Origin of the sequence: Halomonas sp. DP8Y7-1, assembly GCF_019801685.1 — a bacterium.
Lineage (GTDB): Bacteria > Pseudomonadota > Gammaproteobacteria > Pseudomonadales > Halomonadaceae > Halomonas > Halomonas litopenaei_A.
On sequence record NZ_JAHVIN010000002.1, the window covers coordinates 1 to 215120 of the forward strand.

Here is a 215120-nt window from a genome sequence, read left to right on the forward strand (position 1 = left end):
AGCTAAAAAAAGCCTTTCCAAATCAACTACTTTTACCACTCTTCACCGCCTGTGACGTTTGCTCGTCGCCGGCAGCGGATGCGTACTTTACGGATCTCGAGGCAGCTTGGCAATAGCCTGACGTAAAAAAAGTGCGCACCGGCACATCGTCCTTATCCACACCCCTCTCCTCATGACACCTCAGTGGATAACCGTGCGCCCAAACGGGGAGCACAAGGGCAAGCTGTAGGGCGTTCAAGTCCAGGTACCAAGCGCCGAAGGATGGGGAGAACAGCAGAGAGGGGGAAAAGCAGAGAGGGAGAGCCGAAGGCGAAGGAAGGGAGCGGGAGAAGAAGAAAAGAGCGAGAACCGCTGATCGCGAGCAGAAAGCGGCTACGCCAGCCAGGCAGCGAGCTGGCAGAAATCCGCCAGCTCGCTTAATCGACGGGAACTCAGGATTTCAGCTTGCGCATCAACGCCAATGCAGGACCCGATGCGACATAGGTTCCAAACAGCAACAACAGCATGACCGAAGGCTCGATGGAGATCACCACAAAGCCAAGCACGATGGCCAGCAGCACCACAAAGGGTACGGGGCCTTTCAAGTCCACGTCCTTGAAGCTGTAATAGCGAATATTGCTGACCATCAAGATGCCGGCAGCACCCACCACCAGCAGCATCAGCAACTTGAACCCGAGTGCAGTGGCATCGAAGCTGTGGAAGGTCCAGACGCTGGCAGCCACCAGTGCCGCCGCCGAGGGGCTGGGCAACCCGATAAACCATTTCTTGTCGACACTGCCGATCTGGACATTGAATCGCGCCAGTCTCAAGGCCGCGCAAGCGACATAAAGAAAGGCCACCACCCAACCCGTCTTGCCGATGTCCTGAAGAATCCAGGTGAAGGCGACAAGCCCGGGCGCCATGCCAAAGGAAATCATGTCCGCCAGGCTGTCATACTCCGCACCGAACTCACTTTGGGTATTGGTCAAACGCGCCACGCGCCCATCCAGCCCATCGAGCACCATGGCAATGAAGATCGCTACCGACGCTGCAGTAAAGTCACCATTGAGAGCCGCCACCACAGCAAAGAAGCCGGAAAACAGCGCTGAGGTCGTAAACAGGTTGGGCAACAGATAGATCCCCCGCCGGCGCACCTTCTTGCCGTCCTCCACTGCCTCCTCCACAACTTCGGACTCCCGCATGAAGGCGCTTGCCAGATCTTCTTCCTGCGACTCCCGCGGGGTCGGCTCACGCTTGCCTGCGTCTTCGCTCATCTCTGTCATCCATTGGCTTCGGGTATGAAAGGCATTCTACACCACTCAACCTTCACCGCCCTGCCGACGTCAAGGCAACTCTTGTCTTGCCCCAGACTCGTGATAGGACTCCCCACCTCAGGCGCGCTAACAGCGCGATGCCAGCAAACGCAAAAGGGAGAAGCCTCAGCTTCTCCCTTTTGCTATACGCCGGCAGTCTGGACGACCTGACGGTCGCCCAGACAGGGCTGCATCAGTTCTTGGTCTTGTCGACCAGCTGATTGGCGGCGATCCACGGCATCATGCCACGCAGCTTCTCGCCAACCTGCTCAATCTCGTGCTCCGCATTCAGGCGACGACGCGCCGTCATGGACGGATAGTTGGTGTTGCCTTCGTTGATGAACATCTTGGCATATTCACCCGTCTGGATACGCTTGAGCGCATTGCGCATCGCCGCGCGAGACTCGTCGTTGATGACCTCAGGGCCGGTCACGTACTCGCCATACTCCGCGTTGTTGGAGATGGAGTAGTTCATGTTGGCGATACCGCCTTCATACATCAGATCGACGATCAGCTTCAGCTCGTGCAGACACTCGAAGTAGGCCATCTCAGGCGCGTAGCCTGCTTCCGTCAGCGTCTCGAAGCCGGCCTTGACCAGTTCTACTGCACCACCACACAGCACCGCCTGCTCACCAAAGAGGTCAGTCTCGGTCTCATCCTTGAAGGTGGTCTCGATAATCCCGCTACGACCGCCACCAATGGCTGCCGCATAGGACAGGCACAGCTCTTTGGCTTGGCCAGTCGCGTCCTGATGGATAGCGATCAGGTCCGGGATGCCGCCGCCGCGAGTGAACTCGGAGCGCACGGTGTGACCAGGTGCCTTCGGAGCAATCATCACCACGTCCAGATCCTTGCGCGGCTCGATCTGGTTGTAGTGGATGTTGAAACCATGAGCGAATGCCAGCGTCGCACCTTCCTTGAGGTTCGGCTCGATATCCTGCTCATAGATGGCCTTCTGATTCTCGTCAGGTGCCAGCACCATGACGACGTCAGCAGACTGGCATGCCTCAGCGACGGAGGCCACCTTGAGACCTGCCGCTTCGGCCTTGGCCGCCGAGGAAGACCCGGGACGCAGGGCAACGGTCACGGAAACGCCAGACTCTTTCAGGTTGTTGGCATGGGCATGGCCCTGAGAACCGTAACCCACGATGGTGACCTGCTTGCTCTGGATCAGCTGAAGGTCACAGTCCTTGTCGTAATAAACGCGCATCTGGTGCTCCTGGATTCGTTTGCCTGCTCGGCGTTAATAGGTCTTGTGGTGTTCAGCGTTGATGGCCACCCGCGCCGTCTTGTGCGGCGCTGGGCGAGTGTCGACCGGCCATGACCAGGTCGCCCATCCATGCAGCCACCTTACCCGCGCACCTGTATTGCGTAAAACGCTATATTTGCAATACTACATCCCAATATGTGAAACGCAGACATTCCCTCTCTTTCTTGCTCGGTGCGATATGGACCTACGCCTGCTGAAGCACTTTCTCGCCCTGGCGGACACGCTGCACTTTGGCCGCGCCAGCGAATCGTGCCATGTCAGCCCATCAACGCTTAGTCGCTCGATTCAACAGCTGGAGGACCAGCTCGGAGTGAGTCTGTTCCAACGCGACAACCGCCACGTCGTCATGACCCCTCAGGGGCATCACTTCCAGCGCTACGCCAAGGAAGCACTGGAACAGTGGGAGCAGGTACGGCTGTCGCTCCAGTCGACGGCGATGCGCTTGAGCGGTGAAATCAGCATCTATTGCTCCGTAACGGCCAGCTACAGCTTCCTCTACAGCCTGCTGGCGGAGTTCCGTCAGCGCTATCCTGATATCGAGCTGAAGCTGCATACCGGCGATCCGGCTCGGGCCATCCAGCGAGTCCTTAACGGCGAAGAGGACATGGCGATCACCTCGCGTCCCAGGCGAATGCCGGAAGGGCTCGCCTTCAAGTCACTGACCCGCTCGGCCCTCGTGTTCATTGCTCCCCAGGAGTCGCAGCCGTGGATTCCGCAGCAGCCGATGAGCCCCAGCCAACCACAGTGGCAGGGTGTTCCCATGATTCTGTCGGAGGGTGGGCTGTCGCGGGAGCTGGCTGACACCTGGTTCAAGGCGCTGGGGGTAAATCCGACGATCTACGCTCAGGTTGCCGGGCACGAGGCCATCGTCAGCATGGTCGGACTGGGCTTCGGGATCGGAGTCGTACCCCGTATCGTGCTGGAGGCAAGCCCTCTGGCTGAACGGGTCAGGATGCTGCCGGTGAAGCCGGAACTGCCTTACTACGATGTGGGTCTATGCGTACTGGAGCGTCGCCTGAAGAGCCCGTTGATCGATGCCCTGTGGCAGGAAGTCGTGGAACGCTGACACCACCCATGAAAACGCCGCCCCGAAGGGCGGCGCAAGGCGTGTGCAGTGAGCGCGAAAGCCAAGTGCTGGCCACACGATCACGACCGCCGCTACAGGCTAAGCACCTTGTCACCACGGGCAATACCGGACACCCCGGTACGCGCCACTTCAAGGACGCCGACCGGCCCCATGGCCTGCAGAAAGGCATCGAGCTTTTCTGCATCTCCGGTGATCTGCACGGTATACAGACTCGGAGTCACATCGACAATCTGAGCCCGGAAGATATCCACCGTGCGCTTGACCTCGTCGCGGGCGGCACCCAGCGCTTTCACCTTCACCAGCATCAACTCTCGCTCGATGTGGTTGCCTTCGGTGAGATCCACCAGTTTGACCACATCAATCAACTTGTTGAGATGCTTGGTGATCTGCTCGATCACCCGGTCATCACCAACGGTGGTCACCGTCAGACGCGACAGTGTCGGGTCGTCTGTCGGCGCCACATTGAGGGTTTCAATGTTGAAGTTGCGCTGAGAAAACAGTCCCACGACCCGCGACAGCGCACCCGGTTCGTTTTCCATCAGAATCGAGATGATATGTCGCATCAGGTCCGCTCCGTCTTGGAAAGCAGCATGTCACGCATGGAGCCCAGGGGCACCTGCATCGGATAGACGTGCTCGTGCGGGTCCACCGCGACATCGAGGAACACCAGCTCATGGGTGTCTGCAAAGGTTCTTGCCAAGGCTTCCTCGAGATCTTCCTTCTTCTCGACCCTCAACGCCGTGAAGCCGTAGGACTGGATCAGCATCTGGAAGTCCGGCAGCGACTCCATGTAAGAGTGCGCGTGACGCGACTTGTAGTTGAGGTCCTGCCACTGCCTCACCATCCCCAGGGAACCGTTGTTCAGATTGATGATCTTGACCCCACCACCAAACTGCTTACAGGTGGAAAGCTCCTGCATCATCATCTGGAAGCTGCCTTCGCCGGTGACGCAGACGACTTCTTCCTCGGGGAAGTTCTGCTTGACGCCCATGGCCGCCGGAAACCCGAACCCCATCGTGCCCAGGCCACCAGACGTGATCAGGCGGTTGGGCTTGTCAAACTTGTAGTACTGCGCCGCAAACATCTGGTGCTGCCCAACATCGGTGGTAACGAAGGCTTCACCCCGCGTTACCCGGCAGATGGCCTCGATGACTTCCTGGGGCTTGAGCACTTCTCCCGGCTTGGAGGGCTCGTAGAGCTTGCCCTTGCGGTCCTCGCGCCAACCATCGATGGTCTTCCACCAGTCCTTGAGTGCCTCCGGATTGGCAATCTCATGACCTTGCACCAGGCTGATCATCTCGTTGATCACACTGGCGGCCGGGCCCACGATCGGCACGTCTGCACGCACCGTCTTTGACACCGAGCTTGGGTCGATGTCGACGTGGATGATCTTCGCCGTAGGGCAAAACTTGGACGTGTTGTTGGTAACGCGATCGTCGAAGCGCGCACCGATGGCGATCACCAGATCCGCATGGTGCATGGCCATGTTGGATTCGTAGCTACCGTGCATCCCCAGCCAGCCAAGGCACTGACTGTCACTCTGGGGATAAGCACCGATGCCCATCAACGTGGTGGTGATAGGAAAGCCAAGCTGCTTGACCAGATCGGTGAGGCCTTCGCTGGCACGCCCCTGTACGACACCGCCCCCCGTATAGAAGACCGGACGGCGCGCCTTCAGCATCAACTCCACCGCCTTCTTGATCTGACCGGTATGGCCGCGGCTCACCGGGTTGTACGAGCGAATCTTTACCTTTTTCGGGTAGACGTACTCGTAACGCTCGGTGGGGGCCGTCATATCTTTCGGGATATCGACCAGAACAGGACCAGGACGGCCCGTCGCTGCCAGGTAAAATGCCTTCTTCAGCACCTCGGGAATTTCGCTGGGGTGCTTGATCGAGAAGCTATGTTTCACGATCGGGCGGGTCACACCGACGATATCGGTTTCCTGGAAGGCATCGTCACCAATCAGGTGACTCATGACCTGACCGCAAAGCACGACCATCGGAATCGAGTCCATGTAAGCGGTCGCGATGCCGGTCACCGCGTTGGTGGCACCTGGACCAGACGTCACCAGCACGACGCCAGGATTGCCCGAGGCACGCGCATAGCCATCGGCGGCATGGGTGGCAGCCTGTTCGTGGCGCACGAGGATGTGCTTGACCTTGTCCTGACGGAACAAGGCGTCGTAGATGTGTAGCGCGGCGCCGCCTGGATAGCCGTAGATGTATTCCACGCCCTCATCCTGGAGGAAGCGGGCGATCATGTCCGCGCCTGAAAGCAATTCCACAGATGTATCTCCCCTGGAGGTCTCGAGTGCGATTCGTACCGGTTATCGGCACGAAGTCGAGTGCAGCGATATGCTGCTGCCGGCGCACCGGCACCTGATGCCAAACCCTGGCGTCCGTCGGCCCGGTTGGGGCCTGCACTCTCATCACGGCGGGTCACCGCGTCGGGGCGTTGGCCAGGCGGGGCGGTTAACCCTCACCTGGAAGTCCTTCGGCGGGTAGAGGCACGCAGGCCTACCCTTCACGCGGCGTTGGGGGGTCTCCCATGGTGCCGCGCCCGCAGTCAGGAACCCACAAGATTCCAATAGCGCCCAGTGACTGTCAACCGCCGTTCTTGACCCGCACGCTCCCTGCACCGTGCAGGCGATCCCGTTATCGCGGTGATGGATCACCTGCATTGGCCATGCCCACGACCAATGTCTAAGCCCTGGAGCTCGAAGTATTCCTGCTTGGCTGCTGTAATGAGATGGACAGGTGACACGATTCACTTTTTCACATCCAGCCCATCGTCACCACACGAACCAAGCCTGTAACGCGCGCGTGCGCTCCTGGGCAACACCTTCGCGGGCACTTGGCCGAGAGCACAGGATGCCGCATGAGTGAATCGATTCATCTTTTCATCATGCTCTCTTTGACGACAATCACAACAGCTCAACGAGGACTTGCCATGTCCAGAATCGTCCAATGGTCCATCACCGTCGCCCTTGCGGGCTTTCTCTTCGGCTTCGACACGGCGGTCATTTCCGGCGCCGACAAGCCGATTCAATCCCTGTGGGGGCTAAGCGACCTGCAGCATGGCCTGCTGATCATGTCGATGGCGCTGTGGGGCACAGTCATCGGTGCCATTTTCGGCAACTGGCCCACCGATACGCTCGGCCGGCGCGCCACCCTATTGATGATCGGCGTCTTGTATCTGGTCTCTGCGGTGGGGTCGGCCATCGTGTCCGATCCTTGGCTATTTGCCTTCTTCCGTCTGATCGGAGGGATTGGCGTGGGGATTTCTTCCGTCGCTGCGCCAACCTACATTTCGGAAATTGCCCCACCGCGCCAGCGTGGCTTTCTCGTTGCCCTTTATCAGTTCAACATCGTGTTTGGCATCCTGATGGCGTTCGTGTCGAACTATGTGATCGGCAGCGTGATCGGCGATGACGCCTGGCGCTGGATGCTCGGCATTGAGGCCGTTCCTGCGCTGATCTACACCCTCATGATCACCCGTGTGCCACGCAGTCCACGCTGGCTGATCCTGAACAAGAACGCTATCGAGGAAGCGGCAAGCGTGCTGCGCTTGATCAATCCCGCAGCAGACGTGGATGCCGACATCGCCGCCATCCGTGACGCAGAAGCGCAAGAGCAGTCTGCCAAAGCCCCCTTCTTTTCACGACGCTATCGCCTACCGCTTCTGCTGGCCTTTCTGATTGCCTTCTTCAACCAACTCTCGGGCATCAACTTCATCATCTACTATGCCCCACGAGTGCTCGAGGCAGCCGAGCTGGGCAGCCAAGCCGCCTTGCTCTCCACCGCTGGCATCGGATTGGTCAATCTCATCTTTACCATGATCGGCATGTCGCTGATTGACCGCTTCGGGCGACGCACTCTGCTGTTCATAGGATCGGCGGGATACCTGGTCTCTCTGGTCATGATCTCACGAGCCTTCTTTGCAGAGGCCCTAGGCGGCATCGAGGTTCCCATGCTGCTGGCACTGTTTATTGCGGCCCACGCCATCAGCCAGGGTGCCGTTATCTGGGTCTTTATCTCGGAGGTGTTTCCCAACCACGTGCGCGCCCGAGGACAATCGTTTGGCGCCTCCATTCACTGGGTATTTGCGGCGCTGATTACCTTGGTCATGCCCTGGATTCTCAGCACCTTCAATGGTGGCCCGGTGTTTGCTTTCTTCGCCCTCATGATGCTGCTGCAACTGCTTTTCGTGATATTCCTGATGCCTGAAACCAAAAACGTCAGTCTGGAAGAGCTGCAACGACATCTGGTAGGCGACAACGTCAGGCTGCGCCGGGTCCGCCTTTCCGGGGCACGTGTCCTGCGCTGAACGATGGGCCAGCGAGAGACCTGGCACCGCTATCAACATTGCCCGGCCCTGCTGTCACAATAGCCCGGCCCTGCTGTCACAATAGCCCGCCCCTGCTATCAAAAAGCCCGCCGGGTGGGGAACCGGGCGGGCAAGGGGGTCACAGGACGCAACCTGAACTTCAGTATAGCGAGAGGCATGAAATCTGCCTGATAACGCTTACCGATACTTCATAACAGCAGAGACTGTAAGTGAACTCATCCCCTTCATGAGGAAGGGGATGACACCCAAGGGCTTAAACAGACGGACGACCGGGCACACGTCAGTGGGCAAAACGTAGCTGACCGTCATCCGCCACCACTCGAATCACCTCTCCGGGGGTGAACTTGCCCGCCAGCAAGTCCTGGGCCAGCGGATTCTCGATACGGCTTTGCACCGCTCGCTTCAAGGGACGTGCGCCATAGACGGGGTCGAAGCCGACCACCGCCAACAAAGCCAGCGCTTCGTCGCTGACCTCCAACCCCAGTTCGTGTTCAGCCAGACGCGAACGCAAGCGCTCAAGCTGGATGCCGGCGATCTCTTGAATCTGCTCTTGCCCAAGCGCGTGGAAGACCACCACCTCGTCGATTCGGTTGATCAACTCTGGGCGGAAGTGGGTGCCCACTACCTCCATCACTGCCTGGCGCATGCTGTCATAGTCTGCGTCATCCCCACCAAAATGCTGAATGATGTCGGAGCCCAGATTCGACGTCATGACGATGACCGTATTACGGAAATCCACGGTGCGCCCCTGCCCATCGGTCAGGCGCCCGTCCTCCAGCACCTGCAGCAGAATGTTGAAGACGTCTGGGTGGGCTTTTTCCACCTCATCCAGCAACAACACCGAATACGGCTTGCGACGCACCGCCTCGGTCAGGTACCCACCTTCTTCATAGCCGACGTATCCGGGAGGAGCGCCGATCAAGCGTGCAACGGAATGCTTCTCCATGAATTCAGACATGTCGATGCGAACCATGGCTTCCTCGGTATCGAACAGGAAGTTGGCCAACGACTTGCACAGTTCGGTCTTGCCCACGCCGGTGGGGCCGAGGAACAGGAAAGAGCCATTGGGACGCTGAGGATCTGCCAATCCTGCGCGTGAACGGCGCACCGCATTGGACACCGCTGTGACCGCCTCTTCCTGGCCGATGACGCGCTCGTGGAGCGCCTCTTCCATGCGCAATAACTTGTCGCGCTCGCCCTCCAGCATCTTGGCCACCGGAATGCCGGTCCACCGGGATACGACCTCGGCAATTTCCTCCTCGGTGACGTTGGAGCGCAGCAGGGTGTGATGGCGCGTATCGGCTTCCGCGTCTCCGCTCTCGGCAATCTTCTTCTCAAGCTCCGGAATCACCCCGTACTGAAGCTCCGACATGCGCCCGAGGTCACCCTGGCGTCGTGCCTGCTCCAGATCTACCCGCGCGCGATCAAGCTCATCCTTGAATTGGGCAGCTCCCTGAATGCTGGCTTTCTCGGCCTTCCAGATCTCGTCGAGATCAGCGTATTCACGCTCCAGCTCCTCGATCTGCTCGACGAGGGTTTCCAGTCGCTTGCGCGAGGCTTCATCAGTTTCCTTCTTGAGGTGCTCACGCTCCATCTTGAGCTGAATCAGGCGACGATCCAGACGGTCCATCTCCTCAGGCTTGGAATCCAGCTCCATGCGAATACGTGACGAGGCCTCGTCGATCAGGTCAATGGCCTTGTCCGGCAACTGCCGATCGGTAATGTAGCGGGTCGACAGCTTGGCGGCAGCGATGATCGCCCCGTCCGTGATATCCACACCGTGATGAACTTCGTAGCGCTCCTTGAGCCCGCGCAGAATCGCAACGGTATCCTCTTCGCTCGGCTCATCCACCAGCACCTTCTGGAAGCGACGTTCGAGCGCGGCATCTTTCTCGATGTACTGACGATACTCGTCAAGGGTGGTGGCACCGACACAGTGCAACTCACCGCGAGCCAGCGCCGGCTTTAGCATATTGCCGGCGTCCATCGCCCCCTCGGCCTTGCCTGCGCCCACCATGGTGTGCAGTTCGTCAATAAACAGGATGACCCGGCCCTCTTCCTGAGCCAGCTCATTCAACACCGACTTCAGGCGCTCCTCGAACTCACCACGAAACTTGGCGCCAGCCAACAGGGCTCCCATATCCAGCGACAGCACGCGCTTGTCCTTCAGCCCTTCTGGCACTTCACCATTGATGATGCGACTCGCCAGGCCCTCGACGATAGCCGTCTTGCCGACCCCTGGCTCGCCGATCAATACCGGGTTGTTCTTGGTGCGCCGCTGCAGTACTTGAATGGTGCGACGGATTTCATCATCGCGACCAATGACCGGATCCAGCTTGCCATCCGCAGCCCGCTGGGTCAGATCCAGGGTGTACTTCTCCAGCGCCTCACGACTGTCCTCGGCGTTGGCATCATCCACCTTCTGGCCACCTCGAACGCTATCAATCGCCGTCTGCAGAGACGCCTGGGTGACCCCTGCCTGGGTAAGGACCTTTGATACCGCGTGCTTCATGGCCAGCGCGGCCAGTAGCACCAACTCGCTGGCGATATATTGATCGCCGCGTTTCTGGGCCTCTGCATCGGTCAAGTTGAACAGCTTTATCAAATCGCGAGAGGGCTGCACCTCGCCATCAAAGTGGGCAACCTTTGGCATATCGTCGAGCAGACCTGCGAGTCCATCTCGCATCCTTGCGGCATCGCCGCCGGCCTTCTGGACCAGCGCCTTGATGCCGGTATCGCGATTGTCGAGCAGTGCCAGCAGCAGGTGTGCGGGCTCCATCTGATTGTGTCCACGGCCCACGGCCAACGACTGGGCATCGGCAATGGCTTGCTGAAGCTTTGCAGTAAACTTGTCGAAACGCATCGATATCTCCTTGGGGATGGCGATGCGATCGGACGCACCGCGTGACCCTGTCAATGTGACTTGACAGAGATATGGCGGTGCTTTAGCAAGGTTTCAAGTCGGGTTAGCGCTGCTGCAGCGGGCGTGCTGCAACGCCAGGGGCTTAGACTCCAGGCGCAGGCTGGCAGGTGACATATCGACACTAGGTCCTGTCGCAGAGCTGCGAATCACGGTCTCGCTGACGACTCGACACCCCCTGCCCCAGCCCTTCGGCAATCCGTCCAAGCTGCATGACGACCTTGGCCCCCACATCCTCGTCTCCCCCCGCCTGCTGACGCCGACGGTACTCTGCACACACCGAGGCCCAGCGCGCTGCATCGTCGGGGTCCAGCGTGCCCCTCAAGGCACGCAGCTTGAGCAGGTTTTCTTCCGCACCGCTGGTCAGCAGTTGCGCCTCACCCAGGTAGTGATCGTCGATCAGTGCATCGATATCGCCGTCGGTCATCGCAGGAGACAGCTTCTCCACCAACTTGGCCATGTTGCGATAGCTGCCTTGAAGCAGAAATGGAGGCTCTTCCCGGTAGCTATCGGCTTGGGCACTGGACGCGATATAAGCGCCATTGACCTTGAGAATGACGTCGCGTATCCGGTGCATTCTGGTCAGCAGGGCGACGATCTCATCTCTTTCTGCCCCACTGTAGTCATGTTCCAGCTCACTGACCGGCACCTCCCTGCCAGCGGCCATGTCGATGAACCGGTAAACGTCCTCCATACCCCGGGTCAACAGGGGGGCCAGCACCGGGTGAGCGCTCAAGCTATTCTCGATGTACGACTGGGCAAAGATGGTCGCTGTGCCGGAGAGAATATCGCCGAGATTGTAGATATCAGCACGGTTGGCAAGCATGTCAGGCACACGAAACGCCTTGCCCTCCTCGGTATAGGGATTGCCGGCCATCACAATGCAGAAGCGTTTTCCCCGCAACTGATAGGTACGCGAGGTGCCGCGCCAGACACCATCGATGGTGCGTGTGGCGTCGCTCAGCGAGATGAACTTCTGCAGGAACTCTGGATCCGTGTGCTGGATGTCATCAAGATAGAGCATGACGTTGTTGCCCATTTCCAGCGCCAGGTTGACCTTCTCCAGTTCGGCTCGTGCCGTGGCATGAGGCGCCTTCTGTGGATCGAGTGATGTCACCTCTCGCCCCAGACTCGGGCAGTTGATCTTCATGAAGATAAGGCCCAGACGATGGGCGACATACTCCATCAGCGTGGTCTTGCCATAGCCGGGGGGTGAAATCAGCATCAACAGCCCCATCAGGTCGCTGCGTCGCTTCGCTCCCACGGTACCCAGTTGTTTGGCCATGTTGTCGCCAATCAACGGCAGATAGCTCTCGCTGATCAATCGGTTGCGTACAAAGGACGTCAGCGGGCGAGGCCTGAAGGCAGTGACATCAAGACGCCTGCCTTGTTCTTCCAGCACGCTCTTGCGCAGGTCCTGCAGCTGCTCCCACGCAGGCTCCACCCGTGCCAGATGGTGTTCGAGACGATGCTCGAAGTCATCAAGGCGAAGCATCAACCTGCGTGATTCGATCAGGCCATGATCGCCGAGCAATCCCTCGACGGGAACGCTCAACTCAGCCTCCCGCGGCGTCCAGGACAGCTGGTCGCCAGCGTCGATCATCGCCACTACCTCGTCCAGATAGTAGCGCTCCAACTCATCGATACCCGCCGCGTGACTCCAGGCACTCAGCCAGCGTCGGGTCGCCATCCAGCGGTCTGCCGCACGCCGGGTCAGGACCTGTCGCATGGCCTCGAAGGCAGCTCTCTGCTGGCCACGATCTAGCGCCTCGCGAAAGGCGTTGGCCAACCGGTCCGCATGCTGAGACACCTCGATGCCCTGCTGATCGGCTGCCAGCCATTCGACCAGATACGTCGCGGCTTCGTGACAGCGCTCCTCCGCCCCCAGCGCCACCACCAACTCATAGGTGGATAGCAGCGGTGCGAGTTCTGCCACCAGGTCGCGTTTCAGCTCGTCGCTTCCGTATTCCCGCAGTATCTGTCCTGCGCCCACACAGTGGGCAATCAACTCCTGGGCCTCGGCGGTCGGCAACCCCAACCAGTAGTGAAGACCCACAGCGCGTGCCAAGGGCGAGAAGCGCAACAGCCCCGCCTGACGTCGGGCCGGCTCGAGCACCGCGATAATGCGAGCCGCATCATGGTCATGCACCCCTTGCTCGTATCCTTCACGGAAGCGGGGAGCCGCAAACTGCCGAACGGACGCCTCGAGGGCATCCATGTCCGCCGTGTCCACGACAGCATCGACATGCTGCAGGTAACGATACGCCAGATATTCACCACGATAGACCTGTGGCGACTCGGAGGGCAGGTGCTGCGTCCATAGCGGTGACAGGGCCTGGAGCTCAGCACAGGTCAGCACCTCGTAAAACTGGGTACCGGTGATATGGAGAGTGAGCTGGTCGTCTCTGGGTACCAGCGTCAGCGAGACCTCCTGGCGATTGACGGAGAAGCGATGACGCGGCCCCAGCCGGATAACCTGCCCCCCGTCTTCAAATAGGTCGGCACGATCCCTGACGCTGCGCAACGCCGCATCGCGGACAGCCACCAGCCGCGCCTCCAGATCATCCGCCTCCATGGTGGCGCCCAGCTCACGCAGGCTCGCGACCGAGTCGATGACCTTCTCGATCATCGGGTCGGCGGCGAGAAAGGCCTGCAGAGCCGCCTCTTCCTCGAAGCGCTCCGCCCGACGAGGCACACCGTCGAGGATCCGCTCAGCCGCCTGAGACATCGCCATCACCCGCCCACGGCGCTGCTGAGCCAGCTGTTCACGCTTGGTCTCGATGGCCTCCTGGCAATGCTCTCGCTGCTGAACAATCGAGGTGAGAAACGCCGCCTGCTCGCCAAATTCGGCCTCCAGTTCCTGCAGCAGGTCCAACATGCGGGTCAATAGCTCAGTGGCGTCATCCGGCGCGGAAATGGCCGCGATACCCGATGCCAGGCTCTGTTCGAACAGTCGCAAGCGCGCTCCAAAGCGAGCCTTCTGTTCGACAACCGTGAGCTCCTCGAGGCGTCGTTCCGCTGACGTGCGCTCGCGATTGAGCGAGGCAAAAACGGTCGCCAGCATCTGATTGACGTTGACCTCAAGCTCTGGATTCTTGCCACCCAGGGTAGCCAGCATGGCCTGAACCAGGTCCAACCCTTCGGCGATCTCGCGATAGTCCGCCACGCAATCCGCCAGCGCCTGACGAGCCGTGGCCTGCTGACTTCTGTCCACCAGCGCCGCAAGGCTATCGCGGTAGCCCTGCAAGGCGTCTGGGGTGGCGAGAAAGGCAAGGGTCCTGTCGATCAGGCGCTGCTCGATCTCCGCCACGGTCTGGTCCATGCTGTCGACCGCTTCAACATCCACATAACGACGCTGCGCCAGGGTACGCACGTCACCGCGAAACTGCCGAACGGCCTTCAGCTGTCGCAGAAATGGCTCTGGATGGTGCCAGCTATCCGGTGTGATACCTCGCTTCAGTGTGCTCAGCTGTGCCGACGCTCGGGTGACCGCCTCGGCGGATTGGCGACGGATCTCTTCGACTTTTTCAAACTCGTCGCCGATCGTCTCGGCCGTTTCACGAATACGCTGAATCTGTTCAGGCAGGTGCTGGACATCCGTCTCGCCGTCTTCTCCCGGCAGGGGTATTTCATCGATCCAGTAGTACTGCTCGAGCAAGCGATCGCAGCCCTTGATCAGCTGCGCCAGGTACGCATCGTAGGGTTGCAATCCTCGCACCAGCCCTGCCAGGTCGTTGAGCTCGGCCAGTCCCCGAACCAGCTCCGCGTTACCGATACGGCCTAGCTGGCTGTCATTGTCAGCGGCGTGGCGAGCATGCTGGATATCAGACAGAAAGGGGGTAATCCATATCTGCAAGGGGTGCACCAACGAGGGTTCACGCTCCGCATTGAACAGCACCAGATGGCCGTTATCGAACAGCGCTGCACCGTGTCCCAGCAATGGCGCATCGGCCTGCTTGGTGACCAGGTTGTAGCGATAGAACACCACCCTCCCGCTGCTGCCGGCATAGAAGTGGTACAGCACATCTTCGCCGTTGGGCGAGCGAACGGATCGCAACAGACGCATGGGCTCGGCCGGTACGTCAAAGGTCTTGAGCTGACCATTGCTGAGCAGATACCCAGACGCAAACATCAGCCCGTGGTTGTCTGGCAGCAGCACAATGCCGCTATCCATCGCATCACAGCGCTGAATACCTCGCGTCGGCCGGTGGAAGGCGTAGTAGCGCATCACCTTTTCGGCGAAAGGGCGAATCCTGACGAGCAGCAGCTCGCCCAGGTCGGCGTACTCGACACTGGCGTCATCCAACGACTGCGAGTCAGACTCCACCCTGTCGGTATAGATCCCCTCGCCGCTGTCGGTATTGTTCTCGACCTTGAAGGTCACCGAGCCGCCGAGGTTATCGACGAACAGCGTATCGGCAATATTGATGTGCGGAGAACGCCCCTGAACATGGTCGTCTCTGCTGACTCGCCGCCAGGCAAAGTCAAACCGGTCAGGCAGACTCAGGTCACGGTCGCCGCGGTTGTCGATGTAGCGACTGACGTTGCCAAGGGCGTCCAGCTCCCAGCGGAAGACTCGACGATCCTCGAGCTTCTCGCCAATCTGGAAGTCCATCAGCAGCATGCCCTTGAGGATGACCAACTGGGACAGCGTGGCATGACTGTAGTACTGCTGGAGTTCCTGAAAATCGGTATTGAAACGCTCGTCGGTCAGAAAGCTCTCCGACACCCCCAACTCAGCAACACTAAACGCATCCTCCTGGTCATCGACCCGATAGAGACGAAACACATCCTCCACGCGCAGCGCCCGCTTGAGGCCTAGCTGAACGTGAAAGCCAAACAGCATTTGGTCGCCAATACGGACGGCATCACGGGCAATCGACTTCAACTCGGTGCGCACTCGACCTCGCCCCAGCAACACCATCGAGGTAGCGCCAAAGGTCTGTTCACGCAGGGTGTTGAGGGAAGCGCTCAGTCGTTCGAGTTGCTGCCCTTGTGTGGCCAGGCGGCGAGCAAGCAGTGCATAGGAAGAACCATCTTCGTGAAGCTTGGCGTGTTGGGGATCGGAGTCAGCCATGGTGCCGGAATGCCTATTGCAGAAGTGGAAGCAGCATCGTTGCGATAGCCCGGACACGGCCGAGCTATCGCTGGATGTGTGAGCGTCTTACTGCTGATGATCCTTGGCAGAAGCACGGCTCATTGCATTGCCGGCCAGACCAGCCATGAGGGTTTGCAGCGCGGGCGCCTTGTCCATTACGCCCTGCACCCCCTTGCCGATCCCCAACCCCTTGGAGAAGGTATCGAAGATGCCACCGTCACCGCCGATCAGCTCAAACTTGGCGCCTTTCAGTGCTTCCGCCATCACTCGTCCATTTTCCTGCACCGCTACACGCTGCATATCGATGCTGGCCAGCGTCTCCTTCTCAAGCAGCTCAAGGTTCATGCGGAACTGCTCGAACTCACGAGCATCGGCGGACATGGCGTCGTACGCCTTCAACTTCTCGACCAGACCATTGGCTTCGGCCCGGGCCAGGGCTTCTCGAGCAGACGCCTTCGCCAGCCCCATTTTTTCCTCACCAGACGCTTCTGCCTCGAGGCGCTGTTCAAGTACTCGAACATCCGCAAGACCCGCATCTTCGTCGGCCTTGGCCTTGACCGAAATGACCTCTGCCTCAACCAAGCCCTCCGCACGCAGGGCCTTGGCGCGAGTTTCCTGTACCTGCGCCTGCGCCAATCCCTCGGCAGCCGCCAATGCCTGCTGGCCGCGAGCCTGCTTTTCATCTGCGACCGCACGCTTCTCCGCCGCCTCTGCCTCGGCCTGGGCACGCACCAGCACTTCGTCGGCCTCCAGCTTGGCACGCTCGAAGGCGGCCTCGGCCAGGCGCAGCTCCTTGATCTTGGTCTCTTCTGCCTCAGCCTCGGCGGCCACCACGCTGGTGACCTTGCGGCGATCAGCCTCGGCACGGTTTCGCACATCCCGAATATGCTCTTCTTCCTCTGCCACGTTGCGCTCCACCGAGATGCGCTCGCTGGTGATCACCGCGATCTCCTTGCGCTCGACTTCCAGGGTCTTCTCCATGCCGATACGCTCGACCTCGACGCTGCGCTGACGATTGACGTCCTCGAGTTCACGCGCCTGCTGGATACGCACTTCCTCGATCTGTACCGCGCGCTCCCGCGCCTTTTCGGCCATCTCGACCTGACGGCGCATGTTCTCGCTGGCGACGGCGAGCTCTTCGTCGGTCTTGATACGCGCCGCTTCAGCCTTGGCCCGCTCCTGCTCCTTCACCTGCTCTGTCTCGGCTTCCTCACGGGCTCGAATCGTCTCGATTTCCCGAGTCTGGCGGGCCTCGGCGTCAGCCTGAGACTTGTCCAGCTCAAGCGAGGCCTCACGGGCCGCGACGTTCTTGCGCTTGATTTCCAGCTCCTGGTCGCGCTCAAGCCGGTTGGTATCCACGTTGTGGGCCGCCGTGATTTCGGTAATGCGGCGAATGCCTTCAGAGTCGAGGATGTTATTGGGATCCAGGGCGGACTTGGGCGTCTGCTCCAGATAGTCGATGGCGACATCTTCCAGCACATAGCCGTTGAGATCTTCACCGATGGTCTGGATGATCATGTCGCGAAAACGCTGCCGCTCCTCGAACAGCTGCATGAACTCGAGTTTCTTGCCGACGGTCTTGAGTGCCTCACTGAACTTGGCATTGAACAGTTCATTCACCGCGTTTCTATCGGAAGCACGGTCGACGCCAACGGACTTGGCGACCCTCAGGACATCCTGCGCGGTCTCGTTGACACGCAGATAGAACGCGACCGAGATATCTGCTCGCAGGTTATCCTTGCAGATCAGTCCTTCTTTCCCTTGGCGGTTCAATTCCAGGGTAATCACCGAGATCTTCATCGTTTCATCACGATGAATGACGGGCAGTACCATGGCCCCGGTAAAGTAGACCTTGGGGGTCTTGGACATATCATTGACGATCAACGCCTGCCCTTGATCAATCTTCTTGTAGAAAGCCTTGATCAACAACATGATTGACACAATGACCAGCACGATGACGCCTACCACTACCAAGGCGGGCATCACCCACGAAAAGTCCATTTCAAACGGCATAATATCTTCCATTGATTGCACCCCATTCCCTGTCGTATATCGTTATGTTTCGGCGCCTACGTTGCATATCCACGTTGGCTTGCGAAGCACTATGGAGACCTTCGCGAAGCATGATCTACATCGATCCAGCAAGACTTACCCCGGCGTGACATCTTCCACCCAGTAATAAAGCCCCCGTTCTTCCCGCACCAGCAGCACTCTCATCCCATGCTTGAGTGGCGTTACGGCCCTGACATTCACGGTCAAATCGACACCTTCCCGGCTGACCCTGGCCCGCCCTCGACAGCTATCCCTGGCCAGTCCTGTCACCACAGCGCTCAAGCCTTCCATGCAGTGTTCTTGATGGTGCTGATACAAGGTCGCAAATACGGGGCGCAGCCATCGCGCCAGTATGACGGCAAGCAGATAACCGGCCACGACGGAAATGACCAGGATTCCCAGCGAGATCATCATCCACCCGCCTGAGGACCACTGATAGGAGATAGCTGACAGCTGAAGCACGTAGCTACTAAGCCAGGAAAACAGGGACAGCAGTGTCACCGTCATGGGCAAGGGGACACCATGCAGACCTAACGTCGCCAACAGGCCGGAAAGATCAAACGCCCCTTCCGCATCGATGTCGACCAGGTCCGTCATGTCGCCATCCATAAAACCCAATAGAGTAATCAGCCAATACAGCACTGACACCATCAGAAGTATCGTGAACAGCAATGTAGGGAAATTAAATGCAACAATAAAAAAACGAGACACTCCGGACATTACGGATACCCAGCTGCGGTGTACGTCGATCCCACTTTCACAAGAAGATGACGCTAACACCTCCCTCTTAGGGACGGCATAGCCATAGTCCTACAAGCTTCTCGATTTCAAAAATTCATAAAAAAGGCACGGAGATACAGCCGTTCCCGAGTGACACATCACGGGAACAACCTAAACAAATGAACTCTGAAACATCAGTCAGCCTGTCGTTGCCTTCTCTCGTTACAGGGCAACGCCCGTGCCAGACCTTCCACGCACGCACCTTGGCGTCGAGATACCCGTGCCACATAGCGCCTGTACTGGGCCATGAACAAGAGAAGCAGCGGAGAACACACGAAAAGAAGGGAAAGACGGACAGCAAGCAAAGCAGCGCACGGCGGCCAACAGCACTACCTGCGTCACAACCTGGCAGGCAGCGTCGCCTTCATCGGGCCGCAGCGCATCGTCCACAGGACCAAAGGGAGATCCTACGCCACCGCCCGTCGCCGATGGCGTAGGACGAGACCATAGCGCTGCGGCTATCGCAGCCAGATGACGCTGGCCATGCGCCCCGTCACGCCGTCATCGCGGCGGTGAGAGTAGAAACGGGATTCACAGGCAGTGCAGAAGTGCCCGCCACTGACGTGAGCCACACCCAGGCGCTCCAGTCGCAACCTCGCCAGCCGGTAAAGATCCGCCATGTAGTGACCCAGTCGATACGGGCTGGGCTCAAACGCACTGGAGGCTTCAGGGTGCACACCACAGAACGCCTCCCGTACTTCAGGACCCACCTCGAACTGGGCGTTCGAGATGGCAGGTCCCAGCCAAGCCAGCAGTTCGCCGGCGGGGCTCCCCAGCGAGGCGACAGTAGCTTCCAGCACGCCGCCTGCCAGGCTGCGCCAGCCGGCGTGGGCGACCGCGACGCGCTCGCCACTCCGGTCGCAGAAAAAGACCGGCAGGCAGTCGGCCGTCATTACCACACAGGCATAGTCCCGAGTCGTCGCCACCGCCGCATCGGCCTTGGGCGTCTCATCGCACCAACCGTGCTGCACACTGGCGCCATGGACCTGGTCCAGCCACAGCAGGGGCCGCTCATCGCCAATTTCCTTGCCCAGCTGGCGTCGGCAGAGACTGACGTGCTCCGGCTTGTCGCCTACATGACTGGCGGTGTTGAAAGCGGCATAGGGGCCCTGGCTGGGCCCACTCTCGCGAGTGGTGACAAAGGCGCCCACATTCGCCGGTGCCGGCCAGTCTGGCAGGATAACGCTGGGGCGAAGATCAAGGGCGTCTGTCATTGCATGGTCTCCGCATCAACGCGCAGATAATCCAGCAGCATCAGCAAGTCATCCGGCAGCGCGGCGTGGAAACTGACCTCCTCGCCATGACGCGGATGCACAAAGGCCAAGCGGCGAGCGTGCAATGCCTGGCGAGGAAACTCACGCAGAATTTCCTTCAATGTCTGGCCCGCCCCCGGTGGCAGCTTGAGTCGACCACCGTAAACCGGATCACCGATCAGCGGAAAGCGCCGGTGGGCCATATGCACCCGAATCTGGTGGGTACGGCCGGTCTCCAGCTTGCAGCGCACATGACTGTGGGCGCGGAAGCGCTCGACGACCCGATAGTGGGTCACCGCCGGCTTGCCCGATGCGGTGACCGCCTGGCGCTTACGATCCTTGGGATGACGTCCGATCGGGGCATCAACCGTTCCTCCGGAGGTCATCTTGCCCACCACGATGGCGTCGTACTCCCGCGATACCGTGCGGGCCTGCAGCTGCGCCACCAGGTCCGCGTGGGCGGCCAGGGTCTTGGCCACCACCATCAATCCGCTGGTGTCCTTGTCGAGGCGATGCACGATACCCGCCCGGGGCAATGTCGCGGCATCAGGAAAGTGATGCAGCAGTGCGTTCAGCAGGGTGCCGTCAGGGTTCCCCGCAGCCGGATGAACCACCAGTCCCGGCGGCTTGTTGACCACCAGTACATCATCGTCCTCGTAGACCACATCCAGTGGGATGTCTTCGGCCTCAAAGCGCGTATCGTCGGCGATATGCGCCGTCAACGACAGTCTTTCGCCGCCGTGCACCTTATCCTTTGGCCTGGCAGTCGCGCCATCCAGGGTCAAGGAGCCATCCTTGATCCAGCCCTTGAGGCGCTCCCGGGAAAAGTCGGAGAACAGCTCAGCCGCGGCCTGGTCGAGGCGAAAGCCTGCCATCTCAAGGGGAATGCGGTGGTGAACATCGAGGGTCTGGGACATAGGTGCGGACGACGTCTCTTGGCATGAAAGTCAATGGAACCAGTGGTTCGCCTGCGCCCAAAGCGTGTTCCGAAGTGCAGGAGGACTGCGTTTCAGGACAAGGTGCTTTATAGTGGGCGGATCGCGGCCGATTCTACCACGGCCGACCCGGGTTGTTTGACACGAGGACCAAGATGCGCGTTTTCACTATTTCCGCTACTCGCCTGGGCGCCCTGGTGTTGATGGGCGCGGTGCTCGGCGGCTGCGCCAGCAACGACGTCGAAGAAGAGCGCTACGACGGCGCTACCGAGCGCCAGCTCTATCAGGAGGGCCGCGAGGCGTTGGAAAATGGCAGTTTCACCACCGCCATGAACCGCCTGGAGGCGATCGATACCCGCTTCCCCTTCGGAGACTATGCCGAGCAGGCCCAGCTTGAGCTGATCTACACGTACTACGAAACGGACGATTGGGAGGGCACTCGTGCCGCCGCCAGTCGCTTCATTCGTCTGCACCCCAATCACCCCCAGGTCGACTATGCCTACTACATGCGAGGCCTGGCCGCCTGGCAGGCAGGTCGCTTCAGTCTTGAGTCGCTGAAAGTCATCGACATCTCCGAGCGTGACCTTGGGGCCACCCGAGATGCCTATACCGATTTCACTGACCTGACCAACCGCTACCCCGACAGCCAGTACGCACCCGATGCTCGTCAACGCATCATCTATTTGCGTAACCTGCTGGCCCAGCACGAGCTCCACGTGGCCGACTTCTATCTGCGCAAGAAGGCCTACATGGCGGCAGTCCAGCGCGGCCGCTGGGTCATCGAGAACTACCCCCAGGCAGAAGCGACCCGTGACGCCCTGGCGGTCATGGTCGAAGGCTACCTGGGAATGGGTATGCGCGATCGCGCCAGCGAGACTCTGCAGGTACTGCTTGAGAACGACCCCGACAACGAGCGCCTCGATGGTCGCCGCTTCGAACCCAAGTACGTGGACGAAGCACCGCTCAGCGCCTGATCACGATACAAGCGCGGATTACGATGGAAAAAGGGGCTGCTGACGCAGCCCCTTTTCTTGATGGTGACGTCTTGCGGTCACAGCGCAGCCTCTGGCCAGCGCCCTCTTCTGGCCAGAGCACCCTCTACGGAACAGCGCCGCTATCGTGACCGACCGCTACCCGGCGGCCTCTGGTGTGTGGGCCGCGACGCCACCACGCTTGAACCGCTTGCGCCGTTGAAGGCCCCAGTAGGCGAACGTGAAATACACCAGCGTGCACCAGATGGTCACGTCGTAGAACAGCTCGCGATTCACGTAGTATTCGTAGAGATCCGGGCTATCGAACATGACTCGCCAGGCCAAGACGGCGGGCACGATCAAACCTACCCCGCACCAGATGACGACAATGCCCTTGGACAGCCAGGTCTTGTCCTCGATCCTCTGGCGATGCTTCTCCGCCGCCTTGCGTTCATGGCGTTCAGCCACCCGCTGATGGAAGTCTTCCAGCGCGCGCTGCTGCTCTGGATAGGCCTCACAGGCCCCTGCCCGCCGCGCGAGAACGACATAGATCAGGATGGAGACACACCAGGTAGGGAGAAACAGATAGTAGAACGGCATGATATCCAGCACGTTCAGTCCCACACCAAAGGCCAGCGAAAGAAGCCAACTGGCAATGGCTGGACGATTGTCTGCCAGCCCCTTGAAGCTGGCCCAGTATGACGTCATGCCAAGCCGCGGGAACAGCTGGTACTCGGCAAAGGCAATCCCGCCTACGGGCACCAGTATCAGGCCCGCATAGGTCAGCAAGGGCAGCATGCTGCGGTAGACGAACGGGAAACAGCTCGCCCCCATGACGCCTAAGCCTACCAGCATGGTCACTTTCCAGCGCTTGACTTCAGGCATCAAGGCTTGAGCTGCCAGGCCTGCTCGGTACAAGTTCGAATTGGCGGTCGTCCATCCTGCCACGACCACGATGACGAAACCGGAAAGTCCGAGCGCATAGAAAGCCACATCGCCGGGGTCCACCACCATGATGCTGAGCTTCATGGTAGCCGCGGTCGCCGCCCCCATGAGCCCGGCCGAGATCCAGGCAACGTAGTGACCAAACATCATGCCTGTACAGGTGGCCAGACCGTAGCGCACCTTGCGTGCATAACGCAGAAGCGCCATATCGATCAGTCCGAAGTGCGCAAAGGTATTGGCCGCCCATGCAAAACCGATGACCTCCCAGAGACCGATACCTGGCTCGCCTTCAGCGTTGACGCCGGTGAACACGCTGGCACTGGCAATGGCAATGAAATCAGAGACACTGGTGAGTGTCGTGAAGCCCGTCACCGACTCCGCCAGCGCTGGAATCAGCACCATGCCCCCGGCGGTAAACATGACCATCAACCAGGGGGCACAGATACTGGCAAACTCGCTTAGCGCGTTGAAGCCAAACGCTGCCACCAGCACCACGATCGCCCCTACGGCAAAGGCAATCAGCACAAAAGCCACGTCCGTAGGGTAGGGAGCCACTTGCGGAGGCACATCGAACAGCACGCGTACTGCGGTCGCTGACACCGTGATCATGGCCGCCGAGATGGCCGAGAAGATCACCACATTGGCGCCATTGTAGAGCTTGGCCATGACATTACCGGCGATCCGCTCCAGATAGGCAAACAGGCTCAATCGCGTGCCTACCGCGATCGGGGCCGTAATCAGCGTGAAGCTCAACACCGCCAACGTATTGCCGATGATCAAGCCGATCAGGATGTCCCATATTCCCGCCCCCAGGCCGACAAAGGTGGCACCTATCACGAACTCCGTCGCAGCGACGTGTTCCGCCGCATAGAGCCCGAGAAAGTGTCTGGCACCATGCTGCTTGTGAGGCGACACCGGCAGCTGCTCATCGTCGATGCGCTCCAGCGGCTGATGGGGGTTGAACCCGGATGAAGCCATGGCAATCTCCTTGTCCCGGCGCAGGACACTACGCCTGGTATCACGAGGCAGTGGGCGGCCTGGCGCTAGCTTCACGCCGGCAAATGACGTCCACAGCCGATGCATTATTGATCGGCAAAGCGGGCCTGCTCGGCCACCTTCTGGGTTACCCACTGCGCGTTTTCCAGCGCCTCATCGACCGTTATCTCGCCTGCCAGCGCCTTCGCGAAGCGATTGCCTACCGCCGTGGCGATACCAGGAAAGGCAGCAATCGCCACGTACTGGATGCCACGATACGGCACTGGCTCCACCGTCGGGTTCCCAGGATCTGCGGCTGTCAGCGATTCCAGCACCATGTCACTGTATGGCGCTGCGGCCTGATAGTGGGGATTGGCATAGAGGGAGCGGCGAGTACCGGGAGGGACCTGAGCCCACCCTTCATCATCGGCGACCTGACGTTGGAAGTCTGCCGAGGTGGCCCAGGCGATGAAACGCTTTGCCGCGTCGCTACTAGTGGAGCTCGACGGTATCGCTAGCGCCCATGCCCACAGCCAGTTGGCTCGCTTGCCCATCCCCTGCTGTGGCGCCAATGCAAACCCCACCCGATCGGCCACCATTGACTCTCGTGGGTTGGTGACGGCGGACGCCGCGACCGTAGCATCCACCCAGATCGCGCACTTGCCCTGCTGAAACAGCGCCAGGTTGTCATTGAAGCCCAGTTGCTCCGGATTCGGTGGGCCATACTCCCACAACAACGATAGGTATTGGTCCAGGGCGTCACGCCAGGCGGCCGTCGCCAACTGCGGGACCCACTGCATGTCGAACCAGCGGCCACCATAGGCGTTCGCCATCGCCGTCAACAGCGCCATGTTTTCGCCCCAGCCCGGCTTGCCCCTGAGGCATATGCCGTAGTGCTCATCAGGGTCATGCAACGCAGCGGCAGCCCGGGCGATGAACTCCCAGCTCGGTGACTCGACCATGCTCAACCCGGCTTCGGCGAAAAGATCCTCGCGATACAGGGTAAATGCCGACTCCGCATAGAACGGAGCAGCATATAGCTGCCCCTGGAACGACAGCGCTTCACGCACTGTGGGCAGTAGATCATCCACCTGGTAGCTGGCTGGCAGGTCGTCAAGGGGAAGCAGCCACCCTCGCTCGGCCCAGATCGCTGCCTCGTAGGTACCGATGGTCACGATGTCAAAGCGCCCCCCCGCAGTGGCGATATCCGTCGTCACATGCTGACGCAGAGTGTTTTCATCCAGCGCCACCCACTGCAACTCGATATCTGGATTCGCGGCGGTAAAGCCTTCACTGAGCTGTTGCATGCGGACCATGTCACGGTTGCCCACCGTGGCGATGGTCAAGGCACTGACCGGCGACGATTCAGCGAGCGCCGGCCCCGTGCTTAACACGCATGTCAGGCTGCCTGTTACCAACACGGTTCTGAGCAACATGACACCTCCTAAAGTTGCCTTTAACAAACACCTATTAAGCAAACTTAGCAGGCTCCGCCGGATACACACTCCGTAACTGTGCAGCTATGCACACAATCAACAACGCCCTGCAATGGTCCGAAGCGACCGTCGCAGGGCGTGCGGGTAACGACTAGAGGGAAGAAGGATCAGCTGCCAGGTTGCCAGCCGTTGACAATGGGATAGCGGCGGTCGCGGCCAAATCCGCGCTGGGTCACGCGTACACCGACCGGTGCCTGTCGGCGCTTGTACTCACAGCGGTCCACCAGCTTGACCACCTTGTACACATCCTCGGCACTGTACCCTGCCGCGATGATGGCTTCGGCACTCATGTCACCCTCGATATAGCGCACCAGAATGGCATCCAGGGTGTCGTAGTCAGGCAGCGAGTCACTGTCCTGCTGGTCCGGCGCCAGCTCAGCGGAGGGCGGACGATCGATCACGCGCTCGGGGATGACCAGGTTTTCGGTGTTGCGCCAGCGTGCCAGGCGATACACCCACGTCTTGTAGACATCCTTGATCGCGTTGTAGCCCCCCACCATGTCGCCATAGAGAGTGGCGTAACCCACCGCCATTTCACTCTTGTTGCCGGTCGTCAGGACCATCAGTCCCTTCTTGTTCGACAGTGCCATCAACAGCACGCCGCGACAGCGGGACTGCAGGTTTTCCTCGGTGGTATCCCGCTCGGTCCCTTCGAAGCTCTCGGCCAGAGTGTCCATGAAGGCTTCGACCATGGGCGCGATGGGCATGACCTCGTAGCTGACGCCGAGAAGACGGGCCTGTTCGGCGGCATCTTCCTTGGAGATATCGGCGGTGTAGTGATACGGCATCATCACCGCGTGCACCCGCTGAGGCCCCAGTGCATCAACCGCGATGGCCAACGACAGCGCCGAATCGATACCACCGGAGAGGCCCAGTACCACCCCCTGGAAACCGCTCTTGTTGACGTAGTCTCTCAGCCCGGTGACCAGCGCACTGTAAAGGTCTTCTTCTGGCGCCACGTCGAGGTCTAACTCCCCCTGACGCGGTGACCAGCGACCCTTTTCGTGAGAAAAATGAACAGGGCTCAGCCAGATGTCCCAGTGGGGAGCCTGGACGGCGAGGCTGCCATCGGCATCGACGCAGCAAGAGCCACCGTCAAACACCAGCTCATCCTGGCCGCCGATCTGGTTGACGTACACCAGCGGCAGTCCCGCATCACGTGCGCGCTGCTCGAGCAGTGCCAGGCGCTCCGCAGGCTTGTTCTGGTGATAGGGTGAAGCATTCAACGTCACCAGGATGTCAGCACCGGCAGCACGAGTCGCCTGGATCGGCGCTTCCTGCCAGATGTCCTCACAGATCAGGACACCCAGCTTCGCCCCTTTATGCTCGATCACCAAGGGGCTCGCACCGGCAGTAAAGTAGCGCTGCTCGTCGAAGACCTGGTAGTTGGGCAGCGCCTGCTTGGCATATTCATCCAGCCACTGTCCGTTGTAGAGGACGCCCGCCATATTGTAGAGCGCGCCTTCGCGACGTCCGGGATAGCCAACGATGACCATCACGTCGCGCACCATCTTGGCGGCCATGCGTGCACGAGCCTCACGCAATCGCGTCTCCATGGAGGGGCGCAGCAAGAGGTCTTCGGGGGGATAGCCGGTCAGAAAAAGTTCCGGCAGAACAACCACGTCAGCGCCGTGCTCGAGGTAGGCCTCCCGCACGGTCTCGATCGCCCGGTCGGCATTGCCGGGGATGTCGCCCACCAGGGGATCGAGCTGCGCCATCACCAGAGTCAGGTCTTGCATGAGCGAAGAAATCTCTCGAAAATCGATAGGGTCAACCCATTGTCCCGCAAGGGCCGCCAAGTGGCAAAGGCCGCCGCTCATCGAGGGCCGCCTCCCCACCGGGAGTAAGGATGAACCTATTGATTATCCGTCTGCTGATCTTTGCCGTGGTGTTTTTCGCCGGACTCAAGCTGTATCGCATGTACCGCGAATGGAAGCTCGAGCAACAAGACCACGGCCCGAGCACACAGCAGGGCGGAAAAATGGTCCGCTGCAGCTGGTGCAACGTGCATCTGCCGGAACAGGACGCCCTGCGTGCGCAGGGACAGTGGTTCTGCTGTGGCGAACATCGTGACAAGTCCCTGGCAGAGCACGAGGACAAGGGCAGCGACGACTAGGCCTCGGGGGCCAGCCTGTCATTGCTCCAGCCGGCCTTCCAGGGCATAGGCGGAGGGCTCGATAATGGGCCGGCGTCCCAGCATCTGGTCGACCAGCAGCCGCGTAGACGCCGGAGCCAGCACCAGGCCATTACGATAATGCCCGGCATTGACGTGCAGGTTATCCCAGCCGGGGGCTCTGCCGATGAAGGGCACCCCATCAGGCGACCCCGGGCGCAGCCCCGCCCACTGGTGTTCTACCTCACAGCTTGCCAGCGCAGGGATGATCCCGGTGGCAGACTGCCACAATGATTGCCGGGCCTGCTCATCGATTCCCTTGTCGAACCCGGCTTCCTCCAGCGTCGAGCCTGCCAGCACGCGACCATCACCCCGGGGAATCACGTAGCGCCCGTCCATCAACACCACCCGCTCCACCATTCCAGGCGGTGCCTTGAACAGCAGCATCTGCCCCTTGACCGGCCGCACCGGCAGGCTGAGATCCGCCAGCTTGGCCAGCTGGGCGGACCATGCACCCGCACAGATCACTACCTGGTCAGCGCCGACGTCTCCCTGGTCCGTGGCTACCGAGGTGACGCGCTGGCCCTGCCGGTTGAGCCCTGTGACCGACGTCTGCTCGGCAAAGGTCACGCCAGGCATGCTTGAAAGCCTCGTCTTGAGCGAACGCATCAAGCGCGGGTTGCGAATACTGCCCAGCGTTGGCATCCACAGAGCGTCCTCGACATCCTGACGCACCTGAGGCTCCTTGGCGCGAATCACCTCCGCCCCTACCCGAGACAGCGGCTTGCCGACTCCCCTGGCCCACGCCAAGGCGCGTGTTTCATCTTCGACACGCAGGTAGAGAAGCCCCTTCTGCCGGTATTCTGGATCTACCCCTGTCTCTTCGAGCAGGCGCAGCGACAGCTCGGGATAGGCGCCCTCGGACCAGCTCGCCAACTGGGAAACAGGGTCGCTATAGCGCCATGGGTACAGCGGCGAGACGATCCCTCCTCCCGCCCAGGAGGCTTCTCTTCCACATTGCCCGCGGTCGATTACCGTGATGCTGTGGCCAGCATCTGCCAACTGCAGGGCCGTCATCAGCCCAATCACGCCACCGCCGATCACCACAAACTCGCTCAAAACACGCCTCCCACCTGTCTACCCCACTATCGAGAACTACACTCGGAACAACACCCGCACGACCAGCACCGCTTCAACGCCATCATCACCTGTGTCATCGCCCCAGGGGCATGACGCCGGGCGCGACGGAGGCCTGCCCGTTCATTTCGCCAGCATAGGCGGCAGCGAAGGGAGATTGCCATGGACGACGACCGATCTGCTGCGCAGCGTCCTTGTCTCCAAAGACCTCAGTCGGGTGCGACCCTGCTGGAATTGCTGCTGGTCATCAGCATTATCGGCATGCTGAGCGCGGTGGCCGTGCCGGGCTATCGCGCGATGATCGCTCGCCAGCATATCGCCAGCGACGTTGCGCGGCTACAGGACGCCCTGGCGCTGACCCGCAGTACCGCGATTGTGCGTGCCTCCCAGGTCACCCTGTGTCCTAGTGCTGATGGCGTACACTGCGGTACTGACTGGACAGGAAAGCTGTTGATCAAGGCAGGAGCTCCGAGCTGGGGTGGCGCCACACTGCGAGTGTTCCCTCCAAGCCTGCTGCCGCGCATTCGCTTTCGCGAGGACCACAAGCCCGTCAGGTTCTTGGCCAATGGACGGGCCAGCGGGCACAACGGGACCTTTGAGCTGTGCACAAACGACCGGCGTCATGTGCGCCTGGTACTCAGCAATTTCGGGCGCCTGCGCAGCGAGACTCACTCCACAACGACGCCCTGCCTCGAAGGCTAGGCGGATCGATCCAGCCACAGGGCACCATCGGCACTATCACCACCACCGAGCTCCGGCTCTACCCTCACGTTGTGATCGACAATCACGGTCCCCGCCGACACCAACGCCCCTTGCACCTCGAACGTCGCATTGTCTACATCACCGTGAATGGAAATACCGTTCGCCCAGACGCTGCCGTCCAGGATAACGCCACCCTGACCATTCAGCGTGACCTGCCCCGTCGCCACCACATCACAGCCATAGCTGCCGGAAGGCAGCGTCATGGTCACCGCTCCATCCACGATCACCGTATCCAGATCAGCATGGGCGGACAGGTCCATGGTGCCGTCAAAGCCCCTGTCGCTATCACACAGCACGGTGTGATTCTGATACGCACAGCCACTCGCATCAAACGGCACCCCCTCAAAGGCCGCGAACACTTCATCCATGTAGGGTCTCGGATCGAGCGACGGAGCGGGCTGCCCTGGCGACGGCGCAGTGTTCCAGCACATCTGCACATCGTTCGGACCATAGTTGACGAAGGGCCCCGCCGACACGGTGTCACAGCCATCCGGGAGCGCGGGAGCGGGACTTGCGCCACCGTCCCCTTTCGATGCGGCAATAATGACACCGTGCAATGCCAAATGATGAGACCCATCCTCGACGTAGCCCACGACAAGACGAGCCGCACTTCCCTCATGATCGCAAGGGGACCACCGGTAGCCAACGCCTGGCTGATTCGGCAGGGTACCCGCCTCTCGCCAGGAGGGCCCCCACCCTCCTGCCATCACCTGCTGCTCCAACACCTGGCAGGTTTCCTCGGTGGCAGACAGGGGCATATCGATATCTTGCATCACCTCGGCAGCGCCCCAGTCGGCGGCCATCTGTGCTTGAGCCATGGCTCGCATATTGCCCGCAAGACGTTCGTCGACCACGGAGGACTGGACCGCTGCAATGGCAATTACCGAGGCGATGGCCACTAGCGACAGCACCACCAGAAGCACCGCCCCACGCTGTCTGTCACACATCGAACATCTGTTCATGGCGAGCCCTCCAGCGACGCCATGGCGGTCTGGCGATTTACCACGTGCAACGACAAGGGCACGGGACTGTGAGGCAGGCTCAGCGTGATGCGATAGAGCCCCTCACCAAGCGACTCCAGCACGGGATCCTGGTCACAGTGACCGCTATCGGCCAGGCCATCGACCAAGGGCTCACCACTCAGCGCATCGTGCAGGGTGCAGCCTTCGCCATCGAGCGAAGGCCTGAGCACGTAGCTGTCTACGTCAGCCGCCCCGCGCCGCACCGCGGCGGTCACGGTATCCAACGCATAGCTGATCACTGCCTGACGATCGGCGAGTCGTAAGACCGTATTGGCGCTGACGTTGGCCTCATGAAACAGGTTCCCCGCGGCAAGGATGACCAGGCTCCCCACCAGCATGGCCACCATCAGCTCGACCAGTGACACGCCACGCTGCGCGCCCAAGCGGATAGCGAGGTGCCCGCGCCCCAGCCCGCTCATGCGGGGTCCCTGGCCGGCAACTTGACCCAGTACTCGAACACGCTGGGATCGGAGAAGCGTTCGTCCTGCCAGCGAATCGATATCTTGAAGGCGCAGTCTTCGGCAGGCTCGATCGACTGATCGGCGTCGGCAAGCCCCGGTAGAAAGGGCGCCCAATGCTGGTGCCACTGATGTGAGCGAAGGCTTTGCGCAGCATCGGGAGGACACTCGCCGTCTAGCGCCGTCATGCTCGCCCACAGCAACTCCCTGGCATCCTGGGCGGCCAGGTCGGCGAGGGACCGCTGAATGCTGGAGTGCGCCCCCTGGAGGCTGCGCAGCTGCAGCCCTGCAATACCCAGCAAGCCAACTGACAGCAGCAGCAGGGCCACCAGTGCCTCAAGCAGGGAAAAGCCACGCTGCCTCGCTGGCGTGATCATACGGCCCCCTCTCCCGACCCCGAGCGTACGATGCCGCTGGGCTCCACGCGGATCCAGCGGCGCTCGCCTGCAGGCGAGCTCAGCCACAGCCGGCATGGTGGCTCGAAGTGACACTGGTCAAGCCGCCCCATGAGGTCAAAGGTGACGTCACCGGCGGTCAGGGTCGTGCCATCGGTACGTGAGCTTTGCTCGATCATCAGCGCTTGTTCGCCGTGACTGGCGGACACGGGACAGCCCTCAGCAGCGCTGTTGCCTGCCAGCACCTCCAGTCGCCAGTGACCGCTGCATTCCTGCACTCGTACTGTCACATTCTGACGGCGAGTCAGGGCCGTCGTCCGTGCCAGGGTCAAGGCGCCCACCAGCTGGTTGGCATCGGCGACCAGACGCTCATGCCGCAACCACTGGTGCAGATTGGGCACCGCCACTGTCGCCATCAGCGCGACCACCGCCAAGCCCAGGACCAGCTCCATCAAGGTCATCCCTCGCTGGCGGCGACTACCAGCACTCATTCGGTGCACGCTCCCCGGTCTGGTCCATGGTCAGGCTGTCGCATCCGCCCTTGACCGAGTGGGCATCCACCGCCCGGGCCTCAAGAAAGAAGCGACCCGGATAACGCTCCACGGTCAGCAGATAGAAACCTGACGCCGAGGGCGTGGCGAGGCCATCGCAGGCGGGCGCATCATACGCCTGGTCACGGGTGTAGCAGCGCTCCAATGAAGAGGCCGCGGTCAACAGCAGCGCGCGGCCATCGGCGACCCGGCTCTCCCGCAGGTGTTCGGTGTACATCGGATATGCCACCGATGCCAACAGGCCCAGGATGGCGACACACAGCAGCAATTCCAGCAGCGTAAAGCCCGCCTGGCCTCGCAGCCCCCCTGCTGCCGTCTGCCGTCCTGACGAAGGCCGGGAGCCAGCGCAACGGCGGCTACCTGCTGTGCACCTTTGGCGATCACCCATGCATGCACCGCGCCTGGCTGGCGGCTGCAGTCTTACCATCATCAGGCATCTCCGGCTCGTTTTCGCCCCAAGTATGTCCCAGTGGGACGGCCAAAGGCAGGCGCTGGATCAAGGATCTGTCACAGAGCAACGAATAGGCACAGAAACCTGGTCATCCCGAGCCTTGGATGCAAAAACGCCGCCCTGTGACAGGCGGCGCTTTTACATCGGTGCTTTCTTATCGACGCATTCTTGTCGGCGTGAAGCTCAACGCTCGCAAGGGGTCTTGCTCGAAGACTAGTCGCTGACGATAACCCGGTCACGCAGCTCTCGGGGCATCGAGAAGGTAATCGTTTCTTCACGCCCTGCCAGTTCCTCGGGCGCTTCGGCTCCCAGTTCGATCAGCCGGTCGATCACACCCTTGACCAGCACTTCGGGGGCACTGGCCCCGGCCGTAACGCCGACGGAAGTCACGCCGTCGACCCACGCCGGATCAATTTGCTGGGCATTGTCGATAAGGTAGGCGGCGGTGCCCACACGCTCGGAAAGCTCCCGCAGTCGATTGGAATTGGAGCTGTTCGGGCTGCCCACCACCAACACCAGATCTGTTGCCGCGGCCAGTTCCCTCACCGCATCCTGACGATTCTGGGTGGCGTAGCAGATATCGTCCTTGCGCGGGCCTTGAATCTCGGGGAAGGTCGCACGCAAGGCGTCAATCACGCGAGCGGTGTCATCCATGGAGAGGGTCGTCTGGGTGACGAAGGCGAGCCGACTGGGATCCTTGACCTCCAGCCGAGCGACGTCATCCTCATCCTCCACGAGGTAGATCTGGCCACCATAGGAAACATCATAACGTCCCATGGTCCCTTCCACTTCAGGGTGGCCCTCGTGGCCGATCAAGATGCACTCTTGCCCACGGCGGGCATAGCGAAGCACCTCCATATGCACCTTGGTCACCAATGGGCAGGTGGCATCAAACACCTTCAACCCGCGCTGCTCGGCTTCCTCTTGCACCGCTCGCGATACACCGTGGGCGGAAAAGATCACGATGACATCATCGGGCACTTCATGCAGCTCTTCGACGAAGACCGCGCCGCGCTCACGCAGGCTATCGACCACAAAGCGGTTGTGGACCACTTCATGACGCACATAGATCGGCGGTCCGAACACATCCAGCGCGCTGTTGACGATATCGATGGCCCGGTCGACGCCGGCACAGAAGCCGCGGGGGTTGGCCAACTTGATTTGCATGGTCTGCCTTGCCTTGGCGCCTTCTAGGCGTCTGATTAAGCGGTGGTTTAGCAAATGAATAAACTGCTGGTGGATCAGGCTATCACCCGTTGGGCCTCGCCTGACACACCCAGAGACGCAGGCCTGTCAGTGCGTCGTGGCGGGTTTGACGCCCAGTACCTCGACCTCAAAGGTCAGGGTGCGTCCTGCCAGCGGATGGTTGAAGTCCACTTCCACCATGTCTCCATCCAGCTCGGTGATGACACCGGGAAGCTCGTCACCATTGACGTCGGCAAACGACATCACGGTGCCCACTTCGGGCTCATCGCCGTTGAACACATCGCGCTTCATACGCTGAATATTCTGCGGATTGTGCTGGCCAAAGGCATGCTCGGGGCTGACCTCGAAGCTGCCGCTGTCGCCATCTGTCATGCCCTTCAGCGGTTGCTCGAAACCGGGTGGCAGGTTGCCGTCGCCCAGCTGAAAGGTAGCCGGACTCTTGTCGCGGGTGCTGTCCACCACGGTGCCATCTTCCAGCTTGAGGGTGAAGTGCAGAGTGACTTCCATGCCCTCGTCGATACGGTAGTCGCTCATGGGATCTCCAAAAGAGTGACAGGCCGGCGGGGGTCGGTAACGCCCCCGTCGGCAAAGGAGGGGTTAGCCGCGCCGGGCGCGTCGACGTTCGCCGAAGATGGACTCCCAGATCAGGCCGATGGCCCCCAGGGTAATACCGATATCGGCCACGTTGAAGGCCGGGTAGTACCAGCCCGCCACATGGAACGACAGAAAGTCGACCACGTAGCCATGCACCAGCCGATCGTAAAGGTTGCCCAGGGCGCCCCCGATGATCAGCGCCAGGCAAGCTCCCAGCAGCTTTTCATCCTGGCGCAGCCGCTTCATCCAGATGGTCAGGCCGACGGTGGCCGCCACTGCAATGGCGGCAAACAGCCAGCGCTGCCAGCCTGGGTGGTCAGCCAGGAAGCTGAAGGCGGCACCAGTGTTGTGCAGCAACGTCAGGTTGAAGAACGGAAGCACTTCTACCGGCGTGGCGTAGCTCAGGGACTGGCTCATCAGCGCCTTGGTTCCAAGGTCGAGCACGATCCAGACCAACGCCAGCCACCACCAGCGCAGCGGCTGCTTCATCGGTTGCACCTGAGAACTCATCGCGTCCTTTGCCTCCTTGGCAGTCGACTCGGCAGGATCAGGCATAGTAACGCACCTCGCCCGAGCCATCGGGCAGGTTGCTGACACAGCGCGAACACAGGTCGGGGTGCTCGGGCAGCGAGCCTACCTCAGGACGATGATGCCAGCAGCGCTCACACTTGGCGTGGTCACTGGCACTCACCGCCACCTTGAGACCTTCGACATCGGTATCCGCGGCATCGCTGGCCTCGGCCAGCGGCGCCAGGCGCACGTCGCTGGTGAGCATGACAAAGCGCAGCTCATCGCCCAGCCGCGACAGTAGCTCGCTCAGTTCATCGCTGACGTACAGCGTCACCTCGGCGGCCAGGCTGCCCTTGATGGTCTTGGCGTTACGGGCGTCTTCCAGGCACTTGTTGACCGCTTGCTTGACGGTCAGCACCTGCTCCCAGAAGTCACGGCCCATGCTGGCGTCGCCACTGAGGGTGGACAGACCGGTGTAGTAGGTCTCCAGCAGTACGCTGCGGCCCTGCTCCAGACCTTGCTCACCAGGAATATTCTCGAAGATTTCCTCGGCGGTGAACGACAGGATCGGCGCGACCCAGCGCACCAGCGCCTGAACCACGTGATACAGCGCGGTCTGGGCGCTGCGACGGGCCTGGGAGTCCGCCTGGGTGGTGTACTGGCGATCCTTGATCACATCCAGGTAGAAGCCACCCAGCTCCCGCGCACAGAAACCATGCACCTGCTGATAGACGTCGAGGAAGCGATACTCGGCATAGGCCGTCTCGATGCGCTCCTGCAGCTGGGCCGCGCGGTCCACCACCCACTGGTCCAATGCCAGCATGTCATCGAAGGCCAGCGCATCGCGCTCGGGGTTGAAACCGTTGAGGTTGGCCAGCAGGAAGCGTGCGGTATTACGAATGCGCCGGTAGACGTCGGCGGTGCGCTTCAAGATCTCGTCCGACACCGCCATCTCGCCTGAGTAGTCGGTAGACGCCACCCACAGGCGGAGGATGTCGGCCCCCAGCTTGTCCATCACCTCCTGCGGAGCCACCACATTGCCCATGGACTTGGACATCTTGCGGCCTTGCGCGTCAACGGTGAAGCCGTGGGTCAGGAGACCGCGATAAGGTGGATGACCATCGATGGCGCAGCCGGTCAACAGCGATGAGTGGAACCAGCCACGATGCTGGTCGGAGCCCTCCAGGTAGAGGTCCGCTCGCGGCCCGCTCTGGTGCCCATGGGGGTGCGAGCCACGCAGTACATGGCGATGGGTAGTGCCAGAGTCGAACCACACATCCAGCGTGTCGGTGACCTTGTCATACTGACCGGCCTCGTCGCCAAGCAGCTCTGCCGGATCAAGGCTGAACCAGGCGTCGATGCCGGCCTTATCAACCAGGTCTGCCACTTGCTCGGTCAACTCTACCGTGCGCGGGTGCAGCTCGCCGGTCTCCTTGTGCAGGAAGAACGGGATCGGAACCCCCCAGTTACGCTGGCGGGAGATACACCAGTCCGGGCGGTTGGCGATCATGCTATGCAGGCGAGCCTTGCCCCAGGCCGGCACGAACTGGGTCGCTTCGATGCCCTCAAGTGCACTCTCGCGCAGGGTGCGGCCATCGTGCCCCGGAATGTCCATACCGACGAACCACTGGGCGGTGGCACGGTAGATGACCGGCGTCTTGTGGCGCCAGCAGTGCATGTAGCTGTGAGTGATGGTCTTGTGGGCCATCAACGCACCTGTCTCGGACAGGGCCTCGACGATCTTCGGATTGGCCTTCCAGATCAGCATGCCACCGAACAGGGGCAGATCATCGACATAGCAACCGTCGCCCTTGACCACGCTGATGAAGTCGCTGAAGTCCATGCCGTAGCGACGGCAGGAGTCGAAGTCATCGACCCCGTGCACCGGTGCCGAGTGAACGATGCCGGTGCTGCCTTCATCGCAGGTCACGTAGTCGGCCAGATACATCGGCGCGGTGCGCTCATACAGCGGGTGCTGGAACTCGATCAGCTCCAGGCGCTCACCGCGAGCGGTAGCGACCACGTCACCGCTGAGGCCGAAGCGTTCCAGGCAGCTCTCGACCAGGTCCTCGGCCAACAGCAGCAGGCGCTCGCCCGTGTCGACCAGCGCATAGTTGAATTCGGGATGGACGTTGAGCGCCTGGTTGGCCGGAATGGTCCAGGGCGTCGTGGTCCAGATCACCACGGCGGCAGGCTTCGTCAGGCTGTCCAGGCCGAACGCGGCGGCGAGCTTGTCCGCATCGGCACAGGTGAAGGCCACATCGATGGCATCGGACTTCTTGTCGGCGTACTCGACCTCGGCTTCGGCCAGGGCAGAACCGCAATCGAAGCACCAGTTGACCGGCTTGAGTCCCTTGAACACGTAGCCGCCCTTGACCATATCGGCCAGCGCGCGAATCTCACCGCCCTCATTGGCGTAATCCATGGAGCGATACGGGTTGTCCCAGTCGCCCACCACGCCCAGACGCACGAAGTCCTGAAGCTGGCCCTGGACCTGCTCGGCGGCGTAGTCACGACACAGGGCCCGCGCCTTTTCGGGCTCCAGGTGCTTGCCGTGGGTTGTCTCGACCTTGTGCTCGATGGGCAGGCCGTGACAATCCCAGCCCGGCACGTAGGGTGCATCGAAGCCCGCCAAGTTCTTCGACTTGACGATAATGTCCTTGAGAATCTTGTTGACGGCATGACCGATGTGAATGCTGCCATTGGCGTAGGGAGGGCCGTCGTGCAGCACGAACACCTCCTGGCCCTGGCGTGCTTCACGCAAGCGCTGGTAAATGTCCAGCTTCTGCCACTGTTCAATCCGGGCCGGCTCGCGCTTGGGCAGCATGCCGCGCATCGGGAATTCGGTTTCTGGCAGATTCAGAGTGTGCTTGTAGTCGCTCATAGTCCTGGGGTCAGCCGTCATCATGATCGGCGGGGCCCTGCCCCGCCGGGGAATCCTGGGTTACGGCCTCGCGCGCACGGGGCGCCGACGCCAGAGGATACTCTTCAAAAAAGGGTCGTCTACCGCTGTCGTACCGGGCAAACACCTCGCGGGCCCGGTCGATATCGGCATAGATCTGTGTCTTCAGCGCGGCAAAGTCGGCAAAGGTCTCCTCCCCCCGCAGCTTGGCACAGGGCACTACTGTCAGCCGTCGACCGTAGAGATCACGCTCAACGTCCAGCAGGTGTGCCTCGAGCACAGGGCGTACCGACCCCACCGTGGGGCGCCAGCCAATGTTCACCACGGCCGGATAGCGCGTGCCGCTATCGCCTTCCACCTCCACCATGGCCGCATAGACACCTCGCAGCACCAGCGGTCCTGGCAGCAACGGAAGGTTAGCCGTCGGGACACCGATGGTGCGGCCACGCTGCTGGTCAGGCACCACCCGCCCGCGAAAGCAGTAAGCCCGCCCAAGCAGTTGAGCCGCTGCCTTGAAATTGCCGCAGGCCAGCAGGGTTCGCACCCGCGTGCTCGACACCCTGTCATCATCGACACGGAAGGTCAGGGTATGTTCTACCGTGAACCCCTGACATTTCCCTGCTTCGGTCAACAGGGCGAAATCCCCACGGCGGTCGCAGCCAAAGCGGAAATCGTCTCCCACCACCAGATGCTGAACATCCAGGCCCTCGACCAGTACCCGGTCGATGAACTGCGCTGCCGTCAGCTGGCGCAGCGATTCGTTGAACGGCAGACACAGCACCCGATCAACACCGCACTCGCCCAGCAACTTTACCTTGTCACGCAAGCGCGTCAGCCGCGGTGGCGCCTGGTCACCGGCAAAATACTCCCTGGGCTGGGGTTCGAACACCACCGCAGTGACCGCGAGGTCGCGCCTGGCCGCCTCAGCGTGACACTGGTCGAGAATGGCACGATGACCCAGGTGGACCCCATCGAAGTTGCCGATGGTGGCGACCGTGCCTCTGTGCCTCTCGCGCAGATTGTGCAAGCCTCGGATTACTTCCATGAGCCGGATCACACCGAACCTAAAGGGTGACGAGTATAACGAAGTGCAGGGGGCCACGTCTTCCCGCTGACCCATTGCACGTCCATGGGCTAGCCCTTGAGCCGGAAGTGCCTGACGCGCACACCGGTGATCCCAAGCCAGGCAAAATAGGTCGCCCCGCCAGCGGCCACCAGCCCAAGCATCCACAGCGCCCGCGCGACAAGCGACCAGGTCAGCCACTGGTGCCAGTCAGGCGCCAGCAGTATCAGCACGCCCGCCATGGCGACGCAGCCGCCCCCCAGCTGCACCCCAAAACGCCCCCAGCCAGGCTGAAAGTTCAGCACTCCTTGACGACGCAGCAGCCACGCCAGCATGCCGGCGTTCAGGAAGGCCGACAGCGCGGTCGCCAAGGCCAGGCCAGCGTGGGCCAGAGGCCAGATCAGGATCAGGTTGAAGACCATGTTGGCCACCATGGCGACAATCCCTACCTTGACCGGCGTCTTGGTGTCATGGCGGGCAAAGAAGCCCGGCGCCAGCACCTTGATCAGCATGAACGCCACCAGCCCAAGGGCATAGGCACGCAGGCTCATCGCCGCCATCACGATGTCATTGTCGGTCATGGCGCCATAGTGGAAGAGCGTGATCAGCAGCGGCTCGGCCAGCAGCGCTAGCGCCAGCGCCGCCGGCAGCCCGAGCAGCAGGACAGCACGCAGCGCCCAGTCCAGCATCTGACTGAAATGCTCGGTGGACGCTTCCGCATGACGCCGTGACAGGGCAGGCAAGATGACCGTCCCGATGGCGACGCCAAAGACGCCCAGCGGCAGCTCCACCAAGCGGTCCGAGTAGTACAGCCAGGATACACTGCCGGCCGCCAGCAACGACGCCAGGATGGTATCCAGCAGCAGGTTGATCTGGGATACCGATACGCCGAACAGCGCGGGTGCCATCAGCTTGAGGATGCGGCGCACGCCTTCATGGGCGAAGTTTGGCCAGGGCCGTGGCATAAGCCCCAGGCGGACCAGAAAAGGCACCTGGAACAATAGCTGCGCCGCACCCGCAATCAGCACGCCCCAGGCCAGCGCCATGGACGGCTCGCTCATCAAGGGAGTCAGCAGCAGGGCAGCTCCGATCAGTGACAGGTTGAGCAGCACCGGGGTGAAGGCGGGCACGGCAAACCGATTCCAGGTGTTGAGCACACTGCCCGCGAATGCGGTCAGCGAAATCAACAGCAGATAGGGAAAGGTCAGCCTGAGCATATCAGCCGTCAGCGCCAGTTTTTCGGGGTCGCGAGCAAAGCCGGGGGCAAACAGCCAGGTCAGCCAGGGCGCCGCCACGATCGCCAGCGCGGTGATCAGTGCCAGCACCGCAGCCAGGCTGCCACACACGGCGTTGAGCAGCTCACGCACCTCATCGCGGGTGCGGGTGGTCGAATACTCGGACAGCACAGGCACGAAGGCCTGATTGAAGGCGCCCTCGGCAAACAGCCGGCGCATGAAGTTGGGGATCTTGAACGCCACGAAGAAGGCGTCAGCACCTTGCCCAGCCCCCAGCAACGTGGCAATCACCACGTCACGCACCAACCCCAACACTCTCGACACCATGGTCATGCTGCTGACCACCAGGCCAGAGCGCATCAAGCCACGTCGCGCGGGGGGGCGCGCAGCGCCATCCTCCGCCGCGCCAGCAGGAGTTCCACTGCCTTGTTCCAGCGAGCGGCTCAGATCGCTCGCCTCGTGCTCAGGGCGATCATTGCTCGCCTGTGGCTGTCGACGCTCGTCACTCACGTCATCTCACCCTTTATCGCAGGACCCTTTGTGTCGGGACCATCGTTGCAGGACCATCGTCATGGAAGCCACCCTGGCGGTGGTGGCCAGAGCCAATCAGCAGACACAAAAAAACCGGCCGAAGCCGGTTTTTCGTCAGCATGACCCGGGCTCGCCGCGTCACACCGAGAGCGCAGTACCGGCTTACGCAGCCAGTGCCTTAATGCGCTTGTTCAGACGGCTCTTGATACGAGCGGCCTTCTTCTTGGACAGCGTGTCCTTGTCGGCAATGCGGTCGATGACCGGCTGGGCTGCCTTGAAGGCGTCCATTGCCTGGGCGTGATCGCCAGAGTTGATTGCCTTGATCACGCGCTTGACGTAAGTGCGGACCATGCTGCGCTGGCCTGCCTTCAGGACACGACGAGTTTCTGCCTGACGGGCGCGCTTACGGGCTTGCTTGCTGTTAGCCACTGACTGTCTCCTTGGAGAAAGTTGTCGTCACCGTCATACGATGACTTGATAACATTTTGATCCAACAGGGGAAAATAAAAAATCCCCGTCGGCCTGGCCATCTGGCCGACCGCCATCGCAACCTATGTTGCAAGGCAATCGTTACGGGCCGTGTCTGAGAGGATGGCGCATCCTATCATGTCAAGCCCCGGGGTGCCAGCTTTTCGGCACGTGTTGCCAGACGCTCCTGACAAGGCGGGTACAGGATGTGGCCTTGTCAAAACACCACCAGGTTGTCGCGGTGAATCAACTCGGGCGCCTCCATGTAGCCCAGTAGCTCGCAGATGCGTCCGCTGGGCTGCCCAAGGATCTTGCTCGCGTCATCCACGTGGTAATTGATCAACCCCTTGGCAACACGCTCACCCTGCTCATCTACACAAAGCACCATGTCACCGCGGGCAAACCTGCCTTGAACGCCCTTCACGCCCACAGGCAGCAACGACGACCCCTTGTCGCGCAGGACGCGCACTGCCCCGCTGTCCAGCGTCAAGGTACCACGCACCTGCAGCTGACCGGCGAGCCAGCGCTTGCGAGCGGCCATGGGAGCACGATCGGGAGTCAGCAGCGTACCCAGACGCTCGCCATCCGCGAGACGCTCCAGCACCCGCGGCTGGCGACCGCTGGCGATGACCGTGACCGCGCCCGAGCGGGCAGCCAGCCTGGCGGCGCGCACCTTGGTCGTCATGCCCCCGCGCCCAAGCGCACCGCCGCCGCCGGCCACCGCTGAAAGCCGTGGATCATCGGCGCGGCCTTCCTGAATCAGGTTGGCATCCGGGTCATGGCGGGGGTCCGCATCGAACAGGCCTTCCTGGTCGGTCAGGATCACCAGCGCGTCCGCCTCCAGCAAGTTCGCCACCAACGCGCCCAGGGTGTCATTGTCACCGAAGCGAATTTCGTCGGTCACCACCGTGTCGTTCTCGTTGATCACGGGGACAACCTTGAGGTCGACCAACGTCCTGAGGGCGGACCGCGCATTCAGGTAGCGCTTGCGATTGGACAGGTCATCGTGGGTCAGCAGGATCTGCGCGGTGAGCAGCTCATGACGGCCAAAGTGGCTTTCATAGGTTTCCGTCAGCACATTCTGCCCTACGGCCGCCGCCGCCTGGAGCTGATGGACTGACGACGGGCGAGATGCCCACCCCAGGCGCACCATGCCGGCGGCCACCGCCCCCGACGACACCAGGACCACTTCGACCCCGCGGGACGCCAGGGCGGCAATCTGGTCCACCCAGCCACCAATGGCGTCGTCATCGAGGCCACGGCCATCGTTGGTCAACAGCGCGCTGCCGATCTTGACCACCACCCGCCGCGCGCTGCTCAGGGCGTCTCGCCCCGGAACCTGCTCTACGCTGTGCATCCTTTCCTCGACCTGTTCACGCCACCGACTGCGCCTGCTGCTGACAGCCCGGCAGCCCTATTGAACGTATTCGACCTCGACGTCGTGATCATCGTCGTCCAGATCATCATCGTCGTCGTCATCGACGTGCTTGCGACGCCGCCCGAGACGAGCCTCGGTGCGCGCCACGGCTTCATCTTCCATCCGCTGGCGCATGTCCTGCTCGCGCTCCATGGCCTCTTCATCCTCGTTCTCGAGGGTGCGCTGTTCGGTCAACCAGCGATGAGCCGCCTGCACCAGCGCATCGGTGCCATCATTGGAGATGGCCGAGATACGGAAGACCGGCCCCTGCCAGTCAAGCCGACGCACGATCTCTGCCGCCACCGACTCACGCTCGTCTTCCGGCAGCAGATCCAGCTTGTTGAGCACCAGCCAGCGCGGACGCTCCGCCAGCGTCGGTGAAAACTGCCCAAGCTCATGCATGATGGCGGCCGCAGCATCCACCGGATCAGACTCGTCAAAGGGTGCCACATCCACCACATGGAAGAGCAGCCGGGTACGGGTCAGGTGCTTGAGAAAGCGCAGTCCCAGGCCGGCGCCGTCGGAGGCACCTTCAATCAGCCCGGGCACGTCCGCCATGACAAAGTGCTCGTGCATCCCCAGCTTGACCACGCCAAGGTTGGGCACAAGGGTGGTAAACGGGTAGTTGGCCACTTTGGGCTTGGCCGCTGAGACAGAGCGAATCAGCGTCGACTTGCCGGCATTGGGCAGCCCCAACAGCCCGACATCGGCCATCACCTTCATTTCCAGGCGCAAGTTGCGGCGCTCACCCTCTGTACCAGGCGTGGTCCGACGCGGCGCGCGATTGGTAGACGACTTGAAGTGGATGTTACCAAGCCCGCGACGACCACCCTGGGCCACCTGCACGACCTGGCCGACCTCCGTCACGTCAGCGATCACCTCAAGGGTATCTTCATCAATGACGGTGGTTCCCACCGGGACCTTCACGTGGAGGTCCTCGCCAGCCTTGCCACTCATCTGACGGCCTTGCCCGGGCTGCCCGTTCTGCGCCTTGTAGAAGCGCTGGTACTTGAAGTCGATCAGCGTATTGAGGGCGTCGTCACCAATCAGGTAAACACACCCACCATGACCGCCATCTCCACCATCCGGGCCGCCCTTGGGCACGTACTTCTCACGACGGAAGCTGAGACAACCGTTACCCCCGTTGCCCGCCTCCACGATGATCGAGGCTTCATCGACGAACTGCATCTGTCACTCTCCTGGCGGAAGCTTTCCACCATGATACAAGAAGGCCCCGCGCTTGGCGGGGCCTTCCGGGGCCTGACAGCAGACGAACTTCACGGCCGCTGCCTACCCATGGCGCTCGGGGCGGTCTCAGGCAGAGACAACGCTCACGAACTTACGGTTCTTCGGACCCTTGGTCTCGAACTTGACCACACCTTCGTCCAGTGCGAAGAGAGTGTGATCCTTGCCGATGCCAACACCGGTGCCGGCGTGGAACTTGGTGCCACGCTGACGCACGATGATGTTGCCCGGGGTCACTGCCTGGCCGCCGAACAGCTTGACGCCAAGGCGTTTGCTTTCACTGTCGCGACCGTTACGTGTGGAGCCGGCTGCCTTCTTATGAGCCATTGCAAAGTCCTCGCTCGTTGAGGGAATAGTCCGCTACGCATTCGCCGTGAGGCGAGGCGTTCTTAGGCAGAAATTCCGGTGATTTTAACTTCAGTGAACCACTGACGGTGGCCCTGACGCTTCATGTGGTGCTTACGACGACGGAACTTGATGATGGTGACCTTTTCGCCACGGCCGTGGGAAACGATCTCAGCGCTCACCTTGGCGCCGGCTACCAGCGGGGCACCGACGGTGACGTCGTCGTCATTACCAACCAGCAGGACTTCGTCGAATTCGACGGTATCGCCAGTCGGAATTTCCAGCTTCTCGAGCTTGAGAGTCTGGCCTTCCTGAACGCGGTACTGCTTGCCACCGCTTTTGATCACTGCGTACATGCTGTTTCTCCAGATACTCATCGGGGTTGGCTCTTGATCGACCTGCTTCGAGTGGCGCCCCTTTTGGCAGCCATCTGACAGGGAGCATGGATGAGTGGGCCGCGAATTATAACGATGCCCGCGCGACAACACAACCCGACGACTGCCGTCAAGCCACATTGCCGGCAAAAACCTCTTCACGGGCCCTGCCAGGGTGCTTATCGTCTTGACGGCCCCATAGGGGGCCCATAGCATGACCGGCAACCTGGCCCCTGGCCTCCCATCTCTATAAGCCGAAGCCGCCTTCATGCCTGTCAACGCCACCACGCCTTCATCTGCAGCTCCTTCGCCGATTCATGCGGTGGTCGCCGACGACTTCGCCGCCGTCAACCAGACCATCCTGGACCAGCTTGCCTCCCGCATCCCGCTGGTCGAAACCATTGGGCAATACATCATCGAAAGCGGGGGCAAACGTCTGCGCCCGCTGCTGGTGCTGCTGGCGGCAAGGGCGCTGAACTACCAGGGCGAGCGTCACATTACCCTGGCCACGCTGATCGAGTTCATGCATACCTCGACGCTGCTCCATGATGACGTCGTCGATGAGTCACACATGCGCCGCGGCAAGGCCACCGCCAACGACGCCTGGGGTAATGCGCCATCGGTGTTGGTGGGTGACTTCCTCTACTCGCGTTCGTTCCAGATGATGGTCGACGTCGGCTCGATGCGGATCATGGAAGTGCTGTCCGCCGCCACCTGCACCATCGCCGAAGGCGAGGTCCAGCAGCTCACCAACGTGGGCAATCCGGACACCGACGAAGCGGCCTACTTCGACACCATTCTTGGCAAGACAGCCATGCTGTTCGAGGCTGCCTCCCATAGCGGCGCCATCCTCGCCGGCGCCGATGAGCAGCAGGAACAGGCGCTGGCGAACTACGGGCGCTATCTCGGCCTGGCGTTCCAGCTTATTGACGACCTGCTCGACTACGAAGGCGACGCCAAGGCCATGGGCAAGAATGTCGGTGACGACCTGGCGGAAGGCAAGCCGACCCTGCCACTGATTCAGGCCATGGCCGCTGGTACGCCGGAACAGACCCGCATCATACGTCGCGCCATCCGCAAGGGCGGACTCGATCACCTCGATGAGGTGCTGTCCATCGTTACCGCTACCGGGGCCCTGGATTACACTCGCCAGAAAGCGGAGGAGATGGTCTCGAAGGCGCTGACAGAACTCGATCAGCTGCCGCCCTCTCCCTACCGTGACAGCATGGCCGAGCTGGCCCGTCTGGCGGTGGAGCGCAAGACCTGACAATCACTAGGCCTGAAAGACAACAGGCAAAGTGCCCTCAAGTGTCGGGCAAGCTGGAAAAAAGTACCGAATCGGGCTCGCAAGAGTTGCATCAATCACAAGGATCCGTATACTACGCATCCGTTGAGGGGCACACCTCACGCGTCGGAGTATAGCTCAGCTTGGTAGAGCGCTGCCTTCGGGAGGCAGAGGTCGTAGGTTCGAATCCTGCTACTCCGACCAAAGAATTTCACAGAAAAAGGCTCCTGCGAACATTTCGCAGGAGCCTTTTTCGTTTCTGATACCCCATGTCGAGCTGGCGCATAAGCGGCCTCAATAGACCGCGGATCTTTTCGACCCCACCTGCACGTCGCTCCTGCCAACGCTACCGTCCAAAAGACCCCGCGGCGTCACTCAGGTCGCCCTGCCTTGCGCCGGACGCTACTGTGCGTCACATCCTCTGTTCTATCTAAGCTCAACTCCCTGAGCTCATCTTCCTATGCTGAACCCAACTCAGCTCAACAGTGATATAAGCATCAATGACAGCGCTGGTACGTAGGCAATCACCAGCAGCGTCAGGACCATGGCCGTCACGAAAGGCACGATCCCCTTGATGACCGTACCCAAGGGCGCGTTACCAATCCGAGCTGCGACGAACAGGTTGATCCCCAGCGGCGGGGTAATAAAGCCAATCGCCAGACTGACCACCATCACGATGCCAAAGTGCACGGCATCAATCCCCATGGAGGTGGCCACCGGATAGAGAATCGGTGACAGCACCAGAATTGCGGGGGTGGTATCCATCACGCAGCCAACCACCAGCAAAAGCACCAGAATCACCAGCAACATCACCGCCGGACTCGACGAGAACTGCAGCATGAAGTCGGCGATGGCCACCGGGATCTGCTCGATCGTGAGAATACGGGCAAAGGTGGAGGCACAGCCAAGGATCACCATGACCGTGCCAGTGGTAGCACAAGAGCCCGCGATCACCTTGAAGATGTCTCTGGGCGAGAGCTCCCGGTGGATAAAGACACCGCAGACAAATGCGTAGACGGCAGCGACAGCCGCCGCCTCGGTCGGCGTGAAGATCCCCGCATAGATGCCACCAAGTATGATCACGGGATTGAGCAGCGCCCACTTGGCTTCCCATACCAGGCACAGCGTCCTGCGCCCTTCAAAGGGCTCCTCAGTGCCTTTCCAACCCATTTTTCTGGAGTAAAAGTAGGCGTAAAGGATCAGCACCATCCCGATCAACAATCCGGGCAATACGCCACCCAGAAACATGTTGGAGATGGAGGTGCCGGTAGAGACACCGTAGAGCACCATCGGAATGGATGGAGGAATGATAACGCCGATGCTCCCCGCCGCCGCCACCAGTGCCAGTACGAAGGACCTGGAATAGCCCGCCTCAAGCATGGTCGGTATGACCATGGAGCCGACGGCCGCAACGGTCGCCGGACCAGACCCCGATACCGCTGCAAAGAACATGCACACCACCACCGTGACGATGGCCAGCCCTCCTGTCACACGGCCGAAGAAGGCAGACGCCACCGCCAGAATACGCCGGGAAACCCCACCGGCCCCCATCAGGTCGCCCGCCAGGATAAACAGCGGAATCGCCATGATCGGAAAGCTGTCGGTGGCGGATACCAAAGTCTGCGCCACATACAGATCGGACAACGTGCCAAAGGTGAGAATTGTCACCACACAGGAGAGGCCGATGGCGATGCCCACTGGCACATTGAGGATCAACAGCGCGACCAGGCTCAGAAACAACACGGCTGCAGTCATCTCACACCTCCGATTCGTGAGCAGCGTCGGGATGCTTGATCCGCCAGCAGATGCTCTGCACCTGTCGCGCCGTGGTCAGTGCAAAGCCCACACAGGGGGCTGCATAAACGATCCACATGGGCACGCCGATCGCCGGAGAGGTTTGGCCGAGCATCATCTGGCGCTCGATGACCGTCCAACTGGTCCAGACAACGTACAGAGCAAAGACCAAAAACAGCGCATCCCCAAGAATCACGACCCAAGGGCGCGCGGGACGCGGGAATAGCTTGAGCGCCGCATCGATCTTGATATGCCGCATTTCCCGCGCGCCGTAGCTGATCCCTAGATAGATCAGCCAGATGAAAAAGTAGCGGGCGAGCTCCTCCGACCAGGAAAGGGACTCCCCCATGACATAACGCATAAATACCTGGACCGCGAGCAGCAACGTCATTGCCGACATCAGCACCACACAGATGGATATCTCGGCATACTCATCAAACCACGCAAGCACTTTCATCCACACTCTCCTGCGGCCACTGAAGAACAGTGCCGAGCCATAGCATCACGAGATGAACAGACACCGTGAGGTCTGCCTGTAAAACGGAAGGGTCGATCCTGAAGCCACCAGGGCACCATGACGCGGCGCCCTGGCACAGGCCTATTGCGCTAGCACCTGATCAAGATATTCGGGATGGTCCATCTTCTGCTTGACCAGTCCATAGATATCGGCCTGCATGGCGGCATCCCGCCACTGGGCCTTCTGCTCGCTTGTGACCTCTGTCACCGTCACGCCTTGCTCATCGAACCTTGCCAGAATCTCGCCCTCCAGCTCCTCGGAGCGCTGACGTTGATAAGTGGTCATCTCATCAATAGCGGCTTCCAGCACGTCACGCTGATCCTGGCTCAGTGAGTTATAGCTATTAAGGTTCATGAACACGAGATAGGGGGTATAGACATGCTGTGTTAAAGACACATGATCTTGCACTTCCTGCAAGCGGTTACCGTCGATGATTCCCAGCGGGTTTTCCTGAGCATCGACCGTGCCCTGTTGTAACGCGGTAAACAGTTCAGTGAACGCCATCGGTGTCGGGTTGGCACCATAGGCGCGCCATGCGGCCAGATGGATTTCGTTCTCCATGGTGCGTACCTTCATGCCTTCCACATCGGCGGGTACCGCCACCACCTTTCCACTGTCGGTGAAGTTACGAAACCCGTTTTCCCAGAACGCCAGCCCCTTCAGACCCTTGCCCTCAAGAGAGGCCAACAGCTGATCCCCCACCTCTCCGTCGAGCTCGGCATAGGTCCCCTCCTTGGATAGGAACAGGAAGGGCGCATCAAAGAGATAAAGGTCGGGAAACAGGGTGGCCATGGGACTGGTCGATGATAAACCAATGTCGATGTCACCAAAGATGGTGCTCTCCACCACCACACGGTCATCCCCCAGCTGGTTATCAGGAAAAAGCGTGATTTCTAGATCACCACCGCTTCGCTCTTCTACCAGGCGCTTCAACTCATAGCTGGCGTCCTTGGCCGACACTGAAGTCACCGTGGACATACGTAGTGTCTCGGCCTGGGAGATAGCCGGCGTCATTGCCAACAGCGAACCGAGCATCGCGACCGACCTCACCCACCGGGGCTTGCAAGCGTTAGACATCGCCACTTCCTTCTTTCGCGTTAGAGTACGAGCCCGTCAGGCCCGGGAATGCCGCCAGGCGGCTTGTTACGACTCAGCGTGATGACGCACGCTATGTCGTCAGATGGTTGACGGGCCATAGCACTGGCTCGCCTCGAGCAAACCGCACGGCCTCTTCAGCCACCTTGCGCTTGAGCTCAGCGGCCGCGTCTTCCGAGTACCAGGCCATATGGGGGGTAATCAGGCAGTGGGGACTCGACCACAACCGGCTCGAGGGCTGCAGGGGTTCATGCTCTGTGGTGTCGATACCCGCGCCCGCCACCTTCCCCGATGCCAGCGCATTGGCAAGAGCGTCTTCATCAATGATGCCGCCACGGGAGGTGTTGATGAGATAGACCCCTTCCTTCATTGAAGAAAGGGCGCTGGCATTGATCAGGTGATGAGTATCTGCCGTCAATGGGCAGAAAACGGCGATGACATCGGCGTCACTGTAAAGCTCTAGCAGCTCGGCACGCTGGATCATCTCCGTCCCATCTTCTGCACATGGATGGTAGTAGGCGTCATAGCCCAGCACATGGCATCCAAGTGCCTGCATCTTGCGCGCATATAGTCGCCCGATCCGTCCAAGACCGATCACACCGATGGTCAGCAAGGACAGTCGTCTCAACGGTACAGCTTCGACATAATCCCAGCGCCCCTGGTGGCAAGCATGGTGCATTGGCACCAGCTTTCTCAGCAGAGCGAGCGTCAGCGCCAAGGCATGATCGGACACCTCATGCATGCCATAGTCGGGCACATGACAGACTTGCACTCCGGCCTGCGTGGTAGCTGCTATATCGATATTGTTGACGCCCACCCCATAACGGACGACCTGCTTCAGACGTGGCAATGCCTCGAACACTCGACGCGTAAAAGGGGCGTACTGGTTCAGTACGATATCGACATCATTAAGCTGCTCAATAACCTCCATCTCGCTACGGCAGCGCAACATCGTCGCCGAGAGGCCAGCCGAGGAAAGGATATCGCTTTCGATCAGATAATCGGCATGATCAAGATCCGAGAAGGCGATCTGCATCCGCCTCTTCCTAGCGTCCAAGGTAGCCACCATCGACCGGCAATATGGCACCATTGACATAGTCGGAAGCGGCGGATGCCAGAAACAGGAGGGGTCCCTTCATGTCATCGCCACCCCCCCATCTTCCCGCGGGAATGCGCTCCGTGATCCCGGCATTGCGAGCATGATCCGCCAGCAGGGCCGAGTTCATCTCGGTCGCCATGTAACCTGGTGCAATGGCGTTGACGTTGACACCTCGCCCAGCCCACTCGTTGGCCAGGGATTTGGTCAACTGCATGACACCGCCCTTGCTGGCCGCATAAGCAGGGACGGTATAGCCGCCGAAAAATGACAGCAGTGAGGCAATATTGATGATTTTTCCACGCCGCTGATCAAGCATATGCCGCCCCGCAAGCTGACATAGCTCGAACACCGCCGTTAGGTTGACGTCGATCACCTCTTCAAAGGCTTCCAAGGGAAATTCTTCAGCGGGATAACGGCTCTGAATGCCCGCGGCATTCACCAGGATATCGAGCCGACCGTCCAATGCATCCATGGCTGCGGCGAAGCCCTGGCGACGCTCATCGGTGCTCCTCAGATCGGCCACGACACCGTGACAGGTGCTTGCCCCCCTCGCCAGATCTCGCGCCGATGACAGCACGCTGTCATGACTGCCGATAATCACCACCTCGGCGCCTGCATCGAGCAGGGCATCGGCCATGCTGTAGCCAAGCCCTCGCGAGCCCCCGGTTACCAAAGCTCTATGACCTGCAAGATCAAATAGCGTCATGATTGACAGTCCACCAGCAGTTTGACGGTATGGATGGCGGGATCAGCGATCATGTCGAAGATGCTCGCCGAACCTGATAGAGGAACGACCTGGGTGATCACCGGCGCCAGGGTGTCGGCCAACGACTCAGCCAGCTCCACGGCACTGGCGAATTCCGCCAGGGTGTAGACTCGAGAGCCGACCAATGTCAGCTCCTTGAAGTTGACGTCGATCAGCGATACCGGTGGCGGCGTTTTATGGGTAGCGGTGAGACAGAGCGTTCCTCCGACCCGTGCCAGAGCGGTCATCTCCAGGGCAGAGCTGGCCACCCCGGAACATTCAAAGACCACGTCCACGCCATCCCCTCCACTGACCTGCAGGACACGCTGCTGCAGACTCTCGGTGCTGGCATCGACCGCGTCGAAGCCCATGTGTCGACACAGCTCGAGGCGAGATGAGTCAATGTCAGAGACAAGGATGCGCGACGCGCCAGCGTGACGCAGCACCACAGCAGTCAGCAAACCAATGGGGCCTGCCCCCATCACCACCGCTGTCTGTCCCAGAGTGAAGCGTGCTTGGTGAAGGGTGCGCACGACCACCGCCAATGGCTCGACCAGCGCCGCAATCTGATCCGGGAGCGCCTCGGGCACCCTGAACAGCACCTCATCATCGAGCCATAGATGGTCAGTTAGCCCTCCATCACGATCGATGCCGATCAGCCTGAGATTGGCGCAGACATGTGGCGTGCCATGACGACAGGGATGACAGTCACCACACGACAGCAAGGGGTAGGCCACGACACGATCGCCAGGAACAAAGCGCGAGTGTTCGGGACATTCTTCGACCCGGCCTACGAACTCATGCCCCAGTATCAACGGCGCCTTGGCGCGTGGGTGCTTGCCAGAATAGATCCCGATGTCGGTGCCACAGATACCACATAGCAGCATTCGCACCTTTACCTTGGTGTCGCAGGGAACAGGCAAGGCGACCTGTTGAACTTCCACCTTCTCGGGCCCGGTATAAACCAATGCTTCCATCACCCTCTCCTGTTCACTGTTCCTGTCGAACCTTTGTCCTGAGCCGATAGGGAGATGCTCAGAAGGCCAAGTCCACAAGACCAAGCCCGGCAGACCAGGCCCTACGGATCACGCTCGACAGGACAACGCTCGAGCAATGGCATCTGCTGTCCTTTTCACCTGACCGCCTAGTGCACGCATTCGTTGCTCGGGCATGAAGCTGATGACGCTGGTCACGCTCACCGCGGCGATGGACAGGCCGGCATGGTTCATCACCGCCGCCGACACGCAGCGGATACCGTACTCGTTCTCCTCCCAGTCGTAGCTCCAGCCACGCTCATCGCTCTCGATCAGATCTCGGTGGAGTTCGGCAAAGGTCTTTACCGGAGGAGCATCGTCTGCCGGAGAATGATGGCGCTGCAGTGAGGCGTGGTAGGAGGGCCAGGAAGCAGGGTCGCGGGACGCCAGCATGGCCTTGCCCATTGCCGTGGCAAGAGCGGGCATGCGACCTCCGCTGCGCGAGCGCATCTCTAGGCTACGCTTGCCTGCCAGCTTGCACAGATAGAGCACGTCACTACCTTCAAGAACACCGAAGTGAACGGTGTCACGGGTATCATTGGCCAAGGCCTCCAGGAAGGGCCTGGCGATATCCACCAGTGGCTGCTGCTCCGCTGCCCGCTCTCCCAGCTCGATCAGCCTCGCTCCCAGGAAGTACCCCCTGTAAGGCACCTTGTGCAAATAGCCTTCCCTGACCAGACTGGCCAAGGTCCGGGCGATCGTGCTGCGTGGAAGCTGCATCGTCTGCGCCAGCGCCTTGGGGGTCGATATGCCACGCGCAACGTACTGGAGGACCTCAAGCCCTCGACTAAGCGTCTGAGTACCAGACCGCACGACCGGCCTGTCTCGCTGGTAGGTCAACTCGTCCATGGCTCCTCCCTGAATTCACTCCATTCAAGGCAAGCCGTCATGCACGGTCAAATAGTCACCACCAAGACCACATAGTGGGACAAAGAGGGATTAAAAGGCGGGAAAAAAGCAGAAAAAAACGCCAACGTCGAAAAAACCACCATCACCGGAGACGTCGGGCGTCACCGCTGCGTGCGAGATCACCTTGGACTCGTGCAGGCGATCGACCCGCATGGAGACAAAAGTCGATATCAGCAGGTTCACTGACGCTCATTTAAGCCAAATTATTTAGCCCTGCCGACCTGTCTGGCATGGTGCAGATCATGCCGCCAACACCTCCGGCTCCGCAGGCTCCACGCCGATCAAGCCACCTCAACTACCCAGCCCCCCAAGCAAGGCCTGGGGGGCTAGAAGTGGCTACGATAGGGTGCCAGCCGCAGGGCCCTGCACCAAGATATCGCGGTCCGCTATCTCAGGCCGGCATGTCGTTCGCCTTGGCATCGCGAGACCACACACGGTGGCCACGCATCGCTTCACGAAAATCGGCAAAGCACTGGTCGACACGATCCGCCGAGAACACGCCCTCTTCCGGCACCTCGATACCGGCACCCTGCAGCACCTTGGTACCGTCACCGAGAGCGGCGATAGGCTTGAGGTGCTTGTAGGCCTCCTGCACGTAGTAGAGGCCCAGGCCAGAGCCTGCCAGCGTCTTGGCGCTATCTTCACCCGGTGCCACCACGACAGCGTCCAGGGTCACCGAGGGCAGCCCATTGAGCATGGCATCCGGGGTCAGGGTGCCTCCTTGCAGGGTCTTCACTGCAGCCATCGACGGCGCGATGACCAACCCTTGAGCGCCTTCAGCCTCCAGGCGCTGCTGCAGGGCTTCGACCTGCTCGCCATCGACACCATCAGCGGCCAGAATCGCCACCTTGCGATAGCGGATGTCGGGCTGTTCACGATGCAGCAGGCTCAGCGAGGGCGAGCTATCCAACGATATCGTGCCAAGCTCTTCCTTGGCGGCGGGGGGATGATCCGGCGGTGTCACACCGTGCGCCTCGCCGACACGACGAGCCAGCGTCATATCGATGTTGGGCAGAATGTCCCGAATCACCCGCTCCCGGATCCACGGCCGCTCCACCTTGGAAAGCTCAAAGGCGTAGGCCGCAATAATGTGCTCTTGCTCAACCGGCGTCTGGCTATGCCAGAACAGGCGAGCCTGGGAGTAGTGATCGCCGAAGGACTCGCTGCGTCCCCTGATCTTGTGGGCGTCGATGCGCTCGTGATAGCTCTCGTACCCGCCGTGTTCATCTGCAGGAGGCGTTTCACGGGGCCAACCATCGTCGATCGAGTTGGGCTCGTAGGACACCTGCCCCTTGTTGATGGTCTGACGGTGCGGCGCGTCACGCTGATGATTATGGAAGGGGCACACCGGCTGGTTGATTGGAATCTCGTGGAAGTTGGGGCCGCCCAGGCGCAGCATCTGGGTATCCAGGTAGGAGAACAGACGTCCCTGCAGCAGCGGGTCGTTGCTGAAGTCGATCCCTGGCACCACGTTGCCGGGGTTGAACGCCACCTGTTCGGTCTCGGCAAAATAGTTGTCTGGATTTCGATCCAGCACCATCTTGCCAATGGGAGTCACCGGCACCACTTCCTCGGGAATCAGTTTGGTCGGATCAAGAATGTCGAAGTCGAAGGCATGCTCATCCTCTTCCTCGACGACCTGTATGCCCAGCTCCCACTCCAGCACATCGCCGTTCTCGATGTCGCCCCACATCTCGCGGCGATTGAAATCCGGGTCACGCCCCCAGAGCTTCTGCGCCTCGTCCCAGATCAACGAATGGGTGCCGGCCAGCGGCTTCCAGTGGAACTTGACGAAGCGGGCCTTGCCACTGCGATCAATGAGTCGGAACGTATGAACGCCAAAGCCTTCCATATACCGATAGTGTCGAGGAAACGCCCGGTCTGACATGGTCCACAGCACCATGTGAGCGCTTTCAGGCATCAGCGAGACAAAGTCCCAGAAGGTGTCATGGGCGGACTGGCCCTGGGGAATCTCGTTGTGAGGCTCAGGCTTTACCGCATGCACCAGATCGGGGAACTTCATCGCGTCCTGAATAAAGAACACCGGCATGTTGTTGCCCACCAGATCCCAGTTGCCCTCGTCGGTGTAGAACTTGGTGGCAAAACCGCGCACATCACGCACGGTGTCGTTGGAGCCCCGCGCCCCCTGCACGGTAGAAAAGCGCACGAACACCGGGGTCTTCTTACCGGGATCCTTGAATAGCCCCGCCTTGGAATAGCGGGCTGCCGCCTCATAGGGCTGAAAGTAGCCGTGTGCCGCGGCGCCGCGAGCGTGGACGATACGCTCGGGAATGCGCTCGTGATCGAAGTGGTTCATCTTCTCGCGAAAGATGAAGTCCTCCATCAGGGTCGGGCCACGTTCGCCGGCCTTCAGCGAATTGTGGTTGTCCGCGATCCTTGTGCCCTGGTTGGTCCGTAGATCGTGGCCAGTGGCATCACTGCGGTAGGTCTCAAGGTTCTCTGACTTGCTGTTGGCAGTGGTACCACGATCGGTGTCGTGAGCCTGATCGCGATTCGAGGTGGTATGAGGGTTCTTCGCCATGACAAACACTCCATTGTTTGCTCGGGAAATATGCCGGCCGTCGCCGCTCATGCGACAACGTCTCGACCACTTGGCTGGGGTTCTCCCACCCCACAGCCAAGTCCGTTCCCTTATAGGCAAGCAGCGCGCATCGCTCAACAGATGGAAAAGCAACCTGCCGATCCGAGAGAACACTCAGGGCAATAAATCCATAAAATTCATGAAGATAAAACCAATACAAAGCATTAACATAAATTAGACAATTACAAACCCACACCTGCATTACGTTGCCTTACATCAGCTACGGGGACGGCTATCACACTTCAAATAAGCCATTACTGATATTCTGTTGCCGACAAGTACCTCGCTACCGCCAGAAGCCAACTCCATAACGTAAGATAAGCAGGGACGACAGCATGAACAGAATCCTACTGATCGCTACCGCGATGGCCGTTTTACTCTTGCAGGGGTGCGCAACAAGCCGCAGCACCGTGAATATTCCCGCGCCAGACCCTGCCACAGTCACCGCCACCCACGCGATGTCCGGTCCAAGCCTGTATATCCGCAACGTCACCGACCAGCGTCACTTCGAGGAAGCTCCGCGCAGCGCAGACATTCCCTCTCTGGGCTTCGAGGGCGCCACGGCAGCGACAGCGGAACGCAAGGCACGAGCCATTGGACGCAAGCGAAATGGCTTCGGAAAGGCCCTCGGCGACGTCCAGTTACCAGAAGGCACATCCGTCACCGACTTGATTCGCGCCTACGCCAGTGAGGGCTTCGAGGATGCCGGCTGGCGCGTTGTCGCCCAGCCTGCCGATGATGTCACGACGGTAGATATTGCGGTGACCCGCTTCTGGTCCTGGTTCCAACCGGGCTTCTGGGCCATTGCGCTGAATACCGATATCGAAACGGAGTTTGCCTTTTCCGATAAGCATGAGATGTCGCCCATCCATGTGCATGTAAAAGACCACATGCAGGTGGCGGTCGATAGCGACTGGGTCGCCAACAATCAGCTGACTCTGGAACGCTATCGCGAGGCTGTCGCTCAGCAGGCGGTCCCCTGAGACACACCCAAGCCCCCTGTCGAGCCTATTGGCGCCGGCCCGAGCCGCGCGGACGTTACTCTCTGTCTGTCTCTTCCGCCGAGCCCGGGCCATCCATTTAGGACATATAACATTTGCTGATTATCGACATTCGAGTGGCGGTAATATTCTAAATAGACGCGCTTATTCGTCTATTTTCGACGAAATACTTGACTTAAGCTTACTTGGAGAGCCGCCCTTTTAACGATAAACTTCACTTTTTCGCTCAGGCGGATGTCAGGTATGAAACAACTACGCCTTAGTGAATGGTTAGGCTGGGCCCCGAGCCGTGATAGCCAGGCAATGAATGCCTGCCTCCTGCCGCCCGAGAAACCAGGTTCCTCAGTGCCCAGCATGTTGCGACGCCGGCTCGACACCCCCGGGCGCGCAACCTGCGACATCTTGAGCAAGCTTGACCCCGATGCGCGCTTTCCTCTCGTTCATGCGTCTCGCCATGGTGATGCCAACTTCACGCTAGCCATGTTGAAGTCCTTGGCCGATAGCGCCCCCCTTTCCCCCACCCGGTTTTCCATGTCGGTGCACAACGCCACCTTGGGCGTTCACGCTATCGCCAATCATCATCGCCGCCCCCTTCAGGCGTTGGGTGCCAGCGGTAACGAATTCAATGCCCTGCTATGGGAAGCGCAGGGCTATCTGGCGGAAGGCTACGAGGCCGTCGTCATCGTCTTCAGCGAGGGGGAACTGCCTGAGGACTACTCGGGCCTTGCCCCGCATCCGGGCAGTGCCTGCGCCGTCGGACTCAGGTTATCTCATGACGATGGCAGAGCACTGGTACCTGTCACCAGTAGCCGCTGCATAGCACCGACCCCGCTTGATGTGATCGACTGGCTGGGGGGACGTGTACCCATCCTGGACGCGGCTTCTGCCTGGCGCCTGGAGGAAGCATGACGCTGGATCAGTGGCGAAGGGGACTTGGCACCTTGCTGTCGTTCGCTGCCTTTGGCGTTGGCGGCCTGGTCATCGGACTCGCCGTAGCGCCGTTGTTACGCCTTGGTGTGCGTCACCCTCAGCAACGCCAGCGCGTCGCCCGCCAGCTGATCCAACAGGTCTTTCGCGCCTTCATTGCGCTGATGAAGGGACTTGGTGTCCTCGACTACCGCCTGCAGGGAAGCGAACGGCTCAACCGAGGTGGTAATTTGATTGTGGCCAATCACCCCTCGTTGATAGACGTCGTCTTTCTGCTGGCCTACACCCCCAACGCCGACTGCATCGTCAAAGGCAGGCTCGCCACCAACCCATTTACTCGCGGGCCTATCCATGTCGCGGGCTATATCACCAATCGCGACCCCGAAGCCCTGTTAGAGGCCGCCAGACAGAGCCTCGCCCAGGGCAACTCGCTGATCCTGTTCCCCGAGGGCACCCGCACAACGCCCGGGCGCCCCATCAAGTTTCGCCGTGGGGGAGCCAATATCGCTCTACGCACCAGCAGCCCGATCACCCCGGTGCTGATCCAGTGCTCCCCGACCACCCTCACCAAGGGTGAACCCTGGTACCACATCCCACCGCGCAAGGTGCAGATGGACCTGCGTGTACTCGACGACCTGCCGACAGAGCGGGCGTCACATCTACCAACCAGCCAGCAGGCCCGCCACCTGACGCGGGAGCTAAGTGACTACTTCAACAGGGAACTGGAGCGCATTCACGATGAACCAAAGCGACGCGCTAGCGCTTGATTTGAAGCACATGATTATCGACACCCTCGAGCTCGAGGATGTCACCCCGGATGATATTGACGAACAAGCGCCCTTGTTTGGCGACGGTCTGGGGCTCGACTCCATCGACGCGCTGGAGCTCGGCCTGGCCCTGCAGAAGCGCTACGGCGTCACCCTGGATGCCGAAGCCGAAGACACCCGCCGCCACTTTGCGAGTCTTGCCGCGCTGAAAGCGCTGGTGGAGGAACGTCGTGTCGACTGAAGCCACTGTCAGCCGGGAGCAAATTCTGGCCCACGTTCAACGCACCCTGGTCGAGCTGTTCGAAGTCTCACCTGCCGAGGTGTCACCCGAAGCGAGACTCTACGAAGACCTGGATATCGATAGCATTGACGCCGTCGACCTGGTGGTCGAGCTGAAGCAGTTTACTGGCCGTCGCATCGACCCCGAAGCGTTCAAGTCCGTGCGCAGCATCGACGACGTGGTCAACGCCGTCGACCAGCTGATGCGAGGCTGAGGTCAGCGTTGCGTACGCGTACGGTTTCCGCCAAGGCGGTGACGATCGGGCTCTCGCTGGCCTGGCCGTTCGCGGTGTGGGGGCTGTCTGGGATCCTCGGCCCTTGGCCGCTGCTGTTGACCGGCTGTGCACTGGTCGCCTGGCGGCTGCCTCAGGCTCGTGGCCTGGCAGCCATCGCCGCCCTGACGCTGCTGGCCCTGGGGCTGACCGTGGACGCCGAACTGGGCGTACGTGGCTACCCCGTCGCCGTCAATGCAGTGCTGCTGGCCACCTTTGCCCTCAGCCTGTGGCGCGGCGTGCCTGTGGTAGAACGCTTGGCCAGATTGCAGGAGCCGAATCTACCGCCGGCCGGCGTGCGCTATACCCGAGTCGTGACGCAAGTCTGGTGCCTGTTCTTTGTGGTCAACGGCACCATCGCTGCCTGGACGGCAGCCTATGCAGACCTGGACGTCTGGACCCTGTACAACGGCGTCATCAGCTATGCCCTGATCGCCCTGATGTTTGCCGGTGAGTGGCTTTGCCGACGCCGGCTGCGGAGCCCCCCTCCATGACCCCCTTTTCTACCCACGCTATCCGCGCTGGGAGCGATTATCTCGGCCTGACGCAACGCCCTTGGCGACAGCCCGTGCAGAGCAATGGCGCGCTGACGGACGCCTGGTGTCACGCGCAGACGCTTGGACCTTCCATCGATGCATGGCGAACCTGGCTTGAGCCAAGGCCGAAAGGACGCTGGCTGTTGTTCGCCACGGATCCTGGTACCTTCACCGCCGCTCTGCTGGCATTGTGGGAAAGTGGGCAAAGCGCCCTGCTGCCTGGCGATGATCGACCAGCGACCCTGGAACGCCTGTTGCCTCTGGTGGTTGGCCGCATACCCTCTGCACCTACCGCTACACCCACCGTGGCGGGCACCCAGGACAACACTGCAGCGACCTCGCGCGTGGCGCTATCGCCCCCCGACGCCGGCCTTCCCCTCGAGGGTGAAGCGGTGGTGCTATGTACCTCCGGCTCGACGGGGCAGCCCAGCCTTGTAGCGAAGTCCTTCCGTCAACTGGACGAGGAACTAAGCCGTCATGCCAGCCTATGGCCCCTGACCGGTCGCGCCGTGATCAGCCAGGTAAGCCATCAGCATATCTATGGCTTGTTGACCGGTATCCTGTCGCCGCTCTGTCACAACGTCCCCTTCTGTGGCAATGACAGTCGCTATCCCGAGGTGATGGCCCAGCGAGCGAGCGAGTCCTCACATATCGGACTGACCAACCGCTTGGTCACCAGTCCCGCTCAGCTATCGCGGCTGCCCCAGCACCTGGCCCTGGAGCACCAGCGCATCACCGACGTCTTCAGCTCTGGCGCCCCCCTGGCGCTTACGGACGCCATGCGCTGCGAGCAGCTGCTGAACGCCCCGGTCATCGAGATCTACGGCAGCACCGAGACCGGCGGCATCGCCTATCGCCAGCAGTCGCGACAGGACGCCTGGCGGCCATTTCCCGACATCGAGCTGGATCTCGATGACAGCACCCTTCGTCTGCGCTCACCCTTTCTCCCCCACCCTGACCAATGGTGGGAACAAGCCGACCGCGTCGAACGTGACGGCGAGGGCTTCCGCCTGCTGGGACGTCGCGACCGGCTGGCCAAGGTCGGCGGCAAGCGCATATCGCTGACGGCACTGGAACAGCGCTTGTGCGAGCTTCAGCACGTTGATGATGCTCGGTGCGTGGACCTCGACCTGCGCGATGGCCGCCTTGGTGTGGTGGTCGCCATGGCTGGCGACGCCCTGCCACAGGAGCATGAACCACGCCGGCGCTTGATCGCATCATTGCGTGAACACCTTGGCGCAGCGCTCGAACCATCGGCCATGCCCCGCTACTGGCGCTTCGTCGAGGCGCTGCCGCTCAATCCTCAAGGCAAGCATGATCAAGCCGCCCTGCGCCGCTTCTTCGACGACCTCACTGATGACCGTCAGCCCCGCTGGCTGGGGGCTCAAGGCCAGGATACACAATGGCATCTGACCCTTGAGGTACCGGAGCGACTGCGCTATCTGGAAGGCCACTTCGAAGGCTTTCCCCTGGTGCCAGGAGTGGTGCTGGTGCAATGGGCTATTCAGCATGCCCGTAAGGTATTTTCCGACCTGGGCCGGTTTCGCGGCGTGGACCGCCTCAAGTTCCAGAAGGTCGTGCGCCCCGGCCAGCGCCTGACGCTCAGCCTCCAACGTCGCGCCGACGGTATCGGCTTTACCTACGACTCGGCACAGGGGCGCCACGCCTCAGGCAGGGTTCGCCTGGAGGCTCGGGATGAGTGAGCTTCGCCCCTGCGCCCTGATACCGGTCTACAACCACCCGGACACCGTCGCCGGAGTGGTAGAGCGACTCGCCCGCCACGAGCTGCCGATCATTCTGGTCGATGACGGTAGTGATGCAGGATGTCGCCGCGAGCTCGAGCGCCTGGCATCCCTGGGCCACACGCTGGTGACCCATGCCGACAACCGTGGCAAGGGCGCGGCGGTGCGCAGCGGCCTCATCGAAGCCGAGCGTCTGGGCTATACCCACGCATTGCAAGTCGATGCCGACGGCCAGCATCACCCCGCGGATATCCCTGCCTTCCTCGATGCCATGTACCAGTCGCCTCGCCGACTGCTGGCGGGATACGCCTGCTATGACGAAAGCGTGCCCAAGGCTCGTCGCTACGGCCGTTACGCCACCCATGTGTGGGTCTGGATCAACACCCTGTCACGCCACATTCGTGACTCCATGTGCGGGGTCCGCCTCTACCCGGTCACACAGGTCAACTCGCTGTTGCGCCGCCACCCTTGCGGCAATCGCATGACCTTCGATACCGAGGTACTCGTACGCTGGTACTGGGCAGGGGGCGAGCTCGCCAATCTACCCGTGCGGGTGCACTATCCCGAGCAGGGCGTCAGCCACTTCGCGGTATGGCGTGACAACACCCAGATCAGTCTGATGCACGCCCGCCTGTTCTTGGCCATGTGGCCACGCCTGCCAGGCCTGCTGCGACGTCATTGGAGGCAGCCATGAGCCGCGGCCTCAAGCGCCAGCGCCACTGGGCCACCATTGGCGAGCGCGGCACCCTGGGCGGAATGCTGTTCATGGTGTGGCTCAGACGCTTCGGCGACTGGCCCTTTCAGCTCCTGCTGTGGCCGGTCATCCTGTGGTACTACCTGACGCACCGCACGGCCAGGCGAGCCTCCCAAGACTATCTCTCACGCCTTGATCCCCCCTTGGCAGGACACCCTGTGCGACTGCGGGCGCGCAGTGTTCGGCATTTCCTGTGCTTTGGCCGCTCGCTCATGGACAAGGTCGCCGCCTGGAACGGCGAGTATCCTCCGTCAAGGCTCTCGGGGGCCGGCGTCAGCCACTTCACCAAAGCGGTCGATGAAGGACAGGGCGGGCTTATTGTGGTCGCTCACCACGGCAATCTCGATATCGTCAACGCCTTGAGCGAATGCCATCCGGCGCTGGACCTGATCGTTATCATGCACACGCCCAACGCCCGCAAGTTCAATGCGCTGCTGGAGCGCGCCACCGGACGACGCCGACCCGAGATCCTTGAGGTCAACGAGATTTCGCCGTCCAGCGCTCAGCGTCTGGATGCACGTATCCGTGCAGGGGGCTTTGTGGTCATCGCAGCCGACCGTATTCCGCCCCGCCAAGGGCGTACTCGTGAGCTCGACTTTCTCGATGCCAAGGCGCCTTTCCCGGAAGGCCCCTTCCTGCTCGCCAGCCTGCTCCGCTGCCGGGTCTACCGGCTAGCCTGCGTGCGCCAGAGCGACGGTTTCCTGGTCGATTTCGATCTGCTCGACGATGCCAGCCAGGTGGGACGTCGAGAGCGTGCCGCCTGGATTTCTGCCGCCATGCAGCGCCACTGCAGCGACCTGGCCTGGCGCGTCCAGCGCCATCCGTTGCAATGGTTCAACTTTTTCCCTTTCTGGACTGCCGACGAGACCAATGACCATGTCCCACCCCGCTGAGTCGACTGCCCCCTTGGTCCTGGATGGCGCAGCCCTGACGCTGGAGGATGTTCTCGCCGTCGCTCAGCGCCGCCGTGGCATCGCGCTGTCGCCGTGCCCTGAATTCCGCGCCCGCATCGAACGTGGCCAGCGTTTTCTCGCGCAACTGCTGGAAGAAGACGGTGTGGTCTACGGCGTCACCACCGGCTACGGCGACGCCTGCACCCGGCCGGTGGCCCACGACGACATCGATGACTTGCCGCGCCAGCTGTATACCTTTCATGGCTGCGGCATGGGCCAGACACTCGATGCCGAGGCGGCCAGGGCCGTGGTACTGGTGCGACTGGTATCCCTTTGCCAGGGCGTGTCGGGAGTCAGTGTCGAGCTACTGGAGCGCCTCTCATGGTTGCTGGAACACGATGTGCTTCCGCTGATTCCCGAGGAGGGCTCCGTCGGCGCCAGCGGCGACCTGACACCGCTGTCTTACTTGGCGGCGGTGCTGTGCGGCGAGCGCGAGGTCATCGACAATGGCGTTCAACGTCCCGCCGCCGAGGCCCTTGCCGAGCGTGGACTGGCCCCTTATCGGCTCAAGCCCAAGGAAGGCCTGGCGCTGATGAATGGCACGGCGGTCATGACCGCCCTGGGGTGCCTGGCCTTCGCCCGTTGCACCTATCTGGCGCAACTCTCGACACGCATTACCGCGTTATCGGTCCAGGCACTGGACGGCAATCCCTATCACTTCGACGCCGACCTGTTCGCGGCCAAGCCGCACCCAGGCCAGCAGGAGGTGGCCGCAAGGCTGCGCCTTGATCTGCATGCACCACGCACACCACGAAACTCACCGCGCCTGCAGGATCGCTACTCGACCCGCTGCGCGCCCCATGTGATCGGCGTGGTCGAGGATGCCCTGCCCTGGTGGCGCCAGTTTCTGACCAATGAATTGAACAGCGCCAACGACAACCCGCTTGTCGACGCCAGTGTCGGAAAGGTCATGCACGGGGGGCATTTCTACGGTGGCCACGTGGCCTTTGTCATGGACAGCCTGAAGCAGGCCACCGCTAACCTTGCCGACCTTCTTGATCGCCAGCTGGCCCTGCTGGTGGACAGCCGCTACAACCACGGTCTGCCGAGCAACCTGAGCGGCGCCAGCGCCTCAAGGCTGGCCCTCAATCATGGCTACAAGGCCGTACAGATAGGTGCCTCGGCCTGGACCGCTGAAGCGCTCAAGCTGACTATGCCCGCCAGCGTCTTTTCACGCTCCACCGAGTGCCACAATCAGGACAAGGTCAGCATGGGCACCATCGCTGCTCGGGATGCACTGCGCATCCTGACCCTGGTGGAACAGGTCGCCGCTGCGACCCTGCATGCAGCAGCACAGGGAGTCGAGCTACGCAGTCATGTTGGCAACGCCAGCGCCATCCCGGAGCGGCTGTCGGCTTTCCTGGATGAACTGCGCCGTGATATCGCACCGCTGGAGGAGGACCGCGCCCTGGACAGCGACCTCAACCATCTGTGTACGCTGATACGCCGCCGCCATTGGAGCCTGTATGACGCCTGATGCTCGCCCCCTGCCCAGGGCCAGTGTGGCCCTTGAGGTCCCGTTCCACGACGTCGACATGATGGAGGTCGCCTGGCACGGGCACTATGTGCGCTATCTCGAGATTGCCCGCTGCCGTCTGCTCGACGCCATCGACTACAACTACCCGCAGATGAAGGCGTCCGGCTTCGCCTGGCCCATCATCGATCTGAGGCTGCGCTACGCCGCCCCGGCACGCTTCGGTCAACACCTGAACGTCGAGGCTCGACTCAGCGAGTGGGAACATCGTCTCAAGATCGACTACACCATTCGCTGCGCCGAGACCGCCAAACGCCTGACCCGAGCCTGGTCAGTGCAGGTCGCGGTAGGGCTTGGCGATGGCGAAATGCGCCTGGCGTCACCGCCCGTTCTGAGCGAGCGGATCCTTGCCTGGCAAGAGGCACAGTCATGAACCGAAAGACCCAGGCCGAACCCCATGGTGGCAGGTTCCTGGCTGGCATAGCGTGGGCTAAAGCGACGTCCCGGCTGACGGTGCTGATGCTCGCAACCAGCGCCAGCGCGATCGCTGCGCCACCCGACCTAACGCAGCTCAGCCGCCATTTAAGCCAGGACCCGCCCGCCTGCGTCAGCTTTGATCAGCGACGCTGGATGGCTGATCTTGAGACGGAGCTACCGAGCACCGGTTATTTCCGTCGCCAGTCAACGGGGCTGGTCTGGCAGACACTGACACCGATTCAGGACAGGCTGGTGCTATCTGCCGAAAACCCGGACCTGGCGACGGGCATGAAGGCCCTGCTGCCCGTCCTGACAGGCCTTTTTGACGGTAACTGGACAGCCCTGGAGCAACACTTCAGCGTGACGCTGTCCGGGCGCCTCGACGCCTGGCAGGCCACCTTGTCACCCAAGGACGCCGCCATCGCGGAGCGCCTTGAGTCCATAGCGCTGAAGGGCGACGAGCTGGTGTCCTCACTGGAGGTTCGCTTCACCGACGGAGACCGCCTCAGCCTGGCCCTGTCGCCGCTACCCTGCCCGCCGCGAGCACCCGGAGCATGAGCACTTCGCGCGCCCCTTCCCAGGGCCTCAGCGCCGCCGCACTGCTGCGCAGGGGCTGGGGACTGGTCCTGCTGGCCTGCGTCATCCTGCTGGCGCTGCAGGTACTGCGAGGGGGAGCGCTGGATACGCGCATTACCGCACTGCTGCCTGATTCACCGCAAGGACAGCTGATCAGTGCGGCCGACCAGCGTCTCTCCACCATCTTCGAGCGACGTTTCGTGCTGCTGGTGAACGGCTCGTCGCCGGCGGCGCAGGCGACGGCTGTCGAGCAGCTTCGCCACGCACTGACGGATAGCGGCATCGTCGCGACCCTCGATAGCCAATCGCCACCAAGGCCCGACCAAAGCCTGTCAGCCTACCGCTATCGACTGCTGGCTGACGCCCTGGCCGATGCTGACGCCGAAGCGTGGCGTCAGCGCGGCCTCACGCGGCTCTTCACTCCAGGCCTCGACGCCAATCTGGCGCAGGACCCATTCGGCTTGCTCGACGCCTGGCTGCAGTCCCGTTTCCAGGGCCCGGTCAGCTGGCGCCCCGGAGGCCCGGTGGTGATCACCGACCAGGCCGAATGGAGCCTGATCAGCGGTACCTTGACGGACAGCCCCTACGCCATGGATCTGCAGCACCGCCTGGCTGCAGTGCTCGAAGGTGCTCACCAGGCACACCCCGAGCTGACCATCCTGCGAGCGGGTCTGGTGTTTCACGCCGCCGCCGGCGCCCAGCAGGCCAGTCAGGAGATCGCGACCATCGGCCTCGGTTCGCTGCTCGGCATCCTGGCGCTGCTGGCACTGGTCTTTCGGCGGCCCCGAGCGATTGCCCTGCTGCTGCTGCCGGTGGCCACCGGACTGCTCTTTGCCAGCGCCCTGACCTGGCTGATCTTCGATACACTCAACCTGATCACCCTGGCCTTCGGTGCCAGCCTGATCGGGCTTTCCGTCGACTACGCCTTGCACCTGCAGTGCGCCCGCCAGCTCAACCCTCAGCGTCCGTTACGCCAGCTCTGGCCAGGACTCGCGCTGGGCCTGGGCTCCAGCCTATGCGCTTATCTGGTACAACTGGCCACCCCGTTGCCGGGCCTGCGCCAGATGGCCACCTTCACCGCCTTGGGACTCATCGGCGCCTGGCTGAGCGTGCGCCTGTGGCTCCCCTGTGTCCCGGTCCAGCCGCATCCGGCCACCGCGGCCATCGCCCTGCGACTTGACCGGTGGCGCCCGCGTACCCACTCCCGCTGGAAGTATCTATTGCTGGTGCTGCTGCTGGCAGGTGCCGCCGCACTAGCGCTGACCAGGGGCAGCACCAGTCATGACCTGCGACAGCTCAACCCGTCACCGGCAGCGTTGATCAACGAGCAGCAGCGCGTACAAGCTCTGCTTGAGCGTCCCGCCAGCTTCCGCTATCTGCTCGTCACCGCCACCTCGACCGACGCACTGCTGACGCGCCTGGACCAACTCAGCGAACCGCTCGCCAGGCTGCAGCGGCAGGGCCACCTGTCGTCTTTCCGCCATCTTGCCCAGACAGTGCCCCCGGCTAGCGCTCAGGACAACGCCCTGGCCCAGGTGCAAGAGCGCTATGCCGAGGCCTTGCCAGAACTGCTGACCGCGGCCGGATTACCGGGCGCGCTCCAGGATCGAGTACGCCAACGCCTGGACGACGTGCCCATCCTGACGCCCAGCGCCTGGCTGGCAACTTCCGCCGGAGAAGCCGACCGTGCACTCTGGCTCGACGGTCTCGACTCACCCGCCGCGCTGATCATGCTGGGTGATGTCGATGCCAGTGCGACCGCCGCTCTGCACCAGCTCGCCGAGGCAGAGGACGTGATCTACCGCGATCGTGTCGCCGCACTCTCGCAGCAGCTCGCCTTGCTCAGCGCCGAGCTGGTGCGCTGGCTGGCAGTGGCGCTGGCGCTGCTGATACTGGTGTTCGGCGTACGCTATCGCCGCAACGTCTGGCGCGCCCTGCTGCCCCCCGTGGGCGCAGTGTTGATCACCCTGGGAATCTTTGCGCTGCACCAGACACCGCTGACGCTGTTCCACCTGCTGGGACTACTGCTGGTGCTCGGGATCGGGCTGGATGCGGGAATCTTCAGCACTGAACACCGAGAGGATCCTGGCGCCTGGTTAGCCATCAGCCTGTCCTGCGCCTCGAGTCTCCTGGCCTTTGGCTTGCTGGCATTCAGTGCAACGCCAGCCCTGCATTTTCTCGGGCAGACCTGCCTGATTGGACTGATCGCCGCCTGGTGCCTGGTCCCCCTGGCCCGAGGCGCAAGAACACGCGCCGACGATGCCTTTCATCATGGTGTCGCAGGAGGCGACGCCCACGAACCGGAGAACGCATCCCATGGAAGAACGACCTGAAACCGACATCGCCATCATCGGTGCTGGACCCTCCGGTGCGGCAGCGGCCGCCTGGCTGGCTCGCAAGGGCTATTCGGTCAGGGTGCTGGAGCGCACCCATTTTCCGCGTTTCGTGATCGGCGAGAGCCTGCTGCCCCAGTGCATGGTTCACCTGGACCGCTGCGGTCTGCTCGACGCCGCCAAGGCGGGTGCCTATCAAGCCAAGAATGGTGCCGCCTTCTGTCGTGGTGAGGACTATGCCGCCATCGACTTCCGGGACAAGTTCAGTCAAGGGCCTGGCACTACCTGGCAAGTGCCGCGGGAAGACTTCGACCGGCGCCTGATCGAGGGTGCCCAAGCCGCAGGGGCCCGGGTTGACTTCGGTGTCAGCGTCACTGGCTTTCACGCGGATGCGATCAGGCCACGGCTGAGCTGCGTCGACGACAGCGGTCAATCTTTCGACGTGGATGCCCGCTTTGTGCTCGATGCCAGCGGCTATGGCCGTGTGCTGGCACGTCTCGAGGCGCTGGATCGCCCATCCGACCTCCCCCCGCGCTGCGCCTTGTTTACCCACGTCGAGGACCATATTGATCCGGCGCTCCACGACCGTGAGAAGATCCTGATTGGCGTTCACCCCGAACACGCTGGAGTCTGGTACTGGCTGATACCGTTTCGTGATGGACGCGCATCGGTCGGCGTCGTCGCAAGTCCTGAACAGCTTGCACAGGCAGGTGACAACGACGAGCAGCGACTGTGGTCGATGCTGGCACAGGAGCCCCGCTACGCGCGGCTGCTCAAGGCAGCAACCGCCACACGCGAGGTCCAGCGAATCAGCGGCTACTCCGCCGACATTCGCCGCCTGCACGGTCCGGGCTTTGCCATTCTTGGCAACGCGGGGGAGTTTCTCGACCCGGTGTTTTCTTCCGGTGTCACCATCGCCCTGGACTCCGCCCTGCGCGCGGCGCCCCTTGTCGCACGCCAGCTGGAGGGCGAGACGATCGACTGGCAGCGTGAGTTTGAACACCCCTTGCGCCAGGGGGTTGCCACCTTCCGCGAGTTCGTCGACGCCTGGTACGACGGCCGCTTGCCTCGCGTCATCTTCCATCCCGACCAGCAGCCTCGGGTCCGCCAGATGATTGCCTCGGTCCTGGCCGGTTACGCGTGGGATACTGACAACCCCTTCGTGGCCGCCAGTCGCCGACGCCTCACGAGTCTTGCCGAACGCTGCAAGCTGGACAGCGAGGCGGCGATACCGTGAACCTGACGATGGTACCCACACCCCGCGCAAGGCCAGCCTGTTGCCCGAGCAAGCGGCCCCCCGTCGCCGAGCGCAAGAGACTGCGCGCGGCGCTGGGACGCTTGGGTCTTGTTGCTGCCCTGGGACTGCTGTCACTGCTGGGCGGCTGCGCGCAGGGCCCCGGCATAGCGCCCATGCCGAGTCTCGACGGTCTGGAACCGGTCAGCGCTCAGACCCAGCGACTGACGTTCGTGCATCAGGATGAGCGTCGAGAGCTTATCGGGGTACTACGCCATGATCATCGGCAGTTGCAGCTGGCCCTGCTTAGCCTGCAAGGCCAGCGACTGCTGACCCTGACGCAGGACGCCGAAGGGGCGCGCTTTGCACCAGGAGCCGTCTTTACCCCGCCGTTCAGCGCAGACTGGCTGGCCAGTCGCCTGAGCTTTAGCCTGTGGCCGGAACAGCGACTGCACGAGGCCTTTGCAGGTAGTGACTGGTCGCTGGTTCAGCAGGACAATGCACGCAGCATCTATTTTCGAAATCAGTTGGTCGTTGGCGTCAAGATGACGCCAGCCTGCCATGTGATTCATGATATCGAGGCCAACTACTGGCTTAGTGTCTCGAGGCTGGGATCCTCACCGGCTCCCGCTACCCGCACTCCCGACACAACAATCAACCACCGTGCAGCGACTGATTTACCATGCCCCTCGACGTGACACCCACGCAGACATTCTGCCGACTCCATGCGCCGGCACTGGTCTGCCCGCTAGGGGATGACCTTGAGACCATCGCCTCGCGGCTGTTCAGCGGCACCCGTGGCCTTGTGCTCAGTGATGAGCACAGCCCCGGACGCCCACTATGGCTGGGCGCCGTGACGTCCCTCCTGCCGGATGATAGTGACTGGCCAGCGCGCCACCGTTCGCGCAACAACCGCTTGCTGGACGCCGCCTTCGAGCGACTCATCCCGCTGCTGGACGCCTATCTGGAGACACATCCACAGGCGCGCCTGGGTATCGTGCTGGGCACCAGCACCTCAGGCATCGGCGAAACCGAACGCGCGGTCGCACAGCGCGCTGAAACGGGCCTCTGGCCTGACGACTTTCACTACGCTCGCCACGAGATCGGCGCGCCGTCCGACTTCCTGGCCTGGCGTATCGCCAACGCTCGGCCAAACGTCACTGTCGTCACAGCCTACACCCTCTCGACCGCCTGCACCTCCAGTGCCAAGGCCCTGACCAGCGCCAGGCGGATGCTCAAGGCGGGGCTTTGTGATGTCGTCATCGCAGGTGGCGCCGACAGTTTATGCGGCCTTACCGTAAACGGATTTTCTGCCCTTGAGGCGGTCAGCAACCAACCCTGCCAGCCTTTCGCGGCGCAGCGTGACGGCATCAACCTGGGCGAGGGGGCTGCGCTGTTCCTGGTCAGCGGCGAGCCGGGTGGCATCCAGCTCAGTGGCTACGGGGAAACCAGCGATGCCCACCACATTTCTGCGCCGCGGCCCGACGGTGAGGGAGCCCTGAATGCCATGCAAGCCGCTCTGGAGATGGCAGGCCTCACAGCGGCCGACATCGACTATCTGAACCTCCATGGCACCGCGACCCGACAGAACGATGCCATGGAGTCCCGCGCCGTGAGCCAGGCCTTTCCCGCAGGGGTTGCCTGTGGCTCGACCAAGAGCCTGACCGGCCACACCCTGGGCGCTTGCGGCGCTCTCGAAGCGGCCTTCTGCTGGCTCGCCATGCAGCATGACCGGTGCCCGCCTCACCTGGATGCCGCCGATCCGACGCTGCCGCAGCTAGCGCTATGCCAGGCACTGCCATCCGCTCACACCCGGGTTCGCCGCACGCTATCCAACGCCTTCGCCTTTGGCGGCAACAATATTTCTCTCGTGATGGAGCGTACGTCATGACACTCACCCCTTGTGCCGAGGCTACCGGCATGTCATCGAAGGCCACTCCCGAGCAGGCCACTGACCTTGACGTGGCTGAGGAGCGCTTTCCGCCGATCGCCGAGCTGGTGCCTCACCAGGCCAGCATGTGTCTGCTCGACCAGGTTGTGGAGATCGGCGAGGAGCACCTGGTGGCCAGCGTCACTCCACGGTGTCACGATCCTTTTGCCGACGACCAGGGTATTCCTGGCTGGGTGGGCCTGGAGTGGCTGGCCCAAGCGATTGCGGCCTGGTCCGGCCAGGCTGCAAGACAACACGGAGACACGCCGCGTATCGGCTTCCTGCTTGGCTCCCGACACTACCATTGCGACGTCGAGCACTTCTGCTTCGATCTCCCGGTCACCGTCAAGATCGTGCTCGACTATCGCGCCGACAATGGTCTCGGTGCCTTTCGCGGCGAACTCAGCGGGGCCACTGGCCTGACGCTGGCCAGCGCCACCCTGAATGTCTTTCAGCCCGACAGCGCCGACGCCCTGTCAGCCATGTTCGAGGACGCCACGCCATGACCGATACCCTGCTCGTCACCGGTTCCAGCCGGGGCATCGGCCGCGCCATCGCTCTGCGACTTGCCCGGGATGGTTTCGATATCGTGGTTCATTGCCGCAGCCGCCAAGATGCCGCCGAAGACGTCGCCGAGCTCATCCGCCGCCAGGGCCGACAGGCACGGGTACTGTGCTTCGACGTGACCGACCGCGCGGCCACTCGGGCGGCGCTGGAACATGACATGGAGACCCATGGTGCCTACTACGGCGTGGTACTGAACGCTGGCATCACGGCCGATGGCGCCTTTCCGGCACTGACCGACAATGACTGGGACAGCGTCATCGACACTGGCCTCAACGGCTTCTACAACGTGGTCAAACCGGTCAGCATGCCGATGATACGTCGACGCAAGCCTGGCCGTATTGTGGTCATGTCCTCGGTCTCCGGGGTCATGGGCAACCGCGGGCAGGTCAACTACAGCGCAGCCAAGGCCGGGCTGATTGGCGCAGTGAAAGCGCTGGCCGTCGAACTGGCCAAGCGCAGGATCACGGTCAATGCGGTGGCACCTGGATTGATCGACACTGACATGACAGAAGACCTGGCAAGTGACGAGGCGATGAAGGCGATACCGATGCGCCGAACTGGGCGAGTCGAAGAGGTGGCTGCCGCCGTGAGCTTCCTGTGCTCCGAGGACGCAGGCTATATCACTCGCCAGGTGATCGGCGTCAACGGAGGGCTATGCTGATGCATCATCACGGACATCGCGCCGACGGCCTCGGGCGTCGCGTGGCAGTGACCGGCATGGCCGGCTTCTCGCCAGTCGGCAACGATTGGGAAACCATCAAGGCACGCCTGCTGCGCGGCGAAAATGGCATCCGTCATCTGCCCGAGTGGGCCGTCTATGAAGGTCTCAACACCCGCCTGGGTGCCCCGGTGGAAACCTTCGACTTGCCTGCGCACTATCATCGCAAGGCCCTGCGCAGCATGGGACGCGGGGCCCGCATGGCCACTCGCGCCAGCGAGCTGGCACTGGAGGATGCGGGGCTTGCTGACAGCCCATTGCTGGGTAGTGGCGAGATGGGCATCGCCTATGGCGCATCAGCCGGTGAGCCAGATGCCGTTGCCGATTTCGGCAACATGCTGATCAACAAGTCCACAGACGGCCTCAACGCCAACTCCTACATTCGCATGATGGCCCACACCGCGCCGGTCAATATCGGGGTCTTTCTCGGCGTACGCGGGCGCATTCATACCACCTCCAGCGCCTGCACCTCGGGCAGCCAGGGTATCGGCTACGCCTACGAAGCGATTCGTTTCGGCCGCCAGAAGGCGATGATCGCAGGTGGCTGCGAAGAACTTTCCGCATCGGAAGCCGCGGTGTTCGACACCCTGTTCGCCACCAGTACCCGCAACGATTCGCCGCAGGCAACACCGAGGCCCTTTGACCGCGATCGCGACGGTCTGGTCATCGGCGAAGGCGCCGGCAGCCTTATCCTTGAGGACTTAGAACACGCCCTGGCCCGTGGCGCCCATATCTACGCTGAGGTGGTCGGTTTTGGCACCAACAGCGACGGTCGCCATGTTACCCAACCGGATGCCAGCATGATGGAAGGCGCTATTCGCGGTGCGCTTGCCGATGCAGCGCTTGACCCCTCCCATATCGGCTACGTCAGCGCACATGGCACCGCGACCGATCGCGGTGATGTCGCCGAAAGCAAGGCGACTCAGGCAGTGTTCGGCAAGCACCAGCCGATCAGCGCCTTCAAGAGCTTCACCGGTCACACCCTGGGGGCCTGCGGCGCACTGGAGGCCTGGGTCGCCATCGAGATGATGCGCGACGGCTGGTTCCATCCCACCCTCAATCTCGAGAATCCGGACCCCGACTGTGCTGAGCTCGACTACCTGCGTGGCGAGGGCAGGCATATGCAGTGTGAATACGTGATGAGCAACAACTTTGCCTTCGGTGGCATCAACACGTCGCTCATTTTCCGCCGCTGGTAATGACGCGACCGCGCGGGGCCAACGGCCTCCCCATAAGAAGAAAGGACACGACACATGAAGAAAGGAACTCTTGCCCTGTCACTGCTTCTCGCAAGCCTTGGCACAGCCGCCAGTGCTGAAGCACGCGACACCCCCTACTTCCTGCCCATTCAGGAAGCGCTGGCCACACCAGCCGCTCAGGAGAAGCTGGACCCCAGCATCCGGCTGGTGTTTGCCGATGACGGCGGTACCGTCGACCGCAATTTTGGTGAAGTGGTCACTAGCCGCAAGACCAACGCGTTCAACAAGACGGATGAAGAAGCCTGCCGCTGGGTCATGCTCTCGGCGCTGATCGCCCTGCAGGACAGTGCGCGCCAGCAGGGCGGTAACGCCGTGGTCAACATCGCAAGCTTCTACGACAGAAACCCGCGCGCCTTGACCGACGAGTACGAGTGCCATGCCGGCGCGCTGATGGCCGGGGTGGCACTGAAGGGCGATGTCGTCACGCTGCGCTGAGCGTCCGCGGCTGCTGTTGGCCATCGCAGCGCTGTCGGCCAATGACGGTGCTGCCCCCCAGGGGCGGCCAACTTCGGCCATCGCGCGGGGGGCCGAGACATCCCGCCTGGGACGGGAGCTGTTAACCCGGCTGGCCGCCCAGCTTGGCCATCGCTGTGCGCTGGAGGGCTGGTCGCCACGCGGCGCGGGGCCGCCGCGCCATACCGACTTGCCCTGCCCCTGGACGGCCTGTCTAAGCCACAGCGGCAGCCTGGTCGTCGCCGGACTTGGTGAGGTGCCGATCGGTCTGGATATCGAGGCGCCAAGCCCCTCTCGCAAGCAGCGACACCAGCGTCGCCTCGAGGGGCTGATCGAGACATTGCCTGAGGCCGAGGTGCGTTACGCCATCCGCGCCTCAAGTGATCCTCTTGCCGCCTTCTACCGCGCCTGGACCCTGCACGAGGCCTGCTACAAGCTCGGCTGTCTGGCGGACCAGCCACCGGACCATGTCTTGGCCACCCGCATCGCACCGCTCGTGGCGATGTCGATACCGATGCCGATGTCCGCAGGCATTGACCTCGAGCGTGACTCTCGCCCCTTCGAACCGCCACTGAATGTCTGGCAAGCACAGGATCAAAGGCTCACCTTGAGCCTGTGCAGCCTGAGTTCCCAGCTGGTCATCGAGATGCCTCTAGGTGGGTGCGGCATTCCTTTCACGAGGATCCGACACTCTGACGCAGGGTGAGACGATCCATCGATATCTGGCAGCGTTGCCCTCTACCCACAAGCCTCCTTCCAGCGAGTTCCTTGCCCCTGCCCCCTACCAAGGTCTAGTCCTGAGGGTGTTATTGTCGCTTGCTATAAATGTCAGACATTAAATACACTAACATCCAACATTTCGGAGGTTCAGATGGCCGCTCTCTCGTCATTATCGCCATCGCCAGAGACAGGCGGCGCGTCAGCCCTGGCCGAGGTCCTCGCCCAAGCGATCCTCTCGGGGCGCTGGCAACCGGGCGATGACTTCCCTCGCGAACTGGACCTTTGCCATCACTTCGATGCCAGCCGCAATCGCGTTCGCAACGCCCTTGCAGAGCTCGTCTCGGCAGGTCTGATCGAGCGGGTGGCCGGACGCGGAACGCTGGTCCGTGATGTCATTGACTGGCACCTGCTGGACCCACAGATGAGCCGTTGGATGGCAAGCCTGGAGGCTCCCCATCCCGAATTGATCGCTGCGGTATTTTCCTTTCGCCTGGCGGCAGAGCCGTACATCAGCGAACTGGCCGCCCTGCATGCCACGGGTGAGGACCTCGCACGTATCGAGCGAGCCTTCGAGGGCATGCTGAGCACCGCCGACCTGCCCCACCTGCGGCTCACCCATGCCGAGTACGACGTGGCGTTCCATGATGCCATCTACCGTGCCAGCCATAACTTGGTCTGGCGCCAGCTAGGGCTGCTGTTGCGCCCATGCATTGTGGCATTGATACAGCGCTCCCAGGATCAGGCAACGGGCCAGGCCGAAGGGCTCAGCGACAGCCTGGAGCGGCACCGCCAACTGCTGGAAGCGATTCGCCTGAGGCAACCGGCACAGGCCCGCCAAGCCACTGAAAGCCTGCTCGAGCGCACCGCCCGCGACCTGGGTTCGCTGGCACCTGGCCGGGGTGTGATGGCGCCTTCAACTCGACCCAGCCTGTAAGCCACAGGGGCGAGCGTCACCGCCACTGCTGTGCATCGTTTACATTCCACGCGGCTGAACCGGCCGCCGACATGAGGTTTCCACCATGAAGATCACCAAACTCAAGACCTGGCAGGTGCCGCCGCGCTGGTGCTTTCTCAAGATCGAGACCGACGAAGGCGTCTACGGCTGGGGCGAACCCGTCATCGAGGGTCGAGCGGCCACCGTCGAAGCGGCCGTGCACGAGCTGTCGGACTACTTGATCGGCCAGGACCCGCGCAACATCGAGCACTTGTGGAACGTCATGTATCGCGCTGGCTTCTATCGTGGCGGCCCCATCCTGATGTCGGCCATTGCCGGTATCGATCAGGCGCTGTGGGACCTCAAGGGCCGCGAACTCGGCGTGCCGGTGCATCAGCTGCTCGGGGGCAAGGTGCGGGATCGCATGCGCATGTATGCCTGGACCGGTGGTGACCGCCCGTCCGACGTGGGGGCAGGCGCCAAGGCACTGACCGATCAGGGCTTTACCGCCTTCAAGATGAATGGCACCCCGGAGATGCAGATCGTCGACAGCCATCGCAAGATCGATGACGCGGTCGCACGGGTGGCAGAGGCCCGTGACGCCGTGGGCCCAGATGTCGGCATCGCGGTGGATTTTCACGGTCGCGTCCATCGCCCCATGGCCAAGACCTTGATGCGCGAGCTCGAGCCCTATCACCTGATGTTCATCGAGGAGCCGGTTGCGCCGGAGCATCTGCCCGTCCTCAAGACCATCGCCCAGGACCTGGCGACCCCCATCGCCACTGGTGAGCGTCTGCACACCCGCTTTGCCTTCCGCGATCTGCTGGCCGACAACATGGTGGATATCGTGCAACCGGACCTGTCGCACTGCGGTGGCATCAGCGAAGGTCTCAAGATCGCCACCCTGGCCTCGGCCTATGACGTGGCACTCGCCCCCCACTGCCCGCTGGGTCCGCTGACGCTGGCCGCCTCGCTGCAGCTGGATGCGGTGTGTCACAACGCCTTCATTCAAGAACAGAGCATGGGTATCCACTACAACAAGGATAACGACGTGCTCGACTACCTGGTGGACAAGTCAGCCCTGTCCATCGAAGACGGCTACTGCGCGATTCCTGACGGGCCAGGCCTGGGCGTCGAGATCAACGAGGAGTTTGTCGAGGAACGTGCCAAGGTCGGTCACCGCTGGCGCAATCCGGTATGGCAGCATGAGGATGGCTCCGTCGCCGAGTGGTAAGCCCCACCTGTTGACAGGGTATTTCCGCAGCCATTGATGGCCGCCCGAGCGAGCCGCACACTTGCCGCCGCTCGGGCGGGCTCCCACACTGGGGAAACACTCATAGCTCGGCTACCCCTGAGAGACAACCGATGACGTCTTCTTCCTCCCATTGCCTGGGCGAGGCCCGGGTGATCTTCGACGGTCCTTGCGAGCTGGGCGAAGGCCCAAGCTGGGACGCCCTGCGTGGCGAGTATCGCTGGCTGGATATCCTAGGCAAGCGCTTGCACCGCTATCGACTCGACGATGGCTCCCACGACAGCCAAGCGCTGGACGAGTTAACCTCGTTCGCTGCTCCCCTGACCAGCGGCGATGATCTGCTGGTCACCGAGTCAGGCCTCAAGGAACGCGACCATGCCCATGGCCAGATATCGCCCTGGCGGGAGGTAGAAGCCGACAATCCTGTCACTCGCAGCAATGATGCTCGCATCGACCGCCACGGGGGCCTGTGGTTCTCCACCATGGGCAAGGCTGCAGAGCCGGGGGCTGGCAGTCTGTATCGCCTCTATCGCGGCCAGATCACCTGCCTCAAGCGCGGCATGAGCATCCCCAATGCCCTGTGCTTTTCTCCCGACGGGCGACTCGGCTACTTTACCGATACCGTCACTGGCGTGGTCATGCGCTGGTCGCTGGACGCCCAGGGCTTCCCCCTGCGCGCCGACGGCAACAGCTTCCTTCAGGGAGGCGAGCCAGCAGCACCGGAAGCATTGATCGCTCCCGAGCCTTGGGCGGACTTTTCTGGGGATGTCGGCAATCCCGACGGCGCGGTTATCGATGCAGAAGGCTACATGTGGCTCGCGCTGTGGGGCTCGGGACGGGTCGCCCGCCTCTCCCCGACGGGAGAAGAGGTCTGCCATATCAGCGTCAACGCCGAACAACCTTCCTGCCCCGCCTTTGGCGGTCACCACCTGACCCAGCTGTTGATCACCACTGCCACAGAGGGGCAGTCTCCGGCCGCTGGCGAACAGGCGCCTTCACGCCGAGATGGCGCCATTTTCCTGTTCGATCTGGCCGAGGCGCTACCGGGAGTTAGGGGGCTAGTGGAGCCTCCCATCGCGCTTCGCTAGGGCTTGTACGAAAAGTGCCTGCGCTTGGTGATACGGTGTTAAAAATCGGCTGGTACGCCAGCCCGGTCAAAATACTCATTTACACCTCGTAAACTGCGCTTTCTCACCAATTTTTGCCTTGTCTAACCTTCGCTCGTCGACTTTTCGGACAAAGCCTAGACAAGCCTGCCATCACTAACGGCGCTGCTGGCAGCGCCTTGCCACTGTCCGGCTGACGTTTCTACCGACGCTGACGGACGCACACCTCCAGGAGTCCTGATCTCATGGCGATAGAAGACACGCGCGTCATCATTATTACCGGTGGCGCTCGCGGCATTGGTGCAGACATTGCCAGACGCCTGGCCAGTGATGGCCACCAGGTGGTCATCAATTACGCCAACAGCCGCGAGAGCGCTGAAAGTCTGGTGGAGGAGATCGAGGCCCAGGGTGGCGTCGCCCTGGCCGTCGCCGCCGACGTCACACGTCCGGCAGATGTCACCCAGCTGTTCGAGGCCGCCAGTCAGCGTTTCGGTCGCGTCGACGGCCTGGTCAACAATGCCGGAACCCTCAGCATGGTGCCGCTGGCCGAGTCCAGTGACAGCGACTACGACCATCACTTCGACACCAATGTCAGAGGGACCTTCAATACCTTGCGGGAGGCTGCATCGCGCCTTGAAGACGGTGGCCGCATCGTCAACCTGTCGAGCAGCGCCCTGGCCTTGAACCTGCCTGGCTATGGTCTTTACAACGCCACCAAGGCCGCGGTGGAGTCACTGACCAAGGTCTTCGCCGGGGAGCTTCGCGGTCGACGCATCACCGTCAACGCGGTCGCCCCGGGCCCGGTGGATACGGCTCTGTTCCGGCGCGGCAAAAGTGCCGAGCAGATTGAAAGCTTTGCCCAGAAGCCGCCCCTGGAGCGCCTGGGTGAGCCGAAGGATATCGCGGCGATCGTCTCTTTTCTGATGCGCGCAGAGTCCGAGTGGATCAATGCCCAGGTCATTCGCGCCAACGGTGGCTTTGCCTGACCCCATACCGTCAATGCCCGCTGCATCCTGCGGGCATTGAGCAGGCCATCGGCTAAAGCGATTCATCCCGTTCAGCGGTGATGGTCGTTGGCCGCATCGCGCAGACTGACGTCGCCTTTTTCTTTCAACCATTCGGTCATGGCCTCGCCGCCCATGGGGCGAGCAATCAAGAAGCCCTGCAGAACGTGGCAGCCCTGCTCGGCCAGGTGGTCGGCCACCGCCTGGTCCTCGACCCCTTCGGCCACGACCTGCAGCCCGAGGTGGTGTGCCAGCTCGATGGTGGAAGAAACGATGACATCATCGTCGGAGCCCTTGATCAGCTGCATGATGAAGGACTTGTCGATCTTCAATTCCTGAACCGGCATGCGCTTGAGTTGAGCCAGCGATGAATAGCCGGTCCCGTAGTCATCGATGGCCAGCTCTACCCCCATGGAACGCAGCGCCTGAAGCTTGCGAGCGCCCATTTCCGGCGATTGCATCAAGGCGCTTTCGGTCAGCTCGATACACAGCTGTTCGCCCTGCAGCCCATAGCGATCCAGGGCGCTTTCCACTCGCTTGATCAGGCCAGGCTGCTGCAGATCCATCGCCGAGACATTGATGCCAAGACGAATCTTGAGCTTCATGTCACGCCAGCTGGCCAACTGGGCGCAGGCCGAGTCGATGACCCAGTGGGTCAGCTGGTGAATCTGCCCGGAGCGTTCCGCCAGCTCGATGAATTCATCCGGAGGAATCCAGCCCAGCTGCGGGTGATCCCAGCGCAACAGCGCCTCCAGCCCGATCACTCGTCCGGTCAGCGCCGACACCTGCGGCTGATACCTGAGGGAGAATTCGCCCCGGTAGGCGGCGTGCTGCAAGTCTCGCACCAGGGCCAGATGGCGAAGATGGCTCTCATCCTGTCCGCGCTGGTAGCACTGATGGGCCTGACGTAGCTGGCGTGCACGATCCAGCGCGATCTCGGCTCGCCGCAGCAACAGGTTGGCCTCATCGCCGTGCTCCGGGAAACGTGCTTCGCCCATGGCTACCTTCAACGACACGGGAGAGTCGTCGAGCCGCAGCTCACGGGTCAGCCCACGCAGGGTATCCTCGAGCCACAGCGGCTCAAGGCGGGCCACCGTGAGCAACAGCAGAAACTCATCCCCGCTCAAGCGATAGGCCCCCACCTTGGGGGCCGGCAGGTCGGCAAGCCGCTGGGCCAGGGTACTCAGTACCCGGTCACCAAAGTCGTGACCGAAGGTATCGTTGATCCGACGCATGTGGTTGATGGTCAGGCGTAACAGGGTAAAGGGGCGCCCGGTCTCGATGGCGGCTTCGATATCCTCGTTGGCACATTGGCGATTACCCAGTCCCGTCAACTGATCCTGCCGCGCGCGGGTGCGCATGTCCTCTTCCCGTCGTGACAGGTCCCCTTGCATCTTCAACAGGGTGGAGGACAGCAAGCCAAACTCGCCTTGCCTGGGCATACGCTTGAGGTCCAGCGGTTCTCCTCGACCGACGCTTTTCGCCGCGCCCGCCAGACGCAGCAGCGGCAGGCTGACGCCGCGGGCGATCAGTACCACCGCCACCAGCATCAGCCCAAGGCTTACCGCAAAGATGGTCGCCAGACTGACCTTCACGTCCTGGTAGTTCGCCAAAAGTGTCTCGAGAGAGCGCTCCACCACAATATCAATGCGCCCTAGTTCGCCCTGATAAAGGGAGAGACGGCGACTGAGCCCCTGGTGATCCTGCCCCGGAGCAACATCGTTCGGTGACACCGAGACATCAAAGTGGGCCTGACTGCCAATCAACCCGGACAGCGCCGACGCCATCGACTCATCCAGACGGAATCCCAGCGCCAACCGGGCAGCGCCCGCCCCCGGCGGTAGCGGATGCTGAACCAGCTGGTAGCCCAGCCCATTGAGAATGCTGGGGGAAACGACGCCCGCATCGTCCGTCGTGAGCGGCATCCGCCAGCTGTCGACAAAGACACCCGACCCTGCCGCAGGCTGGCTGGAAGCCATGACGTGCCCTGCCTCATCCAGCAACAGCAGGGTATCTGCGCCCATCCGGGCGGCCTGCTGCCGCAAGGTGCCAGCGGCGGCCAGGCGCGACGACGTGTCGACCAGGACATCATCGACGGCCGCAAGAAAGCGCGGGTCATCGACCAGCAGGTCCACATTGCGCAGCAACTGCTGCCCCCACCCTTCAAGCAGAGCCACCGCCACCCCCGAGGCGACATCCAGCTCACGCTTGCCCTGCTCCAGCGCCGCGGAGCGAACCGCACTCAGCACCGCCCAGGAAGCCACCAGCTGGATACCGAGTGTCAGCAACAGCATCACCAGCAGCAGCCTTGCACGAAAGGACATGCAGGTTCCCCTATTCTCAACCTTGCGTCTTCCCTAAGTCAGCCAGGGTCGTGATCCATGGCCGCCCACCTGCACGGTTCATTATCGCCAACACCAGCCGAAGATGCCCGTCATGATTTGCTCAGCGCATGGGTCTAGCCTGTCACAGCTATCCGCTGACGCCATATCAGCCACAATGACCAGCTGCTGTAAGTCGAAGTCCCCCTGTCTCAGCCGCCATACCTGGCAATCTCTGGCAGTCCCCAGGCGCGGGCGGCAAAGCCCGTGCCGTCCAAGCGCCGGCGAGAGGCACGTCAATCAATCGTCTTCCGCCCAGGCTCTGGTATGCTGGCGCAACACCCTTCAAGCGAGGACACGATGGCCGGAACTTCCTCCCGCAGACGTCCCTATCAACTGGCAGAAACCATCAAGGGCTGGATCGTCGAGCGCGAGCTGTCTCCCGGCGACCGTCTCCCGGGCGAAGCAGAGTTGATGGCGTTGCTGGGCGCCTCCAAGGGCACGATCAGAGAAAGCATCAGGGTGCTGGAAGCCCAGGGGCTGGTGGAAACCCGTACTGGCCCTGGCGGTGGGGTGTTTATCCGTCAGATGAGCGAGGCCAGAGCCATCTCGCTGCTCAGCCACTACCTCTACTTCAAGGACATCTCGGTCCGGGACATCTACCAGATTCGGCTCGCCCTCGAGCCAGAAATGGTGGCATCGCTGGCGGGCAACGTCGGCGCCAGCGACATCGCTCGCCTGCGCGAGTCCCTTCACAGCTATGCCACCCCCGCCGGAGACATGCACGCAGAGCGCCAGCAGCATATCGACTCGCTCGACTTTCATCAGGAGCTGGCGCAGCTGTCCGGCGGCAACCCACTGCTGGCGTTCATCATCCGCTTTACCGCTCAGGTGCTGTCAGACCTCACGGTGTACCGCCGACTCTATGAGCCAGGGGATCACCCTATAGGGCCTGCCGGATGCCAGTACCACGCCGAGATTCTGGATGCCATCGAAGCGGGTGATGCAACGCGCGCTCACACCCTTATGCGCGACCATCTGCTGGAGGCCCAGGGCATCATGCAAGGCAACGAAGCCCAGGTCACCAGGGGCTTCCTCAGTGAGTGAGGCCTTGGGAACCATTGCATAAAGGCCTGCACGGACGCGTCACAGCCATCAGCGCGAGACATCCGCCGACAGCCTGTCGAGGAAGCGCATCAGCACTTGCGTCGCGGCCCCAGCATCGGCTGCCGTGATAGCCTCGTCCGGGTGGTGGCTGAGACCATCGGTGCAACGGACGAACAGCATGCCGATATCGGTCAGCTCGCACATCGCCAAGCCATCGTGGCCAGCGCCGCTGAACAGGGTGTCTGCTGGCTCTTCACAGTCACGGCACGCGTTATGCAGCGACTGCATCAACCCATCGGCACACGCCACGGCCTCGGCCTGATAGGTTTGCTCGATCTCGAGGGCCAGCTGGCGGTTACTGGCCAACCGTCGACAGGCCGCCAGAATGGCCTCACGCCCCTGCTCTCGAACCTCCAGCCGGGGCGAGCGTAGCTCCAGGGTGAAGGTCACCTCTGCCGGAATGACGTTGACCGCATTGGGGCGCACCTCAAGCTTGCCCACCACGCCGACAAAGTCCTCGGTGGCGTTGAGGATACGATCAACCTCCGCGATCATCTCGGCCGCACCCACCAGCGCATCACGCCGTCCTGGCATCGGCGTCGTCCCGGCATGTCCGGCCTTGCCTCCCACCGTGACCCGATGTCGCTCGATCCCGGTCAAGGCGGTCACTATGCCAAGCGCGTGGTCTCTCTGCTCCAGCACCGGACCTTGCTCAATATGCACTTCGACGAAACCGAGCACGGTCTCCGGGTCCCTGGCCAGAGACGCTATCTGTTCCGGATCGCCACCAAACGCCTTCAGCGCCTCGCCAAGACTCACCCCATTGGCGTCGCGCGCCTCAAGGCTGGTTGGGTCAAAGCGGCCGGCCAGAGCGCGGCTACCAATCAACGTCGATTGAAAGCGGGTCCCCTCCTCATCGCCGAAGGCCACCACCTCGACCCCGTAATCCAGCTCGATCCCTTGCTGCTTCAGAGTTTCCAGCGCCAGCAGCGGCAGCGCGACGCCCAGCATTCCATCGTACTTGCCGCCCTCTACCACCGTGTCCTGATGCGACCCCATAATCAGGGTTCGCGCTCCGGCCCTGGCCTTGTCGCAACGGCCGACCAGGTTGCCTGAGGCGTCAAGCTGAGGCGTCAGACCGGCGCGGCGCATCCACTCGGCGATGATCTCGAGTACCTGACGATGCTCCTCGGAACAGAATAGGCGCGTCACTCCAGGGCCAGGCTCGGAGCATTCCGCCGCGGCATCCAGTCGCTCCAGTAGCTGCTGGCCAAGGGCCAACGGTTCACAATCGGGGTGCATGACATCTCCTGTGAGGCGTCTTGTGGGTAGTCACTTGCAGATAAGAAGAAAGAGGAAGCCAGGCTGAGGCATCAGCGCCGGGGCATCGCCGCCAGAAAGTCGGCAAACGTCGACTCACGTACACGACGTATCAGGCCGCGCAGCTCACCGACCAGGTCCCCTTCGCACCAGTCGATGCGCAGGTCGATAGGGGCCTGGTGAAAGGATTCGACGCGCAGTGCCGCCGAGCGCGTGCCGCGGACATCACCGCCACACCCCAAGGCCGCTTCCAGCGCATCCACCAGGCTTTCGGGCAGGCAACGCTCGTAGTCCGCGCGATACACCGGCATCGCGCCAGCGGCAATCACCGCCCCGGCGTTGCGGCAGCTGGACGACAGCAAGGTGTCGCACAGCGCATTGACGACACGCCGATCCGCCAGCAGGTTGCCTGCCGCGGCTACGCCAGGGTAGTGGCACGATGCGACCACGGCTCCGTTGTCGGCACCGTTGTGAAGCGCCGACGTTCCATAGCGATCCATCACCAGACACTGACGCAAGGTCGCTTGCGGGTCCTGAACGACTTGATTGTCGAGGGCTTGCTGAGCGCGAACATCATCGGCGAGCGCCTGGCGAATACCCTTCGGATACCACGGATGGGTCACACGACCTTGCGTCGCGCAGGCGCCGATACCCCGCCAGGCATGATGGACGTAGCCCCCTACCGCCACGCCTCCGGTGGCGGTCAGGGCCGCCACCGTGCCAGTGTCTGGGTTGACGTGCAGTAACGATAGCGTCATGGGATGGCTCAGTAGCCAACCATGTGGCCAAGCACCAGACCGCCCCAGGACAGCACGTAGACCAGCGCCATGAACGGAAGAATCGCCTTCAGCCACTGCTCGTAGGAAACGCGGCCCAGGGCCAGCATCGCCAGGGTGCCACCGGACGTCGGGACGATCAGATTCGTCAGGCCATCACCGACCTGGAAAGCGGTAATCATCAACTGACGACTCATGCCGACCAGATCTGCCACCGGGATCAGAATCGGCATGGTGACCAGGGCCTGACCCGAGCCAGAGGGCACGAACAGATTGATTGCCCCCTGCACCACGCTGGCCATGATCGCCGACAGCGCAGCGGGAATATTCTGGATCAGTCCGCTGAGACCATAGACGATGGTGTCAATGATCTGGGCATCCTTGAGGATCACCTGAATGGATGCTGCCAGGCCGATGACCAGGGCTCCTGCGGTGACTCCCGACGCACCTTCCATCATCTGCTTGACGATCTCATTGGCCGACAGCCCATTGACGATACCGATCACAATCGCAATCAGCAGGAACATGCCGGCGATCTCGTTGATGTACCAGCCCTGGGTGAATACACCGACCAGCATGGCCGCCAGGCCGCCGACAAACACCACCAGCGTCCACTTGTCGCGACCACTCAGGCGATACTCATCCAGGGACTTGCTCATGGCCTTGGCGTCGTTGGGTTCACGAAACTCCATCCGCGTCACAAAGCGGCAGATGTACCAGGACAACAGGGCCAGTGACGTGACCACCAGCAAGGCCCGCAGCCAGGCACCGGAGAAGGTCGGCAGCTCGGCGATGCCCTGGGCGACACCGACGGTGTAGGGATTGATCGGAGACAGGGCAAAGCCGACCCCGATACCGCCCACCGCCATGGTGGTGCCTACCAGGCTGGAACAGCCCACGGCGCTGGCGATGAGCACCGCGATGGGCACCAGCGCAATGTTGTTTTCAAAGCCGACGGCCACCCCAAAGAAGCCATAGATAAAGGTCCCGGCGGTAATAATGACATTGCGACGCTCGATACCGACGCGATTGACCGCTACACCGATAGCGTTCTCGAGCGCGCCAGTGCGCTGGAGGATATGAAACAGCCCTCCCGCGATAAAGACGATGAACAGATATAGCGAGGCCGCGTTAAGGCCTTTGGGAATCGCGACAAAGATATCGAATGGCGAAATCGCGGCCACGTCAGTGAGGTAGTGAAATGAGTCGGGCACGACCCGGGTACGCCCATCCTGCATCACTCGCTCGAATTCACCGGCGGGAATGATATAGGTCAGCGCGAAGGTCGCCAGCAGAATCAAGAAGATCAGCACCATCGGGTCAGGCACTGTTCTGTACCATTTCTTGCGCTCGGCAAGCGCTTGATCACGAACACTCATCAGGTTGTCCTTGTTATGTGGGACAGAAGGGGTGGCGGCCGCAGTGGAGGCTGCAGACCAGGAGCAAAAGCAGACAGGCCGCGGGGCTACGGCCTGGCAATGCTCCACAGTATTTATCATGATAAATAGAGGGTCAAGATCATCGCCCGGGTGCAATGTCACGGCGAAGTGGGAGGAACGGACGTCCAAGCTTCAGACCATCATCCTAGGGGTGGCGTAACGTCGCAGCATAGCCTTTGCCAAACTACTCTGATTGAGGCGCATAACGCCTACAAAAACTGCTCTAACTAGCAAATACACAAAGAAAAAACGCAGAACGCGCCTGACACCCTTGCACAACTCTCCGTCAAGCACCTAACAATTACGCAGGGGTGATCCGAATCATCCTTATGAACCAGCACGATTTACGCGGATCGTACTAGAACTTGCGCCATCGACTATCTGGTCACAGTGCGAAACTCGGTAGGATTCACATCAGCACATGGCAGCAAGTCTCATACGTTCGTTCCGCCCTTGCGCATTGTCGGCGCACAGGCACTACAGACAGGAAACTCGCCCAGGACATTCGTACAGGAACCTCAGGACGATCCGCCGATGCAACGACCTACTGCTTCCACTCTTCAAGATGATGTGGCGTCTTGTACCAACGTGCCCCGCCACCCCTTGGACCCACGTCCGGGCCTGCCCGGCTACTGGTTCGACAGCATCAGCGGACGCGAAAGTCGGGCTGACTTCTGCCTCAACGCCATCCTGGCCCTCTCTTGCTACTACGCAGGTCTATGGGCCTTGATCATCACCGCGCCCGACCTCCACGACAGCGTCTCTCCGGAGGGACTGCTGGTGGGGGCAGGCTGGCTACTGGTCAGCGTATATCCCCTGGTGCTGCACGGTGTTCGCCGCCTGCATGATGTGGGCCAGCGCGGCCACTGCAGCGTCATGCTGCTGTTTCCCGGAGCCAATCTCCTGCTGACGGTGGTCTTGGTCATGCAGCCCGGCGAAACGACCATCAATGAGCATGGTGAGCGCGAGCGGGGGCATCAAGGGGTGATGGCGGTCAAGTCACTGCTTACCGTAGGCATCTGGGTCAGCTGCTTTTTCCTGTTCTGACGGCGGTACCATCGCCGGCCACGCGCCGCTCAGCCGATTCTGAGCCCATGCTGGCGGAGCTTGCGCACCACGCTCGGCTGGCTGATCCCCAGGCGCTCGGCAATGGCGTAAGTGCTGGACAGCGTTCGGCAGCAGTCCGCCAGAATCTCTCGCTCGACCCGGGCAAGCGTCTCCTTCAGACCCTCCCCGTCGCCCCTGCCTGGCGACACCCAGGTGTCCCCCGCCGTATTCCTCGAGCCCGTCACGCTCCTACTGTCGTCGGAGGCACGCCCGATCTCCTCCGCGGCCGCGCCAGCAGCAACCGAGGAAGGGGAGAATGTCGGGGACGTCACCTGGCCCAATGCTTCCGGCGCGGCCGCCGCGGGCACCTGCCTGCCGGGCAGCACTTCGCGTGCTTGAATCACATCGTCACTGGCGAGCCAAGCCCGCTCCATGACGTTCTCCAGTTCGCGCACATTGCCGGGCCACTCCCACCCCATCAGGGCCTGCCAGACATCCCGTGCCAGCATCTTGTCTCGCCCGTAGCGCCGGTTGAGCCGCGCAAGCTGACGTTCGACAAGGCCCGGAATGTCCTCTCGCCGCTCGCGCAGGGGCGGCAGGGTGACGGGAATGACATTCAGCCGATAGTAGAGATCCAGTCGAAACAGTCCCTCCTCGACCCGCGCCGAGAGATCCTGATTGGTGGCGACGACCAGACGAAAATCGACGCGCCGGGGCGCTCGGTCCCCTAGTCGCGTGATGCTGCCGTCCTGGATGGTCTTGAGCAGCTTGGTCTGCACCGACAGCGGCAGCTCACCAATCTCGTCAAGAAACAGCGTGCCGCCCTCAGCCTGCTCGATCAGCCCCTTGCGGCCACCGGGGGCCGCTCCGGAAAAGGCGCCCTGGCAGTAGCCAAACATCTCGGACTCGAACAGGCTCTCAGGGATGGCGGCGCAGTTGACGTCGATGAACGGCCCTTCCTTGCGTGAACTCCAGCGATGAAGCTGGCGAGCGAACGCCGTCTTGCCGACCCCTGACTCTCCCAACATCAGCACGGTAGCGTCGGTAGGGGCCACACGCTTGAGCAAGAGCGCCACCTCGCCCATGAGCTGGCTCTTGACCTCGAGATGCCCCAGCTCCTGTTCTTGCAAGCCACCCTGGAGGCCACTCTCCGACTCGATCGCGTGACCGCGTCTCAAGTGCTCGCTGAAGCGTCGCTGCAGCAGCGCGTACTCCTGCTGCAACAGCTGCAGATCGGTCAAGTCCATGGAGCGACTCACCACGGCGATAAGGCGCTCGCCTTGAAACACCGGATGTGCCTGGGCAATCACCCGCCGCCCGGTGCCTGTGTGCTGCACCAGTTGCGTGGGTTTGCCCGTGCGAATGACTTCAAGACTGACCGACGGCGTCAACACGCCCTCCGCTTCGAGCCGCTGCACGCTGGTGGCACAGAGCTCTTCACAGGACATGCCGTAGACCGCCGCCGCTCCGGGACTGACGTCCCGTATATGGCCATCGGGCGCGACGATAAAGAAGTGATCGTGCGCCGTATCGATAATCGTCTTAAGTATCAGCGCATCGTCAGTCATCGGCGATCCATAAACGCATCATTGATGCAAAAGTGTATCACGGCTAGCCCCGCCATTGATTCAATAGTGAATCAACGAGCACCGGATATCGCTCCGTGTACGGCAACTTCGTGCACATTTTTTGCGCCTTTAGTATAACAATCGCAGAACTGGCACACCTCCTGCTTAAACAAACCTATGCATGCCTGGCCAGTCGTCTGGCCAAGGTGACCTCATCAGCGATGTCAGGAGTTCCAGTGAGCGACTTCAACCAACCCCTCGGCGGCAACGAAATGCCTCGCTTCGGCGGTCCAGCCACCATGATGCGCCTGCCTACTCAGGATAGCGCCCAGGGGCTCGATGCCGCCTTCATCGGCATTCCCATGGACATCGGTACGTCCAACCGTCCCGGCACTCGCCTGGGGCCGCGCCAGATTCGCGACGAGTCGCGCATGCTGCGTCCCTACAACATGGCAACGGGGGCCGCGCCCTTCGACAGCCTGCAGGTGGCAGATATCGGCGACGTGCCGATCAACACCTTCAACCTGCCGAAGAACCTGGACATCATCTCCGGTTTCTATGACCAGGTACTGGCCCATGACTGTGTACCGCTCACCCTGGGCGGCGATCACACGCTGACCTGGCCGATCCTGCGCGCCATCGCCAAGAAGCACGGCCCCGTTGGCCTGATCCACATCGATGCCCACGCTGACGTCAACGAGCACATGTTCGGTGAAGAAGTCGCTCACGGCTGTCCGTTCCGCCGGGCTCAGGAAGAAGGCCTGCTGGACGCCAACCGTGTGGTGCAGATCGGCCTGCGTGGCACCGGCTATGCCGCTGAAGACTTCGACTGGTGCCGCCAGCAAGGCTTCCGCGTGGTGCAGGCCGAGCAGTGCTGGCACAAGTCGCTGGAGCCCCTGATGGCTGAGGTTCGCGAGCAGATGGGCGATGGCCCGGTCTACATCTCGTTCGACATCGACGGCCTTGACCCCTCCGTCGCACCGGGCACCGGCACCGTCGAAATGGGCGGTCTGACCTCGGCCCAGGGCCTGGAAATCGTGCGCGGCGCCAAGGGACTCAACATTGTGGGTGGTGATCTGGTGGAGGTCTCCCCGCCCTACGACCCCAGCGGCAACACCGCGCTGATGGGGGCCACCCTGCTGTATGAAATGCTGTGCGTGCTGCCCGGCGTCAAGCGCCGTGACTGACGGTTGACAGGGCCAGGGAGAGGCCCTGGTTCGTCCCTATGAGGCGCTCTTTAAGGAGCGCCGAACACTACAACATCAAAGAGTGACCCTCCCATGTCTTCCCATCTGCACTCTGCCGACAAGATCACCACCGAAGGGGGCAAGCTAAGCACCCACGGTCTGCTCAAGTTCCTGATCCCGTCTGTGATCGGCATCCTGCTGTTCCTGGTACCTTTCTCCGTAGGCGACACCATCAATATCGGCATGGGCTTGGCCGCCGACTGGCTCAAGGCCACGCTTGGCGATGCGCTGCCGGCCATTGCCACGGTGGTACTCACGCTATCACTGGTGCTGACGCTGCTGGTCAAGCTGACCAAGCCCGGCTGGGCTAGCCAAGGTGCCCTGAAAGAGCTGTTCGACATCGCGCCGCTGTGGGTCGTCATGCGCGCGCTGGGCGCCCTTTTTGCCTTGATGACCTACTTCCAGGTCGGGCCCGAGATGATCACCGCCTCCTTCACTGGCGGAGTGATGCTCAACGACCTTGCGCCGGTGCTGCTGACCTTCTTCTTCTTCGCCGCCATTCTGCTGCCTTTCCTGGTCGACTTCGGTTTCATGGAGTTCATTGGCTCCATGGTGCGCACCCCGTTCCGCAAGATCTTTGGCCTGCCCGGCCGCAGCGCCATCGATGCCACGGCGTCCTGGATGGGCTCCGGCACCGTAGGCGTGCTGATCACCACTCAGCAGTATGAGCAGGGCTACTACAACGCTCGCGAAGCCTCTGCCATCGCCACCAACTTCTCAATCGTCTCCATCGCCTTTGCGCTGCTGGTGACCAGCTTCATCGGCATCAATCACCTGTTCATTCCCTTCTACCTGACCGTAGTCGTGGCGGGTCTGGTGGCCGCAGTCATCATCCCTCGCCTGCCGCCGCTGTCGCGCAAGGCGAATACCTACTACGAGCCCGTGGGCTGCCAGATTCAGGAAGAGAACACCAGTAACCAGAGCCTCTTGCGCTACAGCCTGGGCATTGCCGTCGCCCGCGCCGAAACCGCTCCGGGACCGGCCAAGCTTGCCCGCCTGGCACTGTTCAACGTGGCCGATATCTTCTTCGGTCTGCTGCCGCTGGTCATCGCCATCGGCACCGTCGCGCTGGTGCTGGCGGAATTCACGCCGCTGTTTACCTGGCTGTCCATGCCGATGGTGCCGGTGCTGGAGTGGATGGGTCTGCCGGAAGCCGAGGCTGCGGCTCCCGCCACCCTGGTGGGCTTCGCCGACATGTTCCTGCCGGCGGTACTGGCCAGCGATATCGAAAGCGAGCTGACGCGTTTTGTCATCGCCTGTCTGTCGCTGACCCAGTTGATCTACATGTCGGAAATCGGCGCGCTGCTGCTCAAGTCCAAGATCCCCCTCAAGCTGTGGGAGCTGGTCGTGATCTTCCTGCTGCGCACCGCCATCACGCTGCCGATCATCGTCGTCATGGCCCACTGGCTGGTGGGCTGACAGGGGAGAAAACCCGAGATGACTTCCAACGACTCACAGGCCGCCGGCAAGGCGGCCTTCACCCGCATCGATGAAAGCACTGCTGAGGACTGGGCGCTGATCGCCGCCCACGACGCTGACTATCTGGCCGGGCTTCCCGACACCATCCTGACGACCCTTGCCCGCCTGGGCGAGGGTCACCAGCCCTACCAGATCAGCCGGCTCGATCACTGTCTGCAGAGCGCAACCCGCGCTGAGCGCGCCGGTGCCGATGAAGAAATGATTGTCGCTGCCCTGCTGCACGATATCGGCGACGAGCTGGCACTGTTCGACCACGCCGCCTATGCGGCCTCGATCCTGCGCCCTTTCGTCAGTGAGAAGACCCACTGGATCATCCAGCACCACGATGTCTTCCAGGGCCACTACTACTGGGACAAGGTCGGTGGCGACAAGGACGCCAGGGAGCGCTTCCGCGGTCACCCCTGGTTCGCCGACTGCGAAGCGTTCTGCCGGGACTGGGATTGTCCTTCGTTCGACCCGGACTACGACACGCTGCCGCTGTCGCACTTCGAGCCCATAGTTCAGCGGATCTTTGCCCGGACGCCCTACTCGCTGGCCCCGGACCCCGCCCTCACTCCTCCCATGTCCCAAGGAAGCACCGTATGACCTGCGCTGAACTGCTGATTCGCCTGCTGCGCGATACCTACGACGTGGACACCGTCTTCGGTATCCCCGGCGTCCACACCATCGAACTCTATCGCGGTCTGGAAGGCGGTAACGACAGCGGCGTTCGCCACGTCACGCCGCGCCACGAGCAGGGTGCCGGCTTTATGGCGGATGGTTACGCACGCTCCACCGGCAAGCCCGGCGTGTGCTTCATCATCACCGGTCCCGGCATGACCAACATCGCGACCGCCATGGGACAGGCGCTGGCAGACTCGGTGCCGATGCTGGTGATTTCCAGCGTCAATCGCCGTGACACCCTGGGCCGCGGCCAGGGGCGCCTGCATGAGCTGCCTGGCCAGCGCGAACTGATCGCTGGCGTCTCGCGCTTCAGCCACACGGTGCTCGATCCCGACAGCCTTGAGGAAACCCTGGCGCGCGCCTTTGCGGTGTTCGACGGTGCTCGCCCGGGCCCCGTCCATATCGAAATTCCCATCGACCTGTTCAATGCGCCGGTCACTGCCCCTGGCAGCACCACTCGCACGATCATCAGCAAGGCAGCCCCGGCCAGCGATGCGCTGGACCAGGCCGAAGCCTGGTTAAGCGAGGCACGCCAGCCGCTGGTCCTGCTCGGTGGAGGCTGTGTCGATGCCCCCGAGGCGGCCCGTCAGCTGGTCGACGCGCTGGATGCCCCCACCGTCACTACCATCAATGCCAAGGGCCTGCTCGGTCGTGACCATCCCCTCGACCTCGGCGCCAATGCCTCGTTGCCCGCCGTGCGGCAACTGGCAAGAGACGCCGATGTGGTGCTGGCGATTGGCACAGAGCTGGGTGAGACGGACTACGATGTGGTGTTCGATGATGGCTTCGAGCTGGGTGGCCGCCTGATCCGCATCGATCTCGACCCGCAACAGCTCGCCCGCAATCAGCATGCTGACCTGGCCATCGTCGCCGATGCCAGCGAGAGTCTGAAAGCACTGGCGCGCCGCTTTGCCAGCCGCTCGCTCAAACGCGACGGCCACACGCGTACCCGTGCCGCCCTGGAAGCGCTGTCCCTCGCCTCGGATCCGGCCTTCCGCGCCTACGTGCCGCTGTTCGACACCCTGGGTGACAACCTTCCTGGCGCCATTCTGGTCGGGGACTCCTGCGCCACCACCTATGCGGCCAACCATCTGGTCAGCCAGGATGCGCCGCGCCGCTTCTTCAATGCCTCCACCGGCTACGGCACCCTCGGCTATGGCCTGCCCGCCGCCATGGGCGCTTGCCTCGGCCAGCCGTCGCTGCCCGTGGTGGCGCTCGTCGGCGACGGCGGCATCATGTTCACCCTGTCCGAGCTTGCCTGTGCCGTCGAAGAGCGCCTGCCGGTGATCGTGCTGCTGTGGCATAACCAAGGCTACGAAGAAATCCGCCGTTTCATGGATAACGCTGGCGTCACCCGCCTGGGCGTCGATATCCAGGCACCGGACTTCCAGACCCTGGCCGCAGGCTTCGGCTGCGCCGCCACCCGAGTCGGGAACCCCGCGGGGCTGGCGCGCGCTCTTGAGCATCGTCCCAAGGATGGGCCGATGTTGATCGAGATCGATGCAGCAGCCTGGAACGATGCATTGGGCGAACACTGATGTCCCGCGCCCCCGTCGACACGTGTGGGTCGACGGGGGCTATTGGCTCCCTGCCCGCCCCCCCTGGCGGGCCACCCCATAGGCGCTGTTCGGGCAACTGGGCAATCACCCGTCGTCTGCCACCGACCAGCCCTTGCACGGGTCGCACTACCCGGTGGCTGCCAAGGTAGTCACCACCATAATCACAACCATAAAGGACTCTTCGATGAATGCGCTGAAGCGGCTGATTGGCCACGACACCCTGGACGAACACCAGCACAAGAGCATGGGGGCCACGGCCACCTTCGCCCTGTGGCTCGGTGCCAACGTGGTGGTGACCACGATCCTCACCGGCATGCTGCTGGTCCCCGACCTGCGTTTTCCGGTGGCCATGACCTGGGTCCTGATCGGCTCGCTGATCGGGGCCATACCGCTGCTGCTGGTGGGCCTGATGGGCCAACGGACAGGGCTTCCTTCCATGGCTCTGAGCCGTCGCGCCTACGGGCCTACCGGCTCAAAGATCATCAGCCTGGTGAACATGGCGGTACTGATCGCCTGGAGCTGGATCCAGGCGTTGCTGGCCGGCATGAGCCTGAACTACGCCATCGAGACCACCACCGGCTACTCCAACCTGCCGTTGATGACCGTACTGTGCGAGACCATCGTGGTGTTGATCGTGTTGCGCGGCCACCTGGGTATCGAGCGTATCGAGCGCTGGGCAGCGCTGGCCATGATGGTACTGGCCGCCGGCGTGGTGTATCAGCTCAACCGGCACTATGACGTCGGCGCACTGTTCGAGATGCCCGTCGAATCCCGCAACGGTATTACCCTCGGCATTGCCTTCGATATCGTGGTGGCGACGGCGTTCTCCTGGATTTCGACCTCTGCCGACTACAACCGCAACTGCAAGAGCGGGCGGATCGCCGTACTTGGCACCTATGGTGGCTATGTCTGCGCGTCGATGATTGCCATGGGCCTGGGCGCTGCCGTGTCAGGCCTGTCCGTGCTCGGCGGCATGGAGCAGACCTATGACCCCACTCGCCTGCTGTCCGGTTTCGGCTTTGGTCTGCCTGCCGCGCTGGTGATCTTCTTCTCGGTGATGACCACCAACGTCATGGCGGTCTACAGCGCCACCCTGTCCTGCATGAACGTCTCTCCCGGCATGGCATTCTGGAAGCCGGCGCTGGTCATCGGCGTGGTCACCGTGTTCGGCGCCTTGATTCCCGGCATCCTCGATCAGTTCCAGAACTTCCTGCTGCTGATCGGCGCCTTGTTCATTCCCGCCTTCTCGGTAATGATCGTCGACTACTACCTGGTCGGCCGTGAAGGCTACACTGCCGAGCTGCTGCGCTCGCCGCGCCAGCTCGGTCGGCCGACGGCGGCCATCGCCATCTGCGCCTATCTGGCGGGTGCCCTGCTGGCGGCCTACTGGACCCTGGTCGCCCCGCTGTCGATCGGTGCCTCGCTGCCGGTGTTCGTGATCACCGGTGGCCTTTACTGGCTGGGATGCGTGCTGTTCACCCGCCGACGTTTCGTTCTGCAAGGAGACTGACCCATGCGCCTGATGCTGGCCCAGACGGATCCTGTTACCGGCGATATCGCAGCCAACCTGAGTACCCTGGAGGGCCTGTGCAGACAAGCCGAAGCCGCCGGCGCCGACCTCCTGGCATTACCGGAACTGGCACTCACCGGCTACAACGTGTTTGACCGCCTCGATGAGCTGGCCGACGAGGGAGCGCTGGTCGATCGCGTGGCGTCGCTGGCACGCCAGTATCATCTGCATGTGCTGTTCGGCCTGGCATTGCGCCAGGCCGACGGCCGCCTCACCAATTCAGCGGTACTGCTCGATGACGAAGGCCACCAGCTTGCCTGCTACCACAAGCGCCAGCTGTGGGACCGCGAGCACCGGTACTTTGCTCCAGGTGACGAGCTCTGCGTCGTGGACACTCGCCTCGGCAAGCTGGGGCTGATGATCTGCTACGACAATGAGTTTCCGGAAATGGCGAGGGCCCTGGCCCAGGCCGGAGCGGAGGTCATTCTGTCACCGACCGCCAACATGGTCCCCAATGCAGACCGCCAGCAGTTGCAGATCAGGGCCAGAGCGATGGATAACCAGCGCTTTGTCGCCTGTATCAATCGCTCAGGCGTCGAGGACACCCTGCATTACTGTGGTAACAGCCTGGTGGCGGGGCCGGACGGCGAGGTGCTGGGCCGGCTCGGCAATGATGCCGCCGTGCTGGTCGTCGACCTGGATCTCGAACGTATCCATGAGAGTCGCGTTCACCAGGACTACCTCAAGGATCTTCGCCCGCTGAAGGGACACTGCCAATGACGGGCTTTACCCTGCCCCGGGGAAGCGCCGACCGCTGGTATCGTACTCAGCGCATGGGTGACGACATCACCCTGATCGATGAGCCCGCAATCAAACCGTTCTACCGTTGCAATATCTGGCACCTGCGAGGTCGCGAGCGTGACCTGGTCGTGGACTTCGGCCTTGGTGCCGTGCCGCTTCGCGAGAGAGTGGCATTGCTGGCCGAACGCGAGATTGTGGCGGTGGCGAGCCACACCCACTTCGACCATATCGGTGCGGCCCATGAGTTCGACTGCTGCCACGTGCATCGCGCCGAAGCCGATATCCTGACGAGTCCCGACAACCGCCGCACCCTGGCTGATGCCTTCCTCGACGACGCCATGTTCGATGAGCTACCGCCGGCGCCCTACGCCCACAGTGGATATCGCATTCCAACGCCACCGCGTATCGAGGTGCTGGAGGACGGCGACATTCTCGACCTGGGCAACCGTCAACTCGAGGTGGTGCATACTCCCGGTCACTCACCGGGGGGCATTGCCCTGTGGGAGGCGTCCACGGGAACCCTGATCAGTGGCGATATCCTCTATGATGGCGAGCTGATCGAAGACGCTTATCACAGCGACCTGGATGACTACGCCAGGAGCCTGGAACGCCTGCGCCGTCTGCCCATCCGCACGGTTCATGGTGGTCATTTTCCCAGTTTTTCCGGCGAACGCTGTCACGCGCTGATCGACGACTGGCTGCGTCGCCATTCCTGAGTTTGTGGAGCCCTTTCGTGCAACAACTGACACAACAGTTCATCAACAACACCTGGGTCGACAGCCATAGTCGTCGCCGCCTGGCCGTGACAGACCCTTACCGCCAGACCCAGATTGCCGAAATCACCGCGGGAGATGCCGCCGACGTCGACGCCGCCGTGGCCAGCGCCAGGGCGGCACTTCCGGCCTGGCAAGAGCTGGGGGGGCATCGACGGGCGGACTACCTGGAGGCCATTGCCGCGGCCCTGACGTCCCGCCGGGAAGCGCTGATGCGCATCTCTTCGACCAATAATGGCAAGGCCCTGGCCGAAGCCGCCATCGACCTCGACGATGCCATCGCCTGCTATCGCTACTACGCCACCCAGGCACGCGCTCTGGAAGACCGCCAGGGCCGCCTCGTCGACCATGCCATGGAAGGGGTCGACGCGCGTCTCTACGAGGACCCGGCCGGCGTCGTGGGTCTGATCACGCCCTGGAATTTCCCGCTGGTCACCAGCGCCTGGAAGATCGCTCCCGCCTTGGCGGCGGGCTGCACCATCGTGTTCAAGCCTTCCGAAGTCACCCCGCTGCCCGAAGTGGCCATCGCTGAGATCGCCGCCGACATCAAGCTTCCCGCCGGGGTACTCAACCTATTGCTGGGTGATGGCGAGGGCATTGGTGCCCCCCTGTCGGCCCACCAGGGAGTCGACAAGCTGTCCTTCACCGGCAGCAACGTGGTCGGCGAAAAGGTGATGCAGGCCGCGGCCCATGGCGTGCGAGGCGTTTCTCTGGAGCTGGGCGGCAAATCGCCGATTCTGGTACTGGATGACGCCGATGTGGATGCCGCCGCCGACTGGGTCATGGCCGGGATCTACTTCAACTCGGGGCAGATCTGCTCCGCCACATCACGCCTGATCGTGCATCGGTCTCTGGCAGAGCCCCTCTATCAGGCACTGGCAAGTCGGATCGATGCCCTGACCCTCGGCGACCCACTCGTCGAAGGCACCGACATGGGACCGATGACCAGTGCCCGACAGCGTGAAGCCGTGGAGCGCTATCTTGAGATAGCCCGCGAGGAAGGCCTCACCGTCGTGCGCGATGGCCGTCACCGCGACCTGCCCGCTCAGGGCGAGTTCATCGCCCCGACCCTGTACCGGGACGTGCCGACCGACAGCCGCCTGTGGCGTGAAGAAATCTTCGGCCCAGTGCTGTGCGCGCGCAGCGTCGACAGCGAAGCCGAGGCGATCGCGCTTGCCAACGACAGCGCCTTCGGACTTGCCGCCACCGTGATCTCTGCAGATGTCGACCGCGCCAAGCGGGTTGGACGCGCGCTGCGTGCCGGCAGTATCTGGTACAACTCGGAGCAGCTGGTCATGCCCGAAGCCAGCTGGGGTGGTTTTGGCGCCAGCGGCATTGGCCGTGAACTGGGACCTTGGGGCATGTCCGGCTACCTCGAGGTCAAGCATCTGATTGGTCCCGCCGGCTGATCCCTCACCTGTAGATCCCCTCACCCATAGATCCCCACCCTCAGCCCCCCTGCTGGCGCCTGCCAGCAGGGGGGGCTCGCACGGCTTACACCGCAGCGTTGGCGTTTGACTCCCTCGTCGGTGATCGTGCCTCGGCGACGAGCAAGCCTGAATGACGGGCAAATATGCCAACCCGGGTAGTTTTCCAAAAGGCTTAGTTCGTAAGAGAACGCCTCTTTCGTTACGCATTACCCATTGTTTAAATCATTACCACGTTGTGTTGACGCCAAGGCTACACCTTCCAGCGGTAAACAATTACTGCCAACACATCATATAACGTTATTTACCTTACCAGTCCCGAATGACTGGTGACCTTTTGACAAATAACTCGGGGCAACTTTTCTGCCCCCCTGTGCTTTCGCTCCACCGTATTACCAGTGACGCCACCACCCGACACCTCTGCGGCGAGTCGTATGTAAGACCTACCCGACTTCAAGGAAGTTGACCACATGTCTACAGACCAAGAGACGGCAACCTCGCCACAGGCAACGTCTGAAACATCCCACCCACCAGTCTCCAATACCGACTCGGAGCATGGCTCAGCCATGACCCAGCACGGTTCCGAGAAAAAGACGGGATGGTGGTCCACACGTGGCCGTATCGGTCGGGTCACCTATTTTAACCGCACCACATTGGCCTCTCTGATCGTCAACGGGCCCTACATAGGCGCTGTGGCTTACGCGGTGACTACACAATCAGCAGCAGCAGAAGCAATACTAGGTACAGTACTATTGGTAACGATCGTACTCTCTATACCTCTCACCGTCTTTTGGACTCTTCAAGCCAAACGCCGCATGAATGACCAGAATCGATCGGGTTGGCTGCTACTTCTCGCTCTGGTTCCATTGGTCAATCTTGCAATCTTCATCATGCTCTACTGCGTCAAGGGCTCCAGTGGTGAGAACCGGTATGGTCCAGCGCCTGAACCACCGACATCCTCCGGCATGACGCTGTTCTGGTGCTTGCTCGGCCTTATCCTTCTGCCTTTTTTCGTTCCTCTCGGGGTGCTGCTTTGAGCATGGTTGGCTTCACCGCCCGTCGACTCTGCTAACGCAGAAAGCGCTGGATAAATGATGCGAGCGATGACAAGCCAGCACCCATATCGATTAGGCCCCGACGATAACGTCGGGGCCTTTTTGGTTTCATCGCTGCAGCAGCGTCCTGAGTCAGGCGGTGGCGGCGAGATCCGCCCCTGCCCGGCGCTTCCTCAGCCAGATCGATAGCGCCAGCACCACCAGCATGGCCCAGGGGTAAGGCGTGAAGAAGGAGGCAAACGCCGACGGCACTGCCACACCATTCTGAACGGCAGTCGCGGCAATGACCTCCTGCCACACCGCTACTACGATGTGCCAGGGCAGCAGGAAGAACACCGTACATACCGCACAGTCCATCAGGTTGGCGGCGCGGGCGGGGGAGATACCAAACTGCTGGGCCAGACTCTTGACCAGCCCCGGCCCCACCAACAGAAGCGCCGGAGCATTGGCCGACAGCGGTGTAGACGCCGCGATGGTCACCGCAACGATGCTGGTCTCGGCACTGGCGCGGTCCTTCACCAGCTTCTTCTTGGCGCTATCCAGCAGGCGCTCCATCAGACCGGTATCCAGGATCACTTGCGTCAGCGCGAGCACCATCAACGCAAACAGAACGGCGCCTGTCACCGACGCAATGCCATTCTCGATCAGCCCGGTGCTCTCGCCCCGCGCCTGGGGCAATGAGAACAGGTCACCAAGGCCGATGGCACCGATACCCAAGGCGCACGCCATGGCCACCAGGTTGCCGATAAACATCGCCTCGACAATATGGCGGCGCTTCATCGCGAACACCACCACCGCCGCCAGTGGAATCAGCATGACCAGTCCCGAGGCATGGCCGGTCGGCACCTCGGCCGTTGCGGAAGACGCCTCACCACTGGCGCCGAACACCATGAAGATCACCATGGATATGCCTGCTGCCGACAGCGCCAATGGCAGCCGGGTACGGATCACATCGGCGATCTCGGCACCCTGGGTGTAGGAAGAGACGATGGTGGTATCCGACACCGGAGACAGGTTGTCACCAAAGGCAGCACCGGACAGGATCGCCACCGCCAGCATGGACGGGTCGGCTCCCAACATCACCCCCGCCGGGTACAGCACCGGTGACAGGCCAATGACGGTGCCGGTACTCGTCCCCGTACCGAGAGCAAATACCATGGCCATGGCGAAGGCAATCAGGGTAAAGGTGGCCCCCTCTGCACCAATGGACGCGCCTAGCCACATCAAACCATCGATCAAGCCACCCGCGGCCATCAACTTGCCGAATACACCGGCCAGCAGCCACAGCGCGATAATCGCCGTTGCGGTGGAGTTGCCCATTCCCTTGAGCAGACTGTCGCAGTATGCGGTGCGCTGTCGACAGAGAAACAGACCGACGCCCATGGCCACCCAGGCGCAGGCCCAGAACGGCTTGGTCCCGGCACGCTCGAATACCGACAGGTAGATCAACCCCGTCACGAGTACCAACAATGGCAGTAGAGCGCCGAGAGTGCCCCCGCGGAAAGATAGGGGTGGAGTCATAGTGGATGTTGTCATTATTAGAACCCTCAGGATGGGTAGCGCGGTTGTCACGCTCGTGAAGAAAAAGCACTGCAGTAGGGTGAAAACCAGCGGCGCCAACTTCTACGCTGAGCCTCACCACCGCTCATCGCAGACACTCCCATGTCACCGCTTGCTGCGACTCGTTGTTCCGAATGTACCTCCGGACCGAAGATGGCCGGACTCTTCATCGTAAGGAGCCAAGAGCACAACGAAAAAACCACGAGGAGTGTCAAAGTGATGCTCCGAGACACTTTCTCAAGGTGCCCACATCAACTTGCTCGCGATGACATTCCATCACGATTGTCTCGGAGCTTCTGTGCACTCACCGGGCTGGTCAGGGGCAGACCTCAGCCTCTGTAATCTGCAAAGCCGAAGGCATCGGGATAGCCGAACAGCGCGACGGCGCCGCCGGTGTGCAGGAAGACCACGTTCTCATCTTGCTTGAAGTGGCCCTGGCGGATCAGGTCGATCAGCCCGGCCATGCCCTTGCCGGAGTACACCGGGTCCAGCAGGATGCCTTCGTGGCGGGCCAGCAGGGTGACCGCCTCGATCATGCTGTCGGTGGGCACACCGTAGCCCTCGCCCACGTAGTTGCAGTTGGCAACCACCTGCTCGCGGCTGATCACGCCGGATAGGCCCAGCTTGGCCTCGGTCTTCTGGGCCAGGGCAAAGACGTTGGCCTCCTGCTTGTCCTTGGGCGCGCGCACGCCGATGCCGAGCACTGGGATACCGGCGTTGCAGGCGGCCAGACCCGTCACCAGGCCTGCCTGGGTGCCGGCGCTGCCGGTGGCATGCACCAGATGATCGATACGCAGGCCCATGTCGTTGGCCTGAGCCAGCAGCTCCAGGGCAGCATTGACGTAGCCCAGGGCGCCGATCTCGTTGGAGCCGCCGCCAGGGATGATGTAAGGCCTCTTGCCTTCGCTCTTCAGGCGATCGGCCAGGCCTTCCATCTCGGCGGCCATGTCGGCACCGCCCGGGCGCTTCTCGACGCTGGCGCCGTGGAGCTGATCAAGGAAGACGTTGCCGTTGTGGTTGTAGTTGGGGTCTTCACTGCCGGTGCGGTCTTCCAGCAGGATGTGACAGCCAAGGCCCAGCTTGCAGGCCGCGGCCACGGTCTGGCGGGCGTGGTTGGACTGGGTGGCACCCTGGGTGATGATGGTATCGGCGCCCTTCTCCAGGGCATCGGCCATCAAGAATTCTAGCTTGCGCGTCTTGTTGCCGCCGGTAGACAGGCCGGTGCAGTCGTCACGTTTGATCCACAGGCGAGGACCGCCCAACAGCTTGCTCAGGTTGTCCATCGGCTCCAGCGGGGTGGGCATATGGCCGAGACGGACGCGGGGAAAACGGGACAGGTGCATACGGGCCTCCAGGCGAGTCATTATTGGCATTGGCGTGCTCTCGTTATGACGTTCTTCCATGAAATGACAGACGCAAGGCCCGTCAGAGAACGTGTCATCTCACCTTAAAGGCCGCCCACGACCTGCCACCAATGCCAAGTTGCTCGTCAGCTGTTAAATTTTTGCATAGCCACGACTCCTGCCTGGCCGGCAGCCACAACAACAGACAAAAACACCAATGAAGATCGAGTGGATAGAGGATTTTCTCGAGCTTATCGAGGCAGGGACTTTCTCCCAGGCGGCGGAACGACGCCATGTCACCCAACCGGCGTTTTCGCGACGCATCAGACAACTCGAGGAGTGGCTGGGAGTCGCACTGATCGATAGGCGCTCCCCACGGCTGGAGCTGACTGCCCATGCGCGTACCTACGAGCCTCAGCTCAGGGAGTGGCTGGCCCGCCTCTATGCCATGCGCAGTCGTCTTCGAAGCGATGCCCGCCAGGGACCCAGGGCCATCCTGACCACCCAGCACACCCTGACCGTCAGCTATCTGCCGCGGCTGTTGCGCCACTTGCGTCATCACGCGCCTGAGGTCGGACTGCAGATCACCTCGTCCGACCGCAGCGTATGCATTCGCGACTTTGAGCAGGGCAAGGCCGACCTGCTGCTGTGTTCCGAGCTCGAGGGGGCGCCCCTGTTCGACGACAGCACCACCATCGAACGTCTCGCGCTGGGTGCTGAACGGCTGCTGCCGGTGTGCGCCCCGGATCATCACGGCGGCCCGCTGCACCCGCTGGAGCAGGGACAACGACTGCCGCTGATCGGCTACGACACCGACAGTTTTCTGGGCCAGGCGCTGGCGACCCCCTACCTGCTGGATGCCCAGCGCCGCTACGAGATCGAGCTGGTGTGCGAGACCGCCTTTACCATCGGCATTCGCCAGCTCGCCCTGGCGGGACTGGGTATCGGCTGGCTTCCCCACGGACTGATCGAAGAGGACCTGGAAAGCGGCAAGCTGGTATCGCTACTGGATACGCTAGGTGGGCCCCGGCTGGTGGTGGCCTGCTATCGGCATCGGGACGAGCAGAGGGCCGCGGCACCGCTTTGGCATCTGCTGGAAGAGCGGCCACCGGCGGTATAGCGCTGTCATCAGGACGTGCGGATGGCCTCGCCCCCCTGGGGAGCGGCGGACAGCGTCAACTCGATGGCGTCGTGACGCCAGTACTCATCGTCGCAGTCGATGGCTCGGCCGTTCTGGTCATGATTGATGCGAGAAATGCGCTGGGCGGGACTGCCTCGCACGGCGTTCAGCGCATCGGCGCCGGCGCTGGACAGCACGCAGGTGCCAAGCTCATAGCTGACCCGGCCAACCCGGATGCCGTACTCGCGCCGGTAAAGCTCGGTCAGCGACTCCCGCGCCAGATCGAACTCGAGAATCTGTGGAAAACAGCTTGGCAGTAGATGATGCTCGACGTAGAGCACCCGACGCTCGTCCACTAGCCGGGCACGACAGATTCGATAGACCGGCGCGTGTTCGGCAATACCCAAACGCCGAGCGACCACTGCGGGGGCCATGACCTCTTCGGCACTTAGCAGCAGGGTGCGGGCACTGCGCTGCTGGGAGCGCACCATCTCGTGAAACGGCAGGCAGGCCAGCAGGTCATAGCGAAGCCGTGGCGGCGACACGAACCAGCCGCGCCGATTCTCGCGATAGACCCGACCTTCTGCCTCCAGTGCATTGAGCGCTTCGCGCAACGTGATACGCGTTGTCCCGAAGCGGGTCATCAACTCGCGCTCGCTGGGAAGCCGGCGCCCCTTCTCACTTCGAGCCTCAGCCAGCACCGGTTTGAGGCGCTCTTGCAGCGATCGATCCATGCACATACCGATGTGAATTAAGAGAAAAAATGATGCCAGGAACATGACGCTCATCGATCTACACCTATCCAGCTGGTATAGACCAATTGAGCCATACGCCACAGTCTAGTGACTTCACCATGACATCGTGGTGACACTCCTGGCGTCGTAGTATCTGCCGAAGGCTTCATCGCCAACCAAGGATTGAGACAAGACTGCCATCACACTGACACGGCGCTGTCATGAAGGCTCCTTAGGGTTAGGCACAACGGAAACTGATCTAGACCAGAAACGCACACCGGTTTCCGTCGCCTTCACGCCCCCTGACCCGGAGACCCTCCCGTGATCGTCACTTCTCTGCGTTACCCGACCCTGACCGCCCTGGCCTGCGTTGGCCTGATGTCCACCGCTGCCCAAGCCAGCTCCGCCGAGCTTGAGTCTCTGATCGAAGCCGCCAAGCAGGAAGGCCGCGTCGACAGCGTCGGCATGCCCGACACCTGGGCCAACTGGAAGGACACCTGGGCTGACCTGGACAGCGTCTACGGCCTGGCACACAGCGACACCGACATGAGTTCCGCCGAGGAAGTCGCCAAGTTCAAGGCTGAGGGTGAGAATGCCACCGCCGACATCGGCGATGTCGGCTTCGCCTTCGGTCCCATCGCCGTGCAGCAGGGCGTGACCCAGCCCTACAAGCCCACCACCTGGGACCAGATCCCTGACTGGGCCAAGGACGAGGATGGGCACTGGATGCTCGGCTACACCGGCACCATCGCCCTGATGATCAACAAGAACCTGGTCGACGAAGACCAGCGTCCGGGCTCCTTCGCTGATCTGCGTGAAGGTGACTACTCTGTGTCGGTGGGCGCGGTAGGCCAGGCCTCCCAGGCCAACAATGCGGTGCTGGCCGCCGCCTACGCGGCAGGCGGTGACGAAGGCAACCTGGCGCCGGGACTCGAGCTGTTCGCCGAGCTGGCCGAGCAGGGCCGCCTGTCGCTGGCTGACGTGTCCATCGCCAACCTGGAGAAGGGCGAAGTGGAAGTGGCCCTGCTGTGGGACTTCAACGCCTTGAACTATCGTGACCAGATCGACCGTGACGCCTTCGAGGTGGTGATCCCGTCCGACGCCTCTGTCACCTCAGGCTACGCCACCATCATCAATGTACACGCCCAGCATCCCAATGCGGCCAAGCTGGCCCGTGAATACATCCTGTCCGATGAAGGCCAGTTCAACCTGGCCGAGGGCTACGCTCGCCCGATCCGCGCCGAGCACCTGACCCTGCCCGACGAGATCGCCGCCAAGCTGCTGCCCAACGAACAGTACGCCAGCGCCCGCCCGATTCAGGACTTCGCCGCCTGGGAACAGAGCGCCAAGGTGCTGCCGCGCCAGTGGCAGTCGGACGTATTGATCCACCAGCAGTAATCACGCCAATTACCTCCCCCCCTGGGCATCGGGCGGCAGCGCCAACAAGCGCTGCTCTCGGTGCCCGCGGTACGAAAGCGTTGCTTGGGCCACCCTGATGGTGGCCAGGAGTCATCATGCAAAACCCTGTCATTCTGGTCGTGCTGGACGGCCTCAATCACGACGTCGGGCGCCATGCCATGGGCCATCTGAGCGCTCTGGTCGAGGCCGGACGCGGCACTACTACCAGCCTCGACTGCGAGCTTCCCGCCATGTCTCGCCCGCTCTACGAGTGCCTGCTGACGGGAGATCGTCCCGTCGACTCCGGTGTCGTGCATAACGCTATCGTGCGCCGCTCACACGGTGTCAGCCTGTTTGACCTGGCTCGCGCCCAGGGGCGCACCACCGCCGCCGCGGCCTATCACTGGGTCAGCGAACTCTACGTCAAGGCGCCCTTCGACCGGACCCGCGACCGCTATCTCGACGATCCTCACGCGGCCATCCAGCGCGGCATCTTCTACTGGCAGGACCACTACCCGGACGACCACCTGTTCAGCGATGCCGAAGCGCTCAGGCAGCGGCACGCACCTGACTTCCTGCTGGTTCACAGCATGAACATCGATGATAGCGGCCACCGTCACGGCGGCGACTCGCCCCAGTACCGCAATGCCGCGCGTCACGCCGACATTGCCCTGGCCGACTACCTTCCCCGCTGGCTGGCCGATGGTTACCAGGTGATGGTGACCGCCGACCACGGCATGAACGCCGATCGTTCACACTCAGGGTTGCTGGCCGAGGAGCGCCGGGTACCGCTGTGGCTGTTCGGTGACGCCTTTGCCGACCCCGCAGGTCTGCATATCCAACAGACTCACCTGTGCGGCACCCTGGCCAGCGCCATGGGGCTAACCCACGACAAGGCGTTTCACCCGGAGCTGCTTGCGATGACGGCGCAGGCCACGGCACCGGCCCCGGCACCGTCCCGAGAGAGCCTCTCATGACATTGCGCCTGCCGGCCTGGCTGTGGCTACTGCCCTTCGCCATCGTGTTTTGCGCCTTCCAGCTGGCGCCCATGGCCTGGGTCGCCATCAGTGCCTTCAACGTCAATGGCGACTGGGGGCTGGGCCACTTCCAGGAAATCGCCCAGTCCGCGTTCTTTCGCCAAGCCATCTGGAAAAGCCTGACCATCTCGTTGGTATCAAGCGCCATGGGTCTGATCATCGCCACCGTCACCTGTCACGCGCTTATGCGTTCCGGACCGCGACTGCGCCGCGCGATGATCGCCTTCACCAACATGACCTCCAACTTCGCCGGGGTGCCCCTGGCCTTCGCCTTTATCATCCTGCTGGGGGCCAACGGCGTGCTGACCTTGGCACTTCAACAACTCGGCATCATCGAGGACGTGCGCCTCTACTCCACCGGCGGATTGATCGTCATCTATACCTGGTTCCAGATACCGCTCGGCATCCTGCTGCTGTTTCCGGCCTTTTCAGGCCTCAAGGCCGAGTGGCGTGATGCCGCCCACCTGTTGGGCGCCGGACGCATCGCCTATTGGCAGCGGATCGGCCTGCCGGTGCTATGGCCGGCTCTGGCGGGCACCTTCACGGTGCTGTTCGCCAACGCCATGGGCGCCTATGCCACCGTCTATGCGCTGGTCAACACCAGCTACAACCTGATGACGATACGCATCGCCAACCTGGTCGCGGGAGACCTCTTCCTTGAGCCCAACCTGGCCAGTGCCCTGGCGCTGGTCCTGGTGGTGCTGCTGGTACTGGTCACCCTGGTGCAACAATGGCTGTTGAGAAGGAGTGCACAGCATGGCTCACGCTGACACCATGCCCGCTCGCCCGACCGCCGCGTCGCTGTCGGCAACCTTTAATCCCTACTCCTGGGTCGTCGGCGGGGTCTTTGCGGTGCTGGCTCTGCCCCTGGTAGCCACACTGGGCTACGCCCTGGCCACACGCTGGGGCGCGACCCTGACGCCAGACGGCCTGACCCTGGCCTGGTTCATCGAGCTGTGGACCACCCCTCGCTTTCTGGCGGCCTTTGCGCGCTCGCTGTTTATCGCCGTGGGGGCTCTGGCGCTATCTCTGGCACTGGTACTTCCGGTCGCCCTGTTGGCCCATACCCGCTATCCGCGACTCGATCGCTGGATGAACACGCTGATCTTGATGCCGTTTGCGGTGCCGCCAGTCGTCTCCTCGGTGGGCTTGCTGCAACTCTACGCCGGTGGGCCGCTGGCGCTGGTAGGAACACCCTGGATCCTGATTCCTACCTACTTCACCATCGTCCTGCCGTTCATGTATCGCGCCATTGCCAACAGCCTGAGGGCGGTGGACGTGCAAAGCCTGATGGACGCCGCGCAGCTGCTCGGCGCTGGCCCCGTGAAGGCGTTTTTTCTGGTGGTTCTGCCCAACCTGAGAGGTGGCGTGCAGATCGCCGTCTTCCTCTCGTTCTCCTTCCTGGTGGGTGAGTTCGTGTTTGCCAACATGCTGGTGGGCACCCGCTTCGAGACACTGCAGGTCTACCTCAACAACATGCGCGGCGCCAGCGGCCACTTCACCAGCGCTCTGGTGATTACCCTGTTCGTCTTCACCCTGATCCTGACCTGGCTGGGCAATCGCCAGGCGGAACACACTATTACGGAGGCCGCACGATGATGGCTGCCACCACTCGCCCCCCCTCGTCAGCGACCACGCCCCAAGCATCACAGGCGGCCTATCGCCAGCAGCCGGCCATCGCGTCAGGCGCCACGGCCGCGAGCGCCTCCCGCCACACCGATCATGCATCCAGCGGCAACGCGATTTCGCTCAAGGGGCTGGCCAAGCGTTTTGGCGACACCGATGTCTTTGCCAATATCGATGCCGATATCGCCCACGGTGAATTCATCACCCTGCTGGGCCCATCCGGCTGCGGCAAGTCGACCCTGTTGCGGGCGATCGCCGGTCTCACGTCCCTGAATGCGGGCCAAATCCTGGTGGGCGATACCGACATCACTCACCTCCCCCCTCAGCGCCGTGGCGTCGGCATGGTGTTTCAGCACTACGCCCTGTTTCCCAACATGAGGGTGGCCGACAACGTCGCCTTCGGCCTGCGCATGCAGAAGGTACCCAGTGACGAGCGCGCGCGCCGCGTGGACGAGGTGTTGCGCCTGGTCGAGATGCAGGACCAAGCCCACAAGTTCCCTCATCAACTGTCTGGCGGTCAGTGCCAGCGGGTAGCGCTGGCAAGATCTCTGGTGGTCGAGCCCAGGGTGCTGCTGATGGATGAGCCCCTGTCCGCGCTGGACGCCCGCATTCGCAAGCACCTGCGTGATCAGATCCGGGAAATTCAGACGTCGCTGGGCCTGACGACCCTGTTCGTGACCCATGATCAGGAAGAAGCCATGCTGATGTCCGACCGGGTGTTCCTGATGCACCAGGGACGCATCCTGCAACAGGACAGCGCCGAGGCCATCTATACCCGTCCACGGGATGAGAACGCTGCCGGCTTCATGGGCCACTACTGTCTGCTCGATGCCGTCGAGGCCGCTCCGCTGCTCGGCTATCGCAGCAAGGCTGGCCGCGTTGCCCTGCGCCCTGAAGCGCTCTACCTGAGCGTGGCGGGCATGCCCCTGGGCGGCGAGCACCCCGAGCGGGTAGGACCTGGCGTGCACGGGGTAGTGCGTCGACACCGACTGCTCGGTAACATCGTGCGCTACGACATCGACTGTGCCGGCGTCAGCCTGACCGTCGATACCCTCAATCGCTCCGCTCGCACCTTGCTGCCGCAAGGCCAGCAGGTGACGGTCCACGTCGATCTCGACGAGGTTCAGGAGCTGGATACATGAATGACCCGACGAGCCCTTGCCCCATGACCACCGATGCCTGCCGTGTGGCGACATCCGAGACGCCTGATGCGCCCATCACCCTGGCCCTGTTCGACCTGGACGATACGCTGCTCGACGGCGACATCACCCGCCTGTGGAGCCAATGGCTGATCGAGCTTGGCTGGATCGACGACGGCGAGGAATATCATGCCGCCTTTGCCGAGCATATGGCGGCCTACGCCGCTGGCACGCTCGACATGGAAGCCCATCTGGCGCTGTTGCTGACACCCCTGACGGGGCGCCGCGAGGCCGACGTCAGGGAGCAGGTGGACGCCTTTCTCGAGGCCGAGGTGGTGCCGCGACTGTTCGCCCAGGGACACGATCGACTTGCCTGGCACCGCGACCAGGGCCACCGTGTGGTCATTATCTCTGCCTCACCGATCCATGTGGTCGGGCCGCTGGCCGAGCGCCTCGGCGCTGATCAGGCGCTGGCCACGCGTCTGGAGATCGACGCCGAGGGTCGATATACCGGCCGCGCCCAAGGCATTCGCACCTTCCGTGAAGGCAAGCTTGCGGCTCTGGAAGCCTGGCTCGACGAGCATACGCCAGCCCTCAGCTACGGCTACTCGGACTCACGTAACGACTTGCCGCTGCTGGAGTTTGTCGACCGTCCCTTCGCCATCAACCCGGATCCGACGCTTGACGCCGCCGCACAGGTCCGCGGCTGGCCGGTGCAGTGGTGGCGGCAGCAAGGCTAAGCGTGGACAAGGCCAGGCGTGGAGTCAGCGGGTGGAAGAGGCTAGGCTGTCACCTACCTTTTGACGTGAAACGAGCCCCCTGAATGACATCCTCCGCCACCATCGCCCTGCTGGGCACCGGCATCATGGGCCTGCCCATGGGCCGCCACCTGATTCGTGCAGGCTATGACCTGCGCGCCTGGAACCGCAGCATCGACAAGGCCGCCCCGCTGGGCGAGCTTGGCGCCACCCTGGTCGAGACGCCCGCCGAGGCGGTACAGGGTGCTCAGGCGGTGGTGATGATGGTGAGCTCAGGCCCGGTGTGCGAGACGCTGTTGTTCGGCGACGAGGGCATCGCCCCTCAACTGGCTCACGGCAGCCTGATCATCGTGATGTCGACCATCGCTCGCAGCGAAGCGGTCGCCTTGGCAGAGCGCTGTCGCGAGCTTGGCCTCGGCTGGGTGGACGCGCCGGTGTCCGGCGGCGAACGTGGCGCTCAGGAAGGCTCGCTGTCCATCATGGCCGGCGCACTGGACGCCGACTATGAACGGGCGAAGCCGATTCTTCAGGCCATGGGCCACCCTCTTCACATCGGCCCCGTCGGCAGTGGCGCCCTGGCCAAGCTGGTCAACCAGCTGACCGTGGCCAGTACCATCGCCGCCGTCTCCGAGGCTCTGGTGCTGGCAGAGGCCGGCGGCGCCGACCCGGCCAAGGTCCGCCAGGCCATGCTGGGCGGCTTCGCCTACTCGCGTATCCTCGAGCAGCACGGCCAGCGCATGCTGGATGGCGACTTTGCGCCGGGCGGCCCGGCCAAGCACCAGCTCAAGGATACCCACGCCGCCTGCGATGTTGCTCGGGAGCTCGGCCTCGATCTGCCGTTGCTCGCGTTGACCGATCGCCTGTTCAACGACCTGGTCGACGCCGGCGGCGCCGACCTCGACCACAGCGCGCTGCTACTCGAGATCAAGCGACGCAACGGTATGGATGCCGGTGAACTCGAGCGTTGATGCCAGACGTCAGCGCTGACAGTCTCGGAACTACAACCTGAGCCCTGGAGCGATGACATCGAGAAACGCCTGGATACGCGCCGACAGGGCGGTGTTGCGGTAGTAGACGGCCTGCACCTGCTCCCGTGGACCACCATGGCGCATCGCCTCGGGTAGCAGGACCTCAAGCTGCCCGCTGGCGATATCATCACCGACCATGAAGTTGGACAGGCAGGCAATGCCCTCTCCGGCGAGGCACAGACGCCGCATCACTTCGCCACTGGAGGTGGACATCGAAGGGCTGATCTCGTCATCCATTCCCTCCACCGGCCACCGATTCAAGCTACTGGGAGCGAGAAATCCGATCAGTTGATGCTGTTCGAGCTCCGTCACCGACGTGGGCCTGCCGGCGCGCGAGAGATAGCCAGGACTAGCCACCAGGTGCAGACGCGAGCGCCCCAGCAGTCGCGCGTGCAGGGTGGAGTCCGCCAGGGCGCCAATCCGAATGGCCACATCGGCACGCTGTTCCAGCAGATTGATGATGTCATCGCTGGCAGACAGCTCCAGCTCGATACCGGGATAGCGGCGCCGAAACTCCCCGACCAACGGCACCAGTTGATGCAGCACGAAGGGGCTGGCGGAGTCCACCCGCAATCGGCCAGCAGGCTCTCCCCGTCGCAGCGCCAGCGACTCCTCTGCCGCGTTCAAGCGCTCTAGTCCTTCGCGTACCTCGGCGACAAAGCGGCTGCCCTCATCCGTCAGCGCCACACTGCGCGTCGTACGGTTCAGCAGGGGCACATCGAGCCGCTGCTCCAGCCGCTGGACCGCTCTCGATATACGTGCCACCGGCACGTCCAGGCGAGTGGAGGCGGCACTGAAACCACCGCTATCCACCACCGCCAGCAATAGCTCCAGGTCCTCCGAGCGAGTCTTCATGAGGCCCCTCCTCGTCCATGGAGGCTCACCCTCCTGTTGACCGCAGCAAACACCGCAGCGACTTTCTCGATAACCACAAAGGTGTTTCTCATATAGGCACGTTTATCGAAAAAGTGTCCTCCGCCAGACTGCACGCCGTCAAGTCGTCCCCCGGCGACGCCATCTCACAGGAGAGATACGATGCCTATTGCTCTGCTGGCGCTAACGCTTAGCGCCTTTGCCATCGGCACCACCGAGTTCGTGATTGTCGGCCTGGTGCCCACCATTGCTCAGGACCTTGCAGTGAGCCTGCCCTCTGCCGGACTGCTGGTCAGTCTGTACGCCGTCGGCGTGGCGGTCGGCGCCCCCGTGTTGACGGCACTGACCGGGCGCTTCAACCGCAAGTGGGTGCTGCTCGGCCTGATGACCCTGTTCATTGCCGGCAATCTGCTGGCCTGGCAGGCGCCCAGCTACGGCTCGTTGATCACCGCACGGGTGCTCACCGGCCTGGCCCACGGGGTGTTCTTCTCGATCGGTTCTACCATCGCCACCAGCCTGGTCGCCAAGGACAAGGAGGCCAGTGCCATTGCCATCATGTTTACCGGCCTCACCGTGGCGCTGGTGACGGGGGTACCGCTGGGCACCTGGATCGGCCAGACCTTTGGCTGGCGAGCCACCTTCCTGGTGGTATCGGGACTGGGCCTGATTGCCCTGTTGGGTAGCGCCCTGCTGATCCCCAACAACCTCAAGCGCGCGGCGCCGGCGACCCTAGGCCAGCAGTTCAAGGTGCTTACCCATCCGCGTCTGCTGCTGGTCTATGCGATCACCATCCTGGGCTACGGCGGCACCTTTACTGCCTTCACCTTTCTCGCACCGATTCTGGAGCAGGCCACCGGTTTCGCTCCCTCCATGGTCAGCCTGATCATGCTGGTCTACGGTGTCTCGGTGGCGTTCGGCAACATTTACGGTGGCAAGCTGGCAGACCAGATGGGGCCGATCCGGGCCTTGACGCTGATCTTCATCGGTTTGGCCGCGGTGCTGCTGGTGCTCAACGTGACCGCCGTCCACCCGCTAGCCGCCGTGCTGACGATTCTGGTCTGGGGCGCCTTTGCCTTTGGCAACGTGCCAGGCCTGCAGGTCTACGTGGTGCAACTGGCAGAGCGCTACGTGCCGGAAGCGGTCGATGTCGCTTCCGGACTCAACATCGCTGCGTTCAACATCGGCATTGCCTTGGGCTCAGTCGTCGGCGGCCAGGTCGTCGAGCACCTGGCACTGACAGACACCGCCTGGATCGGCGCGCTGATCGTGGTGGCTGCCCTGGCACTGACCCACCTGTCCGGTCGACTGGACCAGCGTCGTGCAGCACGCCTGGCCAATGCCTGAGCGCCGGACAAGCATTTCGTCTGCTAATTTTTCTTCCGCCCCCTTGAACTGACGACGTTGCCACCGCATGTCCAAAGATGAACATTGGCACGACGTTGCGACGGCCAAGGCCGCCGCTCAAGGAACTGCATCCCCGGGATCACGACAGTGCCCGGGGCCGCTCTCGACGACCAAGGAGCCAAGATGTCAACGCTTATCCCTAACCCCGGCCTCGGTACCTTCCGCCTGACGGGCGACACCCTGCGCCACGCAGTGACCACCGCCCTGAAGCTCGGTTACCGTCACCTGGATACGGCTCAGTTCTATGGCAACGAGGCCGAAGTCGGCTCGGCCATCGCAGCAAGCTCGGTTCCGCGCAGCGAGATCTTTCTGACCACCAAGGTGTGGTGGGATCGTCTGGAGCCAGTGGCGCTCAAGGCCAGCGTCGAGGAAAGCCTGTCCAAGCTCGGCACAGACTATGTGGATCTCCTGCTGATCCACTGGCCCTCGCCGGACGATGAAGTGCCGATGCGTGATTACCTGACCGCGCTGAAAGACGTCAAGGATGCAGGCAAGGCCCGCCATATCGGCGTCTCCAACTTCACCAAGGCGCAGATCGACCAGGCGGTGGATATTCTCGGCAAGGGTGAAATTCTGACCAATCAGATCGAGGTTCACCCCTTCCTGCAAAACCGCGAGCTGGTTGCCCACTGCGAAAAACACGGCATCACCCCCACCGCCTTCATGCCGTTGGCAGTCGGCAAGGTGCTCGAGGACGACACGCTGAAGGCCATCGCCGAAAAGCACGATGCCAACCCGGCACAGGTGGCCATCGCCTGGCTGCATCAGCTCGGCATTCCGACCTTCCCCTCCTCCACCAAGGAGAAGAACCTGAAGAGCAACCTGGAGGCGCTCAAGCTGGAGCTGTCAGAGGAAGAGATGGACGCCATTGCCAAGCTCGACCGCGGCGAGCGCGTCGCCAACCCGGACTTCGCGCCCAAGTGGGATCAGTAAGGCGCCGCGGCTCCAGTGGCTGAATAACGCACTGGGCCGCTACCCGCCAAGGGTTGCTGGCCCATCGGTCCCGGCACGGCCTGAGGCAGGAGCGTAACGCCCCAGGTGACGGCGCCACGAGCAGACACCTGCTCGTGGCGCCGTTTTTGCAGGCCTCCGCCTTGCCTCCGCCTTTCCTTTCAGCTCACCTTCTCAGCTCGCCCTCACTGCCCCTTTTTCAGCAGCCTCAAGAAAGCGGATCACGTCGCCCTGAAAGTGGCTCAGATGCCGCTTGATCCGTTCATCCGACCAGTCCCACCACGCCAGACGCTCGAGTCGACCGGCGACGCCAGGGTCGTCGAAGCGTGGGCGCAGCACTCGGGCGGGATTGCCCACCACGATGTGGTAAGCCGGCACGTCCTTGGTCACTACACTGCCCGCGCCCACAATGGCGCCGTTGCCGATGGTGACTCCGGGCAACACGATGGCACCGTGGCCGATCCAGACGTCGTGGCCGATGTTGACGCGGTCCGCTTCGCGCCAGGCAAAGACCTCGGGGTCGACGGCCTCGTCGCTGAAGCCAAACTTGCCGGGACGATAGCTGAAGTGGTGCAGGGTAGGCCGCCACCAAGGGTGATTGCTGGGGTTGATGCGCACGCTGGCCGCGATCGAACTGAACTTGCCCACACGGGTGAACATGACATCGCCATCCCGCTCGATGTAGCTGTAGTCCCCCAGGCTTACGTGGTTGAACACGCAGCGACTGCCCACCTCGGTGAAACGGCCAAGCTGGCTGGCGTGAAGCCGCGCATCATCGGCCACGTTGGGCGCCTCGCTAAGCCGCACCGAGGTGGGCTGATCCACGGCTCGGGCAGGCGCCGAAGAGGTGTCGGGGGCATGGGATTCAGAGTGCATGTGGTGTTGTCCTCTCAGCAGACCGCATCGAGTCGGTGCCAATCTTCCAGCGTCTCGCCATCTCTGGCAAAACGTACCTTGGGCGGCAACGCTACTGGCTCCGCCAGGCGTTCTGCATCCAGCTCGTGGCTGATGTGGGTGAGATAGGCCCTGGGGGGATCGAGCCGAGTAATGATCTCCAGGGCCTGGGTAATATTGTTGTGGTTGCGCGTCTCGCGCTGGCTCGCCGGGTGGCAGGCATCCAACACCACGATGTCGGGCCCCCATTCCCGCAAGAAGCGCTCGGTGGCACCGGGCAGACCGCAGGTATCGGTCAGGTAGGCCAGCCGCGTGCCGCCGTCATCCAGGCAATACCCCAAGGTGGGCTTGCTGTGATTGAGCGGCACCGGCGTGACCGTCATCCCGTCCAGACCCAGCGCCTTGAACGGCTTGAGCCCTGGCTGAAAATCGAGAATGCCGCTGTTGCGATAGAGATCCGCGCAACCGTTGGGATCCTTGGGCCCATACACCGGTATATCGGCGCCGGTCCCCCAGCGCAGATGGAACAGGCCCTGAACGTGGTCGGCGTGATAGTGGGTGATGAAAAACGCCGCCGGGCGCTCCAGTTCACAGCTGTGAGCCAGATCCATACGCCCGGCATCGAGCAGATAGCGCCTGCCATCGACCCTGACTTCGGCACAGCAGGGACCGCGCTGATGGCTCGAGAACACACGTGCCCTGGTGCAGGCACGGCAGTCGCAGCCAAAGCGAGGCACCTGGGCACTGTCGCCGGTGCCGGTGAAGCGAAACTCCATGGTGATCTCCTGACATCAGGGGCTCAGGCAAAGCCGGTATGGTCTCGGGCCGTCGCGGCCAGACCGCGCATCGGGGGCAGCACGCGCAGCGGTCTGCGCTTGCCTCGGTCTGGCAGCCGACAGGCTCAGCGGCACGCCGTATCCACCAGGGCTTCCAGCGCCCCCACGCTGACCGCCAGCGCACCACCGTTATCCAGGCGGGCAACGGTCGGATAGTCACGTTCAAGCTCCGCCTCCACCTCGGCATGGCGAGCCAGACGCGCCTCGATCTGCTCGCGGCACTCGCGCCCGCGCTTGACGAGGCGCTGTCTCAGCACCTCTCCAGGAGCGGTCACCACCACCGGCAGCAGCTGGTCGCCGAAGCGCTCCCGGGCCTGGCACAGCGCTCGACGACTACCGTTGAGCAGCACCGTTGCTCCCGACTCGAGCCAGCACTCGACCTCGATGCCCACGCCGTAGTGCAGCCCATGGGCCTGCCAATCCAGGCAGAACAGGCCTCGCCCGCGCCGGGCCAGGAATTCGGCCTCGGACAGCGCCAACGAATCTTCGCCAAGACCACTGGCCCGAGTGATGTAGCGATGGGCCACCAGCAGGTCCGGGCGCTGCTGGCGGAGGGCAACCAGCAGGCTGTCCTTGCCCACGCCACTGGCCCCGATCAGATACACCAGCATCAGTGCACCTGCCTGCCGGCGCTCCACACCCGAGCGACCAGCGGGTGTCCGTCGATCTCGCGTACTCGCAACAGGTCGGCGCGCAGTCCTTGGGCGATGCGCCCGCGGTCATCAAGCCCCACCGCCTCGGCAGGGTGCCTACAGGCCGTCGCCACCGCTCGCGGTAGGTCGTAACCACCTTCCATCGCAGCGATGCGAAAGACGGCATCGAGCAGGGCTGCCGGATAGTAGTCGGAGGACAACACATCCAGCACGCCCATGCGCACCAGCTCGGCGGCGGCAATGTTGCCGGAGTGGGAGCCACCACGCACCACGTTGGGCGCCCCCATCATCACCGCCATCCCATGCCGGTGAGACGCTTCCGCGGCTTCACGGGTGGTGGGGAACTCCGCCACCCGAGTGCCATACTCCAGGCTCTCGGCCACGTGGGCGACGGTGGCATCGTCATGGCTGGCCAGCGCCAGCCCACGCTCACGGCACAGCGATGCGATGGCACGGCGGTGGGAGCTCGAGTAGGCGGCACTGTTGGCCAGCTGCTTTTCGATAAAGGCTTCAAGGCTGGCGTCGTCCAGGCCGTACTTGCCCTGGTAGTAGATGCGATAGGCGTCGAGACTGGCGAACTGGCGCTGACCCGGCGAATGATCCATCAGCGAGACCAGCCCCAGCAGCGGCGAGTCCATGAAGCCTTCAAAGCGCGTCAGGGTGTCCGGGTGACACACCTCACAACGCAGGTGCAGGCGGTGGTCGACCCTTGCCATGCCATTGTCATTGATCGCCGCCAGCGACCCCACCATCTCGTCCAGAGCCTCGTGGCGCATGCTTTGCTCATCGACATCACCGATGGATACCGCGTCGAACACCGTGGTGATGCCGCTGGCGGCCATCTGCGCGTCATGGGCCAGCGCCGCCTGACGACCAGGCCAGCTCACCTTGGGCCGGGGCTGAAAGTACTTTTCCATATTGTCGGTATGCAGCTCGATCATGCCGGGCATCACGATATCCCCGTCACAGTCGATCGCCCCGGGAAGCGATACCGGGCCACGCTCGATGGCCTTGATGATGCCATCCTTGATGACGAGACTGCCGCTGATCACCTCGTCGTCGAGCACCAGGCGCGCATTGGTCAGGATCTGATCTTGGCTCATGCGGAAAACTCCCCATCGTTATCGTCGCGACGCCCAGCGCCACCGACCAGCATGTGACCTTCCAGTTCGAGCAGCCGATCGGCCACCCGCTCGCGGACTTCCTCATCGTGGAAGATGCCCAGCATGGCACTGCCACGGGCCTTGGCCTCCTCGATCAGCGTCACCACCACCTCTCGGTTGGCGGCGTCCAGCGATGCGGTGGGCTCGTCGAGCAGCAGCAACGGATGCTCGGCAATAAAGCCACGGGCAATGTTGACGCGCTGCTGTTCGCCGCCGGAGAAGGTACCTGGCGCCAGGTCCCACAGGCGTTCCGGCAGGTTGAGCCGCGCCAGCATGGCCTCGGCGCGGTGGCGTGCTTCCTGCTCGTCGCAGCCCCGCACCAGCAGCGGCTCCATCACCACTTCCCGCGCCGACACGCGGGGTACCACCCGAAGAAACTGGCTGACATAGCCGATCACATCGCGCCGCAGCAGATGCCACGCATGGGCGGGCAGGCCAGCGAGCTCAAGTTCGCCATCATCGAAGTGCAGGGTCAGGCTGCCGCCACTGATGCGGTAGTTGCCGTTCACCATCTTCAACAGGGTGCTCTTGCCGATACCGCTGCGGCCGGCCAGCACCAGACACTCGCCGGGGGACAGGTCCAGTTCGAGTCCACGCATCACGGGCAGTGCCTGGCCGCCCTGGGCGTGCAGCACAAAGGTCTTGTCGAGCCGTCGGGCAGTAAGAAAAGGGGACGTCATCGTCAACTCCTGAGAAACCATCATGGCGTCAGCACCGAGGACACCAGCAGCTGGGTGTAGGGATGCTGTGGATCATCGAGGATCTGGTCGGTCAGCCCGGCCTCCACTACCCGGCCCCGACGCATCACCATCAACCGGTGGGCCAGCAAGCGCGCCACGGCCAGATCGTGAGTCACCAGAATCACCGACAGGCCGAGCTCTCGGGTCAGGGTGCGCAGCATGTCCAGCAAGCGAGCCTGGACCGATACATCGAGCCCTCCGGTGGGCTCGTCCATGAACACCAGGCGCGGCTGGGTCACCAGGGTGCGCGCGATCTGCAGGCGTTGCTGCATCCCCCCGGAAAAGGTCTGGGGGGCATCGTCGATACGCTCGGGGTCGAGTTCGACCCGGCTCATCCAGTCCTGGCCGGCGGCACGCAGCTCGCCATAGTGGCGCTGGCCCATCGCCATCAAGCGCTCGCCAACGTTGGCGCCAGCAGAGACCCCCAGGCGCAGGCCATCACGCGGGTTCTGGTGAACCAGGCCCCACTCCATGCGCAGCAGTGCCCTTCTGCGTGCCTCGCTGATGGCGTACAGGTCGAGCTCGCCATCGCTGCCCATCTCGCCCGCCACTCCTGCGCAGCCCTGTTCAGCCGGGTGATAGATCACCTGCCCCTGGTCCGGCTTCTCCAGGCCGGACAGCACGCGCAGCAACGTCGACTTGCCCGAGCCGGACTCGCCGACGATCCCCAGCACCTCCCCCTGGTGCAGGGTGAAGTCGATCTCTTCGCAGCCCTTGCCAGGGCCGTAGAGGCGCTGAATACCGCGAGCCTTCAGCAGCGCGGGCCGTTCAAGCTGTGGACGCTTCATGCCATGTCCTCGCGGCGAGTGTTGCAATAGTCAGTGTCAGAGCACACGAACATGCGCCCTCCCTGGTCATCGGTGATGACCTCGTCCAGGTAGCTGTCGGTCGCGCCACAGATGGCGCAGGGCTGCTCCCAGGCCTGGATCTCGAAGGGATGATCCTCGAAGTCGAGGCTCTCCACCCGGGTATGCGGGGGAATCGCATACAAGCGCTTCTCGCGCCCGGCACCGAATAGCATCAGTGCCTCGCTCATGTGCAGCTTGGGGTTGTCGAACTTGGGGATCGGCGAGGGATCCATCACATAGCGGCCATCCACCTTGACCGGATAGGCATAGGTGGTGGCGATATGGCCGTGGTGAGCAATGTCCTCGTACAGCTTGACGTGCATCACCCCGTACTCTTCCAGGGCATGCATGACGCGGGTCTCCTCCTCGCTGGGCTCAATGAAGCGCAGCGGCTCAGGGATAGGCACCTGGAAGATCAGGATCTGGTCCGCCCGCAGGGTCTTCTCGGGAATCCGGTGACGGGTCTGGATGACACTGGCCTCGCCGGTGGCCGTGGTCGTCTCGACGCCGGCTACGCGCTCGAAGAAGGCGCGGATGCTGACCGCATTGGTGGTATCGTCCGCCCCCTGATCGATCACCTTGAGGGTGTCGTCGGCCCCCAGCACGCTAGCCGTCAGCTGCATGCCACCGGTGCCCCAACCGTAGGGCATCGGCATCTCGCGACCGCCGAAGGGCACCTGGTAACCCGGAATTGCCACGGCCTTGAGCAGTGCCCGCCGAATCATGCGCTTGGTCTGCTCATCCAGATAGGCAAAGTTGTAGCCGCTGGCCTCGCCTTGGGCGGCGTCCGCGATACTGCTGTTGGCGATCATTGGGCGCACTCCTTGGAAGCGGTGGGCGCTGTGGCAGTGTCTGCGGCGGTGTCAGCACCGCTCGCCTGCGCGTGCCGGGTGTCGCCTTGGGTGCGCTCTGCGTGTTCGCGGCGCAACCGGCGAATCAGGTCCAGCTCGGATTGGAAGTCGACGTAATGGGGCAGCTTGAGGTGTGAGACAAAGCCCGATGCCTCGACGCTGTCGGCGTGGGCCAGCACGAACTCGGCCTGCTGGGCGGGGCTCTGAATCGGCTCACCCAGCTCCTCGGCACGCAGTGCCCGGTCGACCAGTGCCATGGCCATGGTCTTGCGCTCGTTGCGGCCGAAGGCCAGGCCGTAGCCTCGGGTGAACTGCGGGGCGCTGTCGCCATTGCCCGCGAACTGGTTGATCATCTGGCATTCGCTCATGACGATCTCGCCAACGCAGATCGGTGCGTCAAAACCCTCGACCTCGATCTCCACCTCCACCGTCCCCTGGCGAATCTCGCCGGCAAAGGGGTGGTTGCGGCCATACCCCCGCTGAGTGGAGTAGCCCAGCGCCAGCAGATACCCTTCGTCGCCGCGAGCCAGCATCTGCAGGCGTGTCGCACGATCCACCGGGAAGTCGGGGGGATCACGGGTGATGTCATAGGGCTCGCTGCCATCATCCTGCTCCCGCTCGATCAGCCCCTCCTGGTTCAAGCAGTCGAGAATCTGGGGGCAGGCCTCAAGGTCTTGATCCGCCTGTTCCGGTTCTGCCACGTCACGGTCACCACCCGCCAGCAGCATGAAATCCAGCAGGCGGTGGGTGTAGTCATAGGTCGGCCCCAGCACCTGACCGCCGGGCACGTCCTTGAAGGTGGCGCTGATGCGCCGTTCGATGCACATGTCGCTGGTATTCACCGGGCGGGTCTCGGCCAGTCGCGGCAGCGTGGTGCGGTAGGCACGCAGCAGAAATACGGCTTCCACGGTGTCACCGCTGGCCTGCTTGAAGGCCAGCGCTGCAAGCTCCGGGTCGTACAACGAGGCCTCGGCCATGATGCGATCCACCGCGAGCCCCAGCTGGTCCTGAACCTGAGCCACGGCCAGCTCGGCCTGCTGACGGTCACCCCGACGGCGATCTGCCATCCAGCGATGGGCATTGGCGATGGCCTTCTCGCCTCCTTTGACGGCAACGTACATCAGGCAATCTCCTCACGGGCAGATGACAACTCAGGCTGCTCCAGTCCAGGGCCGCTAAGGCGGGTGCTACGGGCAATGGCGGTAAGCTGCGTGCCACAGGTAATAAAGGCATCCAGGCCTCGCGGGAAACGACCACGATTGGCGTGCAGCACGCGCATCAGTGGGCGTACCTGATCGGGATCCCCCAGTCCCAGGCGACGCTCGCCGGGCACGCCTGGCCCACAAAGCTGCCAGTCACCTTGGCTTTCGATGGTCTCGACCATCACGATCAGCGTGGTGCTGCGATCCGGCCAGGCATCGGAGCCCAAGGCAAATTCCTCGACCTGGGTGAGCGTCGTCGGCGTCACCAGCGCGAAGTCGGCGTTGGCCGGGTCCGGTGTGACCCGGGCGCCGGTATGAAAGGCCAGGGCTGCCGCGAGGCCTGCCCCGGAAAGCGTGGCATCGATCCAGACTCGGGTTTCCAGATCACACAGGGCCAGCAGCGTCCCCCAGGCGGCCGACGAAATCGCTGCTCCCGGCGGCAGCGACGGCAACGCCATGCTGGTCAAGGTGCCCGGCTCCGACATGCACCCCAGCAAGCGCCGAAAGCGCTGCTGGGCGTCGTGTACAGCATCGGTCAGGCCTGGCCAGTCGTGTGGTCTGACGCTTTCCTCGCGTGGTGCTGTCATGTTCATTCGCCCCTTACCATGGTGAAGAAGTCGACGCGCGTGGCCGCAGACTGGCGCGACGCCTGTTCGCGTTGCTGTGATAGTTCTTGCGCCAGCGGCGCCATCAGTTCGCTGTCGATGCGCCGGGCCCAGTGGTCGTGTCGCGCACAGGCATCGACCAGCGCGATCAGTTCAGCGTGGGCCTTGTCTCGGCCGCGGACCCAGCCATGTCCCAGCGAGCCGTCGTCCAGGGCCACGCTGGCTCTGGTCAATGTCATCTCACCCAGGTTGAAGGCGGAGCCACTGCCGCCCATGCGCCCGCGTACCATGGCCATGCCGGTTTCTGGTCCGCGCACACAGCGATGTCTCGCCTGGATTCCCAGTGACTGCCAGCCTTGGGCAAGACGTTCGAAGGGCGTCAACGCCAGCAGGCGGTGACGTTGCATTGGGGTCATGGTCGACGTCATGAGAGAGCCTCGTCGTCTTGAAACTGCGGACGTTCGTCCGTCGGAAAGTCGAAGTGGTAGGCAACACGATCGGCGCGAGCGCGACTGACGGAGATTTCGACCAGCCGCCCCTCCTCGTCGACGTTGTCACTGGTCAGCACCATCAGTGGAGCCTGCCGCGGGCAGCGCAGCAGCCGACTGTCGGCGTCATCGGCCTGGACGGCTTCCAGCCGCACCCTTGAGCGGCTCAGCCGCAGCCCATAGTGTTGATCCAGCAGTGCCCGGGTAGAGCCACCGCGATAGCGGTCTTGCCAACCGGGTACCCGTCGCGGGTCGAACCAGTGGCGCAAGCGCAGCAGCGGCGCTTCATCCACGTAGCGCACCGTGTCGACACACAGCAGGCTGTCCCCCGGGGCGCAGCCGAAGCGCTGTGCAATGGCTTCCGGGGGCACCACCATCGCCTGGGTCAGGCAGCAGGTCTCGGTCGCCAGGCCCAGCTCAGCCAGGTTGTGCGTCACCTTGCTGGCGGCATTCACCGCATAGTCCAGGCGGCGATCCACCACCTGGGTGCCACGCCCCTGATGGCGTGTCACCATTCCAGCAGCCACCAGTTCGTCCAGCGCCCGACGCACGGTGTGACGGTTGACGCCGAAGCGTCGTGCCAGTGCCGCTTCGCTGGGCAGCAGGTCGCCGGCGCGATAGCTCCCGCGCACTTCCCTGGACAACACATCGGCAAGCATGCGGTAGCGCGGCAGCCCTGCGGCTTCGGCAACTTGTCTAGACATCTTCACTCCAAAAAAAGAAGGCGATGTAGCACAGCCGTGTGGAGCTGATGGCGGTCGTGGCGCAAGCTGCCACGACCGCGATCAGATAAAGCGTTTACGCACCAGCTGTGACGCCATGTCCAGGGAGGTCACGGCGACGATGATGACCAGCATGATGGTGGCGGTTTCGGCATACTGAAATCCGCGCATGGTTTCCCACAGCGCCACGCCAATGCCACCGCCGCCTACCATCCCGAGCACCGTGGCCGAACGAATGTTGGACTCGAAGCGATACAGGCTGACCGAGATCCACAGCGGCAATACCTGCGGGATCAGGCCAAAGATGATCTCCTCGATACGCCCGGCACCGGTCACCCGTATGCCCTCCATCGGGCCCGCTTCGGCGGCTTCCACCGCCTCGGAGAACAGCTTGGCGAGAACGCCGGTGGTGTGCACGAACAGCGCCAGGGTGCCGGCAAAGGGTCCCAGCCCTACGGCCACCACAAACAGCATGGCAAATACCAGCTCGTTGATGGCACGGGTGGCATCCATCAGTCGGCGCACCGGCTGGTATACCCACCAGGGCACCAGGTTCTCGGAGCACAAGAGGCTCGCTGGAATCGCCACCAGAATGGCCAGCAGGGTGCCCCATACCGCGATCTGAATCGTCACCAGCATCTGGTCAATGTAGTGATCCAGGTTGCCCAGCGCAGGCGGGAAGAAGTCGCCGGCCAACGTTGCCATGTTGCTGGCATTGGTAAACAGCAGGCTGGGCTGCATCTCGACGCCCTGCCAGGACCAGGCCAATACCGCCAGGCCCAGACCCCATAGCGCCAACGTGGTCCAGCTGCGCTTGGGCGGCATGCTGATACCGGATAATTGGGTTTGAGTGCTCATGCGCTCTCCACAGAGGGCTTAAGTCATGCGCTGTCACGAACGGCGCTGAAACCGAGGCCGGGCCGCCGATAGACGGCCCGGCGAACCATCAACCTGCGTTGGCGGCGGCGTCTTCGGGCATTGCCTCGGCCGCCTGGATGGCCTTCATGCGCGTATCGAGGTCATCGAGTTGGCCATCGATCTCGGCCAGACGGGCCTCGCGGTCCCCTTCACTCAGGCTGTCATCCTTGGCCACTTCAGAACGCTCCTTGAACAGGGCCAACTGACGGATCGGCAGCAGCTGATCATTGCTGGAAGCGACGAATTCGGCCCATTGCAGCGGCTCGAGGATGGCCTGCTCGTCGGCATCGTCGCCATAGCTCATGAAAAACTCGCGCAGGGTGTCCTTGGTGGCCTCATCCAGATCACTACGCCACACCAGCGGATCGGACGGGATCAGCGGCGACTTCCAGATCACCCGCAGCTGCTCGGCCTTGTCGGGCGCCGTCACTTCCAGACGCTGCATGCCTTCAGTGTTGAAGGTAGCCACGTCGACCTGCTTGTTGGCCACGGCCAGTGCGTTGGTCTCATGACTGGAATTGAGCGTGCGCTTGAAGGCGGTAGCGGCGTCGACGCCATTCTTGGCAAAGACGTAGTAGCCCGGTACCAGGAAGCCGGAGGTGGAATTGGGATCACCGTTGCCGAACACCAGATCGGAGGCATTGGACAGCACGTCGTCGACGTCATGCAGGTCGCTATCCTGGTGGGCGATCATCAAGCTCCAGTAGCCGGGGGAGCCGTCCGCGGCCACGGTCTGGGCGAAGATCTCGCCTCCTGCACGGTCCACCGCCTCCATGGCCGCCTTGTTGCCGTACCAGGCCAGGTCAATCTGGCCAAATCGCATGGCCTGGATCACCGCAGCGTAGTCAGTGGCGAAGAACGGCTCGACCTCCATCCCTACCTGCTCGGACATGTCCTCGAGGAAGGGGTCCCACAGCGGTGCCAGGTTCTGGCTCGCTTCGGTGGAGATAATGCCGAACTTGAGGGTATCGGCGGCCGCCAGCTGAGTGACGGCAGCAAGACCAAGACCTGCCATCAGCGGCAGCGACAGGCGGCGAACATTAGCAAAAAGCATGGGTATCTCCTGGGGGGTGCAGGGGGTGTTCTAGATAAGAGGTGATGCAGTCGTTGTCGGTATCGCGTTGGATTGCCGTCAGCCGTCCGAACTAGACATGCGCCGCCACCGCGGGCTGGGCATGGGCCGGCTCTCGGGTCGGCGATGGCAAGTCGGGCTGGGCGCCGGAACGAAGCTCATCGAGCCCGGCGTTTTCGTACAGGGTGCTGAGGCGCGCATCGGTCAGCTCAGAGGTCTTGCCGTCGAAGTACAGCCGACCATCCTTGAGCGCGATGGCGCGATGACAGTAACGCCGGGCGATGTCGACTTGATGCAGGGTGATGACGACCGTACGACCGTCCTCGGCATGAATTCGCTGAAGAATCTCCATCACTTCACGGGCACTTCGCGGATCCAGCGATGCAATGGGCTCGTCGGCGAGAATCACGTCGGCGTCCTGCATCAATACCCGCGCGATCGCCACGCGCTGCTGCTGGCCACCGGAGAGCGTATTGGCGCGCTGATAGGCCATGCCCTCCAGGCCGACCCGGGCGAGGCACTCGAGGGCCCGCTGCTTCTCTTCCTGACTGAAGCGCCCGCTGAGCGCGCGCAGGCGAGGCATGCGCCCCAGCTGCCCGATCAGCACATTGGTCAGCACACTCAGGCGATTGACCAGGTTGAACTGCTGGAAGATGTAGCCAACACGGCAGCGCTGGCCACGACTGGCACGCTTGATCCGGCCACTGGCCTGTACCTCGCGGCCCAGCAGGCTCACCCGACCGCCGGTATGTCGGTTACAGCAGGTCAATCCGACCAGGTGGCGCATCAATGTCGACTTGCCGGAACCGGAGGGACCGATCAGGGCAACGATGTCGCCTGGGGTGATCTCGAAACTGACGTCCTCGAGCACTTGGCGATGGCCGAACGTCTTGTTGAGTCGCTCGACGACGATGGTGGGGATGGACATGATGCCTCTCCTCTTGGAATGGCATCAGTCTGCAGGCGGCAGGTTAAGGCATGTTGTCTAGACAATGTCATTGATGTGACAAATTCACCCGGACGCATCGACGTCAGCCCAGGCCTTTTCAGACAATTATTTTAAAAAACAGGACATTAAATATTGGCGTCACTGTGCTGTAACGCAAATGCCACCGCACAGCCATATTCCGCTCGAGCGCTGTCCGTGTTCGCTTGAGGCGACGACTCACGGCGGTGCAGCGATGAGCTGGCGTGCTGTTCAGGCGATCGGATACCCGCCGAAGGTGGCCTGACAGGAGCAAGGGATACCCGGGATAGCGCCAGGCCATGGGCATGATTGGCAGGTTCAAAGGGAAAGTTCTGGCAACCGCGACCAGACTGACAGACAGCGCACCTGAAAGAGGCAGCGTCCCTGTGAAAGGTAACGTCCCTGTGAAAGGTAACGTCCCTATAAAAGGTAACGTCCCTATGCGAGACAGCCTATGCAGCATCTGAGCCTGGAACCCAGCGCGCTGGAAGTCACCGACCTGGCCACCATGCATCGTTTCTTCGAACAGGTGCTGGAACTGCGGCCATTGGTGGTGAGCGCCACAGGCGTCACTCTGGAGCTAGGCGGTGGGGACACGACTCACGTGCTGATGCTACTTGCCAGCACGACGCCGACCCCACCGCGCACCATTAATCTGGAGGTCAGTGCAGCGGACTTTCCCAGGCTGCGCCAGCGCCTGGAGCAATGCGGAGACGCCTGCGGGTGGGTGAGAAGCTGGGATGCGCCCGACAGCGCCTCGCCTCAATGCGCCTTCCGAGTCGTGCTGTGCCGGCTTCCGGAAGGCCATTGGCTAAGGCTGACCGCCATCGACCCCAGCGCGTGCCGGCATGTCACCTTAGCCCGCACCCAGCGCGATACTCCGCGCCGGTGATCCGTCAGTCGAAACCCTCATCCAGCGCCTCGTCATCGTCCTGCAACAGGCGTTTGCGGCGCTCATCACGCTGCTTCTGCACCCGATTGTTGCGATAGCGTCGCGCCACGGCCACAGCCAGCGCCACAACCAGCATGAGCAGCAACGTCAGGCCTTGCCACGGCCGCGGTGACTCCAGGGTCGAGCCGAGCACGAAGATCATGATGAAACCCAGCGCCTGACTACTGATGGCCAGCGCGCGCAGAGGGTCGAAGGTCTTGGGTGAGGGCATCACGCATCCTGATAAATGAGGGACTGGCGGCCTGACGCAAGATGACAGCGCCCGACGAGCGCAGTAGCCTTGCCGAATCGGGTTCGCCCAGTGTACCTGCTCGCTATCGACTTTTCGTGCCCTCGCGTTGATCAACGGAGCCTTCCCCGCCATGGATGCCATCGCCATTGGTCCGGTGCTAGTGAGCCTGCCCCGGCTCTACGCACTCGCCATCACCCTACTGCTGCTCGCGGCCAGCGCCTTTCTGCTGGGGCTTCCGCGCCGCCGCCATGGTCGCTGGTTCAACGGCCTGATGCTGGCCTGGTTGCTCGGTGCTCGTCTCGGACATGTGGTGATGCACTGGGAGGCGTATCGGGACGACAGGCTCGATATCGTGAGCCTGTGGCTGCCTGGGTATAGTGCCGTGTGGGGGCTGGCTGCCGCGGCCCTCTGGACCCTGTGGGCGCTGCGTGATCGTATGGCCGCCCTGCTGGGCGCCCAAGGCCTGACCCTGCTGGCGACACTTGGCTGGCTGGCGCTGGTCAGCTGGGCCCCGCTGTCCGCCAGCCCTGCTCCGCAGCAGGTGCCAGAGCTGACCCTGGAAGATGTCGACGGAGCGCCTATCGCCTTGCGTACGCTGACGGGCGACGCTGCCGGCAAGCCGATGATCATCAACCTATGGGCGACCTGGTGCCCCCCATGCCGGCGGGAGATGCCGCTGCTGGCCAAGATCGATCAGCGCGATGATGTCACCGTGATCATGGCCAATCAGGGCGAGCCGCTCCTTCAGGTCACCCGCTATCTGGATCAGGCCGACCTCGACTTCCGCTACGCGCTGCTCGACCCGCGTCAACAGCTGCTGGCCGCAAGCCAATCCCCTGGCCTGCCGACGACCCTGCTGTTCAGTGCCGATGGCAAGCTCCTCGAACGCCATGTGGGGGAGCTGACGCTGCCCCTGCTGGATGACTGGCTGAATCGCTGAGCAGCTGCCACGCTCTTCTTATACTGCAGGTGAAACGCACCCGCAGTCTCAGGACCGAGGCGGCCACCCCGCCTCGGCCCGCCCATCTTCTGTCGCCTTCTTCCCGTCGCCTGCAACATCGCCGCTTTGCTCCCCCGCGTCACGGGATCGGCCTGCGACGACTCTGCAAAGTCATCCCCGGCGCGACAATCGCGCTTAAGCCAGACTGAAGATTGCTGTAAGATACCGCGCCCTGTCGGCGGCGGGCCCGGCCCGCGACCACGAACCGTAACGACGCATCTCCCGAGGCATCATGAGCGACTTCTCTCCCGGCCAGCGCTGGATCAGCGACGGCGAGGCCGAACTCGGCCTGGGCACCATCCTGAATTGCGACGCGCGCAGCGTCACCGTGCTCTTCGGCGCCAGCCAGGAAACCCGCACCTACAGTACCCGTCTCGCGCCCTTGACCCGCGTCGCCTTCGGCAGCGGCGACCGCATCCAGTCTGCCGAGGGCTGGCAGATGACGGTGGACGATACCAAGGAAATCGATGGACTGATCGTCTACATCGGCGAGGACGACGCTGGCGAGCTGTGCGAGCTGCCGGAGGCCCGTCTGGCCGACAGCATGCAGTTCGACCAGGCCCGTGACCGCCTGCTGACCGGCCAGGTCGATCGCAACGACTGGTTCGACCTGCGTTTTCGTACCCTGCACCACCACCACCGGGTGGAGCAGAATCCGGCACTCGGCCTGGCCGGGCCTCGCATCGATCTGATTCCGCATCAGCTCTACATCGCCGACGAGATCTCCTCCCGCCAGGCGCCACGCGTGCTGCTGGCCGATGAGGTGGGGCTGGGCAAGACCATCGAGGCTGGGCTGATTCTGCACCGCCTGCTGCTGACTGGCCGGGTCGAGCGCGCGCTGATCCTGGTGCCGGCGAGCTTGACCCATCAGTGGCTGGTGGAGCTGCTGCGCCGCTTCTCGCTATCGGTGACCCTGCTCGACGAACAGCAGAGCCAGGCCCACGGTGACAGCAATCCCTTCGATGCTGGCCAGCTGGTGCTGGCAAGCCAGGATTGGCTGTTTGCCAATCCTCACCGCCAGAGCCAGGCGGAGGCCTGCCAGTGGGACCTGTTGATCGTCGACGAAGCACATCACCTTGAGTGGCATGACCAGGACCAACAGGACGAGGGGAGCGAGCAGGAGGTCGGCCCGGGCTACGCCTGCGTCGAGCGTCTGGCCGATGCCACCGAGGGCGTGCTGCTGCTGACCGCTACTCCGGAGCAAATGGGACTGGCCAGCCACTTCGCACGCCTCCGGCTGTTGGACCGTGACCGCTATTCCGATCTCGACGCCTTCCGCGCCGAAGAACAAGGCTATGTCGGCGTGGCCCAAGCCATCGACGCACTTGCCGGCAGCTCGGAGCACGCCCTGGATGCCAGTGCCCGCGACGCGATCGGGGCCGTCGCCGACGACAGCGACAGCCAGGCCCTGCTGGCGACGCTATCCAACCCCGAAAGCAGCAGCGAACAGCGCGAGCTGGCGAGCGCCCAGCTACGTGACCAACTGCTCGACCGGCACGGCACGGGGCGGGTGATGTTCCGCAACAGCCGCCGCCATGTGGGTGGATTCCCCGAGCGCCGCCTGCACGTGGATAAGCTTGAGCTGCCGTCCTCCTACCGTCGCGTGCTGCGCCGCCTTGGCCGCGATGAAGACTATCTGGACGAGCTGCTGATCGAGACCGGGCTCGATCATCCCGAAGTAATGATCTACCTGGATGGCATGTACAGCGCACTGAGCGAGGATCCGCTCAACGCAGAGCCCTGGTGGCAGTTCGACCCACGCGTGACCTGGCTGCTGGAACGCCTGACCGAGATGGGCGATGACAAGGTGCTGGTGATTGCCCATGATCGCGAAACCGCGCAGGGGCTGTCTGATGGCCTGCGAGTGCTCGGCGGTGTCCAGGCTCCGGTGTTTCACGAGGATCTGTCGCTGGTGGAGCGCGACCGCGCCGCCGCCGCCTTTGCCGACGATGAAGACGGCTGCCAGGTGCTGGTCTGCTCTGAAATAGGCTCCGAAGGCCGCAACTTCCAGTTCTGCCGTCACCTGGTGATGTTCGACCTGCCACTGCACCCGGATCAGCTCGAACAGCGCATCGGTCGCCTCGACCGTATTGGCCAGCGCCACGCCATCGAGATTCATGTCCCCGTGTTCGAGGGTAGCCCCGGCGAGAAGCTGCTGCGCTGGTACCAGGAGGGCATGGATGCCTTCAGCGCGCCCCACGGACTTGGCAATGAGCTGTTCGATGCCTTCGGCGATGACCTGGCCGAAAGCCTGCTGGATGACGAGGCTCTGGACGACGTCATCACTGAGACACGCGCGCTGTTCGACGCCAAGCTGGCAGAGCGTGATGCGGGCCGCAACCGCTTGCTGGAGCTCAACGCCTGTCGCCCGGAGCGGGTCGAAGCCGTGCGCGAAGCGATTGTCGAGCTCGATGAAGACCGTGCGTTGCCGCGCTACCTCGATCAGGCGCTGGACATCTTCGGCGTCGACAGCAAGGAACTGGGCAACGATCTGACGCTGCTGACCCCTGGGCCTCATATGCTGGATGGCCTACCTGGGCTGGTGAAGGGGGAAGAAGGCTTTACCGTGACCACTTCCCGTTCACGGGCTTTGGCCAGGGACGACGTCCAACGACTGTCGTGGGAGCACCCTCTGGTGCGCGAAATGATGGGGCGCATTCTCGACGGCGCCATGGGCAACACCGCCCTGGCACTGCTCAAGCACCCGGCGATTCCGGCGGGCAGGCTGATGGCGGAGCTGGTCTTCCGCACCCACTGTCCGGCCCCCAAGCGACTGCACCTCAACCGCTTCATGCCCCCCACCGCCGTGCGGGTGCTGCTTGACGAATCAGGCGCCAACCTGACCGACAAGGTGTCCTTCACGGGTCTGTCGAAGAACCTGAAGAAGGTCAAGAAAGCCGTGGCTCGAGACCTGATCAAGAGCCGCCACGACCAGCTGAGAGACCTGCTCGACAGCGCCGAAGCCGAGGCCCAGCGCGAGCTGCCGACGATCGTCGAAGCCGCCCAGGTACGCATGCGTCAGCGTCTGGACAACGAGCTGACGCGACTGGAAGCCCTGGCACGACGCAACCCATCGGTGCGCGAGGATGAAATCACCGCCCTGCGTGAGGAACGTCAGGCGTTGGATCAGGCCATCGAAGGCACCCGGTTAAGGCTCGACGCGGTACGCGTGATTGTGACCATCGACGACGACACCCGCTGACCCGGCGGGCACCACAGCGCTCGAGAATGCACCAGCGCCTCCCTGGCGGCCTGCCAGGGCCGCCGGGCCCCTCACCGCGTGGTCGGGGCCTGGTGGTATCAGGCGAGGATATCCTCCAGCGCTTGATCCAAGGTCGGGTAACGAAAGGTGAACCCCTCCTCCTCAAAGCGCTGAGGCACCATCCGTGCGCCCGTCAGCAGCAACCTGGACATCTCTCCGAGTAACGTCTCAAGCACCAGCGCCGGAACCGGAAAGGGCGTTGGGCGCTTGAGATGCCGACCGATGGCCCGGGTAAACTCACGATTGGTCACCGGCTGCGGCGCACTGCCATTGAAGGGACCCGACAGATGGGGCTTTTCGATCAACCACAGCAGCATCTCCACCAAGTCCTCGCGGTGGATCCACGGCATGTATTGATCCCCCTTGCCCAGCCGTCCGCCCAGCCCGAGCTTGAAGGGCGGCAGTAGCTTCTTGAGCATGCCCCCACCCTGATCCAGCACCAGGCCAGTTCGCAGGATGGCCAGGCGTACCCCATAGGCCTCTACCCCCCTTGCCGCATCCTCCCAGCGCTGGCACAAGCGATGGACGAATTCATCATGGGGTGTCGTCTGCTCGGTCACTGGCGCAGCGTCATCGCCCCCGCCCTGATCACCGTAGTAGCCCATGGCCGAGCCACTGACCAGTACCTGCGGAGCGCTTGCGGTCTGGGACAGTTGCTCGCACAACATCACCAGCTCCTTGGTGGCGTTCACCCGCGAGTCAATGAGCCGCTCTTTCTGGCTATCGCTCCAGCGCTTGTCCGCAATCGGCTCACCGGCCAGATTGACCAGCGCAGCAGGGGGCTTGTCGACGAAGTCCAAGGCACTGCTGCGCACATCGACGCCCTCTGGCAAGGCCTTGGCCGCCTTGGCTGGCGCGCGCGACACCACCTGCACCCGATGGCCATTGTCGACCAGCCGGCGACATAGACGTTGCCCGACAAAGCCACTGCCACCCGTGATCAATACTCGCATGGACACCTCTCGTTGATCCCTCAAAGATGTGCGATCAGCGCTGACGGCTGCGCACCTGCGCTTCTCATCAGCCTAGACGTTGCGCTCACGGCTGGTCGAGAAGTTTATTTGACTCAAGTTGTACATCATTTGTACGCTTAGGTCATATCACAACACGCCGAGCTTGGGAGTCGGACATGATGCGACGACAAGTTGCCATCATTGGAGCAGGCATCAGCGGGCTAGCCTGTGCCAATCGGCTGACAGCACTGGGTCACCGCGCCGTCCTTTTCGACAAGGGACGCGGTCCAGGTGGCCGTGCAGGTTCCAGGCGACAAGGTGAACAGTCTCTGGACCTAGGCGCTCAGCACTTCACGGCGCGACATCCCGACTTCCAAGCCGCTGTCGACACTTGGCGTGAGGCTGACATCGTGGCCCCTTGGCCCAGCATGCTGTACTGCGTCGACCATGAGCGGCAATGGCGCTCGCATCAGGACGACGAATCACGCTACTGCGGCACCCCACGCATGAGCGCCCTGACTCGACACCTGGCGACGGGGGAAGAGCTGATCCCCTCCACCCGCATCACCCAATTGCACGAACGCTTAGATGGCTGGTGGCTGGAGGATCACCATCAGGATCTCCATGGCCCCTTCGATCACGTGGTCGTGACCGCGCCGGCTCCCCAGGCAACGCCGCTGCTGCGACCTCATGATCCGGCGCTGGCCGCCGCATGCTCGGAGATCGACATGCAGCCCTGCTGGAGTGCCTGGGTCACGTTCGACGCACCGCTAACCCTTCCCGGGGTGGACCCAGGCTGGCCGGTGGCCCGTTTCGACGAAGGCCCTATACGCCTGGCGATTCGCCACAACACCAAACCCGGCAGAGATGAAGCGGCAGAAACCGTGGTCCTGCTAGCCACCCAGCGCTGGAGCCAACAGTATCTCGAAGATGACGCATCATCGATCGCCCAGCGACTGCTCGACGCCTTCACCGATAGACTGCCAGCGGCAACCGCCCTGCCCGATGTCACCCTGGGAGGTGCCCATCGCTGGCGCTACGCCAACGCAGTCAATTGCCTCGGTGAGGAAGACCACCGCATCGGCGACAGCGGCCTGGTACTGGCCGGTGATGGCTGCCGAGGCGGGCGCATCGAAGATGCCTGGCTATCCGGCAGCCATGCCGCCGAACGCCTCGTGTCGCTGGTGGGCGCGCCATGAACGTCTGGCGAACCGAAGCGGGATACCGCAACATTTTCGGCACCCTGCTCACCGGCAGATACCACGCGATCATCGCTTTTTAACAGGAATCCGTTCATGTCATACGCCCTGATACTTCTCGCACACGGATCCAGCGACCCCAAGTGGCGAGCCCCATTCGAGCAATTCCGCGATGCGCTGGTGCCACGTCTGGGAACGCCCATCCGGCTGGCCTACATGGAGCTGTGCGAGCCATCCCTGGAAGCCACCGTGGCGGAACTGAGCGAGGGCGGCATTCACCAGATCGAAGTATTGCCGTTGTTCTTCGCCGCTGGCCGCCATCTGCGCAAGGATGTGCCCGCGCAGATCGACGCCCTGAAGGCGGAGCACGACCAGCTGTCGCTGACACTGCTTCCACCGGTTGGCGAACACCCGGCCTTCGTCGAAGCGCTGGCCAGTGCGGTCGCGGATCAGGTCGGGGAATCGCTCGACGCGGACCAGTAACACATGCAAACAGCGTGAGCGAAAAGCAGTAAAGCTGTTGTACACTTTGTACCGTCTGTACAGCTCGGCACTGGCTGTACCGTCGATTTGATCCAGCAGGTTCAAAGGACACGGCGCTTTCGCGCTTTTACTTCGCAACAGGACACGCATCGAGGCCCCCATGAGTCATACGGCGCCCCCCACCGAATCTCCTCTCTACCCCATCCGCGAAGTCTCGCGGTTAACCGGGGTCAATTCGGTGACCCTGCGCGCCTGGGAGCGACGGTATGGGTTGATAGAACCCCGTCGCACGCCCAAGGGGCACCGCTTGTACGCCCGCGAGGACATTGAGCGGGTCGAGCGCATCCTGCAATGGCTGAATCGCGGCGTGCCCGTCAGTCAGGTCAAGGACCTGCTGGCGCAACCCGAGCCGGCCGAACCTGCCCCCACCGCGGCAGGCGACTGGCCAAGTCAACGCCGGCAGGTACTGAGTGCGGTCGACGCGTTGGACATGGACCACCTGGACAGCCTCTATCAGCAGGCACTGGCGCTGTATCCGGTCGGTACCTGCCTGACCGAGCTATGGCAGCCGGTGATCCTGGAACTCGAAGAGCGCTGGGAGGGACAGCTGGGTGCCGCGCTGCAGCGACGCACACTGGAGAGCTTCCTGCGCACCCGTATCGGCATTCGGCTGTTTCACGCCAACCGAATCGCCCGCGGCCCCACCCTGCTGCTGGATACCTTGCCTGACGATGATGGCGCGCTTTGGACGCTGATGATGGCGCTGGCCGCCAGCGAGAGGGGCTATCGCATTGTGCTGATGGATGATCCTCTCCCCTTCACCGACCTGCCCCTGGCTCTCGAGCGCCTGCGTCCTGGCGCAGTGGTGCTGTGCAGCGGCAAGGCAGAGCGTGCAGACGTGGTGCGCCGACTGCTGCCGCGCCTGGCCGAGCAGCTCGATACCACGCTGGCATTGTGTGGTCCCGTTGCGCGCATCAGGGCCGCTGAATTGCAGGATAGCGAGATTGAGGTGCTGGGTGACGACATTCCCATGGCGCTTGATCGTCTGAGGCCGCTGATCCGCCAGCACTGATCCAACAGTACTGGTTCATCAACACCGGATCATCAGCACCGGCCCATCAATACCGATCCATCAATACCGAGGGCGCCCCTTTGTAGGCGAGAAGCGCCGCCCAACGCTTCTCGCCAGACCTCCTCGCTAGTGCTCTAACGTCCGGCCAGCCATCGTCTGCCGACGCCCAACCCTCCATGACCGATCCTTCAACACGAGGAGGCCACTCCATGCCTGTCACCCTGGTCTGGTTCCGAACGGACCTGAGAGTCCACGACAATACCGCCCTGTTCCATGCCAGCCAGCGGGGTCCCGTCATCGCGGTATTTCTTCACGCCCAGGAGCAATGGCGCGAACACGGACATGGAGACAACAAGCTCGACTTCATCGCGCGCGGTGTCGAAGCACTGGGAGAATCCCTGGCACAGCGCAATATCCCGCTGATCCAGCTCGACACGCCCACCTTCAAGGAAGCGCCCGAAGCGCTGATGCGCCTGGCCGACGAGCTCGGCGCAGATGCGCTGTACTTCAATCGCGAGTACCCGCTGGACGAATGGCAACGTGACCAGGCGGTACTGGAAGCTGGCGACAACAGCGACCTGGAGGTGCGTGCCTTCCGCGATGCAGTGGCCTTCAGCCCAGGCGAGCTGCTCACCGGCAAGGGCGACTACTATGGCGTGTTTACCCCCTTCTCGAAAGCCTGGCACAAGGCCATCAGCAGCGAACGCCTCGAGGTGCTGGACGCGCCTGCCAAGCAATCACCGGTGGAAGTGTCAGCAACAGCCCGTCAGCGCACTCGCTACGATGACAAGGCGGTCGATGGCCGCCGGTGGCCGGCAGGAGAAGAGGCTGCCGCGGACCGTCTATCGGCCTTCCTGAGCGGATCCATCAGCAGCCCTGGGAAACGCTACAAGGAGGACCGCGACTTCCCGGCCAAGCGAGGCACCAGCGAGCTGTCTCCTTACCTGGCCATGGGCATGATCTCCTGGCGCCAGTGCATGCAGGCCGTCATCTCGATCAATGACGGCAGCCTGAGCGATGGCGACAAGGGCCTGACGACCTGGGTCAGCGAGCTGATCTGGCGCGAGTTCTACCAGCATGTGGCCGTGGGCTTCCCCAGGGTATGTCGATACCGCGCTTTCCAACGTCATACAGAAGCCCTTGAGTGGCGCGATGCCGACGACGATTTCGCCGCCTGGTGTGAAGGGCGTACCGGCTACCCTCTGGTCGACGCCGCCATGCGCCAGCTGGTCTCGACCGGGTGGATGCACAACCGATTGCGCATGGTGACCGCCATGTTTCTCACCAAGCACCTGCTGATCGACTGGCGCCGCGGCGAGCGCTTCTTCCTCGAACACCTGGTCGACGGGGAGTTTGCGGCCAACAACGGAGGCTGGCAGTGGGCTGCTTCGACGGGCACCGATGCCGCCCCGTACTTCCGCATCTTCAACCCCACGACACAATCCGAACGCTTCGACCCCGACGGCAACTTCATTGCCCACTGGCTGCCGGAGCTGGCTGACCTCCCGGCACGCCAGCGCCACGCCCCATCCTCGGACCTCCTCAGCAGCAACGACTATCCTCGACCGATTGTCGAGCACAAGGCGGCTCGCGAACGAGCGCTCGAGGCCTTCAAGTCATTGTCCAAGGATGACTAGGGCAGACGCGAGCACCGACAGGGAGACCACGATGATCGACGACCCGCAGCTGGCAGCCTTCTGCGACACCTTTAATAAGCTGGACAAAACCTGTACAGAAAAGCTATACAGTATATATTCTGATGACATCGTGTTCATCGACCCGCTCCACCGGGTCAACGGCATCAACAACCTGAAGGCTGATTTCGATGCCATGTATGCCAACGTGATCACGTGCCAGTTCGACTTCAGGCATGCTGTGCGTGAGGGACAACATGGGTTCGTGACCTGGACCATGGCACTGCAGCATCGGCGTCTGGCACGGGGGAAACCCATCGCCGTGGAGGGCTGCTCGGCGCTGACCTTTGCCTCCGGCGAAGGCGGCAAGGTGATTCGCCATCAGGACTATTTCGACGCCGGAGCACTGCTGTACGAACGCCTGCCCCTACTGGGAATGCTGGTTCGCCGAATCAAGCGTATCGCGGCAGGTTGAAACCCTGACCAGCCATCCCACGTAGCTGGCAGTCAGCAGCATCTGGTACCAGCAACAGTGAGGATGACATGGCTCGCGACCCCAACCCACAGCGCATATGGCTCACCGGTGCCACTTCAGGCATCGGCGAAGCGCTGGCACAGCGCCTGCTGGACGATGGCCACCGGGTGGCACTGACCTCCCGCAGCCGCTCAGGCCTTGAAACGTTGGCCGGCCAGCGCGACAACGCACTGCTGGTGCCCGCTGACGTCACCGACCTGCAGGCGATGAAGGACGCAGCAGCCGTCATCGCTGATGCCTTCGATGGCCTCGACATGGTGATCTTCAATGCCGGCACCTGCGTCTACCTGGACGGCGGTCGCGTCGATACCTCGCTGGTAAGAGACAATTTCGATCCCAACTTCTTTGGCACCATTCACGCACTGGAAGCGGCGCTGCCGCTGCTGCATCAGGCCCGCGACCAAGGTTCACGCCCGCTGATCGCCGTCACCTCCAGCGCCTCGGCCTATCTTCCCCTGCCCAGGGCCGAAGCCTACGGCGCCTCCAAGGCGGCGCTCACCTACTTCTGCGAATCATTGCGCCTCGACCTGGCCCATCAGCAGATTGATGTCAGCGTCATTCACCCTGGCTTCGTCAAGACCCCACTGACCGAGCGCAACGACTTCCCCATGCCCATGGCCGTGACCCCGGAAAAGGCCGCGAAGGCCATTCTCGAGGGACTCTCGGCGCGCCGCCGAGACATTCACTTCCCTCGCCGCTTTACCTACCTGGTCAAGCTGCTAGGCGTCATGCCCCTGCGCCTGAGGGTCGCGATCGGCAAGCGGCTGGTGCGACGCGAACACGATACCGAGATGTCTTCACAGCAGGAGAACGACGGATGACCCGACCTGAACCCGGGCCACACGCACAACGTATTGCAGTGATTGGTGGCGGCATCAGCGGGCTATCAGCGGCCCGCTACCTGAGTGCCCGTCACCAGGTCACCCTGTTTGAAGCAGCGGATCGCCTGGGCGGCCACACGGCTACCGTCGATGTCGAGGTGGACGGTCAAGATTACGCCATCGACACCGGGTTCATCGTCTTTAACGACAGGACCTACCCCCACTTCCAGCGCCTGCTCGATCATCTCGACGTTGCCTACCAGCCCACCGAAATGAGCTTTTCGGTGCATCGCACTGACGTCGACTTCGAATACAACGGCCACACCTTGGCCTCGCTTTTCGCCCAGCGCCGAAACCTGCTGAGACCCTCGTTCTACCGGTTGCTGGGACAGATAGTGCGCTTCAACCGCCAGGCGATTCATGACCTTGCCAACCATGACGCGAATACAGATCCTGACCCGCTGCTGCTGCCTCTAGGCGACTACCTGGACCGCGAAGGCTTTAGTGAAGACTTCCAGCGCCACTACTTGCTGCCCATGGGCGGCGCGATCTGGTCCGCCAGCCTGGCCGACATTCGCGCTTTCTCGACGCGCTTCTTCCTGCGTTTCTTTCATCATCATGGGCTGCTATCGATCAACGACAGGCCTCAGTGGTTCACCATCAAGGGCGGCTCCCGCACCTATATTGACCGCCTGACTGCGCCCTACGCCGACAGCATCCGGCTGGCCACTCCCGTCCATGGCATTCGCCGGGAAGCCGATGCCGTCGTCATCCGCACGCACAGCGGCGAAGAGCGCTTCGACCAGCTGGTCCTGGCCTGTCATGCGGACCAGGCCCTGGCACTACTGGAGGATCCGAGCCCGGCGGAGCGCGAGATACTTTCCGCCCTGCCCTATGCAGACAACGAGGTCGTGCTGCACACCGACACTCGGCTGCTGCCACGCCGGTCACGCGCCTGGGCCAGCTGGAATTACCGTCTTGATGGCCGCGCCGACAGCGCGAACGTCTCGGTTACCTACGCCATGAACATCCTGCAACGACTTGAGGCGCCGCATACCTTTTGTGTGACCCTCAATGACAGCGACAGCATCGCCGCCGACAAGGTACTTGGACGCTTCACCTACGCACACCCTCAGTTCACCCAGGCAGGTGCACTGGCCCAGGGTCGCCACGCCGAGATTTCCGGCACCCAGGGTCGCACCCACTTCTGCGGAGCTTACTGGCGTCATGGGTTCCATGAAGATGGCGTCTGGAGCGCCTTGCGGGTGGCCCAGGCGCTGGGCTGTGACGAGCTCGACCATGAGCGTCTCAGGGAGGCGACGTCATGATCACGACGCCGCGCTCGCGCATCTATCGTGGCACCCTGCGTCATCGCCGCTTTCTGCCTCGCCAGCACTCCTTCGACTATCGCGTGTGGATGGCGTTGCTGGACCTGGATGAGCTCCCCGCACTGTTCGATGGTGTGCCCGGCTTCAGTGCCAGGCGGCCCGCACTGGCACGTTTCCGCCGGGAAGACTACCTGCCCGCCCGAGGCCAGCAACTGTCACTGGCAGAGGCAGCCAGGGAAGAGGTGCGCGAGCGTCTGGGAGCCGCCCCAGAGGGACGCGTCACCCTGCTGACGCAACTGTCGTCACCCTGGGTCAGCTTCAATCCCATATCGCTCTACTACCTCTATCACCCTGCCGACGAGACAGGAGAGGAGCGGCTCGGCGCGGTGCTGGGAGAGGTCACCAATACCCCCTGGAGAGAGCGAACCCGATACGCTAGCGCAGTGGATGGCAGCCGCCACACGCATCGCGCGGCGTTCGACAAGGACCTTCACGTTTCGCCCTTCCTGCCCATGGGCATGACCTATCAGTGGCGCTTCAACAGTCCCGGAGAGGCGCTGTTCATGCACATGGAAACCTGGCGAGACGAGCAGCGCCATTTTGATGCCACGCTCACCCTGGAGGGCCAGCCTGCTACGCGCGGTGCCCTCATATCGACGCTGGCACGCCAGCCCTGGATGGCCACCAAGACACTGGCCGCCATCCATTGGGAGGCGCTCAAGCTGTGGCTCAAGGGCGTTCCCTTGCACGATCATCCGCCCCCCGCAGAGGGTGCCACGCCTCAGCCAAGGGAGAGTCAGTCATGACCTTGACCACACGCCAGTCCAGCGCCAGCGATACTGCACCGCCGCCCCCGTCAAGCGGCTCTCGGTTAGCCCAAGGAGTCCAGGACATGACCACCCTGAGAACACAGCAGCACGCTATCGCCAGCAGCGAAGAAGGCAGACTGTCGCGTTGGCTGAAGCCTCGCGTGCTGGGCCACTTGGCCAAGCTCAAGCACGGCCACATCACGCTCATCGATGGTCACGAACGCCACCTTCTCGGCGAGGACGGCGAGCTGTCCGTTACCCTGGTGGTGCGTCACAGTCGCGCCTGGAAGCGTATGGCCATGGGCGGCTCGGTGGGTGCTGCGGAAGCTTACATGGAAGGCGATTGGGACGTTGACGACCTGGTCGGCTTGATTCGCCTGTTCGCCCTCAACATCGATCAGGTCAATGACGACGTGGAAAGAGGGGTCGCCAGCCTTGGCCGACTCCTGCTGTCGGGGCTGCTGCGACTGCAGCGCAACAGCCGCAAGGGCGCCAAGCGCAACATCGCGGCGCACTACGACATCGGCAACGACCTGTTCGAGACGTTCCTCGACCGCGAGCACTGGATGTATTCCAGCGCCGTCTTCCCAAGCCCGGATGCCAGCCTGGAGGAAGCCTCGACCCACAAGCTGGACGTCATGCTCGACAAGCTGGATGTGCAGCCCCATCACCACCTTCTCGAGATTGGTACCGGCTGGGGCGGGCTGGCCATTCATGCCGCCAAAACCCGCGGCTGCCGCGTCACCACGACCACGATCTCCGAGGAACAGTATCAGCATACGGCGCGTCGACTGGCCGAAGAGGGGCTGGACGACCAGGTCACGCTGTTGAAACAGGACTACCGGGAACTGAGCGGTCGCTATGACCGGATCGTCTCGGTGGAAATGATCGAGGCCGTCGGCGCCGACTACCTGCCGCTGTACCTGAAGACACTCGATACGTTGCTCGCCCCACGCGGGCTGGTGCTGTTGCAAGCCATTACCGTACGGGACCAGCGCTACGAGGCAGCGCGCAAGGAAATGGACTTCATCAAGCGCTATATCTTTCCGGGTGGTTTCCTGCCTTCACCGACCGTGCTGCTCACCCAGCTGACGCGACACACGTCCCTGAACCTGATCGATCTGGATGATATCGGCATGCACTATGCTCGCACCCTGCGCGAGTGGCGCCACCGCTTTGAAGCCAATCTGGATCGTGTCGCACGGCTGGGCTATGACGAGCGCTTCATTCGCATGTGGCGCTACTACCTATGCTACTGCGAAGCCGCCTTCCTGGAGCGCACCATCAGCACCTGTCACCTGCTGCTGGCCAAGCCCGATGCGCGTCCTCCGACCCGGCTCGGAAGGCCGTAATCTTGGCCCGCTCTCGGACAACCTGGCCTTGGCTTGCGCTCAATGCGGCTGGCTTCCAGCTGGGTTGGCTGGCCTGCGTCATCGGCGGTGCGGGCGTGGGCGGCATCGTCGGCGGCGTGGTGCTCGCGGCTCATCTCCTTTGCATGGCGCGCCCTGGGGAGTGGCGCTGGCTGGTTATCTTCGGGCTGATGGGGCTTGCCATCGACGGTAGCCTGGCGCTGCTGGGGGGCTATCGCTTTGCGCCTGAAGACGTCCGGGTGGGACCACTGGCGCTGTGGCTTTTGTGGCTGTGGCCTCTTTTCGCCATGCTGATTCATCACTCGCTCTACTGGCTGTGGGCGCGTCCCTGGCTGGCAGCGCTGGGAGGAGCCATCAGTGCCCCGCTGTCCTATTTCGGCGGCGCCAAGCTGGCAGGGGTAGCGCTAGCCCCGTGGCTACTGCCGAGCCAGGCCGTCATCTGGGCGCTGATCTGCCTGACGGTCAGCCTGGCGGCGGCTCGTGGCTACCTCACGCCACCGCCTGGCGAGAACCGCTCTCCAGCGGCTGACTGACGCTCTCGCGCCATAGCGCCTCCAGCTCATGGGCCGGCATGGGTCGCGCGTAGAAGTAGCCCTGGACCTCATCACATCCAACCTGCCGCAGATAGTCACGCTGTTCGGCGGTTTCCACCCCCTCTGCCACCACCTCCAGGCCCAGTCCCCTGGCCATGGCCATCACCGCATCGACGATGGCGGCGTCGGCGGTCTCGTGGGGCAGCGCCTTGACGAAGGCTCGGTCCAGCTTGAGCTTGTCCAGCGGTAGCTCCTTGAGATACCCCAGCGACGAATACCCCGTACCGAAGTCATCGATGGCGATACGATGCCCAAGATCCCTCAAGCGCTCCAGCCTGGGCGCGATGTCGCCGCCACGATCATCCAGCAGCACTGACTCGGTCAGCTCCAGCCCCAGCCAGTGAGAGTCGACTTCGTGGCGTGCGCGTCCCGTGGCAAGGGTCTTTTCCAGGTCCCCCTGGAACAGCTGCATGGCCGAAATGTTGATCCACACCGGCAACAGCGGCAGCCCACGCGAACGCCAATGGGCGAGCTGTGTCAGCGCCTGGTGGATCACCCAGTCCCCCAGAGGGGCCATGAGGCCGTGACGCTCGGCCAGGGGAATGAACTCGGCCGGTGACACCAGCCCATCGCGTGGATGGCGCCAGCGAAGCAAGGCTTCCATGCCGACCATGGCCTCATCGGACAGTCGATGCTGGGGCTGATAGTGAAGCTCCAGCTGGCCACCCTGAGCGAGGGCTTCGCGCAGGTCATTGAGCAGCGCCAGGTTGGGGCTGTCGCTGACGTCCAATGCCGGCCGAAACCTCAGGCACAGATTGCCGCCGCGTCGCCGCGCGGAGACCAGCGCGGACTCCAGTCGCTGGAACAGCACACCATCATTGTCACCGTCCTCGGGGGCACGACAGCTGCCAATGGTGATGCCCAGGCGCAGGGTGCTTCCGTCGATCTGAAACGGCTCCCCCAGGTGGGCCTTCAATCCCTCGATCCAGCCTTCGTGGTCATCGTACGTGGTGGTACGCAGGACCATGAATTCATCTCCGCCCAGTCGACCGACCACGCCCCCGGCCACATGACCGGCCAATCTTTTGCCGAAACGCGCAAGCAGGCGATCTCCGGCACTGACGCCCAGGCTCTCGTTGATCTCGCGAAAGCCGTCAATATCGATGAGGGCCAGGTCCAGGCTTTCTCCTGCACGCAGGTGACGCAGACGAGAAGACAGCAGCTCATGTAGCCGAAAACGGTTGGGCAGGCCGGTCAATGGATCCTCCCGCCCGATGCGTCGCAGGTCCTGCTCTCGCGCCTTGCGCAGAGATATGTCGGTGAAGGTGGCAATGTGGTGCTCGGGATGGCCACGGGCATCGGAGATCACCTGAACCTCCAGCCACATCGGATATTCATTGCCATCCTTGCGCCGCTGCCACAGCTCACCTTCCCAATGACCTGTGCTGGTCAAGGCCTGCCAGAAACGTTCGAAGAAGGCGCTGTCATGGCGCGCCGCCGCCAGATTGCTGGCGCTCAGCCCCTGAACCTCTGTCAGCTCATAGCCCGATAGTTCGGTGAAGGCCGGATTGACCGCCTGTATCTGATGCTGGGCGTCGGTGATCATCACCGCTTCGCCGGACTGACGCATCACCTGCTCGGTCAGCCGCGCGCGGCGTTGCTCGAGCTTGATCTGGCGCCAGCCATCCCACAGCGCCACCGCCATCAGTACGACGGCACCGAGCCGCAACGACACGCTGGGCAGCCATAAAATCGCCGACATGGCGCAGAGCCCGAGCCAGATCAGCGGGCGGTTAAAGGAGAGACGAGGCCACATGGTCGATACGGACTCCCGCTGGAGAGAACAGGCGAAATTGCTGTCCTATCGTTATCGGCCGACAGTAGGAAATCTGTAGTGCAAGATTCCTTTTCCGAGCAACCACGACCATGATCGAAGGTCCACGGGGTGCATTCGGCCCCCACGAACAGTAGACTAGGCAGGCCGCGTGGCGGCAGATTGCCGTACGCGGCGTACATCACTTCGACTCTCGGAACGCTCCAGTGACCAAGCAACACTCTTTTGATCGCGATGAACTGCTGGCTTGCAGCCGCGGTGAGCTGTTCGGCCCGGGCAATGCCCAGCTGCCGGCCCCCAACATGCTGATGCTCGACCGCATCACGCGCATTTACGAAGAGGGTGGCGAGTACGGAAAGGGCGAACTGATCGCCGAGCTCGATATCCGCCCCGACCTGTGGTTCTTCGACTGCCATTTCCCGGGTGACCCCGTCATGCCTGGCTGTCTCGGCCTCGATGCCATGTGGCAGCTGGTGGGCTTCTATCTTGGCTGGCTCGGCCATCCCGGACGTGGCCGGGCACTGGGCTGTGGTGAGGTCAAGTTCAGCGGGCAGATCATGCCTGAAGCCCAGAAGGTTACCTATCGCATCAATATCAAGCGCGTCATCACCCGCCGCCTGATTCTGGGCATGGCGGACGGCACTGTCTCCGTCGATGGCCGCGATATCTATCAGGCCAATGACCTGCGCGTCGGCCTGTTCACCTCCACCGCGAATTTCTGATCAGGAGGCTTCCATGCGACGAGTGGTAGTCACCGGCCTGGGTATCGTGTCCTGCCTGGGCAATGACCGGCAGCAGGTACTCGAGGCACTCAAGAACGGCCAATCCGGCATTCGCTTCAAGGAAGAATACGCCGAGCGCGGCTTCCGCAGCCAGGTGGCGGGCGTGGTCGATATCGACCTGGATACCCTGGTGGACCGCAAGCTGCGCCGCTTCATGGGCGATGCCGCCGCTTACGCCTATGTTTCCATGGCTCAGGCCATCGAAGACTCTGGCCTCAGCCCGGAGCAGGTCTCCAATGAACGTACCGGCCTGATCGCTGGCTCCGGCGGCGCTTCCAGCGCCAACCAGGTGGAAGCCGCCGATGTCATGCGTGAGAAAGGCCTGCGCCGCGTTGGTCCTTACCGTGTCACCCGGACCATGGGCAGCACCGTGTCCGCCTGCCTGGCGACCCCGTTCAAGATCAAGGGCGTCAACTATTCCATCTCTTCCGCCTGTGCGACCTCTGCACACTGCATCGGCTCAGCGATGGAACAGATTCAACTCGGCAAGCAGGACGTGGTCTTTGCCGGTGGCGGCGAAGAAGAGCACTGGACCTTATCGTGCCTGTTCGACGCCATGGGCGCCTTGTCCACCAGCTACAACGACGATCCGGCAACCGCCTCTCGCCCCTATGACAAGTCTCGCGATGGCTTCGTCATCGCCGGTGGCGGTGGCATGCTGGTACTCGAGGAGCTCGAACACGCCAAGGCCCGTGGCGCCAAGATCTATGCCGAGGTAGTGGGCTACGGTGCCACCTCCGACGGCAAGGACATGGTGGCTCCCTCCGGCGAAGGCGCCGTGCGCTGCATGCGCCAGGCCATGGCCACCGTGGACGGCGACATCGACTACATCAACACCCACGGCACCTCCACGCCGGTAGGGGATGTGGCCGAGTTGAAGGCGGTGCGCGAAGTGTTCGGCGACAGCACTCCGGCGATGAGCTCCACCAAGTCACTGACCGGGCACTCGCTGGGCGCCACCGGGGTGCAGGAAGCTATCTACTCGCTGCTGATGATGGAGCACGATTTCATCGCTGCCTCCGCCAATGTCAGTGATCTGGACGATGAAGCCCAGGGCTTCGACATCGTCACTCAGCGCCGCGATGGCGTGAAGCTTGACCGGGTGCTCTCCAACAGCTTCGGCTTTGGCGGCACCAATGCCTGCCTGGTACTTCAGCGCTACAGCGACTGATACTTCCTCTAAGCCGTCATCACGACGGATAGCAAGAAGCCAAAAAACGGCGCCTTTGGGCGCCGTTTTTTCGCTGGATGGACACACTTTCTCTTATATTTTGCTCGATTAACTACAAACTAGCTCACAGCAAACAGGCATCGCCAGAGTGGTTGAGCGGTCGACTGGGGCCATGTTTACACTTCCTTCCGTCGGCGCCGCCCCAAGGCTTCTGCAGCGCGTCACCAGCGGCGCCATTGGATGCCTCTCTCAAGGAAGATGCTCATGAATCTCCGTCATACCCTGTCTGTGACCGTTGCCACCCTGGGCTGCAGTCTCCTCCTCTCTGGCTGTGAAAACATGTCCACTGACGACATGATCAGCACCGGCCTCGCCGGCTTCGACGCTGCGACCATCAGCGATGAGGAGATCCAGGCCATGTCCGCTCAAGCCTGTGAGCAGATGGATGCCGAATCCGCCATCGCCACTCCCGGCTCCGAGTATGCCCAGCGTCTGCAGCGCATCGCCGACAACCTGGGTCACCAGATCGACGGCATCCCGGTCAGCTACAAGGTCTACATGACCGACGACATCAATGCCTGGGCCATGGCCAACGGCTGCGTGCGCGTCTACAGCGGTCTGATGGATATGATGACCGACAACGAGATCGAGGGGGTATTGGGCCATGAGCTCGGCCATGTGGCGCTAGGCCACAGCAAGAAGGCCATGCAGACCGCCTACGCGACCTCCATCGCCCGCGACGCCATGGCGGCATCCGGCAATGGTGCGGTAGCCGCCCTGTCCAGCTCACAGTTGGGCGATTTGAGTGAAAAGTTCATCAACGCGCAGTTCTCCCAAAGCCAGGAGAGCGACGCTGACAACTTCTCGTTTGACCTGCTCACTGATCGTGGCATTCCTCGCGAAGGCCTGCTGACGGGCTTCGAGAAATTCGCCGACATGGACGGCGGCGAGAGCAGCCTGATGTCATCACACCCGGGCTCCAAGGATCGCGCCGACAACATCCGCGAGCGTCTGGCCAACGGCTAGGCCGGCGACGCTGACGGCGTCACTGGTGCTGCTTGCTTAACCGACAAGGCCTCTTCCCACGCCGGGAAGAGGCCTTGTCGTGTCTTCAGGCGCGCCGTCGCCAGGTCTCAAGCGGTCTCGGTACGAGAAGCCGGTTGGTGGGGACGAGGCACGCTGGATATCTCAGCAAGTGTCGCCTCGATCCAGGCCTCGGTGTCTGCCAGCACTTCATCAGGGGTGCGCCCTTGTGTGGCGATCGGCTCACCCACCACCAGTGAGATACGACCAGGACGCTTGACCCAGTCTCGGCCGGGCCAGCATTCACCGGCATTATGTGCAACGGGCACCACGGGGACTCCTGCACGACAGGCGATCACCGCACCACTCTTGTTGTAGCGGCGACGCTTGCCGGGATCGACCCGCGTGCCTTCGGGGAAGATCAGCACGGAAAGCCCCTCCTTGAGACGCTGTCCACCCTGGCTGAGCACCTGTTTCATGGCGCGAGCCGGCTTGGAGCGATCCAGTGCAATGGGGTGAAGCAGGCGCAAGCCCCAGCCAAAGATCGGGAAGTTGAGCAGCTCTTTCTTCAGTACCGTGCAGACCGGAGGCTTGAGCAGCTGAAGGTAGACGGTCTCCCACTCGCACTGATGGTTGGACAGAATCACTACCGGGCCGTCGGGCAGATTTTCATGCCCCTGCATCTCGTAGCGCACGCCACATACCAGGCGGAACCAGGCAATGATGAAGTGGTTGTAGAGATTCAGCAGCCGGTAGCGCGAACGCAGTGGCAGCAGGGGGGCAGGAGGCAGAAACAGCAGGCCGCAGACCAGCATGGCCGCAAAGTAGCCGATGTAGAAGATGACGCTGCGCAGCACGTTCATGGGGTTGCGTCCCCCTTGTCCTGGATGGCGGCGGCATCATCACGCGCCTGGCACCAGGTGTCGAGCATGCGGCCCACCTCCAGTCGCCATGGCTTCTGATGCACGCCAAACACCTCCAGCACCCGACGGCAATTGAGGACGCGGCGTAACGGCTGATCGTGGTGATGACTCAGCGCCTTGACCTCGCCCAACGCAATCTGCTCGCCCTGCCCTTCCAGCCGCGTCCCCAGCTGGGTACGCACCATGCAGACAAAGGTGTAGGCGCTGACCGGCTCGACACCTGCCAGGTGATAGCTGCCCCAGGCATCCGCGCCGCAGGCTTGCTGCTGGAGCATGCCTATCAGTGCCATGGCCACTGCATCGGCGGAGGTGGGACAGAGGGTGACATCCGTTTCGGCACGTACCACGCCACCACTGATCAAGGTATCCAGCAGCTCGCCCAACCAGGCGTGACTGCCTTCCAGGGCGAACATCGGGCCCACGCGCACGATCAGGTGCTGGTGGCACTCTGCCCGGATTCGGTCGCCTGCGGTCACCAGGCGGCGCAGGCCTTCATCGCGAGGGGCCGGAATGACATGCTCGTCGATCGGCGAGGCATGACCGTCCTCATACAACTGGTCAGATACGCACCAGACCAGAGGAATACCGACATCGCGACAGGCCTCCATGCAGGCCTCGACAGCCTCGGCGTGTTCCATCACGGCGGCGGGGGGCACGCTGAAAGGGCGCGACAACGGTGGAATGATCAGTGCATCGGGCGCAATCGCCCGCAGCTTGTCCGCTCCCACCCGAGTGGCAGGATCGATCACCAGCTCCGTATCACCGCGCCGGTTGCTTTCCCGTGCCAGGGCCAGCGACAGGCAATGCCCCGCATCCAGAATCAGCAGCTTCACGACGACTCCTCGTCCATGAGGGCAGCGTGCAGGTCTGCACGATACCCTTGGCGTTACGGCGGATACTCCCTCGACGAGGCAGCACCAAAAGGCCACATTCTACACCAACTGCTGGTGAAACAGCGCCCCTCCCATGGCACGCGCTGCCGTCCTCGGCGGTGTCTTCCACATCACCTGCGTATGGACGGCTTGTAGACCTGCTCATGCAGATATCTAGCGGTCAAGCGGCGCTCAGCCGAGGCTGGTGGCAAGCCCCACCAGGCTGACGACCACCAGCACCACGCCAAGCACCCGGAAGAACACCTCGGAACGCGCTCCCAGCAGTGCCTGATGCACTCGCTCACCCAACACGTGCCCCACCAGAGCACAGGGCAGCAGCCACAGGTGGTGCTCCAGCTGCAGGTCGACACCGGCGATGATGAAGGACACCATCTTGATCACCACCAGGATGAACCACAGCACAAACAAGGTATCGCGCAGCTGGTACTTGGCCACGTGGGAGGCGAACACGGCCACGATCAGCGGCGCCCCGATCAGCGACGTGCCGCTCACGTACCCGCCCAGCGCCAGCAGGGCGACATCGACGCCCTTGCTGCGACTTCGAAACGGGCGGTTCAGGGCGTAGCTGGCGCCGTAGATGATGACGATCACGAAGATCACCGCCGTCATCAGCTCTGCCGGCAACGTCAACAATCCGACGACGCCTATCAGTTTGGGGATGATCATGATCGACAGCGCCCGCTTTAAATAGCGCCAGTCGATGTTGCTGTGCTCGCCGCCCGCCTCCTGCTTGATCTGGCGACTGCCGCGCCAGGCGATCCAGCTGGAGAAGATCAACAGATGCACCGCCACGATGGGCAGAAAGACCAGCGGCTCATCCAGTACCAGCAACAGAAATGGCAGCGCCAGCACCGCACCGCCAAAGCCAAGGCTGGTGCGCACAAAGCCGCTCCAGCAGAAGATCAGCCCAATCAGGGCATATTGGTACCATTCGAGACCGGCCACGTCGCGGGCACTCCATTGCGTCCAGGGGAGCTATCACTGTACGGAGTTGGTGGGCAAAAATCAGTAGCCCGCTCACTGTATCGACCTTCTGTCCCAATCTCCCGAGGCCCATCGACCAGGGTCATGTCTGGTGACCCGAGTGGTCCACCAGCACCGCTCATGAAAGGCTGACGCTAGCGACTTTTGGCTGCTCGCCATGGAGCAGTCTGCTCTTTTGCGCCGGGGGCTCGCTCGCCTAAAGTGACATGGCGTCATGCCCTCCCCACCGCCGACAGCAGATGAGGATGCCCCTTGGATGTTGAACCGCCCGTAACGATCGGCAAGAAGCGGCGAGCGTTCTCGATCATCGTCGTCTTCAGTTTCCTGTTCGTCGGTACCCTGATTGCCCTGGCCATTCTCGTCGGGCCTTACCTTTACGCGCCACTCGAGTCCCTGTTCTTCGGCACCGCCCGCCGCGCTGCAGACGCCAATGAACAGCACTACAGAGATCATGTCTGGGTGATGTACTCCATCCCCAGCGCGCTCATCTCCGCCTGGCTATGCAGAGTCATGTTCCGCCGCAAACCCCATCGCCGGCGGCGACCGCTGAGGCGCAAGCTGGCCCAGCAGAGAGCGAAGAGGCGCCGGATGGGGGCCAGCGACGGCCTGAGCGGAATCAACGATCATCAGGCAGAAGACGAAGGGGGCGAAGACGCATGGGGCGAAGACAACGTGCAGCGAAGGGGGCGCGGGTATCGCCACATCCTGCCAGGCCATCGGCATAGGCATCGGCACGTTCATCCCAACGACAGGCGGTGATGACCGACGGCCCCACACGCAGTGATCCCATCTCCAGCCAGCAACGGGCCAGCTTGCCCACCAACGAAGAGACCCCGCTTCCGCGGGGTCTCACGACACGACTAGCCAAGACAGCAAGCCAAGACTGGCTGCCTGGCTTAGGGAAACACTGCATACATGCCTGCGCGGACGAATCGCTGCGTTGCGCGCTGCTCGAACACCCCGCCTTTACCGAATAGGCAGTGGGTTCTGCACTACGGGCGTCTGACGCTTCTTCCGCTCGGCTGACGTATTCTGCACTTCCTTGGATACGCCCAGGTCAGAACGGAATTTCGTCGTCGAAGTCGTCGAAGTTGCCCGGGTCTGGAGCACCAAAGCCGCCTTTCTGGCCGCCTTGGTTCGGCGCCTGCTGGGGCGGACGGTTCTGCTGACCACCGCCCTGCTGACCGCCGCCAAAGTTACCGCCCTGCTGGGGCTGGCCACCGCCAAAGTTGCCGCCCTGCTGGGGCTGACCGCCACCAAAGTTGCCGCCCTGCTGGGGCTGGCCACCGCCGAAGTTGCCGCCCTGCTGGGGCTGACCACCACCGAAGTTGCCGCCCTGCTGGGGCTGGCCACCGCCGAAGTTGCCGCCCTGCTGGCCGCCGAAGCCGCCACCCTGGCCGCCTTCACCCCGACCGTCCAGCATCTGCATGTCGCTGGCAACGATTTCGGTGGAATAGCGGTCCTGGCCATTCTGGTCCTGCCACTTGCGCGTCTGCAGGCGCCCTTCAATGTAAAGCTTGGAGCCTTTCTTCAGGTACTGCTGCGAGATTTCGGCCAGCTTGTTGAACATCACGACCCGATGCCACTCGGTACGCTCCTGGCGCTGGCCGCTCTGGCGGTCCATCCAGGTATCGGTAGTCGCGAGATTGAGATTGGCCACGGCGGTACCCGAGGGGGTGAAGCGTACCTCCGGGTCCTGACCGAGGTTGCCGATGAGGATGACCTTGTTGACGCCACGGGCCATGGTTGACTCCTTGATACAAATAATGATGCCGAGACATGCAGGGTACGACCCTCACGCCTCGAAGAGGTTCTTTCGACACCGAATACCGGGTCGGCGTCACGTAAGACAGGTGTGGCTACTATACGCGAGATCACAACAGTTGGCCGCTACATCGGGCGCCCCGGCATGACCTGACCCCGCCAGGCGTTGATCGCGTGCGCCTATCCCGCGGGCACTGGCGCCACCCATGCCTCTTGCCGCCATCTGCCTGGTCAGGGCGTCGACTGGCGCGACGTGCGGGTCAGCCGTTCCAGCGCCTCGGTATCGAGCCGTGTGCGGTCGACCTTCAAGTAAGCCAGCCGTTCTTCCGGCACCACCAATACGTCCTCGACCCCGGCGACGGCGGCGAAGCGTGCCATCAGACTGTCGAGCGTATCGCGTTCGACGTCTTCGGCCAGGGCCACGACCTCGCTGGACAGGTGACGCGGTGCACGCATGCCGAGCATCAGCAGGAACCAGCCAAGCCCCAACAGAGCCGCTCCGAGAAATACCGCCGATAGCCCGAACTGCTGGGCCAGAAAGCCCCCCAAGACACCGCCGAGGAAAGCGCCCAGGAACTGACTGGTGGAATAGACACCCATGGCCGTGCCCTTGGCACCGGCAGGCGCCAGCTTGCTGATCATCGACGGCAGCGTCGCCTCAAGCAAGTTGAAGGCCGTAAAGAAAGCCAACAGCCAGGCGCACAGCGCCGCCAGGCCGGTGCCCGCCAGGCCGAGGCCTAACAGGCTGAGCGTGATGGTGGCGATAGCGCCGAGACACATCAGCTTCATCTTGCGTTTCTTCTCGGCCACGATGACCAGCGGCACCATGGCCACAAAGGACAGCCCCATCACCAGCAGATAGACCAGCCCATGATGTGCTTCGACGATCCCGGCATCCACCAGGCGAAACGGCACCGCGGTGAAGATGGCCATCAGGATCAGGTGCAGGCTGAAGATCGAGGCGTCCATGCGCCACAGGTCGAGGCGGCCAAGAATACTGGCCAGCTGACCACGATCCAGGCCCACGTCTCGGTGACCGCGACGCCGCGGCGCCGGAGGCACCAGCTTCCACAGCACGACCAACCCCAGCAGCGCCAGCAGAGCGGTGAAGTAGAACACTCCCGCCAGACCAAACCGGCTGGCCACCAGCGGCCCCAGCACCATCGCCACGCCGAAGGCCACCCCGATCGACAGCCCGATGGTCGCCATGGCCGCCGTGCGCACCTGTTCCCGGGTCTGGTCGGCCAGCAATGCCATGATGGCCGCCGCCACCGCACCGCTGCCCTGCAGACTGCGGCCCACGATCATCATGGCGATGGAGTCTGCCTGAGCGGCAATCACGCTGCCGATGGCAAACAGCCCCAGGCCAGCGGCGATGACCGGCTTGCGGCCAAGGCGATCCGACAGCAGTCCAAACGGGATCTGCAGCACGGCCTGGGTCAGCCCGTAGACGCCGAGCGCCAGCCCCACCAGCAGCGGCGTGGCGCCAGCCAGGTGATCAGCATTCAGGGCAAGCACAGGCAAGACCATGAAGAGTCCCAGCATGCGCGTGGCGTAGAGCCCCGCCAGACCGACGATGGCACGCCGTTCGGAGGCTAACAGAAGTCGGGCCTTGGACATGAAAAAGATACCGGCGTTGAAGACGGGGCCAGGCCCCGGAGATGGACCGCACATTCTAGCGCCTGCGAGCGGTGCAGAAAATGCCGCGCTCAAGGTCATTTCACAGGCGACTTTTCGACCGCGACTTTGCCGGTGGGGAGGCGGGCCACGTATAATCGGCCTTTTGCCGCGTCCTCGAGGTGGGAATGGACAAGATTCTGGTCAGGGGTGCCCGCACCCACAACCTCAAGCAGATCGACGTCGAACTACCCCGTGACAAGCTGATCGTGGTCACCGGACTGTCCGGTTCCGGCAAGTCGTCGCTGGCCTTCGACACCTTGTACGCCGAAGGCCAGCGACGCTACGTGGAGTCGCTGTCGACCTATGCGCGTCAGTTTCTATCGATGATGGAAAAGCCTGACGTTGACCACATCGAGGGGCTGTCTCCAGCGATTTCCATCGAGCAGAAATCCACCTCGCACAACCCCCGCTCGACCGTCGGTACGATCACCGAGATCTATGACTACCTGCGCCTGCTGTTCGCACGGGCTGGCACCCCCCGCTGCCCGGAGCATGGGGAGGATCTGGAAGCGCAGACCATTTCGCAGATGGTCGACCAGGTCATGGCGCTACCGGAGGGCAGTAAACTGATGCTGCTGGCTCCGGTCGTCAGCGGACGCAAGGGTGAGCACCTGCAGCTGCTGGCCGAGCTGCGCTCACAAGGTTTCGTGCGCGCCATGATCGACGGCCAGGTGGTGGAACTCGATGACGTCCGCCCGCTGGAGAAGAACCGCAAGCACGACATCAGCGTGGTCGTTGACCGCATCAAGGTGCGCGAGGGCCTGGAGCAGCGCCTGGCCGAGTCCTTCGAGACCGCCCTGGGCCTGGCCGACGGCACTGCCATGATTCATTTCATGGACGGTGAGCAGGAGGATATGGCCTTCTCGTCGCGCTTTGCCTGCCCGGTGTGTGGCTACTCCATCGCCGAGCTCGAGCCACGGATGTTTTCCTTTAACAACCCGGCCGGCGCCTGCCCCACCTGCGACGGACTCGGGGTCCAGCAGTTCTTCGATCCCGACAAGCTGATCAGCCACCCGGAACTGTCGTTGGCCGAGGGCGTGATCAAGGGCTGGGACCGGCGCAGCGTCTACTACTTCAACCAGTTGAAGGCGGTCGCCGACCACTACCGTTTCACGTTGGAAACCCCGTGGAACGAACTGGCGCGCCACGAGCGTGAGGTGATCCTCAACGGCAGCGGCAAGGACGACATTGCCTTCACCTACGTCAATGATCGTGGCAAGAAGGTTACCAGGGAGCACCCTTTCGAAGGGGTGCTGCCCAATATGCAGCGACGCTATCGGGAAACCGAGTCCAGCATGGTGCGCGAAGACCTCGCCCGCTATATCGCCGTGCAGCCCTGCCGTACCTGCGAGGGCTCACGCCTGCGCAAGGAAGCGCGTCACGTGTTCGTCGATGGCACCACGCTACCCCAGGTCGTGCGCTTGCCGATCGGCGATGCCCAGCGCTACTTCAGCGAGCTGAGCCTGCCCGGACGCAAGGGCGAGATCGCCGAAAAAATCCTGGCAGAGATCTCGGCGCGACTTGAGTTTCTGGTCAACGTCGGCCTGGATTATCTCAACCTCGAGCGCAGCGCAGAGACCCTGTCCGGCGGCGAGGCTCAGCGCATTCGCCTGGCCAGCCAGATTGGCGCGGGTCTGGTGGGCGTCATGTATATCCTCGATGAGCCCTCCATCGGCCTGCACCAGCGCGATAACGATCGCCTGCTGAAAACCCTGGAGCGTCTGCGCGACCTGGGCAACACGGTGATCGTGGTCGAACACGACGAAGACGCCATCCGCGCCGCCGACCATGTGCTCGACATTGGCCCCGGCGCCGGCGTCCACGGCGGCGAAATCGTCGCCGAGGGCACCCCGGAAGAGGTCATGGCCAATGAGGCCTCGCTGACCGGCCAGTATCTGTCCGGCACCCGCGCCATCGAGGTTCCCCCCTGGCGCATTCCCGGTAATCCGGAAAAGACGCTCAAGCTGACCGGCGCGACCGGCAACAACCTGCAGGACGTCACCCTGGAGCTTCCGCTGGGGCTATTCGTGTGCGTTACCGGGGTCTCTGGCTCGGGCAAGTCGACGCTGATCAACTCGACGTTGATGCCGATCGCCGCCCGCGAGCTGAACAAGGCCACGACCCTGACGCCGTCGCCCTACAAGAGCATTGAGGGGCTCGATCAGCTCGACAAGATCATCGACATTGACCAGAGCCCGATCGGTCGCACGCCGCGCTCCAACCCGGCGACCTACACCGGCATCTTCACCCCCATCCGCGAGCTGTTCGCGGGCACCCAGGAAGCCCGTTCACGGGGCTACAAGCCGGGGCGCTTCTCGTTCAACGTCAAGGGGGGCCGCTGTGAGGCCTGCCAGGGCGAGGGCATGATCAAGGTCGAGATGCACTTCCTGCCGGATATCTATGTGCCCTGCGATGTCTGCAAGGGCAAGCGCTACAACCGCGAGACCCTGGATATCCACTACAAGGGCAAGACCATCGATGAAGTGCTGGAGATGACGGTGGAGGAAGCCCTGGAGTTCTTCAGCCCGGTGCCCGCCATCGCACGCCGTCTGCAGACCCTGGTCGACGTCGGCCTGACCTACATTCGCCTGGGTCAGAGCGCCACCACCCTGTCCGGCGGCGAGGCCCAGCGGGTCAAGCTGGCCCGGGAGCTGGCCAAGCGGGATACCGGCAAGACCCTGTATATTCTCGATGAGCCCACGACGGGCCTGCACTTCGAGGATATCCGCCAGCTGCTGACGGTGCTCCACCGCTTGCGCGATCACGGCAATACCGTGGTCGTCATCGAGCACAACCTGGACGTGATCAAGACCGCCGACTGGTTGATCGATCTGGGGCCTGAAGGTGGCTCCGGCGGAGGCCGGATCATCGCTGAAGGCACGCCTGAGCAGCTTGCAAACATGGAGATCTCCCACACCGGGCGTTTCCTCAAGCCACTGCTCGAACGTGCGCCCTCCACCTCACGCAAGGATGACAAGGCCACCGCAACGGCCTGAGGGCTCGGCCAGGAGCCCGCTGCTCACCTGGTGATCAGCGGATGCTAGACCCAAGGGGAAGGCCATGGCCTTCCCCTTGTCGTATTGGTGCGCGCCCTGGCGGCAGAACACTGGAGGAAGAACATAAGTGCAGCCCATCCCTACTTCAGTGCTCACCTGCTGGATACCAAGCATCAACGCCAAGCGGTGTCTTCGCAGCGCTCTCAACGCCAGTCTCCGCTATCATCACACGGCTGTTTATCGGAATCTCGCTACGAAAAGGCTTGCCATGCAGAACAACTTAAAGAGGCTATCAGTCACTGATGGGCATAGCGCGCTCGAGGTGCTGTTCGACAAAATGGAGCGACTGCCCGCGCCAACGCCGCCAGAGCTCAACCTGTTTTCAAGTGCAGGGCCAGGACACCATGAGAACCGCCTGTCCGATCTGATGGCAATCTTCATGGGTAGCCATGAAGGAGCGCCAACCTGGCTAGCCAAGGCCCTGGTAGCGTGCCTGCTCCATAAGGGCGCCTTCCACGAAGACCTCCAAGATGAACTCCTTGTTCGCACAGACTGGGAGAGTATCTCCGTTGAGCGCGAAGTTCCGTCACCTGACATATCGAATGGCAATGACAAACGGCTCGACTTGGTCATCTTGGGTGATAGCTTCGTCATAGGCGTCGAGCACAAAGTCTGGGCCTCCGCATCCGACAATCCTTTCCCCTCCTACACCAAATTGATCGACTCCTATCAGCAGCTCCACCAGGTCCGTTGCGTGCTGAGCCCACTATCACAACGGACAGATGTCCCTGACGACTGGATCTGCGTCTCTTACGACGAACTTATTACCGTGGCTCGAGAGCGACTCGGTCAAGAAATTGCCCACCACACCTTTACCAAGTGGCAGGTCTTCTATCAGGAGCTGCTGCAGCACATGCACAATATTGCGCACCAGGAAAAGGCCATGATCATGGACGACAAGGAACTGACATTTGCCCTCAAACACTTTGCTCAACTCAAGCAAGCATCAGAGAAATTCCATTTGCTGGAGGCTGAGCTGCGTCAGCAGTGCATGCGTCAGCTGACTGCGACCCTTGAGGTGGCAGAGTCAGACATCATCAAAACAACGAACAGCTGGAGTGATGGCGAAGAAAAGGTCCTGCGGTTCTCCTTGGCGCGCTGGGAGGGACAGAACAACCAGGCCTGTCTCGTTTACTACCCCTGCTCTGAGTCTGACGCTGGCGATAGCGAAAGTATCGGCTTCTACGTTAGGGGCTACATCGACCGCCAAGCGACATCGGCGGACCTAGACAGTCTTGCCGCGGAATTCACGAGCACTATTCCAGACACCAAGAGCGATGCCTGGTCGTTCTACCGCGACAAGAAAACGCCAGGCTTTTGGTTTGAAAGCAACCAGCGCTATCTGGCCCTCGATGCCTGGCCACATCCTTATACCCGAGAAGGCGCCTTGGAGGCTCTAGGTGATCTCGCACTTTGGATCGATCAGCGCATCAGTGACAGCGCCAGCTGACTCAAAGACAGCTCGCCGGTCAACGACAAGCCCTACGCCTACATATTGCCCTCATGCAGGACACCCTTGAGCGTCAACGCGCGGCGCGCGGTTTCTTCAAGCACGCATGACGCGGCGAACACATTGCGAATGGTGCCGCCCTGGTAGCGGGCGTAGGCATAGCCACACTCGGCGTCGCGAAAGGCGATCCAGGCGCGCTGCACATCCCTGAGCGCTTTCGCGCGAGAGATACCGAGTTCCGGCCACTCCTGATCCTGCTCGCGCATACTATCCCGCAACTCCAGGTACTGCGCGTTCAACAGATCGTCCCAGACCTCGGTCTCGGCCTGAAGGCAAGCGACAATCCCCAGGGTCGTGCTACCGCCGTCGCTCTCCTGGCAAAGGTTTGCAGCCTCTGCGATGCAGTTGCCGGCCCCCTCCTGACCCATCTGCACAAAGCACTCACGCACGCTGGCAGCGTCGACCGAGAGGGATGACGCGCCATGCCCTTGCTGTGCACTTGCCGACAGCGGTATCAGACAACAGGCCACGCCCAACAGACCGATCAGGGACCAGACTCGCCCCGCCACGAACCCATGCCAACCTTCAGAAAAAAGATGTCGTGCCATCTATTCGTCGCTTATTTGTACCCTGGACACTGACATCATAGGCAAGGCGCCTCGGTCCTGGTAAGAGCACCGGCGCTGAAGCGCCGGTCATTACCGTTCGCGAAGCATCTAGCCACCTGCCAGCAACAGCGAAATACTCGGCACATAAGTGATCGCCAGCAGCAGCGCAATCATCGCTACGAAGTAGGGAACGATCGACGCAGACACTTCCATGATCTTCACCCCACCCACCGACGACGCCACGAACAGGTTGACGCCCAGCGGTGGCGTGCAGAAGCCGATAGCCAGATTGACGGTCATGATCACCCCGAAATGGATGGGGTCGACCCCGGCGGCGGCAGCCACAGGCAGCAGCAACGGCGTCAAGATGATGATCGCCGCGATGGTTTCCATGAACATGCCGACGATCAGCAGAAGCAGGTTGACCATCAACAGCAGTACCAGCGGATCGGTGGAGAAGTTGGTGATGGCCGCCGCCAGGTCGTTGGGCACCTGGGCGATGGTCAAAAGCTGACCGAAACCACCCGCTACCACTACCAGGATCAGGATCTGACCGCTGGTCGAGGCACTGCGCGCGAACACCTTGGGCAACTCCGATAGACGGATATCGCCGTAGACGAAGACTCCGACGACGATCGAGTAGATCACCGCCACCCCACCAGCCTCAGTGGGAGTGAAGATTCCCCCATAGATGCCACCAAGGATGATGACGGGCACCAGCAGCGCCCAGATCGACTCACGAAAGGAGGTTGCCACCGCACGCCCCGAGAAGTGCTTGCGCTCCCCCAGTAGCTTGCGCTGGTGCCTTAGCATCAGGCGCGCGGTCAGCATGTAGGCCACCCCGAACAGCACGCCAGGCACAATGCCCGCCATGAACAACTTGCCGATGGAGACCTCGGCGGAGACGCCATAGATGATGAAGGGGATCGAGGGCGGGATCATCACTCCCACCATGCCCCCGGCGGCGGTCAGCGCCGAAGAGAAGCGCCGCGGGTAGCCGACCTTTTCCATCTCCGGAATCATATTGGAGCCGATCGCCGCCACGGTGGCCGGCGACGAGCCGGAAATCGCGGCGAAGAAACAGCAGGCCAGTACGTTGACGTAGGCCAGGCCACATCTGACATGTCCCACCAACGAATGAGCGAAGCCGACAATCCGCCGCGACATACCCCCCATCTGCATCAGGTCGCCCGCCAGCACAAACAGCGGCACTGCAATCAGCGGAAAGGAGTCTGCCGCGGTCACCAGCGAGCGTGCCAACAGCACCACCGGCGGCGCCCCGTCGACCAGTAGCATCACCAGCAGGGTGGCCAGGCCCATGGCCATGGCGACTGGCATGCTGATGGCGATGAAGGCAAACAACATGCCGATCAAAGAAAGGGCAATCATGACGCACCTCCTTCAAGACTGGACTGCGGCGCGCGCCAGGAGGCCCAGCAGTGCTGCAGGATGCGAAACGCGGACAACAGGGCGCCGGCGGGCGCTGACGCGTAGTACAGCGGTACCGGCATCTGCAGTACCACCGACACCTGATGCCGCACCATGGGATTGAGCATCAACTCGATGCAGTGGACGCTGATCGTGACCAGAAAGGCCACCACCGCCAGCCGGACCCCCAGGGTCAACTGCCGCTGGGCAGCTTGGGGCAGCCGTTCTTTCAGGAAGGTGATCTCGATATGCCGGTCCTGGCGGAAGACATAGCTCACGGCCATCCAGATGAACCAGATAAATAGCCAGCCCACCAGTTCTTCTCCCCAGGACAGGGAGGCATTCAGCACATAACGCGCCAGCACATTCGCACACACGAGCGCGACGATCAGCGCCAGCAGTACCACTGACAGACATTCTTCCAGTCGTTCATTGAGCCAACGAATCATCGGCGTGTCCTCAGGTGGCCGGCTTTAGCCGCTGGCCGGGAGACAGCCGCCAAGGCGGTGTCCCCGGCGCGATAGGCGTGCCGGTCTTGTGCTTGGTTACTGTGCTGCGGCGCTGTCGATGGCGGCCATCCAGCCATCGAAGACCTCGCCACTGATACGCTCGCGATATTGGGCGTTGACGCCTTCGGCGATGGTAGCGAAGGCTTGGTACTGCTCTTCGGACAGTTCAGATACCTCGACGCCTTGTTCGACGATGCGCGCCAGGTGGTCGGCGTCTTCGGCGGCCACCAGCTGTCGATCGTAGGCGATGGCCTGGTCCATGGACTGCTGGATCAGCTGCTGCTGGTCTTCAGGCAGCGACTCGAAGAAGGCCTTGGAGATGACCGGCGTATAGACGGTAAAGATATGCCCTGACAGGGTCAGGTAGTGCTGAACCTCATGAAAACGCTGGGTGTCGATCAGTGAGAGCGGGTTTTCCTGACCGTCGATGACCCCTTGCTGCAACGCAGAGTAGACCTCGCCAAAGTTCATCGGCGTCGGGTTGGCCCCCAGCGCCTTGAAGGTGTCGACGTGGGCCGGCACCTTCATGGTGCGCAGCTTGACGCCGTCCAGGTCATCCGGCGACTCGATGGGACGCACGTTGTTGGTGATGTGGCGCATGCCGCTCTCGACCCAGCCAAGCCCCTTCAATCCAAGCGAGTCCAGTCGTGCCAGCAGGGCATCCCCCTGTGGACCGTCTAGCACCGTCAGAGCCGTGTCCTTGTCCGGATAGATGTAGGCCAGCTCAACGACCCCGAAGGCCGGGTCCCAGTTGGTGAAGAAGGACGACGGCGAGACGGCCATCTCCAGGATGCCCGTCTGTACGCCCTCGATCATGGCGCGATCTGGCCCCATCTGGGACGACGGGAATATCTGCACGTCGATCTCGCCATCGGAGCCTTCCTCCACCAGGCGCTCGAACTCCACCATCGCACGCGACATATGGAAGTTTTCGTTGGCACCGTGTCCCAGCTTGATGACGGTGGCGGCCTGCGCCGGAGCCGCGGCGACCAGTATTCCGAGTAAAAGCCACTTGATTGTCATATCGAACTCTCGCTGTTGTTGTTGAGAAATTGGGCTGTTGAAGAATTGAACTGTCGAGGGATTGGAACGCTGAGGGAGCCTCCATCCCACCAACTGGTATTCCAGATTTCGATTGAAAGATTGGTGGATGCCGAAAGACTCTGTCAAGACAGTGCCAGCCCTTCCTCCCAGACGGCCCATCACACGGGCACCAGGACGCACCACGGACAGCGCGTGACAACGTCGGCAAGCAACGGCCAAAAAACCATAGCAACCGTTTGTTTTATAAAAAATATAAGTCTTCTCAAATGGAGGTTACGCATTCACGCAAGGGTCTAGGCGTCAGTCTTTTCGCTCCTCTTTCAAGGCCCCGAGACGCGACCAATGTCTAACAGAAGGGCCGATCATGGACCTTTGACAGTTCTCTGCCAGCTTGTATATTTCACTCTATCTGGTGCCTGGTACACCAGTTAGATCATAAGAAGACATCGAACAACCACATGACAACGAACAACTACATGACAACAAGCAACTACGAGGAAGTGCCATGTCCACCAGACCGAAGGTGATCATCACCGATCACGACTTCGCCGATGTCGAACTGGAACGGGAAATTCTCGAGCAGGCGGGCGCGGAGGTGGTGGCGTTGCAGGCCAAGTCGGAACAGGACCTGCTGGAACACGCCCATGACTGCGCCGCAATGATCAACCAGTACGCCTATATCGGCGCCACCACCATCGCCGCCATGCAGCACTGTCAGGTGATCGCCCGCTACGGCGTCGGCACCGACATCGTCGACGTCGCGGCGGCCACCGCCAAGGGCATCCAGGTCACCAACGTGCGTGACTACTGCACTGAGGAGGTCGCCGATCACGCCATCAGCCTGTGGCTGGCCCTGGCCCGCGGGCTGTTCGCCTACGACCGGGCCACCCATCGCGGTGAGTGGCGCTGGCAAAGCGCGGCCCCGCTGTATCGTCTGCGTGGCCAGACCGTCGGCATCGTCTCCTTTGGTGCCATCGGCCAGGCCATCGCCCAGCGCGCCAAGGCCTTCGGTGCCCAAGTGATCATTCACGACCCCTATATCGACGACGCCACTATCGCCACCCATCAGGTAGCGGCGGTGGACAAGGACACCCTGGTCGCCGAAGCCGATGTGGTCATGATGCAGGTCCCAAAGACGGCAGAGACCTATCACTTCCTGGGAGAGCGGGAGTTTCGTCTGATGAAACCGAATGCGTTGGTGGTGTGTACCGGTCGCGGTCCTACCATCGACAACCGTGCCCTCTATCAAGCGCTGCACGAGGGCCGCATTGCCGGCGCCGGCCTGGACGATCCTGAGGAAGAACCGGCCAAGCGCAAGCACTGGTCCCCCGCCGACAACCCCTTGTTCTCTCTACCCAACGTCATCGTGACGCCCCACGCCGCCTACTACTCCGAGGAGTCCCTGCGCGCGGCTCGCACCATCGCCGCCCAGGAAGTCGCCCGAGTGCTGTCCGGCCAGGCGCCCCTCAATCCGGTCAACACGCCGTCTCACTGACCCCACCCCAAGGAGCCAGCACATGCTTAAGCAATTCAACGATTTCAAGCGCGACCCGGCACTGCTCGAGAAATTCGACAAGGTGCTGTCCTACTACTCCGCCACGGCGGTGTTTGCCGACTCCCAGTACCGCACCGGGGTGATGGATAGCGCCATCAAGCCCGCCTTCCGTGCCAAGGTGTGTGGCCAGGCGATCACGGTGCAGCTGTCCAAGGGCGACCTGGTCGACCCACTCAAGGCGCTGGAGATGGGCCAGCCCGGCGACATCATCGTCGTCGATGCCGGAGGTGATCCCAATACGTCTGTATGCGGCGGCCTGATGGGGGCGCTGGCCAAGAATCGTGGTATCCGCGCCATGGTGGTGGACGGCGCAGGTCGCGATACCGATGAGCTCGAGGACATCCACTGGCCAATCTGGACCCGAGCCATCACTCCGCGCGGTACCCACACCATGTTCTCCGAGCGCAAGGAGGAACTGTCGATCAATGTGCCTATCGCCTGTGGCGGGGTACCGGTCAATCCCGGCGACTTTATCGTTGCCGATGTGATGGGCGTGACCGTAATCCCCCTGGCTAGAGCTGCCGAGGTGGTGGAACTGGCACTGGAACAGGCCGAACGCGAGGAAGCCACCCGCGCATGGGTCCAGCAGGGCAAGACGGTCGAGGACCTGCTGGCCGAGTTCGGGAGGATCTAGGATGCCGTCTCCCGTGATGATCGGCATCGACTGGGGGACCTCTTCGTTTCGGGCAAGCCTCGTCGATCGCCACGGCGAGGCCCTCGAAAGCCGCGAGAGTCCCCACGGGATTCTTGCGGTTCCCGACAGGGACTTTGCCGGTTTTCTCCGCCATACCATCGATGACTGGCTGGCCGCCCATCCCGGCATGCCAATACTGGCCTCGGGCATGATCACCAGCCGCAATGGCTGGATCGAGACGCCCTACCAGCCGCTTCCATTGGGCATCAAGGAGCTGGCCCACGCGCTGGTCAGTGCAGACGCCCCCGGCCTCGGCCAGGTGCACTTCGTCACCGGCGCGGTACAGTCGCCCGAGGGCGAGCGTCCGGACGTGATCCGCGGCGAGGAAACCGAGATATTCGGCTATCTGGCCACCCAGGGGGTCAGCGCTGGCACCTTCCTGCTACCCGGCACCCATAACAAGTGGCTGACCGTCGAGCAGGGCAGGATCACTCGGTTTGTCACCTGCATGACCGGCGAGCTCTACGCGCTGCTGCGTGAGCACTCGCTGCTCGGTCGCACCATGCGCCAGGGTGAGTTCTGCCCCGAGGCCTTTGTCCGCGGAGTACAGACCGCCCGCCGCCATCCCGGAGAACTGCTGGCGACCCTGTTCACCACACGCTCTCTGCACCTGTTCGATCAGCTGTCCCCGGAGCACAGCGCCGACTACCTCTCGGGCCTGCTGATCGGCGAGGAATGCCTTGGCCAGTTGCGCCTGGGGCCGCCGCCGGAGCAGGTCACCATCATCGGTCGCCCTGACCTGGCCGAACGTTACCGCATCGCCACTGAGCTTCTGTCACTACCCTCTACCCTGGCCACGCCCGGCCTGTCACGCCACGGGCAACTGGCCATCGCACGCGCCGCGGAGCTGATCCCATGCTGAACTGGCAACAGGCCTTCGCTGCCTGCCCCCTTGTCGCCATCCTGCGCGGTATCACACCGGACGAAGTGATTCCTGTCGCTGATGCACTGCTCCATGCAGGCTTCCGACTGATCGAAGTGCCGCTCAATTCTCCCGACCCGCTGACCAGTCTTCAGCGACTGGCGGCCCATGTGGGCGAGGATGCCCTGGTCGGGGCGGGCACTGTCATCACCCCCGAACGCGTGGCCGAGGTCGAACAGGTCGGCGGTCGTTTGATCATCGCGCCCAACCTGGATACCCGAATCGCCCGGGAAGCCTCGACGCGGGGCCTGGTCTATGGCCCAGGTGTGGGCACCGTCAGCGAGGCCTTCGCGGCCATCGAGGCCGGCGCCGCCTTTCTCAAGCTGTTCCCCGCCGAGGCGATCTCGCCGGCGGCGGTCAAGGCCATGCGCGCGGTACTGCCCGAGACGACGCCTCTATTGCCGGTCGGTGGCATCACACCAGCCAGCATGGCGGACTACCTTGATGCAGGTGTGAGCGGTTTCGGCCTGGGTGGCGCGCTCTATCAACCTGGCTCGACTCCCGGCGAGGTCGCCAGGCGAGCCCGGGCATTTATTCAGGCGCACGCCGACTGGGCGTCGACCGCCAACCCGTAGACGGCATGGCACCCCAATGCCCCTTCCCCCGACTGGAGTCCCTCCATGATCATCGAACGCATCAACGTCTATACCATGACGTCCGAGCTGCCCCGCCCCTTCGCCTTTTCCCAGCAATGGGTTACTCGCCGCTCTGCCACCCTGGTCGAAGTGATCACCCAGGATGGCCAGAGTGGCTGGGGCGAGGCGCTGTGCGCGGGACTGCTGGAACCGGAGCTGGCCGCTTCAGTGCTCAAGCACGTGATTACGCCACGGATCCTCGGCCGCTCGGCGTTCGACAGCGAGGTCATCTGGCACGAGCTCTACAATCACACTCGGGACTATGGCAGGAAGGGCGTGGTGATCGCCGCGATCAGCGCCATCGATATCGCCCTCTGGGACCTCAAGGGCAAGGCCACCCAACGCCCCGTGTCGGATCTGCTGGGGGGCGCTTTTCGCCGGCGTATCCCCGCCTATGCCACCGGCTTCTTTCGCACCGAGCTCGGCGACGACACCCAGGCCCTGGTGGAAGAAGCCTGCCGCCACCGGGAGGCAGGCTTTACCAGCATGAAAATCAAGCTGGGCTTCGGCGTCGCCAATGACATCAAGGTCATGACCGATATACGCGGCGCCCTGGGGGATGACATCGAGCTGATGATCGATGCCAACCACGCCTATACCCTGAGCGAAGCCGCGCTGCTGGCCGATGGCCTCAAGGACTTCGGGCTGCGCTGGTTCGAGGAGCCGGTCAACCCCGACGACAAGGAGGGCTACCGTCTGCTGAAACAGAAGACGCTGATTCCTCTGGCCGGGGGGGAGGCGGAGTTTAGCCTTTATGGCTTTCGTGACTTGCTTGCCGAACGCTGCATCGATATCGCCCAGCCGGATGTGGCCATGGCCGGCGGCCTGACCGCCATGGCGCATATCACCACGCTGGCGCTGGCCAACGGCGTCCAGGTCAATCCGCATGTATGGGGCACCGCTATCGGCCAGTACGCCTCACTGCACGCCATCGCGGCGACGCCACTGGTCAATCCCACCTTGATGGCCAAGGGTCCGATCTTCGAGTACGACACCTCGAGCCACCCCTTCCGCTCGGAGCTCGTTACCGTGCCGGTGAGCCAGAGCGATGGCTGGGTCAGCGTCCCCACCGGTGAGGGCCTCGGCTTTACCATCGACCGCGACTTTCTGCGGGAGTACGCCAAGCCGTACTGAGCTTGCAGCAAGCCATGGCGGTGGCACGCCAGGCCTCGCTGACCAGGGGGGGGGCGAGGCCCGCGTCCTTACAAGCGGTGGGTATCTGGTATTCCAGTCCTGTGTGCTAGGCTGTGGCAACCCTTTCTAACCACTTCCGTCACGGGATCACGATGCAAGACTTTGAACGCCCTCCCTCACTGGGCACCCTGGTCACCGATCACGTACGCAGCATGATCGTGCGCGGCGAACTGGCGCTGGGTGAAGCCATCTCCGAGCGCGGCATATCCGCGCTATTGAACGTATCCAAGACGCCTGTCCGCGAAGCATTGACTCGCCTGAAGCACGAAGGACTGGTCACTATCGTGCCCCAGTCCGGAGCCAGGGTGTTTACGCTCAGCGCCAGGGAAGTGGGAAACATCTGCACCTTCCGTCGCACCCTCGAGCCCGCCGCACTGGAGCTTGCCATCGCCTTCGATCATGCAGGGCTCTCACAGCGACTGAGACAGATCGAAAGTCAGATGCAGGTCGCCCACGGCTCAGGCAAGATCGTCGAATACCTGGACCTGGATACCGACTTTCACCTCACCTTTTTCCACCACTGCGGTAATCCCTATCTACAGTCGTCCTACGAGCAGTATTCGGGAAAGATCTCTGCGCTGAGAACACACCTGGCAACTCGACCCGACCATACGCGACTGTCGCTGAAGGAACACTCTGAAATCGTCGACGCTGTCATGAACAAAGACATCGCCGCCCTACGCCAGCTGCTGGATGCCCACATCGATCGCACCCAGCATACCTATGAGATCGGCGTGGAGGACATTTCGACGCAGTGACGACCGTCCCCGTCTCAAGTCCTATGTGAAAACCTCGGAACAAAAAAAACCGCCACCCTGAACACTCAGGGTGGCGGTTTCGCGTCGTGTTGAAGCGCTGTCGAAAGGATTACTCCTCGCCGACGGCCTCTTCTTCAGCGACGGGACGATCGACCAACTCGACGAAGGCCATGGGGGCGTTGTCGCCGGTGCGGAAGCCGCACTTGAGAATACGGACGTAACCGCCCGGACGCTCGACGTAACGCGGACCCAGCTCGTTGAAGAGCTTGCCGACTGCTTCTTTGGAGCGAGTACGGCTGAAGGCCAGACGACGGTTAGCGACGCTGTCTTCCTTCGCCAGGGTAATGAGCGGCTCGATATGACGACGCAGCTCTTTTGCCTTGGGAAGGGTTGTCTTGATCACTTCGTGCTCGACCAGCGACACGCTCATGTTGCGGAACATGGCCTGACGGTGCGAGCTGGTACGATTGAGGTGACGACCACTCTTACGATGACGCATGGTTGTGATTCCTTACCAAACTGGGACTCGAGCCGACGCTTAGGCGGTGGCCTTGTCGTCCTTCAGGCTAGCCGGCGGCCAATTTTCAAGCCGCATGCCAAGGGACAGACCACGAGCAGCCAACACGTCCTTGATCTCGTTCAAGGATTTCTTGCCGAGGTTCGGGGTCTTCAACAGCTCAACTTCAGTACGCTGAATCAGATCACCGATGTAATAGATATTCTCGGCCTTCAGGCAGTTGGCGCTACGAACGGTCAACTCGAGATCGTCTACGGGGCGCAGCAGGATCGGATCGATGTGATCCTCTTCCTCGACCACTTCCTGTTCCTTGTCGGCTTCCAGATCGACAAACGCTGCCAGCTGCTCTTGCAGGATGGTCGCGCTGCGACGGATGGCCTCTTCCGGATCCAGGGTGCCGTCGGTTTCCAGGTTGATGATCAGCTTATCGAGGTCGGTACGCTGTTCAACACGAGCGGCTTCGACGCTGTAGGAAACGCGGCGCACGGGGCTGAAGGTCGCATCCAGCTGCAGACGGCCGATGGCGCGTGTTTCGTCGTCGGCTTCGCTGCGGACATCCGCAGGCTCATAGCCGCGACCACGGGCCACCTTGAGCTGCATCTTGAGCTCGGCGCCTTCATTGACGTGGGCGATGACGTGCTCGGGGTTGACCACTTCGACGTCGTGATCGACGGCGATGTCACCAGCGGTGACGACGGCCGGGCCCTGCTTGTTCAGCGAGAGCATCGCCTCGTCGCGGCTGTGCATCTTGATCGCCACGTCTTTGAGGTTCAGGAGGATTTCGATGACATCTTCCTGGACGCCCTCGATCGCGCTGTACTCATGGTCGACGCCTGCGATCTCGGTTTCCACCACGGCACAGCCGGGCATGGACGAGAGCAGGATACGACGCAGAGCATTGCCCAGCGTGTGGCCGAAGCCACGCTCGAACGGCTCGAGCACGATCTTTGCGTGGTGTGCGCTGATCTCTTCGACCTTGATGTCGCGAGGACGGAGAAACTCTGTCACTGAACGCTGCATATGAACACCTTTCAGGCTGCCAAACGAATACTCGGTAATGATCGCCGCCCTCCCGAGGGAGGGCGGCGCGGACTGGCCGTTTACTTCGAGTACAGCTCGACGATCAGTTGCTCGTTGATGTCGGCAGTCAGGTCACCGCGCTCGGGCAGGGCCTTGAAGGTGCCTTCCATCTTCTTGGCGTCGAGTTCGATCCAGGCCACATCGCCACGGTTGGCAGCGATGGTCAGGGCGTTTTGGATACGCGCCTGCTGCTTGGCCTTTTCACGAACGGATACCACGTCGCCGGGCTTGACCTGGTAGGAGGCCACGTTGACGGTCTTGCCGTTAACGGCAATCGCCTTGTGGCTCACCAGCTGACGAGCCTCGGAGCGAGTGGCGCCAAAGCCCATGCGGTAGACGACGTTGTCCAGTCGGGACTCAAGCAGCTGCAGCAACAACTCACCGGTCGCACCCTTCAGACGGGCGGCTTCCTTGTAGTAGTTGCGGAACTGCTTTTCGAGTACGCCATACATGCGACGTACTTTCTGCTTCTCGCGAAGCTGCAAGCCGTAGTCGGAAAGACGCTGACGGCGCTGGCCGTGCACACCCGGAATCTGCTCGGATTTGCACTTTTTCTCGAAGGGAGTGACACCGCTCTTGAGGAAGAGGTCGGTACCTTCCCGGCGAGACAGTTTGCACTTAGGTCCAATGTAACGAGCCATGAATCTGTCTCCTTAAACGCGGCGTTTCTTCGGCGGACGGCAGCCATTGTGGGGAATGGGCGTCGCGTCGGTGATGCTTTGCACGCGGAAGCCGGCGGCGTTGAGCGCGCGCACGGCGGATTCACGGCCAGGACCGGGGCCCTTGACCAGCACGTCGACGTTTTTCACACCATACTCGGCTGCAGCGGTCGCTGCACGCTCGCTTGCTACTTGAGCAGCGAACGGGGTGCTCTTGCGAGAACCACGAAAACCCGAACCACCGGCTGTCGCCCAGGAAAGAGCGTTGCCCTGGCGGTCTGTGATCGTAATGATCGTGTTGTTAAAAGAGGCGTGGATATGCGCAACCGCATCCACTACCTGCTTTTTAACCTTTTTACGGTTGCTACGCGGGTTAGCCATGTTGATGTCAATTCCTGTCTTTACGCCAGAACGTGCGTGTTATTTGCGGATCGGCTTACGCGGTCCCTTACGGGTACGCGCGTTAGTCTTGGTGCGCTGACCGCGCATCGGAAGACTACGACGATGACGCAGACCACGATAGCAACCCAGGTCCATGAGACGCTTGATGTTCAGCGTCACATCACGACGAAGGTCGCCTTCAACGGTATACTTGCCGACTTCACTACGCAGGTTGTCGATCTCTTCAGATGACAGGTCCTGGATTTTGGTGGTCGGCGCGATGCCGGTCGCTTCACAGATTTCCTGTGCGCGAGTGCGGCCAATCCCGAAGATGTAGGTCAGCGAGATCGCCGCATGCTTGTTGTCCGGGATATTGACGCCTGCAATACGGGCCATCAGCTTACTCCGAAATTTGAGCGGCTTGCTCGGTTAATCAACTACAAAAGGCGCAATAGCATACCCCCTTCCCATCAAAAGGGCAAGGGGTATGCCAGCACCCGGTTCAATTCAGCCCAGGATCAACCCTGGCGCTGCTTGTGCCGCGGCTCGCTGCAGATGACGCGCACGGCGCCATTGCGACGAATGATCTTGCAATTGCGGCACATTTTCTTGACGGAAGCTCGAACTTTCATCGTTCTCTCCAATATCGGCTTGCGGCGTGCCAAATCGGCCTGCGGCGCGTTTAGCGCATGATGCCGCCGCTACCGTAGCCTTTCAGGTTGGACTTCTTCATCACCGACTCATACTGGTGCGACATGAGGTGCGACTGCACCTGGGCCATGAAGTCCATGATGACCACGACCACGATCAGAAGCGAGGTACCGCCAAAGAAGAACGGCACGTTCCACGCTACGATCAGGAACTGGGGCATCAGGGAAACCGCAGTGATGTAGAGAGCGCCGAACAAAGTCAGACGAGTCATGACCTTGTCGACATAACGAGCGGTTTGCTCGCCAGGACGAATCCCCGGCAGGAAAGCACCCGACTTCTTGAGGTTGTCGGCTACGTCCTTGGGGTTGAAGACCAGCGCTGTGTAAAAGAAGCAGAAGAATACCACCGCCGCCGCGAAAAGCAAGATATACAGGGGCTGACCAGGGGCCAACGCCTGGGACGCGCGCTGCAACCACTCCATGCCATCACCGGCACCTACCCACTGACCGAGGGAGGCCGGGAACAGCAGGATACTCGAGGCAAAGATGGCCGGGATAACGCCCGCCATGTTGACCTTGAGCGGAAGGTAGCTGCTCTGTCCTGCGTACATCTTGTTGCCGACCTGGCGGCGCGGGTAGTTCACCGTAATCCGGCGCTGACCGCGTTCGATGAACACGACAAACGCCACGGTGGCGATACCCAGAAGGCTCAACGCCAACAGCGGCAACACATTCCACGCGCCCTCGTTGCGGGCAAGCTCGAAGGCTTGCGCCACAGCGCCAGGCAGGCCGGCGACGATACCCGCGAAGATCAGCAACGAGATACCGTTGCCAATACCCTTCTCGGTAATCTGCTCACCCAGCCACATCAGGAACACCGCGCCACACACGAAGGTGATGATCGCGGTGAAATAGAAGCTGAGATCGGCCGTGTAGGCAATGCCTTGGCTGGCCAGGCCCACCGACATACCGGTGGCCTGAACCAGGGCCAGCACCACCGTGCCGTAGCGCGTGTACTGGCTGATCTTGCGGCGGCCGCCCTCGCCTTCCTTCTTCAACTGCTCAAGGTGAGGCGAGACGGCAGTCAGGAGCTGCATGATGATCGACGCCGAGATGTACGGCATGATGCCGAGGGCGAGAATACTCATGCGCTCCAGGGCACCGCCCGAGAACATGTTGAACATGCCCAGGATGGTGCCCTGCTGCTCCCTGAACAAGGCAGCAAGCTGGTCAGGATTGATACCGGGAACGGGGATGTGGGCACCGATACGGTAGACCACGATGGCGAGGAGCACGAAGCGCAGACGCGCCCACAGTTCACTCAGACCGCTGCCCATCGCCGGCATGTTTCCTGACTTGGCCATTTAGTCCTCTACCTTGCCACCGGCGGCTTCGATCGCTGCGCGGGCACCTTTGGTGACCCGCAGACCGCGAACGGTAACCGCCTTGTTCAGATCGCCGGAAAGGATCACTTTCGCATGCTGCGTAGCGTCCTTCAGCACATTGGCTTCCTTGAGGCTTTCCAGAGTGACTTCGTCACCCGCGACCTTGGCCAGTTCGGCCAGGCGGACTTCCTCGGAAACCAGTGATTTGGCGGAGGTGAAGCCAAACTTCGGCAGACGACGCTGCAGGGGCATCTGACCGCCCTCGAAGCCGGGCTTGACGCTGCCACCGCTGCGCGACTTCTGGCCCTTGTGGCCACGGCCGCCGGTCTTGCCCAGACCGGAGCCGATGCCACGACCGACGCGCTTTTCAGCGTGCTTGGAGCCCGGTGCCGGGCTCAGGCTGTTAAGTTTCATGGATTACTCTCCCTCAACACGCACAAGGTAGTTGACCTTGTGGATCATGCCGCGGACGGCAGGGGTGTCTTCCAGTTCAACCGTGTGACCGATGCGGCGCAGGCCGAGGCCCTTCATGGTGGCCTTGTGCTTGGCCAACGTGCCGATGGTGCTGCGGGTCTGGGTAACCTTGATCGTAGCTGCCATGGTCTATTACCCCGTGATCGCTTCGACTGAGAGACCGCGCTTGGCGGCCACGTCTTCCGGCGACTGCATGGAAGCCAGGCCATTCACGGTCGCGCGGACCACGTTCACCGGATTGGTGGAGCCATAGCACTTGGCCAGGACGTTGTGCACGCCGGCCAGTTCCAGCACGGAGCGCATGGCGCCGCCGGCGATGATACCAGTACCGTCGGAAGCCGGCTGCATGTACACCTTGGAGGCGCCATGACGAGCCTTGACCGGATACTGGAGTGTGCCGCCGACCAGGTTCACCTTGACCATGTTGCGACGCGCCTGGTCCATCGCCTTCTGAATCGCGACCGGCACTTCACGCGCCTTGCCACGACCGAAGCCAACACGACCGTTTCCGTCACCGACGACAGTCAGAGCGGTGAAGCCGAAAATACGGCCACCCTTGACCACCTTGGCGACACGGTTGACCTGCACGAGCTTTTCTTGCAGATCGCCGTTTTGCTGTTCGTTCTTCGCCATCGTAAAACCCTTTAGAATTCCAGGCCGCCTTCACGAGCGGCGTCGGCCAGGGCCTTCACACGACCGTGGTACTTGAAGCCAGCGCGGTCGAAGGCCACCTGGGTGATGCCCGCTTCCTTGGCGCGCTCAGCGATCAGCGCACCAACTTTGGCTGCGGCGTCTGCGTTGCCGGTTGCACCTTCGCGCAGGCTCTTGTCCAGCGTGGAAGCGCTGGCCAGGACCTTGCCACCATCCGGCGAGATAATCTGCGCGTAGATGTGACGCGGGGTACGGTTGACGCACAGGCGAGACACGCCCAGCTCGCGGATCTTGGCGCGAGCGCGGCGGGCACGACGGAGACGAGATTCTTTCTTCGCGTTCATAACCCTGCCTTACTTCTTCTTGGCTTCTTTACGGCGGACCTGCTCATCCGCGTAACGCACACCCTTACCCTTATAGGGCTCGGGCGGACGGAAGGCGCGGATTTCCGCTGCGACCTGGCCGAGCTTCTGCTTGTCCGCGCTCTTCAGCACGATGACGGTGTTCTTCGGCGTTTCCGCAGAGACACCCTCAGGCAGGGCATAATCGACCGGGTGAGAGAAGCCCAGTGTCAGGTTAAGCGTCTGGCCTTTCGCTTGAGCGCGATAACCGACGCCGATGATTTCGAGGGTCTTGGTAAAGCCCTCGGACACGCCGGTGACCAGGTTCTGAACCAGGGCACGGGTGGTGCCGACCATGGCCCAGCTCTTAGCGGATTCGCTCGGCTGGAAGGTCAGCTGGCCGTCTTCCTGCGCGATCACGACATCGCCGTGAACGGGCATGGAGAGGGTGCCCTGACCGCCCTTGGCGGTCAGCGTGGCGTCGTCGATCTTGACCTCGACGCCAGCGGGCACTTTAACCGGATATTTGGCTACGCGGGACATTCCAAACTCCTAGAATACGGTGCAGAGGACTTCGCCGCCGACACCAGCCTGACGCGCGGCACGATCGGTCATCACACCCTTGGAGGTAGTGACGATCGCGACACCCAGGCCATCGGCGACCTTCGGCAGCGCATCCTTGCCCTTGTAACTACGCAGGGACGGCTTGGAAACCCGCTGCAGATGCTCGATGACCGGCTTGCCTTCGAAGTACTTCAGGCTGACGGTCAGCTCGGGCTTGGCTGATTCGCTCACGGCGAAGTCAGTGATGTAACCCTCTTCTTTCAGCACGCGGGCCACTTCAACCTTGATCTTGGAGGACGGCATGGTGACCGTCTCCTTGGTGGCCTGCTGCGCATTGCGGATACGGGTAAACATATCCGCCAGAGTGTCTTGCATGCTCATTTAACTTGCGCTCCTGATGATTCTACGTGGCGTTACCAGCTGGACTTCTTGAGTCCGGGCACGTCGCCACGCATGGCGGCTTCACGCAGCTTGTTACGGCCGAGGCCGAACTTGTTGTAGTAGCCGTGCGGACGGCCAGTCACGCGGCAGCGGTTACGCTGACGCACGGGGCTGGAGTCACGCGGCAGCGACTGCAACTTCAGCTGCGCATCGAAGCGCTCCTCATCGGAGCTGTTCACGTCCTGGATGATCGCCTTGAGCTCGGCACGCTTGGCAGCATACTTCTCAACCAGTTGCGCGCGCTTCTGCTCACGCTCAATCATGCTCTTCTTTGCCATGATCCCACCCTTATTTCTTGAACGGGAAGTTCAATGCGCTCAAGAGCGCACGACCTTCGTCATCGGTGTTGGCAGTGGTGGTGATGGTGACATCCAGACCACGAATCCGGTCGATCTTATCATATTCGATCTCCGGGAAGATGATCTGCTCACGCACCCCCATGCTGTAGTTGCCACGACCGTCGAAGGACTTCGGGTTGAGACCACGGAAGTCACGAACGCGGGGGATCGCGATATTCACCAGGCGATCGAGGAAGTCCCACATACGCTCACTGCGCAGTGTGACCTTCACGCCGATCGGCCAGCCTTCACGCACCTTGAAGCCCGCGATGGACTTGCGTGCCTTGGTGACCATTGGCTTTTGACCGGAGAGCTTCTCCAGGTCGCCGACGGCCGCATCGATCAGCTTTTTATCGCTGGTCGCTTCGCCGATACCCATGTTCAGGGTCACCTTGGTGATCCTGGGTACCTGCATAACGTTGGCGTAGCTAAACTGCTCTTTGAGTTGAGCCACCACCTCGTTTTGATAACGTTCTTTCAAGTTCGCCATTTTGCTACCCGACTCGCGTTAGGCGTCGATCTGCGCTTGCGTCGACTTGTAGATACGTACCTTGGTACCGTCTTCCTTGATCTGGAAGCCGACGCGATCCGCCTTACCGGTCTCCTGATTGAAGATGGCTACGTTGGACGCGTGAATCGGAGCCTCGCGCTCGACGATACCGCCCTGATTGCCGGCCATGGGGTTCGGCTTGGTGTGACGCTTGATCATGTTCACACCCGCTACCACGAAACGGTCGTCCTGGAGGACGCGCTTCACAGTACCGCGCTTACCCTTATCCTTGCCGGCGATGACGATCACTTCATCATCACGTTTGATCTTTTGCATGTCGCCTCGCTCCCTTACAGCACTTCAGGCGCTAAGGAAATGATCTTCATGAACTTCTCAGTACGAAGTTCACGCGTCACCGGCCCGAAGATACGGGTACCGATCGGCTGTTCGTTGGTGTTGTTCAACAACACAGCCGCATTTCCATCGAAGCGAATCAGCGAACCGTCGCTGCGACGGACGCCACTGCGGGTACGGACAACCACCGCCTTCAGCACTTGGCCTTTCTTGACCTTGCCGCGCGGAATGGCTTCCTTCACCGTGACCTTGATGACATCACCAACGCGAGCGTAGCGGCGGTGTGAACCACCCAGCACCTTGATGCACTGCACCCGGCGCGCTCCGCTGTTGTCGGCGACATCCAGCATTGTCTGAGTCTGAATCATCGGTTTTCTCCAAACCTAAACTGACTGCACGAGGTTAAGGCCGTGGCCTTAACCCTTGGCCTGTTCGACGACCTCGACCAGGGTCCAGGCCTTCTTCTTGGACAGCGGACGGCATTCCTGAATGGATACCGTATCGCCGGCCTTGGCCTGATTGGTCTCGTCGTGGGCGTGCAGCTTGGTGGAGCGCTTAACGTATTTGCCGTAGATCGGGTGGCGCTCACGACGCTCGATCATGACGACGATGGACTTGTCCATCTTGTCGCTCACCACCTTGCCGGTGAGCGTACGGGCTTTTTTCTCTTCGGCCATCTCAGACACCTGCCTTCTCGTTGAGCACAGTCTTCACGCGGGCGATATCCCGACGAACCTGCTTGAGCAGATGAGTCTGGCTCAGTTGGCCGGTGGCCTTCTGCATGCGCAGGTTGAACTGCTCGCGGAGGAGTTCGAGGAGCTGCTCCTGGAGCTGCTCGGCGGACTTTTCACGAATTTCCTGGGCTTTCATCACATCACCGTCCGTTTCACAAAGGTGGTGGAGACCGGGAACTTCTGAGCGGCCAGAGCGAAGGCTTCGCGTGCCAGCTCTTCAGAAACACCTTCGATCTCGTAAAGGACACGACCGGGCTGGATCTGAGCGACCCAGTACTCGACGGAGCCCTTACCTTTACCCATCCGGACTTCCAGAGGCTTCTTGGAAATCGGCTTATCCGGGAAGACGCGGATCCAGATCTTGCCGCCACGCTTGACGTGACGAGTGATCGCACGACGACCAGCTTCGATCTGACGGGCGGTGACGCGGCCGCGGCCGGTGGCCTTCAGGCCGAATTCGCCGAAGCTCACTTTGCTTCCGCGATGCGCCAGGCCACGGTTGCGGCCCTTTTGCACCTTGCGGAATTTTGTACGCTTGGGTTGTAACATCGAATCGCTCTCCCCTTACCTGGAACCTTTCTTCTTGGAGGGCGCTGCCTGGCTTTGCTTAGCCTTGGCGCGGACCTCTTCGATGCCCCCGAGGATTTCACCCTTGAAGACCCAGACCTTGACACCGATGATGCCGTAGGTGGTCTTGGCTTCGTAGGTGGCGTAATCGATGTCCGCACGCAGGGTATGCAGCGGAACACGACCTTCGCGGTACCACTCGGTGCGGGCAATTTCCGCGCCGCCGAGGCGACCGGAGAGCTGCACCTTGATGCCGCCGGCGCCCAGACGCATGGCGTTCTGGACAGCGCGCTTCATGGCGCGACGGAACATGACGCGGCGCTCAAGCTGACCGGCAATGTTCTGCGCGACGAGCTGGGCATCCAGCTCAGGCTTGCGAACTTCCTCGATGTTGACGTGAACGGGCACGCCCATCATCTCGGTGACGTCGCGACGCAGGCGATCGACATCTTCGCCCTTCTTGCCAATCACGATGCCCGGACGGGCAGTGTGAATGGTGATGCGTGCGTTGTTCGCGGGACGCTCGATGGTGATCTTGCTGACAGAGGCGTTCTTCAAACGCTCTTCCAGGAAGCTACGAACCGCGAGGTCGTTGTTCAGCTTGTCGGCATAGGCGCCGCGCTCGGCGTACCAGACAGAGGTATGGTCTTTGACGATACCCAGTCGGATGCCTGTCGGATTGACTTTCTGACCCATCTGGTCGACTCCTACTTCTCGGCTACCTTGACGGTGATGTGGCAAGTGCGCTTCAGAATGCGATCCGCACGGCCCTTGGCGCGCGGACGGATGCGCTTGAGCGTCATGCCCTCATCGACGCAGATGGTCGAGACACGCAGCTCGTCGATGTCCATGCCGTTATTTTCTTCCGCATTCGCGATGGCGGACTGCAGCACCTTCTTGACCAGCTTGGCCGCCTTCTTCGGGGAGAAGGTCAGCAGGTCGAGTGCTTCGGCGACAGGCTTACCGCGCACCTGATCAGCCACCAAACGGGCCTTCTGGGCGGATAAACTGGCGCCACGCAGCTTTGCTGTGACTTCCATCTCTTAATCCTCTCTGGCTTACCGTTTGGCTTTCTTGTCCGCCGCATGGCCGCGATAGGTGCGGGTAGCAGCGAATTCGCCCAGCTTGTGGCCAACCATTTCCTCGGAAACATGCACCGGGACGTGTTGGCGACCGTTATGGACTGCAATGGTGAGCCCGACCATGTTGGGCAGGACCATTGAACGACGCGACCAGGTCTTGATCGGTTTGCGATCGTTCTTTTCCGCTGCAGTCTCAACCTTTTTCAGCAGATGAAGGTCGACGAAAGGACCTTTCTTCAGTGAACGTGGCACAGCCGTTACCTCTTAATGTCTTGGCGTGGGATCTTAACCGCGAGCCTTACGGCGGCGGACGATCAGCTTGTCGGTGCGCTTGTTCTTGCGGGTCTTGTATCCCTTGGTGGGCATACCCCACGGGGACACCGGATGACGACCACCGCTGGTGCGGCCTTCACCACCACCGTGCGGGTGATCCACCGGGTTCATCGCGACACCGCGAACGGTCGGGCGCACACCTCTCCAGCGCTTCGCACCGGCCTTGCCAAGTTGACGCAGGCTGTGCTCGGAATTGCTCACCTCACCCAGGGTCGCGCGGCACTCTGACAGCACCTTGCGCATTTCGCCGGAGCGAAGACGCAGGGTGGCGTAGTTACCTTCACGAGCCACCAGCTGGGCGCTGGTACCGGCGCTGCGTGCAATCTGAGCCCCCTTGCCAGGCTTCAGTTCGATGCAGTGCACCGTGGAACCCAGCGGGATGTTGCGCAGCGGCAGTGCGTTACCCTTCTTGATCGGCGCATTGACGCCGGACTCGAGGCGGTCACCAGCACTCACGCCCTTGGGGGCAATGATGTAACGACGCTCACCGTCGAGGTACTTCAGCAGTGCGATGTGGGCGCTGCGGTTCGGGTCATGCTCCAGACGCTCAACAATGGCCGGAACGCCATCCTTGGTGCGCTTGAAGTCAATGATCCGGTAATGGTTGCGATGACCACCGCCAACGTGGCGAGTAGTGATGCGACCATTGTTGTTACGACCACCGGACTTGGACTGCTTTTCGAGCAGCGGCGCGTAGGCGCGGCCCTTGTACAGCTCTTCACCAACAATCTTGACGACGTGGCGACGACCGGCGGATGTGGGTTTTGTCTTGACGATTGCCATGATCCGTACTCCTGCCTTTACTCGGCGCCAGAGAAGTCTTCAAGCGTCTCGCCGGCGGCCAGTGTCACGTACGCCTTGCGATAACCCTTGCGCATACCAACACCATGCGCGGTGCGCTTGGTCTTGCCCTTCACGTTCAGCACAGAAACGCGATCGACTTTCTTGCCGAACAGCTGCTGAACGGCAGCCTTGATCTCGGGCTTGGTTGCGTCACTCGCCACCTTGAACACGTACTGGTTACGCTCGGCGGCCATGGCGGCCTTCTCGGTCACGTGGGGACCAAGCAGAACCTTGAATACACGCTCCTGGTTCATGCCAGCTTCTCCTCAAATTTGCGCAGTGCGGAGACGGTAGCCAGGACCTTGTCGAAGGCGACCAGGCTGACCGGGTCGGCGGCGGCGACGTCCACCACATCCACGTTGGGGATGTTGCGGGCGGCCAGGTACAGGTTCTCGTCAACTTCTTCGGTGACGATCAGCACCTTTTCCAGGCCCAGGTCGGAAAGCTTGGCGACCAGCTGCTTGGTTTTCGGTGACTCGACAGAAAAGGCGTCAACGGCAACAAGGCGTTCCTGACGGACCAGCTCGGACAGAATCGAGCGCATGGCCGCACGGTACATCTTGCGGTTGACCTTCTGGGAGTGGTCCTGCGGACGAGCCGCGAAGGTCACACCACCGGTGCGCCAGATCGGCGAACGGATGGTACCGGCGCGAGCGCGACCGGTGCCCTTCTGGCGCCACGGCTTCTTGCCGCCGCCACGGACGTCGGAACGGTTCTTCTGGGCGCGGGTACCCTGGCGACCACCAGCCAGATAGGCAGTGACGACCTGATGCACGAGCGCTTCGTTGAATTCTTTGCCAAAGGTAGCGTCGGACAGTTCAACAGTCCCAGCGCTTGCACCTGCAAGATTCAGATTCATTGGAAAGTTCCCCTTCAGCCAGCTTTGACGGCGCTGCGCACGATGACATCACTGCCAGTAGCGCCAGGAACGGCACCTTTGATCAGCAGCAAGTTGCGCTCGGCATCGACACGGACGATTTCCAGGCTCTGAACGGTGCAACGTGCGTTGCCCATCTGGCCGGCCATCTTCTTGCCCTTGAATACGCGACCCGGGGTCTGGCACATGCCGATAGAACCGGGGGCACGGTGGGACAGAGAGTTACCGTGGCTGTTGTCCTGGGTACGGAAGTTCCAGCGCTTAACAGCGCCCTGGAAGCCCTTACCCTTGGAAGTGCCGGTCACGTCAACGCTTTGACCAGCTTCGAAGAGGGATACGGTGAGTTCGCCGCCCACTTCAGGAGCGTCTTCGCCTTCAGTCAGACGAAACTCCATCAGAGAACGACCAGCCTCAACACCTGCCTTGGCGTACAGGCCAGCTTGGGCTTTGGACAGATGCTTGGCTTTGCGGGAGCCGGTTGTCACCTGAACCGCAGCGTAGCCGTCGGATTCGACAGACTTCACGCAGGTCACGCGGTTGGGCTCAACCTCGATAACGGTCACGGGCACAGATGCGCCGTCTTCGGTAAAGACACGGGTCATACCGGCCTTTCTACCGACCAAACCGATAGTCATGCTTAGTCTCCTATAGTGTACGGGGCTATCACCCGCTATGGCTGCCCTTTCCAGAGCATTCCACTAGCACGTTGTGTAACGCCATCCCGGCGTGGCGGCTGCTGAACCTCATCTTTCATCTCGAGGAACGCTGGGCCGCGAGTGTCTAGTGATATCAGTCGAGCTTGATCTGCACGTCCACGCCAGCGGCGAGGTCGAGCTTCATCAGGGCGTCGACAGTCTTCTCGGTCGGCTCAACGATGTCGAGCACACGCTTGTGGGTACGAATCTCGTACTGATCACGGGCGTCCTTGTTCACGTGCGGGGAAACCAGCACAGTGTAACGCTCGCGATTAGTCGGCAGAGGAATCGGACCACGAACCTGGGCGCCGGTACGCTTGGCGGTATCAACGATTTCCGCAGCGGACTGGTCGATCAGGCGATGGTCGAAAGCCTTCAACCGAATGCGAATCTTCTGGTTCTGCATTTGCCCTAACTCCAATGGAACTTGACGGCGCGAGCCGTCAACCCACGCATTCAAAGGATGCGCATTATATGCGCCACGCCACCGAGAGTCAAACCCTCAATGACGATGCGCAGAAAAGGGGGCTCCTTGCGGAGCCCCCTTCGGTGATCACCGGTCTAACTTAGACCAGGATCTTGGCCACGACGCCAGCGCCGACGGTACGGCCGCCTTCGCGGATAGCGAAGCGCAGACCTTCGTCCATGGCGATCGGGGCGATCAGGTTGACAGTCATCTGGACGTTGTCGCCCGGCATAACCATCTCAACGCCTTCGGGCAGTTCACAGGTACCAGTGATGTCAGTGGTACGGAAGTAGAACTGCGGACGGTAGCCTTTGAAGAACGGAGTGTGACGACCACCTTCGTCCTTGCTCAGCACGTACACTTCCGCCTCGAACTGAGTGTGCGGAGTGATGGTGCCCGGCTTGGCCAGAACCTGACCACGCTCGACTTCGTCACGCTTGGTACCACGCAGCAGAGCACCGACGTTCTCGCCTGCACGACCTTCGTCGAGCAGCTTACGGAACATCTCGACACCGGTAACGGTAGTCTTGGTGGTGTCCTTGATACCAACGATCTCGATCTCTTCGCCCGGCTTGACGATGCCGCGCTCAACACGACCGGTCACAACGGTACCGCGACCAGAGATGGAGAACACGTCTTCGATCGGCATCAGGAACGGCTGGTCGACAGCACGCTCCGGCTCAGGGATGTAAGCATCCAGAGCCTTGATCAGGTTGGCAACGGCGGTAGTACCCATGCCGTTGTCGTCCTTGCCTTCCAGAGCCATCAGGGCAGAGCCGGTGATGATCGGAGTGTCGTCGCCCGGGAAGTCGTACTCGGACAGAAGTTCGCGAACTTCCATCTCGACCAGCTCGAGCAGCTCTTCGTCGTCGACCATGTCGGCCTTGTTCAGGAACACGACGATGAACGGAACGCCAACCTGGCGAGACAGCAGGATGTGCTCGCGAGTCTGCGGCATGGGGCCGTCAGCGGCGGAACAGACCAGGATAGCGCCGTCCATCTGGGCAGCACCGGTGATCATGTTCTTGACGTAGTCAGCGTGTCCCGGGCAGTCGACGTGAGCGTAGTGACGCTCCTCGGACTGATACTCGACGTGAGAGGTCGCGATGGTGATACCACGCTCACGCTCTTCCGGAGCGTTGTCGATGGTGTCGAACTCGCGCCAGTCACCGCCGAATACCTCGGCAGAAACGCGGGTCAGGGCCGCCGTCAGGGTAGTCTTACCGTGGTCGACGTGACCGATGGTGCCGACGTTGACGTGCGGTTTGGAACGTTCGAATTTTTCCTTAGCCACTGCTATGACCTCTTTCGTTAGCTAACGGTTAACCGTTCTGGTTGATGACGGCTTCAACGACGCTGGACGGCGCCTCTTCGTAGTCCGCAAACTCCATGGTGTAGCTTGCGCGGCCCTGGGTCTGAGAGCGCAGATCGGTTGCGTAACCGAACATCTCAGCCAGCGGCACGGTGGCGCGAATGACCTTACCAGAGGAAGAGTCATCCATACCCTGGACCAGGCCCCGACGGCGGTTCAGGTCGCCCATGACGTCACCCATGAATTCTTCAGGGGTCACGACCTCGACCTTCATCACCGGCTCGAGCAGAACTGCCTTGGCCTTGGGTGCGCCTTGCTTGATCGCCATGGAAGAGGCGACCTTGAACGCGGTCTCGTTGGAGTCCACGTCATGGTAGGAACCGTCGAACAGCGTCACCTTAACGTCGATCATCGGGTAGCCCGCGATGACACCGTTCTGGAGCTGCTCATAGGCCCCTTTCTCGACGGCCGGTACGTATTCCTTGGGAACCACACCGCCGACGATCTCGGAAGCGAACTTGAAGTGCATATCTTCGTCGTCGCCCTTGTCTTCGGCCGTCAACGGCTCGATACGCAGGTGTACGTGACCGTACTGACCGCGACCACCGGACTGACGAACGAACTTGCCTTCCTGCTCGACGCTCTGACGAATCGTCTCGCGATAGGCCACCTGCGGCTTACCGATGTTGGCTTCCACCTTGAACTCGCGACGCATGCGGTCAACGATGATGTCCAGGTGAAGCTCACCCATGCCGGAGATGATGGTCTGGCCAGTCTCTTCGTCGGTCTTGACCTGGAAGGACGGATCTTCCTGGGCCAGCTTGCCCAGTGCAATACCCATCTTTTCCTGGTCAGCCTTGGACTTAGGCTCGACCGCGACAGAGATAACCGGATCCGGGAACTCCATGCGCTCGAGAACGATCTTGTCGTTCAGGTCGCACAGGGTGTCACCGGTGGTCACGTCCTTCAGGCCGATACAGGCGGCGATGTCGCCAGCCAGAACTTCCTTGATCTCCTCGCGAGAGTTGGAGTGCATCTGGACGATACGACCGACGCGCTCCTTCTTCTGCTTGACGGAGTTGTAGACGCTGTCACCGGACTTCAGCACGCCAGAGTAGACGCGAATGAAGGTCAGGGTACCAACGAAGGGGTCGGTCGCGATCTTGAACGCCAGCGCAGCGAACGGAGCGCTGTCGTCGGCTTCACGAGTCGCGATGGTGCCGTCCTTGTCGTCCAGCTCACCTTCGATCGCCTTGACCTCGGTGGGAGACGGCATGTACTCGATGACGCCATCGAGAACGGCCTGAACACCCTTGTTCTTGAACGCAGAACCACAGGTGACCAGCACGATCTCGTTGTCGAGAGTACGACGACGCAGACCAGCCTTGATCTCGTCGATGGTCAGCTCGCCCTCTTCGAGGTACTTCTCCATCAGCTCTTCGGACGCCTCGGCGGCGGCCTCGACCATCTGCTCGCGATACTCTTCAGCGGTCTCCTGGAGCTCCGCCGGGATATCAACGAGGTCGTAGTTCATCCCGAAGTTGTCTTCATCCCACAGGATGGCCTTCATCTGGATGAGGTCGATAACGCCCTTGAACTCGTCCTCGGAGCCCCAGTTGATCTGGATCGGCACGACGTTGGCGCCAAGACGATCCTTCAGCTGGTTGACGACCATGAAGAAGTCAGCGCCGCTACGGTCCATCTTGTTGACGAACACCATGCGCGGAACTTCGTACTTGTTGGCCTGGCGCCAGACGGTCTCGGTCTGCGGCTGCACACCGGAGGAGCCACACAGCACGACGACGGCACCGTCAAGAACACGCAGGGAACGCTCGACTTCGATGGTGAAGTCAACGTGTCCAGGAGTGTCGATGATGTTGATGCGGTGCTCATCGAACTGCTTGTTCATGCCCTGCCAGAAGCAGGTAGTCGCCGCGGAGGTGATAGTGATACCACGCTCCTGCTCCTGCTCCATCCAGTCCATGGTGGCAGCGCCCTCATGGACCTCACCGACCTTGTGGGACAGACCGGTATAGAACAGGACACGCTCGGTAGTAGTCGTCTTACCGGCGTCGACGTGGGCCACGATACCGATATTGCGGTAACGCTTAAGCGGAGTCTTGCGAGCCACGATGTAACTCCCGTTGGTTGGCGATGCGCTTTAGAAGCGGTAGTGAGAGAAGGCCTTGTTGGCTTCTGCCATGCGATGCACGTCTTCACGCTTCTTGACTGCCGAACCCTTGCCTTCGGCTGCATCCAGCATTTCGCCAGCCAGACGCTGCACCATGGTCTTCTCGCCACGACGGCGAGCGGCGTCCACCAGCCAGCGCATGGCAAGCGCCTGGCGGCGGGACGGACGGACTTCGACCGGCACCTGATAGGTCGCACCGCCAACGCGGCGAGACTTCACCTCGACCATCGGCTGGATCGTTTCCAGCGCCTTGTCGAAGATCTCCAGCGGCTCTTCATTGGAACGCTCGGCAACCCTGTCCAGCGCACCATAGACGATACGCTCAGCTACGGACTTCTTGCCGCTGATCATCAGGTGGTTCATGAACTTGGCCAGACGCTCGGATCCGAACTTAGGATCCGGCAGAATCTCGCGCTTGGCCGCAACTCTTCTTCTAGGCATGATAAGCCCTCGGTTGAAGGGTCCTTCAGGTAAACCCGAGACACGCGATAGGCGGCTCGACCTTACTCTTATCAGACCGGGTCAATCTGGTAATGGAAGCGACGTAGCCCTTAGGACTTCGGACGCTTGGTACCGTACTTGGAACGGCCCTGCTTACGGTTCTGGACACCGGAGGTGTCGAGAGCGCCGCGAACGGTGTGATAACGCACACCCGGAAGGTCCTTTACTCGACCGCCACGGATCAGGACCACGGAGTGCTCCTGCAGGTTGTGGCCTTCACCGCCGATGTAAGAGGACACCTCGTAGCCGTTGGTCAGGCGCACACGGCAGACCTTCCGCAGTGCGGAGTTCGGCTTCTTCGGGGTGGTGGTGTAGACGCGGGTACAGACGCCGCGCTTCTGCGGGCAGGCCTGAAGCGCAGGCACGTCGGTCTTCGCGGCCTGGCGCTTGCGCGGCTTGCGCACGAGCTGATTAATCGTTGCCATAGCTGTTAGCTGACTCCAATGGGTTGCCTAAGCCTTTTCACAGTGGCGCGGATACACCCACCCCACTGTTAAAGGCTGCGCATTCTACTGGCTGATGCCAAGGCGCGTCAAGCCCGGAGCCGCAAAGGCTCCAGGCTTATGCCGACATCAGATCTCGTCGTCGTCCGAGTCCAGCGCGGTAAGCTGGGCACCCAGCTCCTGCTCGACATCGTACGCAGACGGCTGGAGCAGTCGCTCGGCGTCTTCACGCTTGCGGCGACGCTCCTCGTGATGGGTCAGACCGGTACCGGCCGGGATCAGACGTCCCACCACCACGTTTTCCTTCAGGCCGCGCAGATAGTCGCGCTTGCCGGTTACCGCCGCCTCGGTCAGCACGCGGGTTGTCTCCTGGAAGGAGGCCGCGGAGATGAACGACTCGGTGGCCAGGCTGGCCTTGGTGATACCCAGCAGCAGGCGCTGGTACTTGGCCTGGAACTTGTCCTTCGTCTGGAGCTCGCCATTTTGCTCCAGCACGCGGACCAGCTCGACCTGATCACCCGGAATGAAGTCGGAATCACCAGCATCAGTGATTTCGACCTTGCGCAGCATCTGACGCACGATCACTTCGATGTGCTTGTCGTTGATGCCAACGCCCTGCAGACGATAGACGTCCTGAACTTCGGCCACGATGTACTTGGCCAGTTCGGCGATGCCGAGCAGGCGCAGGATGTCATGGGGGTTGCTCGGGCCGTCCGAGATCACCTCACCCTTCTCGACCGACTCACCCTCGAAGACGGCAATCTGACGCCACTTGGGAATCAGCATCTCGAAAGGATCGCCTTCGGACGGGGTGATCGTCAGGCGACGCTTACCCTTGGTTTCCTTGCCGAAGCTGATCACACCGCTGATTTCGGCCAGGATCGCCGGCTCTTTCGGCTTACGCGCTTCGAACAGGTCGGCCACGCGCGGCAGACCACCGGTGATGTCCTTGTTACCGGACGCTTCCACCGGGATACGCGCGACGATTTCACCCACGCCGATGGCCGAGCCATTGTCGACGGTGACGATGGCGTTACCAGGCAGCGGATACTGCACGGGCGTATCGCTACCGGTCACGGTCACCGGCTTGCCGCCAGCGTCGTTGAGCATGATCATCGGGCGCTTGTCGCGACCGGCCATCGGGCGAGCGGCGGACTCGATGATTTCGATCGAGGACAGACCGGTCATCTCATCGACGCTGCGGTGCATGGTCAGGCCTTCGTCCATATCGACGTAGTGCACCTGACCTTCTGCCTCGGCCACGATCGGGTGAGTGTGCGGATCCCACTTGGCCACTGACTGGCCGGCATCCACTGCATCACCGTCACGTACCGACAGCTCAGCACCGTAGGGCAGCTTGTAGTACTCGCGCTCACGACCGTGCTCATCGGCTACCGCCAGGGCACTGGAGCGAGACACCACCACCAGCTTGCCGTCGGCGCGCTCAACATACTTGATGTTGTGCAGGCGGACCTTGCCACCGTGCTTGACCTGAACGCTGTCCACCGCAGAGGCCCGCGAGGCGGCACCACCGATGTGGAAGGTACGCATGGTCAGCTGGGTACCAGGCTCACCGATGGACTGGGCGGCGATAACGCCGACCGACTCACCGATATTGACCTGATGACCGCGGGCCAGGTCACGACCGTAGCAGGAAGAACACACACCGTGACTGGTTTCACAGGTGATGGTGCTGCGCACGATGATCTCGTCGACGCCCATGGTATCGAGCTGGGCACACCAGGCCTCGTCCAACAGGGTGCCGCGCGGGATCAGCACTTCGTCGGTGCTCGGGTCGATGACGTCCTGGGCGACCACGCGGCCGAGTACACGCTGAGCCAGCGAGACGATGATGTCACCGCCTTCGATGACCGGGTGCAGAGTCAGGCCGTGCTCGGTACCACAGTCGGTCTCGGTGATGACCATGTCCTGCGCCACGTCGACCAGACGGCGTGTCAGGTAACCGGAGTTGGCCGTCTTGAGGGCCGTATCCGCCAGACCTTTACGTGCACCGTGGGTCGAGATGAAGTACTGCAGTACGTTCAGACCTTCACGGAAGTTGGCGACGATCGGGGTCTCGATGATCGAGCCGTCCGGCTTGGCCATCAGGCCACGCATACCCGCCAGCTGACGGATCTGGGCGGCACTACCACGGGCACCGGAGTCGGCCATGATGAAGACGCTGTTGAAGGAGTCCTGTTCGACTTCCTTGCCTTCACGATCGACCACGGTCTCCTTGGAGATGCCCGCCATCATGGCCTTGGCCACCTGGTCGTTGGCACGCGCCCAGATATCGATGACCTTGTTGTACTTCTCGCCCGCGGTCACCAGACCGGAGGAGAACTGGTCCTCGATTTCCTTGACCTCTTCCTCAGCCGCCTCAACGATCTCAGCCTTGGCGTCCGGGATGACGAAGTCGTTGACGCCGATGGAGGCGCCGGACCAGGTCGCCAGACGGAAACCGGTGTACATCAGCTGGTCAGCAAAGATGACCGCTGCCTTGAGACCGGCACGGCGATACACTTCGTTGATCAGCTTGGAGATGGCCTTCTTCTTCATGGCCTGATCGACCAGGTCGAAGGGCACCCCTTCCGGCAGAATGCGGAACAGCAGCGCACGACCGACCGTGGTGTCACGCAGGCGGCGGTGCTCGCTGCGCTCGCCGGTCTCCTCGTCGACATCCACTTCGTCCAGACGAACCTTGACGCGGGCGTGCAGCGATACACTCTGGGTGCCGAAGGCGCGCTCGACCTCGTTGAGGTCGGAGAACACCATGCCCTCGCCCTTGGCGTTGATGCGCTCACGGGTCATGTAGTACAGACCCAACACCACGTCCTGGGAAGGCACGATGATCGGCTCGCCGTTGGCCGGCGACAGCACGTTGTTGGTGGCCATCATCAGCGCACGCGCCTCGAGCTGGGCTTCCAGCGTCAGCGGTACGTGAACGGCCATCTGGTCACCGTCAAAGTCGGCGTTGTAGGCAGCACACACCAGCGGGTGGAGCTGGATCGCCTTACCTTCGATCAGCAGCGGCTCGAAGGCCTGGATGCCGAGACGGTGCAGGGTCGGTGCACGGTTCAGCAGCACCGGGTGCTCGCGAATGACGTCAGCGAGGATGTCCCACACTTCCGGCAGCTCGCGCTCGACCATCTTCTTGGCGGCCTTGATGGTGGACGCCTGGCCGCTTGCCTGCAGCTTGGAGTAGATGAACGGCTTGAACAGCTCCAGCGCCATCTTCTTGGGCAGACCGCACTGGTGCAGACGCAGGGTCGGACCCACGGTGATAACGGAACGACCGGAGTAGTCGACACGCTTACCCAGCAGGTTCTGACGGAAACGCCCCTGCTTACCCTTGATCATGTCGGCCAGCGACTTGAGCGGGCGCTTGTTGGAACCGGTGATGGCACGACCGCGACGACCGTTGTCGAGCAGCGCATCCACGGACTCCTGCAGCATGCGCTTCTCGTTGCGCACGATGATGTCCGGCGCGTTGAGGTCGAGCAGACGCTTCAGGCGGTTGTTACGGTTGATCACGCGACGGTACAGATCGTTCAGGTCCGAGGTCGCGAAGCGACCACCGTCCAGCGGCACCAGCGGACGCAGGTCCGGGGGCAGGACAGGCAGCACTTCCATCACCATCCACGCCGGGTCGTTGCCAGAGCCCTGGAAGGCTTCGAGCAGCTTGAGGCGCTTGGACAGTTTCTTGATCTTGGTCTCGGAATTGGTCTGCGGAATCTCTTCACGCAGGCGCTCGATCTCTTCCTCGAGATCGATATCCTTGAGCATGGCCTGGACGGCTTCGGCACCCATGCGGGCATCGAAGTCATCGCCGAATTCCTCGAGGGCCTCGAAATACTGCTCGTCGTTGAGCAGCTGGCCACGCTCGAGGGTGGTCATGCCGGGATCGACGACCATGAAGCTCTCGAAATAGAGCACACGCTCGATGTCACGCAGGGTCATGTCCATCAGCATGCCGATACGCGACGGCAGCGACTTCAAGAACCAGATGTGCGCGACAGGGCTTGCCAGCTCGATGTGCCCCATGCGCTCACGACGCACGGCGGCCTTGGTGACTTCAACGCCACACTTTTCGCAGATGATGCCGCGGTGCTTCATGCGCTTGTACTTGCCGCACAGGCACTCGTAGTCCTTCACCGGGCCAAAGATCTTGGCACAGAACAGGCCATCACGCTCGGGCTTGAACGTCCGATAGTTGATGGTCTCCGGCTTCTTGACCTCGCCAAAGGACCAGGAGCGGATCATGTCCGGCGACGCGAGCGTAATCTTGATCGCATCGAACTCGTCGGACTGAGACTGCGATTTGAGGACTTTCACCAAATCTTTCATTAGGTCGGCTCCGTTGCGGAGTTGTCATGGGCGGGGGCTTGCGCCCCCGCGGACCGTCATTCATTGAAGCGCCTTTCGGGCCGCCTCAGCTCTCCAGTTCGATATCGATGCCCAGCGAGCGGATTTCCTTCACGAGTACGTTGAAGGATTCCGGCATGCCCGCCTGCATGGTGTGGTCGCCATCCACGATGCTCTTGTACATCTTGGTACGACCTTCCACGTCATCGGACTTGACCGTGAGCATTTCCTGCAGAGTGTAAGCGGCGCCGTAGGCCTCCAGGGCCCAGACCTCCATCTCACCAAAGCGCTGACCACCGAACTGCGCCTTGCCGCCCAGCGGCTGCTGGGTGACCAGCGAGTAGGAGCCGGTGGAACGCGCGTGCATCTTGTCGTCGACCAGGTGGTTGAGCTTGAGCATGTACATGTAGCCCACGGTCACCGGACGATCGAACGACTCACCGGTACGCCCGTCATACAGCGTCATCTGACCAGAATCCGGCAGGTCGGCCAGCTTCAGCAGGTGCTTGATCTCGTGCTCCTTGGCACCGTCGAACACCGGCGTCGCCATCGGCACGCCCTTCTTCAGGTTCTTGGCCAGCGCGATGACCTCGTCATCGGTCAGCGACTCGATCTCTTCGACTCGGGTGCCCTGGGTGGAGTTGTACACCTGCCCCAGGAACTCGCGCAGCTGGCCGAGCTGTTGCTCGCGAGCGTCACGCAGCATGTGCTCGATCTTCACACCAAGCCCACGGGCAGCCATACCCAGGTGGGTCTCGAGGATCTGACCAACGTTCATACGCGACGGTACGCCCAGCGGGTTCAGCACGACGTCGATCGGCTCACCGTTATCGTCGAACGGCATGTCCTCGATCGGCATGATGGCCGAGATGACACCCTTGTTACCGTGACGACCGGCCATCTTGTCACCGGGCTGCAGACGACGCTTGATGGCCAGGTAGACCTTGACGATCTTGAGCACGCCCGGCGCCAGGTCATCGCCCTGAGTCAGCTTGCGCTTCTTGTCTTCAAAGCGCTCGTCCATTTCCTTGCGACGGTTCTCGAGCTGCTCGTCGGCCTGGGCCAGCAGTTCATTGAGCTTCTCGTCCTGCATGCGCAGCTTGAACCACTGCTGACGCGGGAGCTCCTCGAGATAGGCGTCGGACAGCACGTCGCCCTTGGACAGACGCGGACCACCGTTGACCGGCTGACCAGACAGCGTGCGCTTGAGACGCTCGAAGGTGGCATCTTCCGCGATGCGGTAGGTTTCCTGAAGGTCCTTGCGCACTTCGTCGAGCTGCATCTGCTCGATGGACAGCGCACGGGAGTCCTTCTCGACGCCGTCGCGGGTGAACACCTGGACGTCGATGACGGTACCCTTCATGCCGGTGGGGGCACGCAGGGAGGTGTCCTTAACGTCGGACGCCTTCTCACCAAAGATGGCACGCAGCAGCTTCTCTTCCGGAGTCAGCTGGGTTTCACCCTTGGGGGTGACCTTACCGACCAGGATATCGCCTGCACCCACCTCGGCACCGATGTACACGACGCCGGCTTCATCCAGCTTGCCGAGTGCCGACTCACCGACGTTGGGGATATCGGAAGTAATTTCTTCCGGCCCCAGCTTGGTGTCGCGCGACACACAGGTCAGTTCCTGGATGTGGATGGTGGTGAAACGGTCTTCCTGGACGACCCGCTCGGACAGCAGGATGGAGTCCTCGAAGTTGTAGCCGTTCCAGGGCATGAAGGCGATGCGCATGTTCTGGCCAAGCGCCAGATCACCCATGTCGACAGACGGACCGTCGGCCAGGATGTCACCGCGTGCCACGTTGTCACCAGGACGCACGATCGGGCGCTGGTTCTGACAGGTGTTCTGGTTAGAGCGCAGGTACTTGGTCAGGTTGTAGATATCGACGCCGGCTTCACCGCCGATGATCTCATCTTCATTGACCCGCACCACGATGCGCTTGGCGTCGACCGAGTCGATCACGCCGCCACGACGAGCCACGGCACAGACGCCGGAGTCACGGGCGACGAAGCGCTCCATGCCGGTACCGACCAGCGGCTTGTCGGCACGCAGGGTGGGCACCGCCTGACGCTGCATGTTCGCACCCATCAGGGCGCGGTTAGCATCATCGTGCTCAAGGAACGGGATCAGTGCCGCTGCCACAGAGACGACCTGACGCGGAGACACGTCCATCAGCGTCACTTGCTCAGGACGCATGAAGGTGGTTTCACCGCGGTGACGGACCTGGACCAGGTCGTCGACCAGCTTGTTGTCACCGTTGACGGTGGCAGACGCCTGGGCGATGACGAAGTCACCTTCCTCGATGGCCGACAGGTGGACCACGTCGTCGGTGACCACACCGTCCACGACCTTACGGTACGGGGTCTCGAGGAAACCGTAGCTGTTGGTGTGACTGTAGGTCGCCAGCGAGTTGATCAGACCGATGTTCGGACCTTCAGGGGTCTCGATCGGGCACAGACGGCCGTAGTGAGTCGCGTGAACGTCACGCACCTCGAAGCCTGCGCGCTCACGGGTCAGACCACCCGGGCCGAGAGCGGACACACGACGCTTGTGGGTCACCTCGGACAGCGGGTTGTTCTGGTCCATGAACTGGGACAGCTGGGAGGAGCCAAAGAACTCCTTCACCGCAGCGGCCACCGGTTTGGCATTGATCAGGTCCTGGGGCATCAGGCCTTCGCTTTCGGCCATGGACAGACGCTCCTTGACCGCACGCTCGACGCGCACCAGGCCAACACGGAACTGGTTTTCTGCCATTTCACCGACGCAGCGAATACGACGGTTACCCAGGTGGTCGATATCATCGACGTCGCCGAAGCCGTTACGGATGTTGATCAACTCGCGCAGCACATCCAGGATGTCAGCACGGTCAAGCACACCGGAACCGGTGTCGGACTCACGACGCAGACGACGGTTGAACTTCATGCGACCGACGCCGGACAGGTCGTAACGGTCTTCAGTGAAGAACAGGTTGTTGAACAGCGTCTCGGCGGCTTCCTTGGTGGGCGGCTCGCCAGGACGCATCATGCGGTAGATTTCCACCAACGCCTCGAGCTGCGAGCCGGTGGTATCCAGCTTCAGCGTGTCGGAGACGAAGGGACCGCAGTCCAGATCGTTGGTATAGAGCGTTTCGATGGTAGTGATGCCAGCCTGCCCGAGGCCTTCCAGGATTTCTGGAGTGATCTCGGTGTTGCAGGGGCAGATCAGCTCACCCGTGGCCGGATTGATCTGATCCTTGGCCAGGGTCTTGCCGAACAGGTAATCCATCGGCACTTCAAGACGCTCAAGGCCAGCCTTCTCCAGCTGACGAATGTGCTTCTGAGTAACACGACGACCTTCCTCGACGATGACCTCACCGTCGGCACCCTTGATGTCAAAGGTGGCCGTTTCGCCGCGCAGACGCGACGGCACCAGCTCCACAGAGAAGCCAGACTTCTCGATGTGGAAGGTGCTGGTGTCGAAGAACTCGTCGAGAATCTCTTCGGCACTCATGCCCAGCGCGCGCAGCAGAACAGACGCCGGCAGCTTGCGGCGACGGTCAATGCGCACGAAGACGTTGTCCTTCGGATCAAACTCGAAGTCCAGCCAGGAGCCGCGGTAAGGAATCACGCGTGCAGAGTACAGAAGCTTGCCGGAGCTATGGCTCTTGCCCTTGTCGTGATCAAAGAACACGCCGGGACTACGGTGCAGCTGGGACACGATGACCCGCTCGGTACCATTCACGACAAAGGTACCGTTCTCGGTCATCAGGGGGATTTCCCCCATGTAGACTTCCTGCTCCTTGATGTCCTTGATGGCCTTGTTCGACGACTCTTTGTCGTAGATGATCAGGCGGACCTTGACACGCAGGGGAGCGGAATAGGTGACACCGCGCAGCTGGCATTCCTTGACGTCGAACGCCGGAGTGCCGAAGCGGTAGCTCACGTACTCGAGCGCGGCGTTGCCGGAGAAGCTCTCGATCGGGAACACGGACTTGAAGGCGGCGTGCAGGCCTACCTCCATGCGCTCCTCAGGGGAGCGGTCCTGCTGGAGAAAGTCGTAGTAGGAATCAAGCTGGATGGCCAGCAGGTAAGGCACATCCATCACTTGGGGCAGTTTGCCGAAATCCTTGCGGATGCGTTTTTTCTCAGTGTATGAGTAAGCCATCTGTATTCCCCAGCTTGTTCACCATGGGTGACCGATGCGTGTCGGCGCCACCCGACGGACGGTCTCCGTCAGGCGCTGACGGCAAGTCCTCGGAATGAGTGACTCGCCGTCGGAATTCTGCAAGCTACATGACCGATGTTGGACAGGCAGCTAGTGACAACAGAAAAAGGCCGGTAGCGGGCGTCCCGCCACCAGCCGTGGAAGCTTACGCAGCGCGTGAAGCCATGGGCACAAGGATTACTTGAGCTCCACGGAAGCGCCGGCTTCTTCCAACTTCTTCTTGGCTTCTTCTGCGTCGTCTTTGCTCATCGCTTCCTTGATGGTCGCCGGAGCACCGTCGACGGCGCCCTTGGCTTCCTTCAGGCCAAGACCAGTGATCTCGCGGACGGCCTTGATGACGTTCACTTTCTTGTCGCCAGCAGAAGTCAGCACCAGGTCGAACTCGGTCTGCTCTTCGGCAGCACCGGCGTCGCCGCCAGCACCCGGGCCAGCCACAACAGCGGCGGCAGCGCTAACGCCGAACTTCTCTTCCATCGCTTCGATCAGCTCGACAACTTCCATCACGGACATGTCGGAGACGGCGTTGATGATATCTTCTTTGGTCAGTGCCATTGTCTAGATTCCTAACTTTGCGGGCGTCCCGGTTTTCCGAGAACGCGTGGATCGTGGTCGGTCGACAGGGAGCCTTAAGCGGCTTCTTCCTGCTTCTGGTCGCGCAGCGCAGCGAGGGTACGAACCAGCTTGCCGGCAGAAGCTTCCTTCATGACGGACATCAGCTTGGCGATCGCCTCATCGTACGTCGGCAGAGTTGCCAGACGGTCGATATCGCTTGCCGGGATCAGCTCACCTTCATAGGCCAGCGCCTTGACTTCGAAGTTCTTCTCATCCTTAGCGAACTCCTTGAACAGACGGGCGGCAGCGCCCGGGTGCTCATTGGAGAAGGCCAGCATGGTCGGACCTACGAAAGACTCTGACAGGCACTCCCAGGGAGTACCGGCCAGGGCGCGGCGTGCCAGGGTGTTACGCACAACGCGCACCTGGACGCCATTCTCGCGAGCCTGCTTGCGCAGTTCGGTCATCTTGTGGACCGCGACGCCGCGAGAGTCGGCAACTACGACGGAGAGTGCATCCTTGGCGACTTCACTGACCTCGGCAACAATTGCCTTCTTGCCTTCGAGTGCTAGTGCCACTGTGATCACTCCTTCGTGCCGGAACCCGAGGGCTCCGGTGGTTACCATCTCCCCTTCTCGATAACTCAAAGAAGAGGGGCTTCTTGGATGGTGCTCACCAGATGCCTGGCGGCAACACCATCTGCGCAGGTGCCCTGAGGGCGATTAAGCCGCATTCAACCCGAGGGTCAGACGGCGGCGCCTGCGGTCTTTGACGGTGCCCCGCCGGCCGGGTGATTCACCCGGCACGGGGACCGCAAAGTGTCTTGCCTGTTGTGTCGCATCACACCAGCGCGGAGTGATCGACAGTCAGACCCGGGCCCATGGTAGTGGACAGGGTCATCTTCTTGAAGTACACGCCCTTGGAAGTGCTCGGCTTGAGCTTCTTCAGGTCGGCGATCAGCGCATCCAGGTTGCCCTTGATGGCGTCGGCGTCGAAATCGACCTTGCCCAGGGTAGCGTGGATGATGCCGTTCTTGTCGGTACGGAAGCGCACCTGACCGGCCTTGGCGTTCTTGACGGCGGTAGCAACGTCAGGAGTCACAGTACCGACCTTGGGGTTCGGCATCAGGCCGCGCGGACCCAGGATCTGACCCAGCTGACCGACCACACGCATGGCGTCAGGAGAAGCGATGACCACGTCGAAGTCGAGCTGGCCTTTCTTGACCTGCTCGGCCAGGTCGTCCATACCGACGATGTCGGCACCGGCTTCCTTGGCGGCTTCTTCGTTGGCACCCTGGGTAAAGACGGCAACGCGCACGTCCTTGCCAGTACCGTTAGGCATCACGGTCGCACCGCGAACCACCTGGTCAGATTTACGCGGATCAACACCGAGGTTGATAGCGACGTCCAGGGATTCCTTGAACTTGACGGTGGACAGCTCGGAGAGCAGTGCCACGGCCTCGTCGACAGAGTAAGCCTTGTTGGCGTCAACCTTGTCGCGAATCTGCTTTGCGCGCTTGGTAAGCTTAGCCATGATCAGAGACCCTCCACGTTGAGGCCCATGCTACGGGCGCTACCAGCAATGGTACGCACCGCGGCGTCGAGATCAGCAGCCGTCAGATCCGGCTCCTTGGTCTTGGCGATCTCTTCGAGCTGCTCACGGGTCACGGTACCGACCTTCTTCTTGTTCGGCTCGCCAGAGCCGGACTTGATGCCAGCAGCCTTCTTCAGCAGCACCGCAGCGGGCGGCGTCTTGGTGACGAAGGTGAAGCTGCGGTCGGAGTAGACGGTGATGACCACGGGAGTCGGGAGACCCGGCTCGATGTTCTGCGTCTCAGCGTTGAACGCCTTACAGAACTCCATGATGTTGACACCGTGCTGACCCAGCGCGGGACCCACGGGGGGACTCGGATTGGCTTTACCGGCTGCAACCTGCAGCTTGATGTAAGCCTGTACTTTCTTGGCCATGATGGACTCCAGTTGGGTAATAGCGCCTTGCGGCTCCCCGGACAAAACGGCCGCCTGATTCCAGGCGACCCCTACTGACTACAGGCGGACAGCACACCGCGGCGGGCCTGCCTAGACAGACCCACCGCGCGCTGTTCGCCTTACTCCTTCTCGACCTGGGAAAATTCCAGCTCGACCGGAGTCGCACGCCCGAAGATCAGCACACTGACCTGCAGACGGCTCTTGTCATAATTGACCTCTTCGACCACGCCATTGAAGTCGGCAAAGGGCCCGTCGATAACGCGGACAGACTGCCCAGGCTCGAACATGGTCTTGGGCCGCGGCTTTTCCGCACCATCTCTCACACGACTAAGGATGGCATCAGCTTCACGCTGAGTGATCGGCGCCGGCTTTTCCTTGGTACCGCCAATGAACCCCATGACTCGCGGAGTCTCATTGACCAGGTGCCAGGTCTCGTCAACCATTTCCATCTCGACCAGGACGTAGCCGGGATAGAACTTGCGCTCACTCTTGCGGCGCTTGCCGTCGCGCATCTCGACGACTTCCTCGGTCGGCACCAGAATCTCACCGAAGCGATCTTCCATGCCATGCATCTTCACACGCTCGATCAGCGAGCGCATGACGTGCTTCTCGAAGCCGGAGTAGGCGTGGACGACGTACCAACGCTTGGACATGAAGACTCCTAACCGATGACGCCGGACATCGCCCAGCTGAGCAGCGTGTCGATCAACCAGAGCAGCAGCCCGACTACCAGCACAGCCACCAGCACAATGGCAGTGGTCTGAATGGTCTCAGGGCGCGTCGGCCAGACGACACGTTGAATTTCCTTTCTGGCGCTACGAGCAAGCTCGACCAGCTCACGCCCCTTGGTGGTCATCAGCGCCACCAGAGCGGCAACGACAGACAGGGCGACAACGCCCAGGACACGATACAGAAGCGGCTGGTCGGCAAAATAGGTGTTGCCGACAACGGCCAGCACCAGAAGAACGACGACAACCGCCCACTTGAGCCCGTCGTGGCGCGACTCCTGCACCTCGGCGTTATGCTTCATGAAAACGAGACTCCTCAGGGCGCGGCAATCGAAACACGAAAGTATATAAAAAACTGCCAGCCTGGGGAAGACTGGCAGGCCAGGAGGGAATCGAACCCCCAACCTGCGGTTTTGGAGACCGCTGCTCTGCCAATTGAGCTACTGGCCTGTACTCGATGCAAACCACCCTTTGCGGGCAGCCTCTGCAACAGCGGGCGCCATGATAGCGAAGCAACGCTTGCCTGGCAACCCCTACTCCACCCTGCAGACGCGATGGAGAAAGAAAAAGCGAGCCAAGGCTCGCTTTTCTATATGGAGCTCATGGACGGATTTGAACCGTCGACCTCACCCTTACCAAGGGTGTGCTCTACCCCTGAGCTACATGAGCGCACTCTTTGGCGCAACACACACGGCACACGCCGAAATCTGGAGCGGGCAGCGGGGATCGAACCCGCATCATCAGCTTGGAAGGCTGAGGTTCTACCATTGAACTATGCCCGCATCATGACCCAAGGCCATTCTTGCTGAAACATGCTCATCGAACCCGACCAGCCTGGCAGCGTCCGACCGCCTGCTCCGCTTCGACCACCCATGGGCAATCGAAAAAAATCTGGTGGAGGGGGAAGGATTCGAACCTTCGAAGCTTTCGCGGCAGATTTACAGTCTGCTCCCTTTGGCCACTCGGGAACCCCTCCAACTGGCGACGTATTTTATCGCCTCACCCCAAGATGTCAAGTAGCTGTTTTAAAAAGAATCCGCTCCTCTAGACTCTTCTTCACCTTCTCGACACAGGACAGCGGCCTCGCCGCCTGCCTTGGAACGCGGCGCATTGTGTCAAAGCCCAACGAATAACGCAAGGCCCTCAACGCTTTTTTCGCTCGAACACCACATCCTTCTCGCCTGTTGGCGTGGGATGAAAGGACTCTCGACTTCCCCGAGCGGCTCCCCGACCTGGGCGGCAGCCGCCCCACCCATCGTCGCTGAGCACACCAGGGGCCCGCGGCTCCCGGCCTTGTCACAGCAGCATCGAGAAGGCTAATCCGGCACGAATCTTTTCCAGCGCCACTGGTGCAGGCGGCACTGGGGCGCCAGCCATCTTGCCAGCACGCTCTGCTGCGGTGAGCGGAAAGCACGCCTCGAGTCCCGCATAGACCATATCTGGCCAAATGGCGTGGGGCACCTGAATACCCCTTGAGACGACTCGGGCATCCCCTCCCGTGACCAGCATCGGCAGGGCAACCCCTTCGCGATCGCACACTTCACTGTAAATCCGGTTGACGGCACTCACAGCCGCCATATAAATCCCGTGATTCACGGCCTCCACTGTGCGCCGGCCTGGCGCCAGCAGCTCGTCCGCCTCGCTGTCCGGATCGATGGCCACGTTACGTGTGCCGAGTTTCAAGCTTTCCTTCATGAGACGAAGCCCAGGGAGTATATAGCCCCCAAGATGACGCCCCCCAGGCAGCACGAAATCCACCGTGATGGCACTACCACAGTCCACCGTGCAGCTGGCTCCCGCCAGTTGATAACCGGCCAGGACCCCCATCCAGCGATCCACGCCCAATCGTCCAGGTTCGTGGTAGCCGTTGGTGACCCCAAGGGCCTCACGACAGGAACGTGCCACGTGGACGGAGCGAACCCTGTCTTTCAGCAACGATTCCGTCTGGGCCAGCACCGAACGACGCGCCACGCTGGAAATCCGCACGGTCTCGACCACATCGAGATCCGGGATGTCCGCTCCAGGCTTCCACTCCTCCCGGGTCCATACCGCACCGCGCGAGCGTATCTCGCTGCTATCAGCATCCTTGAGGCGCCATTTGGACAGAGTATTGCCGATATCCAGGTCAAGAATCATGGGCGCGCTCGCACGCTGATCTCTCCTCCGACAAGGCGCTCATCCTGCTCATCCTTGCGCACCCAGAGATTGCCGTTGTCATCCACTTCTCCCGCCCGGGCGAGCTCCCGGCGCTCGCCCCTGATGATCTCGATATCCCAGCCAGCAAAGGCGTGGCGCGCGTTCCACTCGTTTTTCCAGGCCGCAAACCCGTTCTCCTCAAAGCCTGCCAGCATGGTCAACAAGCCGTCCAGCAGCTCTGCCGCCATGACGTTGCGGGAAAGCCCTGGCGCCTGATCATGTACACAGGCGACCGGCTGATCGATGCGCGCCCGGAAGCTATCAGGCAGATCCACGTTGATTCCCATCCCCAGCACTACCTCACAGGGGCCCGCGGCATCTCCGCTCATTTCCACCAGGATGCCGGCCAACTTGCCAAAGCTACCCTGGCCATCGGGAAGCAGTACGTCATTCGGCCATTTCAAGGCGGGATTCAAGCCGTGGCGCTCCAGCATCTGGGCCAGCACCACGCCGATCGCCAGACTGAGCCCTTCCAGCGCCGCAACGCCGGCGTCAAAGCGCCAGCCCACGGAACACATCAGGGTACGCCCCCAGGGGGTCGTCCAGATCCGGCCACGTCGTCCGCGTCCCGCAGACTGCTGCTCGACCAGGCAAGCCTCGCCATGCCCAGCGCCCTGACGAAAGCGCTCGCGCAGAAACTCGTTACTGGATGGAAGGGTGTCTTCCACGAACAGGCGAGCGAGGTGCTGACGCGAGTCACGGGACAGCGCCGCCACCACCGCCGGTCCTTCAAGCAGTTCCAACGGCTCTGCCAGGCGATACCCCTGCCCTTTCACCGCTTGCATGGGAATGCCAAGATCCTCGAGCTTGCGCAGCTGCTTCCACACCGCCGCTCGGGACACCCCCAGCTTCTCGCCCAGCTGCTGTCCAGAGTGAAACTCGCCATCACTCAACAGCCGGATCAGCTCACCAATGGTCATTCCTCGCCCCTTACGCGGGAAAAGGGCATAGTCTATCGAAAGACAGCTTGCGCCGGAAATGCACGCGCATTCCGGCTCACGCTTGAGCAGACGCGGCTCTCGGTCACCTTCCTAGGATAATCGCCATTCAGAACCCTGCGACGCCGGCCCCGGATGCGTGAATCGCCCCAGGCTGGGAGGTGAATGCCCCAGTGGGGGCGGCGCCGCCGTCACCCCATCGACACGGGCTCGACAACCTGTGAGGGCTCAGGCCGAGAGGGCGTCGACGCTTTGGCGGGTTGCCGCGATCAAGTCGGTAAACGCAGCCCGCGCCGCCGACTCGTCCCGTTGCTGCATGGCCTCCAGCAGGGCTTCATGAAACGGAAAACCGGCATCGAATATCCGGAGTCGATCTTCCGGTGAGTCCCAGGACAGATACAGTTCGTCATGCATCATCTGGATCAATCCCACCAGTACACGATTGCCGCAGGCGTGGTAGATGGCCAGGTGAAAGGCGGCGTCGGCCTCGCTCACCCCCAGGAAGTCCTCCTTTTCCCTGGCGCGACGGTAATCGTCCAGATGGCTGGCCATGGCGTCGAGCTGGTGATCGGCGGCGTGGCGTATTGCCAGCACGATCGCCTGGACCTCAAGCGCCTCGCGAACCTCGAGCATCTCGATCAGGTGGGCCTTGGCGTCCTTGATCCCGAGACTCGCCAGCAACTGGAAGGTGCGCTGCTCGCTGACAAACAGGCCCTTGCCATTGACGATGTCGATGATGCCTTCCGCCTCCAGCTTCTTGAGTCCCTCTCTCAGGGTCGAGCGACCTACCTCGAGGCGCTCCATCCACTCTCCCATCGAGGGTAGCTGTGTCCCCGGCGCCAGCTCCTTAGCGGCAATGTAGGCGCTGATCTCTCCTGCGACGGTGTCTGACAAATAAAGTCGTTTCATACAGTTGGGGTCCACTATCGGAAGAGGCCGGCGAGTCCTTTCGACGTTAGCCGTAAACCCCTTCTGGATCAATTGTCGCCTTCGAACCCCCGTGCTAGCTTACCTATCAGACAGGCTGATAGCCTTTTCCACTTTACCGAGGATGCGCCATGGATCCACTGGATCGACATATCTGCAGTCATGCCTATGAACAGCGCCAGGAGCATCACGGCGCGGTGGCGCCTCCGCTCTACCAGACCAGCATCTTTACCTTCCCCGACCTCGAGAGTTTCAGCCGTGCCCAGCTGGACGAGCGCCAGCACTTCATCTACAGCAGAGGGCTCAACCCGACGGTCAAGCTGCTGGAAGACAAGTTGGCCGCACTGGAGCGGGGCGAGGCGTGCAAGGCCTTTGCTTCCGGCATGGGCGCGATCGCCGCCACCCTGTTCTCGTTACTCGGCCAGGGCGATCACGTCCTGCGCATCAATCAAACCTATGGCCCCGCGGTGGAGCTGCTCGACCAGATGGCACGCTACGGCGTCAGCCATGACGGCATCAGCGGCCACCAGGACATTGGCGCCCACCTGCGCCCCGAGACACGCCTGATCTACATAGAGAGCCCTTCATCGCTGCGCATGGAACTGGCCGATCTCGAGGCCATCGCCCGCATCGCCAGAAAGAACGGCATTCTGACGCTGATCGACAATACCTGGGCGACTCCGCTGTTCCAGAAGCCGATCACCCATGGAGTCGACCTGGTGGTGCACTCACTATCGAAGTACATCGGCGGCCACAGCGACGTGGTCGGTGGCGCCGTCATCGGCAACGCCGAGGTGATCGACAGGCTCTTCGCTAATGGTCACCAGCTGCTGGGAGCGGCGCTCTCGCCCCACAGCGCGTCGCTGATCCTGCGTGGCCTGCGCACTCTGCCGGTGCGAATGGCAGAACACCTGCGCAACGGCCAGGCGATTGCCGCCTTCCTTGACGCCCATCCACAGGTGGCCGCGGTGTATCACCCAAGCCTTGCCCAGGGTCCGGCGGCTGAGTGGGCGGCACGTCAGCTCAAGGGCCACTCGGGCCTGCTCAGCTTCGCCTTGCACGATTCCAGCTACCCGCGGGTGGAACGCTTCATCAATGCCCTGCAGCTGATGCGAATTGGGGTGAGCTGGGGTGGCTATGAAAGCCTCGCCCTGTCTCCGCTGCGTCCCGACGGTAGCGGCCAGCCACTGATCCGTCTGGCCATCGGGCTGGAAGACATTGACGAGATCATCGCCGACCTGGAGCGGGGGTTCACCGCGCTCGATCACTGATCACCCTGAGGAGGACATCCCATGCCAGCAACACAACGACAACCTGGCCTTGCTCCATCCCTGCTGCTGCTCACCGCCATCGCCTTCGCCATCGTCTACGGCATCGTGGTAGCGGGCCTTCCCACCGAGCTGGTACTGATTACCCTAGGTGCCGCCGCCACCCTGTTCAGCCTTCTTCATGGCGGAACCTGGGAAGGGGTCATGGACATCATGGGCGCCAAGGTCAAAACCGCCCTGTCCGCCCTGCTGGTGCTCTACAGCATCGGCATTATCATCGGCAGCTGGATGATCTCGGGCACCATTCCCTACTTCATCTACCATGGCCTGGAGCTGATCGACCCTCGCTACCTCTACGTCATGGCATTTCTTGGCACCGCCATCGTCTCCACCTTCACCGGCACCTCCTGGGGGTCCGCCGGCACCCTCGGCGTGGCCATCATGGGCATCGCTGCAGCCATGGACATCAACCTGGCGATCACCGCCGGCGCCGTGCTCTCCGGCGCCTACTTCGGCGACAAGCTGTCACCGCTGTCGGACACCACCATCATGGCCTCCATGGTGGTGGGCGAGGACCTCTATCGCCATATTCGCAACCTGATGTACACCTCACTCCCCGCCGCCCTGGTGGCGGCGGTGGTCTACCTGATGCTGGGGCTCAACATGGAGCTGGGCGCGGGTATGCCGGCCGCCATCGCTGCCAGTGCCAATACCCTTGACGGCCTCTATCGCCTCAACCCGCTGCTGCTGCTGCCGGTGGCCATCGTGCTCTACGGATCGATTCGCAAGAAACCCACCCTGGTGGTGCTGTTTCTGGCTTCGGCCTGCGCCGCCCTGCTGGCCGTGGTCGTTCAGGGCGCGAGCCTTGAGGCGGTCGCTCAGGCAGCAGTGTCCGGCTTCAACGTCAGTCTGCTGACCAGCTTCAACCCGGGCCTTGACGTTTCCACCCTGCCAGCGGCACTGGCGAGTCTGCTAAATCGCGGCGGCCTCTACAGCATGCACGGTGCGGTGCTGTTCGCTCTGTGTGCCTTCTTCTTTGCCTCAGCCCTTGAGGCCTCCGGCATCCTCAAAGTGGTGCTTGACCGCAGTCTGGCCTACGTGCGCTCGGCACGTGGCACGATCCTGGCGTCACTGGCTGCCAGCTGCACCATCATTCTGGCCACCGGCAACAGCTACGTGACCTTCTTCCTTACCCGAGAACTGTTCGCCGAGCAGTACCAAAAACGCCGCCTGCACCCGCTGGTACTGTCACGCAGCATGGAGGATGGCGGCATGATTCCCGAGCCACTGGCCCCCTGGACCGTCTCTGCCATCTACATGGCCGGCACCTTGGGCGTCGCCACCCTGGATTACGCACCCTGGGCTCTGTTCAACTACCTGGGCATTGTGTTCTCGATCCTGCTGGCGATGATCGGCCCCTGGACGGGCTGGTACGGCGTCCGCCGACTCGCCGCCACCGAGTCCGCCCCATGCGAGCCAGCTGCGTCCACGCGGGAGGCTCCTCGGCCAACCCAGTGACAGCTAAGCACAAGGCCCCCGACGAAGGCATCGTCGGGGGCCTTGAATCAACCGCGTGTGATCTGCCTTAGGCGTGCTGCTTAGCGTGCCGACCCTCGCCGATTTCCTCCACCAGCTTATGGCAGAAGATGTCCAGATCATCGGGCTTGCGGCTGGTCACCAGGCCATTGTCGACCACCACCTGTTGATCCACCCATTCGGCGCCAGCATTGCGTAGATCTTGGGCCACACTGGGGTAGGACGTCAGCTTGCGCCCGCTTACCACATCAGCATTGATCAGGATCCAAGGGGCGTGGCAAATCGCGGCAACGGGCTTGCCCGCCTGGAAGAACGCTCGGACAAACGCCAGGGCCGCTTCATCCAGACGCAAGGCGTCGGGGTTGAACAGGCCACCGGGCAGCACCAGTGCGTGATAATCGTGCTCACTGGCGTCTTCCAGGGCCACGTCCACGCCATAGGTATCGCCCCAGTCGCTTTCCGCCCAGGCTCTGATGCCTTTCGCCTCAGGCGAGACCACGTGCACGACGATGCCCTGCTGCTGCAGTTTGGCCTTTGGCACCGCGAGCTCGGATTCCTCGAATCCGTGAGTGGCCAAGATCGCGACTCGTTTGCCTTCCACTTGCTGCGTCATGACATCCTCCTTGTAGAGATAAGTTGGACATTCTCTTAAGCTCTGTCACGCACTTGTACAAGATAGTGATGCAGTCCCCAGACTTCAACCCGTATGCCGTTTCAGCTGCTACCCCTGTCGCGAAGACTCTCCCCAGAACGCGACTCCTGCTCGTGATCAGCCAGCCTTTCCACGACCTGTCGCGCCGCTGGCCACATCACACTGCCATGATCTTCACCGGCAAAGATCATCAGTTCACTCGACAGGGAAACGCAGCGCTGCTGTAGCCGGCGCTGGTAGTCACGCGCTTCATCTACCATGGCTCGCCGAAGGCGCAAGCGATCTCGCTGGGACCCGACATGGCCTTCGCGTGGTGACTGTTCACGCGCACCGACCCCCACCAGCAACGATGTTCCCTCAAGCGCCTCGCACCACTCAGCATCCTGCAGCCGGGCATCCAGCGCTTGGACCAGATAACGCTGACCCCACCACAGCGAGGGGCTGATGGCGAAAAGCCGGCGAAAGCACTCGGGGCAGCGCTGCTGAGCGTAGAGCGCAAACAGCCCTCCCAACGAGTGGCCCAGCAGCGCGCGACGCTCCGGATCCAGCGTCAAGTCCCGCTCGAGCATGGGCAGCAACTGAGCACTCAAGAAGTGAAGAAACTGGTCTGCCCCTCCTTCCTGCACAGATTCCTGCCCCTTCGCTGATGCCCCCTCTTCGCCGGCCTCAGCCGCGTGCGCGGCGATATCCGTTGGCACAGGGGGCGTGAAATCCCAGCGACGTCGCTGGGAATCAAAGCGCTCAGCGCCGGGATAGCCGACACCGACGATGACCAGAGGCAGGGCGCTGCCCTCAGGACCTTTTCGCGTCAGCGTGTCCCGCGCCTCACGCAGCAACGGGAAGCGTGCATTGCCATCCAGCACCACCAGCACGGGGTATCCTTGCGCTGGCCGAGGCGCATCCGGCATCGACACCTCGACCTGATAGGACAGGCCTGTCTGCGCGTCCACCACCACCCGAGACCCATCAAGCTCAGGCATCACGCTGCCGTCATCCATGGCGACAGCGCTGTCGACGAGAGACGCTAACAGTGACACCAGCACCAGCATGCCCAGCGGCCAGCCCGCGATGATCTGCCACGCCCTAGAACGCATAGCGCAAGGTGGCCAGGGCGCTGGCTGGCTGACCCACGAAGTTGAAGGAGCCCTCGCCCCCTGCACGCAGGTAATACTCACGGTCGAACAGGTTGTAGACGTTGAGCTGGCCGCTCAGCTGCGGGGTAAATTCATAGCCAAGCATCGCGTCCACCACTGCATAGCCGGGTGCCTCGACGCCGCTGCTCGAACTGAAGTCGCTCATGGCGGTGATCCCGCCGCCCAGTGACAGGCCATTGAGCATCCCTTGCTGGAAACGATACTGCGACCATAGGTTGACCATGTTCTCGGGCATCAGCAGGAAGATGCCATCATCCCGGGCACTGGATGCCTTTTCGATCTCCGTATCGGTATAGGTATAGCCAAAGATCAGGTCCCACTGGTCGGTGAGACTTCCAGTGACTTCCAGCTCGGCACCGCGAATACGCACTTCACCGGTGTCCACGGAATAGCTGGCACCGGGATCACTCGACGCGGCTGCACGATGGCTGTCTTCGAGCTGGTAGGCGCTGGCGCGAGCATTCAGTCGCCCTCCCAGGTAACTGCCCTTGATACCGACCTCGTACTGATCGCCCTCACGGGGATCGATCAGATCATTGTCCTCGTTGAACGCCGTCTGAGGCTTGAAGACCCGCGAATAGCTGGCATAGAGGGAGTGCTGAGCATCCAGGTCCAGCACAGCCCCTGCATAGGGCGTAAATTCGCTGTCACTGCGAGAGCTTTCGCTATCACTGGTGCGGTCGTCGTATTCGGTGGAAAAATGACTGAAGCGGCCGCCGGCGATCAAGGCCAGAGGGGCGATCGGTCTGACCGTTACCTTGGCGTAGGCACCGGTCTCTTCCAGCTCGCTGCGGGTGTCGGTAAGACTGAAGCCGGACAGGCCAGCCTGGGCACTGTCCAGGACATTGACGTAGGCCAGATCATTGAGCTGACCGACGCTGAGACTGCTTCCAAGCCCGCGAGCCCGCCCCTGGCGATTGTCCTGGTCGTAGTCCTTATGGTCGAGCCCGACCACAAATTCGTTGTCATTGCCAAAAGCGTCAAACGCCTGGGTGTAGCTGGCGTCCAGTGACAGCGACGTCTCGTCGGTCTTACCCCCGAAACCGGCAGCATTCAGCCTGCCCTGATCATCCACCGCACCGGCGCCGAAGGCATAGTTGTAGTCCGCATCTCGGTCGGAGTAGCGGGCCGCAACGCGACCGTAGCCATCGTTGGAAAAGCGGTGTGTCAGCTCTGCCAGTACATCCGTGGACTCACTGTCAAAGTCGTTCCAGTCAGCCCCATAGAAGGCGCTACGACGGGTATACAGAAGATCCCCATCGGCATCGGTCGGCTGGCCGTTGTTGACCGTGATGTCCTTGGCATTATGAATGATGCCAAGGGAGAGCTCGGTGGCATCGGTCAGGTCGATATCTACCGCTGCGTAAAGGTCATCCTGCCGGTTATCGTTGTCGTCGACCCACTGTGCGTTCTCCGTGGAGCGTGCCACAAACCGCCCTCTTACCCGGCCGGCCTCATCGATGGGCCCCGCCACATCCACTCCCAGCGCACCATCGTCCAGCGTGCCCAGGCTGCCGAACACCTCAGCCTGGAAGGTCTCGGTCGGACGCTTGCGCACCAGGTTGACGATGCCGCCCAGTTCGCTGGTGCTGTTGAACAGCCCCGACGGCCCGCGCATGATCTCGACCCGGTCGAACGCGGTCAGGCTCGGCACTGACCCGAGGATACTGCTCATGGGCGCAGGCAGCCCATCAATGCTGTAGGCATCGTACTCATAGCCTCTGGCAAAGATGGAGGAACGACCATAATCGTTGCTGAGTACCCGCACCCCCGGCGTGCGTGCCGCCAACTGATCCAAGGTCACAAACCCCTGGTCCTCGATGGCATCGTGGGTGACCACGCTGACCGACTGCGGAATATCCCGCAGGGCGGCCGGCACCTTGGTACCCACCGTAGCCGCGTCAACGCTATAGCCCTTGGTCTGCTCACTGGCCAACATGTCGTACAGGCGCACACCGATCACCCGGGTAACGTCCAGCTCCTGATCCTCGATTCCCGGATCATCAACGCCTACCCCCCCAGCCCCCTGGGCCTCTGCTCCCCGACCCTCTGCCCTCTGCTCGGCGATATCCTGCGCCTGGGCAGCGGTGGCCAGCAGCGCCCCCCCCGCTCCGGCAAGCACCCACGCCAACAACATGTTGCCCTTCATGCCACCTCCAAAACTTAATGCGAATCTATTGCATTCAAATCCCTGGAGCGACATTCTGTCACTGACGGCACCCCGATACCTTTGCCCTTTGACCAGCGACCTTTGGCATGACGACAACCTTCACCACAACGCAGCCGAAAGCCCCCCAGGCCGGCTGGATTCATCAGCATGACCTGACGTCACTGGCGGGCGTACTGACCAGCCAGTATCAATGCACCGCGGCCGACCACCATGCCACTGGAGCGCCGCTGCATGGCATCGTGCAACAGCATGAGGTCCAGCGTGGCATGTACCTGCGCCTCAATCGTCTGCGTGACCGCCACGGTGTAACGCCCCGGGCACGGCTGCATCCAGGTCTCAAGATTTCGCTGGTCTGGCGCGGAGAGGCCTGCGTGAGCTTCGACGAGCATAGCTTTACACTCGATGCCAACAAGCGAGCCTGCGGCCTGCTGATAGCGGTCGACGAGCCCACCACTTTCGTCCGCCACGGCCGGCGTGGCGCAGTGGAATTCAGTGCCGTACTGAGCCTGACCTCGGACTGGCTCCAGCGTCGCTTGGGCTCTCCGCTGCCCAGTGTTTGCTGTCACGGCCTCAGGCAGCACCTCGGCCATCTGAGGTGGACACCGTCAAGCGACCTGGTGGCACGCCTGGACAGCGTGAGTCAGACCGCCGACATGACGACGGTCCTTAACCTGGAGCGCGAATCGATCGCCCTTGCCATGGTGTCCGAGGCGTTGGCGCACCAGACGACCCCTGCTGTTTCCCACGGTGGCAAGGCCTGGCAGCAACGCCTGGCCGGCTGGATCGCCAGCGGCGAGTCGCTGCACCTGTCGCCCGCCGACATGGCAAGCCGATTGGGGATGAGTCTGCGACAACTGCAGCGGCGTTATCACCGGGAATATGGGCTGCCGTTGAGTGCCGGACTGCGACAGCAGCACTTGCTGCGCGCCCGGGCGGCGCTGCAAGACGAGAACGTCAGCGTCGATACCGCGGCCAGTATCGCCGGCTACCGGCACGCCGCCAACTTCGCCACTGCCTTCAAGCAACATTTTGGTGAAGGTCCGGCACAGTGCCGGCGTCACGCTCAGCGCGAACTCAGCACAGACGCCGCCAGCTAAGGCACCGCGTCGGCATTGCCCCCGAGACGCGACAGCGCGACGTTCCAGGAGCAAAAAAAAGGCCACGGCGATCGCCGTGGCCCTGTCGTCAGACGTCACTCCGCTGTGAGTGACAACACACGACGGTCAGAATGCCCAATCTTCGTCTTCGGTGCTCACCGTCTTGCCGATGACATAGGAAGACCCTGAACCAGAGAAGAAGTCATGGTTCTCATCGGAGCCAGGAGACAGCGCGGCCAGAATGGCCGGGCTCACATCGGTCACGCTGGACGGGAACAGTGCCTCGAAGCCAAGGTTCATCAACGCCTTGTTGGCGTTGTAATGCAGGAACTTCTTGACGTCCTCGGTCAGACCAACGTCGTCGTACAGCGCCTCGGTGTACTTCACCTCGTTCTCATAGAGCTCGAACAGCAGCTCAAACGCGTAAGCCTTGATCTCTTCCTGACGCTCCTGCGGCTGCTGGGCCAGCTGACGCTGGAACTTGTAGCCGATGTAATAGCCATGGATAGCCTCATCACGAATGATCAGACGAATCAGGTCAGCGGTGTTGGTCAGCTTGGCACGGCTTGACCAGTACATCGGCAGATAAAAGCCAGAGTAGAACAGGAAGGACTCAAGGAAGGTGCTCGCCACCTTGCGCATGAGCGGGTCCTCGGCGCGGTAACGCTCCAGGATCAACTCGGCCTTCTTCTGCAGGAAGGGGTTCTCTTCACTCCAGCGGTAGGCATCATCCACATCACGGGTCGCGCACAGCGTGGAAAAGATCGAGCTGTAAGAACGCGCGTGTACCGACTCCATGAAGCTGACGTTGGTCAGTACGGCTTCTTCATGAGGCGTTACCGCGTCCTCGATCAGCGCAGGAGCTCCTACCGTGCCCTGGATGGTATCGAGTAGGGTGAGGCCCGTGAAGACACGAATGGTGAGCTGCTGCTCATGTTCCGTCAGGGTATTCCACGACGGGATATCGTTGGACAAGGGGATCTTTTCCGGCAACCAGAAGTTACCGGTCAAACGGTTCCAGACCTCGAGGTCCTTGTCGTCCTGGAGTCTGTTCCAGTTGATCGCGTCGACCCGGCTCAAACGACGGGCAGCAGAGGTAGCGGGCATATCCATGAGAGGGTTCTCGTTCGGTTGGCGCCGGGCTCTGAGCACGGCGCGTCGCTCGATTGAAGCAAAAAACGGCGACCAAGACGGCCTTCAGTCCCTTTGCCCGTGCGAATTCCACAACAGTAGTCTCGCTGGCAAAGGAGCGGCGAAGACAGGTAGGGCTCACGGCATCGTGCCAGAGACTCCTACCCGTGACTTCGCCTTGGCCTGTCTTTCCGCCTACTCCGTGACGGCTTCGCCATCACGGCTCATCATTACAGGGTGCAGGACACGCAACCTTCCACTTCCGTCCCTTCCAGCGCCGCCTGACGCAGACGGATGTAGTAGATCGTCTTGATGCCCTTGCGCCAGGCGTAGATCTGCGCCTTGTTGACGTCGCGGGTGGTCGCCGTGTCGCGGAAGAACAGCGTCAGCGACAGCCCCTGGTCAACGTGCTGCGTGGCGGCAGCATAGGTGTCGATGATCTTCTCAGGACCAAGCTCATAGGCGTCTTGATAGTAGTCCTGATTCTCGTCCGTCAGGTAGGGGGCCGGATAGTACACACGTCCCAACTTACCCTCTTTACGAATCTCCACCTTGGCCGTGACCGGGTGAATACTCGACGTGGAGTTGTTGATGTAGGAAATGGACCCGGTGGGCGGAATCGCCTGCAGATTGCGATTGAACAACCCATGAGCCATCACCGACGCCTTCAGCTCACGCCAATCCTCCTGAGTCGGAATATGGATCCCGCTCTTGTCGAACAGCGCGCGTACCTTGTCGGTCTTCGGCTCCCACGCCTGCTCGGTGTACTTGTCGAAGTACTCGCCGCTGGCATAGCTCGACTTCTCGAAACCGGCAAAGTGACGATTGCGCTCAATGGCGATGCGGTTGGACGCACGAATGGCGTGAAACGCTACGGTGTAGAAGTAGATGTTGGTGAAATCCACCCCTTCTTCGCTGCCGTAGTAGATATGCTCGCGAGCTAGGTAACCGTGCAGGTTCATCTGGCCCAGGCCGATGGCGTGAGACTTGGCATTGCCCTCGGCAATCGACGGCACTGAGCTGATGTTGCTCATCTCGGAAACCGCGGTCAATCCACGGATAGCGGTCTCTACCGTCGCACCGAAGTCAGGAGAGTCCATGGCCTTGGCGATGTTGAGCGAACCAAGGTTGCAGGAAATATCCTCACCGATCTTGCGATAGCCCAGGTCATCGTCGTATTCGGTAGGTGTATTGACCTGCAAGATTTCCGAGCAGAGGTTGGACATGTTGATCCGGCCATCGATCGGGTTGGCACGGTTCACCGTGTCCTCAAACATCAGGTACGGATAGCCAGACTCGAACTGCAGCTCGGCAATGGTCTGAAATAGCTCACGAGCGTTGATCTTCTTCTTGCGAATACGACCGTCAGCGACCATCTCGTCGTACTTCTCGGTCACGCTGATGTCGCCAAAAGGCACACCATAGACGCGCTCGACGTCATAGGGCGAGAACAGATACATGTCCTCGTTACGCTTGGCCAGCTCGAACGTGATATCCGGCATCACGATCCCCAGTGAAAGGGTCTTGATGCGAATCTTCTCGTCGGCGTTCTCGCGCTTGGTGTCGAGGAAGTTCAGGATATCCGGGTGGTGTGCGTTGAGATAGACCGCACCAGCGCCCTGGCGAGCGCCAAGCTGGTTGGCATAGGAGAACGCATCCTCCAGCATCTTCATGATCGGAATGATGCCTGAAGACTGGTTTTCGATACGCTTGATCGGAGCACCGGACTCGCGCACGTTGGAAAGCGAGAAGGCGACACCGCCGCCCCGCTTGGACAGCTGCAGAGCCGAGTTGATGGAGCGTCCGATGGACTCCATGTTGTCCTCGATCCGCAGCAGGAAGCAGGAGACCAACTCGCCCCGCTGCTGCTTGCCGCAGTTGAGGAACGTCGGCGTCGCCGGCTGAAAGCGGCCGTGGATGATCTCATCGACCAGTTGCTTCGCCAACGTCTCGTCGCCACGCGCGAGCGACAGCGCGACCATGCAGACGCGGTCCTCGAAGCGCTCGAGATAGCGTTTGCCATCGAACGTCTTGAGGGTATAGCTGGTGTAGTACTTGAACGCTCCCAGGAAGCTCTGGAACCGGAACTTGACCGCATAGGCCTGATCGAACAACGCGGTAACGAAATCAAAGTCGTACTGATCGAGCACCTGGCGCTCGTAGTAGCCTTGCTCCGTCAGGTAATCGAGCTTTTCCTGCAGCGAGTGAAAGAACACGGTGTTCTGGTTCACGTGCTGCAGGAAGTACTGACGCGCGGCCTCGCGATCCTTGTCGAGCTGCAGACGCCCTTCGGCATCATACAGGTTCAACATCGCATTCAGCGCGTGATAGTCGAGTGTCTTGGCGTTGTGATCGGCAGCGGGTCGCGTTGCCGCATCCTTTTCTAGGCTGAGCGTTTCCAAAATTCTTTCACCCCTGCAAGAACACGATGGACATCCTCATCCGTGCCCATCAGTTCAAACCGATAAAGAAGCGGCACCTGACACTTCTGCGCGATCACTCTCCCGGCCAGGCCAAAGGCTGCGCCGAAATTGGTGTTGCCACCCGCGATCACGCCCCGAATCAGGGACCGATTGTGTGCATCGTTGAGAAACCGAATCACCTGTGGCGGTACCGAGCTCATCGGGTCACCGTCGCCGTAGGTCGGCACAACGAGAATATATGGCTGATCGACACGCAGAGGACCGTCGTCACGACTGAGCGGAATACGCTTGGCAGACAGACCCAGCTTTTCTACAAAGCGTCGTGTATTGCCAGACTTTGTCGAGAAATAGACCAGCTCAGCCAAGACGATTCTCCTGCATCCCTGATGCCTCGGACGTGACGCGGCCATCGCCGCGCACATCCGCTAGATACGAAGAACTTACGTGCGAAGGACGTTATCAGGCGACCAGCGTACTGATCTTGTCCGGGCGAAAGCCGGCCCAATGATCCTCGCCAGCGACGACGACGGGCACCTGGCGGTAGCCCAGCTCCTGGACTCGCTGCATGGCATCGGCGTCTTGGGTCAGATCGACCACGGTATAGTCGATTCCCTGATTGTCCAGGGCGCGGTAGGTGGCGTTGCACTGGACGCAGGCAGGTTTGCTATAGATCGTGATGGTCATGATAATCGTTACCGTCCGTGACGTGATGATACGCCCATCATAGGGGATGGCGTGGACATGGGCGGTCGGTGGAGTCACGGCACCAGGCCGTACTCCCCGCCTTCGGTAGGGCACTATATATGGTAGAGGGAGATTTTTCCAAGCACAGATATAGTTTTTTTCTGTGTATTCCCTGTGGACAACTTTGGACACCGCTGGAGCCCGCGCCACTGCCCGCTTCCCGTCTTGTCAAGACAGCAATAACAATCTGTTTCAGCGCTAGGAGATCATCCGTCGCTGGTCAGCGCTCATCGGCACACGCTACCAGATAATGTTGGCCTCCCCGGCCGGAGCTACCAGGGAGGCTAATTCCTGCGCAATGATGCTCAGGATGACTTGATGGCGTGGCCGCCAAACTCATTGCGCATGGCAGCGAGCATCTTATCCGCATAGGAGTCGGATTCACGGGAGCGCAGCCGCTCAAGCAGGGACATCGTGATGACGGGGGCACTGACGTCGAGTTCGATGGCCTCGCTCACCGTCCAACGCCCTTCGCCGGAATCAGAGACATAGGGGGCGATGCCGTCAAAGGTCGGGTTCTTGTCGAGGGCATTGGCGGTCAGGTCGAGCAGCCAGGACCGTACGACGCTACCATGACGCCAGATCTCAGCGACTTGATGCAGGTCCAGCCCGAAGGAGGTCTTCTTCTCCATGATGGCGAAGCCTTCCGCAAACGCCTGCATCATGCCGTACTCGATACCATTGTGGACCATCTTGGTGAAGTGGCCTGCCCCGCTGGGCCCTACGTGCCCCCACCCTTTGTCGGCAGCCGGGGCCAGGGTCTCGAACAGCGGCTTGAGCCTCTCGACCACGGCATCATCACCGCCGACCATCATGCTGTAGCCCTCTGCCAGCCCCCACACGCCACCGCTGGTTCCCACATCCACATAGCTCAAGCCATGTTCACGCAGCTCAGCGGCACGTCGCACGCTGTCCTTGTACATGGAGTTGCCACCATCGATGACGATGTCATCAGGGGACAGCAGCGATGTCAGCTCCTTGAGCAGTGCATCAACGGCTTCCCCCGCAGGTACCATCAGCCATACGATACGCGGGGAAGGAAGTTGCTCGACCGCCTCTGCCAGAGTCTGTGCTGGCTCAACTCCTCGCTGCTGTGCGCTGGAGAGTGCCTCAGCGCCAGGGTCTGTACCAATGACACGATGACCGCCGCGAACCAGACGTTCTGCCATGTTGGCGCCCATGCGCCCAAGGCCAATCATTGCAAGATCCATGTATGCTCCTCTAAATGAATGGTGACGTCAGTATCGTCGCGGTGCTCACGATATCTGTCGGTTCAGATGGTGCCAATGCACAGCCGCCTTATGCGGCCTTCAACGTACGGCTGCAGAGAGCCAACGCCCGCCTTCCGCTACGCCAAGCTTCGGCTAGACGGAAAAGGCGGACGTCATAAAAGAAGCCCAGCCATCTCTAGATAGCCGGGCCTCTTTTGAATAAATGCCTGATCTCGCATGTAGGTGAGCCACCCTTGCGCTCTTTACAACGGCTGCAGCGAAGCTGCAAGAAGTGGCGAGGGCCACGAGCCCGCCCTTGAGAAGGACCAGGCCGGTCCACGCCGAGGGAGCCATCGACCCGCACTCGTCTATGGAAACGCTTGACCTTGTGGAAAATCCCGAGATCCGCAGAGGTACTAGCAACCAGGCAGCTTGCCTCTCGCATGGGGGTGAGCCACCCTGGAGCTCTTTACAACGGCTGCAGCGAAGCTGCAAGGGGTGGCGAACGCCACGAGCCCGCCCTTGAGAAGAGCCAGGCCGGACCGCGCCGAGGCGGTTATCGGCGCGGCCCCACACATAAAAAGCGGGGTCGACCCATGCATGCGAAAAACCCCGACCATCTCTCGATAATCGGGGTTCTTCTGAATAAATGCCTGACGATGACCTACTCTCGCATGGGGAGACCCCACACTACCATCGGCGCTGAGCGGTTTCACTTCTGAGTTCGGCAAGGGATCAGGTGGTTCCCACTCGCTATGGTCGTCAGGCGAAAAAAGGCAATGTATATCAATGCTGGCAAAG

General features: G+C 61.9%; 205 protein-coding genes, 5 tRNA genes and 1 rRNA gene. 81 read left to right on the forward strand and 130 right to left on the reverse strand.

What is annotated here, in order from left to right; genetic code table 11:
* Positions 1 to 431: 431 nt before the first annotated feature.
* Both pssA and ilvC read right to left on the reverse strand, forming a co-directional pair.
* Positions 432 to 1253, reverse strand: coding sequence for a CDP-diacylglycerol--serine O-phosphatidyltransferase (pssA, locus tag KUV41_RS00805; protein WP_206943964.1), 822 nt, complete (start codon positions 1251 to 1253; stop codon positions 432 to 434).
* 232 nt (positions 1254 to 1485) lie between these two features.
* Positions 1486 to 2517 carry a ketol-acid reductoisomerase gene (gene ilvC / locus KUV41_RS00810; RefSeq protein ID WP_224852159.1) on the reverse strand — a complete coding sequence of 344 codons (1032 nt, stop codon included), beginning with the start codon at positions 2515 to 2517 and terminating at the stop codon, positions 1486 to 1488.
* A gap of 223 nt (positions 2518 to 2740) precedes the next feature.
* On the opposite strand from ilvC, the gene ilvY reads away from it, so the two are divergent.
* Positions 2741 to 3628, forward strand: a complete 888-nt coding sequence (gene ilvY, locus KUV41_RS00815; RefSeq protein WP_206943966.1) for an HTH-type transcriptional activator IlvY — start codon at positions 2741 to 2743, stop codon at positions 3626 to 3628.
* A 92-nt stretch (positions 3629 to 3720) separates the two neighbouring features.
* Here the strand turns inward: ilvY and ilvN are convergent, their stop codons facing one another.
* On the reverse strand, positions 3721 to 4212 hold the full coding sequence (gene ilvN, locus KUV41_RS00820) for an acetolactate synthase small subunit (protein ID WP_206943968.1): 492 nt from the start codon (positions 4210 to 4212) through the stop codon (positions 3721 to 3723).
* Positions 4212 to 5936, reverse strand: coding sequence for an acetolactate synthase 3 large subunit (locus KUV41_RS00825; RefSeq protein WP_206943969.1), 1725 nt, complete (start codon positions 5934 to 5936; stop codon positions 4212 to 4214). The genes ilvN and KUV41_RS00825 overlap by 1 nt, the downstream gene beginning before the upstream one ends.
* Positions 5937 to 6556: 620 nt before the next feature.
* Between KUV41_RS00825 and KUV41_RS00830 the strand changes: the two genes are divergently transcribed.
* On the forward strand, positions 6557 to 7978 hold the full coding sequence (locus KUV41_RS00830; protein ID WP_222483886.1) for a sugar porter family MFS transporter: 1422 nt from the start codon (positions 6557 to 6559) through the stop codon (positions 7976 to 7978).
* A gap of 301 nt (positions 7979 to 8279) precedes the next feature.
* Here the strand turns inward: KUV41_RS00830 and clpB are convergent, their stop codons facing one another.
* The 6 genes from clpB to rluD all read right to left on the reverse strand — a co-directional run bounded on the left by clpB (position 8280) and on the right by rluD (position 21019).
* Entirely contained in the window at positions 8280 to 10862 is a 2583-nt protein-coding gene (gene clpB, locus KUV41_RS00835; RefSeq protein WP_222239140.1) for an ATP-dependent chaperone ClpB, read from the reverse strand.
* Positions 10863 to 11043: 181 nt separating this feature from the next.
* The gene (locus tag KUV41_RS00840; protein ID WP_222483726.1) at positions 11044 to 15996 is read right to left on the reverse strand and encodes a DNA repair ATPase; all 4953 of its coding nucleotides are present in this window, start codon (positions 15994 to 15996) and stop codon (positions 11044 to 11046) included.
* Between the two features lie 87 nt (positions 15997 to 16083).
* Positions 16084 to 18030: a hypothetical protein gene (locus tag KUV41_RS00845; RefSeq protein ID WP_224908844.1), complete on the reverse strand. Its 1947-nt coding sequence runs from the start codon at positions 18028 to 18030 to the stop codon at positions 16084 to 16086.
* Positions 18031 to 18165: 135 nt separating this feature from the next.
* Positions 18166 to 18666 (reverse strand): hypothetical protein, encoded by a 501-nt coding sequence (locus tag KUV41_RS00850; RefSeq protein WP_222483727.1) that lies wholly within the window; start codon positions 18664 to 18666, stop codon positions 18166 to 18168.
* A 641-nt stretch (positions 18667 to 19307) separates the two neighbouring features.
* The gene (gene pgeF, locus KUV41_RS00855; RefSeq protein ID WP_206943974.1) at positions 19308 to 20063 is read right to left on the reverse strand and encodes a peptidoglycan editing factor PgeF; all 756 of its coding nucleotides are present in this window, start codon (positions 20061 to 20063) and stop codon (positions 19308 to 19310) included.
* Positions 20060 to 21019 carry a 23S rRNA pseudouridine(1911/1915/1917) synthase RluD gene (rluD, locus tag KUV41_RS00860; protein ID WP_222239137.1) on the reverse strand — a complete coding sequence of 320 codons (960 nt, stop codon included), beginning with the start codon at positions 21017 to 21019 and terminating at the stop codon, positions 20060 to 20062. The genes pgeF and rluD overlap by 4 nt, the downstream gene beginning before the upstream one ends.
* 173 nt (positions 21020 to 21192) lie before the next feature.
* On the opposite strand from rluD, the gene KUV41_RS00865 reads away from it, so the two are divergent.
* Entirely contained in the window at positions 21193 to 22011 is an 819-nt protein-coding gene (locus KUV41_RS00865; protein WP_206943977.1) for an outer membrane protein assembly factor BamD, read from the forward strand.
* Positions 22012 to 22167: 156 nt separating this feature from the next.
* On the opposite strand, the gene KUV41_RS00870 is transcribed toward KUV41_RS00865, so the two are convergent.
* The 3 genes from KUV41_RS00870 to KUV41_RS00880 all read right to left on the reverse strand — a co-directional run bounded on the left by KUV41_RS00870 (position 22168) and on the right by KUV41_RS00880 (position 27163).
* Complete coding sequence (locus tag KUV41_RS00870) at positions 22168 to 23931, reverse strand: purine-cytosine permease family protein (RefSeq protein ID WP_206943979.1); 1764 nt, start codon at positions 23929 to 23931, stop codon at positions 22168 to 22170.
* 104 nt (positions 23932 to 24035) lie between these two features.
* Positions 24036 to 25364 (reverse strand): ABC transporter substrate-binding protein, encoded by a 1329-nt coding sequence (locus tag KUV41_RS00875; RefSeq protein ID WP_222483728.1) that lies wholly within the window; start codon positions 25362 to 25364, stop codon positions 24036 to 24038.
* A gap of 167 nt (positions 25365 to 25531) precedes the next feature.
* Positions 25532 to 27163, reverse strand: a complete 1632-nt coding sequence (locus KUV41_RS00880; RefSeq protein ID WP_222164057.1) for an NAD+ synthase — start codon at positions 27161 to 27163, stop codon at positions 25532 to 25534.
* 110 nt (positions 27164 to 27273) lie between these two features.
* Between KUV41_RS00880 and KUV41_RS00885 the strand changes: the two genes are divergently transcribed.
* Positions 27274 to 27540, forward strand: a complete 267-nt coding sequence (locus tag KUV41_RS00885) for a PP0621 family protein (RefSeq protein WP_222483729.1) — start codon at positions 27274 to 27276, stop codon at positions 27538 to 27540.
* 18 nt (positions 27541 to 27558) lie between these two features.
* Here the strand turns inward: KUV41_RS00885 and thiO are convergent, their stop codons facing one another.
* On the reverse strand, positions 27559 to 28656 hold the full coding sequence (thiO, locus tag KUV41_RS00890) for a glycine oxidase ThiO (protein WP_222483731.1): 1098 nt from the start codon (positions 28654 to 28656) through the stop codon (positions 27559 to 27561).
* Between the two features lie 180 nt (positions 28657 to 28836).
* On the opposite strand from thiO, the gene KUV41_RS00895 reads away from it, so the two are divergent.
* On the forward strand, positions 28837 to 29376 hold the full coding sequence (locus KUV41_RS00895; RefSeq protein ID WP_222483733.1) for a GspH/FimT family pseudopilin: 540 nt from the start codon (positions 28837 to 28839) through the stop codon (positions 29374 to 29376).
* Here the strand turns inward: KUV41_RS00895 and KUV41_RS00900 are convergent.
* The 16 genes from KUV41_RS00900 to rplU all read right to left on the reverse strand — a co-directional run bounded on the left by KUV41_RS00900 (position 29373) and on the right by rplU (position 44185).
* Complete coding sequence (locus KUV41_RS00900; RefSeq protein WP_222483734.1) at positions 29373 to 30398, reverse strand: PilX N-terminal domain-containing pilus assembly protein; 1026 nt, start codon at positions 30396 to 30398, stop codon at positions 29373 to 29375. The genes KUV41_RS00895 and KUV41_RS00900 overlap by 4 nt on opposite strands.
* Positions 30395 to 30877: a PilW family protein gene (locus KUV41_RS00905; protein ID WP_222483735.1), complete on the reverse strand. Its 483-nt coding sequence runs from the start codon at positions 30875 to 30877 to the stop codon at positions 30395 to 30397. Before KUV41_RS00905 ends, KUV41_RS00900 begins: the two co-directional genes overlap by 4 nt.
* Positions 30874 to 31293, reverse strand: coding sequence for a type IV pilus modification protein PilV (gene pilV, locus KUV41_RS00910; RefSeq protein ID WP_222483737.1), 420 nt, complete (start codon positions 31291 to 31293; stop codon positions 30874 to 30876). The genes KUV41_RS00905 and pilV overlap by 4 nt, the downstream gene beginning before the upstream one ends.
* Positions 31290 to 31802 (reverse strand): GspH/FimT family pseudopilin, encoded by a 513-nt coding sequence (locus KUV41_RS00915; protein ID WP_222483887.1) that lies wholly within the window; start codon positions 31800 to 31802, stop codon positions 31290 to 31292. Before KUV41_RS00915 ends, pilV begins: the two co-directional genes overlap by 4 nt.
* Positions 31789 to 32250 (reverse strand): type IV pilin protein, encoded by a 462-nt coding sequence (locus tag KUV41_RS00920; protein ID WP_222483743.1) that lies wholly within the window; start codon positions 32248 to 32250, stop codon positions 31789 to 31791. The genes KUV41_RS00915 and KUV41_RS00920 overlap by 14 nt, the downstream gene beginning before the upstream one ends.
* A gap of 276 nt (positions 32251 to 32526) precedes the next feature.
* Positions 32527 to 33480 (reverse strand): 4-hydroxy-3-methylbut-2-enyl diphosphate reductase, encoded by a 954-nt coding sequence (gene ispH / locus KUV41_RS00925; RefSeq protein WP_222483745.1) that lies wholly within the window; start codon positions 33478 to 33480, stop codon positions 32527 to 32529.
* Positions 33481 to 33606: 126 nt separating this feature from the next.
* The gene (fkpB, locus tag KUV41_RS00930; protein WP_206943994.1) at positions 33607 to 34053 is read right to left on the reverse strand and encodes an FKBP-type peptidyl-prolyl cis-trans isomerase; all 447 of its coding nucleotides are present in this window, start codon (positions 34051 to 34053) and stop codon (positions 33607 to 33609) included.
* Between the two features lie 63 nt (positions 34054 to 34116).
* Positions 34117 to 34623, reverse strand: coding sequence for a signal peptidase II (gene lspA, locus KUV41_RS00935; RefSeq protein ID WP_224852145.1), 507 nt, complete (start codon positions 34621 to 34623; stop codon positions 34117 to 34119).
* A gap of 37 nt (positions 34624 to 34660) precedes the next feature.
* Entirely contained in the window at positions 34661 to 37507 is a 2847-nt protein-coding gene (gene ileS / locus KUV41_RS00940; protein WP_222483752.1) for an isoleucine--tRNA ligase, read from the reverse strand.
* 10 nt (positions 37508 to 37517) lie between these two features.
* On the reverse strand, positions 37518 to 38570 hold the full coding sequence (ribF, locus tag KUV41_RS00945; protein ID WP_222164067.1) for a bifunctional riboflavin kinase/FAD synthetase: 1053 nt from the start codon (positions 38568 to 38570) through the stop codon (positions 37518 to 37520).
* A gap of 89 nt (positions 38571 to 38659) precedes the next feature.
* Complete coding sequence (gene murJ, locus KUV41_RS00950) at positions 38660 to 40183, reverse strand: murein biosynthesis integral membrane protein MurJ (protein ID WP_206944236.1); 1524 nt, start codon at positions 40181 to 40183, stop codon at positions 38660 to 38662.
* Between the two features lie 333 nt (positions 40184 to 40516).
* Positions 40517 to 40783, reverse strand: coding sequence for a 30S ribosomal protein S20 (gene rpsT / locus KUV41_RS00955; RefSeq protein WP_206944002.1), 267 nt, complete (start codon positions 40781 to 40783; stop codon positions 40517 to 40519).
* A 256-nt stretch (positions 40784 to 41039) separates the two neighbouring features.
* Entirely contained in the window at positions 41040 to 42179 is a 1140-nt protein-coding gene (gene proB / locus KUV41_RS00960; RefSeq protein WP_206944003.1) for a glutamate 5-kinase, read from the reverse strand.
* A gap of 57 nt (positions 42180 to 42236) precedes the next feature.
* Positions 42237 to 43427, reverse strand: coding sequence for an Obg family GTPase CgtA (cgtA, locus tag KUV41_RS00965; RefSeq protein ID WP_206944004.1), 1191 nt, complete (start codon positions 43425 to 43427; stop codon positions 42237 to 42239).
* A 126-nt stretch (positions 43428 to 43553) separates the two neighbouring features.
* Positions 43554 to 43811, reverse strand: coding sequence for a 50S ribosomal protein L27 (gene rpmA / locus KUV41_RS00970; protein ID WP_097790539.1), 258 nt, complete (start codon positions 43809 to 43811; stop codon positions 43554 to 43556).
* A gap of 62 nt (positions 43812 to 43873) precedes the next feature.
* Entirely contained in the window at positions 43874 to 44185 is a 312-nt protein-coding gene (gene rplU, locus KUV41_RS00975; RefSeq protein WP_206944005.1) for a 50S ribosomal protein L21, read from the reverse strand.
* 286 nt (positions 44186 to 44471) lie between these two features.
* Between rplU and ispB the strand changes: the two genes are divergently transcribed.
* Together ispB and KUV41_RS00985 are read left to right on the forward strand one after the other, a co-directional pair.
* Complete coding sequence (gene ispB, locus KUV41_RS00980; RefSeq protein WP_206944006.1) at positions 44472 to 45470, forward strand: octaprenyl diphosphate synthase; 999 nt, start codon at positions 44472 to 44474, stop codon at positions 45468 to 45470.
* Positions 45471 to 45615: 145 nt separating this feature from the next.
* Positions 45616 to 45692: transfer RNA gene (locus KUV41_RS00985), tRNA-Pro, on the forward strand.
* Positions 45693 to 45962: 270 nt separating this feature from the next.
* On the opposite strand, the gene KUV41_RS00990 is transcribed toward KUV41_RS00985, so the two are convergent.
* The 9 genes from KUV41_RS00990 to katE form a co-directional block, all read right to left on the reverse strand.
* Positions 45963 to 47243, reverse strand: coding sequence for a TRAP transporter large permease (locus KUV41_RS00990; RefSeq protein ID WP_222483756.1), 1281 nt, complete (start codon positions 47241 to 47243; stop codon positions 45963 to 45965).
* 1 nt (position 47244) lies between these two features.
* Positions 47245 to 47739: a TRAP transporter small permease gene (locus KUV41_RS00995; RefSeq protein WP_222483757.1), complete on the reverse strand. Its 495-nt coding sequence runs from the start codon at positions 47737 to 47739 to the stop codon at positions 47245 to 47247.
* Between the two features lie 141 nt (positions 47740 to 47880).
* On the reverse strand, positions 47881 to 48876 hold the full coding sequence (locus tag KUV41_RS01000; protein ID WP_222483758.1) for a DctP family TRAP transporter solute-binding subunit: 996 nt from the start codon (positions 48874 to 48876) through the stop codon (positions 47881 to 47883).
* Between the two features lie 91 nt (positions 48877 to 48967).
* Positions 48968 to 49930, reverse strand: coding sequence for a C-terminal binding protein (locus KUV41_RS01005; RefSeq protein WP_222483759.1), 963 nt, complete (start codon positions 49928 to 49930; stop codon positions 48968 to 48970).
* A gap of 10 nt (positions 49931 to 49940) precedes the next feature.
* Complete coding sequence (locus KUV41_RS01010) at positions 49941 to 50699, reverse strand: SDR family NAD(P)-dependent oxidoreductase (protein WP_222483760.1); 759 nt, start codon at positions 50697 to 50699, stop codon at positions 49941 to 49943.
* Complete coding sequence (locus KUV41_RS01015; RefSeq protein WP_222483761.1) at positions 50696 to 51715, reverse strand: zinc-dependent alcohol dehydrogenase; 1020 nt, start codon at positions 51713 to 51715, stop codon at positions 50696 to 50698. Before KUV41_RS01015 ends, KUV41_RS01010 begins: the two co-directional genes overlap by 4 nt.
* 108 nt (positions 51716 to 51823) lie before the next feature.
* Complete coding sequence (locus KUV41_RS01020; RefSeq protein WP_222483763.1) at positions 51824 to 52621, reverse strand: IclR family transcriptional regulator; 798 nt, start codon at positions 52619 to 52621, stop codon at positions 51824 to 51826.
* 90 nt (positions 52622 to 52711) lie between these two features.
* Complete coding sequence (locus KUV41_RS01025) at positions 52712 to 52864, reverse strand: hypothetical protein (RefSeq protein WP_222483764.1); 153 nt, start codon at positions 52862 to 52864, stop codon at positions 52712 to 52714.
* A gap of 208 nt (positions 52865 to 53072) precedes the next feature.
* Positions 53073 to 55223: a catalase HPII gene (gene katE / locus KUV41_RS01030; protein ID WP_222483766.1), complete on the reverse strand. Its 2151-nt coding sequence runs from the start codon at positions 55221 to 55223 to the stop codon at positions 53073 to 53075.
* A 395-nt stretch (positions 55224 to 55618) separates the two neighbouring features.
* Between katE and KUV41_RS01035 the strand changes: the two genes are divergently transcribed.
* From KUV41_RS01035 to KUV41_RS01155, 25 genes are all read left to right on the forward strand, one after another.
* Positions 55619 to 56266 carry a hypothetical protein gene (locus KUV41_RS01035; RefSeq protein ID WP_222164077.1) on the forward strand — a complete coding sequence of 216 codons (648 nt, stop codon included), beginning with the start codon at positions 55619 to 55621 and terminating at the stop codon, positions 56264 to 56266.
* A gap of 261 nt (positions 56267 to 56527) precedes the next feature.
* Positions 56528 to 57193 (forward strand): beta-ketoacyl synthase chain length factor, encoded by a 666-nt coding sequence (locus KUV41_RS01040; RefSeq protein ID WP_222164078.1) that lies wholly within the window; start codon positions 56528 to 56530, stop codon positions 57191 to 57193.
* On the forward strand, positions 57190 to 57978 hold the full coding sequence (locus KUV41_RS01045) for a lysophospholipid acyltransferase family protein (RefSeq protein WP_222483768.1): 789 nt from the start codon (positions 57190 to 57192) through the stop codon (positions 57976 to 57978). The genes KUV41_RS01040 and KUV41_RS01045 overlap by 4 nt, the downstream gene beginning before the upstream one ends.
* Positions 57950 to 58219 carry a phosphopantetheine-binding protein gene (locus KUV41_RS01050; RefSeq protein ID WP_206944022.1) on the forward strand — a complete coding sequence of 90 codons (270 nt, stop codon included), beginning with the start codon at positions 57950 to 57952 and terminating at the stop codon, positions 58217 to 58219. The genes KUV41_RS01045 and KUV41_RS01050 overlap by 29 nt, the downstream gene beginning before the upstream one ends.
* Complete coding sequence (locus tag KUV41_RS01055) at positions 58209 to 58472, forward strand: acyl carrier protein (protein WP_206944023.1); 264 nt, start codon at positions 58209 to 58211, stop codon at positions 58470 to 58472. Before KUV41_RS01050 ends, KUV41_RS01055 begins: the two co-directional genes overlap by 11 nt.
* A gap of 8 nt (positions 58473 to 58480) precedes the next feature.
* The gene (locus KUV41_RS01060; protein ID WP_224908858.1) at positions 58481 to 59023 is read left to right on the forward strand and encodes a hypothetical protein; all 543 of its coding nucleotides are present in this window, start codon (positions 58481 to 58483) and stop codon (positions 59021 to 59023) included.
* The gene (locus KUV41_RS01065) at positions 59020 to 60768 is read left to right on the forward strand and encodes an AMP-binding protein (RefSeq protein WP_222483770.1); all 1749 of its coding nucleotides are present in this window, start codon (positions 59020 to 59022) and stop codon (positions 60766 to 60768) included. The genes KUV41_RS01060 and KUV41_RS01065 overlap by 4 nt, the downstream gene beginning before the upstream one ends.
* The gene (locus KUV41_RS01070) at positions 60761 to 61501 is read left to right on the forward strand and encodes a glycosyltransferase family 2 protein (protein ID WP_222483772.1); all 741 of its coding nucleotides are present in this window, start codon (positions 60761 to 60763) and stop codon (positions 61499 to 61501) included. The genes KUV41_RS01065 and KUV41_RS01070 overlap by 8 nt, the downstream gene beginning before the upstream one ends.
* On the forward strand, positions 61498 to 62454 hold the full coding sequence (locus tag KUV41_RS01075; protein WP_222483773.1) for a glycosyl transferase: 957 nt from the start codon (positions 61498 to 61500) through the stop codon (positions 62452 to 62454). The genes KUV41_RS01070 and KUV41_RS01075 overlap by 4 nt, the downstream gene beginning before the upstream one ends.
* Positions 62438 to 63991 carry a histidine ammonia-lyase gene (gene hutH, locus KUV41_RS01080; protein WP_222483776.1) on the forward strand — a complete coding sequence of 518 codons (1554 nt, stop codon included), beginning with the start codon at positions 62438 to 62440 and terminating at the stop codon, positions 63989 to 63991. Before KUV41_RS01075 ends, hutH begins: the two co-directional genes overlap by 17 nt.
* Entirely contained in the window at positions 63981 to 64421 is a 441-nt protein-coding gene (locus tag KUV41_RS01085; RefSeq protein WP_206944032.1) for an acyl-CoA thioesterase, read from the forward strand. Before hutH ends, KUV41_RS01085 begins: the two co-directional genes overlap by 11 nt.
* Entirely contained in the window at positions 64418 to 65023 is a 606-nt protein-coding gene (locus KUV41_RS01090; RefSeq protein WP_222483778.1) for a LolA family protein, read from the forward strand. Before KUV41_RS01085 ends, KUV41_RS01090 begins: the two co-directional genes overlap by 4 nt.
* Positions 65020 to 67374 (forward strand): MMPL family transporter, encoded by a 2355-nt coding sequence (locus KUV41_RS01095; protein ID WP_222483780.1) that lies wholly within the window; start codon positions 65020 to 65022, stop codon positions 67372 to 67374. The genes KUV41_RS01090 and KUV41_RS01095 overlap by 4 nt, the downstream gene beginning before the upstream one ends.
* Positions 67358 to 68611: an NAD(P)/FAD-dependent oxidoreductase gene (locus KUV41_RS01100; RefSeq protein ID WP_224852147.1), complete on the forward strand. Its 1254-nt coding sequence runs from the start codon at positions 67358 to 67360 to the stop codon at positions 68609 to 68611. Before KUV41_RS01095 ends, KUV41_RS01100 begins: the two co-directional genes overlap by 17 nt.
* Entirely contained in the window at positions 68608 to 69306 is a 699-nt protein-coding gene (locus KUV41_RS01105; protein WP_315900525.1) for a DUF3261 domain-containing protein, read from the forward strand. The genes KUV41_RS01100 and KUV41_RS01105 overlap by 4 nt, the downstream gene beginning before the upstream one ends.
* Complete coding sequence (locus KUV41_RS01110; protein WP_222483782.1) at positions 69291 to 70499, forward strand: beta-ketoacyl-ACP synthase; 1209 nt, start codon at positions 69291 to 69293, stop codon at positions 70497 to 70499. Before KUV41_RS01105 ends, KUV41_RS01110 begins: the two co-directional genes overlap by 16 nt.
* Positions 70496 to 71044, forward strand: a complete 549-nt coding sequence (locus tag KUV41_RS01115) for a hotdog family protein (RefSeq protein WP_261395877.1) — start codon at positions 70496 to 70498, stop codon at positions 71042 to 71044. The genes KUV41_RS01110 and KUV41_RS01115 overlap by 4 nt, the downstream gene beginning before the upstream one ends.
* Entirely contained in the window at positions 71041 to 71766 is a 726-nt protein-coding gene (gene fabG, locus KUV41_RS01120; protein ID WP_222483783.1) for a 3-oxoacyl-ACP reductase FabG, read from the forward strand. The genes KUV41_RS01115 and fabG overlap by 4 nt, the downstream gene beginning before the upstream one ends.
* Positions 71766 to 73022 (forward strand): beta-ketoacyl-ACP synthase, encoded by a 1257-nt coding sequence (locus KUV41_RS01125; protein WP_206944037.1) that lies wholly within the window; start codon positions 71766 to 71768, stop codon positions 73020 to 73022. The genes fabG and KUV41_RS01125 overlap by 1 nt, the downstream gene beginning before the upstream one ends.
* A 54-nt stretch (positions 73023 to 73076) precedes the next feature.
* Positions 73077 to 73517 carry an excinuclease ATPase subunit gene (locus KUV41_RS01130; RefSeq protein WP_206944038.1) on the forward strand — a complete coding sequence of 147 codons (441 nt, stop codon included), beginning with the start codon at positions 73077 to 73079 and terminating at the stop codon, positions 73515 to 73517.
* Positions 73498 to 74241 (forward strand): 4'-phosphopantetheinyl transferase family protein, encoded by a 744-nt coding sequence (locus tag KUV41_RS01135; protein WP_222483787.1) that lies wholly within the window; start codon positions 73498 to 73500, stop codon positions 74239 to 74241. The genes KUV41_RS01130 and KUV41_RS01135 overlap by 20 nt, the downstream gene beginning before the upstream one ends.
* 165 nt (positions 74242 to 74406) lie before the next feature.
* Positions 74407 to 75189, forward strand: a complete 783-nt coding sequence (locus tag KUV41_RS01140) for a FadR/GntR family transcriptional regulator (protein WP_222483789.1) — start codon at positions 74407 to 74409, stop codon at positions 75187 to 75189.
* 85 nt (positions 75190 to 75274) lie between these two features.
* Positions 75275 to 76423 (forward strand): galactonate dehydratase, encoded by a 1149-nt coding sequence (gene dgoD / locus KUV41_RS01145; RefSeq protein WP_206944042.1) that lies wholly within the window; start codon positions 75275 to 75277, stop codon positions 76421 to 76423.
* Between the two features lie 131 nt (positions 76424 to 76554).
* Positions 76555 to 77529, forward strand: coding sequence for an SMP-30/gluconolactonase/LRE family protein (locus KUV41_RS01150; protein WP_224908870.1), 975 nt, complete (start codon positions 76555 to 76557; stop codon positions 77527 to 77529).
* Positions 77530 to 77792: 263 nt separating this feature from the next.
* Positions 77793 to 78533, forward strand: coding sequence for an SDR family oxidoreductase (locus KUV41_RS01155; RefSeq protein WP_206944044.1), 741 nt, complete (start codon positions 77793 to 77795; stop codon positions 78531 to 78533).
* A 71-nt stretch (positions 78534 to 78604) separates the two neighbouring features.
* Here the strand turns inward: KUV41_RS01155 and KUV41_RS01160 are convergent, their stop codons facing one another.
* Entirely contained in the window at positions 78605 to 80875 is a 2271-nt protein-coding gene (locus KUV41_RS01160; protein ID WP_222483795.1) for a putative bifunctional diguanylate cyclase/phosphodiesterase, read from the reverse strand.
* A gap of 357 nt (positions 80876 to 81232) precedes the next feature.
* Between KUV41_RS01160 and KUV41_RS01165 the strand changes: the two genes are divergently transcribed.
* Positions 81233 to 81979 carry a FadR/GntR family transcriptional regulator gene (locus KUV41_RS01165; RefSeq protein WP_206944047.1) on the forward strand — a complete coding sequence of 249 codons (747 nt, stop codon included), beginning with the start codon at positions 81233 to 81235 and terminating at the stop codon, positions 81977 to 81979.
* Between the two features lie 48 nt (positions 81980 to 82027).
* Here the strand turns inward: KUV41_RS01165 and KUV41_RS01170 are convergent, their stop codons facing one another.
* The 3 genes from KUV41_RS01170 to KUV41_RS01180 all read right to left on the reverse strand — a co-directional run bounded on the left by KUV41_RS01170 (position 82028) and on the right by KUV41_RS01180 (position 85454).
* Positions 82028 to 83281: an allantoate amidohydrolase gene (locus KUV41_RS01170; protein ID WP_222483797.1), complete on the reverse strand. Its 1254-nt coding sequence runs from the start codon at positions 83279 to 83281 to the stop codon at positions 82028 to 82030.
* A gap of 71 nt (positions 83282 to 83352) precedes the next feature.
* Positions 83353 to 84057: a DUF1028 domain-containing protein gene (locus KUV41_RS01175; RefSeq protein ID WP_222483798.1), complete on the reverse strand. Its 705-nt coding sequence runs from the start codon at positions 84055 to 84057 to the stop codon at positions 83353 to 83355.
* An 8-nt stretch (positions 84058 to 84065) separates the two neighbouring features.
* The gene (locus KUV41_RS01180; RefSeq protein ID WP_206944052.1) at positions 84066 to 85454 is read right to left on the reverse strand and encodes a YfcC family protein; all 1389 of its coding nucleotides are present in this window, start codon (positions 85452 to 85454) and stop codon (positions 84066 to 84068) included.
* Between the two features lie 594 nt (positions 85455 to 86048).
* Between KUV41_RS01180 and KUV41_RS01185 the strand changes: the two genes are divergently transcribed.
* Complete coding sequence (locus tag KUV41_RS01185; protein ID WP_222483800.1) at positions 86049 to 86561, forward strand: DUF805 domain-containing protein; 513 nt, start codon at positions 86049 to 86051, stop codon at positions 86559 to 86561.
* A gap of 29 nt (positions 86562 to 86590) precedes the next feature.
* Here the strand turns inward: KUV41_RS01185 and KUV41_RS01190 are convergent, their stop codons facing one another.
* Positions 86591 to 88129 (reverse strand): sigma-54 interaction domain-containing protein, encoded by a 1539-nt coding sequence (locus KUV41_RS01190; RefSeq protein ID WP_222483806.1) that lies wholly within the window; start codon positions 88127 to 88129, stop codon positions 86591 to 86593.
* Between the two features lie 236 nt (positions 88130 to 88365).
* On the opposite strand from KUV41_RS01190, the gene speB reads away from it, so the two are divergent.
* The 9 genes from speB (at position 88366) to KUV41_RS01235 (ending at position 98625) form a co-directional block, all read left to right on the forward strand.
* Entirely contained in the window at positions 88366 to 89316 is a 951-nt protein-coding gene (gene speB, locus KUV41_RS01195; protein ID WP_224852151.1) for an agmatinase, read from the forward strand.
* A 93-nt stretch (positions 89317 to 89409) separates the two neighbouring features.
* Complete coding sequence (locus KUV41_RS01200) at positions 89410 to 90795, forward strand: YjiH family protein (protein WP_206944058.1); 1386 nt, start codon at positions 89410 to 89412, stop codon at positions 90793 to 90795.
* 18 nt (positions 90796 to 90813) lie between these two features.
* Complete coding sequence (locus tag KUV41_RS01205) at positions 90814 to 91440, forward strand: HD domain-containing protein (RefSeq protein ID WP_222483807.1); 627 nt, start codon at positions 90814 to 90816, stop codon at positions 91438 to 91440.
* Entirely contained in the window at positions 91437 to 93056 is a 1620-nt protein-coding gene (locus KUV41_RS01210) for a 5-guanidino-2-oxopentanoate decarboxylase (RefSeq protein WP_222164095.1), read from the forward strand. The genes KUV41_RS01205 and KUV41_RS01210 overlap by 4 nt, the downstream gene beginning before the upstream one ends.
* Positions 93057 to 93261: 205 nt before the next feature.
* Positions 93262 to 94587 carry a purine-cytosine permease family protein gene (locus KUV41_RS01215; protein ID WP_222483808.1) on the forward strand — a complete coding sequence of 442 codons (1326 nt, stop codon included), beginning with the start codon at positions 93262 to 93264 and terminating at the stop codon, positions 94585 to 94587.
* Positions 94588 to 94590: 3 nt separating this feature from the next.
* The gene (locus KUV41_RS01220) at positions 94591 to 95367 is read left to right on the forward strand and encodes a carbon-nitrogen hydrolase family protein (RefSeq protein ID WP_222164097.1); all 777 of its coding nucleotides are present in this window, start codon (positions 94591 to 94593) and stop codon (positions 95365 to 95367) included.
* The gene (locus KUV41_RS01225) at positions 95364 to 96104 is read left to right on the forward strand and encodes an MBL fold metallo-hydrolase (protein ID WP_222483809.1); all 741 of its coding nucleotides are present in this window, start codon (positions 95364 to 95366) and stop codon (positions 96102 to 96104) included. Before KUV41_RS01220 ends, KUV41_RS01225 begins: the two co-directional genes overlap by 4 nt.
* A 17-nt stretch (positions 96105 to 96121) precedes the next feature.
* Positions 96122 to 97570, forward strand: coding sequence for an aldehyde dehydrogenase family protein (locus KUV41_RS01230; RefSeq protein ID WP_206944066.1), 1449 nt, complete (start codon positions 96122 to 96124; stop codon positions 97568 to 97570).
* Positions 97571 to 98058: 488 nt separating this feature from the next.
* The gene (locus tag KUV41_RS01235; RefSeq protein WP_222483810.1) at positions 98059 to 98625 is read left to right on the forward strand and encodes a DUF805 domain-containing protein; all 567 of its coding nucleotides are present in this window, start codon (positions 98059 to 98061) and stop codon (positions 98623 to 98625) included.
* Between the two features lie 150 nt (positions 98626 to 98775).
* Here the strand turns inward: KUV41_RS01235 and KUV41_RS01240 are convergent, their stop codons facing one another.
* Positions 98776 to 100164: a Na+/H+ antiporter NhaC family protein gene (locus KUV41_RS01240; protein WP_222483812.1), complete on the reverse strand. Its 1389-nt coding sequence runs from the start codon at positions 100162 to 100164 to the stop codon at positions 98776 to 98778.
* A 368-nt stretch (positions 100165 to 100532) separates the two neighbouring features.
* The gene (locus KUV41_RS01245; protein WP_222483814.1) at positions 100533 to 101546 is read right to left on the reverse strand and encodes a D-cysteine desulfhydrase; all 1014 of its coding nucleotides are present in this window, start codon (positions 101544 to 101546) and stop codon (positions 100533 to 100535) included.
* A gap of 217 nt (positions 101547 to 101763) precedes the next feature.
* Here KUV41_RS01245 and KUV41_RS01250 point away from each other — a divergent pair, with 217 nt between their 5' ends.
* Positions 101764 to 102666: a LysR family transcriptional regulator gene (locus KUV41_RS01250; protein ID WP_222483816.1), complete on the forward strand. Its 903-nt coding sequence runs from the start codon at positions 101764 to 101766 to the stop codon at positions 102664 to 102666.
* A gap of 8 nt (positions 102667 to 102674) precedes the next feature.
* On the opposite strand, the gene KUV41_RS01255 is transcribed toward KUV41_RS01250, so the two are convergent.
* Complete coding sequence (locus KUV41_RS01255) at positions 102675 to 103400, reverse strand: UTRA domain-containing protein (RefSeq protein WP_261395878.1); 726 nt, start codon at positions 103398 to 103400, stop codon at positions 102675 to 102677.
* A 321-nt stretch (positions 103401 to 103721) separates the two neighbouring features.
* On the opposite strand from KUV41_RS01255, the gene KUV41_RS01260 reads away from it, so the two are divergent.
* The 7 genes from KUV41_RS01260 (at position 103722) to KUV41_RS01290 (ending at position 110326) form a co-directional block, all read left to right on the forward strand.
* Positions 103722 to 104798 carry an ABC transporter substrate-binding protein gene (locus KUV41_RS01260; RefSeq protein WP_315900526.1) on the forward strand — a complete coding sequence of 359 codons (1077 nt, stop codon included), beginning with the start codon at positions 103722 to 103724 and terminating at the stop codon, positions 104796 to 104798.
* A 116-nt stretch (positions 104799 to 104914) separates the two neighbouring features.
* Positions 104915 to 105775 carry an alkaline phosphatase family protein gene (locus KUV41_RS01265; protein WP_222483820.1) on the forward strand — a complete coding sequence of 287 codons (861 nt, stop codon included), beginning with the start codon at positions 104915 to 104917 and terminating at the stop codon, positions 105773 to 105775.
* Complete coding sequence (locus tag KUV41_RS01270) at positions 105772 to 106605, forward strand: ABC transporter permease (RefSeq protein WP_206944080.1); 834 nt, start codon at positions 105772 to 105774, stop codon at positions 106603 to 106605. The genes KUV41_RS01265 and KUV41_RS01270 overlap by 4 nt, the downstream gene beginning before the upstream one ends.
* Positions 106592 to 107434 (forward strand): ABC transporter permease subunit, encoded by an 843-nt coding sequence (locus KUV41_RS01275; RefSeq protein WP_222483823.1) that lies wholly within the window; start codon positions 106592 to 106594, stop codon positions 107432 to 107434. Before KUV41_RS01270 ends, KUV41_RS01275 begins: the two co-directional genes overlap by 14 nt.
* On the forward strand, positions 107431 to 108603 hold the full coding sequence (locus tag KUV41_RS01280) for an ABC transporter ATP-binding protein (protein ID WP_261395879.1): 1173 nt from the start codon (positions 107431 to 107433) through the stop codon (positions 108601 to 108603). Before KUV41_RS01275 ends, KUV41_RS01280 begins: the two co-directional genes overlap by 4 nt.
* Entirely contained in the window at positions 108600 to 109340 is a 741-nt protein-coding gene (locus KUV41_RS01285) for an HAD family hydrolase (RefSeq protein WP_222483828.1), read from the forward strand. The genes KUV41_RS01280 and KUV41_RS01285 overlap by 4 nt, the downstream gene beginning before the upstream one ends.
* Before the next feature lie 83 nt (positions 109341 to 109423).
* Complete coding sequence (locus KUV41_RS01290; protein ID WP_222483830.1) at positions 109424 to 110326, forward strand: NAD(P)-dependent oxidoreductase; 903 nt, start codon at positions 109424 to 109426, stop codon at positions 110324 to 110326.
* A gap of 30 nt (positions 110327 to 110356) precedes the next feature.
* Here KUV41_RS01290 and KUV41_RS01295 read toward each other — a convergent pair whose 3' ends face one another.
* The gene (locus KUV41_RS01295) at positions 110357 to 111241 is read right to left on the reverse strand and encodes a LysR family transcriptional regulator (protein WP_222483832.1); all 885 of its coding nucleotides are present in this window, start codon (positions 111239 to 111241) and stop codon (positions 110357 to 110359) included.
* A 180-nt stretch (positions 111242 to 111421) separates the two neighbouring features.
* Here KUV41_RS01295 and KUV41_RS01300 point away from each other — a divergent pair, with 180 nt between their 5' ends.
* Both KUV41_RS01300 and dkgB read left to right on the forward strand, forming a co-directional pair.
* Positions 111422 to 112603, forward strand: a complete 1182-nt coding sequence (locus KUV41_RS01300) for an MFS transporter (protein WP_206944102.1) — start codon at positions 111422 to 111424, stop codon at positions 112601 to 112603.
* 183 nt (positions 112604 to 112786) lie between these two features.
* Positions 112787 to 113596: a 2,5-didehydrogluconate reductase DkgB gene (gene dkgB / locus KUV41_RS01305; RefSeq protein WP_222164114.1), complete on the forward strand. Its 810-nt coding sequence runs from the start codon at positions 112787 to 112789 to the stop codon at positions 113594 to 113596.
* 192 nt (positions 113597 to 113788) lie between these two features.
* Here dkgB and KUV41_RS01310 read toward each other — a convergent pair whose 3' ends face one another.
* The 14 genes from KUV41_RS01310 to phnC all read right to left on the reverse strand — a co-directional run bounded on the left by KUV41_RS01310 (position 113789) and on the right by phnC (position 125534).
* On the reverse strand, positions 113789 to 114490 hold the full coding sequence (locus KUV41_RS01310; RefSeq protein WP_222483833.1) for a DapH/DapD/GlmU-related protein: 702 nt from the start codon (positions 114488 to 114490) through the stop codon (positions 113789 to 113791).
* A 14-nt stretch (positions 114491 to 114504) separates the two neighbouring features.
* Positions 114505 to 115284 carry a phosphonate metabolism protein PhnP gene (gene phnP / locus KUV41_RS01315; protein ID WP_222164116.1) on the reverse strand — a complete coding sequence of 260 codons (780 nt, stop codon included), beginning with the start codon at positions 115282 to 115284 and terminating at the stop codon, positions 114505 to 114507.
* Between the two features lie 125 nt (positions 115285 to 115409).
* Complete coding sequence (gene phnN / locus KUV41_RS01320; protein WP_222164117.1) at positions 115410 to 115955, reverse strand: ribose 1,5-bisphosphokinase; 546 nt, start codon at positions 115953 to 115955, stop codon at positions 115410 to 115412.
* Positions 115955 to 117100, reverse strand: coding sequence for an alpha-D-ribose 1-methylphosphonate 5-triphosphate diphosphatase (locus tag KUV41_RS01325; RefSeq protein ID WP_222164118.1), 1146 nt, complete (start codon positions 117098 to 117100; stop codon positions 115955 to 115957). Before KUV41_RS01325 ends, phnN begins: the two co-directional genes overlap by 1 nt.
* On the reverse strand, positions 117097 to 117840 hold the full coding sequence (gene phnL / locus KUV41_RS01330) for a phosphonate C-P lyase system protein PhnL (RefSeq protein ID WP_222483835.1): 744 nt from the start codon (positions 117838 to 117840) through the stop codon (positions 117097 to 117099). The genes KUV41_RS01325 and phnL overlap by 4 nt, the downstream gene beginning before the upstream one ends.
* A gap of 20 nt (positions 117841 to 117860) precedes the next feature.
* Positions 117861 to 118688, reverse strand: coding sequence for a phosphonate C-P lyase system protein PhnK (gene phnK / locus KUV41_RS01335; RefSeq protein ID WP_222239084.1), 828 nt, complete (start codon positions 118686 to 118688; stop codon positions 117861 to 117863).
* A complete protein-coding gene (locus tag KUV41_RS01340; protein WP_206944120.1) occupies positions 118685 to 119560 on the reverse strand; it encodes an alpha-D-ribose 1-methylphosphonate 5-phosphate C-P-lyase PhnJ in 876 nt (291 codons plus the stop codon). Before KUV41_RS01340 ends, phnK begins: the two co-directional genes overlap by 4 nt.
* Positions 119557 to 120720, reverse strand: a complete 1164-nt coding sequence (locus tag KUV41_RS01345; RefSeq protein ID WP_222164122.1) for a carbon-phosphorus lyase complex subunit PhnI — start codon at positions 120718 to 120720, stop codon at positions 119557 to 119559. Before KUV41_RS01345 ends, KUV41_RS01340 begins: the two co-directional genes overlap by 4 nt.
* Positions 120720 to 121388 carry a phosphonate C-P lyase system protein PhnH gene (gene phnH, locus KUV41_RS01350; RefSeq protein WP_206944125.1) on the reverse strand — a complete coding sequence of 223 codons (669 nt, stop codon included), beginning with the start codon at positions 121386 to 121388 and terminating at the stop codon, positions 120720 to 120722. The genes KUV41_RS01345 and phnH overlap by 1 nt, the downstream gene beginning before the upstream one ends.
* A 2-nt stretch (positions 121389 to 121390) precedes the next feature.
* Positions 121391 to 121834, reverse strand: coding sequence for a phosphonate C-P lyase system protein PhnG (gene phnG, locus KUV41_RS01355; protein WP_261395880.1), 444 nt, complete (start codon positions 121832 to 121834; stop codon positions 121391 to 121393).
* Positions 121831 to 122598, reverse strand: a complete 768-nt coding sequence (phnF, locus tag KUV41_RS01360) for a phosphonate metabolism transcriptional regulator PhnF (RefSeq protein WP_206944128.1) — start codon at positions 122596 to 122598, stop codon at positions 121831 to 121833. Before phnF ends, phnG begins: the two co-directional genes overlap by 4 nt.
* An 81-nt stretch (positions 122599 to 122679) precedes the next feature.
* Positions 122680 to 123474: a phosphonate ABC transporter, permease protein PhnE gene (gene phnE, locus KUV41_RS01365; protein ID WP_206944130.1), complete on the reverse strand. Its 795-nt coding sequence runs from the start codon at positions 123472 to 123474 to the stop codon at positions 122680 to 122682.
* 88 nt (positions 123475 to 123562) lie between these two features.
* Positions 123563 to 124588, reverse strand: a complete 1026-nt coding sequence (gene phnD, locus KUV41_RS01370) for a phosphonate ABC transporter substrate-binding protein (RefSeq protein WP_206944132.1) — start codon at positions 124586 to 124588, stop codon at positions 123563 to 123565.
* Between the two features lie 91 nt (positions 124589 to 124679).
* On the reverse strand, positions 124680 to 125534 hold the full coding sequence (gene phnC, locus KUV41_RS01375; RefSeq protein WP_206944134.1) for a phosphonate ABC transporter ATP-binding protein: 855 nt from the start codon (positions 125532 to 125534) through the stop codon (positions 124680 to 124682).
* Positions 125535 to 126027: 493 nt separating this feature from the next.
* Here phnC and KUV41_RS01380 point away from each other — a divergent pair, with 493 nt between their 5' ends.
* On the forward strand, positions 126028 to 126465 hold the full coding sequence (locus tag KUV41_RS01380; protein ID WP_206944135.1) for a hypothetical protein: 438 nt from the start codon (positions 126028 to 126030) through the stop codon (positions 126463 to 126465).
* Between the two features lie 4 nt (positions 126466 to 126469).
* Here the strand turns inward: KUV41_RS01380 and KUV41_RS01385 are convergent, their stop codons facing one another.
* The gene (locus KUV41_RS01385) at positions 126470 to 126736 is read right to left on the reverse strand and encodes a hypothetical protein (protein ID WP_206944136.1); all 267 of its coding nucleotides are present in this window, start codon (positions 126734 to 126736) and stop codon (positions 126470 to 126472) included.
* Between the two features lie 151 nt (positions 126737 to 126887).
* Here KUV41_RS01385 and KUV41_RS01390 point away from each other — a divergent pair, with 151 nt between their 5' ends.
* Positions 126888 to 127697: a TlpA family protein disulfide reductase gene (locus tag KUV41_RS01390; protein ID WP_222483837.1), complete on the forward strand. Its 810-nt coding sequence runs from the start codon at positions 126888 to 126890 to the stop codon at positions 127695 to 127697.
* A 292-nt stretch (positions 127698 to 127989) separates the two neighbouring features.
* Complete coding sequence (rapA, locus tag KUV41_RS01395) at positions 127990 to 130959, forward strand: RNA polymerase-associated protein RapA (protein ID WP_222483839.1); 2970 nt, start codon at positions 127990 to 127992, stop codon at positions 130957 to 130959.
* A gap of 98 nt (positions 130960 to 131057) precedes the next feature.
* Here the strand turns inward: rapA and KUV41_RS01400 are convergent, their stop codons facing one another.
* Positions 131058 to 131972, reverse strand: coding sequence for a TIGR01777 family oxidoreductase (locus tag KUV41_RS01400; protein ID WP_222164129.1), 915 nt, complete (start codon positions 131970 to 131972; stop codon positions 131058 to 131060).
* 176 nt (positions 131973 to 132148) lie between these two features.
* On the opposite strand from KUV41_RS01400, the gene KUV41_RS01405 reads away from it, so the two are divergent.
* The 10 genes from KUV41_RS01405 (at position 132149) to KUV41_RS01450 (ending at position 141756) form a co-directional block, all read left to right on the forward strand.
* Positions 132149 to 133171, forward strand: coding sequence for an NAD(P)/FAD-dependent oxidoreductase (locus KUV41_RS01405; protein WP_206944140.1), 1023 nt, complete (start codon positions 132149 to 132151; stop codon positions 133169 to 133171).
* Positions 133172 to 133267: 96 nt separating this feature from the next.
* The gene (locus KUV41_RS01410; RefSeq protein ID WP_206944141.1) at positions 133268 to 133654 is read left to right on the forward strand and encodes a sirohydrochlorin chelatase; all 387 of its coding nucleotides are present in this window, start codon (positions 133268 to 133270) and stop codon (positions 133652 to 133654) included.
* Positions 133655 to 133814: 160 nt separating this feature from the next.
* The gene (locus KUV41_RS01415) at positions 133815 to 134726 is read left to right on the forward strand and encodes a MerR family transcriptional regulator (RefSeq protein ID WP_206944142.1); all 912 of its coding nucleotides are present in this window, start codon (positions 133815 to 133817) and stop codon (positions 134724 to 134726) included.
* Positions 134727 to 134935: 209 nt separating this feature from the next.
* Complete coding sequence (gene phrB / locus KUV41_RS01420; RefSeq protein ID WP_206944144.1) at positions 134936 to 136363, forward strand: deoxyribodipyrimidine photo-lyase; 1428 nt, start codon at positions 134936 to 134938, stop codon at positions 136361 to 136363.
* A 31-nt stretch (positions 136364 to 136394) separates the two neighbouring features.
* On the forward strand, positions 136395 to 136835 hold the full coding sequence (locus tag KUV41_RS01425; RefSeq protein WP_222483841.1) for a nuclear transport factor 2 family protein: 441 nt from the start codon (positions 136395 to 136397) through the stop codon (positions 136833 to 136835).
* Between the two features lie 68 nt (positions 136836 to 136903).
* Positions 136904 to 137716, forward strand: coding sequence for an SDR family NAD(P)-dependent oxidoreductase (locus KUV41_RS01430; RefSeq protein WP_222164134.1), 813 nt, complete (start codon positions 136904 to 136906; stop codon positions 137714 to 137716).
* Positions 137713 to 139044 (forward strand): NAD(P)/FAD-dependent oxidoreductase, encoded by a 1332-nt coding sequence (locus tag KUV41_RS01435; protein ID WP_222483843.1) that lies wholly within the window; start codon positions 137713 to 137715, stop codon positions 139042 to 139044. Before KUV41_RS01430 ends, KUV41_RS01435 begins: the two co-directional genes overlap by 4 nt.
* Positions 139041 to 139850: a DUF1365 domain-containing protein gene (locus KUV41_RS01440; RefSeq protein ID WP_222164136.1), complete on the forward strand. Its 810-nt coding sequence runs from the start codon at positions 139041 to 139043 to the stop codon at positions 139848 to 139850. The genes KUV41_RS01435 and KUV41_RS01440 overlap by 4 nt, the downstream gene beginning before the upstream one ends.
* An 86-nt stretch (positions 139851 to 139936) precedes the next feature.
* Entirely contained in the window at positions 139937 to 141205 is a 1269-nt protein-coding gene (locus KUV41_RS01445; RefSeq protein ID WP_222483845.1) for an SAM-dependent methyltransferase, read from the forward strand.
* Positions 141206 to 141207: 2 nt separating this feature from the next.
* Entirely contained in the window at positions 141208 to 141756 is a 549-nt protein-coding gene (locus KUV41_RS01450; protein WP_261395881.1) for a DUF2878 domain-containing protein, read from the forward strand.
* Here KUV41_RS01450 and KUV41_RS01455 read toward each other — a convergent pair.
* Positions 141713 to 143572 carry a putative bifunctional diguanylate cyclase/phosphodiesterase gene (locus tag KUV41_RS01455; protein ID WP_206944158.1) on the reverse strand — a complete coding sequence of 620 codons (1860 nt, stop codon included), beginning with the start codon at positions 143570 to 143572 and terminating at the stop codon, positions 141713 to 141715. The two genes, KUV41_RS01450 and KUV41_RS01455, sit on opposite strands and share 44 nt — an antisense overlap.
* A 224-nt stretch (positions 143573 to 143796) precedes the next feature.
* Here KUV41_RS01455 and fabA point away from each other — a divergent pair, with 224 nt between their 5' ends.
* The 3 genes from fabA to KUV41_RS01470 all read left to right on the forward strand — a co-directional run bounded on the left by fabA (position 143797) and on the right by KUV41_RS01470 (position 146569).
* Complete coding sequence (gene fabA / locus KUV41_RS01460) at positions 143797 to 144312, forward strand: 3-hydroxyacyl-[acyl-carrier-protein] dehydratase FabA (RefSeq protein WP_206944160.1); 516 nt, start codon at positions 143797 to 143799, stop codon at positions 144310 to 144312.
* A 13-nt stretch (positions 144313 to 144325) separates the two neighbouring features.
* On the forward strand, positions 144326 to 145543 hold the full coding sequence (fabB, locus tag KUV41_RS01465; protein WP_222483848.1) for a beta-ketoacyl-ACP synthase I: 1218 nt from the start codon (positions 144326 to 144328) through the stop codon (positions 145541 to 145543).
* Positions 145544 to 145807: 264 nt separating this feature from the next.
* Positions 145808 to 146569 (forward strand): M48 family metallopeptidase, encoded by a 762-nt coding sequence (locus KUV41_RS01470; RefSeq protein ID WP_222239070.1) that lies wholly within the window; start codon positions 145808 to 145810, stop codon positions 146567 to 146569.
* 107 nt (positions 146570 to 146676) lie between these two features.
* Here KUV41_RS01470 and KUV41_RS01475 read toward each other — a convergent pair whose 3' ends face one another.
* The 3 genes from KUV41_RS01475 to KUV41_RS01485 form a co-directional block, all read right to left on the reverse strand.
* Positions 146677 to 147429, reverse strand: a complete 753-nt coding sequence (locus KUV41_RS01475; protein WP_222239069.1) for a lysophospholipid acyltransferase family protein — start codon at positions 147427 to 147429, stop codon at positions 146677 to 146679.
* On the reverse strand, positions 147426 to 148322 hold the full coding sequence (locus KUV41_RS01480) for a sugar nucleotide-binding protein (RefSeq protein WP_206944168.1): 897 nt from the start codon (positions 148320 to 148322) through the stop codon (positions 147426 to 147428). Before KUV41_RS01480 ends, KUV41_RS01475 begins: the two co-directional genes overlap by 4 nt.
* 231 nt (positions 148323 to 148553) lie before the next feature.
* Entirely contained in the window at positions 148554 to 149327 is a 774-nt protein-coding gene (locus tag KUV41_RS01485; protein ID WP_206944170.1) for a TSUP family transporter, read from the reverse strand.
* A gap of 291 nt (positions 149328 to 149618) precedes the next feature.
* On the opposite strand from KUV41_RS01485, the gene KUV41_RS01490 reads away from it, so the two are divergent.
* Positions 149619 to 150125 carry a hypothetical protein gene (locus KUV41_RS01490; protein ID WP_222164139.1) on the forward strand — a complete coding sequence of 169 codons (507 nt, stop codon included), beginning with the start codon at positions 149619 to 149621 and terminating at the stop codon, positions 150123 to 150125.
* A 298-nt stretch (positions 150126 to 150423) separates the two neighbouring features.
* On the opposite strand, the gene KUV41_RS01495 is transcribed toward KUV41_RS01490, so the two are convergent.
* Together KUV41_RS01495 and KUV41_RS01500 are read right to left on the reverse strand one after the other, a co-directional pair.
* Complete coding sequence (locus KUV41_RS01495; RefSeq protein WP_206944176.1) at positions 150424 to 151110, reverse strand: single-stranded DNA-binding protein; 687 nt, start codon at positions 151108 to 151110, stop codon at positions 150424 to 150426.
* A 251-nt stretch (positions 151111 to 151361) separates the two neighbouring features.
* Positions 151362 to 152750, reverse strand: coding sequence for an MFS transporter (locus KUV41_RS01500; RefSeq protein WP_206944178.1), 1389 nt, complete (start codon positions 152748 to 152750; stop codon positions 151362 to 151364).
* Between the two features lie 185 nt (positions 152751 to 152935).
* Here KUV41_RS01500 and uvrA point away from each other — a divergent pair, with 185 nt between their 5' ends.
* Positions 152936 to 155806: an excinuclease ABC subunit UvrA gene (gene uvrA / locus KUV41_RS01505; protein ID WP_206944180.1), complete on the forward strand. Its 2871-nt coding sequence runs from the start codon at positions 152936 to 152938 to the stop codon at positions 155804 to 155806.
* 268 nt (positions 155807 to 156074) lie between these two features.
* A complete protein-coding gene (locus KUV41_RS01510) occupies positions 156075 to 157316 on the forward strand; it encodes a PD-(D/E)XK nuclease family protein (protein WP_222483851.1) in 1242 nt (413 codons plus the stop codon).
* 38 nt (positions 157317 to 157354) lie between these two features.
* Here KUV41_RS01510 and KUV41_RS01515 read toward each other — a convergent pair whose 3' ends face one another.
* The 4 genes from KUV41_RS01515 to KUV41_RS01530 form a co-directional block, all read right to left on the reverse strand.
* Positions 157355 to 157924 (reverse strand): lysozyme inhibitor LprI family protein, encoded by a 570-nt coding sequence (locus KUV41_RS01515; RefSeq protein WP_222483858.1) that lies wholly within the window; start codon positions 157922 to 157924, stop codon positions 157355 to 157357.
* 108 nt (positions 157925 to 158032) lie between these two features.
* Positions 158033 to 159313, reverse strand: a complete 1281-nt coding sequence (locus tag KUV41_RS01520) for a TRAP transporter large permease (protein WP_222483860.1) — start codon at positions 159311 to 159313, stop codon at positions 158033 to 158035.
* Complete coding sequence (locus KUV41_RS01525) at positions 159310 to 159801, reverse strand: TRAP transporter small permease (RefSeq protein WP_222483862.1); 492 nt, start codon at positions 159799 to 159801, stop codon at positions 159310 to 159312. Before KUV41_RS01525 ends, KUV41_RS01520 begins: the two co-directional genes overlap by 4 nt.
* Positions 159802 to 159897: 96 nt before the next feature.
* Positions 159898 to 160884: a TRAP transporter substrate-binding protein gene (locus KUV41_RS01530; protein WP_222483864.1), complete on the reverse strand. Its 987-nt coding sequence runs from the start codon at positions 160882 to 160884 to the stop codon at positions 159898 to 159900.
* Between the two features lie 526 nt (positions 160885 to 161410).
* On the opposite strand from KUV41_RS01530, the gene KUV41_RS01535 reads away from it, so the two are divergent.
* The 6 genes from KUV41_RS01535 to KUV41_RS01560 all read left to right on the forward strand — a co-directional run bounded on the left by KUV41_RS01535 (position 161411) and on the right by KUV41_RS01560 (position 166663).
* A complete protein-coding gene (locus KUV41_RS01535) occupies positions 161411 to 162400 on the forward strand; it encodes a C-terminal binding protein (protein WP_222483866.1) in 990 nt (329 codons plus the stop codon).
* 22 nt (positions 162401 to 162422) lie between these two features.
* Complete coding sequence (locus tag KUV41_RS01540) at positions 162423 to 163094, forward strand: RraA family protein (protein WP_222483869.1); 672 nt, start codon at positions 162423 to 162425, stop codon at positions 163092 to 163094.
* Position 163095: 1 nt separating this feature from the next.
* A complete protein-coding gene (locus tag KUV41_RS01545; protein WP_222483871.1) occupies positions 163096 to 164016 on the forward strand; it encodes a 2-dehydro-3-deoxygalactonokinase in 921 nt (306 codons plus the stop codon).
* Complete coding sequence (locus tag KUV41_RS01550) at positions 164010 to 164651, forward strand: 2-dehydro-3-deoxy-6-phosphogalactonate aldolase (RefSeq protein ID WP_222483873.1); 642 nt, start codon at positions 164010 to 164012, stop codon at positions 164649 to 164651. The genes KUV41_RS01545 and KUV41_RS01550 overlap by 7 nt, the downstream gene beginning before the upstream one ends.
* 45 nt (positions 164652 to 164696) lie before the next feature.
* Positions 164697 to 165845 carry a mandelate racemase/muconate lactonizing enzyme family protein gene (locus KUV41_RS01555; protein WP_222483875.1) on the forward strand — a complete coding sequence of 383 codons (1149 nt, stop codon included), beginning with the start codon at positions 164697 to 164699 and terminating at the stop codon, positions 165843 to 165845.
* A gap of 152 nt (positions 165846 to 165997) precedes the next feature.
* Positions 165998 to 166663 carry a GntR family transcriptional regulator gene (locus KUV41_RS01560; RefSeq protein WP_222483877.1) on the forward strand — a complete coding sequence of 222 codons (666 nt, stop codon included), beginning with the start codon at positions 165998 to 166000 and terminating at the stop codon, positions 166661 to 166663.
* Positions 166664 to 166772: 109 nt separating this feature from the next.
* On the opposite strand, the gene rplQ is transcribed toward KUV41_RS01560, so the two are convergent.
* The 47 genes from rplQ to KUV41_RS01795 form a co-directional block, all read right to left on the reverse strand.
* Complete coding sequence (gene rplQ, locus KUV41_RS01565) at positions 166773 to 167162, reverse strand: 50S ribosomal protein L17 (RefSeq protein WP_206944185.1); 390 nt, start codon at positions 167160 to 167162, stop codon at positions 166773 to 166775.
* A gap of 39 nt (positions 167163 to 167201) precedes the next feature.
* Complete coding sequence (locus tag KUV41_RS01570; RefSeq protein ID WP_108133880.1) at positions 167202 to 168200, reverse strand: DNA-directed RNA polymerase subunit alpha; 999 nt, start codon at positions 168198 to 168200, stop codon at positions 167202 to 167204.
* An 80-nt stretch (positions 168201 to 168280) separates the two neighbouring features.
* Positions 168281 to 168901, reverse strand: a complete 621-nt coding sequence (gene rpsD / locus KUV41_RS01575; protein WP_206944186.1) for a 30S ribosomal protein S4 — start codon at positions 168899 to 168901, stop codon at positions 168281 to 168283.
* Between the two features lie 12 nt (positions 168902 to 168913).
* The gene (gene rpsK, locus KUV41_RS01580) at positions 168914 to 169300 is read right to left on the reverse strand and encodes a 30S ribosomal protein S11 (protein WP_013331014.1); all 387 of its coding nucleotides are present in this window, start codon (positions 169298 to 169300) and stop codon (positions 168914 to 168916) included.
* A gap of 39 nt (positions 169301 to 169339) precedes the next feature.
* Positions 169340 to 169696, reverse strand: a complete 357-nt coding sequence (gene rpsM, locus KUV41_RS01585) for a 30S ribosomal protein S13 (protein ID WP_206944187.1) — start codon at positions 169694 to 169696, stop codon at positions 169340 to 169342.
* Positions 169697 to 169818: 122 nt separating this feature from the next.
* Positions 169819 to 169932 carry a 50S ribosomal protein L36 gene (gene rpmJ / locus KUV41_RS01590; RefSeq protein WP_008959154.1) on the reverse strand — a complete coding sequence of 38 codons (114 nt, stop codon included), beginning with the start codon at positions 169930 to 169932 and terminating at the stop codon, positions 169819 to 169821.
* A 50-nt stretch (positions 169933 to 169982) separates the two neighbouring features.
* Positions 169983 to 171314, reverse strand: a complete 1332-nt coding sequence (gene secY, locus KUV41_RS01595) for a preprotein translocase subunit SecY (protein ID WP_206944188.1) — start codon at positions 171312 to 171314, stop codon at positions 169983 to 169985.
* On the reverse strand, positions 171315 to 171749 hold the full coding sequence (rplO, locus tag KUV41_RS01600) for a 50S ribosomal protein L15 (protein WP_206944189.1): 435 nt from the start codon (positions 171747 to 171749) through the stop codon (positions 171315 to 171317).
* Between the two features lie 3 nt (positions 171750 to 171752).
* Positions 171753 to 171935: a 50S ribosomal protein L30 gene (gene rpmD / locus KUV41_RS01605; RefSeq protein ID WP_045990844.1), complete on the reverse strand. Its 183-nt coding sequence runs from the start codon at positions 171933 to 171935 to the stop codon at positions 171753 to 171755.
* Between the two features lie 6 nt (positions 171936 to 171941).
* Positions 171942 to 172442 (reverse strand): 30S ribosomal protein S5, encoded by a 501-nt coding sequence (rpsE, locus tag KUV41_RS01610; protein WP_206944190.1) that lies wholly within the window; start codon positions 172440 to 172442, stop codon positions 171942 to 171944.
* A gap of 11 nt (positions 172443 to 172453) precedes the next feature.
* Entirely contained in the window at positions 172454 to 172804 is a 351-nt protein-coding gene (gene rplR, locus KUV41_RS01615) for a 50S ribosomal protein L18 (RefSeq protein ID WP_206944192.1), read from the reverse strand.
* 9 nt (positions 172805 to 172813) lie between these two features.
* On the reverse strand, positions 172814 to 173344 hold the full coding sequence (gene rplF, locus KUV41_RS01620; protein WP_206944194.1) for a 50S ribosomal protein L6: 531 nt from the start codon (positions 173342 to 173344) through the stop codon (positions 172814 to 172816).
* Between the two features lie 9 nt (positions 173345 to 173353).
* Positions 173354 to 173746 (reverse strand): 30S ribosomal protein S8, encoded by a 393-nt coding sequence (rpsH, locus tag KUV41_RS01625; RefSeq protein WP_045990848.1) that lies wholly within the window; start codon positions 173744 to 173746, stop codon positions 173354 to 173356.
* Positions 173747 to 173778: 32 nt separating this feature from the next.
* Positions 173779 to 174084: a 30S ribosomal protein S14 gene (gene rpsN / locus KUV41_RS01630; RefSeq protein WP_206944196.1), complete on the reverse strand. Its 306-nt coding sequence runs from the start codon at positions 174082 to 174084 to the stop codon at positions 173779 to 173781.
* 10 nt (positions 174085 to 174094) lie between these two features.
* On the reverse strand, positions 174095 to 174634 hold the full coding sequence (gene rplE, locus KUV41_RS01635; RefSeq protein WP_045990850.1) for a 50S ribosomal protein L5: 540 nt from the start codon (positions 174632 to 174634) through the stop codon (positions 174095 to 174097).
* Positions 174635 to 174652: 18 nt separating this feature from the next.
* Positions 174653 to 174970: a 50S ribosomal protein L24 gene (rplX, locus tag KUV41_RS01640; RefSeq protein ID WP_206944198.1), complete on the reverse strand. Its 318-nt coding sequence runs from the start codon at positions 174968 to 174970 to the stop codon at positions 174653 to 174655.
* A gap of 14 nt (positions 174971 to 174984) precedes the next feature.
* Positions 174985 to 175356 carry a 50S ribosomal protein L14 gene (gene rplN / locus KUV41_RS01645; RefSeq protein ID WP_146803726.1) on the reverse strand — a complete coding sequence of 124 codons (372 nt, stop codon included), beginning with the start codon at positions 175354 to 175356 and terminating at the stop codon, positions 174985 to 174987.
* A 48-nt stretch (positions 175357 to 175404) separates the two neighbouring features.
* Positions 175405 to 175665, reverse strand: coding sequence for a 30S ribosomal protein S17 (gene rpsQ, locus KUV41_RS01650; RefSeq protein WP_045990852.1), 261 nt, complete (start codon positions 175663 to 175665; stop codon positions 175405 to 175407).
* Position 175666: 1 nt separating this feature from the next.
* The gene (gene rpmC / locus KUV41_RS01655) at positions 175667 to 175858 is read right to left on the reverse strand and encodes a 50S ribosomal protein L29 (protein WP_035596360.1); all 192 of its coding nucleotides are present in this window, start codon (positions 175856 to 175858) and stop codon (positions 175667 to 175669) included.
* On the reverse strand, positions 175858 to 176271 hold the full coding sequence (gene rplP / locus KUV41_RS01660; protein ID WP_045990854.1) for a 50S ribosomal protein L16: 414 nt from the start codon (positions 176269 to 176271) through the stop codon (positions 175858 to 175860). The genes rpmC and rplP overlap by 1 nt, the downstream gene beginning before the upstream one ends.
* Positions 176272 to 176286: 15 nt before the next feature.
* Positions 176287 to 176985, reverse strand: a complete 699-nt coding sequence (gene rpsC, locus KUV41_RS01665; protein WP_045990855.1) for a 30S ribosomal protein S3 — start codon at positions 176983 to 176985, stop codon at positions 176287 to 176289.
* 11 nt (positions 176986 to 176996) lie between these two features.
* Positions 176997 to 177329 carry a 50S ribosomal protein L22 gene (gene rplV / locus KUV41_RS01670; protein WP_016856415.1) on the reverse strand — a complete coding sequence of 111 codons (333 nt, stop codon included), beginning with the start codon at positions 177327 to 177329 and terminating at the stop codon, positions 176997 to 176999.
* An 18-nt stretch (positions 177330 to 177347) separates the two neighbouring features.
* Positions 177348 to 177623 carry a 30S ribosomal protein S19 gene (rpsS, locus tag KUV41_RS01675; protein WP_045990857.1) on the reverse strand — a complete coding sequence of 92 codons (276 nt, stop codon included), beginning with the start codon at positions 177621 to 177623 and terminating at the stop codon, positions 177348 to 177350.
* A gap of 33 nt (positions 177624 to 177656) precedes the next feature.
* Complete coding sequence (rplB, locus tag KUV41_RS01680; protein ID WP_206944200.1) at positions 177657 to 178487, reverse strand: 50S ribosomal protein L2; 831 nt, start codon at positions 178485 to 178487, stop codon at positions 177657 to 177659.
* Positions 178488 to 178504: 17 nt separating this feature from the next.
* Positions 178505 to 178801 carry a 50S ribosomal protein L23 gene (gene rplW / locus KUV41_RS01685; RefSeq protein WP_206944202.1) on the reverse strand — a complete coding sequence of 99 codons (297 nt, stop codon included), beginning with the start codon at positions 178799 to 178801 and terminating at the stop codon, positions 178505 to 178507.
* Positions 178798 to 179406 (reverse strand): 50S ribosomal protein L4, encoded by a 609-nt coding sequence (gene rplD / locus KUV41_RS01690; protein WP_206944205.1) that lies wholly within the window; start codon positions 179404 to 179406, stop codon positions 178798 to 178800. Before rplD ends, rplW begins: the two co-directional genes overlap by 4 nt.
* A gap of 14 nt (positions 179407 to 179420) precedes the next feature.
* Complete coding sequence (gene rplC, locus KUV41_RS01695; RefSeq protein WP_206944207.1) at positions 179421 to 180059, reverse strand: 50S ribosomal protein L3; 639 nt, start codon at positions 180057 to 180059, stop codon at positions 179421 to 179423.
* 154 nt (positions 180060 to 180213) lie between these two features.
* Positions 180214 to 180525 (reverse strand): 30S ribosomal protein S10, encoded by a 312-nt coding sequence (gene rpsJ, locus KUV41_RS01700; protein ID WP_089848256.1) that lies wholly within the window; start codon positions 180523 to 180525, stop codon positions 180214 to 180216.
* Between the two features lie 160 nt (positions 180526 to 180685).
* Entirely contained in the window at positions 180686 to 181879 is a 1194-nt protein-coding gene (gene tuf / locus KUV41_RS01705; protein WP_206944210.1) for an elongation factor Tu, read from the reverse strand.
* 28 nt (positions 181880 to 181907) lie between these two features.
* Complete coding sequence (fusA, locus tag KUV41_RS01710; RefSeq protein WP_206944212.1) at positions 181908 to 184028, reverse strand: elongation factor G; 2121 nt, start codon at positions 184026 to 184028, stop codon at positions 181908 to 181910.
* 30 nt (positions 184029 to 184058) lie between these two features.
* Positions 184059 to 184529 (reverse strand): 30S ribosomal protein S7, encoded by a 471-nt coding sequence (gene rpsG, locus KUV41_RS01715; protein ID WP_023007554.1) that lies wholly within the window; start codon positions 184527 to 184529, stop codon positions 184059 to 184061.
* 110 nt (positions 184530 to 184639) lie between these two features.
* Entirely contained in the window at positions 184640 to 185014 is a 375-nt protein-coding gene (gene rpsL, locus KUV41_RS01720; RefSeq protein WP_206944213.1) for a 30S ribosomal protein S12, read from the reverse strand.
* Positions 185015 to 185161: 147 nt separating this feature from the next.
* Positions 185162 to 189379: a DNA-directed RNA polymerase subunit beta' gene (rpoC, locus tag KUV41_RS01725; protein ID WP_206944214.1), complete on the reverse strand. Its 4218-nt coding sequence runs from the start codon at positions 189377 to 189379 to the stop codon at positions 185162 to 185164.
* A gap of 85 nt (positions 189380 to 189464) precedes the next feature.
* Positions 189465 to 193544, reverse strand: a complete 4080-nt coding sequence (gene rpoB, locus KUV41_RS01730; protein WP_206944215.1) for a DNA-directed RNA polymerase subunit beta — start codon at positions 193542 to 193544, stop codon at positions 189465 to 189467.
* Between the two features lie 237 nt (positions 193545 to 193781).
* Complete coding sequence (gene rplL, locus KUV41_RS01735; protein WP_206944216.1) at positions 193782 to 194156, reverse strand: 50S ribosomal protein L7/L12; 375 nt, start codon at positions 194154 to 194156, stop codon at positions 193782 to 193784.
* Between the two features lie 74 nt (positions 194157 to 194230).
* Positions 194231 to 194734, reverse strand: coding sequence for a 50S ribosomal protein L10 (rplJ, locus tag KUV41_RS01740; RefSeq protein ID WP_206944217.1), 504 nt, complete (start codon positions 194732 to 194734; stop codon positions 194231 to 194233).
* A gap of 262 nt (positions 194735 to 194996) precedes the next feature.
* Positions 194997 to 195689: a 50S ribosomal protein L1 gene (gene rplA, locus KUV41_RS01745; RefSeq protein ID WP_206944218.1), complete on the reverse strand. Its 693-nt coding sequence runs from the start codon at positions 195687 to 195689 to the stop codon at positions 194997 to 194999.
* Positions 195690 to 195691: 2 nt separating this feature from the next.
* Positions 195692 to 196123: a 50S ribosomal protein L11 gene (rplK, locus tag KUV41_RS01750; protein WP_206944219.1), complete on the reverse strand. Its 432-nt coding sequence runs from the start codon at positions 196121 to 196123 to the stop codon at positions 195692 to 195694.
* 140 nt (positions 196124 to 196263) lie between these two features.
* Positions 196264 to 196797 (reverse strand): transcription termination/antitermination protein NusG, encoded by a 534-nt coding sequence (nusG, locus tag KUV41_RS01755; protein ID WP_206944220.1) that lies wholly within the window; start codon positions 196795 to 196797, stop codon positions 196264 to 196266.
* Positions 196798 to 196805: 8 nt separating this feature from the next.
* Positions 196806 to 197174, reverse strand: coding sequence for a preprotein translocase subunit SecE (gene secE, locus KUV41_RS01760; protein WP_206944221.1), 369 nt, complete (start codon positions 197172 to 197174; stop codon positions 196806 to 196808).
* Positions 197175 to 197246: 72 nt separating this feature from the next.
* Positions 197247 to 197322, reverse strand: a tRNA-Trp gene (locus tag KUV41_RS01765).
* Positions 197323 to 197466: 144 nt separating this feature from the next.
* Positions 197467 to 197541 (reverse strand) — tRNA-Thr (locus KUV41_RS01770).
* Between the two features lie 39 nt (positions 197542 to 197580).
* A tRNA-Gly gene (locus KUV41_RS01775) sits at positions 197581 to 197654 on the reverse strand.
* Positions 197655 to 197764: 110 nt separating this feature from the next.
* Positions 197765 to 197848, reverse strand: a tRNA-Tyr gene (locus KUV41_RS01780).
* Positions 197849 to 198168: 320 nt separating this feature from the next.
* On the reverse strand, positions 198169 to 199008 hold the full coding sequence (locus KUV41_RS01785) for a type III pantothenate kinase (RefSeq protein WP_206944222.1): 840 nt from the start codon (positions 199006 to 199008) through the stop codon (positions 198169 to 198171).
* Complete coding sequence (locus tag KUV41_RS01790; protein ID WP_222483878.1) at positions 199005 to 199988, reverse strand: biotin--[acetyl-CoA-carboxylase] ligase; 984 nt, start codon at positions 199986 to 199988, stop codon at positions 199005 to 199007. Before KUV41_RS01790 ends, KUV41_RS01785 begins: the two co-directional genes overlap by 4 nt.
* Before the next feature lie 246 nt (positions 199989 to 200234).
* Positions 200235 to 200915, reverse strand: coding sequence for a FadR/GntR family transcriptional regulator (locus KUV41_RS01795; RefSeq protein ID WP_222164146.1), 681 nt, complete (start codon positions 200913 to 200915; stop codon positions 200235 to 200237).
* Between the two features lie 149 nt (positions 200916 to 201064).
* Here KUV41_RS01795 and KUV41_RS01800 point away from each other — a divergent pair, with 149 nt between their 5' ends.
* Together KUV41_RS01800 and nhaC are read left to right on the forward strand one after the other, a co-directional pair.
* The gene (locus KUV41_RS01800) at positions 201065 to 202204 is read left to right on the forward strand and encodes a trans-sulfuration enzyme family protein (RefSeq protein WP_222483879.1); all 1140 of its coding nucleotides are present in this window, start codon (positions 201065 to 201067) and stop codon (positions 202202 to 202204) included.
* A 21-nt stretch (positions 202205 to 202225) separates the two neighbouring features.
* Positions 202226 to 203719, forward strand: a complete 1494-nt coding sequence (nhaC, locus tag KUV41_RS01805; protein ID WP_222483880.1) for a Na+/H+ antiporter NhaC — start codon at positions 202226 to 202228, stop codon at positions 203717 to 203719.
* A gap of 67 nt (positions 203720 to 203786) precedes the next feature.
* Here the strand turns inward: nhaC and KUV41_RS01810 are convergent, their stop codons facing one another.
* The 3 genes from KUV41_RS01810 to KUV41_RS01820 all read right to left on the reverse strand — a co-directional run bounded on the left by KUV41_RS01810 (position 203787) and on the right by KUV41_RS01820 (position 207692).
* Positions 203787 to 204350, reverse strand: coding sequence for a type 1 glutamine amidotransferase domain-containing protein (locus KUV41_RS01810; protein ID WP_222164148.1), 564 nt, complete (start codon positions 204348 to 204350; stop codon positions 203787 to 203789).
* A gap of 101 nt (positions 204351 to 204451) precedes the next feature.
* On the reverse strand, positions 204452 to 205483 hold the full coding sequence (locus KUV41_RS01815; protein ID WP_222483881.1) for an alpha/beta hydrolase: 1032 nt from the start codon (positions 205481 to 205483) through the stop codon (positions 204452 to 204454).
* Complete coding sequence (locus KUV41_RS01820; protein ID WP_261395882.1) at positions 205473 to 207692, reverse strand: TonB-dependent siderophore receptor; 2220 nt, start codon at positions 207690 to 207692, stop codon at positions 205473 to 205475. The genes KUV41_RS01815 and KUV41_RS01820 overlap by 11 nt, the downstream gene beginning before the upstream one ends.
* Before the next feature lie 107 nt (positions 207693 to 207799).
* On the opposite strand from KUV41_RS01820, the gene KUV41_RS01825 reads away from it, so the two are divergent.
* Positions 207800 to 208810 (forward strand): helix-turn-helix transcriptional regulator, encoded by a 1011-nt coding sequence (locus tag KUV41_RS01825; RefSeq protein WP_222483882.1) that lies wholly within the window; start codon positions 207800 to 207802, stop codon positions 208808 to 208810.
* Between the two features lie 126 nt (positions 208811 to 208936).
* On the opposite strand, the gene nrdF is transcribed toward KUV41_RS01825, so the two are convergent.
* From nrdF to rrf, 6 genes are all read right to left on the reverse strand, one after another.
* Entirely contained in the window at positions 208937 to 209917 is a 981-nt protein-coding gene (gene nrdF, locus KUV41_RS01830) for a class 1b ribonucleoside-diphosphate reductase subunit beta (RefSeq protein ID WP_206944255.1), read from the reverse strand.
* A gap of 254 nt (positions 209918 to 210171) precedes the next feature.
* On the reverse strand, positions 210172 to 212343 hold the full coding sequence (gene nrdE / locus KUV41_RS01835) for a class 1b ribonucleoside-diphosphate reductase subunit alpha (protein ID WP_206944230.1): 2172 nt from the start codon (positions 212341 to 212343) through the stop codon (positions 210172 to 210174).
* Complete coding sequence (gene nrdI, locus KUV41_RS01840) at positions 212325 to 212729, reverse strand: class Ib ribonucleoside-diphosphate reductase assembly flavoprotein NrdI (protein ID WP_224908929.1); 405 nt, start codon at positions 212727 to 212729, stop codon at positions 212325 to 212327. Before nrdI ends, nrdE begins: the two co-directional genes overlap by 19 nt.
* A gap of 94 nt (positions 212730 to 212823) precedes the next feature.
* Positions 212824 to 213048, reverse strand: a complete 225-nt coding sequence (gene nrdH, locus KUV41_RS01845) for a glutaredoxin-like protein NrdH (RefSeq protein ID WP_206944232.1) — start codon at positions 213046 to 213048, stop codon at positions 212824 to 212826.
* A 365-nt stretch (positions 213049 to 213413) separates the two neighbouring features.
* Positions 213414 to 214319, reverse strand: a complete 906-nt coding sequence (gnd, locus tag KUV41_RS01850; protein ID WP_222164154.1) for a phosphogluconate dehydrogenase (NAD(+)-dependent, decarboxylating) — start codon at positions 214317 to 214319, stop codon at positions 213414 to 213416.
* A gap of 651 nt (positions 214320 to 214970) precedes the next feature.
* A 5S ribosomal RNA gene (rrf, locus tag KUV41_RS01855) occupies positions 214971 to 215086 on the reverse strand.
* Between the last annotated feature and the right edge of the window lie 34 nt (positions 215087 to 215120).

Bases quoted from the DNA above. Each gene is read 5' to 3' on its own strand.
- pssA (WP_206943964.1), bottom strand. From the start codon at position 1,253: ATGAGCGAAGACGCAGGCAAGCGTGAGCCGACCCCGCGGGAGTCGCAG.
- ilvY (WP_206943966.1), top strand. From the start codon at position 2,741: ATGGACCTACGCCTGCTGAAGCACTTTCTCGCCCTGGCGGACACGCTG.
- ilvN (WP_206943968.1), bottom strand. From the start codon at position 4,212: ATGCGACATATCATCTCGATTCTGATGGAAAACGAACCGGGTGCGCTG.
- KUV41_RS00830 (WP_222483886.1), top strand. From the start codon at position 6,557: ATGCTCTCTTTGACGACAATCACAACAGCTCAACGAGGACTTGCCATG.
- clpB (WP_222239140.1), bottom strand. From the start codon at position 10,862: ATGCGTTTCGACAAGTTTACTGCAAAGCTTCAGCAAGCCATTGCCGAT.
- KUV41_RS00840 (WP_222483726.1), bottom strand. From the start codon at position 15,996: ATGGCTGACTCCGATCCCCAACACGCCAAGCTTCACGAAGATGGTTCT.
- KUV41_RS00845 (WP_224908844.1), bottom strand. From the start codon at position 18,030: ATGCCGTTTGAAATGGACTTTTCGTGGGTGATGCCCGCCTTGGTAGTG.
- KUV41_RS00850 (WP_222483727.1), bottom strand. From the start codon at position 18,666: ATGACGGACCTGGTCGACATCGATGCGGAAGGGGCGTTTGATCTTTCC.
- pgeF (WP_206943974.1), bottom strand. From the start codon at position 20,063: ATGACAGACGCCCTTGATCTTCGCCCCAGCGTTATCCTGCCAGACTGG.
- rluD (WP_222239137.1), bottom strand. From the start codon at position 21,019: ATGTCCCAGACCCTCGATGTTCACCACCGCATTCCCCTTGAGATGGCA.
- KUV41_RS00865 (WP_206943977.1), top strand. From the start codon at position 21,193: ATGCGCGTTTTCACTATTTCCGCTACTCGCCTGGGCGCCCTGGTGTTG.
- KUV41_RS00870 (WP_206943979.1), bottom strand. From the start codon at position 23,931: ATGGCTTCATCCGGGTTCAACCCCCATCAGCCGCTGGAGCGCATCGAC.
- KUV41_RS00875 (WP_222483728.1), bottom strand. From the start codon at position 25,364: ATGTTGCTCAGAACCGTGTTGGTAACAGGCAGCCTGACATGCGTGTTA.
- KUV41_RS00880 (WP_222164057.1), bottom strand. From the start codon at position 27,163: ATGCAAGACCTGACTCTGGTGATGGCGCAGCTCGATCCCCTGGTGGGC.
- KUV41_RS00885 (WP_222483729.1), top strand. From the start codon at position 27,274: ATGAACCTATTGATTATCCGTCTGCTGATCTTTGCCGTGGTGTTTTTC.
- KUV41_RS00895 (WP_222483733.1), top strand. From the start codon at position 28,837: ATGGACGACGACCGATCTGCTGCGCAGCGTCCTTGTCTCCAAAGACCT.
- KUV41_RS00900 (WP_222483734.1), bottom strand. From the start codon at position 30,398: ATGAACAGATGTTCGATGTGTGACAGACAGCGTGGGGCGGTGCTTCTG.
- KUV41_RS00905 (WP_222483735.1), bottom strand. From the start codon at position 30,877: ATGAGCGGGCTGGGGCGCGGGCACCTCGCTATCCGCTTGGGCGCGCAG.
- pilV (WP_222483737.1), bottom strand. From the start codon at position 31,293: ATGATCACGCCAGCGAGGCAGCGTGGCTTTTCCCTGCTTGAGGCACTG.
- KUV41_RS00915 (WP_222483887.1), bottom strand. From the start codon at position 31,802: ATGAGTGCTGGTAGTCGCCGCCAGCGAGGGATGACCTTGATGGAGCTG.
- KUV41_RS00920 (WP_222483743.1), bottom strand. From the start codon at position 32,250: ATGGGTGATCGCCAAAGGTGCACAGCAGGTAGCCGCCGTTGCGCTGGC.
- ispH (WP_222483745.1), bottom strand. From the start codon at position 33,480: ATGCAAATCAAGTTGGCCAACCCCCGCGGCTTCTGTGCCGGCGTCGAC.
- fkpB (WP_206943994.1), bottom strand. From the start codon at position 34,053: ATGAGCGACTACCGTATCGACGAGGGCATGGAAGTCACTCTGCACTTC.
- lspA (WP_224852145.1), bottom strand. From the start codon at position 34,623: ATGAGTTCTCAGGTGCAACCGATGAAGCAGCCGCTGCGCTGGTGGTGG.
- ileS (WP_222483752.1), bottom strand. From the start codon at position 37,507: ATGAGCGACTACAAGCACACTCTGAATCTGCCAGAAACCGAATTCCCG.
- ribF (WP_222164067.1), bottom strand. From the start codon at position 38,570: ATGGAAGTAATCCGAGGCTTGCACAATCTGCGCGAGAGGCACAGAGGC.
- murJ (WP_206944236.1), bottom strand. From the start codon at position 40,183: ATGCGCTCTGGCCTGGTGGTCAGCAGCATGACCATGGTGTCGAGAGTG.
- proB (WP_206944003.1), bottom strand. From the start codon at position 42,179: ATGCACAGCGTAGAGCAGGTTCCGGGGCGAGACGCCCTGAGCAGCGCG.
- cgtA (WP_206944004.1), bottom strand. From the start codon at position 43,427: ATGCAGTTCGTCGATGAAGCCTCGATCATCGTGGAGGCGGGCAACGGG.
- rpmA (WP_097790539.1), bottom strand. From the start codon at position 43,811: ATGGCTCATAAGAAGGCAGCCGGCTCCACACGTAACGGTCGCGACAGT.
- rplU (WP_206944005.1), bottom strand. From the start codon at position 44,185: ATGTACGCAGTGATCAAAAGCGGTGGCAAGCAGTACCGCGTTCAGGAA.
- ispB (WP_206944006.1), top strand. From the start codon at position 44,472: ATGCCTGTCAACGCCACCACGCCTTCATCTGCAGCTCCTTCGCCGATT.
- KUV41_RS00990 (WP_222483756.1), bottom strand. From the start codon at position 47,243: ATGACTGCAGCCGTGTTGTTTCTGAGCCTGGTCGCGCTGTTGATCCTC.
- KUV41_RS00995 (WP_222483757.1), bottom strand. From the start codon at position 47,739: ATGAAAGTGCTTGCGTGGTTTGATGAGTATGCCGAGATATCCATCTGT.
- KUV41_RS01000 (WP_222483758.1), bottom strand. From the start codon at position 48,876: ATGTCTAACGCTTGCAAGCCCCGGTGGGTGAGGTCGGTCGCGATGCTC.
- KUV41_RS01005 (WP_222483759.1), bottom strand. From the start codon at position 49,930: ATGCAGATCGCCTTCTCGGATCTTGATCATGCCGATTATCTGATCGAA.
- KUV41_RS01010 (WP_222483760.1), bottom strand. From the start codon at position 50,699: ATGACGCTATTTGATCTTGCAGGTCATAGAGCTTTGGTAACCGGGGGC.
- KUV41_RS01015 (WP_222483761.1), bottom strand. From the start codon at position 51,715: ATGGAAGCATTGGTTTATACCGGGCCCGAGAAGGTGGAAGTTCAACAG.
- KUV41_RS01020 (WP_222483763.1), bottom strand. From the start codon at position 52,621: ATGGACGAGTTGACCTACCAGCGAGACAGGCCGGTCGTGCGGTCTGGT.
- katE (WP_222483766.1), bottom strand. From the start codon at position 55,223: ATGGCGAAGAACCCTCATACCACCTCGAATCGCGATCAGGCTCACGAC.
- KUV41_RS01035 (WP_222164077.1), top strand. From the start codon at position 55,619: ATGAACAGAATCCTACTGATCGCTACCGCGATGGCCGTTTTACTCTTG.
- KUV41_RS01040 (WP_222164078.1), top strand. From the start codon at position 56,528: ATGAAACAACTACGCCTTAGTGAATGGTTAGGCTGGGCCCCGAGCCGT.
- KUV41_RS01045 (WP_222483768.1), top strand. From the start codon at position 57,190: ATGACGCTGGATCAGTGGCGAAGGGGACTTGGCACCTTGCTGTCGTTC.
- KUV41_RS01050 (WP_206944022.1), top strand. From the start codon at position 57,950: ATGAACCAAAGCGACGCGCTAGCGCTTGATTTGAAGCACATGATTATC.
- KUV41_RS01065 (WP_222483770.1), top strand. From the start codon at position 59,020: ATGACCCCCTTTTCTACCCACGCTATCCGCGCTGGGAGCGATTATCTC.
- KUV41_RS01070 (WP_222483772.1), top strand. From the start codon at position 60,761: ATGAGTGAGCTTCGCCCCTGCGCCCTGATACCGGTCTACAACCACCCG.
- KUV41_RS01075 (WP_222483773.1), top strand. From the start codon at position 61,498: ATGAGCCGCGGCCTCAAGCGCCAGCGCCACTGGGCCACCATTGGCGAG.
- hutH (WP_222483776.1), top strand. From the start codon at position 62,438: ATGTCCCACCCCGCTGAGTCGACTGCCCCCTTGGTCCTGGATGGCGCA.
- KUV41_RS01085 (WP_206944032.1), top strand. From the start codon at position 63,981: ATGACGCCTGATGCTCGCCCCCTGCCCAGGGCCAGTGTGGCCCTTGAG.
- KUV41_RS01090 (WP_222483778.1), top strand. From the start codon at position 64,418: ATGAACCGAAAGACCCAGGCCGAACCCCATGGTGGCAGGTTCCTGGCT.
- KUV41_RS01095 (WP_222483780.1), top strand. From the start codon at position 65,020: ATGAGCACTTCGCGCGCCCCTTCCCAGGGCCTCAGCGCCGCCGCACTG.
- KUV41_RS01100 (WP_224852147.1), top strand. From the start codon at position 67,358: ATGGAAGAACGACCTGAAACCGACATCGCCATCATCGGTGCTGGACCC.
- KUV41_RS01110 (WP_222483782.1), top strand. From the start codon at position 69,291: ATGCCCCTCGACGTGACACCCACGCAGACATTCTGCCGACTCCATGCG.
- KUV41_RS01115 (WP_261395877.1), top strand. From the start codon at position 70,496: ATGACACTCACCCCTTGTGCCGAGGCTACCGGCATGTCATCGAAGGCC.
- fabG (WP_222483783.1), top strand. From the start codon at position 71,041: ATGACCGATACCCTGCTCGTCACCGGTTCCAGCCGGGGCATCGGCCGC.
- KUV41_RS01125 (WP_206944037.1), top strand. From the start codon at position 71,766: ATGCATCATCACGGACATCGCGCCGACGGCCTCGGGCGTCGCGTGGCA.
- KUV41_RS01130 (WP_206944038.1), top strand. From the start codon at position 73,077: ATGAAGAAAGGAACTCTTGCCCTGTCACTGCTTCTCGCAAGCCTTGGC.
- KUV41_RS01135 (WP_222483787.1), top strand. From the start codon at position 73,498: ATGTCGTCACGCTGCGCTGAGCGTCCGCGGCTGCTGTTGGCCATCGCA.
- KUV41_RS01140 (WP_222483789.1), top strand. From the start codon at position 74,407: ATGGCCGCTCTCTCGTCATTATCGCCATCGCCAGAGACAGGCGGCGCG.
- dgoD (WP_206944042.1), top strand. From the start codon at position 75,275: ATGAAGATCACCAAACTCAAGACCTGGCAGGTGCCGCCGCGCTGGTGC.
- KUV41_RS01150 (WP_224908870.1), top strand. From the start codon at position 76,555: ATGACGTCTTCTTCCTCCCATTGCCTGGGCGAGGCCCGGGTGATCTTC.
- KUV41_RS01155 (WP_206944044.1), top strand. From the start codon at position 77,793: ATGGCGATAGAAGACACGCGCGTCATCATTATTACCGGTGGCGCTCGC.
- KUV41_RS01160 (WP_222483795.1), bottom strand. From the start codon at position 80,875: ATGTCCTTTCGTGCAAGGCTGCTGCTGGTGATGCTGTTGCTGACACTC.
- KUV41_RS01165 (WP_206944047.1), top strand. From the start codon at position 81,233: ATGGCCGGAACTTCCTCCCGCAGACGTCCCTATCAACTGGCAGAAACC.
- KUV41_RS01170 (WP_222483797.1), bottom strand. From the start codon at position 83,281: ATGCACCCCGATTGTGAACCGTTGGCCCTTGGCCAGCAGCTACTGGAG.
- KUV41_RS01175 (WP_222483798.1), bottom strand. From the start codon at position 84,057: ATGACGCTATCGTTACTGCACGTCAACCCAGACACTGGCACGGTGGCG.
- KUV41_RS01180 (WP_206944052.1), bottom strand. From the start codon at position 85,454: ATGAGTGTTCGTGATCAAGCGCTTGCCGAGCGCAAGAAATGGTACAGA.
- KUV41_RS01185 (WP_222483800.1), top strand. From the start codon at position 86,049: ATGCAACGACCTACTGCTTCCACTCTTCAAGATGATGTGGCGTCTTGT.
- KUV41_RS01190 (WP_222483806.1), bottom strand. From the start codon at position 88,129: ATGACTGACGATGCGCTGATACTTAAGACGATTATCGATACGGCGCAC.
- KUV41_RS01200 (WP_206944058.1), top strand. From the start codon at position 89,410: ATGTCTTCCCATCTGCACTCTGCCGACAAGATCACCACCGAAGGGGGC.
- KUV41_RS01205 (WP_222483807.1), top strand. From the start codon at position 90,814: ATGACTTCCAACGACTCACAGGCCGCCGGCAAGGCGGCCTTCACCCGC.
- KUV41_RS01210 (WP_222164095.1), top strand. From the start codon at position 91,437: ATGACCTGCGCTGAACTGCTGATTCGCCTGCTGCGCGATACCTACGAC.
- KUV41_RS01215 (WP_222483808.1), top strand. From the start codon at position 93,262: ATGAATGCGCTGAAGCGGCTGATTGGCCACGACACCCTGGACGAACAC.
- KUV41_RS01220 (WP_222164097.1), top strand. From the start codon at position 94,591: ATGCGCCTGATGCTGGCCCAGACGGATCCTGTTACCGGCGATATCGCA.
- KUV41_RS01225 (WP_222483809.1), top strand. From the start codon at position 95,364: ATGACGGGCTTTACCCTGCCCCGGGGAAGCGCCGACCGCTGGTATCGT.
- KUV41_RS01235 (WP_222483810.1), top strand. From the start codon at position 98,059: ATGTCTACAGACCAAGAGACGGCAACCTCGCCACAGGCAACGTCTGAA.
- KUV41_RS01240 (WP_222483812.1), bottom strand. From the start codon at position 100,164: ATGACTCCACCCCTATCTTTCCGCGGGGGCACTCTCGGCGCTCTACTG.
- KUV41_RS01245 (WP_222483814.1), bottom strand. From the start codon at position 101,546: ATGCACCTGTCCCGTTTTCCCCGCGTCCGTCTCGGCCATATGCCCACC.
- KUV41_RS01250 (WP_222483816.1), top strand. From the start codon at position 101,764: ATGAAGATCGAGTGGATAGAGGATTTTCTCGAGCTTATCGAGGCAGGG.
- KUV41_RS01255 (WP_261395878.1), bottom strand. From the start codon at position 103,400: ATGGATCGATCGCTGCAAGAGCGCCTCAAACCGGTGCTGGCTGAGGCT.
- KUV41_RS01265 (WP_222483820.1), top strand. From the start codon at position 104,915: ATGCAAAACCCTGTCATTCTGGTCGTGCTGGACGGCCTCAATCACGAC.
- KUV41_RS01270 (WP_206944080.1), top strand. From the start codon at position 105,772: ATGACATTGCGCCTGCCGGCCTGGCTGTGGCTACTGCCCTTCGCCATC.
- KUV41_RS01275 (WP_222483823.1), top strand. From the start codon at position 106,592: ATGGCTCACGCTGACACCATGCCCGCTCGCCCGACCGCCGCGTCGCTG.
- KUV41_RS01280 (WP_261395879.1), top strand. From the start codon at position 107,431: ATGATGGCTGCCACCACTCGCCCCCCCTCGTCAGCGACCACGCCCCAA.
- KUV41_RS01285 (WP_222483828.1), top strand. From the start codon at position 108,600: ATGAATGACCCGACGAGCCCTTGCCCCATGACCACCGATGCCTGCCGT.
- KUV41_RS01290 (WP_222483830.1), top strand. From the start codon at position 109,424: ATGACATCCTCCGCCACCATCGCCCTGCTGGGCACCGGCATCATGGGC.
- KUV41_RS01295 (WP_222483832.1), bottom strand. From the start codon at position 111,241: ATGAAGACTCGCTCGGAGGACCTGGAGCTATTGCTGGCGGTGGTGGAT.
- KUV41_RS01300 (WP_206944102.1), top strand. From the start codon at position 111,422: ATGCCTATTGCTCTGCTGGCGCTAACGCTTAGCGCCTTTGCCATCGGC.
- dkgB (WP_222164114.1), top strand. From the start codon at position 112,787: ATGTCAACGCTTATCCCTAACCCCGGCCTCGGTACCTTCCGCCTGACG.
- KUV41_RS01310 (WP_222483833.1), bottom strand. From the start codon at position 114,490: ATGCACTCTGAATCCCATGCCCCCGACACCTCTTCGGCGCCTGCCCGA.
- phnP (WP_222164116.1), bottom strand. From the start codon at position 115,284: ATGGAGTTTCGCTTCACCGGCACCGGCGACAGTGCCCAGGTGCCTCGC.
- phnN (WP_222164117.1), bottom strand. From the start codon at position 115,955: ATGCTGGTGTATCTGATCGGGGCCAGTGGCGTGGGCAAGGACAGCCTG.
- KUV41_RS01325 (WP_222164118.1), bottom strand. From the start codon at position 117,100: ATGAGCCAAGATCAGATCCTGACCAATGCGCGCCTGGTGCTCGACGAC.
- phnL (WP_222483835.1), bottom strand. From the start codon at position 117,840: ATGACGTCCCCTTTTCTTACTGCCCGACGGCTCGACAAGACCTTTGTG.
- phnK (WP_222239084.1), bottom strand. From the start codon at position 118,688: ATGAAGCGTCCACAGCTTGAACGGCCCGCGCTGCTGAAGGCTCGCGGT.
- KUV41_RS01340 (WP_206944120.1), bottom strand. From the start codon at position 119,560: ATGATCGCCAACAGCAGTATCGCGGACGCCGCCCAAGGCGAGGCCAGC.
- KUV41_RS01345 (WP_222164122.1), bottom strand. From the start codon at position 120,720: ATGTACGTTGCCGTCAAAGGAGGCGAGAAGGCCATCGCCAATGCCCAT.
- phnH (WP_206944125.1), bottom strand. From the start codon at position 121,388: ATGACAGCACCACGCGAGGAAAGCGTCAGACCACACGACTGGCCAGGC.
- phnG (WP_261395880.1), bottom strand. From the start codon at position 121,834: ATGACGTCGACCATGACCCCAATGCAACGTCACCGCCTGCTGGCGTTG.
- phnF (WP_206944128.1), bottom strand. From the start codon at position 122,598: ATGTCTAGACAAGTTGCCGAAGCCGCAGGGCTGCCGCGCTACCGCATG.
- phnE (WP_206944130.1), bottom strand. From the start codon at position 123,474: ATGAGCACTCAAACCCAATTATCCGGTATCAGCATGCCGCCCAAGCGC.
- phnD (WP_206944132.1), bottom strand. From the start codon at position 124,588: ATGCTTTTTGCTAATGTTCGCCGCCTGTCGCTGCCGCTGATGGCAGGT.
- phnC (WP_206944134.1), bottom strand. From the start codon at position 125,534: ATGTCCATCCCCACCATCGTCGTCGAGCGACTCAACAAGACGTTCGGC.
- KUV41_RS01380 (WP_206944135.1), top strand. From the start codon at position 126,028: ATGCAGCATCTGAGCCTGGAACCCAGCGCGCTGGAAGTCACCGACCTG.
- KUV41_RS01385 (WP_206944136.1), bottom strand. From the start codon at position 126,736: ATGCCCTCACCCAAGACCTTCGACCCTCTGCGCGCGCTGGCCATCAGT.
- KUV41_RS01390 (WP_222483837.1), top strand. From the start codon at position 126,888: ATGGATGCCATCGCCATTGGTCCGGTGCTAGTGAGCCTGCCCCGGCTC.
- rapA (WP_222483839.1), top strand. From the start codon at position 127,990: ATGAGCGACTTCTCTCCCGGCCAGCGCTGGATCAGCGACGGCGAGGCC.
- KUV41_RS01400 (WP_222164129.1), bottom strand. From the start codon at position 131,972: ATGCGAGTATTGATCACGGGTGGCAGTGGCTTTGTCGGGCAACGTCTA.
- KUV41_RS01405 (WP_206944140.1), top strand. From the start codon at position 132,149: ATGATGCGACGACAAGTTGCCATCATTGGAGCAGGCATCAGCGGGCTA.
- KUV41_RS01410 (WP_206944141.1), top strand. From the start codon at position 133,268: ATGTCATACGCCCTGATACTTCTCGCACACGGATCCAGCGACCCCAAG.
- KUV41_RS01415 (WP_206944142.1), top strand. From the start codon at position 133,815: ATGAGTCATACGGCGCCCCCCACCGAATCTCCTCTCTACCCCATCCGC.
- phrB (WP_206944144.1), top strand. From the start codon at position 134,936: ATGCCTGTCACCCTGGTCTGGTTCCGAACGGACCTGAGAGTCCACGAC.
- KUV41_RS01425 (WP_222483841.1), top strand. From the start codon at position 136,395: ATGATCGACGACCCGCAGCTGGCAGCCTTCTGCGACACCTTTAATAAG.
- KUV41_RS01430 (WP_222164134.1), top strand. From the start codon at position 136,904: ATGGCTCGCGACCCCAACCCACAGCGCATATGGCTCACCGGTGCCACT.
- KUV41_RS01435 (WP_222483843.1), top strand. From the start codon at position 137,713: ATGACCCGACCTGAACCCGGGCCACACGCACAACGTATTGCAGTGATT.
- KUV41_RS01440 (WP_222164136.1), top strand. From the start codon at position 139,041: ATGATCACGACGCCGCGCTCGCGCATCTATCGTGGCACCCTGCGTCAT.
- KUV41_RS01445 (WP_222483845.1), top strand. From the start codon at position 139,937: ATGACCACCCTGAGAACACAGCAGCACGCTATCGCCAGCAGCGAAGAA.
- KUV41_RS01455 (WP_206944158.1), bottom strand. From the start codon at position 143,572: ATGTGGCCTCGTCTCTCCTTTAACCGCCCGCTGATCTGGCTCGGGCTC.
- fabB (WP_222483848.1), top strand. From the start codon at position 144,326: ATGCGACGAGTGGTAGTCACCGGCCTGGGTATCGTGTCCTGCCTGGGC.
- KUV41_RS01470 (WP_222239070.1), top strand. From the start codon at position 145,808: ATGAATCTCCGTCATACCCTGTCTGTGACCGTTGCCACCCTGGGCTGC.
- KUV41_RS01475 (WP_222239069.1), bottom strand. From the start codon at position 147,429: ATGAACGTGCTGCGCAGCGTCATCTTCTACATCGGCTACTTTGCGGCC.
- KUV41_RS01495 (WP_206944176.1), bottom strand. From the start codon at position 151,110: ATGGCCCGTGGCGTCAACAAGGTCATCCTCATCGGCAACCTCGGTCAG.
- KUV41_RS01500 (WP_206944178.1), bottom strand. From the start codon at position 152,750: ATGTCCAAGGCCCGACTTCTGTTAGCCTCCGAACGGCGTGCCATCGTC.
- uvrA (WP_206944180.1), top strand. From the start codon at position 152,936: ATGGACAAGATTCTGGTCAGGGGTGCCCGCACCCACAACCTCAAGCAG.
- KUV41_RS01510 (WP_222483851.1), top strand. From the start codon at position 156,075: ATGCAGAACAACTTAAAGAGGCTATCAGTCACTGATGGGCATAGCGCG.
- KUV41_RS01515 (WP_222483858.1), bottom strand. From the start codon at position 157,924: ATGGCACGACATCTTTTTTCTGAAGGTTGGCATGGGTTCGTGGCGGGG.
- KUV41_RS01520 (WP_222483860.1), bottom strand. From the start codon at position 159,313: ATGATTGCCCTTTCTTTGATCGGCATGTTGTTTGCCTTCATCGCCATC.
- KUV41_RS01525 (WP_222483862.1), bottom strand. From the start codon at position 159,801: ATGATTCGTTGGCTCAATGAACGACTGGAAGAATGTCTGTCAGTGGTA.
- KUV41_RS01530 (WP_222483864.1), bottom strand. From the start codon at position 160,884: ATGACAATCAAGTGGCTTTTACTCGGAATACTGGTCGCCGCGGCTCCG.
- KUV41_RS01535 (WP_222483866.1), top strand. From the start codon at position 161,411: ATGTCCACCAGACCGAAGGTGATCATCACCGATCACGACTTCGCCGAT.
- KUV41_RS01540 (WP_222483869.1), top strand. From the start codon at position 162,423: ATGCTTAAGCAATTCAACGATTTCAAGCGCGACCCGGCACTGCTCGAG.
- KUV41_RS01545 (WP_222483871.1), top strand. From the start codon at position 163,096: ATGCCGTCTCCCGTGATGATCGGCATCGACTGGGGGACCTCTTCGTTT.
- KUV41_RS01550 (WP_222483873.1), top strand. From the start codon at position 164,010: ATGCTGAACTGGCAACAGGCCTTCGCTGCCTGCCCCCTTGTCGCCATC.
- KUV41_RS01555 (WP_222483875.1), top strand. From the start codon at position 164,697: ATGATCATCGAACGCATCAACGTCTATACCATGACGTCCGAGCTGCCC.
- KUV41_RS01560 (WP_222483877.1), top strand. From the start codon at position 165,998: ATGCAAGACTTTGAACGCCCTCCCTCACTGGGCACCCTGGTCACCGAT.
- rplQ (WP_206944185.1), bottom strand. From the start codon at position 167,162: ATGCGTCATCGTAAGAGTGGTCGTCACCTCAATCGTACCAGCTCGCAC.
- KUV41_RS01570 (WP_108133880.1), bottom strand. From the start codon at position 168,200: ATGCAGCGTTCAGTGACAGAGTTTCTCCGTCCTCGCGACATCAAGGTC.
- rpsD (WP_206944186.1), bottom strand. From the start codon at position 168,901: ATGGCTCGTTACATTGGACCTAAGTGCAAACTGTCTCGCCGGGAAGGT.
- rpsK (WP_013331014.1), bottom strand. From the start codon at position 169,300: ATGGCTAACCCGCGTAGCAACCGTAAAAAGGTTAAAAAGCAGGTAGTG.
- rpsM (WP_206944187.1), bottom strand. From the start codon at position 169,696: ATGGCCCGTATTGCAGGCGTCAATATCCCGGACAACAAGCATGCGGCG.
- rpmJ (WP_008959154.1), bottom strand. From the start codon at position 169,932: ATGAAAGTTCGAGCTTCCGTCAAGAAAATGTGCCGCAATTGCAAGATC.
- secY (WP_206944188.1), bottom strand. From the start codon at position 171,314: ATGGCCAAGTCAGGAAACATGCCGGCGATGGGCAGCGGTCTGAGTGAA.
- rplO (WP_206944189.1), bottom strand. From the start codon at position 171,749: ATGAAACTTAACAGCCTGAGCCCGGCACCGGGCTCCAAGCACGCTGAA.
- rpmD (WP_045990844.1), bottom strand. From the start codon at position 171,935: ATGGCAGCTACGATCAAGGTTACCCAGACCCGCAGCACCATCGGCACG.
- rpsE (WP_206944190.1), bottom strand. From the start codon at position 172,442: ATGGCGAAGAACGAACAGCAAAACGGCGATCTGCAAGAAAAGCTCGTG.
- rplR (WP_206944192.1), bottom strand. From the start codon at position 172,804: ATGAACGCGAAGAAAGAATCTCGTCTCCGTCGTGCCCGCCGCGCTCGC.
- rplF (WP_206944194.1), bottom strand. From the start codon at position 173,344: ATGTCCCGCGTAGCCAAATATCCGGTTAAAGTGCCCGCTGGCGTCGAG.
- rpsH (WP_045990848.1), bottom strand. From the start codon at position 173,746: ATGAGCATGCAAGACACTCTGGCGGATATGTTTACCCGTATCCGCAAT.
- rpsN (WP_206944196.1), bottom strand. From the start codon at position 174,084: ATGGCAAAGAAGAGCATGATTGAGCGTGAGCAGAAGCGCGCGCAACTG.
- rplE (WP_045990850.1), bottom strand. From the start codon at position 174,634: ATGGCGAACTTGAAAGAACGTTATCAAAACGAGGTGGTGGCTCAACTC.
- rplX (WP_206944198.1), bottom strand. From the start codon at position 174,970: ATGCAAAAGATCAAACGTGATGATGAAGTGATCGTCATCGCCGGCAAG.
- rplN (WP_146803726.1), bottom strand. From the start codon at position 175,356: ATGATTCAGACTCAGACAATGCTGGATGTCGCCGACAACAGCGGAGCG.
- rpsQ (WP_045990852.1), bottom strand. From the start codon at position 175,665: ATGGCCGAAGAGAAAAAAGCCCGTACGCTCACCGGCAAGGTGGTGAGC.
- rpmC (WP_035596360.1), bottom strand. From the start codon at position 175,858: ATGAAAGCCCAGGAAATTCGTGAAAAGTCCGCCGAGCAGCTCCAGGAG.
- rplP (WP_045990854.1), bottom strand. From the start codon at position 176,271: ATGTTACAACCCAAGCGTACAAAATTCCGCAAGGTGCAAAAGGGCCGC.
- rpsC (WP_045990855.1), bottom strand. From the start codon at position 176,985: ATGGGTCAGAAAGTCAATCCGACAGGCATCCGACTGGGTATCGTCAAA.
- rplV (WP_016856415.1), bottom strand. From the start codon at position 177,329: ATGGAAGTCACAGCAAAGCTGCGTGGCGCCAGTTTATCCGCCCAGAAG.
- rplB (WP_206944200.1), bottom strand. From the start codon at position 178,487: ATGGCAATCGTCAAGACAAAACCCACATCCGCCGGTCGTCGCCACGTC.
- rplW (WP_206944202.1), bottom strand. From the start codon at position 178,801: ATGAACCAGGAGCGTGTATTCAAGGTTCTGCTTGGTCCCCACGTGACC.
- rplD (WP_206944205.1), bottom strand. From the start codon at position 179,406: ATGAATCTGAATCTTGCAGGTGCAAGCGCTGGGACTGTTGAACTGTCC.
- rplC (WP_206944207.1), bottom strand. From the start codon at position 180,059: ATGACTATCGGTTTGGTCGGTAGAAAGGCCGGTATGACCCGTGTCTTT.
- rpsJ (WP_089848256.1), bottom strand. From the start codon at position 180,525: ATGCAGAACCAGAAGATTCGCATTCGGTTGAAGGCTTTCGACCATCGC.
- rpsG (WP_023007554.1), bottom strand. From the start codon at position 184,529: ATGCCTAGAAGAAGAGTTGCGGCCAAGCGCGAGATTCTGCCGGATCCT.
- rpsL (WP_206944213.1), bottom strand. From the start codon at position 185,014: ATGGCAACGATTAATCAGCTCGTGCGCAAGCCGCGCAAGCGCCAGGCC.
- rpoC (WP_206944214.1), bottom strand. From the start codon at position 189,379: ATGAAAGATTTGGTGAAAGTCCTCAAATCGCAGTCTCAGTCCGACGAG.
- rpoB (WP_206944215.1), bottom strand. From the start codon at position 193,544: ATGGCTTACTCATACACTGAGAAAAAACGCATCCGCAAGGATTTCGGC.
- rplL (WP_206944216.1), bottom strand. From the start codon at position 194,156: ATGGCACTGACCAAAGAAGATATCATCAACGCCGTCTCCGACATGTCC.
- rplA (WP_206944218.1), bottom strand. From the start codon at position 195,689: ATGGCTAAGCTTACCAAGCGCGCAAAGCAGATTCGCGACAAGGTTGAC.
- rplK (WP_206944219.1), bottom strand. From the start codon at position 196,123: ATGGCCAAGAAAGTACAGGCTTACATCAAGCTGCAGGTTGCAGCCGGT.
- nusG (WP_206944220.1), bottom strand. From the start codon at position 196,797: ATGTCCAAGCGTTGGTACGTCGTCCACGCCTACTCCGGCTTCGAGAAG.
- secE (WP_206944221.1), bottom strand. From the start codon at position 197,174: ATGAAGCATAACGCCGAGGTGCAGGAGTCGCGCCACGACGGGCTCAAG.
- KUV41_RS01785 (WP_206944222.1), bottom strand. From the start codon at position 199,008: ATGATTCTTGACCTGGATATCGGCAATACTCTGTCCAAATGGCGCCTC.
- KUV41_RS01790 (WP_222483878.1), bottom strand. From the start codon at position 199,988: ATGACCATTGGTGAGCTGATCCGGCTGTTGAGTGATGGCGAGTTTCAC.
- KUV41_RS01795 (WP_222164146.1), bottom strand. From the start codon at position 200,915: ATGAAACGACTTTATTTGTCAGACACCGTCGCAGGAGAGATCAGCGCC.
- KUV41_RS01800 (WP_222483879.1), top strand. From the start codon at position 201,065: ATGGATCCACTGGATCGACATATCTGCAGTCATGCCTATGAACAGCGC.
- nhaC (WP_222483880.1), top strand. From the start codon at position 202,226: ATGCCAGCAACACAACGACAACCTGGCCTTGCTCCATCCCTGCTGCTG.
- KUV41_RS01810 (WP_222164148.1), bottom strand. From the start codon at position 204,350: ATGACGCAGCAAGTGGAAGGCAAACGAGTCGCGATCTTGGCCACTCAC.
- KUV41_RS01815 (WP_222483881.1), bottom strand. From the start codon at position 205,483: ATGCGTTCTAGGGCGTGGCAGATCATCGCGGGCTGGCCGCTGGGCATG.
- KUV41_RS01820 (WP_261395882.1), bottom strand. From the start codon at position 207,692: ATGAAGGGCAACATGTTGTTGGCGTGGGTGCTTGCCGGAGCGGGGGGG.
- KUV41_RS01825 (WP_222483882.1), top strand. From the start codon at position 207,800: ATGACGACAACCTTCACCACAACGCAGCCGAAAGCCCCCCAGGCCGGC.
- nrdF (WP_206944255.1), bottom strand. From the start codon at position 209,917: ATGCCCGCTACCTCTGCTGCCCGTCGTTTGAGCCGGGTCGACGCGATC.
- nrdH (WP_206944232.1), bottom strand. From the start codon at position 213,048: ATGACCATCACGATCTATAGCAAACCTGCCTGCGTCCAGTGCAACGCC.
- gnd (WP_222164154.1), bottom strand. From the start codon at position 214,319: ATGGATCTTGCAATGATTGGCCTTGGGCGCATGGGCGCCAACATGGCA.